Raw genomic sequence first — 230,686 nt, forward strand, 5'->3', positions numbered from 1 at the left:
TTCGCTTGCTGCGACCAAACTTGGAGAAGTTGCGATTAAAGCAGCCTGTGAAGAGATGGATGTCTCTGTAATTGATGAAGTCATCATGGGGTGTGTATTACCTGCTGGTCTTGGTCAATCTCCGGCGAGACAAGCGTCACTGGGGGCGGGGCTTCCGCTAAGTGCAGGTGTGACAACTATCAACAAAGTATGCGGGTCGGGCTTAAAAGCGGTAATGATGGCCCACGACTTAATTAAAGCAGGCAGTGCGACAGCAGTCGTGGCAGGCGGGATGGAAAGCATGAGTAATGCGCCATATATGTTGCCTAAAGCTAGAACGGGATATCGTATGGGCCATGGCCAAGTACTTGATCATATGATGCTAGACGGTCTGGAAAATGCCTATGACGGCAAAGCAATGGGGTGTTTTGCGCAAGATACTGCCGATGAAGAAAACATATCTCGCGGCGAAATGGATGAGTTTGCTCTAAGCTCGCTTTCCAAGGCACATGAAGCAATAAACAGCGGAACTTTCGTCGATGAAATAGTACCCGTTACAGTTTCTTCTCGTAAGGGCGATACTGTTGTTGATACCGATGAAGGCCCAGGTTCCGCTCGCCCAGAAAAAATTCCAACACTAAGACCGGCTTTCAAAAAAGACGGTACGGTCACGGCTGCTAACTCAAGCTCAATCTCTGACGGTGCAGCGGCACTGGTTGTAATGAGCGAGAATAGAGCGAAAGAGCTTGGCCTAGCGCCATTAGCACGTGTAGTTGCTCACGCTACAAATTCTATTGAACCTGAAAACTTCACCGTTGCCCCTGTAGGAGCAATGGAAAAAGTGTTGAATAAAGCAGGCTGGACAAAAGAAGAAGTTGATTTGTTTGAGATTAACGAAGCTTTTGCAATGGTGACTATGCTAGCAGTCAAGAAACTCGGGCTAGATGAAAACAAAGTGAATGTTAAAGGTGGTGCATGTGCACTGGGCCATCCAATCGGTGCATCAGGCGCACGTATTTTGGTAACGCTTTTACACGCGCTTAAGCAACGCGGCGGCAAAAAAGGAATTGCATCTTTGTGTATAGGTGGTGGCGAAGGCGTAGCACTAGCTGTTGAGATGTTTTAAACAGAACTCAGCGATAACATGTCAAAAAATTAATCATAGAGTGCCCCATTTAATTAGCACTCTATGATTTAATTAAAATAAAAATCATCAATATGAAATTTCCCATCAAAGCTATCTCTCCATTAACAATTGCTGTGCTAGCGGTACTTTTTGCCGCCGTAGATACACAAGCGACTTCACTTCAGAATGAGAGTGGCGTTGTAAATAACAATGTAATTTACAATGACACCCATGCTAACTCGAAGTTTTACCGTGGAGCACAACTGCTTTCTTTTACAATGGGTGTCATCCAAACAACGCCGAATTACAAAGACACCCATGTTAATGAACCGAACTTGTTTCCGAGAAACGCTTCGGTTGACACCCATGCAAAAAAGTTCGCGAACACAAAACCACGGCTGCTGACTCAAGTACCATTTTCTGCGTTGGGTGTCTTGCCAACGTCAGAACAGGACGATCAATTCAGCTACGGCGACGACCCGCTTCAGACTGTGTATATCTGGCATGGCCGGGGTGGGGATGAAAATGAGTTCGCTGGGGACGCCGTCATATTCGTTCATGGCGGATGTTGGCTTAATGCATACGGCTTCGACCATGCTAAAGGGTTCTATCATGCGTTGGCAGAACGTGGAATGGGTGTCTATGCAATGGAATATAGACGCGTTGGCGATGATGGCGGCGGCTGGCCCGGTAGTTTGGAAGATGTAATTAAAGCTGTGAGGGCATCAATTGTGAATATTGAGGCTACAGGCGGTAGCGGCGACATATATTTGGTGGGGCATTCCGCAGGTGGGCACCTAGGGCTATTGGCTGCGCAGGCTCTTTCAGAAAGCGATGTAAGTAAAGCCATCAAGAAGGTCATAGGGCTTGCCGCTATAACGAACCTGCAAAGTTACGCACTTGGCGAAAACAGCTGTCAGACAGCCACGCCGCAGTTTATGGGGGGAATGCCATCCGATGACAAACGTACATATAAACTGGCTACACCTAATGTCGCTGATATCACACCCCCGGTAATATTACTGCAAGGCGAAGAAGATAGCATTGTTCCCAAACATCACGCTTTAGTACCTGGTGCCAGAAACAGAATAATAAAAAACGGCGGTCATTTCGACTGGCTGCACTCCGAATCAACATCCTTTGATGCTTTACTTGAGGTTTTAAGTCACCATGATAAATAAGGTTTTTTCTGCTAAGCAGCTTGATGAGAAAGACCCCCTTTTTAGCAAGGCGGAAGAATTCGCGCTGCCAAATGATACTATCTATCTTGACGGTAACTCTCTTGGGCCCTTGCCGAAAAAAGCGGAAGAGCGTGCTAGCGAGGTCGTAAAAACACAATGGGGTGAAGGCCTTATTACAAGCTGGAACAAGCACCAGTGGATTTCGTTACCACAGCAGGTGGGTGACAAAATTGGCGCGCTCGTTGGTGCCAAGCAAGGTCAAGTAATATGCTGCGATTCGATATCAATCAATTTATTCAAGGTGCTTAGCGCTGCCTTGAAAATGCACCCTGAAAGAAAAGTTATCGCCACCACGAGAGATAATTTCCCTACCGACATCTACATGGTTCAAGGTTTACTTGACTTGCTGGGCGATGAATATAGCATTCGTTATATAGATGAAAATAGTGTTGGTGCCCAGCTTGAAGATGATATCGCTGTGCTGATGTTAACCCAGGTTAACTTTAGAAGTGGTTTGAAGCTTGATATGAAGGGCATTACAGAGCAGGCGCACAATAAAGGGATTCTCACGCTATGGGATTTAGCACACAGCGCGGGCGCGTTTCCCGTTGCCCTCGATGAGTGCAATGTAGACTTCGCTGTTGGTTGTACTTATAAATACTTGAACGGCGGTCCAGGTGCCCCGGCATTTATTTATGTTGCTCGCCGACATCAAAGCGCGTATACCCAACCCTTATCAGGTTGGATGGGTCATAGCTCGCCATTTTCATTCTCTCCCGACTACACCCCCGATACGTCGGTAAAACAGAACTTGTGTGGTACGCCAGGTATTATTGGAATGAGCATCCTTGAAGCCGCTCTTGATGTGTTTGAAGGTGTTTCAATTAAAGCCATTGATGAAAAATCTAAAAAGCTTCAAGCCTATTTTATTGCTGAAGCTAAAAGAGCGGGCTTATTAGATGAGCTCAAGGTTGTAAGCCCGTCGCTCGATAACAGAGGGAGCCAAATTGCGTTTGCTCACGACGATGCTTATGCCATCTGCCAAGCATGGATAGCAGAAGGTGTCATTGCTGATTTTCGTGCACCAAACATACTTCGTGTTGGCTTTGCGCCACTTTATTTAAGTTTTGCCGATATTGAAAAAGCGGTAACAGCATTGGCTGCTATCGTGAGTGAAAGACGTTATGATAAGAAGATATTCAAGCAACAGCAGAGTGTTACCTAGCTAAAGAGTGCCTAAATAGTCGAATTTATTGCATTTTCTGCGTTTAGACTTAATACTTCGCTGCTGACTTGTCGTTGATGTCATTATTCTTTTGGGTGTGCAGTTGAGAAAAATAAGAAAAAACCTGCTTTGCACAGTGTTGTTCGTAGGAGCCGTTTTTAGCGCGCTCTTGCAAGCTGCATCTGAACAATCATTAGCATCTCAAAAAACAAACGAAGTAACCTATTGTATTGATCCCAATTGGGCGCCTTATGAAGCAATAAGAAATGGTATTCATGTAGGTATCTCAGCCCAGTATATGCAGCTTATTGCTGAACTAAGCGACCTTAAATTTAAGCTAGTTTCTACACAGAGTTGGCAGGAAAGCTTAGAGTTTGTTCAGCAAGGCAAGTGCCAAGTCATCCCCATGATGAATACCTCTGATTATCGTAAGCAGTTTTTAGATTTTAGTGCGCCGTACTTTGAAGCACCAAATGTACTGGTTGCCCGCACGGGAATGCCTATGCTGCAGGGTTATTCAGGTATTGGCAATCGTACAGTAGGTATTGTGCAGGGTTACCGCCAAGTCGAGTATATTTCTCGTCATTACCCTGGATTGCGATTAAAACTCATCCCATCCGAGGAAGAAGGCCTTAAACAACTCGCAAACGGTAAATTTGACGTTATGGTGGGCTCATTGATGAGTGTGAATATGCACATTAATAACCTTGAGCTTGAAGATTTACACATTGTCGGTTACGCCGAACCGTTTGACTCTCTGGCATTTGGTGTTAATAAATCTTACGGCCATTTAGTAGAAGAACTTAATGTTGCAATAGAGCGTATTCCAGAGACGAAGAAAGTAGAAATCTACAAGCAGTGGAATAACGTTCAGATCCGTTATAGTCGTAATTATGCCGTGATGATACTGAGTTCAGTTATTATTTTGATGGGGCTGCTATGGCTAATTTCGAGAAACCGCCATGTGGGTGACTACAAGCGCATAATTAAACAAAAAAATGAAGAGATTAGTGCGTTACAGGCAAATCTGTTAGAGAAAAACAAAACATTAGGTTTTCTTTCGGCTTACGATACGGTCACGGGTTTATATAACCGCAATCACATGATACAGAGAGCGGAAGAAGAAATATCACGCTTTCATCGGTTTCATACTACCGCCACATTAATCGCCATTGACTTAACACCTGTTGATGAAAACTTATTTTCTCACGACCCTTGTATTAGAGAAGAGGTGTTAAAGGCAGCAGCCCAAAATTGCCTTAATACTGTAAGAGAGGTCGACGTTGTTTCAAGGTTCAATGGAGAGCAGTTTATTGTGCTTTGCCCACAGACGCAATTAGACTCAGCGAAGATTCTAGCAGACAGGCTGTTAGAATGTATGGATTCTCACTATCAACTAGGTGATAAGTTCAAAATTGCCATTGGCATGGCTGAATTACGTGAGTCAGAAGAGTTTCCTGACTGGCTTGAACGCACTATAAAAGCGCTATATCAGTCTAAGCGGCAAGGCTACTGCAACGTGAGTATTGCTCAGTAATAAGCCATCCTTTTAAGGCTTGGTTCATAATAAGTGAGGCGAAGCCTGAAAAATTAGGCTTCGCAAGCCTTGGCACCCCTTATATTATTGGCTCATAGTGCCATTGGTGCGAGTCGTAGTGGATTTGAGCGCGATCGTACTCTCGCTCAGAGCGCCAGTTTCTATTATTTAACTTGGCAGAAACACCTGGGTAGAGCCTTTTATTGGCTATAAGCTTAACGTCGGCCTGATAGTTTTCTTTCGCTGCTTTAACGTCGTTAGCTTTATTCTCCAACCATTCCAGCAGCGCACTTTCATTGTTAAATAGCTCAAGGGCTTCTGCTGCTTTTCGCTGTAGCTCTTTAGGGATTTTTTTACCTTGAATAAGGTCGATTTTTTCTTTGTGTTTTAAGTTATTTTCGCGAATTTGCCTTAGCAACTCATCAAGGGAATCTTTGCGCTCTAGTAGTTGATTAAAACCAGGACTGAAATCAACTTTCAACGTACTTCCAGAAACAGCGCCGAGGGTTCCAGCTTCAACTCTATCTTGACTGATAATGTCACAGGCAAATAGGTTGCCCATAGGCTTATCTATTTGCCCCACAATTACAGCCCCACCGCAACGCAGACGACTGTACGCAAGCTGTCTACCAACAGTAATATTTCCAGCGCACTGTATGTCGATGCCTTGACCATGTTGTACGTGAATACTCCCTGCGGCCACTAATTTACACTGAAAATCACCTTGCTTATCGTTGACCTTGCCCATCGCGCCTTCGGTGATAATAATGTCACCGCCAGACTCGATATAAGCAGACTCTACAAAACCGTTGATAGTAACGTCACCTGCCGCTTTTATCTGCATTTTCTCGGTGACATCGCCATTAACTAATACTGCGCCCTCATAGTTTACGTGCCCTGTACCAACGTTGACACCGTTACAGATAAAAGTGTCGTCAATATTCATAACTTGGTCGCGGTATTTAGGCATTCCAGAAATTGACGACATTAGTAAGTTTGCGTCGCTATCAGAGACAACCGTTCCTGTCCCCATTTTAAAGTCTACCCATTCACCTTCAACGGCTGAAATGGTATTTCCTTTTACGTCAAAGCCAGAACGGCCTTTGGTAGGCGGAGTGCGGCGCAGAACAGGCGTGTTTATTTTAACGCATATCACTTCGCCTAAGTTGCGCATGTCAACCCGTTCACCTTCGTTCGTTTGCGGTCTAAGTATTCGTTCAAGTGCGTTTGGGACTAGTGGAACAAATTTGGAGTTTTTTCCATCTCGAGCAGGAAGCCCTTTGGCAATAGTTTCCTCTAAAACAGTGCCAGGCGCTACATTTCTAGCCTCTTTGAGCATGGCGTCTATTTTTTTAGTACTTACACCTCGAACCACTCTATTTTTGACCGCTAACGATTTAACCGTTGCAAGGGAAGGGAGTTTACCGCCATAGGGGGTAGTGAGAACTAAGTTTGCAGTCATGCCGTCTTCAGGCAGCCGAAATTCAACTTCGGCATTTTTACGTTCTCCAATACGCTCTTGAACCACAGTACCATCGCCTGTTTTGAAGTAATGGTTGGCCGTCTCGCAAGCTGATTTCAATGCCTTTTCTGACACATAAAGGCGCTTGGTTTCGCCACTTTCCAATTGCTGTCTAACTTCGCGAATATCAACCTCTGAAGTAAATTCAGATGGGTTTAGCATAATGTTTATATAGGTTCTTGATTTGTCGAAGCTTATTGTAACGCCATTCATGACTACTTATTCCCTTGCGCACGTGTATTGTTATTATCGGCGGAAGTCATCAATTCCTTGACTACGTTTTATCCCTCACCGCCCTAGTTCAACTATCATTAATTTATGATGTTATAAAACCTCCGTCAAAGGTTTTTAGCATATTGATACAGTGCTCGCAGTATGGCCTGTTTGTCAGGATTATCGCTGTGCTCGTGGGCTAACGCTTCTAGTCTCATCATATAGTTTTCTAAGGTGATTGAGCCGCCAAACGCGGGGTCTGTTAAGCGAGCCTGACGATGATACTGCCACTTGGTCATCTCATCTGCGGTTAGCGTATTAGGGTAGTTTCGTGCACGGTAACGAAACAGCTGTTTGCGCAAACCTTCATGCTGAGTTTCATCGCTTAAGGTGGCAAGGTCATCAGGCTCGGCATTAATAACTCGCTCGCACCAGCGCCTATCTTCGTCATTTAAAAAACCACCGCTATACAAGGCATGGTCAATGTCATGCTCTGTACTGTCGCGCTCTTCGTCGTACACATCCACAAGCTTAGCAGCGAGATTCTTGATGTTTGCGAGTGTTTTATAATTGTCGAGGCAGCGCTCTCTATCAAGACCTAATCTAGCGGCATTGTCCTCAGTCATTGCTTTTGCTGTAGTAATAAACGGTGAGCGATTAATGTGGATGAGTTTAAGGCCAGGTCGCTCTTTTGCATCTGAATATGTATCCGCTGGCGCGTAAAGTGCCTGTCTGATCTCTTCTACTGAGTCGTTTACCAAGCTGTTTATATCATGGGATAAATCTATCGCTATAAATGCATTCGAATTGGTTGGGTGCTTTGCGATTGGCATTACCCATGTGCAACACCCCTGGGACGCTGGTAGTTTAGACGAGATATGTAAAAGTACCGAAGGTTTGCTCACATCAATTTGCTGCATAACCGTATGTTTATTGCGAAGCGAGAGCGCATACTCAAATAATCGAGGCTGCTTTTCTTTAATCAGCTTTGCCAGCGCAATCGTCGCATAAACATCGCTTAGGGCATCGTGCGCATTTTCATGCCCAATGTTATTTGCAGCAGTAAGCGATTCGAGTTTAAAGCTGGGTGTACCATCATCTCGTTCTGGCCAGCTAATCCCTTCTGGCCTAAGCGCGTAGCAGGCTCTTGCTACATCAATAATATCCCAGCGACTATTGCCATTTCGCCACTCCCGTGAATAAGGGTCGTAAAAATTACGGTAGAATAAATAGCGCGACACTTCATCGTCGAATCGAATGCTGTTAAACCCAACGCTACAGGTATTTGGTGTAGACATCTCTTGGTAAATTCGCGCAGCAAAGTCCGCCTCGTTCGACCCATCTCTTATGGTTTGCTGTGGCGTAATGCCGGTAACCAGGCACGCTTCAGGATGAGGGAGATAATCATTAGCAATGGCGCTCATAATGTTGATGGGCTTTCCAACAACATTTAAATTCATATCTGTTCTTACGGCGGCAAATTGGCAAGGGAGATCTTTTTGCGGACTGGTGCCAAATGTTTCAAAATCGTGCCACAAAAATGTAGGTGCGTGCATAACCACCATTGCTTATCTATAAAATCTTGCACGCAGTGTACACCGCGACAATTTTAATACCAAACGCTGTTGGTTTTGTGCCCAATTTTGAAACAAAGAATTTCTTAATTGACTTTGTAACCGGTTGGCTTTTCGCTCCCGCCGCCTAAAACAATATTTAAATCAGCCAGAAGTGCTTTTATAGAACTTCTCGACATAGCCTAGATTATCGTCATTTAGTGTGTCATCTTAAATTGTTAAGAATGCAATATTAACGTTACTTGTTTATGTTGATTTCATTCATCACAAAAATAAGCGGTGTTTTATAACTTTCAAAGGAGTCAACCGTTTGAAACTATTCCGAATTTCCCGTCAGTCCAATAGAGCTCGATACACGCTTTGCGCAATTAGCACTTTGTGCGCATTGTTTACAAGCGCTACTGTACTAGCAGCTAAATCACACCGAGAGAGCCCACAGGTAGCCATCGCCATCCATGGCGGAGCGGGCACTATTTTGAGATCTTCGATGACGCCTGAAAAAGAGGCGGCTTATAAAAAAGTGCTAACGCAGGCGGTACAGCACGGCTATGGCTTGCTGCAAGACGGTGCCAAAGGTGAAGTCGCGGTAGTAGAAACGATTAAAATTCTTGAAAGTTCACCTTTGTTTAACGCCGGTATTGGCGCAGTGTATACGTTTGACGGTGAGCATGAGCTCGATGCGTCTATCATGCATGGTGGAACAAAAAACGCCGGTGCTGTTGCCGGTGTTAAGACAATTCGAAGCCCAATAGAAGCGGCACTACTCGTGATGGACGAGTCCCCGCATGTCATGCTTTCTGGCCCAGGCGCTGAAGAATACGCTAAAGAAAACGGTCTTGAGCAAGTAGACAACTCACTTTTTGATACCGAGTTTCGCAAGCAAGCGTTAGATAAAGCGAAAGCCCGTATGGAGCAGGCTTCAAACGGCTACGGTTTGCAGCAGGGGAACGAGCGCTTTGGAACGGTAGGGGCCGTGGTATTGGATGGTTGGGGCAACATTGTTGCCGGTACATCAACAGGTGGAATGACGGCTAAACGATATGGACGCATCGGCGATTCACCTGTTATTGGAGCCGGCACTTATGCTGACAATGCTAGCTGCGCCGTATCAGCTACCGGTCATGGTGAATATTTCATTCGATACAATGTGGCTGCAGATATCTGTGCGCGAATGAATTATCAAGGGCTAACGTTGAAAGACGCTGCTAATACAGTGATTAACGACGTGTTAGTGAAAGCTGGTGGCGATGGTGGGGTAATAGCCATTGACGGGAAAGGAAACATCGCGATGCCATTTAATTCAGCGGGTATGTACCGTGCAAGTATCGACGTGCATGGTGAAGTAACCGTGGCTATTTATAAAGACTAAATACTTAGCGGTGCATGTTATTTTAATGTTAAATGCGCTGGCTTGTATTCAATGAAGCGTCTAATCTTTAAGTGTGGGGGAAATTGCTTTCACACGTGGTTAAAAATAATTGAAGTGCCGTAACGCCCAATAAGTCGCAGTATCGGTCACATTAGGCGCCACGGCTGGAGAATCGAAAATGGAATCGTTGCAAGTCAGTGATTATATGAATACTCACCCAGTCAAACTTAATGTCGATATGCCCGTTGCGCAGGCTGTCGAAGCGCTGTTAGCCAGTGGGCAAAGTGGTGGACCTGTGCTTGATGCAAAGGGAAAAGTGGTGGGCTTTTTATCGGAACAAGATTGTATCGCTCAAATGATTGCATCTAGCTATTATCGCGAGCAGATTTGTAGGGTAGGCGAAATAATGAAAACGCCGGTGGTTTCGGTTAAGCCCTATATGTCGGTGATAGAGCTAGCGCAATTGCTGCTTAAAGAGAAGCCGCGGGTTTACCCGGTTGTCGATGATGATGGTGTGCTTTTAGGCTCTATTAACCGAACGGCTGTGCTTCGTGCCATTGACGTTCAATTAAACGATGGCTATCAGCGAGCGGGCTAGTTGTTTTTAAGGCGCACTATCTTTCTATAGTTGCGGCCTTATTGCTGTTGCTTCAAAGGCACTTCTATAAAAAGATGCTGTATTATCGGAAAAAGAGGCGTTTACCATTTAACGCCTCTTTTAGTTTCCGCAGCTATAAGCGTTATTTGTTACGCAACTACGTGAGTCTAATGATCTCCGTCGACTAGTTCTGTTATTGCTTCTTTTAGTGACGTGCCAGTCACTAACTTGAAGTTTTGAGTTTGGCTAGGCATGACGTTTCGTCCATCCTGAACCACCCAAAGTCCATCTGAGAACCTTCCGTCAAGGTTTGCGTTGGTTACATCAAGCCCGTCTGTTTCCGATGCGCCGTCTATTTGCCGTACCTTGTCGGCAATGATTTCAATGAGTCCAATAAAGTTAAGCTTGTAAGGGGAGTTGTTGAGAGTTTGATAAATAGCGTAACTATTATTGCCTTGGCTAGAGGCAATCAGATAGGTTTGGCCGTCAACATCGAAAAGAGCCAGCCCTTCGATATCTGCTTCAACAGGCGAGGCTATTTCAGCTATAAAGCGAGGCTCTTCATTGTTGTTACTCACATCCAAGGCCCAGATCCCAGCACCTTCTTCACCTAGGTATGCTGTGTTTGTATTAATATTTACCACGCACCCTTCAGGTTGAGAAGGTAGCGAAAATGACTGTGTTAAGCGCCCTTCAACATTTTTCGCTGTAGTAATAGACACGTCATATCGTTCAAAGCGTCCGCTGGTATCGTTTGCAAATACTTGGGCTATGCCTCCGGTTACAAACATACACAAGCCGTAGATATCACCAAGCGTAGTGCTAATATCACCGATGTGAGCCATGTCTCCACGTTTATCAATCTCAAATACTGATAAGCTGTTGTTTGAACGATTTGATGCTACGGCAATATCAATCGTCGACGCGTCGCTTTTGCGAGCTTGGATTTGTTTAACAGTAACACCGTAACCCACGTCAACGTTATTTACTCTGCCAATAGGTAAGCTTTGCAAAAGCTTACCTGATAAGTCATAGCTATTAAGTGCCCCTTTTTTGTCTGTACCGATAACGCGACTTTGTTTCGGTGAGAACAAATTAACCCAAATGGCTGGGTCGTCTGCAGCATCACCATAATTTTCTACCGGGTCGGTTTCTACTTCGGCGGTAACGTTGACAATCCCGTGTTCACTTTTCGAGTTTGCCGCTTCTGCGCGGCTACCTTTTGTATTGGTGGTTTTTGTGTGGATGTATTGGGTACTAGCTTCCGCCTGGCCAGAATCGCACTGACCGTTGAGTAAAGCATCGCTTAATGTCGGTGATAGCTCCGTGTAAAAAAAGTCACCTGATTCGTCATCATCAACGATAAGAGAAATGTTTCTTTTTTTGCCATTTAGCGACAAATGGACGTATTCGGGCTTAATAAAGGTAGTCTTACCGTCAGCATTGTTTACTGCAGGCGCTGAGTTGTCATCTCCTACACTATAAATAAGCGAGACAAATCGCGTCAGGCATGGGGTTTGTAACCATACACCGCTGGCATCTGGGCTAACCCAAGCAGAGACACCCATGCTATCTTGCTTCGATATTGAGGGTAGAGCTCTAGCAGAGACACCCACGTTATCTTTTATTGAGATTGGGTGAATTGAGGGGAGGGTGGCTACACCTTCAATAGCCCTAGCAGAGACACCCACGTTATCTCGTATTGAGATTGGGGGCATTGGGGGTAGGAAGGCTACACCTTCAATAGCGACATCTCGCTCATGGAAGATGAGGTCTTTTGCTAGCTCACTCTCCATATTGGTATCTAGCTGCCACACACCGGCATATTCGTCGGCTAGATATAAGGTTTCAGTATCTGTATTTAGGGCGCAGCTTTTAATGCCCGGCCCTATCGCAAAGTCACGAAGAGATAAAAAGCTTCCGTTGTAAACTTCATACTGATTCAGTGTGTGAGTGGCATCAATATTGATAATTTGCAGTTCGCCATCACTCGTTGTTCCAGCGCAAATAGCTTCAGAGCCTCTAGTTAGCTGATTAACTTGCTGTTGAACTTCAAGGGATTGTGGCGCGACTTTATACACTTCTATGTGTTGAGTGTCGTTGTTAAATATTACCAAAGACACCCATTGCTGCGTTTTTTGCAATGAAACTTCAGCATTCACAACGCTGTAATTTCCCTCAATGAACGTCTCCTTTCCCGCCGAATTGCTTAACGAGACACCCTTGTATTCATTCACGTTGATATGGATAAAGTGGGTGTCTTCGTTAGTGCTTTTCTTTATTTTAGGTTGGGTGCCCTTGGTGTTGTTTGCATTGATGTCTGCGTAAGTAAGCTGTTGGGTATTAGCATGGGTGTCTTTGCTAACGTTGTTTTTGTAAGAAAGTGTAAGGCTGAAACCGTTTTCGAGTTTTGTAAGCGGTAATACTAATTCTTGGACATCGGTTTTTTTAAACTGTTGGCTATCACCCGTCCCAATATTCGCTGTGTTGCTATTTGCGTTATTAGCAGCTGCGCAACTAAATAAAGCTAAACATGTGGTTGAAATCGCGGCTGCTTTAACTTTAGTGTTAAAAGGTTGTTGTATGTGGCGCTGTTTGGTCATTATTCTTATTGTCCTGAAACTTTTTGAGTGTAAGTACATGGCCTACCGAACGAGTAAAGGCATGGCCTAGAGAACTGAATTGGGAGGCCAAAGACATATTGGCCTCACCCTTTTTAGTAGACTGCTTATCGATAATCGTAATTAGTTAAGCTGCCAAGTGAAGCCAAGCTCAAAGGTACGACCATATTCTTCATACTGTGCGTTCTGGTTTCGCGTATCGAAATAGTTGTAGAAGGGTTCGTCACCTAAGTTTATGCCGTTGAAATACACCTGCATACTGTTGTTAATGTAGTAGCGTGCCATGAAATCAACCTGAACGTGATCGTCTTCGAATCTCAACATGTCGCCATCAATTTCTTCGAAATTGTCACTCTTATAGGTGGTAGCTAAACGTACGCTGAAGTCATTGGCTTCGTATCCAATGGTTAAGTTTCCAATGCGGTCTGACTGGTTCGGTAATTGAGTTTCAAATTTTTCGCCGTCTAAAAAAGTGGTCGCTTCTGAGTCGGTAAAAGTTGCGTTGGCAGAAACAATGAAGCCGTTATTGAAAGCTTTTACCCATGAAAGTTCTAAGCCCCTCAAATCGGCAGAGTCACCATTTATTGGCTGTATAACTTCTTCAAAACCTTCCCAGCCTGCGGTACCCGCTACATCAGCGTAAACAACAAAGTTGTCGATATTCTTGTAGAACAGTCCAGCTGACATTACGCCAATATCGCCTGGGTAGTATTCAATCGATAAGTCGAGGTTTTGTGCTTCATAAGGCTGAAGCTCAGGGTTGCCAACTTCGGCTTCGCGTTCAGTGACAAATACGCCATCGTCTTCTTCTGTTGTGCTCTCGATGATTTGGAACGCGGCTACGTCTTCAAATTTAGGTCTTGAAATAGTTTGCGTATAAGCGGCGCGAAGCTGAAGTTTATCTGAAAATGTATATCTGGCGTTTATGCTGGGTAACCAGTGGTCATAGTCACGTTCCGCTTCCCATGGTGTATTAACCACTTCTTCAACATCGGTTTCTTCGTTTTCTACTAGCTCTACGCGCATACCAGATGTAGAAAAGTCAGTGCGCTCATAGCGAACACCCGCAACTAAGTGAAGTTGATCAATGTCTACGCTACCCATAACGTAGGCGGCAAAAATATCTTCTTCATTTACATAAGTAGCACCGCGAGACTCTACTTCAGAATTTAGGCTGTCTAATTCTAGGCTACCGCGGTTATCGTTGAAGTAATCACGCATTTCACCTCGATTAAGCCCTAGGCCAAAGTCATCGAGTGAATAGTCTGGACTTGCAGCGCCAAACTGAGAAGCATCTAGCTCGTCAAATTCACCGTCGAAAATCGTAATGCTGCTGTCTCGGTCTTTTTCTCGGCTGCGGTATTTAGAACCCATTTTTATTTCGCCAATATAACCACCAAGATTAAGAGGGCGTGCTACATCGAATTTAATACTGGTTTCGGTGTCTTTGGTGTAGTTGTCTTCAAAGCTGATTTCATCTACCTCGTAAGTTGATAAGTCCATGGCATCAGCGTTTTGTGAAACAGTAGGGCGCATTGTGTTTAGGTCTGCGTCAATACTGTCATTTTCAGTTTTAAAGACGTAATACAGGGCATCAGGTTCATCTTCATCAGATTTCGCATAACCAAGTTGCCAGTTGGCTGTCCAAGTTTTTAATTGATGTTCACCACCTAAGGCCACAGTGAATATACTTTGACTTTCAAAACGGTCTTTACTTTCTCTTTCTATCTCCGAGTCCTCGCCATCAAACGTAAATATGTTGCCCTGGCGAAATTCATCGTCAGAAAACTCGCTGTAGAGGGTGCGAAGAAAATACTGGTTATTAAAATCGGGGCGAAAATCAATATTTAATGCACTACCTAAACGCTTACGGGTGATGGTGTAATGACGCTGTTCAAGTTCATCTTCGCCGTTACTTTCTACGTTGTCTGAACCAAAGTCTCTGTCAAAATACGAGATAGCGCCAGCTACCCCCCATTCTGATGACAGTTTTTTAGTGAAAGTGCCAGAAAGCTTAGGGCTGGTTTCATCACGTAAGTCGTTTTGACTTGCTTGTACCGTCACGCTCGCGGTATCACGCGCTTTATCAAACGCACTTACACTTTTAACGGCTACCGAGCCACCAATAGCGTCGCCGTCCATATCTGGGGTTACTGATTTAGAAACTTCTAAGGTTTGAATAAGCTCAGATGGAATTACGTCTAGTGCCACTGAACGTACACCCGACTCAGGTGATGGGATATTTAAGCCGTTGATGGTCACGTTATTCAGGTTAGGGTCGATACCACGGATCCCAACGAAACGACCTTCACCTTGATCTCGTTCGATAGATAAACCGGGTAAGCGTTGCAACGATTCTGCGGCATTTTGGTCTGGAAATTGTCCAATGGCATCAGCCGATACAATAGAAGAAATGCGGTCTGATGCTCTTTGCTGATTGATTGCACTTGCTTGTCCGCTTCGTTGTCCGCGTACTAGTATTTCGTCAATCGTGTCGCCGCTGCCAAGCTCAACAGCAGCACGGGCGATGCCGTTATCTGTCACCTGGATATCTTGAGTAACGGTTTGTTCACCCAGGTAAGAAACCTCTAGTGTGTAAGTACCCTCGGGAATAGACGGAAAGCGAAACGTACCGTCTCTGCCTGCTTCTGTGCTTATTCCTAATTCGACAATTTTTATTTGTGCACCGGCATAGCTGCGTGTCTTCGCTGCGTCTTTTACAGAGCCGATAATGACGCCATCGGCAGCTGCAACGGGTGAAGCCACGGCGAGACCCAATGCTGTGATACAAGCAAGGGTAAGAGATGAGTACGCGGTTTTAATTTTCATTTATTTTCCAATCAATTAAGCAGTCAAGAGCGTGTTAAGTAAGTGAGTAAGTACACTAGAAAGCCTGCGTGACAGTTATATGACGATGTGATGGAAGGGGAGTCTCGTTAAACGAAATCGAGACAAGTTTTTAGTTTGTTGAGCTAAAATGACCCTGAATTAACCTTCTGAATTATTTGGTTTTATTATTGTTTTCTATCGTTATCTGAGGACTTTGCCATCAAGATGTCACATTGGTGAGCCAAACTGACCCTCGACAGTTTCAGCAGAATTGGGCAAGACTCTCGTCCTATTTTGAACGCTTTCGCACACAGAGTTGGTGCGTGAGGTAATTCACCACGAGATATTGCCAAAGAGAGCATTATGTTTACCTTTTCAAATGCAACACAATTTAGACATCACAAGGTTTGGCTGGTATTTACTGCGAGCGTAGTGACGCTGGCAGTTTGCTTAGCTTCGATATTCGGTGATGTGAAAGAAAGCGCTGTGATATCAAACCTAGATATTTTGGGGGAGGGAAGCATCGTTTTTTTAACCCTGGCATGGATCCTTGCAGCCCTTGCCAGTCGTCCTCCTGGAACAGTAACTAGCCTTTTGACAATAGGACTAGGTTTATTTTTGTTTTCCGTCAGCCTGGACTTTTTAGATGAGTTTTTCCATTACACAGATGAAGCTTATTGGATAAGTATGATTGAATCTTATCCAGCAGTCGTGGGGATGGTGGTGATGACTACGGCGCTTTATCAATGGCACCTAGAGCAGCGCGCCTTAAATTTGCAATTGCGGCGCAGGGAGTGGGATTTTCGCGATCACGACGCCATTGACCCCATTACGCAACTTTATCGAGCAGAGTATTGGAAAGCACAAATTCACAAGCAGCAGCGCTCCGGTAAAACAGCCGTTTTAGCCATTATCGACATTAATAATTTCTCTGTTTTTAATCAGAAGCATGGATATACCGAAGGCGATAGATATCTGCATGACATTGCGCAGTTGGTAATTATGAACTTACGGCAGCAGGATTTAGCTTGTCGTTATGCTGGTGATCGTTTTGCCATTTTAATGCCGGATATTTCGCCTATGCAGGCTGATCTCATTCTCAGTGATATTAAAGCCAGTATTCAACACCTTGCTTTTAGACACAGCCAAAATGCGAATGCGATATACACCACTGCACGTAGCACTCAAGTAACTTTGCTGCCCAAGCAGCGACTAGCAACGGTGCTTAACAACATGCTCTTGGAACTTGAACGGCCACATGATAGCGCAGCTTAATGAAAGAGCCTTGTTCAAGGTAACAAAGACGCCTGCGGTGAGTTACTTATGGATTTAACACTACCACTAGAAGCGCTGCGTGCATCTAAGGGAAGAGGTGCTGATGGGCTTGGCATGGGTGTCTCTGTAAAAGGAGGTGCTGATGAGCTTGTCGTGGGTGTATCTGTAAAAGGAGATGCTGACGAGCTTGGCATGGGTGTCTCTGTAAAAGGGGATGCTGATGGGCTTGGCATGGGTGTCTCTGTAAAAGGAGATGCTGATGGGCTTGGCATGGGTGTCATTGCTAGTGCTAATGTGGTGATGTCAGTTCAAGATAAAGCGATTCGTGGGTGTTGGTTGGTGCGGGCCGCATTGGACGTGGCGTTATCGAGAGGTGCTAATAAAAATAAGTTGCTGCGAGGAACTGGGATTTTTGATGATGCTTTACAGAGTGATTCGCTATTAAGCATAAAACAATATTCATTGCTGTTAGGGAATGTGCATGCCCAAACAAAAGGGAGCGATGTTAGCTTCATGCTCGGTGGTGCTCTAGCTTCGCAGTGGCAGCACAGTCCTTTGCATGTGTTAGCAGCATGCGAAAATGTCGAAGCACTACTTTTTCATCTCACTCGCCGCCAAACATTCAGGTGGTGTAGCTTACCGCTATGTCAATTTCAGCGTTTCGAAAGCGCAAATACTACTGTATTGGTACCGCAGTTAACTGGGGGGAGCAGCAAACTATCGTTATTCACTATCGAATTAGCATTTGCATGTATCGTTTCACTGTTGAAAAACATTGCGAATAAGCGAATACACCTGTCTTTTACGTTTACGGGTAGTCGGCCGAAAAACATCGCTGATTATGAAACTCACCTTGGCCTTAAGTTATCGTTTAATAGTACCTTCAACAGTATTTGTATTGAAAAAGACGTATTGCTACAGCCCATAAAACCGATACGTAAAACGGCAGATGTTTGTGAACCAAAGGTTTCATCAAGCAGTGTACTAGGCAACAGTTTATTACGAGACAGTGTCACTTCATCAAAAACAGCGCCTCATACTACACTGAAACCATGTCTGCCTTTGCCAGATTTCGTCAGGCATTACATCTTTGCATTTAGCGCAAAAAGCGCAAATATAGCTTTACCCGAATTAGCAGAGAAGTTGGGTGTTAGCGTGGCTACTTTGAAGCGAAAATTAAAGGAGTTTGGTGTTAGCTTTCGAACGTTATCTGAAGAAGTTCAGCGTAATCATGCGGTGATGCTTTTGTCAGTAAATAAAGTTAGCAACGAGGTTGCAGCAGGTGCAATGGGCATTAACGACTTAACTAATTTTCGTCGCACTGTAAAACGGCTTACCGGCAAAACCCCCAGCGAACTGCGAAACCCCCATTAAACTGAGTGACTTCCATTTATATGCGCGACTAGCCCGAAGCTTAAAAAACTAAAATAGTAGCTGTAACCATTCAGATGAGTTAGCCACTAGGAGGTAAACTCCTTTTCAACGCTCTTAAAAACTTTTATCCTTTGCTGCTTTAGCTTCACACTGTGAAAGACCGTGAAAATATGGTCTTGCTGAAGCTTGCTTTACGCACTCGCACCCTTCAGGTGGCTGTTCAGCGTAGCCTTTAAACTTTTGCTGTCACGCAATAAAACCCAAAAGAGAGTTTTCTGTGCACGAAAATAACGACATTGCACCAAATTCTATTATTCCAAATCCACTAGGTTTAACGCCTATTTTGCTTTTTGTGATCCTTGTTGTAGTAACAGGCATCACCACAAATGACATTACCGCAATGCCTATTTTAGTGGCGTTTTTCATTAGTGCCGGGTATGGCTTATGTTTGAACCCTAAAGGCAGAAAAGTTAGCTTTTCAGAAAAGGTACAGACTTTTTGTAAAGGCGGTGGCGACAAGAACATTATTCTCTTAGTGCTGATATTCCTGCTAGCAGGTGCTTTTTACGCGGTGACCATTGATATTGGTGCACGAGATGCCACGGTTAACATGGCGCTGCAATTTGTACCTTCCGCACTCATATTACCAGGCCTGTTTTTGATTTGCTGTTTCATATCATTTTCCATGGGCACGTCAATGGGCACTATTACCGCGCTCTCACCAATAGGAGCAGGTCTTGCTACCAGCCTAGGGCTGCCGGTGGAAATGGCGCTGGGTATTGTAGTGGGGGGCGCTATGTTTGGTGACAACCTTTCGTTTGTGTCAGACACCACCATTGCCGCAACACGAACGCAGGGCGTGCAGCTAAAGGACAAATTCAAAGCAAATTTAATGGTTGCTGTGCCAGCCTGCATCGTCACTATGGCGTTATTGCTTATGGTCGATGTGGATACTTCAGGAATTGTAGAAGGCGGCAGCTATGATTTTTGGCGTATAGTGCCGTACTTATGCATTATTGCATTTGCGCTAACAGGGTTTAACGTCATTAGCGTACTTGCAGTGGGTATTGCCAGCGCCTGCGTGGTGGGTTTGGTTCAAGGTAGCTTTACGCCACTTTCGATGATGCAAAGTATTCAAAAAGGGATGGGCTGGATGCAAGATTTAGCCATGATAGCCATAACCATAGGTGGCATTGTAGCGCTTATGCATGCAAATGGCGGTATCACCTGGTTAATTGAGCGTTTAACTCGCAAAGTTACATCTAAGAAAGGCGCGGAGTTTAGTATTGCTGGTTTAGTTAGCTTTTTGGATATTACAACGGCTAACAATACCATTGCCATTGTTACTGCAGGCCCTATTGCTAAAGATTTGAACGAAAAATATGGCGTAGACCCACGCCGTACTGCGTCATTACTGGATATTTTTTCGTGTAGCTTCCAGGGCTTGGTCCCTTACGGAGCACAGCTCTTAAGCGCAGCAGCTGTAGTGGGTATTTCACCATTGGCTATTACACCTTATTGCTGGTACCCCATGCTTATATTCGTATTTGGAGCAGCAGCCATTTGGTTCGGCTTTCCTCGTTTTACAACCACGCAGGACGATGAATTAACCCAAAGCGCTTAAATTCTCGTAACGCTTAACACACTGGCTTTTTAGGGCGGTATCTTCTAGGATCACCGCCCGAATTTTATTGATGATTAGAAACTCGCTTTAGGATGTCACTTTGTCTTCACCACTTGCTATAAAACCTCTTTACAACAAACTTGATGATTGTTTAAGCGCAGATAAATTTCGTTTGAAGCGCAGGATCACGCAGCTTGCGCAAAAAGCTAATGACGCATCTGGCGGTAAAGAAAATGGGAAAAAAGAAGCGACAAATAATTCAGTAAGCGAAGATAGCCTAAAAAAGCAGTTTGAGAAACTAGAAAGCGATATCAATACATCAATAGAAAAGCGTAATTGGCGTCAAAACAACCTTCCTAAGGTTGAATATCCGCCGCTGCCGGTTAGCGATAAAAAAGAAGATATCAAAGAAGCGATTGCTAATAACCAAGTGGTTATCGTGGCCGGTGAAACCGGCTCGGGTAAAACCACACAGCTACCTAAAATATGTCTAGAACTAGGTCGCGGTGTGAATGGCATGATTGCTCATACTCAGCCACGACGTTTAGCAGCAAGAAGCGTGGCTACGCGTATCGCTGAAGAGCTAAACACGCCCCTTGGCGAAAAGGTAGGTTTTAAGATTCGCTTTAGCGATCAGGTAAGCGAGCGAAGCTACGTTAAACTTATGACCGACGGTATGCTGCTTGCTGAAATGCAGCAAGACCGCTTCTTAAATCAATACGATACTATCATCATAGATGAAGCCCACGAGCGAAGCCTTAATATTGATTTCTTGTTAGGTTATCTGCGTCAGCTGTTGGATAAGCGCCCTGATCTGAAGCTTATTATTACGTCAGCTACCATCGACCCAGAACGCTTTTCTAAACACTTTAATAATGCGCCAATTATTGAAGTGAGCGGTCGTACCTATCCGGTAGAGATTCGTTATCACGCGCCAGAAGACAATGATGATGACATTGATCAAAGTGATGCCATCGTAAATGCTGTCGACGAGCTAATGCGCGAAGCACCGGGCGACATTCTGGTATTTCTAAGTGGTGAACGCGAGATACGCGATACCCAAGATGCCTTGAGCAAACAGCATTATCGCAATACTGAAATTGTACCACTTTACGCTAGGTTATCGGCTGCAGAGCAAAACCGCATTTTTCAGTCTCACAGCGGCAGGCGCATTGTGCTAGCTACTAACGTTGCTGAGACCTCACTAACCGTACCCGGTATCAAATACGTAATAGACCCAGGGTTTGCCCGTATTTCACGCTATAGCGCTAGAAGTAAAGTGCAGCGACTGCCTATTGAGCCAATATCGCAAGCTTCAGCAAATCAGCGGGCAGGGCGATGCGGCCGTGTATCTGATGGTATCTGTATTCGCCTATACAGCGAAGACGACTATTTAGGGCGCCCAGAATTTACTGACCCAGAGATACTGCGAACGAACTTAGCGTCGGTTATCTTGCAAATGCTTGCGTTAGGATTGGGCGACATCGCTGCTTTTCCGTTTGTTCAACCACCGGATAACCGCAACATCAACGACGGCTTCCGTTTACTTGAAGAAATCCAAGCCATTGCGAAAGGTAAAGCTAACAGGAAAACGAAGCAAAGTGGCAAGATGCAGCTTACCCCGCTAGGTCGTCAGGTGGCGCGTTTGCCCATCGACCCTCGCTATGCGCGTATGGTGATAGAAGCTGAGCGCACAAATGCGCTTAGTGAAGTCATGGTGATTGCGGCAGGACTTTCTATACAGGACCCGCGAGAGCGACCTCAGGAAAAACGCCAGCAAGCAGACGAGAAGCACAGTGAATATCACGACAAAGATTCAGATTTTATAAGCCTTTACAACTTGTGGGTGGCGTTTAGAGAGCAGCAAAATGCGTTAAGCCAAAATCAGCTTCGCAAATGGTGTAAGCAGAATTTCATCAACTATTTGCGTATGCGCGAGTGGCAAGACATTGTAAGCCAGCTTAAAAAGTCTATTGCTGAACTGGGCTTCGGTATTTCAAAGCAAGAAGCCGACTATCAGGCTATTCACCAAGCTATCGCCAGCGGTTTGCTGTCGCACATGGGCTTTAAAGATAAAGACCGTGAGTATATGGGGTCACGTAATTCACGCTTTTTAATTTTCCCAGGATCAGGGTTATCAAAGTCTCAGCCAAAATGGGTAATGGCAGCCGAGCTGGTAGAAACGTCTAAACTTTTTGCCCGTATGGTGGCAAAAATAGATCCAGCGTGGGTAGAGCCTTTAGCTGAACACGTTGTGCAAAGAAGCTATTCTGAGCCTCATTGGTCTAAAAAGCGCGGCGCGGTTATTGCGTTTGAAAAGGTTACTCTGTTCGGGCTGCCTATTGTGATGAAGCGTGCAAAGGTTTACAGCCTAATCGACCCGCCAATTTGCCATGAATTGTTTATTCGCGAAGCGTTAGTAGAAGGTAACACCAAGCTCAACTACAGCTTTTTACAAGAAAATCAGGCACTGCTGGAACAAGCGGATGAATTTGAGCAAAAGACTCGACGTCGCGATTTGATTGTAGATGATGAAGAGCTTGTAAGCTTTTACGCTAAACGTATTCCGGTTGAAGCCAATAATGATGCAGCGTTTAAAAAATGGTTTAGACAGCACGGAAGCAACGACAGCTTAACCTTTAAAGAAGAAGACGTGTATCGTCAGCAGCCTGGGAAGTCGGTAGCGAACGCGTTCCCTGATGTATGGCGCCAAGGCAATATTACGCTGCCGCTACGCTATAACTTCGAGCCCAACGCTGAAGATGACGGTGTAACGGTAGTGATCCCGCTACCAGTGCTTAACCAAGTGGACAATGTAGGTTTTGATTGGTTAGTACCTGGGCTGAGGCACGACCTCATAGTCGGCTTAATTAAAACCTTACCTAAACGTTTGCGACGCAATTTTGTGCCTGCGCCTAACTTTGCCGATGCCTGCCTTGCTGATATCAGTGAAACAGACAAAAACAATCGCCCTGTGCCTTTGCTGGAAGCGGTTAGTGATAAGCTTCGTAAAATGACTGGCGTTGTTATTGAGAGCGAAGAATGGAATCTCTCTCAGCTTGATAAGCATTTAAAAGTGCACTTTGCGGTAGTGAACGACAACGGTGATGATATTGCCAAAGGTGATGACCTTCATGCCCTTAAACAACAGTGTGCAGGGCAGGTAAAACAAACTTTTGAAAAAGCCGCGACTCCTGAATTAGAGCGCAACAATATTGAACAGTGGGATTTTGAAAGCCTACCGGAAACCTTTGTGCAAAAGGTAGGCGGGTTTGAAGTTCAGGCGTTCCCAGCATTAGTGCAAAAAGGCGATAAGGTGGATATCGCGTTAATCGAGGAAGCTGATAAAGCGCAGACGCTACATAAGCAGGGGGTGAATGTATTGATTAAAAATGCCATGCCCTCGCCGCTTAACTATTTGCAAAGTAAATTACCCAATAAAGCCAAACTGGGTTTGTATTTCAATCCATTTGGGCAAGTTAAAGCGTTAATAGATGATTGTATTTTTGCGGGTATTGACGCCATTGTCAGTGATTACTGCAAATCGAACGACACTGATATTCGGAATAAAGCTGACTTTGAGGCCTGTTTGGAGATTGCTCGAGCAAATATCAATGACAGAGTGTTAGAAATTGCCAAGCAGGTAGAGCAGGGGCTTACTCTTGCTCATCAATGCCAAAAGCAGATGAAAGGTAACGTACCGCTGACTATGATTAACGCGTTAGGTGACTGTAAAGCGCATTTAGCGTCATTGGTATTCCCTGGCTTTGTCTCTCAAATAGGTGAAAGTAGGCTGGACGATTGGAACCGCTATATTAAAGGCTTGGCTCGTCGTCTTGAGAAGCTACCTATTGACCCCAACAAGGACCGAATGCATCAGGTAACTGTAGAAAAGTCGATTAAAGAGTGGGAAAAAACGTGCAGTAAGTACCCCAAAGGTAAGGTGCCTCAAGCCCTTGATGATGTGCGCTGGATGATAGAAGAACTGCGTGTTTCTTTGTTTGCGCAGCAGCTTGGTACGGCATACCCCATATCAGCGAAGCGTATATCCCTCTATTTAGCAGACTTCTAATGAAATTTTCGATATAGACAGTGTGTAACGCCTAGTTTACCAAGCGCGGAGCGCATCTACATAGGCTTGTTAATTATATTAGAGCCCCACAGTGCGCCACATCGTGGGGCTTTAATATTTGTATTCAATAAGCGTACAGCCGTGCTGTTTTATCGATAATAAAAGATAATCGTCGACTCGTTGAGGTAAGACCAATACGACTTTTGCTATATTACTGAATAAAATTTAGACAGTTCGATTGACAAGTTATCGGCATCAACCTATAACAACACTTGTAGTCGTCAGCGTAATGCTAAAAATCGGGAGAAGTAGACATGTTGGGATACGACGATAAGCGAAATTTTTTCAGGATGATGGTAAATTCGCCGTGTCAGTTGCAGATTACTGACGATGAGTCGAGCCGCACCATGCAGGCAATGTGCAAAGATATAAGCGCCACAGGTATGTCGTTAGAAGTTGACGAACCTTCTATTGAGGTGGGCACACAGGTGAGTGTTGCTATAGAGTCGTCTAGCTCGCAAATCCCTTCTTTAGCAGCGTTAGCTACGGTAGTACGCTGTGAACCTGAATCTGATTCGAGCTGTGTTATAGGCGTTGAAATTTCTCAGATGAAATAGGGTATTTTTCAGGTTAAAAGGCGAAATAATTCTTCGCCTTTTTATTTCCAGTTCACGCGTAGATGTATTCGCGCTGTCGCTTATCATTCAATAAAGCGAATAAGCGGTTCAGTTTTTTCTATTTTTATTCCCTCTCTTAATTGATAATAATTCTCATTAATGCGAAAGCAAACAGATTTAAACTTTTGAGAGAGCGATTATTATGAAAAAGACAATTACCTTTGCCGTTATGCACTTTTCAGTAGCCTTTACTGTAGCCTACCTACTTACGGGTAGCTTGGTAGTAGGCGGTGCGGTTGCATTAGTCGAGCCAGCAATTAATACTGTGGCCTTTTATTTCCACGAAATGGTGTGGAAAAAATTAGAAGGTAAAGAAGAGGTTACTGTAATTCAAACAAGTGCGGCTTCACAGCCGCTATCGAAAATCTTTTCAAATAGTGATGCATTCTTCGCTTCTTAATAATTAAGGTTTATTGCTAGCTTTCAAGGCGATATGCATAACCTATCGTTAATTCAATAAGTGAAATCAGCGCCCCAGTTTTTATAAGAACGAGGGCGCTTTTTCATTTCTAATCGTCGGTGACTTCGCAGACTAAACCCTTCAGGTAATAGCCTTCGGGGTAGCTACCAATGATAGGGTGGTCAGACGCTTGATTTAGCCTTGCGATGATTTTTATTGTACGGCCAGCATCGAGCGCAGCGTCGGCGACAACCTTCTGGAATAAATCAGCAGGCATAAGACCTGAACAGCTGAAAGTCAGCAGCAATCCGCCAGATTTAACTGTGTGAATGCCGTACATATTAATGTCTTTATAGCCGCGAGCAGCGCGGTTTAGTGTAGCTTTGCTGTCAACAAATTTTGGTGGGTCGAGTATGACCATATCAAACTGTTTGCCCTGCTCGTGATACTCCCTTAGCGCTTTGAATACATCTTTATTGACGAAATGCGCTTTGTCTTCACTTAATCCATTAATTGCCACATGATGTTTAGCTAAATCTAACGCTGGTTGAGACACATCAACGTTAGTCACTGACTTTGCCCCGCCTGAAAGGGCATAGCAAGAGAATGTGCCTGTGTAGCTGAAACAGTTTAGTACATCAGCATCTTTTGCGTAATGTGCAGCGGCGGCACGGCTATCACGCTGATCGAGATAAAAACCAGTTTTATGACCATGTTCTATATCTACAACGATATTAATACCGTTTTCTTTTACTGTGACCTGCATTGGTGGCTCGCCGTGAAGCACCCCTGTTACCGGCTCTAGTCCCTCTTTTTTACGTACATCAACGTCACTGCGCTCATAAACGTGAACATTAGGCATTAGCTTGGTGATTGCCCATACTATCTTATCTCGGTGCTTTTCACCGCCAGCGCTAAGAAGCTGCACCACGGCAACATTGTCGTAGAGATCAATGGTAATACCGGGAAGACCATCACTTTCAGACGCTATCCAACGAAACGCATTCGTTTTGCTTGGGTCAAACAAGCGCTTACGCAGCGTTAGCGCAGTTTCTAAACGGCGCAAGAAAAAGCCGTTATCAATGCTTTCATCTTTTTTAAACGTCCACATGCGAACGCGAATTTTAGAATTTGGAGAATATGCGCCTCGCCCTAACCAATCGCCTTCAGAGTCGAAAACATCAACCGTATCGCCAACCCGAGCACGGCCTTTTAACTCAGCCACGGCGCTCTCGAAAACCCAAGGGTGTTTACGGCGAAGTGATTTATCTCTGGATGGTTGTAGTATGACCTGTGCTGACATGTAGGCTCTCGTGCTAATTTAAACAATATACATCTGTTGTAAGCGACATTAGGCGCTCACGGTAATGGCCGCGATTATACGCATTTAATAGGTTCTGTGTTGAATATTATCTATGCCGACTGGTATAAACTTAGAAGAAACCCAAACTGATTGATAGAGAAGTACGTAGACAAATTACGAATAAAATTTTAAGACTAGGATAGGATGCAGAGTATGCGCTATGTGGATTTTGAAAAGGGATGCGGCCCGAGCGAACTGGTTGTTAAGGAATGTGATGGGTCATCGCTAACATCAGGAAAAGTAAAAGTAGAGGTAAAAGCATTCGGTGTAAATCGAGCAGATACATTGCAGCGTCAAGGTAGTTATCCACCTCCGCTAGGGGAAAGTGAAATTCTTGGGTTAGAGGTAGCAGGCGTTGTAACAGAAGTTGCCAGTGATGTTAGTACCTTAAAAGAAGGTGATGAAGTATTTGGTTTGGTCGCAGGTGGAGGCTACGCCACTGAAGTCATTGTCAATCCTGCTCACCTTATGATTATCCCTAAGGGCATGCCATTTTTTGAAGCAGCAGGTCTTGCCGAAGTTTTTCTTACCGCATTTCAGTGTTTACGCACCATTGCTCATATTAAGCCAGCTGAGCGTGCCTTAATACATGGGGGCGCAAGTGGTGTGGGGTTGGCCGCCACTCAGCTATGCCAATACTGGGGCGTACACAGTGCCGTAACAGCGTCTAGCCAAGACAAGCTTACCCTTTGTGAAAGCAATGGCGCAGAGCATCTTATTAACTACAAACAGCAGCAGTTTGACGATGTTCTAAAAAAAGTATGGCCAGAAGGCGTTGATATGGTGCTTGATATGGTGGGTGGCGATTACCTTAACCGAAATCTTAAAGTGCTGAAGCAAGACGGCAGAGTAGTTTACTTGGCCATGCTAGCAGGACGGTATGCTGATAACCTTGATATGGCTTTGCTTTTAGGAAAGAGAGCCTCGATCATTGGGACAACACTAAGAAATCGAAGCGACGAGTATAAAGCGGACTTAATACGTGATTTCTCTAACGTATGTTTGCCCGCTTTTGAAAACAAAGAGCTAAATGTAAATATCGATACCCATTATAGTATCGATGATATAGATAAGCCTCATGCGCGATTGGAAAACAACGACACGCAGGGCAAGTTGGTCATTTCATGGTAAAAGCGCGTGGTAAGAAACTCTTGATAAAAGCTCGTGTTAAACGCCCTTAGTAAAAGCTTTCGGTGAGAACTTTAAGTAAAGGCTCTCACCAAAAGCGCTTTGCCGAAGTATTTTACTTTCCAGCAAAGCCTTCATCTGGCTTTGTTGGTTTCGCTTCCGCAGCACCGCGCGCAAGGTCATCACAACGCTCGTTTTCTGGGTGTCCTGAATGACCTTTCACCCAATGCCAGTTTATCTTGTGCTTTTTCACCGCTTCGTCTAAACGCTGCCACAAATCTGCGTTTTTAACCGGCTTTTTATCAGCAGTGCGCCAGCCGTTTTTACGCCAGTTATGGATCCATTGATTAATACCATTTTTTACATACTGACTGTCGGTAGTTAACTCAACGTTGCACGGTTCGTTTAAGCTATTGAGTGCTTCAATCGGGGCAAGCAGTTCCATACGATTATTCGTGGTGTGGGCAAAGCCATCGCTCAACTCTTTTCTATGCTGTTTGTAAATTAGTACAGCACCGTACCCGCCCGGGCCAGGGTTACCTAGACACGAGCCGTCGGTATAAATGTGAATGGTCTTTTGAGCCACAGCGTTTCCTTTAGTTTAACTCGCTTAATTTATCTTGTGTTTTCCCTTAGCGGATTGCGAAGGGGTTGATATACTATCAAAAAATGAAAGTGTAATTATAGTAGAGGTTCCATGCGCCAAATTGTTCTCGATACTGAAACCACAGGTATTGACCCCAAAGAAGGCCACCGCATTATCGAAATAGGGTGTGTTGAAGTTGTTAACCGCCGGCTGACGGGGAATCACTTTCACGTTTACATCAACCCAGGCCGGCATATTGAACAAGAGGCAATTGAAGTTCACGGCATAACCAATGAATTTCTTGCCGACAAGCCTACGTTTTCTCAGGTTGCTCAGGAGTTTGTTAGCTTTATCAAAGGGGCGCAACTTGTTATTCACAACGCACCATTTGACGTGGGCTTCATGGATCACGAGTTTGGAATGGAAGCCTCAACAAAAGGCGTCATCACCAACCAGATATGTGATGTACTGGATACGCTGACCCTTGCTCGCCAAATGCACCCTGGGCAGAAAAACAACCTTGATGCATTGTGCAAACGCTATGGCATAGACAACAGCCACCGTACGCTTCACGGGGCTTTGCTGGATGCTGAAATCCTTGCCGATGTCTATTTATTAATGACCGGTGGACAGACTAAGCTTAAATTGGCATCTAGTTCGGGTAATGATGCTGACTCAACCGCTATTCGCAGGGTCAAGCGAGGCACAAATAAATTAAAGGTTATTAAAGCTACCGCCGATGAAATAACACAGCACGAGGCTCGCTTGGACATTGTAGAAAAAGCGGGGGGCAAATGCTTGTGGCGTCCTCAGCCTGAAGAGGCGTCTTAGCCAAAAACGTGTAAATAGAAATAAAATAACCAAACAGTGCAGGAGCAGCGTAGCGTGAGAGTGTGGTTTTGTTGGGTAATTATCTTATCGCTTTTCATACACATAAGCGCTAGCGCTCAATCGCAAGAAGACGAGCGCGACGCCGCTAGTCAGCTCGCAGATAGTGCAATTCAAAACCCTCAGTCAAATAATCAAGATGTTGATGCTTCGCCGCTTACTGACTTAGGCGACAGCTACACAAACTCAATAAAGCTTTTACAAAACCGATTTCGAGTAGATTACAACGTTGAAGAAATCACCATGGTCTTTTTCAGAGAGTACGGCTCTGCACCGGTTGTACTTGTGAGACCTGATGGGTCTAAGCTGTTCCAGGGGCGAGTGGACGAAGACAAAGTAGAGTGGTTCGATGCCGATACCTTCGACATGATAACCATTAAAAATCCCGTTCCAGGGCCCTGGCAAGCAGTGGGCCAAGTGCTGCCAGAAAGCCGTGTGATGGTTATATCAAATATAGAGTTACATGCTGATCCGCTGCCTGACGTGTTATTTGCTGGTGAAATTCTTAAATCTACGGCGTATCTCACTAATAACGGCGAGCCGATTGATAACAAGCAGTTTAGAGATGTGGTCGAGCTCGATATTGAATTTAAAAGCACAAACAATCCTAACTTCGGAAATTTTGGTACAGGCGATCAAAATATTGCTACGTTTAAAGACGACGGAAGAGGCATGGACGAGCGCCCAGCAGATGGTGTCTTTACCGGGCAATTTAATTTAAAAATACCGGCGGGTGAGTGGAAGCCCGTTTTTCGCGTTATTACTCCCATGTACACCCGTGAGCAAGAAAGCCAACCGATTGTCTTACATAACAACCCTGTTTATATTGACGTCGAAATGAATGGCGGTGGAGATGGCTACCACAAGATCATAATTGATGTTGATCGGGAACTCGTTGATATTGAATCTTTGCTTGTGGACGGAAAAGTAAAGTTCCCCAATGCAGACATGCAGAACTTTTCTTTGACAGAGGGGGGCAGTGATCCTCGCGAGTATTTAATTGTTGCTTATGAGGAAGGCATTTTTAGAGTAAAGATTACGGCGTATGGCACAACAGTGAACGGGCGAGACTTCATATTAGACGTGCCTGAATTTAGTTTTGTTGCAGAGGGGCCGCAAGAGCCTGAAGTTGAAGACCCACTAATAGATGGAAAAGACCCAATCGTCGACGGGAGCGCGCCACTTATTACGTCGCCTGAGCTGAATCCCGCCGCAATGACGCCAAATGAAGAGCCATCGGAAAAGGAAATGGATAACGGAACCTTGACCATTATTTTGATCGCGGTCAACGGGTCTATAGTTCTTATCGGCGTCATTGCTGCTGCGGTTATTATTTTTATGCGCAAAAAGCGTACGTCTTCTACATCATCGCCTGAACCAGCAAAGCAAAGCTCGGCCACGACAGATGCCGATCTGTCTATGGAGGAAGCGCCTAAAGGGTTTAAAAAGTTGTTGGGCGTGTTTAAGAAAGGGAGCAAGCCGGAAAAATCCTAAAGCGTGAATTATTACAGTTGTGATAATGCGATGCTAAATTGTTCACTTTGAATTTTATTTCGACATAATGTCTATTTAACAGGCAAACAAACCGCAGATGACAATTTTATTAATAAAAAGCGTTGACTCCACATTGGGGAATACGTATTATCTGCGCCGCAGTCAGGGGACAGGGCAACAACAGCCAAGTCAACTCACTGATAACATTGAAGATGTGGAGCGGTAGTTCAGTTGGTTAGAATACCGGCCTGTCACGCCGGGGGTCGCGGGTTCGAGTCCCGTCCGCTCCGCCACTCTTTCAATGGTATAACTAAAAGGTCTTCGGAGCGGTAGTTCAGTTGGTTAGAATACCGGCCTGTCACGCCGGGGGTCGCGGGTTCGAGTCCCGTCCGCTCCGCCATTTAGTTATACAGCGCAATCTCGATTATGTGGAGCGGTAGTTCAGTTGGTTAGAATACCGGCCTGTCACGCCGGGGGTCGCGGGTTCGAGTCCCGTCCGCTCCGCCATTAATCGAAAAACGCGCGCTCATCATTATTGCGGAGCGGTAGTTCAGTTGGTTAGAATACCGGCCTGTCACGCCGGGGGTCGCGGGTTCGAGTCCCGTCCGCTCCGCCATTAATGATAAGATGCTATTCAAAAGCAATCCCTCACTTCAAATTAAAAACAACTTTTCACTAGTATCCCATACACGCCTTAAAATTTCATTCAGCGCGTATCCTCGTTGTTATGAAAAATTCCGTGAAGCGGCTGCTGAATTCGTAAATTTTTTATTGACCAGTATCCTTTCCAAGCGCCCAAACGACTATCTATACGGACTGGTATTAGGTATAAAAAATATCTAACAAACAGTGACATGTGCCCTAAAGTCTTAGTGCTTTTTTTTGAATCTGTACTAAAGTGTTCGGGTGAATGCATGAATACAATGTAGATTATGAATAAAAGCGATCAAAAACAGTACTTTTTAGCGGACAATTTAAAAGCGATTGGCGTCTCTCTACTAAGCGTTATTTTAGTGTCCCTCGTTCTTGCCATAGTTATGTTCGTGTTCGTTAGGGAACAAGAAGAGAGCAGAGCCAAAGGGATCCTAGATAATGTTCGCACAGTCTTTAGAGACGCTGAGATTACCCTTGATTATCTCAACGCTCTTCCTTATCAGTCGTGTGAGCTCGAAAACTTAGCAGAAATGCGCAAGACTCTATTTCGCTCTCGTTTTGTAAAAGAAATTGGTTTCTACGAAAATAAGCAATTATCGTGCAGCACCTATCTAGGCGTTCTTGAACAGCCTATAAAAGAAGTTACTCCCGATTTTTACACTAAGCTTGGAGATGCATTTTGGATAAATACGCCGCTGCAATTATTTGATAAGCAGGCTTCAGGCACCATTGTTCAACGTGGACGCTATAACGCTGTGCTAGATATGGATAGTGTCATTGGCTACAGCTTTACACAAGATTGGCAGCTTTTTTATAACGGTGATCAATTTTATCACATGGCGGGTAATCCAGGGCTTGTTGATAGTAAGCTTACTCAGAAAGACATGGATGCACGTACTGGTTATTTTTCCTTAAAATTCATTTTGTGCGATGAACGCTACACTAACACTTGCCTAAAAGTTAAGTCTGATCACGGTCGGGTGTTGGATTTACACATGGGAAAGATTGTCTTGTTTGTCTTCGTCATGCTCATGACGGCTGCACTCACGCACATGCTGGTGTTCAATTATCTAAGACGCCGTCGTTCTTTGGAGGCAAGAGTAAGCAAAGGGTTAAAAGAGCATAAGTTTTATAGCCTTTACCAGCCATTTGTGGATTTGGAAACCGGCAAAGTCATCGGTTGTGAAGTGCTAAGTCGCTTTGAAGACGAGTTTGGGCCTATTTATCCCGATGAGTTTATTCCCCAAGTCAAAGACCAAGATATGACATGGGAATTTACCGTAGATATGATTACGACTGCCATGAAGGAGCTCAATGAGAATCCGGATATTCCCGAGGGATTCAAAGTGTCTTTCAACTTGTTTCCTTTCGATTTTACAAGAGAGGATTGCTTAGACTTAGATTTTGTACTGGAAATGAATGTTAAGAACTTTAAGTTAGTACTGGAAATCACCGAAGACGAGCAGATTGCAACCCACAGTGCAGTTAAGCATATTAAATCTTTAAAAAGCAAAGGGTTCTTGTTTGCTATTGATGATTTTGGTGTGGGCTACTCTAACTTAAGTCAGCTTAAAACCTTGAACTGTGACTATCTCAAAATTGACAGAAGTTTTGTTATGGATATGGAAGACAACAGTATTCGTTCGTCACTTATTCCGCATATTGTCAGCATCGCCGAGGGTTTAAACGTCGACCTGATTGCAGAAGGCGTCGAAAATACCGAACAGAGTAATGAACTGAAGGGGTTGACGATCGGGTTTGGCCAAGGGTGGTTGTTTGGCAAGCCTCAGTCTGCCGATGCGCTAGCTAAAAGCGTCCTAGACACACAATAACACGTTTTAGCGCTGTCATTTTTCAGTTGGTGTTGGTAGTGTTTAGCGCTACCATTCACCGTCTGGAAACTATAGAAGAACAGTCGCATGCAGGACGTGCTAATTTGCAGCAATATTAATAAAACCTATCAAGATGGCAGTAACGCCACCCCAGTATTACACGATGTTTCTCTTTCTATAAAAGCTGGTGAACATGTAGCCATTTTAGGAAGCTCCGGCTCGGGTAAAAGTACGCTACTACATATACTTGGAGGATTAGATAAACCCTCCAGCGGCGAGGTTGAATTTAATGGTAAATCCCTTGGTAAACTTTCTGGTAATGCATTAGCTAAACTTCGCAACGACGAAATGGGGTTTATTTATCAGTTTCATCACCTTCTAGGTGAATTCACTGCTTTAGAAAACGTTGCGATGCCGCTTAGAATAAGAGGACGGTCGATAAAAGACGCCCATACCAAAGCCAAAGCTATGTTAGAAGAAGTCGGGCTTTCCCATCGAACGGACCACTTACCCTCAACCATGTCGGGTGGCGAGCGCCAGCGTGTGGCAATCGCCCGCGCCTTAGTCACTGAACCTTCCGTAGTGCTCGCTGATGAGCCTACCGGGAATTTGGATGATTCTACGGGTGAACAAATTTATAAGCTTTTGACCAGTTTAAGTGAGAAAAAGGGTACTGCTTTTGTGGTGGTGACCCACGATATTGCTCTTGCTGCGAAAATGGATAGGGTGCTGAAGATAAAAGACGGCCGGCTAGCTTGTGAGGCGTTATCCATGGAGAGTAATAATGCTCGCCCTTGAACTGGCAAAACGATTTAGAAAAACACGCTCCGAACAGCGTTTTATTTCGTTTATATCAATGTCATCGACAATTGGCATTGGGCTTGGGTGTTTCGTGCTTATCGTGCTGCTTAGTGTTATGAACGGTTTTGAAAAAGAGCTGACAAGTCGTATTCTAAGTGTGGTTCCTCATGGCGAACTTTACACTAAAAGTGAAGGTGGCATAGAGAACTTAGACGCTCAGCTATACCGATTTTCTCAAGACAAGCGTATTGCGTCAGTAACTCCTTACACTGGGTTAACAGGCATGCTGCAATCGAAGGGTGAGTTGAAGGCCATTAGTGTTACCGGTATCCCAGTTAATCAAGTTGGCGACAAATTTTCTGAAAGAGTGGCTAGCCAGCACTGGCTTAACTTTTCCAAACAGGCCAATGGGTTAATTATTGGAAAAGGTATTATGTCTTCAATGGGGCTCTCTGTAGGAGATACAGTTCAACTATTGATACCGCAAGCCACGCAAGATTTAACCTTTAAAGCGCCTCGTTCTATTACGCTAACTATTTCAGGGGCGCTGTCTGTAGGCGGTGAATTAGATAACCAGCTTGGGTTGATGCATTTAGCGACCGCATCGCAAGCTATCGGTATAACATCTAGAGCCCAGGGTATTCAGTTTACGCTTAACGATCCTTTTTCAGCATACGATACCATGCGGGATATTGGCTATAGCTACCCTCAAGCCGTTTATATGTCTGACTGGACACGTACCCAAGGGCATTTGTACAACGACATTCAGCTTGTAAGAACGGTGGTCTATATTGCGCTTACGTTAGTGATTGCCGTTGCTTGCTTTAATATAGTGTCATCATTAGTGATGGCGGTTAGGGACAAACAAGCTGCTATTGCAATTTTAAAAACAATGGGAGCCACAGACCGCTTAATCCGCAATACATTCGTGCTGCAAGGTGTTATCAATGGATTTGTCGGCATCACCGTTGGCGTTACGTTTGCCTTGCTGGTGGCGCCCAATTTGTCGGATATTGTTCGTTTTATAGAGACGTCATTGGGTGTAGACATTCTATCTGGAGATATCTATTTTATTGACTTTCTACCTTCAAGCTTACACTGGCAGGATGTCGTAATAACGGTTGTTGTAGCCATGTTTTTAAGCGTAGGCGCTACGCTATATCCAGCACAAAAAGCGGTAAAAGTGTCGCCATCTTCTGCGCTTCACTAGCTAAATTTTAAGTACGAGCGATAATTGTATTTGCTTCACATGTCAGTTTCGCGCGAAAAAAATAAAGGCCAGCAAATTATGCTGGCCTTATTTGTATCTAACTGCTGGGTTTGTGTGACACTTAAATAATGTTCACAGCCCACTAAGTGGGCTTTAATTCCTTGCTAACTGTTCTTTTCGAAGTGTTCAAAGTCAACATCTTCCTGTTTCAAACCAGCTTTAGGGTCGTTATAAACACTCTCATCTAACGCGCCTTCGCTCTTTGCAACGACGCATGACACCATGCAGTCACCGGTAATATTAACCGCAGTTCGTGTCATATCAAGCAGTCTATCTACGCCGATAATAAGCGCAATACCTTCAACGGGTAAGTTTACCTGCTGCAACACCATGGCCAGCATAATCAGGCCAACACCAGGTACACCAGCGGTTCCGATAGAAGCAAGCGTGGCGGTCAACACTACCATCATATAGTCGCCAAGGCTTAAATCTACGGCGTAAACCTGAGCAATGAAAACGGTCGCTACACCTTGCATGATGGCGGTACCATCCATGTTAATAGTTGCACCCAAAGGCAGCGTGAATGATGAAACTGAATTACCTACACCAAGTTTGTTTTTTGCTGTTTCCATAGTGACAGGCAAGGTAGCGCTGCTGCTTGACGTACTAAAAGCAAAGAGAGCTGCGTCACGCATTTTTTTCAACAGTATGACCGGGTTCAAGCCCGCCAAAACTTTAAGCAAAACAGAATAGGTAACAAGGCCGTGAAGGATCAGAACGCCGAATACTAAGAAGAAGTACTTTGCCAAACTCAATATCGTTTCGCCGCCAATGGTTGAGAAGAGCTTTGCCATCAGTACGTAGACGCCGTAAGGCGCTAGGTTCATGATGATTGTCACCAAACGCATGATTACCGTATTAATATCTTCAAAGATGGAGGTGAGGCGTTTGCCCGCGTCACCCGTCATCGCCATTGCTATACCAAAGAGTACCGCAAAAACAATGATCTGAAGCATGTTGCCCTGCGCCATTGAGTTTATTGGGTTGCTAGGAAACATATTAACAATAACGTCTGACAGACTAGGTGCCTCTTTAGCTTGGAACGTGGTTTCAGTGGTAAGATTCAGCCCATCACCAGGAGAAACGACTAAAGCTATACTCATGGCTAGTGTTATGGCGATTGCGGTTGTGACAACATATAATCCAACCGATTTCGCACCTAGCCTTCCTAGCTTGCTTGGGTCTGATAAGGTACTTGTTCCGCATATAAGGGATACGAAGACGAGGGGAACCACTAGCATTTTTAAGCTAGCGATAAAGATTTGTCCGAGAGTAGAAAATATACCTTCGACAAGAATGTTATACGTTGAGAGCTCTAAACCGAATATCGAAAAAGTGAAATCTCCGCTATCATCAAATAATAATTGGAGAAAGACACCAGTCAAGATACCGGCAGCCATGCCGATAAATATGCGAGCGGTTAAACTATATTTATGTGCAGATGAAGACATTAATGTTTCCTGTGCATTTTTATATTTTTAATCTTTCGTAGTGTGCCAGATTCAGTTGATTTTTAAACATAAAAAACGACGCAATTGTCAATAAAAGAGGTTCAGGAACGAATTATGTCGACATTAGCGAAAGCGTTAAGCCTAATTAGCGCAATATTTATGCTAACAGCATGTGGTGGGGGCGGTTCTTCAGTCTCTCGGGATAACACGGATAATGGAAGCGGAGACGGCGGTACAACCACGCCTACCTACTCAATTGCCTTATCGTTAGAAAATGAAAGTGGCGCAAGCGACAACAATTTATCAGAAAACAACAGCTTGTTCGCTGTAGCGACTGTGACAGATGAAGACGGGAATCCGCACTCAGATACTCTGCTAACTTTCACCTTGAGTAACGAGGAACTTGCCGAGTTTGGCAATGACACCGGTACTGCCCGCACTAACTCAAGTGGTGTCGCAAGAATTCGCTTAGACGCCAGTACGGCGTCGGGTGATGGTGAAATTACTGCAGCGCTAGGCAGTGGCGAAACAGGAACGACAACGTTTTCTGCGACAGCAGTTACCAGCACAGATCCTTCTACAATCAGTGTTTCTCTCTCGCTGCAAAATAATAGCGGCGAGGCTGATAACAACCTTTCATCGAGCAATGCTTTAACAGCAGTTGCTACGGTAACTAATTCACTGGGTGAGCCTCAGGCAGATCTTTTGCTTACCTTTTCTCTAAGTAACGATGAGCTGGCTACCTTTTCAAATGACACTGCAACTGCACTTACCGACGCAGAAGGTGTTGCAACAATAGGTATGTCGGTTGGAAGCGCCTCTGGCGACGGCGAAGTAACGGCTACTCTACCTACTGGTGAGACAGACTCCACGACCTTTAGCTCTGAAGGTAGTACCACGGTAAGTGAAGAGCCTGCATCTCTTGAGCTTTTCGCTGACAGTATTCAGCTGGCTTCAAGTGGCAGTGATGAAGTCGAACTCATTGCATTAGTTAAAAATGAGCAAAGTGTGTTGATGGAAGGGGTCGAAGTGAGCTTCTCAGCAGCAACAGGTGATGGCGTTGAACTCCAATTAACACAGCCTGAAACCCTTGCCGATGGCACAGCACGCGCAGTACTGACGTCGCAAAACGATAAATCAAACCGTACTATTACTATCACTGCTGGGGCAGGTAGCCTTACTGAATCTGTTGATATTACTATTACGGGGACGGAAGTGACTATCAATGGATCATCGTCGGTCATTTTAAACGATACCGTTGAATACACAATTCGACTTCAAGACTCCGATGGCGAGACTATCAAAAACGAAGATGTTGTCTTAACTGCAACTAACGGCACCCTAGGCAGTACCACGGTAAATACCGGGGCTAATGGTCAAGCAACAGTATCCTATACAGCCTCCGCTTCTGGAGAAAATACGATTACGGCATCAGCCCTTAATGCTGAAACAAGTTTTACGGTACAGGTTCAGCAAGACGAATTTAACTTCGTTAATTTGCCAACAGAAGAAGTGCCCTTGGGTCAAGCGCAGACAATTACTGTGCAGTGGCGTCAAAACAACACACCTGTAGTAGGTCAAGAGGTGACTTTTAGCGCCTCACGTGGCGTGATTGACGGCGACTCAACGGTACAAACCGATGCAGAAGGACAAGCAAGTATTGACATTAGCGCCAACAATGCTGGCATTTCTTCAATTACAGCGTCGGCAAGCGACGGAAGCGGCAATGTGTTGGTTTCAGCACTTACTCAAATTGAGTTTATTGCCACTACACCGCACACGCTTATTGCTGATGCATCGCCCGACATTTTAGGCCCTGATGGACAAACCAGCACGATTAGCGCGGTGGTTCGCGATGTAGATGGTAATTTGGTAAAAAACAGTGTAGTTAACTTTACTGTCTCTGACGTGTCTACCGGGTTTGTATCACCCTCTCAAGCAACTACCGATAGTAAGGGGATAGCTACAACCGTCTTTACTTCAGGCTCGGTTTCAACCTTAGAGTCTGTAGTTGTTACTGCCTTTGTTGCTGATGATTCAGCAATAGAAGATCAAGTTACTTTAACAGTAGGTGCTCGCGCATTCGATATCTCTCTAGGAACGGGTAATGAGCTTGAAGAACCTACCTCTACATCTTACTTGAAGCGTTTCAGTGTTTTTGTTTCTGACTCTGCTGGACAGCCAGTCAGCGGCGTGAACCTAACTGCATCGGTATCGCCGGCAAAGTATGTGGATAATGGTGAATATCGCACAGGTTTCTGGGTGTATGATGACGACGAATCGCAATGGGTTGCGATAGTAAATCAAAACTGTCTTACAGAAGATGTAAACGATAACGGCATCTTGGATACAACCCCAACCAATGAAGATACCAATGGAGACCAGATGCTTACTCCTGGATTGGTGGGAACCATAACCTTTGCTAACGGCAACGCTGAAACAGATGAAAATGGTTACGCCGAATTGGAGTACCGATACCCGAGTAGTTATGCGGTTTGGTATGATGCTGTTATTTCTGTTTTTGGTCAGTCTACAGGAAGCGAGGCGCAAGCTTCGATGAACTACACGCTTAGTATTTCAGCTGACGACGTGACCGATGAAGGCGCATCACCGCCGGCTAACCCGTTCGGTGTGACTGACCAGTGTACTTTGGTTACGCCGTAAACGTATACATTATTCAAATCATAAAAAAAGCCGGCTGTTAGCCGGCTTTCTTTTTAATTTTTAGGGCGTTATAACACTTACCCTTGCTGGAACGGATAAACCGAACCAATCTTCAGAATTTGCGTAAGCTCATCCAGAGCAGTGCGCGACTCAATCAGTAGCTGAGGATCGCGCAAGTCATCTTCGCTTAGTTCATCGCGATAATGTTTATCGACCCATGCATTTAAGCGAGCGAACTGTGTATCCGTGATTAACGTGTTTTGATTGACTGCTTCAAGTTCTTGATCGTTCATGGCAACACGCAGGCGTAAGCAAGCAGGGCCGCCGCCGTTGCGCATACTTTGTTTAACATCGAAATAGTTAACCGACTTAATTGGCGTACCCAATGTAACTAGCTTGTCTAGATAACGTTTAACCGCTTCATTTTCCTCGCACTCAGTTGGCGCGATAATGGTCATATCACCACTAGGAAGCGTTATAATTTGCGTGTTAAACAAGTAAGTTTTTACCGCGTCTTGAACAGAAACTTCAGCAGTAGGTACTTCGATGAAGTGAAGTGGCTGGCTGCCAAATTTTTCCTGAAGCTCTTTGAAGCCCGCTTCTTTTTGATAAAACGCCTGCTCATGGAAAAACAATACGTTTTGGTTACCTACGGCAATCACATCGTTGTGAAACACACCTTGGTCGATAACATCAGGGTTTTGCTGCATGTAAACCACACCATCGTCATCTAGGCCATGCAAACGCGCTACGGCTTGGCACGCTTCTAATGTTTGGCGAGCCGGGTATTTTGTCGGTGCAGGTTTGCTGGTATCAAATGCGTGACGACCATAAACAAACAACTCAACGCCAGCCTGCCCATAATTGCTGCAAAGGCGTGTATGGTTGGCTGCACCTTCGTCACCAAAATGCTCGTTGTCTGGCAGGTGCTGATGGTGGGCAAAGTGTTTTTCATTGGCGAATGTGCCGCGCAAAATATTGCCTGTAACCTGAGGCTCTAGTGAGCGATGAAACTTGTTCGTTAAGTTTGCAGGGGTAAAGTGAACGCGACCATCGGCAGTATCGGCACTAGGAGACACGGTGGCGGCGTTTGCAGTCCACATGCTACTAGCAGAGCAACATGCCAAGAAAATCTCGCGAGACTGCTTTGCAGCGCTTTCTAGCACGCGAGCATCAGAACCGCTAAAGCCTAATCGGCGAAGTGCCGCGATATCAGGGCGTTCTTGCGGAGCTAATACACCTTGAACCATTCCCATATCGGCCAACGCTTTTGCTTTTGCAAGACCCTGCTTTGCAGCCTGCTTAGGGCTGCTTTTGGCATTCGCATTGTTTAGGGAAGCGACATTGCCAAACGATAAGCCGGCATAGTTGTGGGTAGGGCCAACAAGACCATCAAAGTTAACTTCAAACTGCTTCATACTTTCCCTCATTCTTGTAGTTTTTGCTGTTGACCCCATATGCTACATTCTTAAAGATACTGCGAATAAGTTCATAGCAACGGTAACGCTTTCGCTGTTCTCAGGGTCAAACACGGCACATTTTTAAACCTGAGTGCGTTGTTAGGTCAGGTTGGAATGGCTGGCATTATACGGCTTTTAAGACCGATGCCAATCGCACTGCTCATTTAATGTACAGTTTTTGTGCGCGTTTAGAGCGGTGGGAAGAATAAGTATGAAGAAGATCTTGTTTTCCATTCACTTTGTAGATATATGTTAAAAAAGAGCGAGTACCCTATATATAGTGTCGGGCTGCTCCAGTTTTCAGAAATTGACGTAAATAGTCATTAAAAATCAATAGGTTTAGTTCAATTATATGGCAAAATCACTGGTCATAGTCGAGTCACCAGCCAAAGCAAAAACGATAAATAAATATCTTGGCAAAGATTTTATCGTAAAAAGTTCGGTTGGCCATGTTCGAGATCTTCCGACGAAGGCGTTAGGCAAAGTAGAGCCTAAAAAACCGGCTAAAGAACTCAAAACTTTAGGCGAAGAAGAGCGTCAAGAATATCTTCGTCGTCACGAATACTTAAAACTTGTAGACAGAATGGGCGTTGATCCAGAAAAAGACTGGAAGGCTCACTATCAGGTGCTGCAAGGTAAAGAAAAGGTAGTCAACGAACTTAAAAAGCTTGCAAAAGACGCTGACACTATCTATCTCGCAACGGATTTGGACCGCGAGGGAGAAGCGATTGCGTGGCATTTACAAGAGCTGCTAGGCAAAAAAGATAAGATATATCAGCGGGTAGTGTTCAACGAAATTACTAAAAATGCGATTCAAGAAGCATTTTCAGACCCGGGCGAGCTAAATATATCGCGTGTCAATGCGCAGCAAGCACGCCGATTCCTAGACCGCGTTGTGGGCTTTATGGTGTCGCCATTGCTGTGGAAAAAGATTGCGCGCGGCCTTTCAGCTGGGCGTGTTCAATCGGTAGCGGTTAGGCTTGTTGTCGAGCGAGAGCGCGAAATCAAAGCCTTCGTACCAGAAGAGTTCTGGGATGTACATGCAGACTTGACCAGCCAACAAAAAGCAGCGCTTCGTATGTTGGTTGCCAAGCATCAAGGTAATGCATTTAAGCCTAAAAACAAAGCTGAAACAGACAAAGCACTTGCTGAATTAGAAGGGGCTAGCTACACGGTAGAAAGCCGCGAGTCGAAGCCAACGCAAAGTCGTCCTTCTGCGCCATTTATTACCTCTACGCTGCAACAAGCAGCGAGCACACGTTTGGGCTTCGGTGTTAAGAAGACCATGATGATGGCTCAGCGTCTTTATGAGGCGGGTTACATCACCTATATGCGTACTGATTCGACCAATTTGAGTCAAGAGGCAGTAGATAGCGCGCGAGCATATATCTCAGATAATTTTGGTGGTAAGTATTTACCAGATTCGCCTAACCGCTATGGAAGTAAAGAGGGTGCGCAGGAAGCGCACGAAGCGATTCGACCTTCAAATGTGAGCATTAGTGCTGCAAGTCTAGGTGATATGGAGCGCGATGCACAGCGTCTGTATGAGCTTATTTGGCGCCAGTTTTTAGCGTGTCAAATGACGCCGGCAAAGTACGATGCAACTACCATCAAAGTAGCGGCAGGGGACTACGAGCTTACAGCAAAAGGCCGAGTACTTAAGTTTGACGGTTGGACGCGCGTGCAGCCTCAGCTTCGCAAAAAAGGCGAAGAAGAGCTTATGTTGCCCGATGTACAAAAAGGTGATGTGCTAGACCTTAAAGTACTTGATCCTAAGCAACACTTCACTAAGCCAATAGCGCGATTTAATGAAGCGTCTTTGGTGAAAGAGCTTGAAAAACGCGGCATTGGTCGTCCTTCTACGTATGCTAGTATCATTTCAACCATACAAGATCGCGGCTATGTGCGTTTGGAAAATAAACGTTTTTACGCCGAGAAAATGGGAGAGATAGTCAACGATCGTCTGATGGAAAACTTCGACGATTTAATGAGCTACGATTTCACGGCAAACATGGAACAGCATCTTGATGACATTGCTGAAGGCAATAAAGATTGGAAAGATGTTCTTAATGAATTTTACAGCGGCTTCTATGGGAAACTGCTGAACGCCGAAAAAGATCCTGAAGAGGGCGGTATGCGCCTAAATCAGGCAATACCTACGGATATTGCATGCGACAAATGCGGCCGCGAAATGAATGTGAGAACGGCTTCAACCGGCGTATTCTTGGGCTGTTCAGGTTATAACTTACCGCCTAAAGAGCGTTGCACCAACACCATGAACCTAACGCCCGGTGATGAAGTGGTGAAGGTAGATGACGAGGAAGAGCTTGAAACAGAAGCGCTTCGTTCTAAAAAGCGTTGCCCTAAATGCGGCACTGCTATGGACAGTTACTTGGTAGACGAGACCCGTAAGCTTCACGTTTGTGGTAACAACCCCACCTGTGATGGCATCTTGGTTGAGACGGGAACATTTAAAATTAAAGGCTACGACGGCCCTATTATCGAATGCGATAAATGCGGCAGTGATATGGAGCTTAAGAACGGTCGGTTTGGTAAATACTTCGGCTGTACTAATGAAGAATGTAAGAATACCCGTAAGCTGCTAAGAAACGGGGAAGCTGCGCCACCTAAAGAAGATCCGGTCGATTTACCTGAGCTTCCGTGTGAAAAGTCAGACGCTCACTTTATGCTACGCGATGGGGCGTCGGGCATTTTCTTGGCAGCGCATAACTTCCCTAAGTCACGCGAGACTCGTGCGCCGAAAGTGGAAGAACTTGCGCGCTTTAGAGATAGAATATCGCCGAAATTCTATTATCTTGCTGATGCGCCAAAAACAGACCCTGATGGTAACCCTGCAATAGTTCGCTACAGCAGAAAGACCAAACAGCAGTATGTGATGTCTGAAAACGAAAACAGAAAAGCCACCGGGTGGTCGGCGTGGTACGACAACGGCAAATGGCAGGAGCAGGCAGCGAAAAAGCCGGCGGCTAAGTCAAAAGCTAAGAAAAAATAACGCGTAGCTTATACATTACGCAGAAACATAAATGTTAAGCCCGAATTTATTCGGGCTTATTACGTCTATATATATCCATTAGAGTCTTGCACCACAGCTCACGCAAGGTTCGTTACTAAATTAATAGAGAGTGAATTATGGCCTCTTTACAGGATCAACTTTTAAAAGCCGGACTGGCTGACAAAGCGACGGCAAAACAAGCGCGCGCTGATAAACGCAAAAAGCAAAAACAGAAAAATAAGCAGAAGCAGCCGGTAGTAGATGAGGCAACGTTAGCAGCCCAGAAAGCGGCGGAAGAGAAAAAAGCCCGTTCTCGTGAGTTAAATCAATTGCAGCAGGAAGAGCGTGAAAAACGTTCGATTGCGGCTCAAGTTAGGCAGCTTATTAACGTTAATAAACAGCCACGCAAAGGTGAAACTGTACTTAATTTCACACACGATAACGTGGTAAAACGCATGTATGTGAGTGAAGAAATGCACAAGCAAGTGACAAAAGGTCGTTTGACTGTGGTGTTACTCGACGATGCTTACGAACTGGTGCCAACGCCGGTGGCTGACAAGATTGCCCAGCGTGATGAGTCTTCAATTATCTATCGCGCCGATTTAGATAAAAGCGGTAGCGATGGAAAAGACGAAGATGAAGACGATTGGTATGCCGATTATGAAATCCCAGACGATTTAACCTGGTAACCTTTTCAAGCTCACCACCTTGTGGCTTTAAGAATAGCTCGGTGGTGAGTAAATGCTTTCAACCATAGCTGCATTTACTAACGTGTTAAGGACTTTTCCCAATACCCGCTCTCTATTTGCGTGCTCCATTTGCAATTGAACTTAAAAGCCCCTTCATAGCTATCGCTTGCGCCACTCTAAAATATTGTATTTATTGCGACTTTTCACAAATGGTTCGCTTTAGAAAATCTTATATTTGCCGTTAACAATAAAAAAGTTAGGGAAGGTGTTACCTCCACTTTCTAGTCTATAGTTATTAAAGCGCATAAGTATCGTTACCCCAAATGATTTGCGTTAGATTTTGCGTTAGATGTTGTTTCTTAATTCAGGAGGGAAGCCATGAATGGTTTACCGAAGCTAGTTCTAGGTGTCGTTATATCATTATGCATGTCACTACCCGTAAATGCTGGGCTATTCAACATCTCCATCAATAATCTTGGAGGGTTAACACCCTCACAATCTAGTGCATTTGACGATGCAATTGCCTATTGGGAATCATACTTAATAGGCGTTCAAAGCGCTTTTGACCATAGTATTATTATAGAGGCAAGTGGAACGCCGATTGATGGTACGGGCGGGATATTAGGCAGTGCTGGTCCGTCAAGTGTTACTCAGCTTTCTGACAGTACTTTTGTTTATGCAAATAAAGGTCGGATGCGCTTTGACACGGCAGATTTAAATAACATGGAAAATAACGGAACACTTTTCGATGTCATCGTACACGAAATGGCTCATGTTATTGGGTTTGGTACTTTGTGGACGACCGATTTTTTTATCGCAGGGAGTCAATCTAATTATGTCAATGGCACAGGGCGCTATACTGGAGAATACGCTTTGGAAATTTATCGCCGTGAGTTTGTAGAAGACGCGGCCTTCATTCCTGTTGAACTTGGCGGAGGCGCAGGTACTGCCAATAGCCATTGGGACGAGCCTTGGCCCGGTGGTTCATCGGACTTAATGACCGGCTATTTAGGGCCCTATCCAATTACGTTAAGCGATACCACTGTAGCGTCGTTTGCTGATATTGGTTATTTGACCACTGTTACTCATGCAGTGGATGAGGCTGCTACGGTTTGGCTGTTTCTACTTTCATTTGGATTAGTACTAAGAAAAAAGTTTCTACCAACTAGTGCGCGCCCTCTGCAAGCTGTGTAATCTAACCAAGGCCTAGTTTACTATTGCAAAGCAACATGCTGAATTTATAGAATCAATAGTGAGGGAATGCTTGATAAGAGAGAAACGAGAAGTGGATAAATTGAATAAAACTCTTATCGGACTTGTGTTAGCGGGTGGCCAATCGCGCAGAATGGGACAAGATAAAGCCCTTATGCGTTATCAGGGAAGCACGCTTATTGAAAAAGCGTCATCGCTGTTAAAAGCTGCAGGGTGTGATGAGGTCTTAATCAGCCGAAATGCGGCAGGTTTTTTAGTTGATATTATTGAAGACGCAGGTCCACTGGGTGGTGTGCACGCTGCTGTAGATGATTTGTGTAATGCGAACAATGGCAGTGACAGCCTTATTGAATTGCTTGTCCTTCCCGTGGATATGCCCCAGATGACGCCTCAGCTTTTGAAATTGCTAGTATCAGCAGGGCGTGAATCCCAGCGGTCGGTTTATGTGAAAAAACGCTTTTTGCCTTTTTATTTGCCCGTTTCACAGGGTATCGCAGCCAGGTTAACGCATTACTTAGTTGACCAAAACAAGCGTCGTGTGGTGGGGTTCTTGGATAGCATAGATGCTGTTGCGCTTGAAGAGGCTAATCTTGAGTGCGCAAAAAGTGCAAATGGTGAACAAGGAAAACAGAGCGAAAAAATAACCCTTGTGGATGAGGCGCATTGGCTGAACGTTAATACGCCAGGTGATTGGCCCGATGACAAATAACGTCGAACATCAAGCATTAGTTTTAGATGGAACACCTAAAACGCAACGTTTTACTCTTGCTGAAGAGGTCGCATTAAGCATTAGTTATAACGGTATCAACTATGCAGTAATGCTTGTTACGCCCAAAGACATCGAAGACTTTATAGTTGGCTTCAGTTTGAGTAACGATATTATCGAGCATCCTCGCGAGCTCTACGGTATTGAGTTGACTCATCACAACGAACACGTTAATGCCGAAGTCGACATTGCCAACCGGGCTTTTTGGAAGTTAAAAGAAAATAAACGGCAATTGGCGGGGGCGTCGGGCTGCGGGCTCTGTGGTGTCGAAGCACTGGATAACGCATTGCCTCAACTCCAACCTGTAGACCCAATACCCCTGCCAGACGCAAGCTGGTTTGAAGGGTTGCGAAACCTTATATCTGAAGCGCAAGCATTAGCGAAGCAAAGTGGGGCAGTGCACGGCGCGCTCTACATGGATGCTAAGCGTAATGTACTAGCGTGTCGTGAAGATATAGGTAGGCATAACGCGTTTGATAAGTTAATTGGGGCAATCGCAGCTAATAATCTTTACCAGAAGGATTGCCTTGTAGTGTTAACCAGTCGCTGTAGCTTAGAACTAGTACAAAAAGCGATACGAGCAAAATTACCTTTGCTTGTAACCCTTTCAGCTCCTACGACATTATCAGTTAAGTGGGCCAATCGCTATGGAGTGTCCCTTATCCACGTGCCTAAATATGACCCTCCGAGAGCGTATTCACCGCAATTCGTCCATCCGTCTCGGACTTTGAAAGTTTGATCGCAATAAATTTTGACGTGGGTGTAAAGGTTCCGTCGCCATAGCTTTCTAATGGTACCAGTGGGTTGGTCTCTGGGTAGTAGGCGGCGGCTTGACCCTTTGGAATGTCGTAAGCCACTAACATAAACTGTTTTATTTGACGTATCTTGCCGTCGTTCCACATAGAGGTAATGTCGACTTTATCGCCATCTTTAAATCCCAACTTTTCGATATCGCTTTCGTTGACAAACAGGACATCACGGGCACCAAATACGTTTCTGTAACGGTCATCCATACCATAGATAGTGGTGTTGTATTGGTCGTGAGAGCGCAGCGTTTGCAAAATAAGGTCGGGATTTTCTCCTTGAGTTACTAGGTCCGCATTTAACAGCGAATCTGGCAGCGAGTTAACGGCAAATTCAGCCTTGCCTGAAGATGTTAGCCACTTCCGTTCGCTAGCAGCGTTACCCAGATGAAAGCCACCAGGCTGCGCTAGTTTGGTATTAAAGTCTTTAAAACCGTCTATCGTATCGGCAATAAGTTCACGAATATTATCGTAATCGCTTATTAAGAAATCCCAGTCTACCGGTGTATTGCCAAGCGTCGCTTTTGCGATACCTGCGATTATGGCTGGTTCTGAGCGAAGTTCGGGCGAGGTAGGCGGTAGCTGCCCATAAGAAATATGAACCATAGAAAACGTATCTTCTACAGTTACACCTTGTTGTCCATTTACCTGCATGTCTACTTCAGTCCTACCTAAGCAAGGTAAAATGAGCGCATCTTTACCTGTAGTCAGGTGAGAGCGGTTTAGTTTAGTGGCAATATGTACCGTCAAATCGCATTTTTCTAACGCCGCGTGTGTACGCGGTGTATCTGGTGTTGCTTGCGCAAAATTACCGCCTAAGCCGATAAATACTTTAGCCTCGCCGCGCTCCATAGCTTGAATCGCTTGAACGGTATTGTGACCCCGTTTTCGGGGTACTGCGAAGTTAAACTTGCTTTCCAATGCATCGAGTAAGGTTTTAGGTGGTGCTTCGTTGATACCCACCGTCCTATCACCTTGTACATTACTATGCCCTCTAACGGGTGAAAGGCCGGCACCTGGCTTGCCAACGTTTCCTCGCAATAGCTGTACATTTACAATTTCTTGAACCGTAGCAACAGAGTGTTTGTGCTGTGTAATTCCCATAGCCCAGCACATGATTACCCGTTCGCCGCGCTTGTACATAGTAGCCGCGTGACGGATGTCTTCTTTTGATAAACCGCTCTGCGTTTCAATATGTTCCCAACTTGTATTGTCGACTACAGCTAAATAGTCGTCCATGCCGTTGGTATGTGTATTGATAAAATCATGGTCGAAGACGGGAGTATCATTGTTTGCTGTTGCTTCCCGTTCCCAGGTTAGTAACCATTTCGCAACGCCCCGCATAACTGCCATATCGCCGCCAAGAGCAGGCCTGAAGTAAGCGGTATTGGTTGGCGTTGAGCCATTAGTTAGCATTTCTATGGGGTGTTGAGGATGCTGGAACTTTTCTAGACCGCGCTCTTTTAGCGGGTTTAAACAAATTACTTGAGCGCCTCTACGTACAGCGTCACGCAGGGGCTCTAACATGCGCGGGTGGTTAGTGCCCGGGTTTTGCCCGATTACAAATATAGTATCCGCTTTTTCAAAATCGTTGAACGTAACCGTGCCTTTACCTACGCCTATGGTGGGCTTCATACCTTGTCCCGAGGCTTCATGACACATATTCGAGCAATCGGGAAAATTATTAGTACCAAACGCGCGCACAAAAAGTTGATACAGGTAAGCAGCTTCGTTACTTGCCCGCCCAGAGGTATAAAATTCGGCTTGATGTGGAGAGTTTAGAGCATTCAAATGCTTGGCGATAAGTGCGAACGCGTTGTCCCATGAAACGGGTTCGTAGCAGTCAGTTTTAGCGTTGTAGCGCATAGGGTGGGTAAGTCTGCCCTGAGACTCCAGCCAGTAGTCTGTGTGCTTTTTGAGTGAACTTACAGAATGATTTGAGAAAAATGCAGGGTCAGCATGTCGACCAGAAGACTCCCAATTCACTGCTTTAGCTCCATTCTCGCAAAACTTAACTAGTCCGCTTTCCGGAGACTCTCCCCACGCGCAGCCCGGGCAGTCAAAACCCTTATCTTGATTGGTTTTAAGCATAGCCCGTAAATTTTTTAGTGGCTTCTCGCTTTGGAGCCAGCTTTGCGTTACGCTTTTCAAAGCGCCCCATCCGCCAGCGGGTTTGTCGTAAGTTTTGATGTTGCGCTTATCACTCATATTCTGTCCCTTTGCCCGCGCGGGTGTTTGCTTATGTATACAAGACTTGTAGCAAATCACCTTAACTATTTTTAAATGGTGTTCCAATTAGTTACGCCGACTAAATTATAGGGTTCATCAATTAAACGCTAATTTCCAGTCGCCAGTCTGAAGTACATAGGGAGACATGTCCGTAATTTCATGAGAATAGGGGTATATTCCCGCAATGTGTGTAACCGACATTACCGATAAGGACACAAAACGCTCCGCGCCTTTAAACACAGCCCCTTTAAACACAGAAGCTTTAGATTCAATAGGTTCGACCTTAGCTTTTGCTTTTACGAAAAAAAGGTCACCTGTCTCATTGTCCCAAAAACACAAACCTACGCGTGGGTCTAATAGGATATTGCCCAAAGTATTAAAGAACTTATTCCCGCTAAAATCAGGGAAGGTTATTGTATTTCCTTTCACGTTAACAAAGCCTGCTTTGCCCCCTCTGTGAGAAACGTCCAAGCCTTCGTTTGCTTCTTGTCCCAGAGAACTGTGCCGTGAAGCAATAAAAAATGTCTCAGCGCTTTCTATTATTGTGCGAGCCCTAGTGTCAATTACATTTGTTGTGGTAGTGGTCATATTAACGTTGTAAGGCGCGTTACTCTCTGGCTGCACACCTATGGCAAAACGTCGCCTTTTTGTCGTGTTTCGTTTATGAATATACTGAGGGCAGTTACCGAAACTTTGATCTACCAATATCGTAAGGTTGCCTTTTGTCGCGTGGTTTATCGTACCGTTTAGTCGATTTCTTCGCCTTGTAGCATATTCAATTCCGACTATGCCGATTTTGCTTCCTGAAATCACGTCGAGATTTAACGCACCCAGCATTATGTTCCATACTTGTACTTGAATGCTAAAGCGCAATTGGGTGGGTGAGGGACTTTCTATGAAATCTCCTTCTCCCCACACAGGAACGGCTACAGGATAGCCTTCGTCATTTACCAAGGCTAAAACGGTGAACGGGCTAGAAGTAAAGAAAATCCTATGCTGCTCTGGCATGTAGCTACGGATGAATCCCTTGGTTCGCTCGCCTATTTCCTTATCAATACCCAGTTTCTTTTGCAAAGCAATTTCACCATGGTGAAACGCAGGGTTTATTGACGATAGCCTAGGTAGTGACATAGCAACCTCCTAATTGCGAGCTGGAGCAATATCAGATGACGGCATTGGAACAAAACCGTTTAAGCTTTCGATAGCCCTTAGCCATTCAATTATGTGAGGGTGCTTTTCTAGCGATATGCCACCTTCAGGGGCGTGAGCCATGTAAGAATACATAGCGATATCTGCGGCGGTGACGTGATGACCTACTAGAAAAACACTTTTCGAAATTGATAGATGCGCTTCCATGTTTTCAAGCAATGTAGCGCTGGTGGCAAGTACAGTGGGAACATGAACTGTTGCGCCAAACACGTATTCTAATCGCGCGGCAGCGGGCCCTCTAGCAAGTTCACCTGCTGAAACCGAGAGCCAACGTTGAATAAGCGCTTTTTCTTTGGCACTTTTTCCTAACCAATAATCACTGTCTGCATATGCGTTGATTAAATAAACCAAGATGGCATTAGAGTCAGCCAAAGTGATATCGCCGTCAGTTATCACGGGGACTTGTTTGAAAACGTTAAGTACACTAAAACGCTCACTTTTGTGCTCGCCACTGGCCATGTCAGGTTCAACGGTTATAAAAGGAATGGCGTTGAGCGCCATAAATAGCGACACTTTATGACAGTGGCCAGACTTAGGGTTTTGAATCAAAGTAATAGGGTGTTGGAGCTTAACTTTATTTATTTGGGGCATCATGGGGGTATTTCTCACAATAGGCATAGTTAGATTAATGTCGTCACTGAACTTGTTTATAGTTCAAGCTCCGACAGTGAAGGAAAGTCGTCGGGGCGACGGTCACCATCCCAGGTAAATTTTCTATCACCCTCAGCAATAGGATGTTCGTTAATACTGGCTATACGCTTTTCCATTAGCCCTTCCGAGTTAAATTGCCAATTTTCGTTGCCGTAAGCTCTGAACCATAGTCCAGAATCGTTTTTGTACTCATAGGCAAAGCGCACCGCAATGCGGTTTGAGCCAAATGTCCATAGCTCTTTTACCAATTTATAATTGAGCTCTTTGTTCCACTTTCGCGTTAAAAAACTCACTAATTGAGCTCGCCCTTCAATGAACTCTGCGCGATTTCGCCAGCTACAGTCGAAGGTATAAGCACCCGCAACTTTTACCGGGTCTTTACTGTTCCAAGCGTCTTCAGCAAGGCGCACTTTTTGCGCTGCGGTTTCAAGTGAAAATGGTGGTGTTGGCGCTCTCATAAATGTCTCCTCGTGTTATCGGTCTGTGGTTTATCAATATTGTTTGAATTGAAAGTGCGAATTAGCTTATGGAAATACTAATGCTTTCTTTTCGTTTAATAATTGGCTATTTTTAAAATTCATAATTTCAAATAGTGAAATAATATGGATAAGCTTTTGTGCATGAGAGTGTTTGTCGAGGCGGCTAAATCGGGTAGCTTTGTAGGGGCTGCAGACACATTGTCAATGTCAGCGCCTGCAGTTACTCGCTGTATTGCACATTTGGAATCTCAGTTAAATACAAGGCTTTTTCATCGAACCACACGACAAATAAAGCTGAGCGAAGTGGGAGAGCACTACTTAAGTCATGCCTCACGTATATTGACCGACATTGAACAAAGTGAAGCTGCGGTATCTGGCTTAGATCTCGCGCCACAAGGTGAACTCAATATAACTGCGCCTATATTATTTGGAGAGCGTTACATAACGCCGATTATTTCTCAGTTCCTGAAGGATTACCCTAATATTTCAATTAACGGTCATTTTCACGACGATGTCGTGAATTTGATTGATAATAATATTGATGTAGCAATACGAATTGGTAAGCCGAAAGATTCATCGCTTTATGGTGTTACTGTTGGGTATGTAAGGCGCGTAACCTGCGCTGCACCTGCTTACTTAGAAAGCAACGGGCCCATCAAGAAACCGGAAGATTTAAAACAGCATAGCATTTTGTTTCCTACGAGATTCAACGAACCTGTCGTATGGACCTACCACAAAGGCGGCAAAGCTATACCCATTAAGCTTACACCTCGCTTTCAGTCTAACCAAAATAGAGCGGCAATTAATGCTGCAAAAGATGGTGTAGGTGTTGTACGGCTTATGTCTTACCAGGTTGCTGATGCGCTTAAAAGTGGTGAATTGGTTAGCTTGTTAGACGATGTGGAAGATAACAAGTTGCCTATTCAAGTGGTGAGTGTTGAAGGACGAAAAAACCTCACCAAAATTAAAACCTCCATCGACTATGTAAAGGCCGGATTAGCAAACAATGAATATCTTAACCCTTAGTGAGCATCCAAAAGGTTAGGGGGAATTGCGATAGGGGATGCTGCTTATAATTACAAAATAAAACTGTTGTGCTAATCCAAAGCAATTCTGTTTAATGTGAGCTTGATACGCTTTGTGAGTAAATAGCAATGGGTTACACTACGGCCGTAGCTCATAGCTTTAGTCTTTTACTATCGCGTTTTTAACACCACAAGTCATTGTGCGCTATAAAAACGTTAATAATAGAAATTCATCGGGGTAACATGGTTTCTTGGCAATCACTTACATTTAATGAACTTACGAATCACCAACTCTTTGACCTGCTTAAGCTGCGAGTCGATGTTTTTGTTGTTGAGCAAAACTGCCCCTATCCGGAACTAGACGAAAAAGACCGCCATCCGCAAACCCATCACTTAATGGGTTTTGAAAATAATAAACTTGTGGCATGTGCACGCTTACTTGGTAAAGGTGTTAGTTATCCATCGGTAAGCATAGGCCGTGTGGCGACCAGTGAAGCCTTTCGGGGGAAAGGAGCGGGTAAAGCCCTTATGTGTGAAGCCATCAAACACTGTGAGTCGCTGTGGCCGGGGTGTGATATTGAAATTGGTGCGCAAGAGTATTTAAAACGCTTTTATGAAAGCTTTGGTTTTGAGGCAACTTCGACGATGTACTTGGAAGATGATATCCCTCATATAGATATGAAGAGGCAAGGCACCGCAAAAGCATAGCTCGGAGACTAGCTCGAAAAATCGGTTAGCATGACCTTACAGCCTTGGCTCGGGCGCCTAGCTAGAGTGTTAAGCGAGCTTATTTACTCTTGCCAACCGATTAGCGGTGCTTTTATAGGTATCTAGATATTATCAATTAAGACCCGAATGCTTATTTCGCATTCGGTAGTTGAGATACGAGCTCATCTAGCCCGTTCACTACAGTGTCAGGCGATAGCGCTAGAGGGTAGAGCACTTTGCCCGGTCGAGCGATAAACGCTGCTTGCCAGCCCGCCTGTTTAGCCCCAGCTATATCCCAACCGTGAGCCGCGACTAACATAGCGTCTTCTGCTGCTATGCCCATTTTATCAATAGCCCATTCATAAGTGCGTGTATCTGGCTTGTACAAGTTAATATCTTCAACGCTAAGTCGCTCGTCGAAGTAAGACAGTAGGTCTGCATTTTTAAACTGGGTATACACGCCCTTATTTGAGGAGTTGGTAAGGCTCACCAGTTTATAGCCCTTATCTTTTAACGCTTGCAAGCCATCGCGTACGTCTGGGTGTGGGGGTAGGCTTCGCAAAGGCGTGACAATTGCTGTTTTAGCCTGGTCTTTGGCTAATTCAATACCTTCAATTTCAGCAACCATTAATAGTGAGGCAACGCCAATTTCTCCAAAGGTATGGAAGCGACCAGTGGTTGAGTCGACCAGAGAGTGATGCAGCATGGTAGAGAACCAAAGCGGTAACAAATCATCTCTCCCTCCTAGTGCTTTACCTACCGAGCTGCGCATGGCGGTAAGGTCGAGAAGGGTCTCGTTTACATCAAAAAAGATAACTTTGGGCGCCCGCAATTGTTTTTTATCGACCTGTATTGCATTGGTATTGTCTGCTTGTGCGAAAACAGGTGATGATAAAAGGCCAAAGCCTAAAGCGGTTACGCAACATATTCGTGAGAGTAGTGAAGAAGGTGAACGGGCCATGATTATCCTTTATAGATTTGAACGAGTGTTCAAGTTAGGCGGGATAACACACCAATGCAATAGCTAATGAGACGAAACGACTATTTTCTGGTGGTCAACCGATAGCCGTTACCTCTCAAAGTTTCAATAAATATGGCATCACTGCTGTGAAGCTTTTGTCGCAGCCTACTGATATACACATCAACAACATTAGTTAGCGGATCGCTGTGGCTTCGCCATACTCGACTTAATATGCGTTCTCGAGACAGCACTTTTTCAGCATTTTCGGCGAAGTAATAGAGCATGTCGTATTCTAATTTCGTGAGTGTAATTTCCTCCCCTAACAGCGTCGCAATACGAGATTCGTCATCGATAGTTAATGGCCCGATGGTGAGGCCTAATGGTGTAACCGGTGTATTTGCCACTCTTCGGCTTAAGGCCGTAATACGCGCTAGCAATTCGTCAAAATCAAAGGGTTTACATAGATAATCGTCTGCACCTTGTTTTAAACCATTCACGCGCTCTCGTACTTCATCTACTGCTGTAAGAAGTAAAACCATAGGAGCATGAGGGAGAGATTTTATTGCAGGCAACAGCTCTACGCTATCTTCGTCGCCAAACATGCGATCGAGTACGATAATGGCGGGGGAGTCGTGTCGAATGCGCGTCACCAAGTTGTGCAATGCCGACTCTTCGATACACTCGAAGCCTTCCGCGCTTAAGCCTCGCGATAAAAAGCGGAGTAGTGGTGCTTCGTCATCAGCAATAAGAATCTTCATTATTGTTATGGTCCTATTCGATTGATCTTACTTAACGTTAATTACTAATCTTTGGGTATCGTGTGGTTTTGTAACACTGGAAGCGTCAACGTAAACTGCGAGCCTTTGCCTAATGTAGAATACGCACTTAACGTACCGTGGTGCGCCTCTGCGATGGCTTTAGCAATGGACAAACCCAGTCCCATTCCATTGCCTTTGCGCTTTAATCTAACGAAGCGTTCAAAAACGTGCTGCAAATCACTTGAAGAAATGCCGTCACCGTTATCAATGACTGATACGTTGATATTCGGGCCTTCACTCTCAACACGCAGCACAATGGGTGTTTCTGGATACGAGTATTTGTGCGCGTTTTCAATGAGAATGGTTAGTACCTGAGCAATTCTGTCTTTGTCCACGAGCACTTGAACCTCATTATTGGCTAGCCATTCAAGGTTTAAAGCTCTTGGCTTCGTGAATTTTTGCCACAACGCAATATTTTGCATAAGCAGGTTATGTAAATCCGATTTAACCAAATCTACTGTAAATTCGTGCATCTCGGCCCGTGCAAGCAGCAGTAAATCATCGACCAATTTACTTAAATTAACGGCTTGCTCGAGAATGGTTTCTAGCGTTTCTTTGTATATTTCTTTGCTAGCTGCAGCTTGCCTGAGAGTGACCTGTGCTTCGCCGCGAATAATGGTCAGCGGCGTACGCAACTCGTGACTAACATCGGCCATAAATTGGCGACGTTTAGCGTCTTGTTTTGTTAGTTTTTCATTAGCTTCTTTTAGTGCGCGAGTGCGGCTTTCCACTTCAAACTCTAGGTGCTTGCGATGGGCATCTGCCTGATCCTCGTGTTCTTTTAAACGCGCAATCATAGAGTTAAGCGCTTTCACCAAGTCAGTAAATTCGCTGTCTAACGTTTCAGGCAATCGGTAAAGATAGTTTCCTGACGCAATGGCGTCAGTGCCTGTACGAATGACAGTGAGTGGCTGGTAAAGGGCATTAAATAGCCAGTAGCAACCCAGCAAAATGAAGGGGCAGGTAATAAGGCCCAAACTAACCGTAAACCATACAATGCTGGTGTTGAGTGTTTCGATGCTAGCGTTTATGCGCGACACCACTCCTGTTTGGCGATTTACAGCAGAGTTAATGGCTTCCCTAAACTGATTGTCGATGGTGACTTCTAATAATGTTTGAAGACGCTGTTGTTGGTTAAGCGGAGTGTTATCGTTAGCAAGCGCGATGGCCCTAAATTCAGCCACTATGCTTCGAATGAGTTCTTCGAGTTCGTCAGTATCTTCTACACTCCCCAATGTTAACTCAAGCCCTAGTGCTTCACGTTGGTCAAGTTCCAGCAGCTTTATTCGGTTCAGCGAGTTTTCTATCTGTTGTTGCTTATTGCGTACTTTCGCTTGGTTTGCATTCTTACCAAAAATAAGCTCGTCGGTAAGCTGCTTAAAAAGTCGATAGGAAATACTTGATAACTGCTGATGCTCAGACAGCAGCGATTGAGCTAGCTGAGCTTGGGCTAAGTTTGTGCGTGTTAAATGGGCCGAAACGGCTGCACTGGCCAATGCAGTCAATAATATAAATGTGGACAGTAACCCAAACAGATAAAGTTTACGTTTGTACATGGCAACGGCATTATGATTGTTTGGCAATATATACGCGAAGATTTATGTAATGGTGCAGTTTTATTGTGATTAAACACAGTGAATACGAGTTGAGGAAGCAATTAGCGACTAGACGTTAATGCTTTATAAACAGAAGGTTGAAAAAGACGATTTACACAAATAAGAGCGCGGACAAAGAGAGTCACTATAAAAATACGAGCCTTATTAAGCGTGATATTAAAACGTAAACGTTTAGCGGTTGTGTTCTAACATGGTTAAGGCAATATTTGTTTGATATTGAAGTTCTTCATCTATTTTCCAGTGTTCTGGGCTCCAACCCGCTAAGAAGCGATAAAAGTCAGCACAGGCGAAGGGATACAAATACTTCCATTCAGCAATAATTAGGGCAATGTCAGCACGTGTGAAACGAGCTGAATTAACAGTGTTAGACAATCGGGCGTGTAGCGCATCATTGAGCGCTTGAAAGTAAGTATTAAGCAGTGTGTCACGATGCTTGATGTGGGTTTTAGTTGATAAGGCACTGCCCAAAAAGTACGCCACATCTTTTATGCCGACACCATAACCTACATACTGAAAGTCGACGGCGGCACAGGCGGAAAAATCTTCAGTAAAACAGAAATTAGCTACTTTAGCATCGCCATGAACTAGTGCTTGATAGTTAGCACTGGCTAACGTTTTGGCAATGCTAACTGCGTTTTGTTTTAGCAAGCTCTCTGGCATGGATTGGAACTCATCTTCACGGGTTGCTAAATGCCAATAAGTTCCTTCATGCCATAGCGTTAAATTACGGCTCTCAAATTCACTTCTCACATTCAGAAAGCGCGCGTGAAAGTGAGCTAACCATTTTAGAACTATTTCGCATTGCACTGGGGTAAGTGAAGAGGCTGTGCGTGAGTAGCCAGTGTGCGCTAAATCTTCCATAGCAAGAAGGGAGACTTCGCCCTGTTGGCTATGCCCTATATATTTAGCTGTACGGCATAAAGCATCAGTATGCGTTTGTAATTCGCTGTAAAAACAGTTTTCAACTTTAAAAGATTGGCACTTGCGATTGTGGCTAGCCTCGCCGTTCCAACCTTTGGGATGTGAAAGCGTGTTTGGCGGTGTGGCGCATTTTACTACAACCTTGGTAACTGGTTGGTAGTTGGCTTTGGGTAGGGTAGTTGGGCTATCTTGTAATTGCTGAATTTCATCTGAACGAGTAACGCTGACAATATTACTGTCTTGTGCTGTGACGTCGCTAGAATAGTCAAGTGTGGCGCGAAAGCACGCACCGTAACCACTCCAAAGAGGCTGAATTAGTTGCGTATTTAATACCCGTGCATTACACACTTGGCTTAACCAATCGATATATTGCTGGTTTACCGTGTCTGACATTTCTTACTCAATTAGAATTCGTTCTCAAAAGTACAAAAATAAACAAAAAAGCCGCTCGAAAGCGGCTTTTGCATTCTTAAGCTAGTAAAGCACTAGCTACTGAGGTTTACTCAGTCACAGCTGCCGCCTCAACAACGTCATTTACTGATTGAGGAAGTGTTGTAGCTGCTGATGCGCGCGAGTTCGCGTGCGACAAGGCTGCAGTTCTTCCCGATACAGCTAGTGCAGGTCGAGTATTGTCAGCTTTTGCCGTAAGCGCAACATCGACAAATGCGTCGTTCACCGCCGCTGGCAATGCCATAGGGTGAGATGCACCACGCTTGCCTTTTCCACTAGCAGCTAAACTAGGTGAAGTCGGCGCTGTTGTTACAGTGCGTTTTTCTTCAGTTACCGGCTCAGCTGGTTTGGCTTTTTCTGCTGGTACCTCAGTTTCAGATGGCGCATCTGCCAAGTTAATTTCAACTTGTTCTGGCGATGCTGGTTCATCTTTAGCTTCTGACGCTTTGTTTGAAGTCTCAGTATCAACAGTTTCACCTGTAGTGTCAGCGTCTGCTGCAGACGTGCTGTCTTCAGGTGTACTTGGTTGCTCAGCGCTTTGAGCTTCTTTGGGCTGTTCGGCTTCAGTGGCAGCATTTTCTTCTGCTGAAGTTTCTTCAGTAGTAGAAGGTTTATCTTCTACTGGCTCTTCATTCGCTGAAGCCTCATTACTCGCTGAAGCCTCATTACCCGCTGAAGCTTTATCACCCGCTGAAGCTTTATCACCCGCTGAAGCTTTATCACCCGCTGAAGCTTTATCACCCGCTGAAGGCTCTGCATCAAACTGAAGTTCGTCCTGAACGGCTTCCACATCAAGCTTGGCTTTTTCTTGCTTGCCTTGGTTAGAAACAGGCTGTTCGTCAGCTGGCGCTAGTTGACCAGGCTCTTGTGCTTGTGTTTCTTCAACAACAGGAGCGTCAGCTTTAGCAGTCGCTTCAACTTCAACCTCTGAGGCTTGCGGTGAAAGCTCGCCAGGTTGCTTAGCTTGAGTGTCTGCATCGTCAACTTGCTGCGCTTCTTTCTTACGACGTTGGCCTGCGGCACGAACATGGCGAGGTGAACGGCGCGAACGACCACGACCTTCACGTTTTTGACCTTGTTCTTCATTGTTGGCTTCACTGCTTGCATCAGTAGTCGCTTCAACAGCTTCATTAGCTAAAGAAGTTTGACTATCACTCTTAGTCGCATCCGATTGAGCCACTACTGGCTTAGCGTCTACAGGCTTTTCAGCTACTTGTTGTTCCGCTTGCGGCGCTGGTTTGTTAGCGTCCTGCTTTGACTCAACATTATTTTCAGCTGGCGTCTGCGTTTTTTCTACTTTAGATGACTTAGGTTTTGCATCAGCTTTTGGCTTCTGCTGTACCTGTGCTTCTTTTGGCGCAGAGGCTGTTTGCGCGTCGTTTTGTTCTGCAGTATTTACGGCAGTGTCATCTTTTTTCACACGAACGCTACGGCGCTTGTCACGACGTTTTCTGCGTTCAGCCACTTCACGCTTCTTCTGCGCTTGGTTTTCTTGCTGCTCGCCTTCGTGTTTTTCTTGCTTAGGCTTTTGCTGTTCATCGCGAGCCTGTTGCGCCTTGCGCGGCTTACGGCCTTTGTTGTTGCGCTTGTCGTCTTGGTCCTGACGCTGATCTCTTCGCTGGTCTTGATTCTGGTCTCTTCGATTATCGCCGCGAACTTTGCGATTATCTTTCTGCTCGCCATCACGGTTTTGATCTTTATCATGATCTCGGCCTTTAGACTGGCTGCCACGACGGTTGTTTTTATTGCGCGGCTTGCGACGACGGTCGTCGTTGTTGCGAGTGCGGTTGTTTCTATTTTGGTTACCAGACTGTCCTTTCTTGTCTTTATTGTTTTCTTCTTCGCTTTCGCTACCAAATAAGTCACTAATCCATTTGCCGAAACGTGCGAACAGCGAAGGTACATCGTCAGCTTTCTTCGCTGGCTCTTCTTTCGGCGCCACAACCGGTGCAGCCGTTGGCGCAACAAGCCCTTTAAGCGCGGGTTCTTCGCGTTTAACTGGTGCCGTGGTTGTCGTTTCTGTTTCAGCTTCTACTGCAGGCATTAGCTCTACGTCGTAGCTTGCGTCAGACACAACATCGTCCGGACGACGACGCAATACTTGGTAATGAGGTGTATCCAAGTTTGCATTAGGAATAAGCAGTAAATCTACGCCATGACGCTTTTCAAGAAGCTGGATAGACTTACGCTTTTCGTTAAGTAGATAGGTCGCAACTGGAACCGGCAACTGTGCTTCAATTTGCCCTGTATTTTCTTTGATGCTTTCTTCTTCCAAAATACGAAGAATAGACAGCGCCAAAGATTCTGTACCGCGAATAGTACCGTGACCAGAACAGCGAGGGCACACGTGGTGCGCTGATTCACCTAGAGAAGGGCGTAAACGCTGGCGAGACATTTCTAAAAGACCAAAGCGAGAAATGCGACCCAGTTGTACACGCGCTCTGTCGCTTCTTACCGCGTCTTTCATGCGGTTTTCGACTTCACGTTGGTGACGTACTGGTGTCATGTCGATGAAGTCAATAACAACCAAGCCACCTAAGTCGCGAAGACGCAACTGACGAGCAATTTCGTCTGCCGCTTCTAGGTTTGTGTTAAGCGCTGTTTCTTCAATATCACCGCCTTTTGTTGCGCGGGCAGAGTTGATATCAATAGAGGTTAGTGCTTCAGTTGGGTCGATAACAATTGAGCCACCAGACGGTAGACGTACTTCGCGTTGGAACGCAGACTCAATTTGGCTTTCGATTTGGTAATGGCTAAACAATGGTACTTCACCACGATAAAGCTTTACACGATTGGCAAAGTCAGGGCGCACTAGCTGAATGTGCTGTAGTGCTTGCTCATAAATGCTGGTTTTATCGATAAGGATTTCGCCGATATCGCGACGTAGATAGTCACGAATAGCGCGCACAATAACGTTACTTTCTTGGTGAATTAAGAAAGGTGCTTCGCGTTCTTCGGCTACCTCTGAAATCGCTTCCCAGTGTTTAAGCAGAACTTTTAAATCCCACTCTAATTCTTCGTACGACTTACCTACACCGGCAGTACGCACAATTAGGCCCATACCTTCAGGAAGGTCTAATTTGCTTAGTGATTCTTTAAGCTCAGTACGCTCGTCGCCTTCAATACGACGAGAGATGCCGCCAGCGCGTGGATTATTCGGCATAAGCACCAAATAGCTACCCGCAAGCGATAGAAATGTAGTTAAAGCTGCGCCTTTTTGACCGCGTTCTTCTTTATCGATTTGAATAATAACTTCTTGGCCTTCTTTAATCACATCTTTGATGTTTGGACGGCCTTCGAATTTGTAACCTTTAGGGAAATAAGTGCGGGCAATTTCTTTTAGAGGGAGGAAACCGTGACGCTCTGCGCCGTAGTCGACAAAAGCAGCTTCTAAGCTTGGTTCAACACGGGTAATTTTACCCTTGTAGATGTTGGCTTTTTTCTGCTCGTGCCCTGGGCTTTCAATATCTAAATCGTACAACCGTTGCCCATCAACAAGGGCAACGCGCAACTCTTCTTGCTGAGTTGCATTAATTAACATTCTTTTCATTGTATCTAACTCTGTTTTAGTACAGCCGTTAAGACACAAAATTAAAGTGACATGTGCAAACCCTCACCGCGCAACCTCACGGCTGGACGGGGACCTTGTTGTAGCGTCGCATTATCCCTGGTGGTTGGCCATGTCAGCACCGTTTTTAGTGCTTCGTTTCAACTGTTTTCGCTAGTGCCTTATTTTCAGGCAAAATCGCTAGCGAATTGTAATGGCCACACTGCTTTAAGGATGTCGGGAGCGATTAGCCCTTATTACTGTATTCTTTTTTACGAGCATTTTTATATGCTCGCTAGTCATTTAATTCTGTTAGTTAACGGCAAACTTATTTTATGTTCGCAAGCAATGGCGGTTGCTTTATCACGGCAGTGTAGTCGTTGCCTCTCTAGCTTGGTTGGTCTGAAAAATGTTTTTTCATTGCGGATGCTACCAACGCGAACGCCATACTTTTTCGTTTTACAAGTGTGAGTAGCATCGTCGTTCTTTATAGATTGCTATCTCGTTCTCGTTTGTTGTTTTTATAACGCTGAGTTTCACGTTTCTGAAAGGGCTTTTTTTACCACTTACTGTCAAAAACTAAATTGTGAATATTACCGTTCAAAAAACGACGTTAATTATCGCACCAAAACCGCAAATTTAGCAAGGAAAGCAAGTGAATAAATTGTGTATATCTCAATAAGTAGGCTGTGTACTGAGTACAGACGAATGGCAAAAAGTTGCCTTTGGTTAAAATTGCGACGATAAATGCTTTTTTCAATTATTTATCACTTTCAATTAGCCCAGAGAAATACCAATGAGGTATACTCTGGGCATGAAAGAAGAAGCCCCCAAAAAAGTACGTTTTGTAACGGTTGAAGCCGATTTGGCTGGTCAACGTATCGATAACTTTTTGCGTACGCAGTTAAAAGGCGTACCGAAAAGTATGATTTATCGCATTTTACGCAAAGGTGAAGTGCGAGTGAACAAAGGTCGTGTTAAGCCTGAATACAAACTACAAGCCGACGATTTAATCAGAATTCCACCGGTTCGCGTGTCGGAAGGTGCGCCAGCGCCATCGCCTAAACTCGATAAAATTGCAGCACTTGAGTCGCACATCCTATTCGAAGACGACCGTATACTTGTTATCAACAAGCCTTCGGGAATGGCCGTTCACGGTGGTAGCGGTTTAAGTTTTGGTCTCATAGAGGGTTTGAGAGCCTTGCGACCCGATGCCAAGTTTATGGAGTTGGTACATAGACTTGACCGCGATACCTCTGGCTGTATTTTAATTGCTAAGAAGCGTTCTGCTCTTCGTCACATGCACGAGCAACTTCGCACGGGTAAAATGGACAAGCGTTATAATGCTCTGGTTGCAGGCGAATGGCCTAAAACTCGATTTAAAGTTAAGGCGCCGCTTCGCAAGAACGTGCTTCAATCGGGTGAACGTATGGTGAGTGTAAGTGACGATGGTAAACCGTCAGAAACTCGCTATCGCATATTAGAAGAGTACGCAGGGGCCACCTTAGTTGAGGCATCGCCTATTACGGGCAGAACTCACCAAATTCGCGTTCACTGTTTACATGCAGGGCATCCTATTGCTTGCGACCCAAAATACGGTGATCCGGATTTTGACGCGGCAATACGCCAGAAGGGACTGAATCGACTGTTCCTTCACGCTCGCAGTATTTCACTCATACATCCGGCCACAGAAGAGCGAGTGACCTTTACGGCCCCTTTAGATAATACGCTCTCGAATACACTAAAAGCGTTGTAATCTATGTATATGAACGATCAGGCTGCGATTTCACAGCCTAAAAAACCGTTAAGCGAAAAAAAGCCCAAGTATAAACTGGTCATATTTGACTGGGACGGCACATTGATGGACTCGGCGGCGAAAATCGTCAGCTGTATGCAGCTTGCTGCAAAGCAGTGTGATATGCCTGTTCCTACCTATGACGAAGTAGGCCACATTATCGGCATAAGTTTAAAGCCCGCCATTAAGCAGCTTTTCAATATCAAAGACGATGAGTTAGCCGAGCGTTTAGTCGCCGCCTATAAAGAAGCGTTTGTTACCCGCGATACAACACCGTGCCCGCTATTTGAGGGCGTGGAGCAGCTACTTGTTAATTTGAAAGAAGCAGGATGTACACTAGCCGTGGCGACGGGAAAAGCGCGCCGAGGTCTTGATCGAGCGTGGGCACAAACAGGGACGGGACCTTTCTTTAGCGCGTCACGCACCGCCGATGAGGCAGAATCCAAGCCTTCGCCTGACATGCTCCTACAGTTACTTGATGAACTGGGCTATGAAATAAAAGATGCCGTGATGATTGGCGACACAACCTACGATATGCAAATGGCAAAAACGATCGGTATGGATAGGATAGGGGTGTCATACGGCGTGCATGCACAGGTTCATTTAGAAGCATTGAATCCTGTGGCGCTTGTACACTCTATAGTTGAACTAGAAGCAGCGCTATTTAAATAGCGCTGCTTCTAAAGAACTGCCTTGATAGCGTAGCTCTGGTTGAATTAATGGTTCACTGTGCAGCCATTGCTAATAAATCGACATCGAAATGTACATCCAGTAATTCATTTAGCAGCATTATAGGAAGACCGATTAAACTGTTAGGGTCGCGGCTTTCTATTTTATCAAACAGTAATACACCCAATCCTTCGCTTTTAAAACTGCCGGCACAATCAAGTGGTTGCTCTTTGTCTACATAAGCGCGAATGGCAGCTTCACTGTTATGGCGAAAGAAAACGCGTGTTTCATCTACCTGTGTTATCGTTTTATTGATACTGGGTTGGTGAAGGCAAAGTGCAGTATAAAATAACACTTGCTTTCCTTGGCATGCCGTCAGCTGTTTTACAGCATTTTTAAACGTACCAGGCTTGCCAAGTAGCTGCGGGCCCGCATCGGTTTGGACCAAAGCTACTTGATCACTACCTATAATAATGGCGTCGTTATTTACCTTTTCTAATTCAGCGGCAACCTTGTGCGCCTTTTGTTCGGCTAAACGTAAACTCAATGCAGTAGGGCTTTCGTTTGCAAAGGGCGTTTCGTCAATATCTGGTGCGTGGGTGTCTACCTGAATACCAATGTTGGCGAGCAACATTTTTCGGTATTGCGATGATGAGGCAAGAACAAGGGAGGCCACAATTACTCCTTTTATAAAATCAACATGTTGCGTACTTTCAGTTAATAGCGCAATGTTACATTATCACAGCGTGCGACATACAGTGTTTTATTATAGGTTAAAACGCAATTTTGCTTTGACAGGAAGGGGTTGACCCTATATCATGCGCGCCCTATGCAGAAAGTGAAACTCCCTCATTCGGTTGAACCGACTAAAAGTGCCATGAAACGTTCCGATTACCGGGGCGTGATTGCGTCTAAAGATATGGAACGATTGAGTGAAGCAGTTGTCCGATGCAGTGACTATGTGGACGCAGAAGTACAGTTCGAAAAAGACGCGCAGGGTCTTACTGTTTTTCACGGTCATTTAGCCACGCAGGTAACACTTATCTGTCAAAGGTGTAATGGTGAACTCGATTATCCCGTGGAAGCGGAATTCTGTTTTACTCCAGTGCAGGGAGAAGAACAGGAAAGCGATGACATCATTCCCGAGGCTTACGAACCGGTAGAGGTCAACGACCACGGAGAAGTTAATCTGCTTCAAATTTTTGAAGACGAGCTACTGTTATCATTGCCTATTGTGCCCCTTCATGCAGAGTCGGAGTGTACAGTAAAGCAAGACGATATGTCGTTTGGAAAGATTGAACCGGAACAAGAGCGGCAAAACCCTTTCGCGGTTTTGAAAGAACTTAAGCGAGACCAGGAGTAAGTTATGGCAGTACAACAAAATCGTAAAACGCGTTCTAAGCGCGGTATGCGTCGCTCACACGATGCATTGACAGGCGCGACTTTGTCTGTCGATTCAACGTCGGGCGAAACTCACCGTCGTCACCACGTGACCGCTGACGGTTATTACAAAGGCAAGAAAGTAATCGGCGCGTAATACGGCGACTACATTTTGTCTAAACTAACCATCGCGTTAGATATCATGGGGGGCGATCATGGTCCCCCTGTTATCCTTTCTGCAGCCGTAAAGGCTATCCAACTTCATTCCGATGTACATTTCGTACTGTGCGGTGACGAAGAAATCATCAGCTCGAGCTTACAACCCCTTACCAATGTTGAACGCAACCGCGTTACTATAAAGCATTGCTCACAAGTGGTTGAAATGGGCGAAGCGCCTACATCAGCGCTAAGAAATAAAAAAGACTCTTCTATGCGTCGCGTTATCGAACTCGTTGAGAGCGGTGAAGCAGATGCGTGCGTAAGTGCAGGTAATACCGGTGCACTACTTACCTTGTCTTTCTACTTACTAAAAACCTTATCAGGCATTGATAGGCCAGCGCTTATCAATATGATGCCTACGACAGGACACCATAACGTTTTTCTCCTTGATTTAGGCGCTAATGTAAACTGCACGCCCGAGATTCTTTTTCAGTATGGCGTTATGGGTTCAGTGCTCGCGCAAGAGGTGGCGGGAATAGCATCGCCACGGGTGGCTCTATTGAACGTGGGCGAAGAAGATATCAAAGGCAACGCACAGGTAAAGTCTGCCGACCAGCTTTTCAAGGATGCGCCAGGTATCAATTACATTGGTTATGTAGAAGGTGACGACATTTTCACCGATCATGCCGATGTAGTGGTAACAGACGGTTTTACCGGAAATGTAGCGCTTAAATCGAGCGAAGGACTGGCTAAGTTAGTGATAAACGAAGTAAAACGCCAGTCACAGAAAAACTTTTATACCCGATTATTGGCAAAAATTGCCTTCCCATTACTGAAATCTATCTATAACAGCGTGAACCCCGACCAGTATAACGGTGCGAGTCTGATAGGATTGCGCGGCATTGTTATCAAGAGTCACGGAAATGCACAAAAAGACGCCTTTTATTACGCCATCGTGCAAGCAATGAAAGAAGCAAAGATGCATTTACCTGAAAAGATAAAGACAAAGATAGAAACGGTATTGTTGGAGCAGCTTTGAGCAAATATTCACGCTTTATAGGAACAGGTAGCTATTATCCCAGCGACGTGCGTACAAACGCAGATTTAGAGCAAATGGTGGACACCAGTGACGAATGGATCACTGACCGTACCGGGATAAAAGAGCGACGTATTATTGGAGCAGATGAAACCGCTGCTACCATGGGAGCAGAAGCCAGTAAAAAAGCCATCGAGATGGCAGGCATTGACCCGAAATCTATCGACATGATTGTGTGCGCTACCACGAGTGGTCGCTATGCGCTTCCAAGCACAGCATGTGAAATTCAACGCATTCTAGATATTGATGGTATTCCTGCCTTTGACGTAGCTGCTGCGTGTGCAGGCTATTGCTATGCATTAAGTGTTGCCGATCAATACATTAAGTCTGGAATGGCGAAACGTATTCTTGTAGTCGGTACCGATTGTTTAAGCCGTTTGATAAACCCCGAAGACAGAACCATGGTTATCTTGTTTGGCGATGCGGCAGGCGCAACGATTATTGAAGCAAGTGATGAACCTGGTATTCTTTCAACACATATCAACGCATCAGGCTCTCACGGCGATTTGCTGTACGTAGGCAATCCAACCCGTGGTGATGAGCAGTCTGTTCACGAAAACTGGGGTGTGATGCGCGGTAACGAAGTATTCAAAGTTGCGGTCACCAAGCTTTCAGAAGTGGTTGAACAAACCCTTGCTGCGAACGGCATGCAAAAATCTGATCTTGACTGGTTAGTGCCTCACCAAGCAAACTTTAGAATTATTAAAGCGACAGCTAAAAAGCTAAATATGTCTCTTGACCAAGTTGTGCTTACGTTAGAACAGTATGGCAATACCTCTGCTGCTACCGTGCCAACAGCGCTTGATACCGCTATAAGAGACGGCCGCATTCAACGCGGACAGCATTTATTACTAGAAGCATTCGGAGGCGGATTTGCTTGGGCATCAGCGCTTGTTCGCTATTAGCCTTGCAGATATTTGCCTTGGTGATTTTTGCCTCGATAGGGGCACTCCAACTCCGACGTTTTCTCGTTTCTAGTAAATTAAAAATAATAAGGAATCGACATGACAAAGACAGCCTGTGTATTTCCAGGACAAGGTTCTCAAAGCGTTGGTATGCTTAAGGAACTCGCCGAGACTTCTCCTATTATCGAGGGGACGTTTAAAGAAGCGTCTGACGCACTTGGGTATGATCTGTGGGATTTAGTTCAAAACGATGCAGACGGTAAACTCAATGAAACCCATATTACGCAGCCAGCGTTACTTGCAGCAAGTGTCGCAATATGGCGCGTAATACGCGAGCAGGGGATAGACGTAGATTACTTAGCAGGTCACAGCCTTGGTGAGTATTCAGCGTTAGTTTGCGGCGGCGCCATGGATTTTGCTGATGCTATTAAGCTTGTAGAGGCTCGTGGTAAATATATGCAAGAAGCTGTACCAGCCGGTGCGGGCGCTATGTATGCCATTATTGGCTTAGACGATGCGGCCATTGCTGATATTTGCCAGCAAACTGCGATTGCTACAGGTGATGTAGTCGCGCCAGTTAACTTCAACTCTCCAGGACAAGTCGTTATTGCTGGCGAAAAGAACGCAGCTGAACAAGCGGCTAATGCATGTAAAGAAGCGGGCGCTAAGCGCGCACTTCCTCTTGCAGTAAGCGTTCCTTCACACTGTGAGCTAATGCGCCCTGCTGCAGATAAGTTAGAAGACGCGCTATCGTCATTGAACGTTAATGAGCCTGCAATCAATATTGTGAATAATGTTGATGTCACCATTGAAACCCAAGGTGATGCAATCAAAAACGCGTTAGTAAGACAACTTTATTGCCCCGTTCAATGGACTCGTACTGTTGAATATCTAGTGGCAGCGGGTGTTGAGCGTGTTATTGAAGTAGGTCCTGGTAAAGTACTTACCGGATTGAACAAACGTATTGATAAGAGCCTTACGTCTCTTGCAGTTAATACACCTGATGGTGTTGAAGCATTAAAACAATAAGGAAACGCAATGAGTCAATTAGACGGTAAAATTGCGCTTGTTACCGGCGCAAGCCGCGGTATAGGTAAAGCGATTGCCACACAACTTGCACAACAAGGTGCTACGGTTATCGGTACTGCAACCAGTGAAAACGGTGCGCAAACAATCAGCGACTATCTTTCTGAGTTTGGCGGCAAGGGCTTTGCGCTTAATGTCACCGACAAAGAAAGCGTTGACACAACATTAAAAGCAATTAACGAAGCCTTTGGTAGTATCGATATCTTGGTCAATAATGCCGGTATCACACGTGATAATCTGCTAATGCGCATGAAAGATGACGAGTGGCAGGATATTATAGACACCAACTTAACCTCTATTTTTACAATGTCAAAAGCGGTACTTCGCGGTATGATGAAGAAGCGTTGCGGTCGTATTGTAAATGTCGGTTCTGTAGTGGGTAGTGCGGGTAACGCTGGTCAGGCAAACTATGCTGCAGCTAAAGCAGGGGTTATTGGTTTTTCCAAATCAATGGCTCGTGAAGTAGCTTCTCGTGGTATTACAATCAACGTTGTGGCACCTGGTTTTATCGATACTGATATGACAAAAGCACTGACCGATGACCAAAAAGAAGCCATTTTCAAAGATATTCCGGCGAACCGCTTAGGTGCGCCTGATGAAATTGCAGCCACTGTTGCCTTTTTAGTGAGCGATGGTGCAGCCTATATTACAGGCGAAACCATCCATGTAAATGGTGGTATGTATATGGGGTAAATTCGCAAAAATTGCGAATTTTCCCTAGTTTGGGGTGGTATTTACCCGAACTTGGATGTAAAAATAGTATTTTACGAATTTCGAATGTCGCTGGTTTGACCAGAAAATTTGTTTAAACTGGTGCTTGCAAGGATGCACCTTGCAAAATAAACTAGCGGCACTTTTATTATCTAGTGACGTTTAAGGGAAACCTAGAATTATGAGTAACATTGAAGAACGCGTTAAGAAAATCATTGTTGAACAACTTGGCGTGAAAGAAGAAGAAGTAAAAGCAGAAGCTTCATTCGTTGACGATTTAGGCGCTGATTCACTTGACACTGTTGAGCTAGTGATGGCTTTGGAAGAAGAATTCGACACTGAAATTCCTGACGAAGAAGCAGAAAAAATCACTACTGTTCAGTCTGCAATTGACTACATCAACGCTAACAAAGACGCTTAAGTCTTAATTAGCGATAAAGCGGCTCTTCTTATAGAGCCGTTTTTGTATCTCCTACCTTAGTTCCAAAGCGAGGACTTTTTGTGACAAAACGTCGCGTAGTGGTTACTGGTCTTGGAATGCTTTCACCATTGGGTCTTAATAGCGAAGACACATGGCGCAAATTGCTCGCGGGCGAGAGCGGCATTGGTGAAATCACCCATTTCGACTGCAGTAACTATTCAACCCGTTTCGCAGGTCAAATCAACGACTTTGATCCGCAGGAATACATTGAAAAGAAAGAAACCAAGAAGATGGACCGCTTTATCCAGCTGGGTATTGCAGCAGGCAAGCAAGCCTTGGCCGATTCTGGTTTAACTGTTTCAGAAGATAATGCGCATCGCATAGGTGTAGCTATTGGTTCAGGTATCGGTGGTTTAGAGCAAATTGAGCAAAACCATTTAAAACTGACAAATAGCGGTCCGAAGCGTGTATCGCCATTCTTTGTACCTTCAACGATTACCAACATGATTTCAGGCTTTTTGTCGATTATGGAAGGGTTGAAAGGACCGAATTTAAACGTTGTGACAGCGTGCACCACAGGCGTTCACAACATTGGTATTGCCGCAAGAACAATTGCTTACGGCGATGCTGATGCCATGGTGGCCGGAGGCGCAGAAGCGTCTATTACGCCGTTAGGTATGGCTGGCTTTGCCGCAGCTCGTGCGTTGTCTTCTCGCAATGACGATCCACAAGCAGCAAGCCGCCCGTGGGATAAAGACCGCGATGGTTTTGTCATGGGTGAGGGCGCTGGCGTGGTAATGCTGGAAGAATACGAAGCAGCTAAGGCACGTGGCGCTACTATTTATGCTGAGCTTGTTGGTTTCGGCATGAGCGGTGATGCATACCACATGACTTCACCACCTGAAGATGGGGAAGGTGCCGCAGCGTCTATGCAAAACGCAATAAACGATGCAAAGATGGACGCAAGTGACATTGGCTATGTTAACGCACATGGTACGTCTACGCCTGCAGGTGACATTGCGGAAGTGGCAGCAGTAAAACGCGTGTTCAATGACCATGCTTATAAGCTACTTGTTAGCTCTACCAAGTCAATGACTGGGCACCTGCTTGGTGCAGCTGGTTCGGTTGAGGCAATTTTCACTATTTTGGCACTGCGTGACAAAATGGCCCCGCCAACCATTAACTTGGATGAGCCAGGTGAAGGCTGCGACTTAGACTTTGTTGCACACAAAGCGAAAGCATTCAATGAAGACTACGCACTGTGTAACTCATTTGGGTTTGGCGGTACAAACGGTTCATTGATATTTAAGCGTATATAATACAGCATAATTATCGCGGGTTAAGTGAACTCCACGTATAGTTAAAAGGCAGCTTCGGCTGCCTTTTGTTGTTTATACAGTTAAATCTCACAGTGAATATGATAAAACTCAGGTCTCTTTGAGCACCGCTATAGCCAAATCAATTCAGCTAGACATTGTCTGATCAACGCAAGTTGGTATACTTCCAACAACCACAATAACGGCGAACAAGAGTAGGCAGTGAGAATTATTCCTAGCGCTACGCCTATTTTATCAAGTGACAGGGCGTTTAATTATGGCGACGGTGTATTTACCACATTGTTGGTAAGTGAACATCATGTAGAATTATTGCCTTATCATCTTTCACGTTTAGAGCACGATGCGACAGCCATCAAGCTCAATATTGATATCCGCTCGCTTGAAGCCGCAATTGCTGAACAAGTTAAGGCGATAAAGAACGGCTCAGGTGATAACGCTTCTTCAAAATATGTGCTTAAAGTTCACGTGTCGGGAGGTCAAGCCGGAAGAGGGTATGCGCGAAGCGAAGACAGTGAAGCATTAGTTAGATTTAGCCAGCACCCTTACCCTGTCCATTACGATGGTCTTGCGAATGACGGTGCAACGGTAATTTGCGCTCAAACGCGATTAGCCATTCAACCATTGCTTGCGGGTGTAAAGCATATGAACAGGCTAGAACAAGTCTTGGTTAAGCACGAAGTAGACGACGCTGGCGCACACGACGCCATTGTTTGTGATACCCAAGATAACATTATTGAAGCGAGTGCTGGCAATGTGTTTTTCTACCTCAATGATCAATGGTATACCCCGTCTTTGAAAGGAAGCGGTGTTAATGGCGTAGTCAGGCAGTGTCTTATTGACTCGCTGTTAAATGACAATTGTTCGCTTCATGTGGGAGAATATGACCTTTCTTACTTGCGAAAAGCGAGCGCAGTGGTAATTACCAATGCGCTAATGGGCGTAATGCCGGTAAAGAAAATACAAATGCCAGATTTCTCTTACGTCGATTTTGATATAAGAAGCGATGCGATTGTAGCGCTTAAGACACGGCTTCAGACTGCGCTTGAAAATTAATTTAAACGCACTTCTTTTAAACGGGGTTCGTCAACGTTACACGAGCTTTACCAGATGAGTAGTAAAAAGAAATAAAATGGAATGTAGAGCAATGAAGAAAGGGGACGTTCAAGCATGAAGCGGGTAATTGTTATCCTATTATCTCTTGTCATGCTTACCGTTGTTGGGGCGGCCTCTTGCGTAATGTATGTCTCGAGTAAGGTTACCACTGAACTAGCATTAAAAAGTGAAACCTTATTTACGATAGAGAGCGGCAGTAACGCTTATCGTACCGTGAAACACTTGCGTAAAATAGGCATGACCGATGTGTCGCCCTTTGTTGCTAAGGTGTGGCTCAAATTCTTTGCAGGCAGTACGTCTGTTAAGTCTGGCACCTACATGCTGCGTCCAGGGCAGTCACTAGTAGATGTGTTTACCTTGTTTACTGAGGGCGATGAGCATCTTTTTGCAGTGAGTTTAGTCGAAGGGCTAACCCTAGCACAGTGGCTTGAGGCGCTTAAACAAAACACAGATTTGGTGTTTGATTTAAATGAAGAGAAATTAAACCAGCTCACTCAGGATAATGGCGTAGATTGGTGTTGCGAAAACGTTGCGCAGACAGAGGGCGTATATTTGGCTGATACGTATTTCTTTACCAAAGGCACAGCAGCTAGCGAGGTATTGAAAAGAGCACACCGCGCGCTAATTGACTTTGTCTCTAGCGAATGGGAGTTACGGGATGCCGAACTGCCATTGGCAACACCCTATGAAGCACTTATCTTGGCGAGTATCATCGAAAAAGAAACGGCTGTGCCTGAGGAACGTGACATGATTTCAGGCGTTTTCGTCAATAGGCTCAACAAAAACATGCGTCTTCAAACTGATCCCACCGTGATTTATGGTATCGGTCCCACGTTTGACGGAAACATTACTCGTAAGCACCTGCGAACGGCAACGCCTTACAACACTTATGTCATCAAGGGTTTACCGCCAACACCAATAGCCATGGCTGGCAAAGCGGCGATTCATGCGGCGCTGCATCCGTTACCCACTGATGCTTTATATTTCGTAGCGAAAGGCGACGGAAGCCATCAATTCTCTACCTCACTAGCTGATCACAATGCAGCTGTGCGAAAATACCAGTTAAAACAATAATCGTACTGAAGCGGCTATATTGTCCGTAGCCGTTATGTAGACAGTGGGTTATAGCTAAATAAAAACAGAGTTAAAAAAGAAATGCGCGGAAAGTTTATTGTAGTTGAAGGCCTTGAAGGGGCAGGAAAAAGCTCAGTGATTGGGCTAATTGTTCAAGCACTAAAAGATGCTGGAAAGCGCGTTGAGCAAACTCGTGAGCCAGGCGGTACACCTATGGCTGAAGCTATACGGGAATGTGTAAAGCATGATTGGGATGAAACCGTTAGTGAAGAGACCGAGTTGCTTCTTATGTATGCTGCTCGGGTTCAACTACTCACTAACAAAATATTTCCATCACTCGACGCCGGTGCATGGGTAGTGGGTGATAGACACGACTTATCCTCACAAGCTTATCAAGGTGGCGGTCGTGGGGTGAGTGAAACAACCATGGCAGCCATTAGCGATATCGCGCTAAAAGGATTTAAGCCGGATTTAACCTTATACCTTGATGTCGAGCCTGCGGTGGGTCTAGAGCGCGCTCGAGGGCGAGGAGAGCTTGATCGCATCGAGCAAGCAGGGCTTGCCTTTTTTGAGCGTACCCGTGCTAAATACCTGTCGTTAGCCGAGCAAGATGAGTCCATTGCGGTAATAAGTGCAATGCAGCCTATGGAAAAAGTTCACCAAGATGTTATTGCCACTATCACCGATTATGTGACCAGGAATGAATACACTGGTACTGTAAGTGAAAGTAGCCACTCAGTGCAAAATGATAGCCAGCAGGAGAGAGGGTAATGCAAATGCTGCCCTGGTTTGTTGCAACGTTTTCGACCTTGCTTAACCGATATATGACTAAAAAACTGCACCATGGTTTACTGCTGACAGGGCCAAAGGGCATCGGTAAAAATCAACTCGCAGTGGGCTTAAGCAACGCGTTATTATGCAAACAACCTAGCACCGATGGGCCTTGCGAACAATGTCAAAGCTGTCACCTAAGACAGGCGGGGAATCACCCAGACTTTCATGTTTTAGAAAGTGAAAAGCAGCTTGGCGTTGATAAAATTCGCGAAGGTATTGCCAAGCTTTCGGGGACAGCGCAAATGGGGGGGAACAAAGTGTTACTCATCCCCCGAGCCGACACAATGACAGAGGCAGCGGCTAATGCGTTATTGAAAACCTTGGAAGAGCCCACAAATAATACCTTCTTACTTTTGATTACTGACAGTATCAACAAGATCATGCCAACTATATTGAGCCGGTGTGAACGGCAGATACTCTCGCTACCGTCAGTGTCAGACAGTTTGAACTACTTAAACGCTAAGGGCGTAGAAGATGCAAGCGAGGCATTGCTGGCTGCCTATGGCTATGCACCACTTCGTGTGGAAGAGGCACTCTCTGGTGACGAAAGTATTAGTTATCGCGATTTTAGTGATGGCATGCAGGCACTTTTAGCAGGTGATGCGAATATGCAGGCGCAAGCACTTGCAAATAAATGGCAGGGCAATGCGCAGCAAATCGCATTGTGGTGCCAACAAATGGCCCATGACAAATACATGAAACGTCAGCAGGCCGTCGACTTTGAACGCTATATAGCGTGTGTAGAGGCAGTAAAAACCCTCGAACATGCTGGGGTAAATAAATCGATGGTGCTGTTTGGGCTGTTAAAACAGTTTCAACGTTAGCAGACAAATACAGTCTTTTTGTTCCTTTTGTCTGAAAGCAATTTTTATACAGGTGTAGTTTGTTCGTAGATTCTCATTGTCATTTAGACCGACTTAAGCAAGGGCCAGAAGAGCTGGCCGAAACCTTAAATTTCGCAAGAACCCGAGGTGTTGAACACTTCCTTTGTGTGTGCGTATCTGTTGGTGATTACGACAGCATGTTAGACGCTGTTAGCCAATTTCATGACGTTTCAGTTTCTTGTGGTGTGCATCCGCTGCATCAAGATGAGGCGTGCAGTTATGAAGAACTGCTAGAGAAGGCGCAGCGTGAAGAAGTTGTTGCGATAGGAGAGACAGGGCTGGACTATTTTTACAGCCCGGAAAGTAAAGATATTCAGCTTACTTCTTTTATAGACCATATTAAGGTGGCTAACGAGACCAACAAGCCACTTATTATCCACACGCGGGATGCAAGAGAAGATACCATCAATTTACTCCGTGAATACAAGGCACCGCATACCAAAGGCGTTTTACATTGTTTTACTGAGTCATTGGAGATGGCCCAGGCGGCTATAGAGATGGATTTTTACATTTCGATTTCTGGCATTGTGACTTTTAATTCAGCTGATGAATTACGTGAAGTCGTGAGAGCTATACCTTTAGAGCGGTTGCTAATTGAGACTGACTCGCCTTGGCTTGCACCAGTCCCTCATCGCGGTAAGCAAAACCAACCAGGCTATGTAGTGGAAGTGGCTGAGTTCATTGCAGAGCTTAAAGGTGTATCAGTTAAAGAGCTTGCCAATATAACTACGCGCAATTTTTACACCTTGTTTTCTTTAGCTGATAAGAAAAAAGCAGCGTAACGAAAATAGCGGTTGGTTTATAATAGGAGGTGGGCATGCCCCAATGGCGACAGGGATTGACAAAAAGTCTACATAAAACTCGCAGTATGCCTGAAAGTAGATACTTTCAATTAGCTACGGTTGATGCCAGTGGTGTTCCGTTCTGTCGGACCGTGGTATTTAGGGGGATCACTGACGAAAATGAGTTAGTTGTTATCTCTGATACTCGCTCAGATAAATACAACCAGCTTGGTCAAAATTCTAATGCGCAGGTGTGTTGGTATTTCTCTAAAACCAGAGAACAGTATCGCTTTTCTTGCCTTGCAACGATAATAACGGCAAACCAAGATATTAGCTTTGTTAAACAGCACTGGGATAAATTGTCTGATGCTGGTAAAAAACAATTTCTATGGGGTGAACCCGGCACCCCCCGAAATGACGGTACCGCTCTACAAATAGAAGGAAGTTTCGACGAAGTGCCGCCTCATTTCTGTGTAATATTGCTTTCCATCGAGAAGGTAGATTTTCTAAATTTAAGAGGTAATCCGCAAAACCGAGAGTGGCATCAGAAAGACGCTAACGGTAACTGGGTAAGCCAATCTCTTATTCCTTGATGCAGCGCCACTTTGGCGCATAGACGTCTTTTAAGTGATTTAGCTTATTATCTTGGTAAGGTTTTCAAATTAAGTTCTTATTAGATATGTGCCCAATTTTTTGAGCGACAAATTTTAAGCCCTTCCCGCTGTTGTAAGTGAACATTCAACAGCGGGAAGGGTGAATGAGGGTTATAAAACTTGTGAGATTGGCATGTCGCCCTTGAAGAGGTAAGTGATAGTATTTTCTTTACTCTCTCTTGCAACACTCTCAACAATAGCTGTTGCCACATCTTCCCTAGGAATTACCGCATCATCTTTATTGCTTGGCATATCAGTGCGCACTAAATGTGTGCCTGGTTCATTTTGAAGAGTACCGGGGCGTAAAATAATATGATGCAAACCGCTGTTTATTAAGTGTTCGTCAGCCATATGCTTGGCAACTAAGTAAGGCTTAATTGCTGACTCAACACTATCTGGGTCGCCTGCGCCGATAGAGCTTACCATGATGAATTTAGATGTACCTGCTGCTTTGGCGTAATTTACCGCGTTGCGTGCAGCCCATAGATCAATCATGAGCGTTTTGTCTGCGCCTGTATTTCCACCGGAGCCCGCGGTGAATACCGCAACGTCAATTCCTTCAAAGTGTGCAGAAAAATCTTTCTCCAGATCTTGCTCCACAACACTAAGATTATCGTTTTGTATATCAGATAACTTGTCTGGACTTCTAACCGGTGCTAACACCTTGTGTCCTGCATCTAAAAGTTTCACGGTAGCTTGTTTACCGATTTGTCCTGATGCGCCAATAACTAATACGTTAGCCATAATGATATCCTCCTTGCAATTAAAAAGTGTTTATCTTTTCTAGATACACAACTGCATAGTAAGCAAGTGCTATAAGCGATCATAAACTGCGGTGGAATGCCATACTAAAGAGATTGGTTGCATAAATACGCTAACAAGATGCAATTAGCGAAATCAGCCAGATTTTCTGGTTTGAAGTCATGAAAGCCTACAGTTATTTCACTACAGCATTTCGTCCAGACTCTTTGCCTACGTAGAGCTTTTTATCAACTGCATGAATACAGGCATCTATACTGTCATAGTCCTTTATATCTGCGACGCCACAAGTGATGGTGACATTGACTGTGTGAGGCGGTGTTTCGACAACTTGTTCCGCGACGCTTTTACGTAATTTTTCAGCAACCCAATATGCCTCTTGTAAATTTAGTGAAGGCAATAAAATCAAAAACTCCTCTCCACCCCAGCGTGAAATCACATCACTTTCTCGAAGATTATTTTCCAAGGTTTTAGCTACTTTAACCAAAACTGCGTCGCCAACGTGGTGGCCATACTGGTCGTTAATTTTTTTGAAAAAGTCGATATCAACGATCAGTAAAGAAAAACCACGATTGTGACGTTTGAATTCTTGCCATTCCGCTTTGGCTCTTTGCGTAAAATAACGCCTGTTTTTAAGTGTAGTTAAAGAGTCTTGCGAAGATAAAAGCGTCAACTTCTCTACCATGGCTTCAAGATCTCTCGTTTTTTCTTCTACTTTTAAAGAGAGTTCAGTTGAGCGCGCTTTTAGCGCCGAAATTCTTAGCCAAACGACAGAAGTGATGAGTAAGAGAACAGTGACTAACAAGGCGCCACGCCATATTGGCTTATCCCACCATGGTGGTATTACTATAATTTCAAGTTGGGCCTCATCGCTACTCCACACATTCTCTTGATTTATTGCTTTTACTGTAAAGCGGTAATGTCCAGGCTCTAAATTGGTATAGGTAGCGACACGGGCTTTGTAGTCGGTAAATCGCCAGCTGTTTTCGAAATCTACCAGCTTATAAGCGTAGCGCAGTTCGTTGGCGTTCATGTAGTCAGTTGCAGCAAACTCTATAGAAAGTGCGATATTATTATGAGTAAGTTCTACGTTTTCGCCCAAGTTAAGACGTTGTTGAACGCTAGTGCCATTGCTTTGATCACGGGTTACTGTTTCTACATTAGTAAGATGTACGCTAGGGGACCATTTTACGTTGGCGACATCAGAGGGAGTAAACTGAGTGAGTCCTTCGGCCCCGCCAAAAAGGATTGTGTTATTTTCGGTAGTGGCAACAGATCCAATATAATATCCCGTAGAGAGGGCACCATTCTCTGCGCCATAGTAGTAGAGTGTATCGAGGTCGGGTGCTAAGTAAGTAATACCGACTATTGTAGAAATCCATAAGCCGTATTCGTCATCTTCGACAATGGCGCCAATTGAAACTTTACTTAGTCTACTTTCAGGCTTAATTTGGGTGACATTAATAGATGAAAAGTCATCACTATTTTTAGTGACAAAATATAAGCCGTCGGCTTGTGTTCCTACCCAGTAACCGCCACGCTTCGAGCGAGAGATCCAGGTCACCACCGTACTGTCAGTTATTTTGTCGGTGTACTCGCTAATACTCGTTAACTCACCTGTAAGTTTATTCGCAAAGTGCAAGCCTGTTACTGTGCTCAGCCAAGCGCTTTCTTCATTTTCAAAAATAATGCGAGTGGTGAGGGAAAGCGGCCATTGTCTGATAACACGCCGTTCAGAAGGACGATAAACAAAAACACCATCACTATATCCACCGAACCATATATCCCCTTGTGCATCCATGTTTATGCTGTAGCCCGACTTTCCTTGCAAAGCCACAATATCGAACTGGTTTGTTTTACTGTTTAGCTTCGCTAACCCACTGCGTGTCGATACCCATAGCGTATCGTTGCTTTTGTCGTAAAAAACACTGGTTAACTTGTCGCTAGCCTTGTCATCTGAGGTTTGTGCGTTATTTGAGGTAAATGGTCCCTCATAGGTTTTATTGACGACATCATAAATCCATAGCCCTTTTTCATTTGTTAGCCACACCTTATTGCCTTGATAGCTGGCCATAGAGCCAATAATACGCCCGTTTCCTATTTCGGTAGTATAAAAATTGCTCAGTTCTGGGTTGCTAATCGCGAACCCATCGTCTTTGGTTCCTACTACAACAAGGCCTGAGCTCGTTTGGTATAGGCTTGATACTCGCTCGTCTCCTGAATCTTTATCGCTAATAGGAAAACGTAACACTGTGTATGGGCTATGTGCTTTTAGAAGGTTTAAACCTCTTTCGGTTGCTACCCAAAGGTCACCATTACGCTGAAGTAGAATATCTGTAACCGAATTATCCGACAGCCCCTGTATTTCGCTGGTACACTGTTTGGTGATGACCTCGGGTTCTGAGTTGGGGTTAAATAAGCAAATGCCGTAAGAAGAAGTCCCTAACCAAAATCTCGAACGCTCTGCAGCGACGAGTCGCGTGAAGTTCACGCCTTTGTATGCAACTAACTCCAGTGAACTTTTGAAAGAATCATACTTATAAAGTCCAGAGGTAGACGTTACATAAAGTGTGTTACCAATGAGCTCAATATCGGTAAGTGTGCTCGTAGTATCAGGAAGATAGCTGACTAACTCTATGCTGTCTGTTTTTTCGTGATATCGATACAAATTTCGTTCGGATATTATCCACAGCGTGCCGTCGTGTGTGGTTTTCAGCCTATTGATGACCTGTTTGTCAAAAGAAGATGAAACAGGGAGGGCGTAATGTATAAACTTTTCGGTGTCTACATTTATTCGACTCAGACCGCTAAAGGTGCCAACCCAAACGTATTGACCGTCTAAACTTGCTTCTAACTGAAGAACACTGAGTGTTTGTAGGCCCGTAGACTTATCTTTGTCCCACATTCCAAAATTTCTAAAGGTATAACCATCGAATTTATCAATGCCCGACTGTGATGCTAGCCAGAGAAAGCCGTATTTATCTTCCGCGGTATCCGAAACAGTGACATGGGTGATACCGCTTTCCATATCGAACGTGTGAAAGGCAGGGGCGCCAATTTGAGCGTGCGCGGAAAAGTTCCAGCTAACCAATGAAGCAAGGATAAAGAAGAGGTAAGCTGAAGGGCGGCACATGATGTTGCAACATTAAAGATTATTCATAGATGTAAGTTACGCTAATACCGAGGACTTTCAATAGAACAAAAGTTTAAATCGTACAAAAAAGCCCCATGGTGACGGGGCTAGATTATTTATAAATGCTAAAATTAGGTTTGTGTTTCAGTACTTTGAAACGAATCACCAACCGCACTGGCGCGTTGCATTTTGCTCATCCAACCAGTTTTTTAGTGGTGCAAAGTAATCAGCAATGGTGCTGGCATCCATTTGCGGTGATCCCGTCAGTGTTTCAAGGGCATTCTGCCAAGGCTGACTCATTCCCATTTCTAGCATCTCATTAAGTGCTTTTCCTGCTTCTTCACTGCCGTAAATAGAACAGCGATTCAGCGGTCCTTTATCACCTGCAATGTCACACAATGATTTGTGGAATTGGAACTGCAGAATATGTGCAAGGAAGTAGCGCGTATAAGGTACGTTAGCTGGTACGTGATATTTCGCACCAGGGTCAAAGGCATCAGTACTGCGCTCAACGGGCGCCATTACGCCCTGATACTTTTCTCTTAGCTCCCACCAAAGCTGATTATATTGTTCCGGTGTTACTTCACCTGACATAACCTTCCAACGCCATTGATCAACCATCAAGCCAAAAGGAATAAAGGCAATTTTATCCAATGCTACCTGCATCAGCATACCGATATCATTTGATGCGTCAGGGATTTCATCTATCAAATCAATTTGCTTAAGGTACTTAGGTGTAATAGACAGAGCTATCGTGTCACCAATGGCTTCGTGGAAACCATCGTTTGCTGAGCCGCGGTAAAGCAGAGGCTGGTCTTTATAGGCGCGTTGATAATAGTTATGGCCTAATTCATGGTGAATAACGTTAAATTCTTCGCCAGTCTTTTGAATACACATTTTTATGCGAAGATCGTCTTTGTCATCTAAATCCCATGCAGAAGCGTGACACTGCACGTCGCGACCTTCAGGTTTTTGAAACATCGAACGTTCCCAAAAAGTGTCTGGCAACTCTTCAAAGCCAAGCGATGAGAAAAATGACTCAGCTTGTTTAACCATGGCGATTTCGTCGTACCCTTGTGCAGCGAGTGCACCAGTTACATCAGGAACCTTCATTTCCTGTTGAGGCTTAACGATATCGTAAATATTTCCCCACGACTGCGCCCACATGTTACCTAATAAATGCGCAGGAATTGGCTTATCTTGTGGTACCACATCTTCGCCGTAATGTTCACCAAGTTTTGCTCGAACATGACAATGAAGTGACTCGTAGAAGGGTTCGACTTGTGTCCAAAGACGATCTAACTCTTTCGGAAATTCGTCAGCTGGCATGTCATATTTGCCACGCCACAAAGCACTGACATTTTCGAAGCCAAGTTCTGCAGCACCTTCATTGGCAAGTGATACTTGTTCGGCATAAAGTGGCGCCATAGGTTTAGATACTTCACGCCAGCCTGTCCAATACTCTAACAATTTATCGGCATCGCGTAGGGTAGCCATTTCTGCGCTCATTTCGACCAAGCTTTTACACGTACCATCTTCGCCGCAATACTCGCCAGAGCCGTACATGGCACTTAAATCAGAACCAATCTTTGCGAGACGCTCAGCTTTTTGTGCATCTGCCGGCGGCGGCATTGTTAAACTGTTTTTAAGTAGATCAAGCTGCCTGCGAGTATCAGTATCCACGTCCACATCGTTAAACTTCGCCGCTTCTTTTGCTAACTTAGCCACTTTTGTTGATAGCACTTCATTAAAATATGCACTAACCGCAGCAGTGTCGAAATTGATATTGGTAGCATAGCTCCACTCTGCATGTGCAGCTGGCACCTGCATCTTCGCGATATCATTTTGTGCTTGCTCTAAGAACTGTTTTGCGTCTTGGGCGGTAAGTTGAGGTTTGATTTCTGTCTGACTTGTACTTTCACCACATCCCATAAGCGATACGCTTACCAATGCCGCTACCAGAGTACGTTTATGATTGAGCATACTTTGTCCTTTAATTATTTTGATTTTAAAGTGAATCGACGTTCACGTAGACATGCGGTAGCATTGTGTATCGCAATACACCATTTGTAAAACAAATTTAAGTTGCTCACATGCACGGAAGCCAGTAGTGGCGCGCAAAAAGAGAGTACTAAGAAGTGCTCTTGGAAAGAAATCGATAAGCCTTTAAACTCAAACGGTTTCCAATGAAGTGAAGAGCCTAATGAAGCACGAAAATGATGATTTTGAAGTTACTAACCCAGCTTTAGAAAGGCTATTTATTTATGGCAGCCTTGCACCCGATTGTCCAAACCACCACATTGTTTCCCACATTAGAGGACGGTGGTTACCCGGCACAGTGAAAGGGCATCTTGTTGAACAAGGGTGGGGCGCAGCAATGGGTTTTCCAGGTATTATCATTTCCGACTCTTCAGTGCCCAAACAGCTAGTAAAAGGAATGGTGCTTGAATCTGGCCAACTCGGCGACAATTGGCCTATGCTAGATGATTTTGAAGGTGAGCAATATGAGCGGGTTTTCGTTCCGGTTAAACTAGACAGCGGCGAAGAAATAGACGCTTACATTTATCAGATAAAACCAACTAAAAAGTAAGGAAAATTTATGTCAACGGAAGAACCACTCTACTGGGGCTTAAACGCTCGAAGCTATTGCACGCTTATACATGTGTCACAGTTATCCAGCTTTGTCATTCCCGGTTTAGGCATTGTCCTGCCGATTGTGCTTTGGATAGCGCATAAAGATCAAAATGAGGATATCAATCAGCACGGTAGAGTGACGGCTAATTGGCTGCTGAGCTTGCTCGTTTATTCGGTGATTTGTTTTATTCTTACTTTTATCATTATCGGCGCGCTAGGATTTATCGTACTTGGTTTGATGAACATCATCTTTGCGGTAGTAGCTGCCGTAAAAGCTAATAAAGGCGAGCTGTGGGTTTATCCACTAAGCTTTCAGTTTATTAAACGCTAGCAATAACGGTGAGCAGCCTGTGATTTGAACACTTAATAAGCTTTAATTTTACTGTTTATTAAGGAAGAGAGGCGCAATGCAAACACATCGACGCTTATTATTTGCTGTTGAAACTACCGCTAGGCAAAGCGTCGTGGACTAGATATTGGCCTTTCTTTTTGACGGAGGTTGTCGATGTCAAAATAGCACTACGTTTAAACGTGTTTAACGCTAGCGATCTGTTTTGACGAATTTTTTTTAGACTCTGAGAAGCGGTAGATTCCTTCAGGGCTGATGTTGAAGACGTCGCCTCTTGAGCGCTACTGAAATTTGAAGCGCTTGTTAGTGCAAATAGTGCCACAGCGGAAAAAATGTTTTTAGTTAGACTTTTCATTACATTTTTCTCTTTCACACTAAAAAAAGATCTCGGAGGCGGTTGCACTCGCCTCCTTAATCGGCTTTGTTTGTTCCACTTCATTACACCTAAAGTAGAAAAAAACCTAAAGGCACTGTGTTATACAAGGGTATGGTTTTTTATACCTAGGACTAGGCGCTTATTGGCTTTTTGCGTATCACCACGCGGTCACACCGCCGTCTACGGCTATTGTTTGCCCATTCATATAGCTATTGCCTGGCGATAGCATAAGCATCATGGTGTTAACGATTTCCTGTGGTTCGCCAAGTCGCTTCATTGGGCTGCCCAGGCCCAATTGTTCGCGAGCTTCCGGGGTGTTGTACCCATCTACATTCAATATGTTGGTTGGACTGTAGAATGGGCAGATTGCATTAACGCGAACATTTTTTCGACCATATTCCACCGCGGCAGTGCGGGTTATCCCTGACACGGCATGTTTTGCTGCAGCATACGCACCGCCCTTTGGCGCTCCGCCCAAGCCCGCAAGTGAGCTAACATTTAGAACGTGACCTTGCTTTTGTGCCAGCATAACGGGTAATTGGTACTTCATTCCAAACATAACGCCTTTAACATTCACGGCAAACTGCGAATCCATGATTTCCTCTGTCATTTGATGAATTGGCGCTGGGTTATGTGCTATACCCGCATTATTTACGGCAATGTCTAGTTTGCCAAACGTTTCCATGGCTTTTTCAACCAGCGCCTTATTAAGCGACTCGCTGGCTATATTACCGGCTAGTACCACAACATCAGTGAGTGCTTTTACATCTTTTTTCGTGTCCTCAAGTGCGGTTTCGTTAATGTCTGAAAGAACGAGTTTCGCTCCTCGGTTGGCAAGACCTAGCGATAACAGGCGGCCAAAACCACTGCCTGCGCCGGTAATTAGTACAACTTGTCCAGAAAAGTCGAGTAGAGCGTCCATGGTTATCTCCTAATAGTTAATAGTTTCATGTCGGTTGAAAGTCTTGCTACTTAAGCTGCGTATTTTGGATAAACTGAACAAGCAGATTGGCCAGCCGTTCCCCCTGGTCTTCCTGAATAAAATGACCCCCGTTTTCTATCTGTGTATGGGCCATGCCATTACAGCCGGGAACGAGCTTTTGAAATACTTTTTCTCCACCTTTGGTGACAGGGTCGCTATCACCAAATGCCGTAATAAAAGGTTTATTGTATTGCTTCAGTTTTTCCCATGCTTTTCTATTTGCCTGCGCCTCAGCGTTATCGGGGCTTGTAGGAACTAGAAGAGGAAACATGCGGGCTGCCGCTTTGTAGTTTTCGTCAGGGAAGGGAGCGTCGTAGGCAGCCAGCGTTGCTTTGTCTAATTCGGTGGTTGTTGCATTTTGAATAATGGTTGAAGTGGGGAATTCGGGCACATCCTGAGAGAAACGACGCCATTTTATGAAAGCATCACTAGGCGAATGATCGCCGGTGGGCAGTCCAGTATTAGATACCATTACACCTGAAAAACGCTCAGGCATATCGGCAACAAGCCGCAAGCCTAGTAAACCTCCCCAGTCTTGACAAAATAGGGTAACAGGGCCTTTAGTAGCCTGTGAAAACCAGTCTTTTAGCCATATCACATGACGAGCGTAAGAGTAATCCTCTTTTCTTACTGGTTTATCTGAGCGTCCAAAACCAATGAGATCCGGCGCAATGACATTGAATCCCGCATCAGCCAATATGGGCATCATCTTGCGGTACAAATACGCCCACGTCGGTTCGCCGTGCATTAATAGCACGGTAGGTCCATCTTTAGGTCCACATTGATAATGGGCCATTCTTATTTCGCCGCTTACTGTGTCAGTTATTTCAGTGAAGCGGGGTGGGTAAGGAAAGTCAGTGATTTTATTAAAGGCGCTTTCCGGTGTTCTAAGCACTTGCATAGCCAATCATCCTTTTGTAAATAAAATGTAATAACGAGCGTTGATAAATTAACAAAAACACCGGTTTTATTTTCTGTCAAATAAACCTTAGGCAAGGTAGAACAAGCTCTGCGTAGAGAAATGAATTAACAAAGGGGCTGGCGGTCAATATTAAATATTATGATAAATGTCTATAACACCAATAAACTTGGATGATTGACAACACTGCAATAACATCCAGTTAACGTGATAAACAGGACATGGTTATGACTGAGATGGAAAATAAAGCCGTAGAATATGCAGTACAACAAGGTGTTGCCACACTGACAATGCAGAGCGCACCCGTTAATGCGCTGTCACGCGCTATCAGAGTAGGGCTGATAGAAGGCATAAACAATGCTTTAGATGACGATAGCGTTAGTGCCATTGTAATTACTTCTTCACTTCCTATTTTTTCGGGTGGAGCTGACATCAGTGAATTCTCTGGTGGCGACTTGTCTCCCATGCTGCCTGAGGTACTAGACAAGATTGAAAATGCGTCTAAGCCTGTTGTTGCTGTTCTTCCTGGACCAGCATTCGGCGGTGGCTTAGAAGTGGCGTTAGCTTGCCATCATCGCATCACTTTTGCCGACAATAAGGTGGGTCTTCCAGAGGTAAATCTAGGCATATTACCTGGCGCAGGCGGTACTCAGCGCCTTCCTCGTTTAGCCGACGCTCAAACATCGTTAGAAATGATCGTAACAGGCAAGCCAACGTCGGTGGTCAAACTTCCAGGTGTCTTCGACAAAATTTCCGATAAGCCTGAGCATTTACTTGAAGATACAAAAGCGTATTTACAAGCATTAACGCCAGATAAAGCGATTAAACGCACCAGTGATATCACGCTGTCCATGTCTGACGAAACGCAGGCGGTGTTTGATGCAGTAACTGCACAAACTAAAAAAGCGACGCGTGGTTTCTTTGCGCCATTAAAATGTATTGAAGCGGTACGTGGTGCTTACACGCTAGCGTTTGAGGATGGCCTTAAAAATGAAGGCAAGCTTTTCATGGAGTGTATGAATACGCCACAGGCGCGTGCCCAGCAACATTTCTTCTTCGCTGAGCGAGCGGCAGGTCATGTAAGCGATTTCGACAAAAATACTCCTGAGCGCAATATTGATAAAGTTGCGATTATCGGCGCGGGAACAATGGGCGGTGGTATCGCTATGAACTTCGCTAATGCCGGCATTCCAGTGACAATGCTTGAGCTCAAAGAAGAAGCGCTAGAGAAGGGATTAGCGCTTATTAGAAAGAACTACGAAAACTCAGCGAAAAAGGGCAAGTTAACCCAAGAGCAGGTAGAGAGCCGCATGGCACTGCTTTCAGGTACTACGTCGTATGACGACTTAGCTGATGTTGATCTCGTCATCGAAGCCGTTTTCGAGAAGATGGAAGTAAAGAAAACAGTATTCTCGACGCTAGATAAAGTGTGTAAGCCGGGGGCCATTTTGGCTTCGAACACTTCGACGTTGGATATAGACGAGATAGCGACAGCCACATCGCGTCCTGAAGATGTGATTGGTCTTCACTTCTTCTCACCAGCGAATGTGATGAGGCTGCTCGAAGTGGTTAAGGCAGAGAAGACATCTGCTGAAGTGATTAAGACCTGCATGAAGATGGCTAAACGCATCAAGAAAGTAGCGGTGTTGGTAGGCGTTTGCTTCGGATTCGTGGGTAACCGCATGATTGAGCCTTACGGCCGTGAAGCTAACCGCTTACTGCTAGAAGGAGCAACACCTGAGCAAGTTGATCGGGTTTTAACCGAGTTTGGCATGCCAATGGGGCCGTTCACTATGGGTGATATGGCTGGATTAGATATTGGCTACTATGTACGACAGTCTCGACAAGAGCACATTGCACATGACCCTGCGTACGGTGCAGTGGCAGATCGCTTAGTAGAAAAGGGGCGCAACGGACTTAAAACCGGACGGGGAGCTTACAACTATGAACCTGGCAGTCGAGTGCCTGTCCCAGATCCAGAAGTACTAGAAATTGCTAAGCAAGAAGCAGAGCGTTTAGGTGTGGTTCAGCGTTCAGACATTAGCGATGAGGAAATTCTAGTTCGCGTCATGTACTCATTGATCAACGAAGGTGCTGCCATCTTAGAAGAAGGCATTGCAGCTAAATCTAGCGATATCGATGTGATTTATGTTTACGGTTATGGCTTCCCTGTGTATCGCGGCGGCCCTATGCAATATGCCGACGAAGTGGGGCTAGGCACTATTTTAGATAAGCTGACTACCTATCGTGATCAATTGGGTGATTACGGAAAGATGTGGCTTGAACCAAGTAATTTGTTGGTGAAATTGGCCCAAAGCGGCGGCACGTTTAAAAGCTATAAAGCGAAGTAAACATAGCCCTCGTTAGCGACAATTAATCAACGGTGAGAGCTAGCTATAGCTCTCGTGACCCGACATCCGAATTTGGTAAAGCTAGGTAACTTCGAGAAGAAGCACATTGGCCTAGCTAAACTTTGGCTGAACGTTCAGCCTAACTGAAAGGAACATAAAAATGCGCGATGCAGTAATCGTAAGTACAGCACGTACGCCAATCGGGCGCGCTTATAAAGGTGCACTGAACAATTTACCAGCCCCTTCTTTAGGTGGTCATGCTATTCAAAACGCAGTAGCACGCGCAGGGATTGACCCAGCCAGTCTCGATGACGTGGTAATGGGCGCAGCATTAACCCAAGGCAGTGGCGGCATGAATATTGGCCGCTTGGCTGGCTTGGCTGGAGGTTTACCCGTTTCTGTGGCGGGTATGACGCTCGACCGCCAATGCAGTTCTGGCATGTATGCCATTGCAACCGCAGCGAATTCAATTCGTACAGGCGATACCAACATTATGGTTGCGGGTGGCTTAGATTCAATCTCTTTAGTACAAAACAAAAATATGAATATGTTTCGTGCAGTAGACCCTGCACTGGTTGCTAAGCACAAAGATATTTACATGCCGATGCTTCAAACTGCGGAAGTGGTGGGTAAGCGCTACAACATTAGCCGTGACGTACAAGACGAATACGGTTACCAAAGCCAAATGCGCACAGCAGCGGCTCAAGAAGCGGGCAAGTTTGATGATGAGATTGTACCTATTACAGCAACGCAAGCCTTATTTAATAAAGAAACAGGTGAAACCTCTGAGCGAGAAGTGACTTTGTCGAAAGACGAGGGCAATCGCCCAGAAACAACGTTAGAAGGGCTTAAATCACTAAACCCTGTTATTGAAGGTGGTTGTATTACCGCAGGTAATGCAAGTCAGCTTTCTGATGGAGCCAGTGCAACAGTAATTATGGATGAGCACTCAGCTGCGAAAGGCAATGCTCAGCCTCTTGGTATTTATCGCGGTATTGCAGTGGCAGGCTGTGAGCCAGATGAAATGGGAATTGGCCCAGTGTTCGCCATTCCTAAGCTATTAAAGCAGCATGGATTAACCATGGACGATATCGGTCTATGGGAGCTTAACGAAGCGTTTGCGGTACAAGTACTGTATTGCCGCGATAAGTTAGGCATTCCAGACGAATTATTAAATGTAAACGGCGGTGCCATTTCTATTGGTCACCCATACGGCATGAGCGGTGCTCGCATGGTGGGTCACGCACTCATCGAAGGTAAACGACGCGGTGCGAAATATGTTGTTTGCACCATGTGTATCGGTGGCGGCATGGGCGCTGCTGGTCTATTTGAAGTAATATAGGTATTGGGTATGGAAGGTTATAAAGCTCCACAACGTGACGCCATGTTTGTAACGCATGAGCTACTAGATTATCAAAATCACTATCAAAAACTGGGTTTCGACGAAGCCTCTGAAGACCTAGTTTCGGCGATTTTCGCTGAAGCGGCTAAGTTTTCTGAAAATACGCTTGCACCTATCAACGCGTCTGGCGATGAAGAAGGATGTAAGTGGGTTGACGGAGAAGTCACTACGCCAAAAGGGTTTAAAGAAGCTTATCAAACCTATGTTGAGGGTGGTTGGCCAAGTATGTCGCACCCAGAAGAGTTCGGTGGCCAAGCGCTTCCTTATTCTTTGTCTTCTATTATCGCTGAGTGGTTCTCTGGTGCTAACCACTCGTGGGCGATGTATCCAGGTCTAAGTCAGGGCTGTATGGAAACGCTTAAAGCTCACGGCACGGAACTTCAGCAAAAAATGTTTCTTGAAAAATTGGTTAGCGGTGAGTGGACAGGCACAATGTGTCTGACTGAAGCACACTGTGGCTCAGACTTAGGTATGCTTAAGTGCCGTGCCGAGCCTCAAGAAGATGGCAGCTACAGCCTAACAGGCACAAAAATCTTTATCTCTGCCGGTGAGCACGATATGTCTGAAAATATCGTACACATCGTGCTGGCGCGCTTACCTGATGCGCCAGAGGGTACAAAAGGTATTTCGCTCTTTGTTGTACCAAAGTTTAACGTTTCGGAAGATGGTGAAAAACAGGACAGAAACGCAGTGGCCTGCGGCAGTATTGAGCATAAGATGGGGATTAAAGCTAGTGCTACCTGTGTTATCAACTTTGATGGTGCTAAAGGCTTCTTAATTGGCCCACCTAACCGTGGCCTAAATTGCATGTTCACCTTTATGAATACCGCGCGTATTGGTACTGGTCTAGAAGGTCTTGCTGCATCTGAGGCATCTTTCCAGGGTGCATTGCGCTATGCGAAAGACCGCGTGCAGTTCCGCTCACTGACGGGGCGTAAAAATCCTGACGGCCCTGCTGACCCTATCATTGTGCACCCTGATGTTCGCCGTATGCTACTAACACAAAAGGCGTTTGCTGAAGGCAACAGAGCGTTAGCGGCGTACTGTATGCAAATGGTAGACGTTACGCTTTACGGCGATGATGCGGCCGAAAAGCAGGTAGCTGATGCAAAGCTTGCTTTCTTAACGCCTATCGTTAAAGCGTTTTTGACCGAAACAGCACAAGAGTCAACGAGTTATGGCATGCAGGTGTACGGCGGTCATGGCTTTATTAAAGAGTGGGGCATGGAGCAGCTTGCGCGGGATACACGCATTTGCACTATGTACGAAGGAACTACTGGTATTCAAGCGGTAGACTTACTGGGTCGCAAAGTAATGGGCTCTAACGGCGAGCTTCTGAACGTATTTGTACAAGAAGTGCGTGACTACTGTAACTCACTTCGTGACAACGCACAGTTTAGTGCTTGGACTAATGCTCTAAATTCTCACCTTGACGAATGGCAGCAGATTACTATGGACATCGGTAAAGCTGCGGCGTCGAACCCAGACGAAATTGGCGCAGCGTCTGTCGATTATCTAATGTACTCAGGCTACGTCACTGTTGCGTATTTTTGGCTTAAGATGGCTGTGAAGGCGCAAGAACAGCTTGATGCAGGTAGCACTGAAACTGAGTTTTATAAGAGTAAAATTTTAACAACGGGCTTCTACTTTGACCGTTTGTTAACCCGCACTCGCTCGCTTGTTTCAGCTATGCAGTCAGGTGCTGACAACTTAATGTCTATGCCAGAGAGCATGTTTGCTATCGAATAGTGACATAAAAGCCAGACACGTGCGTTAAGAAAAGGCGCACTAAAGGCCGAGAAAATAATGTAGCCGGGAAAATGATTTAAACAGTAATCATCGGATACCTTATTTTGCTCGGCTTTTTTGTTTCTTAAAATCACCCAGAGGAAGTGAGCACATTGGTTGATTCCAAATACGCAATGGTTGATGGGGCTTCCATTCATTATTTATCCCGAGAAGAAGAGGGCGCAAAGAACTCTTTAATTATAATGCTTCATGGCTTCCCAGAGAACGCGCGCACGTGGGAAGCGTTAATGGCGTTGCTGCCTACATCACTAGACATCATTGCTCCAGATTTGCCGGGTTATCATTTATCAAGCCCACTGCCTAAGGAAAAAGATTACCAAGTCCCATTGCTTATTGGACGAATGGCCGCGTTTATCGAGAAAGTTAAAAAAGGCCGACAGGTTATTTTGATGGGGCACGATTGGGGTGGGGCAATAGCGTGGCCATTAGCCGCTTTTCACCAAACATTGATAAGCAAGCTCGTTATTGTAAATGCTGCGCATCCATCTTGTTTTACACGTGCAATTAAAACCTCTTCTATGCAAAGAGAAAAAAGCCAGTATATCGCTACGCTCATAGATAGAAACGCAGAACACATTCTTTCAAGTACAGACTTTCAGCTATTAAAAAATATGATTGGAAACTGCCTTTTTGAGCAAGGCTCTAGCTACTCAAGAGAGTTACTTAACGATTGGCGTGATCCTGAAATCCTTAGCGCGATGCTCAGCTACTATAGGCAAATGCCACAACAAGTGCCTCAAATGAATGTATCTAAAAAAGTATTAGATGACATTCGTATACCTGAGATATTTATTCACTGCCCAACGCTACTATTATGGGGAGAGCAGGATGATGCATTTGATTTAAGTGTAATAGATAAAATTGAACACTATGTTCCGTTGATTACCAAGCGGTTCAATCCGAGTGCGTCGCATTGGTTACACAGGGAACAGCCTGAGTGGGTGCAAAAAGAAATAACAGATTTTATAGAGGCCTAGAAAGGGGTGAGGCCCCTAAAAGGGGCCTCCAGTGCGGCGTCCTGCCGCTACCATGTTGAACCGGTGTATCACATGGTGTGATTAATTTGTTGTGTTAAATTCTGCCGTCAAGTTCAGCTGAAATAGGTGAGCTTTGTAAACCTTGCTCAGCAATCCAAGCTTGTAGTGTTTTGCCGTCTGACTCTGGCTGAGCTAAGTCTTTACTCGGCATTTTCTTAACTAGCAGAGTACCCACCTCAACGGCATTGTTTGTGATTGCTGTGCGAATAAGGCTTTGACCATTGCATGAAATACCAGAGTAGTAATCGCGAAGCTTCAGTTTGTAGTCAGATTGTACACTACGCATTTTTTTGCGAAGTTCGCCTTTATCATCTGCTTGGACAATAGTACAAATGTTTGCCAGTGCTTCGTTGATGTCATTAGCCTGAGCAGCGTTAGAGAAAACTAAAGTAGATGCCGCAATTACTAGAGAAGTTTTAACGATTTTCAACATGGTTAAATTCCTTCGGTTGTTGTTATTAAGATTGTGTTTGTTCGTTGGGATGTATTAAACCCTAATCTAAGTAACTGAAAAACATATTGTAAAATAACAGGGTATACCAAAGTATACCTATAGAATATAAACATGCTCCGGGCTACGTATCTCGCTCAATATTTTAATACCAAAGCAGTCGTGTTAAATTTTGTAGGGGAAGCTGTTTAGTAAAAGGCAATAAAAAAGGCCCCGTAGCAGAGGGGCCTTCAGCGCAGCATGTGCTGCTACCATGTTGAATTGGCTCACATGGTAATGTGAAAGTGGTTATTAAATTCTGTCATTAAGCTCTGCTGAAATTGGCGAGCTTTGTAGTCCCTGTTCCGCAATCCATGCTTGTAGGGTTTTACCGTCAGACTCTGGCTGCGTAAGGTCTTTGCTAGGCATTTTTTTAACAAGCAACGTGCCTACTTCTACTGCATCATTAGTAAGAGCTGTACGAATAAGGCTTTGACCACCGCACGAGACACCAGAGTAATAATCACGTAATTTTAGTTTAAAGTCTGATTGTACTCGGCGCATCTTTTTACGTAGTTCACCTTTATCGTCAGCTTGAACGATAGTGCAAATATTTGCCAACGCCTCGTTTACATCGTCAGCATGAGCTGCGTTTGAAAAAGCTAATGTAGAAGCGGCGATGATTAGAGAAGTTTTAACAATTTTCAACATGGTTAAATTTCCTTCGTTTGTATTATTAATCGGTTTGTCTGTTCGGGATAAATTAAAAAATAATCAGGCCGTTTAAAAAATACCCACTCGAATAACAGAGTATGTTGATAAATACCTTATACTAAAGGTGTAAAGGAAGAGGAGGGGGCTTTAGTCTTTAGTATTAAAGGCGTTAGAGAGAATTAGAGAACGCTAGAGGAGCGCCTGTTAGTGATCAAATAAAATGCAAAAAAACGGCGAATATGCCGTTTTTTTGCATTTTGATAATGTTGAAAGAAAGTCGCGCACATTTTGCCGTAGGGAGTGGGCGCAAAAAGTAGATCAAAATCTGTTGTTTACTCTACGGAACATAATACTAGTTGCCGAGTAAAGCTGATGCTGTGCGCTTCGTTGTTATAAGGCCATTTAAAAACTTAGAGCGAAGCGCGCCTCTTATAGCTTTGAATTTATTATCGCCAGCTGCAACACCAATAACAGGCTTTTCTGGCGTTGCTTTCAATTTAAAGCTCGTCACTCTCTCGTTAATATTGCATTTTATGAGCGCACCTTCCTCATTGAATATCCAACTTATTATTTCTTCACAAGCGCCAGAATCAGCCAATATGGCTAATTCGTCATCACCGATAAAGCCGTCTTTGTAAAGCGGAGATACGCTACCCAAATTGCCGATACCAACAAAACTAATGTCCGCCTGCTCAGCAAGTGAATGAATGCGTGATATATGCTGTTGTTGCTGCCAAACCTCGCGTTCTGAGTTGCTTGCCGCTATAACTGGTGTCGGCATAGGGTAATGCTGTGCTTTTACTCTATCAGCGACGTGAACAGCAACGTCATAACGAGTTGCTTCGCCGTTTTCTGCAATATTGCCAACCAAAGACTCTATTTTATGTTGAGGGCAATGCAAAATAAATTGTTCATCGGCACATGCTCGAAGAACGCGCCCTGTACCAAACGCAATAGTTTGTGGTGCATCAAATTTAAGGGCACGCTCTATGGCGGCAGCACAAGCTTGGCCGAGATGACTAGTCCTGATATTAGTTTGAAAAGTGTCAACTTAAATCAGGACAACACATGAAAAGAAAAAAGCGACCCGAAGGCCGCTTCTTAAAGTGCAGATTTCTCTGCAACCATGTTGAACTGGTTCACATGGCGTGAATTTGTTCTACAGTCGCTCGTTAAGCACCGCAGCGATAGGGCTGTCTTGCAAACCATTTTCTGCAACCCAAGCTTGTAGGGTTTTGCCGTCTGCTTCAGGGGCTTGCAAGTCACTTTTTGGCATCTTTTTAACCAATAACTCACCGGCCTCTACTGCGTTACTCAACATAGCCGTACGGATAAGGCTATTACCACTGCAGCTAACACCCGAATAGTAATCTTTTAGTTTCATTCGATAGTCAGACTGAACGGCGCGCATCTTCTTTCTTAATTCGCCTTTATCGTCCGCCTGCACAATCGTACATATGTTTGCTAATGCCTCGCTTACGTCTGCGTGTGCTATTGATGACACACCGAAAGTTCCAGCGATAACAAGAGAAGCTTTAACTATTTTCAACATGGCTAATTCCTCAAGTAAATTTGATAGTTGTTTTCGTTGAGACAATTAAACGATAAAGCTGAATAAAGAAAAATACTCTAGCCAATACTTTGGTATACATCTTTATATCAAAAGGGTGCGTAAGCTCTGCTTGTTAACCCTAGGCTAGCTTGAATTGCTAACACAAAAAACTCGGGTAGCCGTTAACCAAGATACGGACAAGTTTCATGAGACTCATTTTATAACGATAGTGATATGTTATACTGTAACAATAAGTGTTTAGGTATATGACTATTGGCGAGTGGTAACAGGGTATGAAGTTCGCCGCTTTTAGATTGAGGATAGAATGGATCAACGATTTCAAAACTTACTTGCTATAGCTCAGGATAAATGTGAGGGAGACGGATTGCGCTTAACACAGAAGCGAAAGCAGGTACTTAATATATTAATTGAAGCGTCCTCTCCACTGTCGGCCTATGAAATAAAAGATTTGTATGCAAAGCGGCATGACGAAAATATCAAACCAATGACTATTTACCGAGCGCTTGAATTTCTGTCAGACGCAAACTTGGTTCATAAACTTAATCTCAATAGTAAGTATATAGGATGTGCTCGTGCTAAATGCTGTGAACACCACGGGTATTCGCAGTTTTTAATTTGCGTTCGCTGTGGCGCAGTTGAAGAGTCTACTGTCGACCCTGTTGTTTATGAACATCTTGTCCAGCAAGCGCAAGCGTTCCAGTGCGAGATTATAACGCCTCACCTAGAAGTCGCGTGTATTTGCGCACGCTGCCAATAATCCCCAATTTTAATTGTTTTATACGAAGGGACTTATGAAGATCATAATCAATAACGCTTCAACCACACCCCATTTGTTGGGGCGAAATGGCCACGACCTTATCACTATTTCACTCGCTATTGAAAAGGGCGAAATTGTCCAGATTTCAGAATGTCCATTATCCGCGCCACAAGGAACTTCTACCGAAAAATGTACTGAAAAAGTAATTGATGCTACGGGTTTATTCTTATCCCCGGGTTTGCTTGACCCCCAAGTACACTTTAGAGAGCCAGGCATGGAGTACAAAGAAGATATTGCCTCCGGAAGCCGCGCAGCAGTAAAAGGCGGCTTTACTTCGGTAGTATCAATGCCAAATACAACGCCCACCGCTGATAATGAAGGTACAGTAGCCTTTATGGTAAAAAAAGCCAGCACGACGGGGCTGTGTAAAGTTTATCCGACAGGGGCGCTCTTAAAGGGGTTAGAAGGGAAAGAGATAACAGATTTTGAAACTCTCCAGGCTGCAGGCGCCGTTGCCATTACTGACGATGGTAAAGGCGTTCAAAATAATAGCTTGTTTAAGCAAGCACTTATCAAGGCCAAAGCGCTTGGGATGCCAGTACTCGACCATAGCGAAGATGAAAGCTTATCAAACGGCGGCGCTATCCACGAAGGAGACGTATCTAGAAAACATAATGTAAAGGGAATTAAGGCATCCTCAGAGTCGGTACATGTGAAGCGGGGTTGTGAATACAGTCTAGAAACAGGTGGGCATTATCACGTTTTACACGTTTCTACCGCTGACTCAATAGAAGCTATTAGACAGGCAAAAGCAAAAGGGGCTAATGTAACTGTAGAGGTTTCACCCCATCACTTATTGCTTTGCGATGAAGATATACCCGTTAAGGCCGATGGTACGCTTGACGCGAATTGGAAAATGAACCCGCCCCTTCGTTCTAAACACGATATGCTTGCGTGTCGAGAAGCGTTATCAGAAGGGGTAATAGATGCTATTGCAACTGACCACGCTCCTCACGCGCCGCATGAAAAAACTTTGCCTATTGAGAAAGCGCCCTTTGGTATTATAGGGTTGGAGACCGCATTTGCGCTTATCTACACGCATTTTGTCAAAACAGGAAAGCTTAATTTAAATACTGCTGTTGAGCTTATGAGTAAGCAAGCTGGTGCGATATTCAATATTAAATGCGGACGAATTGAAGAAGGCGCAGATGCAGACTTAGCGCTATTTGATTTAAATACGCCGTTTACAGTAACGCCTTCATTTTTTGCTTCAAAGTCACAAAACTCGCCCTTTATTAACGAAACCTTGTATGGCGAAACATACTATACGCTGGTGAACGGAGAGGTAAAATATACAAGGCCTTAAGCCACCCCTGTTAAACGGATGATTAGCCGGCGTGTACACAGGCGGCTAATTCATCATCCCAATCGGTATTAACGTTAGCAGCAATAATTTCAATTTTACTTTCAGCACATTCACTTAGCTCACTTTCAACTAAGTCGCCGTCTGCAAGGTTATAGCTAAATATGCCAGTGCTTGTGATCATTACCGCTTTTAAGCGTTCTACTTCTAGCTTATTTATCCAAGCTAATAGCGCATCTCTATCGAACTCTATAGAGGGGGAGTAGCGCCATCCCACAGCTTTAAAACCTTCCCCTTTATTTTCGATTTTTAAAAAGCCTGAATCGGGAAAAGGTCGTTCGTTAATTGAAAGTGTAGGCTCGCTATTGTGGTGATGGTGGGCATGTGCATTCATTTCTATAAGCGCATCTGATTTTCCCTGTAATTCAGAAAACGGTAATTCACCTTGTTCGCAAAGTATAATAGGTGTGTTCTGCTTTCCTCTATTAACGGCATAGTGCTTTAAGTTTTCTTCTTCATTTTGCCCATAAAGATCGCATTTATTTCCTACAATTACATCGGCAATATCAATTTGCTGATTGAACGTGGCATGCGTGGTATAGCGAGGATCGGTTAGCTTTCTTGCATCAACTAACGTAATAGTACGTTGAATATCCAGCACGTCTTGATAGTGCTCAGCGCTTAAGGTTTGCATAACTTCTACAGGGTGTCCTAACCCAGTAGGTTCAATCAGTAAACGGTCGGGTTTAGACTGGGCGAGCAATTGATTTAATGCTATTTGCATAGGTAAGCCTGCAGCGCAGCACATGCAGCCGCCGGGCACCTCTTTAATAAATACTTTCTGCGCATTTTCTGAAGTGGAAGTAGATTTTCCAGGTTGCATACCTTGCACAAGCGCACCATCAATACCTATCTCGCCAAACTCGTTAATTAGAATGGCCCAACGCTCGTTTGAAGGTTTTTGCTTTAACAGGTTTAGAAGAGCGGAGGTTTTTCCCACACCTAGAAAGCCTGTGATGATGTTGGTAGGTACTGCTTTAATCATATTTGTACTTGCTCTTACTTTTACTCTTAATGTGCGATGCGTTATTGAAATATAGAGCTATAGACTATCACACCAATGGTATAGCCCTATAATACAAATTAGATATGTTATATTATAACAGTTAGCGGCCAAGCATGCCCTGTTTGACATATTGTTTCGTCGTTAATTTACCCGTATTGACAAGGAAATTAAGGTAGTGACTCTCCCCGCCATAAAATCTGATTCAAATTTAGCTATTCAGTACCATGCATTCATTGAAAAACTAAGAACCAGCGAGTTTACCGGTGATATTGACACTAGCTATAGTGCCCGCGTAGCGCAAGCCACTGACAACTCCGTTTATTATAAGCTGCCCCAAGCCGTAATTTACCCTAGAAGTAACGATGACTGTCAGCTTATCGGACAATTAGCGACTAAGTACCCTGACGTGTCGTTTGCTCCTCGGGGAGGGGGCACAGGTACCAATGGACAAAGCCTCACCGATGGTATTGTGGTAGATATTCGTCGCTATCTAAATAAAGTGATTGAGCTAAATGTGGAAGAAGGCTGGGTGAGAGTACAAACAGGGATAGTTAAGGACTCCCTTAACGATGTTTTACGCCCCCATGGCCTGTTTTTTTCACCAGACCTTTCAACTAGCAACCGAGCCACTTTAGGCGGAATGATAAGTACTGATGCATCAGGGCAGGGGTCGCTTGTTTATGGTAAGACAAGCGATCATGTTATTGGACTAAAAGCGGTGTTAATTAACGGTGAGGTCATTGAAACCGAAAAAATACCCACGGAAATGGCAAAGCTAAAAGCCGATGAAAATACTGCTGAAGGTACTATCTATAAACAAGTTATAGATACCTGCGTTAACTATAAGGACGAGGTGGAGCATACTTTTCCAAAATTAAATCGCTTTTTAACAGGGTACGATTTAGCGCACGTATACGATGGTCACCACATCGATATAGGGAGGTTGATTACTGGCGCTGAAGGGTCTTTGGCGTTTGTCACTGAAGCCGTATTGACACTAGATAAAATATCGCCGGTTAAGGCACTGATAAATATTTCCTACCGCTCATTCGATGCCGCGCTGAGGCATGCTCCACAATTGGTTGAGGCGAAGGCGACGAGCGTGGAGACGATTGATAGTACAGTACTTAACTTTGCCAAAACGGACATAGTTTGGCACAGCATACAACACTTGATCACCGACGTTCCCGACGAAGCGCTACTGGGTCTAAATCTAGTGGAATATAACGCAAGTTCGATAGAAGAAATGAAGGGCCACATTGATAGCCTTGAAGCCGCTATTGAAGAAGCAATTAAACAAGGTGAAGGTGATATTTCAGGCTACAGAATTACTTATGACAAGGCTGATATTCAACGTATTTACGCCATGCGCAAAAAGGCGGTGGGTTTATTAGGTAAGGTTAAGGGTGAACAGAAACCTATCGCTTTTGCTGAAGATACCGCTGTGCCCCCGGAGCATTTAGCTGATTTTATCGCTGAGTTTCGCGCGTTGCTCGACAGTCATAACCTTAACTATGGCATGTTTGGACACGTTGATGCTGGCGTTCTACATGTAAGGCCTGCCCTTGATTTAGCCGACCCCGAGCAAGAGACGCTTATGCATAATCTTTCAGATAAGGTGGTAAAGCTTGTATCTAAATATGGCGGGCTAATGTGGGGGGAGCACGGCAAAGGCTTTCGTAGCGAGTATGGTCCCGAGTTTTTCGGTGAAACGCTGTTTAACGAAATGCGTAAAATCAAAGCGGCGTTCGACCCTTATAACCAAATGAACCCTGGAAAAATTTGTACGCCATTGGGCAGTAAGGATAAGTTAGTTTCAGTTAAAGCGGTCAAAAGGGCGAGTATCGAGCGGGTTATTCCTGTAACGGTTAAACGCGACCTTGCGCCAGCTTTCGAATGCAATGGAAATGGTCTTTGCTTTAACTACGAACCTGCGTCCCCCATGTGCCCTTCGAGTAAAGTAACGTCAGACCGACGTCATACGCCAAAGGGCAGGGCGAGCATGTTAAGGGAGTGGGCGCGACTGCTATCGTTAAGTGGGCAAACAGACGAAAAGAATGGTGATGGATTATCCTACAAGCAGTTTAAAAGTAACGTTTTCTCTCGTTTTAAAAATACGGTATTGAACAGCGACGCTGATTTTTCTCACGAAGTTAAAGCCGTGATGGACGGCTGTTTATCGTGTAAGTCGTGCACTCACCAGTGCCCTGTAAATATTGATGTTCCTCACTTCAAATCCATCTTTTTATCTATTTACTACCAACGTTACCTGCGCCCGCTAAAAGATTTACTGGTGGCAAACGTAGAAACGCTAGCGCCTTTAAGTGCTAAATTGCCTAGGCTTTACAACACGCTACTTCAACAAAAGTGGATGACATGGTTTTTAAAGAAGAAAGTGGGATATGTAGATACACCGTTGTTGTCCTACCCAACGCTCGTTGACAGAGTAAAGTCGATTGTGGATACAGGGGATATAGCACAACTAGAACGCCTTGATAAAAGTGAGCGGGAAAAGTACGTTGCTGTGGTACAAGATCCTTTTACCAGTTTTTATGACGCTAAAAGTGTAGAGAGCCTAATAAAAGTCATTAGTAAAATGGGCCTTAAGCCATTGCTAATGCCTTTTATGCCAAACGGCAAGCCAGCCCATGTAAAAGGCTTTCTAGGCAAGTTTGAGAAACAAGCATTAGATACGGCAAAGCGGCTAAATAAAATACATGAGTTAGGTATTACTATGGTTGGAGCCGACGCATCGTTAGTGTTGTGCTATCGCGACGAATACCAAAAATTTTTAAAAGATAAGCGCGGAAAGTTTTTTGTTCACACCATTGATGAATGGTTGGAAGATGCCTTGCCAAAAAGTTTCAACGCAGATATTAATGGTAGTAAGGGCTATGATAAAAATTTCACTCTGCTTGCTCACTGCAGCGAGAAAACCGCCATGCCGGATACCACAGCGCGTTGGCAACGCATATTTCAGCATCTGAGTGTGAACCTTACTCACAAGCCTGTTGGCTGTTGTGGTATGGCAGGAACTTACGGCCATGAAGCATCACATTTAGAAAGCTCTAAAGCACTTTATACGCTGAGTTGGGCCCCTGTTTTCGCTCGCGCGCAAAATGAAACACCTAATGAAGTACTTGTGACTGGATTTTCCTGCCGCAGCCAAGTAGCGCGTTTTGAAGGAAGTAAGCCACGACACCCTATAGAAGTGGTAAACGAAATAATCTAACAACAAAAGGACAGATAATGAAAATGGTAATACGCAGCGTGATGCTGCTGATGGTTTTGTTTGTGGTTAATAATGCCTATGCCGAACAAAAAGATGAAAACCCTAGGGAGGCATATATACGGGCTAACTACACCAAATATGAGTACCAAATTCCGATGCGTGATGGCGTAAAGTTATTTACGTCAGTTTATATACCTATCGACGATTCTAAAAAGTACCCAATTATGATGCAGCGAACGCCTTATCGCGTTGCGCCTTATGGAGCAGATAAATATAAAGCTAAATTAGGGCCTAGCGAAGCATTTGAAAAGGATGGATTTATCTTCGTATTTCAAGATGTGCGAGGAAAATTCCGCTCCGAAGGCGAGTTCGTCAATATGCGTCCGCAGGATGCTTATAAGCGCGGAAAAAAAGCGACGGATGATGCGACAGATACGTACGATACTATCGATTGGCTGATAAAAAATATTGAAGGAAATAACGGTAAAGTAGGGATGTGGGGCACATCCTACCCGGGCTATTATACGTCGGTTGCCTCAATTAATAGTCACCCTGCATTAAAAGCGATTTCACCACAAGCACCTATTGCTGACTGGTTTTTTGACGACTTTCACAGAAATGGCGCTTTCGTTACCCCGATGGCATTTATCTTCTTTGATACCTTCGATAAACAGCGAGAGGGAGAGTTTTCTTATTGGCCTGAAGGAATGAAGTCAGAAACGCCGGATGGCTACCAGTTCTTTAGAAATTTAGGTCCGCTCACTAACGTTAATGAGAAATACTTTCATGGAGAGCGACCGTTCTGGAACGAAGTTATCCAACACCCAAACTATGATGAGTATTGGCAGTCTCGCGATGTTTTACAGCATTTGACAAATACCAAACCTGCTACCTTGGTTGTCGGCGGATGGTACGATACAGAAGACCTATACGGCCCGCTATACACTTACCAAGCTATGTCTAAAAACAACCAGGAAGACCATGTTAAGCTAGTTATGGGGCCTTGGTATCATGGTCAATGGCAAAGTGAAAAAGGCGGCGCCGAACTTGGCGAAGCACAGTTTGGCTTTGACACTAGTGCTTGGTTTCAAAAAGATGTGTTGCTGCCGTTTTTCAAAACTCATCTAAAAGGGGCGAAAGAAGTAGAAATAGCTACCGCGACTATGTTTGAAACGGGCAGCAATCGCTGGCGTAAGTTTGACGTATGGCCTCCTAAAGCTGGGTCACAGCAAACTATGTATTTAGCAAAAAATGAAAAACTTGTTACTAAGAAAAGCGATACTGGCTATAGCGAATACATAAGCGACCCTAACAAGCCAGTTCCTCACTCAGCTAAGATTAGTCGAGGCTGGGATAGACCTTATATGGTAGAAGATCAACGTTTTGCTGCCCGAAGACCTGATGTTTTAGTTTTCGAGACAGAGACTCTTGAAAGTGACTTAACCATTGCTGGTGCTATCGACCTAGATTTGTGGTTCTCTACAAATAAATCAGCGGCTGATATTGTCGTAAAGGTCGTCGACGTTTTCCCTTCTATCGATGAGAATAGCAATAAGGTTGATAAGGCGCGGGGTAACCGTCATGAATTGGTTCGCTGGGGCGTATTGCGCGGGCGTTTCAGGGAAAGTATGAGTGAACCTAAAGCGTTTGTACCCAATTCACCAGCTAAAATAGAGTTCGAATTGTACGATCTTTTGCACACATTTAAACGCGGGCATAAGCTACAGATTCAAATTCAAAGCAGTATGTTTCCGTTTATTGATATGAACCCTCAAAACTATGTAGAAAATATATTTGAGGCAAAAGAAAGTGATTTCACTAAAGCGCTTCACACGATCTACCACGACAAAGATCATCAAAGCGCTATTCATTTTAAAACGCTTTAGCTAGTTTCAACTTAAAAAAAGCCCTATGTAAATAGGGCTTTTTTGTGATTTAGCATAAATGCTTGAAACTAGTGTTGCTTGAAGTTACTTGCCACTTCCATAATTTGCTCTCGCATCCACATATGCGCATAGTCGTGATCTGCACTGACGTGCCAATACAAGTAGTATTCTACCGGTGGTAGGTCAAAAGGAAGTTCGTAAATAGCTAAATCATAGTGCTTCGCCAAATGAAACGGTAAGCAGGCGATTAAATCAGTTTTTACGATAGTACTAGGCACGGTTAAGAAGTGCTGCCCACGCATAACCTCTTTTCTTCGTTTGCCCATCTTGTCGAGAGCAACATCAATAGGACCCGCGCCCGACTTGCGCTGAGATACGTTGATATGCCCCAAACGCAAAAATGTATCTAAATCCAAGCCGTTTTTAAGAGCAGGGTGGTTTTTGCGAGCGAGTACCACAAATCGGTCTTGCGCTATTTTCTCTTTACACAGATGTGGGTCAGTAAACGTAGATGCATCGGCGAAGAAATCTAGCGTACCTGCCGCCATTGCTGATACTACTTGGCTTCGAGGGATCTCATAGTTCGTTAAAGCAATATTAGGCGCTAAATTCTGTAGACGAGACACTAGACGAGGCATGATACTGGCCTCTAACAAATCTCGGCTGGCAAAGTTAAAAGACTTCTCTGCGGTCAGTGGATCAAACGTGTGACTTTCTTGAACGCTTTTTCGCAACAAAGCGAGGGCTTGTCGAGCTGGCACAATAATGTTCTGCGCTACGGGTGTAGGCGTCATGCTATGACCTGTGCGCACGAAAAGGGGGTCGTTTAACATTTCTCTTAATCTGGCTAACGAGTTACTAACCGCCGGTTGGGTAATACACAAGACGTCAGCAGCCTTGGTTAAGCTACCTGCCGTGTAAATAGCATCGAATACGGCAAACAGGTTCAAATCAATTCTATTGAGATTCATAACTAGTCCTTTAAGGGCGAGTGCCCCATTAAAAAGCCAACAGATGAAGAACCGCTGTTGTTGTCACAGCGAAAATAAAGCAACTATAGAAACTGTTACTACATAGCATCTACGAATAATTTACGTTAGTGTAACAAGAATATTTATAAATACCTATTATTAAAAGTTAATTGAAACATTCAAGTGAATAATAGTAGTTTCATCGTTCTTAAATGGAGATTGGACTTATATATGAAGACGCTTTTAGAACTATCGGTAGGGGATGTGCTTGAACAAGCTGATTTTTTAACAGTAACTCAAGACATGATTAATCAGTTTGCTGACGCTACAGGTGATCATCAATGGATTCATCTAGATACAGCTCGCTGTCAAAAAGAGAGTCCGTTTAAAACAACGATTGCACATGGCTTTTTAAGTGCCAGTCTTATGCCCAAAGCGTTTGGTGAAGTTCTCGCTTCAAGCGATAAAATTGCCTCAATGATAAACTATGGCATTGATAAGCTTCGCTTTCTTGAACCAGTCAAAAGCAATGACGCTTTAAAATACCAATTTAGGCTTGTTGATGTAACCGATAAACAACAAGGCAAACTATATAAGGTAGAGGCTAGCTGTATTTTGAAATCGAGTGGGAATCCAGCGCTTGTTGGAAGCTTTTTAATGTTAGCGGTTATGAAACCGTAGAATTAACGAGAATTGGTGTCTGACCTGCCAGAGAGTGAGCTGTAGAAGCTTAGATGCTAATAGTTCGCATAAGTAGCAGTTTACGTTCGCTTACTTAACAGTTGGTGATTATGAAAAAAGGTCAGATGAGGCATACCCTTATCTGACCTTTACATATAGCATAATAAACTGCTTAGTTTGACGCTTCTTCAGCGCCTTCTTCAACGGCTTCGCCTGCACTTTGGATATCTTCACCTGCGCCTTCAATTGTAGCGCAACCACCTAAACTTCCAATACTCGCTGCTAGAATCATTGCTAAGAACGTATGTTTACGTGTAGTTGAATTTAACATTTCCATTTGTCTCTCCTTTGGTTTTACTCATCGTCGGCATGACTTGTGTTGTCTGCCGCTTTTTCGTCACCATTTTTTTGTGACGAAGAATTAGTGTCAGATGAACTTTCTTCATCTCGCTGCTTTAACATCGCGTTGAGCTTATCGCCGCCTTTTGCATTAAAATCTAGTGTTCTGATAGGGAATGGAATCAGAATATCGTTGTCTTCAAGTACGGTTTTTACTGTGCTAATAGCGTCATGACGTACCACCATGAACCCAGGTTCTCCGGGATAGCGGATCCAAAACCACAGTAATAGATTGATACTGGAGTCACCGAATGATTCTGCATAAACCGCTGTCTCATCCTTTTTAATCACATAATCTTTATCGTTCATCGCGTCAGTGATAACTTGCGCGGCTTTTTCAATATCGTCAGCGTAAGAAATGCCAACCGGTACCTCTATTCTTCGGTAGCCTAAATAGGAATAGTTGGTCAGAATATTACGAAACAGGATCTTGTTTGGAATAACTTCAAGTTGGCCATAAAAGGTTTCAACAAGAGTATTGCGTAAATTTATCTCTTTAACGTTACCAAACACCCCTTCAGCCTCAATCACGTCACCAATATCGAAAGGCTTTCTGATGCCCATTGCAACACCGGCAATGAAATTTTCCGTCATATCTTGAAATGCAAAACCAATTGCCAATCCAACAATACCTGCACCAGCAAGAAGGGATGTGACTGTACCTTTCAGGCCAACAAAATCTAGCGCGATAAATATACCAGCGACAAGAACTAGAGCCTTAATTATAGATGTGAGAAGGCCGGCTATCTGACGAGATTCAAAGGTGCGCCGCATCAGTTTGCCTGCGACGTTTCCGACCATTTTAGCAATGAGACCAAAAACAATCGCGATAACGAATGCAACGACAATATTAGGTAGCAAAGTGATTGCACCTTCTACCCAGCTTTCGAGCTTTTCAGTTAGAAGCTTATATACTTCATCTATCTCAGGAAACTCCATAGACTCCATTACCGTTTTTAATCTTTCTTTACGGTGTTTCAAGAATTGTTCCTGTTTTAAATTTTTTTTAACTTAATGAAATTTATGAAGAAACAGGTTTCCTTTCCTTTTATCAAAAATGAATCAGTGAAGAAATTACGCACTTTGCGCAACTTCTTCTCATTAGCCTTTTACTCTCGCTATCGGGCAATTTCTATGCGTTAGCCTTAAGTTTAAGTGGTCTGACCATGTGTAAAATTAATGTAAACATATTATTCACAATAAATTTACAAAAATAAAATTCAGGCATAGTATCAGTGATGTAGGTCAACATTCTGTTGGCCTCAGACAATAACAAAACAAAATCGAATAGCCTGTTGCTAGCGGAAAGTGTGGGTAGTAGTGCCGGTAGTGATAAGCCCAGATTTGGAATCACACTATGAAATTAAATACGCGTAAAACAGCGGTAGCCGCAGTGGTCGGTGCTGCTTTATTTTGCTCACCTTTTATTGCGTCAGCACAAGAAACTGACGTTGAATCCGAGCAGGAAGCTAAGAAAGACGTAGAACTAATCCTTGTTACCGGAAGTTTTGTTCGCAGAAGCGAAAACTTCGAATCTCCATCACCGTTAGCCGTTGTCGACAGCGTTGCAATAGACGCTATTGGTGCCAAGAATATTGCCGATATTACTCAAACGCTAACCATTAACACAGGTGCCGAAAACAATCCTGATGCCTTCACTCAAAACGCCACTGCGGGTACATCAAACATCAACCTGCGCGGTTTAGGTGTAGCATCGACTCTGGTGCTGCTTAACAACAAACGCCAGGTCGTCACCGCTCAGCCTACAAACGAGGGGCTAAACTTTGTAGATACAAGCTCCCTAGTACCTATGATTGCCATTGACCGCATGGAGGTAGTGAAGGACGGTGCATCCGCTTTATACGGTTCTGATGCTGTAGCAGGCGTAGTTAACTTTATTACAAAGCGTAATTATGATGGTGCGATGGTGAGCGTCGATTATCAAGACGGTGCACATGGCGATAATAAAGAATATGTCCTTCAGGGCCTTTGGGGAGCGACGGGCGATAAGGGTAATGTTATTGCCGCTATTAGTTATACAAATCGCTCTCCGCTTTTTATAAGCGATAGACGCTTGAGTCGCCCACAAGACGATACTAGTGCCTTGGGGAATCCAGCGAGTTTTTTCATTGCGCCAGGTGTTCCAGTTATCGACCCGTTTGGGTGTGAAGAATTCGGCGGTTTTCCACAGATATTAGCGCCGGAGGGCACAGTGCCTGGGCTAGATGTTGGCCTTTGTGGTTTCGATTTCGGGCCCTTCTATTCTTATGTTCCGGATGAAAGCCGCATTAATGCATATACACGTGCCGAGTACGAATTTACAGACGACATCACATGGACAACTGAAATTGGCATGGCACGGAACCGAGCCGAACGTGGTGGTGCGCCAAGCTTTCCTATTCTGACTGCACCAGTGGTTCCAGACTATCACCCACAAAATCCATTTGGGCGTGCGGTTTCGTTTTTTGGCCGTGCTGAAGGCAATGGGCAGCCAGGTGATGCTGCAAATACAGAGTCAGATACTTTCCGCTTTAGCACAAATTTACAAGGTGTTACTGATAGTGGTTTTTGGGAAATAAGTTATACAAGGGCAGTAAATGACTTTGTATTTTCAGTACCAGATGTATTGAATACTGAATTTCAACTCGCACTGTTAGGGTTTGGCGGTTCAAATTGTAATCCAGTTTTGGGAACGCCAGGAGAAGGTAGCTGCGAATTTTTCAACCCATTCGCGACGTCATATACGAGTGCGCCTAACTCAGACTATGTACTTAGTTCATTTACAGGTAAGCAGGTCATCGACTCGAAAGCTGATTTAGAAGTGTTCGAAGCGTTTACCTCTTTTGATACCTTCGAAATGGGTGGAGGTTACGCGGCGCTTGCACTCGGGATTCAGTATCGTGAAAACAGCCTGAGACAGGACTACGATGAATTATCTAATCAAGACAGCTTCACTTTTGTTATCGGTAATCCTGATTTAGATGGAAGCCAAGATGTTTGGGCGGCTTTTGGGGAGTTAGCATTACCAGTGAGCGACGAACTTGACGTGCAGTTAGCCGTTCGTTATGAAGATTACGGCGGTAGCATTGGTAGTACAGTTGACCCTAAGCTGGCTATATCATGGCGCGCAACAGACGAGTTTTCGCTACGAGGCTCGATCTCGACGTCATTTAGAGCGCCAACCGTATTCCTAGCCCAAGGGGGAGCTACGTCGCTACAACAAGTTGTCGACCCAGTGCAGGGTGCGCAAGCTTTTGTCGCTGTGCGTACATCGGGTAATGAGGATTTAAAACCTGAGGAATCTACAGCGTACAACATAGGTTTTTCTTATGAGCCGTTCAGAGACCTATCAATAGAGGTAGATTATTGGAACTTTGAATTTGAAGATTTGATCATTCAGGAGAATGCGCAAGCGCTATTGAACGCCGACCCTACTGATACTTCCCGAGTCGTACGTGCTGGTGACCCTCTAACGGGGCCAGTATTACAGATTAACAATACTTACGTTAACGCAAGTTCACTTGAAACATCGGGCATAGACTTTGTTTCAAGCTATAAAATGGAGACGGAGCTCGGGAACTTTACACCTACTATTCAAGCGACTTACATTACCAAGTATGACTTGAACGACCCGCAAGCAGGGGATGTAGATGGTGCTGGTCGCCGTAACTTCAATAATATAGGTGTGTCTTCGCCAGAGTTACGCATGAATATTGGCCTTAACTGGCAACATGATGTACATGCAGCAAACCTGTTCTTGCGCTACATATCATCATATGACGATGATCAAAACTGTGCAGATGGAACAAGTAATACCGGTGGATGTGCAAATGGTTTTTATGAAATCGACAGCATGTTAACGGTTGACGCTCAGTACAACATTGACTTAGGAAGCGTTTTCGATACTGATCAAAGTTATGTATTGACCTTAGGGGGAGTAAATCTATTTGATGAGGAACCACCTCAGGTATTCACAAACAGTGGCTTCGATTCAAAAGTACACGATCCTCGTGGTCGACAGATTTATGCGAGGCTAGCAATAGAGTTTTAAAATTATTGCTGAAAGATATAGCCGGCTCTCGAAGCCGGCTTTTTGTAAACTAAAAGCTCCACATATTTCTTCAAATTTTATCCATATCCCTTTTCTAATCTAACTTTCATTATTTAGAGTAAACAAAACACGTACAAAAATTAATGGGAGTTAAAAATGCCGACAAAGCTAGCGGACGATACTATTGAGACTAAATTGGCAGAGCTTAATGATTTAGTTACAGACGGCACACATTGGGAGCGAAACGGTGATTGCATCAAAAAAACATTCGCATTTAAAAGTTTTATCCGTGCATTTGGGTGGATGTCGCAAATCGCAATTTGGGCAGAAAAGCTAAAGCATCATCCTGAATGGTTTAACGTATATAACAAAGTAGAGGTCACACTCACTACCCATGATGCTGATGGACTAACAGAGCTCGACTTTTCGCTTGCTGAAAAAATGGAAAAATTTAGATAGTTTCGGCAGTGAACTGTTTTAAATGGGCTTGTTTTACAGGTAATTTGTATTAACTTTGAACATGTTGGTTAATTAAACCGCTAACAGTCAGAAAAATGAAATATTTCTCGACTTGGCACTTGTGTTGAATAAGTCTCTATGTATAATACGCCCCACGTTGAAGCGAGGCATTGTACGCAACGCTTGCAACAATAATTTTCTGGCGCGGGATGGAGCAGTCTGGTAGCTCGTCGGGCTCATAACCCGAAGGTCGTAGGTTCAAATCCTGCTCCCGCAACCACAGAAAATAACCAGAATTTCAAAGCTCTGCAAACGCAGGCTTTACCGTACAGTCGCGGGATGGAGCAGTCTGGTAGCTCGTCGGGCTCATAACCCGAAGGTCGTAGGTTCAAATCCTGCTCCCGCAACCAATTTGTAAAACCAGAACTAAAAAGTATTGCGCAAGCAAACTAACCGTACAGTCGCGGGATGGAGCAGTCTGGTAGCTCGTCGGGCTCATAACCCGAAGGTCGTAGGTTCAAATCCTGCTCCCGCAACCACTTTAAAAACCCAGCTTTTGCTGGGTTTTTTCTTTTCTTATGTCTCTTCGCACAAAATCAATTCAATTACTACGAATTAACTACCGCACTGAAAAAAAGAGTGTGCTAAGTTACAAAGTGCCCAAAAAATAAAACTAATAGGTAGTTTAGCCGCCTCATGATCGCTCGTTTTTTCACATACGAAGAACACGCCACCTTAATTGAAGGCGCTTATCATTTTCCTCTCGTTGTTCTGTCTTTATTAGTCGCTGTTTTTGCTTCATTTATGGCGTTTAACGTCGCAAGACAAGCTGCTGTTACTCAAGATGCGTTAAGACGAAATACTTTGTTAACTACGGGTAGCATAGCGCTCGGAGGGGGAATTTGGTCAATGCATTTTCTCGGCATGACCGCATTTGAATTGTGTTTACCTGTTAGTTACGACCCTTTTATAACTGGGCTGTCTGCAATTCCAGGTGTAGCTGCAGCATGGGTAGCCCTTCATCTTTTAATTAAAACCCGTATAACTGCAGCTGAAGTGTTTTTAGGTGGCGTGTTAGTGGGCGCAGGTATCGGTACCATGCACTACAGTGGTATGGCTGCAATGGAGATGGCGCCACTTCTACGCTATGACCTTGGTATGTTTGCGCTTTCTATCGTGGTTGCTATATGTTTGGCAATGCTATCGCTATGGATAAAGTTTGGTATTGCTGCTGCAATTCAAAGCAGAAAGATGCTGGGGAAGCATGTGCTACTTGCAAGTACGGTCATGGGGTTGGCCATTGCGGGTATGCACTATATTGGCATGGCTGCCGCTCGGTTTGTATTGCCGCCAGGTATGGAAACATCAAATCAATCGTCGGATATTGCTGTTTATCTCGCCATATCCATTGCTATCGTCACCTTGGTGCTAATCGTTTTCGTATTGGGCATCAGTCTGCTATTTAAATATCGTGATGCTATGTTACGCGCACTTGAAAGTGAACGAATGCAAAGCGCAATCACCGATACTGCTGTCGACGCCATTCTTACCGTAGATGATAAAGGCATCATCAAAACCGCTAACCCCGCTGTTGAGCAAATTTATGGGTACACCCAGCAAGAGATTATTGGCATGCACGCTGCCGACATGGTCACACCAGAGAGGCGACACCTTTATGGCGATGACTTTTTCAGCCAACGGGTTGTATCTACTGAACAAATTATCGGCACCGGCAGAGAAGTAGAAGTCCTTAGAAAGGGAGGGGAGCGCATACCTGTGCGCTTAGGTGTTGGCTATACCAAAATAGACGGTAAGCCGGTATTTGTTTCTTTTGCGTCAGACTTACGAAAGCGCAGAGAAATGGAAGATGCTTTGCGCGAAAGTGAAGCTAAGTTCAGAAGCTTGATTTCGAATATACCGGGTATGGCTTATCGGTGTTTGAACATGCCTGGCTGGCCTATGGTTTTCATTAGTGACGCTGTGCTGGAAATAACCGGATATCCACCGAGTGACTTCATTTTACCGAATCCTAAACGTTCTTTTACTGACCTCTATCATCCAGATGACGTTGAGCGACTTTCTGATGTTAATGCCCAACAGGGTGCCTTTTCTTATGAATACCGCATCATAGCTAAATCAGGAGAAGTAAAGTGGGTGACCGAACACGGTACTCACGTTAAAGACGACGATGGCAATATTCTCTATGTCGATGGTTTTATATCAGATATTATCCAAAGACGGGTAATGGAAGAAGAGTTAAAAGCAGCGAAAGAGACAGCAGAACAAGCGGCTGCAGCACGTACTGCATTCCTTGCCAATATGAGTCACGAAATTCGTACTCCCATGAACGCAATTATTGGTTTTAGCGATTTGATGTTAGGGGACTCTTTGCGAGAAGAGCAAAAATCCCATTTAACCACAATTAACCGTTCTGCTCGCTCGCTGCTGCACCTTCTTAACGACATACTGGATAGCGCAAAGTTAGATAAGGGGAAGCTTGATTTAGATTACCGCGACTTTCTTATTCGAGAAGAATTAGACTTGGTTGTTTCTACATTTTGGTTAGAAGCTAAGCGCAAAAAAGTGGACCTCGTTTTAAATGTTGATGATTCTGTATCAGATGGGTACCAAGGTGCACCCGAACGCCTCAGGCAAGTGCTCAATAACCTTATTGGAAATGCCGTTAAGTTCACTCATGAAGGTGAGGTATCCATCAACGTGAGAGGCGACGATAAGTTTGTCTATTTTAGCGTCTCAGACACCGGTATCGGGATGACGCAAGAACAAGTAGAGCGAGTGTTCGACCCCTTCTCGCAAGCGGACGCATCGATGAGTAGGAAATATGGAGGTACTGGCCTTGGAACCACTATTTCTAAACAGCTTGTTGAACTTATGGGCGGAAATATCTGTGTTACCAGTGAAAAAGGAAAAGGAAGTACCTTTACCTTTAGGTTGCCGCTAAAAGCGGTTGAAGTTAGTGAATACACCCCTGATACCTCGGGACCGTCTTCAACCCAAATTCAATCAACGTTAAACGTATTAGTAGTTGATGATGTACAACAAAATGTAGAGCTTTTGTCTTTGCTCCTTACTCGCGCTGGGCATCAGGTAGACACTGCCACTGATGGTGAGCAAGCGTTAGGAAAAATGGAGTCGACTTCATTTGACGTCGTTTTAATGGATTTGCAAATGCCAAAGCTAGACGGTTTAGAGGCGGCAAAGCAACGGCGAAAATTTGAGAGAGAACACCAATTACCCCCAATGCCTATTATTGCGCTAACTGCCAGTGTTCTAGTGCAGGATAAGCATGCGGCGCAACAAGCGGGCATGGAAGGATTCGCTAACAAACCGGTGGACTTTGGCACTCTTATGGAAGAGGTGGCTCGGGTATTAAAGCTCGATACTTTTGTTGTCGCAGATACGCCTACAGAGAATGACTCAGAATCAGCGTTTAAAGCCGATAAAGCTACTTTAAATCTAAAGAAAGCTGTTGCTCTGTGGGGAAGTGTAGAGACGGTACTACAGGAAGTGGATAAATTCACTTCAACAAGCCGGGAAAAGGTTGATGAGTTGATGAACGCAGCTATAAGAGAAGATTATAAAGCGGTAGCATCACTTTCTCATGGCTTAAAAGGAACGTCGGGTAACCTATGTTTAACCAATTTCTTCCGTATCACTAAAGAGATAGAGGCACAGGCGCTGAAATCAATTATTGATATTGAACAAGTTAATCAGCTCCGCGATGCTCTAGAACAAATAGAGTCGATGCTAAGTGAATCGCCTTTATATGCAGAAAATGCGATCAATGAAAGTATAGATAATGCTTTGCTCCTCAGTCACCTGGAAGCTATGCTCAATAGTGTAGAGCAAAACATGGTGGATGAAGCGGAACTGTCATTTTTAAAAGAACTAGGGTGTTCCAATCACAATGAGCAAATCGGTCAAATTCTCTTAGACATAGATGACTTTGAGTTTGAATTGGCGCATGAGCATATTTCTTCATTAATACAAGAGTTAAAGTAGTCCAGAGACACGGCATGTTAGAGATTGAGATTGAACAACCTACGCTATTAGTCGTTGACGATGAGCCTGTTAATTTAAGGGTTTTAAAGCAACTTTTAGCTCCGGACTATCAGCTTGTTTTCGCCAGAAACGGCGAAGAAGCGTTAAAACTTGCTAGAGGAAGGCAACCAAACTTAATACTGCTTGATGTTATGATGCCCGGACTTACAGGGTTTGAAGTCTGTCGCCAACTTAAGCAGCAGTCGAGTACCAAGCACATCCCAGTTATTTTCGTCACGGCATTAAATGACGAGCATGAGGAAACTGAGGGTTTTGATGCAGGTGCTGTGGATTACATCACTAAGCCCATATCTCCAGCAATTGTTAAAGCACGCGTAAAGACTCACCTTAGCTTAGTTCAGGCAGACGAGTTGTTAGATAGTCGTTTGCAAGTTGTGCAGCGATTAGGTAAAGCTGCTGAATACAAAGACAACGAAACAGGCATGCACGTCATGCGGATGAGCCATTACGCAAGAGAATTGGCGCTAGCTTATGGACTTACTGAGAAGCAGGCAGAAACTCTTCTCCATGCTGCTCCTATGCACGACATTGGCAAAATTGGTATTGCTGATAGCATAATGCTTAAGCCAGGTAAGCTTACCGATGAAGAATTTGCCACTATGAAACACCACCCGGAAATTGGCGCTGAGATCATCGGCGATTGCGGCGATTCTTTACTGCTAAAAGTGGCAAAGTCAGTCTCGTTAACCCACCATGAGAAATGGGATGGAACGGGTTACCCTAACGGACTTGCCGGAGAGGATATTCCTATTGAGGGACGCATTTGTGCCATTGCTGATGTGTTCGATGCACTTACCAGCAAACGGCCCTATAAAGACGCGTGGAGTATCGAAAAAACTGTCGATTTTATGGAGAGCCAGAAGGGGAAGCATTTCGAACCAAAACTGGTCGAATTAATGATAGAAATTATGCCTAAAATACTCGACATAAAAGCCAAGTTTAAAGATGAGGACTGACCGCTAAGTCTTTTCGCTGTTGCTTAATGCGCCGCCTATACGTATAATGTGCGCATCAAGTGATGAGAGTGGGCTCCCTCGTTAAAGGAAAGTAACGCACTTATCATTAGCAAGCTATCACCTATCGGTGGTTTTACCCATAAGTTTGCAACTGCCTACATTGGCAGGTATGGGTTCAGAATTTTAATAAAAGCCCCGCTAGTCCGGGGCTTTTTGTTGTATTAAAACCTGGAGTCAGCCTCGCTGAGCCGGGTGATGACAGGTGGGCTTTAGGCCCTTTTTTCGTTTTTGGAGGTTTGCATTGGCAAAACTTGAAGAGAAACTAACCGAAATGCTAGAGCCAGGTGTAGAAGCACTGGGTTTCGAATTGGTTGGTATCGAGTTTGTACGAGCGGGGAAGCATTCAATTCTTCGCGTTTTTATTGATCATGAGAACGGTATTACCGTAGATGATTGTGCAGATGTAAGTCATCAGGTTAGCGCAATTTTGGACGTTGAAGATCCAATTAGCACTGAATATAACCTCGAAGTGTCATCACCAGGTATGGACCGACCGCTTTTCAAAGAAAAGCATTACATCGAGGCTGTAGGTGAAGTGGTTCAAGTTCGATTGTCTATGCCAATGGACGACCGACGTAATTTTAAAGGCAAAGTACTTACGTGTGAAAACGGCATTGTAAGTATTGAAGTGGATGGCCAGCAGTTCCAGTTAGCTGTGGCGAATATCGAAAAAGGTAACGTTGTTCCCACGTTCGATTAACGGAACAGCTCTGCTTTCATCGACGAAGGCATAAGAGAGGCGAAAATGAATAAAGAAATTTTGTTAGTGGCGGAAGCCGTTTCAAATGAAAAACAAGTGCCTAGAGAGAAAATTTTTGAAGCGCTAGAGTTTGCAATCGCTAGTGCAACAAAAAAGAAAAACGAAGGCGAAATCGAAGTTCGTGTAAGTATCGACAGAACGTCTGGTGACTTTGATACATTCCGTCGCTGGTTGGTTATCCCGGATGATCAAGAGCAAGAAAATCCATTTGCTGAAATTACGTTTTCTGCGGCGCAAATTGACGAGCCAGAGATACAACTTGGCGATTATGTGGAAGAACAGATTGAATCTATCAAATTCGACCGCATAACTACGCAGACCGCTAAGCAAGTTATCGTACAAAAAGTGCGCGAAGCTGAACGTCAGCAAATGATTGCTGAGTACGAAGACAAAGTGGGTGAACTGGTTACGGGTACGGTTAAGAAAGTAAACCGCGACAACATCATTATTGATTTGGGTAATAACGCAGAAGGCGTTATCTATCGCGATGATATGCTTCCTCGTGAAACTTTCCGTCCAGGTGACCGTGTACGTGGTCTTCTTTACGTTATCCGTCCGGAAGCACGTGGTGCACAGCTATTTATAAGCCGTACTCACCCAGACATGCTAGTTGAACTATTCCGCTTGGAAGTGCCTGAAATTGCAGAAGAGACGCTAGAAATTAAATCAGCAGCTCGCGATCCAGGTTCACGTGCAAAGATTGCAGTTAAAACTAACGACAAGCGCTTAGACCCAGTAGGTGCGTGTGTGGGTATGCGTGGTTCACGCGTACAAGCTGTATCGGGCGAACTTGGTGGTGAACGTGTTGATATCGTGCTATGGGATGAGAACCCAGCGCAATTCGTTATCAATGCAATGGCTCCCGCTGAAGTTGCGTCAATTGTTGTTGACGAAGATAGCAACAGCATGGACGTAGCAGTTGAAGCGGACAACTTAGCTCAGGCAATTGGCCGTAGTGGTCAAAACGTTCGCCTAGCTAGCCAGCTTACAGGCTGGGAACTTAACGTGATGACGGTTGACGATCTCAACAAGAAGCACGAAGAAGAAAACGCGAAGGTACTTGATCTATTTACTGCTGGTTTGGACATTGACGAAGAGTTTGCGTCTGTCTTGGTAGATGAAGGCTTTACAACGCTAGAAGAAGTGGCATACGTGCCAGCAAGCGAACTTCTAGCGGTTGAAGGGTTAGATGAAGAAATGGTTGAAGAGCTGCGCAATAGAGCGCGTGCTTTCTTAACCACGCGTGCACTAGCGAATGAAGAATCGCTTGAAGGTGCAGAGCCTACAGAAGCCTTATTAAATCTTGAAGGTATGAGTAAACACGTGGCTTATGTGTTGGCCAGCCGCGGTGTTACTGACCTGGAAGAATTAGCAGAACAAGGTACCGATGATATCAGTGATATCGATGAACTAGACGAAGAGAAAGCCGGTGCGTTAATCATGGCGGCTCGTAATATCGTATGGTTCAGTGAAGAAGAGTAAGGTCAACAGGGGGAAAATTACGTAATGGCAGATGTATCTATTGAAAAGCTCGCCAGCGACATTGGTACGACCGTTGACCGATTGGTTGGCCAGTTTAAAGACGCGGGTATCTCTAAGAGTGCCGGCGATCAGGTAAACGAAGACGAGAAACAGAAACTATTGGATCATTTAAGTAAGCAACACGGCAGCGCAGCTGAACCAACGCGTATGACACTTAAGCGTAAGACGACTAGCACATTAAGTGTTGGTAAGTCTAAAGAAGTGAAAGTGGAAGTACGCAAGAAGCGCACATACGTTAAGCGCAGCGATGTTGAAGAACAGCAGCGTCAAGCGGAAGAAGAAGCGAAGCGTCTTGAAGAAGAGGCACGCTTGAAGCGCGAAGCAGAAGAGAAAGCAGCCGCTGAAGCGAAAAAAGCCGCTGAAGAAAAAGCGCGTAAAGCAGAAGAAGCTAAGAAAGCCGCTGATGAAGAGCGTGCACGTCGTGCCGAACAGGCTAAGAAAGAAGCTGAAACCCGTAAGGCCGACGAACCTGAGCTAACTGAAGCTGAAAAAGCGGAAGCAGAAGCTGCACGTCAGGAAGAAGAGCGTCTGCGTAAAGCGCAGGAAGAAGAAGCGCAGAAGAAACTTGAAGAGGACGCTAAGAAGGCGGCTGACGAAGCGCGTAAACTTGCTGAAGAAAACGAGCGCCGCTGGAAAGAAGAAGAAGAGCGTCGTAAGAAAGCAGAAGCTGAAGAAGTTCACTTGCATTCTAACCGCTACGCTCAAGAAGCAGAAGACGAAGAAGACATGCAGGTTGAGCGTTCTTCACGTCGTCGTCGCAAGTCTAAGAAAAACGCTGGTGAGCATCTTAAGCAAGGCTTTAACAAGCCTGCAGCACCTGTAGAGCGCGTTGTTAAGCTTGGCGCAACCATCACGGTTGGTGAGCTGGCAAGTAAACTTGCTATTAAGTCTAACGAAGTTATCAAAACGATGATGAAGATGGGCGAGATGGCTACCATCAACCAAGTACTAGACCAAGACACTGCGGTACTTGTTATCGAAGAAATGGGTCACAAGTACGAGCTTGTAAATGACAATGCGCTTGAAGATGAGTTGCTAGCAGACGGCACAGATGGCGAGAAATCAACACGTGCTCCTGTTGTTACCATCATGGGTCACGTTGACCACGGTAAAACATCACTGCTTGACTACATTCGCCGTGCGAAAGTAGCAGACGGTGAAGCGGGTGGTATTACCCAGCATATCGGTGCTTACAAAGTACAAACAGATAACGGTGAAATCACCTTCCTAGATACACCGGGACACGCCGCGTTTACTGCAATGCGTGCTCGTGGTGCTACGGCGACAGATATCGTTATTCTTGTTGTTGCTGCAGATGACGGCGTAATGCCGCAAACGAAAGAAGCTGTACAGCACGCCCGTGCTGCTGGTGTACCTCTTATCGTTGCAGTGAACAAGATGGATAAAGAAACAGCAGATCCAGACCGCGTTAAAACTGAGCTATCTCAACTAGAAGTTATCTCAGAAGAGTGGGGCGGTGAACACCAGTTCTGTAACGTTTCTGCGAAAACGGGGATGGGCGTCGATGAGCTTCTTGATGCTATCGTGCTTCAGGCAGAACTACTTGACCTTAAAGCGGTAGCTGAAGGCTCTGGTCGCGGTATTGTTATCGAATCTCGTCTTGATAAAGGTCGTGGTCCGGTAGCGTCAGTACTCGTTCAGGAAGGTCAACTACTTGCTGGTGACATTCTACTTTGTGGTGAAGAGTACGGCCGTGTTCGTGCAATGCGCGACGAAAACGGTAAAGAGATTAAGGTTGCAGGACCTTCAACGCCGGTAGAAGTACTTGGTCTTTCAGGTGTTCCAGTAGCTGGTGAAGATGCCGCAGTTGTTAAAGACGAACGTAAAGCTCGTGAAGTAGCAGCGAAGCGCCATCAGAAGAAACGTGAACTTAAACTTGCTCGTCAGCAAAAAGCGAAACTTGAAAACATGTTTGCGAACATGGAGTCTGGTGACGTTAGCGAACTTAACATCGTACTTAAGGCTGACGTACAGGGCTCTGTAGAAGCGATATCTGAGTCACTGGTTAAGCTTTCTACTTCTGAAGTTAAAGTTAATATTGTAGGTAGTGGTGTAGGTGGTATCACTGAAACTGACGCAACTCTTGCGGCTGCATCAGGCGCTATCGTACTAGGCTTTAACGTTCGTGCCGATGCAACAGCACGTCGCGTACTAGAAGCTGAAGAAATTGACCTACGTTACTACAGCGTTATTTACCACCTAATTGACGAAGTGAAAGCGGCCATGAGCGGTATGCTTGCACCAGAGTTCAAGCAGGAAATCATTGGTCTTGCCGAAGTACGTGATGTATTTAAGTCACCGAAACTGGGCGCAATTGCAGGCTGTATGGTTACAGAAGGTAATGTTAAGCGTAGCAACCCAATCCGTGTACTTCGTGAAAACGTAGTAATTTACGAAGGTGAATTAGAATCACTACGTCGCTTTAAAGACGACGTACAAGAAGTACGTAACGGTATGGAATGTGGTATCGGCGTTAAGAACTATAACGATGTGAAAGTAGGTGACCAAATTGAGGTCTTCGAAATCGTTGAGGTTAAACGCGAAATTTAACTGCCTTAGTTAATTCGGCATGTGAAAAACGGGGGCCGAGTGCTCCCGTTTTTGTCTGTATAAAGTAAACAGCCTCAAGCATGCCCTACGTTAAATAAGGAAAGGAGAGTACAATGGCTCGTGAATTTTCACGTACCGACAGAGTCGCTCAGCAAGTTCATAAAGAAGTAGCGAGCATTCTGCAAAACGAATATAAACACCGCGTAGGCGATATGCCTTTAATCACGGTTTCTGATGTAGATGTATCGCGCGACCTAGCTCACGCGAAAATCTTTGTGACTATCTACAACAGCACTGAAGAAGAGGGCAAAGCCCAAATCAAGCAGCTAGCTGAATACAAAAAGTTCATTCGCAGTATCCTTGCAAAACGTATTCGCATGCGCTCAGTACCGGATCTTCACTTTTTTGAAGATAAATCGATTGTTGAAGGCATGCGTATTTCTAATCTTGTGTCACAGACCATCGCTAAAGATGAGTCGAAGCGCGATGAAGACGATTCACAAGAGCAGGAGTAGATGGCAAGACGTCGTAAGGGCCGTAACATTAACGGCATAGTATTGCTTGATAAACCACTGGGTGGATCATCAAACCAACTATTACAGAAAGTACGTTGGCTGTATAAGGCGGCCAAAGCGGGCCACACCGGCGCGCTTGACCCGCTAGCTAGCGGTATGCTGCCGCTGTGTTTAGGTGAAGCTACCAAGTTCTCACAGTTTCTTTTGGATGCTGAAAAGACCTACGAGGTTACGGCACAACTTGGCGTGCGCACAACCACGTCTGACGCCGACGGTGAAGTGGTAGAAGAGAAGCCCGTTGAAGTCACTGAAGAGCAAGTACGTAACGCGTGTTTAGCGTTCTTGGGTAAGAGCAAACAAATACCATCCATGTTCTCAGCGCTTAAACATCAAGGTAAGCCACTTTATCACTATGCGCGTCAAGGCATAGAGATTGAACGTGAACCCCGTGATATTGAAGTATATGAGCTGGACGTACTGCGTATCGAACTGCCTTATGTCGATATGCGCATCAAGTGCAGCAAAGGTACTTATATTCGCTCTATTGTGGATGACTTAGGGCAGAACCTTGGTTGTGGTGCTTATGTGACCCTCTTACATCGGACCGAAGTCGCAGACTATCCCACCGATAAGATGGTTTCATTGGACAAGTTGATTGAAATTCAAGAATCGTTGGAAGACGGTGACTTCAACGCCCTTGATGACTTGCTTATTCCTATGGATACTGCTGTTAGCCGCCTTCCGTTTGTGACAATTAACGACGCAGAAAGAAATCGTTTTGACAATGGTCAATCGGTTAAAGGCATGTGCAGTGAAGCACTTTGTGAAGGCACATCTTACCGCGTCTATCACGGTGCTGATACCAATGGTATTTTTCTCGGCGTAGGGGAAGGGGTACTTGACCCAAAAGATCAAGGCATTCCGAAACAAGAAGTGTTTGTTAACCCTAAGCGGCGGGTTGTTTATTCATAGACGTAGTGTCTGTAAATAAAGATGGTTTATGGCTTGCTTAGTGTGTAAACGTCATTATAATACAGCGCTCATTCCGCTTTGCTGAATTAGTGATCGGCGAAGCATAAATATTAGGAGAATGATATGTCACTAACTAAAGCAGAAACCGCGAAAATCATTGCTGAGTACGGCGTAAAAGAAGGCGACACTGGTTCACCAGAAGTTCAAGTTGCTTTGCTTACTCACAACATCAACAAGCTTCAAGGTCACTTCGCTGATCACAAGAAAGATCACCACTCTCGTCGTGGTCTTCTACGTATGGTTAGCCAACGTCGTAAGCTTCTAGACTACCTTAAAGGCAAGAACGCTGAGCGTTACCTTGACCTAATCAAGCGTCTAGGTCTACGTCGATAAGACCAGGTTTCAAGAAAAGCGCCCAATGGGCGCTTTTTTTATCTTGTGACCCGCACGAACTCTTTTTTATCAAACATTCTTTCATCAGCAATTCTAATAAGCTCGTCAAGGCTTTTGGCCTCGTCAGGATAAACAGACCAACCTATACTGGCATCCACGAACATTTTCCCTTTTGACGTTATCACTGGCTTGATGATTTCATTGTGCACGCGTTCAATCATTTCCTCGGTATTAAAGTCTTTTTCTATATCTGAAACGATAATTACAAACTCGTCACCGCCCACTCTAGCTGCGATATCGGATACCCTGCATAATGATTGCAATCGTTTAGCTATATCAACCAATACAGCATCACCAATGTTGTGCCCATGAGTATCGTTAATGGGTTTAAATTTGTTTAAATCCAAATAAAGACAAAGACAACGTTTATCCGCTCTATCATTGCGTGCAAATTCTCTTTCTACATATGTCTTCAATGCGTGGCGATTGGCTAACCCGGTGAGAGTGTCGTGATTGGCTAATTCGTTGATACGTTGCTGCGCCTCTACTTGCTCGGTAACATCCATATTAATCCCGAACATTTTGTTGTCTTCCAATCGCCCATCAGCACGAATATAGCGGTATTTGTTTTTACTAACCTGAACTCTAAATTGGGTATGAAAATCTGACTTCGTGTCAATGGCCTGGTCGATGTGTGCTTTTACTGTGTCAAAGTCTTCCATGTGCACCGTATTCGCCCATACACTAAAGTGGTCGTTAAATTCATCTTTTGGAATACTGTAAATGCGGTGCATCCAGTCATCCCATATAAGTTCATTAGTTTCCAAATCCCATTCCCAAACGCCAATGTTTGCTGCATCGGCAGCCATTGACATGCGCTTATTTAATGCCTGCAGTTCGGTCTCTGTCTTTCTCAACTCCGTGATGTCTTCGGAAAGAGATAATAAGTATTGGGCATCATTGTTACCGTCTTTAATCACCACTTTCTTCGTCTGAAAGTAGCGTATCTCCCCGTTGAGAATAAACTTTTGCTCTTCACAGCTTTGAATATCTCCACTGTCAATCAACTGTGTATCCGATCTTACAATACGTTTAGCATCGTCCAGCTCAAAAACATCGAAGTCAGTTAACCCTAGCAGGTCGGTTTTTGCCTTATTAAGATTATGTACAACCATGTCATTTACGTGAGTAAAAGCTAGGGTATTAGCATCTTTCACAAAAAGCATGTCAGGCAGTATATCAAAGACGGTTTGTGTAAAAACTTCCTGATTTTTCACATCTGAAAGGTCTTTGACTGTGCATACAAAGGCTTCATGATTACTGGGAAGTTTATTAACTAAAAAAGAAATAGGAAAAGTAGACCCGTTTTTTCGTACTCCATCAATTCGATGTGGAATACTTCCCAGAGACTTCCCTTCGGCAGCTTTAATTACTTCGTTAAGCAATACACTGTTTCCCGAGCCGGTCTGACTCACAAGGTCGTTGACGCGACGATATTTCAGCTCATGCTTCTGATATCCAAACATAGTTAAAACTACGGGATTAACAAATTCCAGCCTTCCGTCTGAGTCAAAGGTGAAAACGCCTTCTTGAACCGTGTTCAAAACAGCGGTAAACCTATCGGTCGACAGCGTTCTGGCTCTTAATTCAATGAGTAAGATGAAGACAAGCGAGAAAAATAGCACCATAAAGGTTACAAGATAGGCAAGGCTTTCTAAACCTGGTTCGTCGACAAAAGATGTTGAGGGAAGGGCATAAACGTGCATTGACAGCATCCCCGTGTAGTGCATTCCTGATATGGCTACTCCCATAATGGTGGCGGGGATTAACTGCTGCATTACTGTTGCTTCTTTGTTTGAAATAGAAGCGTGAGCCTTAAGCGATATACCAGCCAATACAATAGCTACAATAATGGATGTGAGGAAAAGCCAAGGATCGTATGCCATGGTGGCTTCCATCTGCATTGCCATCATACCAATGTAATGCATACTGCCAATTCCGCCTCCCATATATAAACTATCCTGCCATAGCTTTTGTTCCTTTTTACGGCGGTGTGATACAACAACGAAACTAGCAAAAATTGCAGGCAATATTGATAATAGAGTAATACTAGGGCTATACGTTATCGAGATGGGAAGCTTATAGGCAAGCATACCAACGAAGTGCATTGACCAAATGCCAAAGCCTAAAAAGCATGCGGAGGCAACTGACCAGATAAACCGCTCTTTTTTAAAGTCTGAACGAGAGGTGCGTGAAGCAAAAATAAAACTGAGTAACGCCGCTGTGATGGCAATCAGTATGGAAAGCGCCACGAAAAAAGGGTCATAATTTGCGGAAATCTCTGTCCCTAAATATGTACTCTTATCAATTAAAGAATGTGTATGGCCCTTATCCAATGCACTTTCACTTCCACAGTGTTTTTAGTAAAAGTAGACCATGAAAACTGATTAAACAATGAATTTCTAATATAAATCAGAAGCTTTAATTGATGTGCACCTAAGCGGTTTTACTGGAATATTTTACTGCCTTTTGCAACGTACTTAATTCTTTCTCGGTAAGATTACGCCACTGACCTGGACGCAAATTTTTGAGTTCTAAATGCATAATGCGTGTTCGCTTTAGTTTAGTCACTTCAAAGCCCAGGAATTCACACATTCTGCGTATTTGGCGATTAAGCCCTTGGGTAAGAATAATAGTGAATTTATTTTTGCCGGTTGGTTTAACGATACAAGGCTTCGTCACTGTACCTAATATGGGCACGCCGCGTGCCATACGCTTTACAAATCGCTCACTAATGGGCTGGTTAACCGTCACTTCATATTCTTTGTCATGCGCATTTTCAGCGCGCAATATTTTATTAACGATATCACCATCGCTGGTGAGTATGATGAGTCCTTCAGAGGGCTTATCTAGCCTGCCTACGGGAAATATACGCTCTTTGTGACCGATAGCGTCTATTATATTGCCTTTCACATGGCGCTCAGTAGTACAGGTAATACCTATAGGCTTGTTATAAACAATATAGACCCTGTCTGATTTATCCTTTGCTACTGCACCTACCACTTTTCCATCAACTTTAACGATATCGCCAGTACCAATTTTGGTGCCAAGCTCTGGTGGCTTGTTATTTACAGTTACGCGCTTTTGCTCAATGAGTTTATCCGCTTCTCTGCGTGAACATAGGCCTGTGTCACTAATGTATTTATTTAACCGTTTAGGCGCTTGGTCACTCATTGCGCAGTATGTCCTGTCTTAGTTTTGGAAGGCGGTAATGGTATCACGACAAAAAAGAAAGGGGTTATTAACCCCTTTCTTTTTTCTGTGTTTATCTGGTGTCGCTGTATTGCATTGTTCGTTTTGAAAACAAAACGCAAAACAAGAGGATTTAACTGCCAGCAGGTGAGGCAGGTGAGCCCGCGCCGCCGCTAGCACTGCCGCTTGATACAACTTTGGTTGCGATCTCGCGTATCTCGTTTTCTAAACTGGTAATGCGCCCAGATAAGGTGGTGTTGCGCTGCTCCAACACTGATAGTTTATCGGTAAGATTGCGCACACGCTGCTGGGCGCTTTGTTTGTCACTTGTGGCTTGTTCTAGTTGAACGTTCACTGCGAGTAGTTCATCGGCTAGTGATGCCAGCTGGTTTTTAACAGAGCCGATTGCTGCAGCCTGGCTTTTTACATCATCAGAAACGGCGCTGACATTTTTATTTAATGCAGTTTGAACATTACTAACACGATCACCTAGGTCAGCGATTTCTTTTTGATTTCGACGCCATGCCGAAGCCCAAAGCTTGTCCATTTGCTCCCAAAGCTCATTAGTCTTATTCGACAATTCAGTAACTTTGACCTGTAGGGCAACAGTAGACTCGCCGATTTCTTCGCCTGTCGCAGAAAGCTTGTTCTCTAGCTGCATAATGCGCTTTTCGGCCTGCTCAGCCACAGCTTTCTGTTGCTCAAGCATGGTGTACAAGTAGTAACAGCCTCCGCATGCGGCTAATGAGATCAGGGCAACTAAAACAACCCAGACTCCGTTGCCGCTTCCGCTATTTTCAGGCTGGCGGTTTGCGGAAGGGGATGATGGGGGCGGGGTCGCCTTTGATGGAGCAGCTTGCCTCTTAGTCTGATAGTCTCGACGGTCTTCTTCATCCAATCTAATGGTTGGAAACTCATCGTTTTTCGAATTATTTGCCATAGTAAATTAATAATCTCTTTATGTAGTGCTCTCTTCATGACGTCAAAGTGTTTTATCTTATTGAGAAGAGAGCCCATTATTCTTTGCGCGCGGATTCATGTTATCGCTAAATTGAGGGAAATTCTATGGCTTATGTAGAATGCTAACTCTCCATAAGCCAAAGAAGCTGGAATTCGACCATCCCTAGCACTTTTTCTTGATAGAGACCGAGTTAGTTTTTATCGCCAATCCACTCAACCCGATAAAGATCACGGCGTCGGTCAAGGTAGTTTCGTACCGAGCCTTCGTTTTGCAGCTTGGTAAGCTTGTCGAGGTCTAAATCAACGATTAGCGTCATCTCTGTATTGGGTGTTGTTTCTGACACAATGGCATCGTGGGGGAACGCGAAATCACTGGGTGAAAACACGGCTGTCTGCCCATATTGGATATCTACGTTATCTACCTTAGGCAGATTTCCAACACTGCCTGCAATAGCCACGTAGCATTCATTTTCAATAGCTCTAGCCTGTGCACAGCGGCGCACGCGTAAATAACCATTCTTTGTGTCTGTCCAAAATGGCACAAATAAAATTTGCATCTCTTGGTCGGAAAGAATGCGCGCTAGTTCCGGAAACTCCACGTCATAACAAATTAAAACGCCGATTTTCCCAAAGTCGGTATCAAAGGTCTTAAGGCTGTTACCACCCTTCATTATCCAGTCCTCTTTTTCATGAGGGGTTGGATGAAGTTTGTATTGGCTTTCAATCGTTCCATCTCGTTTGCATATGTAGCTAACGTTATACAGCTGTTCCTCTTCTACCACAGGCATAGAACCCGCGATAATTGTAATATTGTACGACACCGCTAAATGAGATACGGCAGTTAAAATTTCATCGGTATATGTAGCCAAATGCCAAATGGCGTCAATCGATGAATCGGATGGGCTAAGACCCATAAGTGGGGCGTTAAAAAATTCAGGGAACAAGGCCACATCGCATGAATAGTCAGATAGTGCGTCAACGAAGTATTCAACCTGCTGAAGTAATTCTTCTACGTTGTTGAAATAGCGCATCTGCCACTGAATGCATCCTATGCGCGCACTCGATTTCCTGCTTGCAATCAGTGAAGGCGTGCCTGGCTCGTAATAAATGTTATGCCATTGAAGTAAAGTGGCATAACCCTTTGATGCTTCATCTTCAGGTAGGTACGCGGTCATTACTTGCTTTACTTCAAAGCCGTTTGATAGCTGAAACGTTAAGATAGGGTCGTAAATATCCTTGAGCTTTACTTGCTCAATGTATTCATAAGGCGACAGCTCATTCGCATAGTTTCGATAGTTGGGGATGCGACCCCCTGCCATAATTGACTTTAAATTTAGGTTTCTACATAGCTCTTTTCGCGCTTCGTATAGACGCCTACCTAAACGAAGACCGCGATATTCTGGGCATACAATAACTTCTACGCCGTAAAGTACATCACCATTTGGATCGTGAGTCGTAAGATAGGCATCACCAGTTATTTCATCATAACTATGCTTATCACCAAACTGGTCGTAATCAACAATGACGGAAATGGCGAAGGCAACCACTTTGCCTTTATCTTCAATGCATATTTGTCCTTCGGGAAAGGTGGTGACTTGCGCTTTGTAATTAGAGTAGGGCCAAGCGCCGCCAACATTTGCATATACTTTATCCATCAACCCTTTTACATCGTTATAGTCGTCCAGTCTCAAGTTTCTTAAGTCTAGATGGTGTTCCGTTTCTTCTATTTGTGTTTGGTCTTGACTCATTGGGTACTCTTTTTGCTAAAAATTCTGATAAATAATTCTGATAAGTACTTCTGATAAATACTTCTAATACGTAATGTGTGTATGCTTCTACTTAAACGCTTTGAAATGGTTTTTTCAACTGTTAAATGTAGTCTTTGTGTTCTTACCGCAAAGGCGAAGATAACAAGTAAAAAGAGGGCTCGCTTTCAAGCAGCACCTTTAAAATACATACCTTGGCTCACAAGTTGATCTCATTTATTTAGATTTCTCTTTAGTGATTGTCTAAGTCTCCGTTCAGCGGAGCTTGCTCACGCACTGATTAAAGACTAATTAAAAACTAATTAAAAAATACGTAGCAAGAAACGTGCGAATTCTTTAGCCGTCAAAACGATAAATAATTTTTCTTTTATCGATAAAAAAATAGCGCGAAAAATGCGTGGTCAGGCAATTGCCACAAGGCTCAACGCCGCGTATAAGTTCGCTGATTTCTAAACTTACACAACTTCCTAATAATTACACGATTAGTTAACTGCCCACAGGTAAAAGACTTTGATGAATAGAGAACAACTTGCGCCGAATCAGCCTCTACATGTCTTCGATGAAGCCATATTTGAAAACATCGTCGATGACTTAGTCGCTAAAGGCTTTTCTATTCAGGAGAATGGTTTACCGGATTTTGTTACACAAGCACTGTTAGATTGTCAGCGTTCAATCTCCGAAGCTGAATATAGAAAAGCGGGTATTGGTCGTGCAGAGAATTATCAGAAAGCTGAAAAAGTGAGAGGGGACGAAATTTGCTGGATTACTGGTTCCTCTGAGGAAGGCGCTTTGTGGCTGTCTTGGTGTGAAGCCATTCAACAATATATAAATCGTTCGCTTTTTATGGGGCTCTTTTCTTTTGAAAGTCATTTTGCTAGCTATGGACCAGGTAAATTTTACAAACGCCATGTAGATGCGTTCAAAGGTCAGGGCAACAGAGTGCTATCACTTGTTGCCTATCTCAACGATAGCTGGAAAGAGACTGACGGCGGAGAATTAGTGCTGTATTTTGATGAACATGATCAAACAGGTACAAAAGTTTTACCGGCGAAAGGAACGTTTGTAGTATTTCTTAGCGAAGCTTTTCCCCACGAAGTTTTACCAGCGGTAAGAACGCGCCATTCTGTGGCAGGATGGTTTAGGGTTAACGGTACTGTTAATGACAGCATCGACCCTCCGCGCTAGTATCCAAAACCTCATACTTATGTATAATATGAATCTACTATATATCTGTTGTGATAACGCTATGCTTTAGGCATAAGCGTAATAATCTACGCTAATTGATAAAAACCGACGTAGGGTTTTTACGCGAGGTCACCTAGATAGCATAGTGATGTCCACGATAGGGTTTGCTTATTCTATTGTGTCGCTTAGGGAAAAGATGTAAGAAGTGATTGGTTAATGCTGGAAAAAATACCTGCCCCCACCCCAAGAGAAGAACTACATGTGCTGGTTATCGATAACCAGGGGCTAGTTCACGATGTAGTTGCATCAGCATTACACGAAATTGGAATTAAAAATGTAAGCAGTGCATTTAATGCATTCCACGCAAAAAGGTTATGTGAGGCAAGACAATATGACTTTGTACTGCTTGCCTTTAACGTTAGTCATGACAAAGATGGTTTTCATCTTTTTGAAGAACTAAAACACCTCAATCACATCAACGACACTACCACAGTCATTTTTCTTAGTGCAGAGACATCGCCTGAGCTCGTTAATTGTATTGTAGAACTGCAGCCGGATGACTTCTGGGTTAAACCCTTACAGCGCAGTAAGATCGAAACGCGTTTAGAGTATCTTATACAGGTTCGATTAAAGCTTCACAAAATGCTGCATTGTATGCATGCAGGCGACTACTCAACGGCGATGTATTACGCCGAAAGGCAGCTAAAAGACGCGTCACTTTCTGAGTACCACACCAGAATAAAGCGCCTCATAGGCGACTGTTTATTGCAGCTTAGGGACTACGAAACGGCAGAGGATTATTTCAGAACATTATTGCAAAGTGTCGATCATGCTTGGGTTCATATTGGCCTGACCCGTTCGTTACTTCGTCAAGATGAACTAGAAGAAGCGCAACTATTAGTAGATGATTTACTTCAGCGACCCGATACACGTTTTTTGACTTTTGACTTGCTTGCGCAATATTTTATTGAGAAAGAGCAGTTCGATATTGCTTACGAGCAAATGAAAGAGGCTAGTCGGCTTGCGCCCCGTAATATCGAGCGAAACAAGCGCTTGTGGGATTTAGCAAGACTTAATCACGACAAAGCCGGTCAGCTCACTGCCGTTCAGAGTATGGCTAAGTACGCAAAAAACTCAATTCATGACTCACCGCAACTAACATTAAACGTAATTCGTTCTACCATTGACTTGGCAACAAGTTTAGGAAATGGAGAAGGTGAAAAGTACCTTAAACGTGCGGAAAGTGAGCTTGAAGAGCTAAAGCAACAGAAAGGCATGCAGAACCAGCTTGCTGAACAAATAGACGTGGTCAGATCCCGAGTACTGTGTCTTAGAGACGAGAAACGTGAAGCTGAAAAATTAATGAAGGATCGCTCAGCATCGACTGAAGGGCTGTCAATGGAAGATAGCTTAGATAAGATGAAAGCCTTCCATGAATTGGGTATGCGTGAGCACTGTGTGAGCATTCTTGATAAGCTGAGAAAGCAAATAGAAGGTGATACTTTCACCTCACAAGTGGTAAATGAGTACCTCAATCAAGAGTCTATAGAGCGTACCGAAATTCAGTTTACTACTAAAGAGCTTAAGCAGATGGCGGCCGTAAATTACAAAGAAAATCGTCTTGTCCCCGCATATAACAATTTAAGACAGGCGTTGACTTTGTCACCTAAAGACAAGCAAATTGCGTTAAGCCTGCTTAAAGTTATTACTCAAATACATCTAGACAATGGACTAAGTGAAGAACAAATGAATTCGGCGCAATGTGCTGCTAAATTACTTTGTGCTGGAGAATTATCAGCCACTCAGGCGGAAAAACGGGACCAGTATATCGCGCGTATTGGTATTGAAGTTGATAACTCTAATGCTGCTGACTTAGTTGGTATGGTAGCCGTTAAAACATAACTTATGGTCTTGTCTGCTCCATATACACTGACAAAGCTAATTTTAGGTATTAGTTGTAAAAAGACAGTTCCCTGAACACGCAAAGTTGTAAATACAAAAAAAGCTGCCTTGAATTCAAGGCAGCTTTTTTAATTTTTGTAGGCGTTAACTTTCTCTTCTACTATTTTTTAATAGCAGTAGTACGACGACGAAAGCCAATTACTGCGGCTAGCAGAGCAAGAATTCCTCCCATTGAGCCGCCTGAGCTGTCGTTATCGTCTTCCTCATCCTCAACGTCGTCTACTACATCCGCTTGTAAATCGAATGTAGCGATGAATGGGTTATGGTCTGAACTTCTGAATGGACCCACATCAGTGAACGCATAGCCGTCTTCATCAGCGTAATAACGAAGGGCTTGGTCATACTGTAGCTGGTAAGCTTCAACTGAGTTAATATTCCAGTGTGCACCATCGATAGCGTCTTCAAGCATGGCTTCACTTGCCAGAACGTGGTCTAAACTACCTACTTGCTCGGTACCGTAGAACCAGTATGAGAAGCCTTCTGCATCAAATTCTTCAGCTAGATTGTGATAGCCGAAGCTAGACTCAACTTCAACAGAAGCGCCATCGTCCATCTCTGTATTTACCGCAGTATTTATCGTGTAACCACGAGCTTCAGGTGTATAGTCAGTAAGTACTGCCACAGGATCTTCGGCGCTGTACGCGTTTAAGTCACCTAAGATTACTTTGCGCTCAGGCAGGCTCTCTTCACTTAATGCGTTACCCAAAGTCATCGCTGCTGATACGCGAAGTGCGTTGCAGCTGCCTTGAATCGTTGTGATCTCAGACGGCTCCTCTGCTATGTCTTCAGCGCATTGGCCACCTTTAGATTTAAAGTGATTGACAGCCACAAGGAAAGACTTGCTGCTTTCATTATGAACGAAAGTTTGCAGTAAGCTAGAGCGCATCCGTGCCAAGCTATCTTCATCAATTTGTTGTACTGGCATTGCAACAATTGTAGCGTCGCCTTCTGGCTCTACTACAGAGGCTTTGTAAAGCAGGCCAACGGTGATGGCATCTGTGCCAATTTCACTACCGTCACTCGTAGCGATAAATGAGTATTGCTCGGTTTCACCTAGCTCAGCATTAATGGCATTTACGAGTGATTGAATTGCACTATCATCACCAAAACCGTCGTTTTCGATTTCCATTAGGCCAACAACGTCAGCGTTAAGGTTAACAATGGCCTCTACAATACGACCTTGCTGTAATGCAAACGCTACAGCATCGTCAGCACCGCGATTATCATCATAATCGAAAGTTACATCACCATTTTCATCTACTTCACCGTTAAAGTAGTTAAGCACGTTGAAGGTGGCAATTGATAGGTTACCCTCTGTAACAACAGGGTTAGCCTCACGAGTCGACGTTACTTCAATAATGTCGTTAGGGTTAATTCTGTAAGTACCAAAGCTATAATTTAATGGGCCTGAGGCAGAAACTGCATCTCCAATTCGTATGGCATTTGCGTAGCTGAAAGTAGGGAAATAGTTTAGCGCATCAGGATATTGCGAACTGCTGTTATCTTCTATAGTTAGAAGGCTTGCCTCGCTCGCTTCAACGGCGGCTGTGTAAGCATCTGACAATGGTGCTGCAATATCGCTTGGCTGACGCTTAATCGTATCGCTTACTACAATTTCTCCGAAGCGCCAAAGGTTGTTTGTGCTTGTTACAGTGGCATCAGTTACGCTTACAACCATGCCTTTAACCGTTTCAAGATCAAGTTCGTACGGCATAGACAGCTGGACTGCCGCTACTGAATCAACCGCACCACAATCGAGTGCAGCGACATCGCTATCCATGGCAAGGGTTGTCATGCCATAGTTTTCTTCTACTTCACCATAGAGGCGTACTAGGTTACCGGTTGCAATTTCAACACTACCCTCTACGAAAATACCTTCAGACGTGCTGTCGTCAGTATCGTAATCTGCAGCCTCTTCTTGAACGAAGAAGCCGCCAGCACGAGTGCCAGTCACAATTGCTTCGATAATGACACTATTGCCAACTTCAGCAGAGCTACTTTCGTTACCTTGAATAGCACTAATTAGCATGGCGTCGTCGCCGCATACGCCCAGTTCCACAGCGGGCTCTTCGGGCACATCAACAACATCATCACCACCTTCTGTAGTGAACGTGCCGGTAGGGAATGGACTGGCTGCATCTGAATTTGTAGTTGAGCCGTCAAGCGCGTCTACACCACTATAAGTCCAGTTTGATGCTTCAAAACTACCGCCATTAGCCGTTTGCCCTGACGTACGGTATGCCCAACCATCTAAGTATTCCCATGCCGTACCGTTGCCGTCTACGTTAATATCACCGAAAGTGTCAATTACGCTACCATCTTTAAACAGTTCAATGGCGTCATCACCATTAATAGCCATTGATGATGTATCGTAGTCTGGCGCAGAACCGAAAAACGCAGTAAATCCATCAACCTCTGAAGCTACGTAAATGTAGCTGCCTGCGCTTGCAGAAACACCAGCTGGAAAGGTGAACTCTTCGCCGTCAGTGCCACCACCATTGTTCGCACTGCCAATGCCATAGGCAGATAAGTCAGCAATATCGTTGACAACGAATAGCTCTACGGCTTTAGGAACACCACCACTTAATGGCCCGTCTATAACACCACTGATAACTAAATCGTTGGCTTGTATAGCAGTAGAAGAGAGTGCAGAAATAATCCCTGCAGATAGTAAAGTTAATGATGTTTTCACGTCATTTTCCCTTTGTAGTTTTCATTATTTTTGAATCACCAACGCTAATATTTTTGCTATTTGAGTCTGCAAAAGAAGAGCGCGTAGTGATGCGCAATTTTGTTATTGCTTGTTCTACCGTAGGGAAGTTTGCGATTAATAGAAATGACTTAACCTTATTCAAGCTGATTTTTGAATATTAATTAAAAAACAATGACTTACGATGTACGGGTAAACTTACTTGTACTCTTAACTCCTTTTCAAATACCTTTGCAAGCGATAAATAATGCTATTGCCTTTAGTTTGCAGCCTTCTGTTTCTATTAAAGATTCACTCAGAGTATCAATTAAACTCGAGGTGACGCGAAAATAAAGCATGATCTTCAACTACTTGCTCTGAATAGAGATTTGCAATTTTTACGAGTGAGCTTTCTGTTTGTGACAAAATACTTGATGCTGATTGGGCAAAACGTGTGCTTCTTCTATCTCCACGACAGTGGGCCAGCGCCAAGCTATAACCGCATAACTCTGCAAAGTATTCAAAGCCACCATTTATCGCTTTGTTGCCCATTGCTATATCGTGAGGATCGATACCCACCTTAGCGTGATGTCTTGAGCGAACAAGGTAGTGAGCATTTTCAAATTTAACTTCGTCAAGAACAAGGTCGGGCTTTCTTTGCATTCGTCGTTGGCAGCGAGCCGTGAGGTGAGCGGCATTTAAACCGTTTACCGGGTTGATGTTAGGGAAATAGTAAATGGGTGCGGCAACACGCTGCTGTTTGACTTCTACAATATGGCAATGTGCAAAGCTTGTTTCACTATGCGGTTTAGATGGCCCGACTAAAAAATAATAGCGCGCCATATTCACTGAGCCAGTTCCTGCGTTCAGTCGTTTAACAATATCAACGATAGAGTCGTCCATGTAAGGAGCAAACGCTTCGTGTAATGTTTCATATTCACGTTCATCTAGGGTAGAGAACTTTTCACTGTTGGGTTTAAAACCTAATGTATTACCATCGAAATACACCGCTTTAGCGAGCGCGCTTTTAAGCGTAAAGTCCTCACCGCCAGCGCTTCGGGCTTTCGCTTTTTTGTATAGCTTAGCGAGTTTACTCGGCACGTCATCGGGGCAATAATCTATGGCTTCGTTGAGTATACTGTCATCTTCAATAACTCTTTTACAAGTCGCCACATAACGCTTGATAAATGCATGTTGCGCACTAATGACTTGTTGATGGGTAACAACAGGCTTAGTGGTATCGACGTCTTCCCCGAAGTATTTACCTTCCACGATGCCGCTACAGTGTAGCTGCGCGAGCTGCAACGAAACGAGATAGCGAAGTATGTCCCATTGCGCTTTGCCAACACAGGCATCGTCGAAGTCATTGGGAGAAAAAATAACCGTATCTCCGTGAGAGCCTTCCTCTGTAAGAAAACCAAAATTAGAGGTATGGCAGTCTCCCATCACACTGGTGAGCGGAAGAGAATCGCACTCTTTGGGAAAATTAATCAGACCCGCTTTGATATCTGCATAAAACAATTGTGCGCTTCCTCGATAAAATACAAAGGGGCTGTGTGCCATTTTTGTGTGTTTTGGCAAGCTTCGAGATGGTGCGTGATTATCAATGCGCTTAATTTCTTCTGAAATAAGTTGAATTCGGGGTTTAGTCATTTGTTCCTCACGCGGCAGATATTAAGGCTGAAAACAAGGTTGTATCGCTTATCCGTAAGCTAACTGATTCTATTTTCATCGTTCAATTCAATAACCTGATTAAGCGATTCATTTTTACCAATTAGTTTTTTTAAGTGATGCGCGCTATTCTTATCACCAGTTTCAAGAGACATGGATTTCACCATAAGTGAATATCTTCACAAAAGTGCAAAACCATGTCGACACAATATACGTAAAGTTTGTATCCGTATGCATTTAGTGTGCGGAAATATTTAAACCAAATGGAGAATTAAACATGGCATTGATCAATACTGCTATCAAACCTTTTAAAGCAACTGCATTTAAAGACGGCGAGTTCATAGACGTAAGCAGCGAAGACATCAAAGGTAAATGGGCAGTTTTCGTATTTTACCCAGCTGACTTCACATTTGTTTGCCCAACTGAGCTTGGCGACATCGCTGATAAATACGAAGAACTTCAGTCTCGTGGCGTGGAAGTGTTCTCAGTATCTACTGATACACACTTCACTCACAAAGCATGGCACGATTCTTCAGACACGATCAATAAGATCAAGTTTGCAATGATCGGTGACCCTACTGGCGAAATCACGCGTAACTTCGATTGTATGCGCGAAACTATGGGTCTTGCTGACCGTGCAACATTCGTTGTTGACCCAGAAGGTATTGTACAAGCAATGGAAATCACTTCTGAAGGTATTGGCCGTGACGCAGACGACCTAGTTCGTAAAGTTAAAGCGGCTCAATATGTAGCAAACAATCCAGGTGAAGTTTGCCCAGCGAAATGGAAAGAAGGCGAAGAAACACTTGCTCCTTCTCTAGACCTTGTAGGCAAAATCTAAGCAGCACCGCTTAGTGCCTAACACAGCAGTAAGCTGTAAACAGAAGTGTTAGGCAGATAGTTTGTAGGGAGTGGGTCTCCACTCCCTGATGTTAATTTCCTATTTCCGCTTATGTTGTTAGCCTTAAAAGGTTGGCGGGGATCGGCGTGTCGAAAATAAGGCAGAATAACCGTGTTAACTAAAGAAATTTTACAAGCATTGAAATCATATGCTGAGACAATGCAAAAAAACGTAACCTTTGTCGTACAGACCGGTGAACATAGCAAGCGCGAAGAGCTTGTGAAGTTTCTGTCCGACATTGCTTCAGTAAGCGAAAAACTAAACGTAGAAGAGCGTGACACTAATGGTGAACTACGCAGCGCTATCAGCTTTTTACTAGAGGCTGATGGGGAAGATACCGGAATTCGTTTCTCTGGTATTCCGGGCGGCCATGAGTTTAACTCGCTTGTACTTGCCATGCTGCATGCAGCAGGCACTGAACTTAAGCTAGATGATAGCGTTCAAACATTGGTTAAAGCCGTTAAAGAGCCGCTTAACTTTGAAGTATTTATTAGCTTAAGCTGTCACAACTGCCCTGAAGTCGTACAGGCGCTTAATCAATTCGCTTTGATTAACCCTAACATCAAAACCGAAATGATCGACGGCGGGCTGTATCAAAACCTAATACAAGAGCGCGACATTCAAGGTGTACCAAGCGTTTACCTTAATGGCGAGCTATTCGCGAACGGTAAAGTTGATGGTTCAGTACTTATCAACAAACTTATTGAGCGTGACCCTAGCCTTAAAGAAGCGAACAAAGGCGACGCATTACCGCTTCAAGACGTTACTGTTATCGGCGGCGGTCCAGCGGGTGTTGCGTCTGCAATTTACAGCGCTCGTAAAGGCCTTAAAGTAGCCATTGTAGCTGAAACTTTCGGTGGTCAAGTCAAAGATACCATGGGGATTGAGAACCTAATCTCTGTGCCTAAAACAACGGGACCTGAGCTTGTAGGTAACCTAATGGAGCATGTCCGCGATTACGATATCACGCTTAAAGAGCACGTACGCGTAGACAGCATTGAGAAGGGTAACATCAAAACGATTACGCTTTCTTCTGGCGAGCAAATTCGCACCCGTACGGTTATTGTTGCAACAGGTGCACGTTGGAGAGAGCTTGGTGTTCCAGGTGAAAAAGAGAACGTAGGTAATGGTGTCGCATATTGTCCGCACTGTGATGGTCCGTTCTTTAAAGGTAAAGATGTAGCTGTTATCGGTGGTGGTAACTCTGGTATTGAGGCTGCACTAGACTTGGCAGGTATCGTAAAGTCAGTAACGGTATTCGAGTTTATGCCAGAGCTTAAAGCAGACCAAGTCCTTATCGATCAGGCTGAAAAGCGCGATAACATTACCATTATCAAAAATGCGGCTACACGCCAAATTACCGCTGAAAATGGCAAGGTGAACGCAATTGAATATCAAGACCGTTCAACCAATGAAGTTCACACTCGCGAACTTGCTGGTGTATTCGTTCAAATTGGTCTAGTGCCTAACAGTCAGTTTATGAAAGACACGGTAGAGATGACGCAGTATGGTGAAATTGTTGTTGATACCAAGTGTCATACTTCTGAGCCGGGTATCTTCGCCGCAGGTGATGTGACGACTGTGCCTTATAAGCAAATCGTTATTTCGATGGGCGAAGGCGCTAAAGCGTCATTGGCCGCCTTTGAATATTTGCTTAGCCATGAAGTGGTTGAGACTGAAGACGAGAGTGAAGCTGCATAGTAGCTAGTTGGTAAATTAAGAGTACGAAGAAGCCGAGCTAACACTGTTAGTTCGGCTTTTTTATAGATCGTTTTCAGTCACGAATGCTTCGTCATTTATATTTTTTGGGCGCTTGTATTTAATAATAGTAATGAAAGTAGTTATCATTTGCATGTTATTTTGTTAGATTAAACGAAAGTATTAATTAGTCACGCAGTATTCGCCATTTTCAGAGTGAATAAGCGGACAAGACATAACAAAATAATCAGAAGATAACACTCGACATGAACAAAAAATTAACCAGTTTAGCGGTAACGGCTGTATTGGTGTCTTATGCCAATGCCCAAGACAGTGACGTTAACACTGCAAAAGCGTTGAAAAAAAGCAGCAACCAAGTTACACCTTCAGAGCAAATAGCAGTTGAAAAGATAGAGGTACTCGGCACGCGTTCCCCCTTCGGTGCTACTAAATCTAATACGCCAATCGTTGAACTTGCACGTACTATATCAATTGAAACGGCATTAGACTTAAAGCAAAAAGGCGCCTTAAATCTATCCCAATCAGCTACTTACATGGCTGGTGTTACCGGTGAATCTTATGGATACGCCACACGAGTTGATTCAATATCTTCGAGAGGACTAAGCATTCCTCGCTATCGCGACTCTATTCAAGAGTTGTTTGGCAGCTACAATTCAACGCGCGCTGAAATTTACACAATGGAACAGGTTGAGCTGCTTAAAGGTCCGGCTTCCGTGCTTTACGGACAAGGCTCACCGGGCGGCATCATGAACTATGTGTCAAAGACGCCCACGTTAGGTAAGGGAAGTGAAGTTGTATTGTCTTACGGAAGTTTCGACCGGGCGCAAATTGGCTTGGATGTAAACGGCAGCCTGTCTGAGGATGATAAGTGGGTAGGGCGCTTTGTTGGTATCTATCGCAATGCCGACTCTCAGGTGGATTATGTGAGTGATGACACGCAAGTGCTTATGCCTTCACTTTCTTTTATGCCGTCAGATGATACAACGCTAACCTTAATTGGCTTATTTCAGGATACCGATAGTGATACTGCGGCACAGTTCATTCCTGTAGAGGGCACACTATTACCTTTGGCAGATGGTAGCTATCTGCCGGATCAGGATGTTTACGCAGGCGAGCCCGAATTTAATAAATTTGATACTAAGTCAAATCAGGTTACCCTACTTGGCGAGCACGTGATTGACGATACCACGTCACTTTCATTTACTGTCCTTTGGCGAGATGGCGAGGCAGACTACCATCAGGCGTGGCCTACTTTTACAGGTGGGACGCGCTACCTAAACGCCTTTGTAGGAGCGCCTGTCGCGCCTACTGATACCTTCGTGCCAAGAACCTTTTATCAGGCTGACAATACGTTTAAGCAACACGCTTTTGATATTCGTGTAAATAAGCGCTTGGCAACCGGCTCTTTTGAGCACGAGTTGCTAGCGGGTGTGCAATACCAAGATGTTAAAACAGACGCTAATTCAGCGTATTATGCTGGTGGAGGGGTGTTACAAGGTGACTTTAGATACATTTTAGATTTAGCCAACCCTGTATATACAGGTGCGCCAGAGCAAGCGGTTTTTGATTCAATTTACAACGATGCGCCGGAACAAACTGTTACAGATACAGGGTTGTATTTATCAGACCAGGTATCTTATAAAAACTGGCGCATGACGTTGGGTTTGCGTCACGATCGCGTTGACAATGATACCGGCGTGACGGAACAAGACGATACGCAAACCTCTTACTCTGCTGGCGTGTTATACCGCTTCGATAACGGTATCTCACCCTACCTTAGCTATGCTGAGTCATTCGAAACTGTGGTGGGGTTAGATAACAACAACAATCAGCTTAAGCCCGAAGAAGGCCGGCAATACGAGGCCGGTATTAAGTATGAATTATCAGCCATTCCGGGTTTTATAACGCTGGCGTATTACGATATTGAAGTGTCTAACCTTCCTAATCCAAATGGTTTACCCGATGAAGCCGCCCAGCAGCAGGGTGTTACGTCTATCGAAGGTATAGAGCTGGAAGGGCGCTTGGACTTTGGCGAGATAACCGCGCAATTTGCTGCGTCTGTTATGGATGCAGATGACCCTAACGGTTTCTCTTTGTCAGCTCAGCCAGATAGCAATGCGTCGCTTTGGCTTAATTACTCTCCCCTTGAGCTTGAAGCGCTAACGATAGGTGCGGGTATACGCTACGTCGGCGAAACGGTCTCAGAAAATGGCGCTATTCGCTATGAAACACCTAGCTATACGTTGGGCGATTTAATGGTGTCGTACGAGCTATCGAATAATGTGAACTTGCAGCTGAATGTGAGAAATGTCACTGACAAAAAATACCTAACGTCGTGTTTGTTCAGAGGGGATTGTTTCCCAGGTGTACGTAGAACAGTAAACGCTTCGCTTACCTACTCGTTTTAAGGGATGATCATGCTTTCAGTTGCAGCAGGTGGTTTAACACTCGCAGCCTTAGTGGTTGTTTATAAAAGTTGGCGTAAGCAAGCGTCAACTTATCTTTATTTAGGTTTAGTCGTATGGCTAGCGTCAGCGGTGTGCTGGTCTATAGCACAGGGTTGGGAGTTTGGCGTGTTATATGCGTTGTGTATTCCTGCGATTCTTGTCTGGCCATTCATCGCATTTAATCAAACGTTTTTGCCACAGCCCAAAAACGTACCTCAGCCGAGAAGCTTTGACTTCGCACGAGATACTGTATTGGCAAATGCTGCAAACTATTTCGTGGTACTGGTTGTTCTTTTGGTTGTTAGCGTTCTAATAACGCTAGGTGTATGCGCGCTGCTTCCATTTTCTATAGCAGGCCAGTTAGCTTCGGGTACGGTTCTACTGCCAGTTTTGTGGGGGCTTTTCGTTTATCACTACCTTGCTACCGCTCACAAATTTAAAGTCATTGGTGCTTACGCAGCCTTGTCTGCGGTCTGTGTACCAATACTTGTCTTCTTACCCATGTAGGTGAATATCAATGGATAAAGTTACAAAACAAAATGCATTAAATGCACATACTTGGGTTGGTGTGTTTTTAAGTGTACTGCTTTTTTTAGTATGCCTATCAGGGACGGTTGCCGTATTCCACCTAGAGTTTGAGAGATGGGAACAGCCTCATATTGAAGAGATGGAGAATGTCTCTCCACAGGCGGTTGAAAAAGCTATGGATAGCTTCCTAGCTAAACATACCGAAGAGTCTCACCACCTCTTTGTTGTGTTTCCTACATCCGATATTCCAAGGTTGGTGGTTGAAAACGACCACGTAGCGTATTTTGCCGATAGCCAAGGTAATCTGCTTGAAGAAGAAAGCGTATCCTTTACGCAAATGCTTGTGGACCTGCATTTATATTTAAACCTGCCGCATAGCTGGGGAATGATTTTAGTCAGTGCCCTAGGCGCCATTATATGTACCTTAGTTATTACGGGGATCATCGCTCATAAACGAATTGGGAAAGATGCATTCAAACTGAGAAGAGGCGGTAATGGTCAACAAGCCCAAATAGACTTGCACAATCGTTTTGGTCTGTGGGCTGCGCCATTTCATCTAATCATAGGGATTACAGGTGCCTATTTCGGCATGGCGGGCATTATTTTAGTAGTCGTTGCTTCACTCAATTATGACGGCGATAGGGATGCAGTTGTTGATCAAATTTTCACACCCGACCCAGTATTAACGCCCCAAGAAGGTAAACCCGCTATTGGGAAAGCCTTTGCGCAAATGGAAACGCTTGCGCCTGAAAAGTCGCCGATATTCTTAACCGTACATGAGGTCGGTGAGCCCGAGCAGTTCATTGAGATTTATGCCAAAGCGCCGAACCGCATGATTTACGCTGAAGGATACCGCTTTGATACTGCTGGAAATTATATCGGTGATGCTGGCTACGAAGACGGAGAATGGGGCAAGCAACTTGTATGGGCCATGTATCGACTTCATTTTGGTGATTTTGCTGGCTTAACCAGCAAGTGGTTTTACTTTGTATTGGGCATCATGCTAACCATGCTATGTGTTTCTGGTATGGAAATTTGGCTGTCTAAAAAAGCCCACCCACCGTTAGCGAGCAGGCTTTGGTACGCCGTAGTTTGGGGCAGTGTCAGCGCTCTGGCCTTAACCGCAGCCGTTGATATGTTTTTTGCCGGTTCTCTTATCGCCGTATTTTGGTGCATAATGTTATTCAATACGGCTGTGACCGTGGCAGTTAAATCGCTGACAAAGCCAGTGTGGTTGATGATATCTGGGTTCAGTGTACTTGTACTTTTAGTCACTTATGCTGCCGTACACCAAGGCGCTGCGCTTTCTATTGCATCACTTCAGCTAAATATTCCAATGGCTATGTACGTGATCTGGAGCTTATACCGAGCTACTGCGCTGTTGAAACGTGCGGAGAACATTCGCGGTTATGATGTCGGCGGTGGCATTAGCGAAATAAATCGAGGCGACAGAAATCAAGACGACACAAATGAAGAAGCTCAAGGAATGAGTGTTAACGCATAAACTTTAAAACAATTATCAAGGGGCGAAAGTACAGCTATCTCGCCCTTTGAAATATTCACCTTAGTTACGCTTTTTTCTTTTCCACGTTCCGCCGTACATATAGCCATCCTTCGTTTTCGCAAGCTGTTGGCAAGCCTTACACACTATATGCCAGCCGTCTTTCTCACTTTGGCGAACGCGAAATTGCGTGTCAGCTTCCACACCGCAATTGTCACATGGCTTTGATGGTTTTAACCTGCTTTTCTTTCCCATGTTGTAGCGCTCTTTCCTATTTTTATCCGCGAATCTGTTTTTGTTGTTTTCTCATGTCATTTGCAGAGTATCAATCTAAATTAATTTGGCGACAGCGACTGCAAACGCAGACCCTTTTTCTACTGCGCGCCCCCACAACCTCATCGGTAAAGATGGTTGCCGTGTCATCATTGCTAACGCTTCGTCTCTATGGTGCTGCTCTTCTTCCTGACAGTATTTAAACTTCTCTATCACGTTTGATGGCGGGGTAGATAATGCCGACATGTTTTTACACTGCTCGTCATAATGCAAATCAACAAACTCTTCTACGCAATAAATGGTATAGAAAAACCAGTTCTGTCCAAAAAGACGCGGTAAGAAGCCGGTTATAAAGGCCGCGGCTATCCATAGTGGCAGTATGAAGCTACCTCTAAACAGCGGCATTTCACTTTCAAAAATAGCAAGGTGCGCACGCTCCGTTTCAAGGTGCTCTCTTATAAAGCGTTCTGTGCCGTCTTGACTTTTGCTAATGCGAAATAGGCTAGAGATAAATTCAGCAACCATGGCCCCACGGTATATCCAAACGGCGCCAGTTTCGCCAGCATGACTTGCACGTAGCTCTTTATCTACCAGCTTGGCATAGTTAGCATCAAGCGACTTTGCGTAAAATGGCATGGAGTACTCCAACAGCGTTTTACTAACAAAACGCGCGAAATGATTATATGGATGCCGCCTTACGTATTTGTAATGCACTCGTTAGTGCGCGAATTAAATCTAGCTTTTTAAAACGGTAAAAGCGTTGATGAATAGTGTTCTATTTAAAAATGAAAGCAGAGTAGGTCGACTTTGCTTGCTATGGTTAGCAAAAGTATAAGCTCGTTGCCAAAAGGAGTGCGTGAATGAAAGTGCTATGGGGTTCACTTATTTTAATTCTTGCCTATTTATTATTGTGGCCGGTACCCATCGAACCAGTCAGTTGGCAAGCACCGAAAAATGGCGGGTTTACGAAAGGCTTTACAGAAAATTCGCTGTTGTCAGAGCTTTCGCTTATTCATTTAAAAGGTGAAGAGGGGCCGGAGGATTTTGCGATAAATAAAGAGGGAACCATTGCCACAGCAACGCATTCTGGCACGGTATTATTAATGAAACAGGGGCAAACGTCATTTACACCATGGATTAATACCAACGGCCGCCCACTTGGTCTTGAATACGATAACGAGGGAAACCTACTAATCGCCGATGCCCATCGAGGTTTGCTAATTGTAAACGCCAAAGGCGAATTGAAAACGCTTGTTAATCAGGTAGAGAATACGCCCGTTATATACGCCGATGATGTTGATATAGCAAAAAATGGAAAGGTTTATTTTACCGACGCGACCACCAAGTTTGCCGCGAAGGATCATGGTGGAACGCTTTCGGCAAGCTTGCTAGAAATTCTAGAGCACAAAGGGAATGGCAGGTTAATTGAGTACGATCCATTAACTGCTTCGAGCAGGGTTTTGATAGATGGTTTAGTTTTCGCAAATGGCGTAACAATGAGTCATGACCAAGACTCTGTATTATTTAACGAGACAGGAAAGTACCGAGTTTTGCGCTACTGGCTAAAAGGTCCTCAACAAGGAAGGGTGGATGTGGTGATAGATAACTTACCCGGTTTCCCTGACAATATCAGCCAGGCTGCCGGTGGCGGCTATTATCTAGGCCTGGCTTCACCGCGTTCAGCACCAGTGGACGGGCTATCAGATAAACCCTTTATTCGTAAAGTAGTACAGCGTTTACCACAGTTCATACGACCTCAAGGGAAAGCGTATGGGCATCTTCTAAAAATCAGCGAAAGTGGGAAGCTGCTTCAATCTCTTCAAGACCCAAGCGGCGCTTATCCCTTTGTAACTGGCGCTATAGAAACAGAGCATGGCTTGTTTATTAGTAGTTTAAAAGCGCCTGCTGTGGGAATTCTGCCGCTTGATAAAAAACGCCCAACAAGCGACGTGACTGTAATAGATATTGATGCTCACAGAGGCAATAACTAGTGGCGATAATCCGACTGGTGCGTAGAATTGGATAAAATTCAGTTACATTTAATCAATGTTTAAACTTTTGTTACCTAGGTAATCTTACAAAGCTATACCACTATAAATTATGCTAGTGTGAGTTGTCATAATTTTATCGAGCGCATAAAGGCCGGTGAACTTTCCATTTTGGGCATCTATTTATGAAAGCGGATTTGTATACTTCAGTTGCACTTGCAATCACGATTTCACTTCTCACGGGATGTGGAGGAGGTGGCGGTTCGTCCAGTACCCCGCCTGTAGCAACGACACCTACTACACCAACAACTCCCGTTACGTCTGCACCTAAGTGGGAAGCCGGCGTCTATGAGCCTCAATCTCAATTCATCGCGAAATGTGAAACGCCAAGAACTGGCATCGACCCTTTTACAGGAAGTGCCTACCCAGATACGCAAGGCACCGCAATGGATGAAAAGCTGTGGCTGCGCTCTTGGACTAACGACACCTACCTATGGTATGACGAAGTAGACGATAACGACCCTGAAAACTTTTCAGTATTGGCATACTTTGACCAGTTAAAAACCAATGAACTAACGCCAAGTGGCACGCTCAAAGACAATTTTCATTTTTCACAAGACACTGCTGAATACAACGAACTATCTCAATCTGGCATAGAGTCGGGGTTTGGTTTTGATTGGGAATTTGGTTCAAACACAGTGCCACGAGAGCTAACGGTGCGATTCACAGAGCCTGGTTCACCTGCTGCGTCAGCAAACGTACCTAGGGGCGCAAAAGTGTTAAGTATTAACGGTGTTGATTTTGTTAATGATAATACCCAGCAAGGCGTTGCCGTTTTAAACGATGGGTTGTTTCCTGACGATGCAGGAACGACTACGAGCTTTGAGTTTGAACTGATTGACGGTACGACTATGTCTGTAGATATTACCTCTACTGATGTGAGCGTAACGCCTGTTCAAAACGTTAAGGTACTAGATACTGAAAACGGTAAAACAGGCTACTTCCAGTTCAATGCCTTTATTGTTACTGCGCAGGAAGGGCTAATTGAGGCCTTTGATACATTCGTTGAACAGAATGTTACCGAGTTAGTAATGGACCTACGTTACAACGGTGGGGGGCGTTTGGCGTTAGCCTCACAGCTTTCCTATATGGTAGCGGGCCCGAATCAAACGAACAACGCTACGTTTGAAACCTTAAGATTTAACGATAAAAACCCAACGACTAACCCCATAACTGGTGAGACAATACGTCCTACGCCTTTTTACAGCAATGTTATCGATTACAACGCCGGTCGGCTTACCGATACTTTACTGCCGAGCCTTTCGTTGACTCGTGTTTATGTAATTTCAACAGATGCAACGTGTTCAGCCAGTGAAGCGGTAATGAACGCGCTTCGCGGCATAGATGTAGAGGTGGTACAAATTGGCTCCACAACGTGCGGTAAGCCTTATGGTTTCTATCCAACAGACAACTGTGGTGAAACTTACTTCACTATTCAGTTCCAAGGGGTGAATAATAAAGGCTTTGGAGATTATGCCGATGGCTTTATGCCAACCAATACACCGAACTTCGATTTTGAACTGCCAGGATGTGAAGTTGAAGATGACTTTACTGCAAGCTTGGGTGAACCAAATGAAGGTATGTTGTCTGCAGCATTAGAATTTGCAGCTACGGGCGCATGCCCTGAAGTGGTATCGGGCAATGGCATGGCTGATGTAAATGCACTGCGCAGTAATCAAAGCGCGCTAGTAGGTGAAAAGCTTATTCCTATCGACACACCCGAAACGCGCAGAGAAAACTTTATTTTACATAACAAGATTAATCAGCCCGTTATCCAGGAACAAGACTGATGGTTCTATTCGGTAGAGGCAAAGCTAAAAGCAGCAAAGGGCTGCCAGCTGCAGCCCTTGCTATAGTGCTATCATTGGCCATTGGTTGTGCTGCAAGCAAGGAGGCTGAGTTGCATAAAGCAATCACTAACAGCACGAGTGCAAGCCAAAAGCAAACGATTGAAAATACCATCAGCAACTGGTTCGGCGGTATACCCATCACTGTTGCTGATAATGTGTTTAGCAAAGCTTCAAACATTACAATTGAACGAAAAGCGAAGGTAGATAGCAGGGGGTTACCCGTTGAAGGAAGGCATGATAACCCTGTGTACAGCTTTACGTTACTAAGTGATGGCAAACACTGCTTGCTGCGAAATGATCAAACTGGTGAGCTGGCCAAACTTGAAAATATGAATTGCTACCCAAATCACGATTGAGCGTTAGCGTATTGATTAAGTGCATATAGATTGGATACATAAATAGTTAGCTGAAATAGCGCAGTGCTATTGTTAAAAATCGCAAAAAAAGCCCGATGGTTAATAGCATCGGGCTTTTTTTATTTTTAGCGTTTTTTATCTTAACGTTTATGCATGCTTGGCTGTTTTTGAGAGCGGCCACGATTGTTGCCGCCGCCATTATTCGCCTTAGAAGCTTTACCGGAATTTCGATTGGCGGTATTACCGTTGGCTTGCTCTTTCCTGTTATCGCTACCTTGTTTATTACCGTTTGTATTACGACGGCTTTTATTTACAGCACTACCGTCTCGGCTTTTGCCTTTTCCGTTTTTACCCTGAAACGTCGGTGGTAGCCCGGTATGCTTAGTAAGCGCACGTTCACCGCGACGGCCTTTTTGTGCCTTTTGGCGTTTCTCATCTGCCGTTTCTGTTGGAACAAGGTGCTGAGGACCGCGGCCAATTAAGTCTTCGCGCCCCATACGCTTAAGCGCTTCACGAATTTGAGCGAAGTTCTTCGGGTCGTGATAACGCAGCATGGCCTTGTGTAGTCTACGGTGAATCTCGCCTTTAGCAGAAGGTACTTCTTCACTTTCTTTAGTAACTTTACGAAGCGAATTCACTTCGGTGTGGTACATGGTTGTAGCCGTTGCCATTGGCGACGGATAAAAGTTTTGTACCTGATCGAGCTTAAACTTATTTTCTTTCAGCCAAATCGCAAGGCTTAACATGTCTTCGTCGGTGGTACCCGGGTGCGATGCGATAAAGTAAGGAATAAGGTACTGCTTTTTACCCGCTTCCTGTGAGTATTTATCAAACAGTTCTTTAAAGCGGTAATAGCTTCCCATGCCCGGCTTCATCATTTTTGAAAGCGGGCCGTCTTCGGTGTGTTCTGGCGCTATCTTCAAATAGCCGCCTACGTGGTGAAGGGCAAGCTCTTTCACGTATTCTGGGTCTTCTACCGCCAAGTCATAACGCACGCCTGATGCAATCAAAATCTTTTTAATTCCAGGCAATTCGCGAGCACGGCGATATAAGTCGATGGTGGGCTTATGGTCCGTATCCATATGTGCACATATGCTTGGGTACACGCAAGAAGGGCGACGACAAGTCGCTTCTGCCTTCGGGCTCTTACAACGAAGGCGATACATGTTCGCCGTCGGACCGCCTAAGTCTGAAATTACGCCAGTAAAGCCAGGTACCGTATCGCGTATTTGTTCAATTTCACGAATAATCGAATCTTCAGAGCGACTTTGAATGATACGGCCTTCGTGTTCAGTAATAGAACAGAAGGTACAGCCGCCATAGCATCCGCGCATAATGTTAATGCTAAAGCGGATCATATCGTATGCAGGGATTTTAGCGTCGCCATACACAGGATGAGGTACACGCTGATATGGAAGATCAAACACCGCATCCATTTCTTCAGTTTCAAGAGGCATGGCCGGTGGGTTAATCCAAATGTGTCTGTCTCCATGGCGCTGCATAAGTGCACGGGCGCAACCCGGGTTAGTTTCTTGGTGCAAAATACGCGATGTATGCGCGTATAACACTTTGTTGTCTTTTACCGTTTCGTACGCTGGCAGCTTAACGTACACCTTTTCCCAAGGCTTACGCTTTTCTTTCTCTTTTTGCGCAGGCTGAATTACGATGGGCGCAGCCTCTGGTGCTTCACTGCTTTTCGTGTCTTTATCCTGCGAGTCGCACTCGGGCTCCATTTGGTAAGGGCTTGGAATGGCGTCTATCTTGCCGGGTCTATCAAGAGAGGTAGAGTCAACGCCTTGCCATTCTGGTAAAGCTTCTTTAACAATAATCGCAGTACCACGAATATCGCGTAAATCGGCAATATCTTCACCTGCCGCCAGGCGATGAGTCACTTCAACAAGCGGGCGCTCGGCGTTACCGAAAAACAGCATATCCGCTTTAGAGTCGAACAACACTGAGCGGCGTACTTTCTCGCTCCAGTAATCGTAGTGCGCAATACGACGCAAGCTGGCTTCAATACCGCCCGCAATTACAGGTACACCTTTAAAAGCTTCGCGGCAGCGCTGTGCATAGACAGTTACGGCACGGTCAGGACGCTTACCGCCTACATTACCCGGAGTATAGGCATCGTCGTGACGAAGCTTTTTGTCAGATGTATAGCGGTTGATCATGGAATCCATGTTTCCGGCTGTTACGCCAAAATACAGGTTGGGCTTACCCAACTTCATGAAGTCGTCTTTACTCTTCCAATCTGGCTGAGAAATAATGCCAACTCGAAAACCATGGGCTTCCAGTACACGACCAATAACCGCCATACCGAAACTAGGGTGATCGACATACGCATCGCCGGTTACCAAAATAACGTCACAGCTGTCCCAGCCAAGGGCATCCATTTCCTCTTTTGACATAGGAAGAAAAGGCGCAGTACCCAGGCAGTGTGGCCAATATTTAGGGTAAGAAAACAGACCGCGGTCGGCCTTAATGGTGGCTTGCATAGTAATCACATCTAGATAAATCAGGGAATTGCTGAACTTAAAATAAGGGTAAGCTCAGATTAAGTGCGCAATTATAGCAGTCTTAGCCAAGCTGCGGTATAGCACTGTCATTAAATAAAAGTGCTTTGTATACTGGTGTTTGTTAAATGGCTGAGTTATCTATGCGGCCTGGTATTAAAAGAGCGCATACAGCGTATGTTTATTTACCTACGCTTCAGTAAGTGTTCGAAGATTAAGAGAATGAATAAAAACATGGCGTATTGGCTATTTAAAACAGAACCTGATGCATTTTCTATCGATGACTTGGCAAGCCGTCCTGACCAGACTGAACCGTGGGATGGCGTAAGAAATTATCAAGCCCGTAACTTTTTACGTGATGGCGTAAAGCTAGGCGATAAAGTGTTTATTTATCACTCCAGCTGCAAACTGGTCGGTATTGCAGGCGTTGCAGAAGTGGTGAAAGACGGGTACCCAGACACCACACAGTTCAACCCTGAGTCAAAATACTACGATCCTAAATCCAGCGAAGAAAATCCTCGTTGGTATCGTGTAGATGTGAAGTTTATAGAAAAGTTTTCCAGCGTACTTCCACTTTCTGTTATTAAGAGTATGGAAGGTATTACTGAGCTACCTTTGGTTAAAAAAGGCGGAAGGTTGTCAATAATGCCGGTACAAAAGTGCGAATGGCAACAACTGTATGTGGCTGCCAGAGGTTAAAAAGCGCCGTATTGGCGCTATGAGGTGAGCCTTAGTAAGGGCAACTGGCTATCACGATTTAGTGCAGTTGCCCCAACACATGTGTACTACTTGCCAAAGGCAAATTTAGTGTCGGCATCGCGCAATAGGAATAGTGCAAAGCATGCTCCCCACATGGGCCATGCGGCAAAAAAGAGCAGGTGATTAAAGGCGTCTAGATATTGCGGGAAAGACGAAAGAGTGGAGCCACCGTGAAGGATAAAGATGAGGCCGTAGGTGTATTTTTTCACAAGGCCCGCTAAAAACGCTAACACCAATGCGAGCTGTAATGCGCCCATGATGTACACGGCCATTTCAGGTACGCCGCCTATGCCGTAGAATTTTTCAAAAATTGCCATGCCGTGGGCAGGGTTGACAAACTTATCTAGGGTCCAAACAAACATAACAATAAAAATAGTTACGCGAAGCGAAAGTAACGACCACTCCAGTCGGTTTTGAATATCAGTGTTGTTTTGCATACATGCTCCAAAAGTATAATAGTGCAAGCATACAAGAACGACCGTTCAAAATAAAAATTTCAATTAATTTTGTGTTTTATAATGTTTTTTCGAAAATTAAATGTACTGAAATTTTTTGTGACACGTATCGGTCTAGTCGAATAATAAATAAAAATACGGAATCGTTAATGAAAAAAGTAATCGGCCTTGCCGTTAGCACACTCGCACTTGCCATCAGTCATTCTCTAGCTGCCCAACAAGTGGCAGATATAGAAGTAGTAGAAGTAACAGGCAATCAAGAAAACTTAAACACACTAAACCCCGGCGACAATACGCTAAAAGGTATATTTGGTAGTGGTTTAAGCGCAGCAGAAACCCCTCGTGCGGTAACGTCATTGTCGGCAGAAGCGATTGAAGCGCTTAACATTAATGATCTTCACGACATTGTAAAAGCAGCTCCAAATGCCTACGCTTCAAGCGGTTTCGGTACACCTAGTTTGCCAAGTATTCGCGGTCAGTTAGGCGAGCTTTTTCAAGACGGCGTGCGACGCCAGGCTGGCAATAATGGTTTTGGGTTGCCATTGTCTTTTAATAGCGTTGAGCAAATTGACGTAGTGAAAGGGCCGTCGCCAGTTTTGTTTGGAAGTACGCAGCGTAATGGTGGCTTCGTAAACCTTCAAACTAAGGTTGCGCCTACTAGCGACAGTAGCGGTAAGGTTACCCTTCGCGCCGGGCGCTGGGATCAGTATTCAGCCCAAGTGGACTACGGCACAGTGATAGAAGAAGGGAAAAGCGGCATTCGCTTTAGTGCTGAATACCTAGATCACGGCAGCTTCTACGACTTCGCTGAGCGCGATACTACAAACCTATTTGTTGCTTATCGCTACACACCGAGCGACGCACTCACTTGGGATATTAGCGCTGAATATTATGACACAGACTATCCAGACAATGCGGGTATAAACCGCCCAACCCAAGACCTTATCGACAATGGTGTTTATATTACTGGGCAAGGCACTCAGCCTAATGGCAGTTCAGTTCCGGGGGCCGGAGCCATTATTTCACCTACCGGTGAAGTGGTTATTCCCCGCAATCGCGTATTTACTAATCCTGATGACATCAATGGTGCTGAAACCACCGTTATTCGCAGCAATGTAGAATACAAAATGGCTGATAACGTGGCGCTTCGCAATATTACGTATTACCAATATCTTGAACGGGAAGAAATTGCGCAAAATAGCTTTGTAGAGATTATTGACGGCGCTGACACGTTTGAAAACCGCACTGAAGTGGATTATCAGTGGAACGATAGCCAACTTACTACTGTAGGCTTGGCGATTCGCTATAACGACGTGCTGGGCTATAGCCAGTTTACTACTGAAGCCGACAATCCGATTGATTTAACCGGGCCTATCTCTAACCGCGTGATCCCGCTTACCGACGCGCAAAAAGCACGTTTAGTCGAGTTACGTCCAGGTGTATTCGTGTCTCCGGGGGCTCAGTATGATTTAGACGGCGATGGCAACGGCGATTTTAACTTGTCAGACACCACTGATTCCACGTCGTGGCAAACTGGGTTGGCGCTCCAGCAACGCTCTAGTTGGACAGACACGTTCTCAACCATTGCTGGCGTTCGAGTTGATTATTACGATGTTGATGCCCGAGACCCTCTAGCGCCTAATGGTGTTGAAGCAGCCTCAGATTCGTACAGCGATACGTTAACTAGCTATCAGTTAAGCGCGGTTTATAAACTCACCGGTGACATCAACGTATACGCGGCGTTTTCAGAAAACGATGCTACATCAAACAGTATGGCGGGTGGCACAGTATTGGGCGGTAATAATGAAATTAACCCGCTTAATTTTGCTACCGAAAATACTCTGTATGAAGCAGGGGTAAAATACGCGCCAAACAGCAAATGGTATGCTGAAGCTGCAGTGTTTGAGCAAACCCGTAGCTTACGCAATCGCGATGGCAGCAACAGCGGCGTGAAAACCAAAGGGGTTGAGTTGCAAATGTTTTACCAAGGCGACGATGTATGGGTCAATGCTGCCTACAGTTATTTAGACGCTCGCTTCGATGACTCTGCAGCGTTTCAAGGCACGGCTCAGGTGATAGATGCGTTTGATAATAGTCGCCCTGATATTATTGAAGGTACAGGAGTAGGATCACCCTCTTTTGCCGCGTTCCCTGCATCAGACAGTCGTGTTCAGGGGATCCCGCCGCAAATTGCTTCTATTAACGCTGGCTGGCAAGTTACCGACGACTTGCAAGTGGGAGCAAGTGCCCTATATACCAAGTCATTCCCACTAGACTTCCTGCAAACCGTGCATATTCGTGACCAATATACGGTTGACGTAAATGCAGACTATCAAGTGACAGATGACCTTCGATTGCGTTTAGATATCATTAATGTGACCGATGAGAAAAATTGGCAGCCGCTGTTTGAAGGTGGATATTTCGGCGCGACTCTTGTCATGCCAAACGTACCTCGTCACGCTCAAGTTACCATGCAATACGCGTTTTAAGCGCTAAGGATTTTTATGTTTAAGAAAATAGCGCTTTTAGGGGTTATTGCCGCCGCTATATTTAGCTTTTTCTATTTTGATTTGAATAGCTATCTAACCCTTCAGGGCATGAAGGACTCACTCGATACCTTTCAAGCGCAAATAGAAGAAAACCCTGTATTAAGCATAGGGGTGTTCTTTGCTATCTATGTGGCGGTTACCGCACTATCGCTACCAGGTGCAGCAATTTTGACCCTGGCAGCAGGCGCATTGTTTGGGCTGGCTCAGGGCTTAATTATTGTGTCGTTCGCATCAAGTGTGGGCGCTACGTTAGCTTTTTTAGTCGCGCGCTTCATCCTGCGTGATACCGTACGAAACAAGTTTAAAGAAAAGCTTAAGAAAATTGATGAAGGCATTGAAAAACAAGGTGCGTTCTACTTATTTACTTTGCGCTTAGTACCAGTATTTCCGTTTTTCTTAATAAATCTGTTAATGGGGCTGACGTCACTTAAAACCTGGACGTTTTACTGGGTAAGCCAAATAGGCATGCTTGCTGGCACCGCTGTTTATGTAAATGCTGGTACGCAACTGGCGCAAATTGACAGTCTGTCAGGCATAGTATCGCCAGGGCTTATCTTCTCATTTGTATTGCTAGGTATATTCCCGTGGATTGCTAAAGGCATTGTGGCAATAGTAAATCGCCGCCGCGTCTACAAAGGCTACAACAAACCAAAGAAATTTGACCGTAACCTAGTAGTGATCGGCGCCGGTGCTGGCGGATTAGTCACCAGCTATATTGCGGCAGCAGTGAAAGCAAAAGTGACGCTGGTAGAAGCAGGGGAAATGGGGGGCGACTGCCTTAACTACGGCTGCGTACCCAGTAAAGCCATCATTAAAACGGCGAAAGTAGCTAACCAAATGCGTCATGCTGACAACTATGGTTTGGAGCCAGTATCACCTGCCATGTCGTTTAAAAAAGTGATGGCCCGTGTGCATGAAGTCATTGCGGCAATCGCGCCCAACGACAGCGTAGAGCGTTACACCAGTTTGGGTGTTGACGTTGTAAAAGGCTATGCAAAGATCATCGACCCCTGGACAGTAGAAATCAAAAAGAATGATGGCGGCACCCAAACGCTAACAACAAAGAACATTGTTGTTGCCACGGGGGCAGCGCCTTTTGTTCCTGACCTGCCCGGTATCGAACAAAGCGGTTATGTCACTTCTGATACCTTATGGTCTAAATTTGCTGACCTTGAAGAAGCGCCAAAGCGCTTGATCGTATTGGGTGGTGGGCCTATTGGCTGTGAGCTAGCACAGGCATTTTCTCGCCTTGGTAGCGAGGTTACGCAAGTTGAACGTGCGCCACGTTTAATGGGTAAGGAAGATGCTGACGTAGCTGAATATTCTGAATCTGTACTTCGAGAAAGCGGAGTGAATGTTTTGACATCTCATGATGCATTGCGCTTTGAGACGAAAGACGGTGAAAAAGTATTAGTGGTTGCTAAAGAAGGTGTTGAGTCTACTATAGCCTATGACGAAGTGATTGTGGCAGTTGGTCGAAAAGCGCGCCTTAGTGGGTTTGGTCTTGAAGATTTGGGAATTCAGTTTGATAGAACTATTGAGACCGATGAATACTTGCAAACCCTGATGCCAAACATCTTTGCTGCTGGTGATGTGGTAGGCCCTTATCAGTTTACCCACGTAGCTGCCCATCAGGCGTGGTATGCGGCGGTTAACGCACTTTTCGGCACATTTAAGAAGTTTAAGGTGGATTATAGCGTTATCCCTTGGACTACCTTTATCGACCCTGAGGTGGCGAGGGTAGGTCTTAGTGAGCGAGATGCTGCAGAACAAGACATTGATGTGGAAGTAACTCGGTACGAATTCGCCGAACTCGATCGTGCCGTGGCCGAGAGTGCGCGTAAGGGGTTCATAAAGGTGCTTACGCCGCCGGGGAAAGACAAAATATTAGGTGTAACCATTGTCTCTGAGCACGCAGGTGATTTGCTGTCTGAATTTGTTATTGCCATGAAACACGATTTAGGTCTTAACAAAATTCTTGGCACTATCCACGCTTACCCTACGTGGGCAGAAGGAGCGAAATACGCAGCGGGAAATTGGAAGCGCGCTAACGCTCCTGAAAAACTTTTAAGTTACGTTGAGAAATTTCACACATGGCGGAGAGGGTAATAGAAGTGAAAACTACTCAATCGTCTTTTATGCGCAAAATCGCCCTATCGTCGCGTTTAAGTGCAGTATCACGTAGTGTGGCAGTAGGCAGCTTAGTGCTGTTTGCTGCAAGCGTAAGTTTCTATGCTAGTGCTGAAGCGGGCCTACATAGCACGTTTGATAAATTGTTAGGTAAATACGTCACGCCGATTTCCAACGGCGCAAGCACGCAGGTAAATTACGATGGCTTTAAAAAAGAGCGAAATACGCTTAATGAGTATTTAGCGCGCTTATCAAAGGTTGAGCAAAGTACATTCGACTCATGGGATAAAGATAAACAGCTCGCTTTTCTTATTAATGCTTACAACGCCTATACCATTGAGCTTATCTTAACTGAGTACCCAGATATCGACTCCATTCGTGATTTAGGAAGTTTCTTTTCTTCGCCTTGGAAAAAGGAGATAGCACCGCTGCTTGGTGAAACTCGCACATTAGATGAAATTGAACACGAACTTATTCGCGGTACAAACCAAGCCACAAAAACCTATAACGAGCCTCGCATTCATTTTGCGGTGAATTGCGCCAGCATAGGTTGCCCTGCGCTTCGTGAAGAAGCCTACACGGGAGACAAACTAGACTCGCAGTTAGAGGCACAAACTAAGCGATTTTTGGCTGACACCTCTCGCAACAAAATGAGCGATAACACACTCTATCTATCAAAAATATTTGATTGGTACAGTGAGGATTTTGAAGGTAAAAACGGCGAGTGGCGCGATACGTCGACGCTAAATGAGTTTATCTTGCTGTATGAAGACGCAATGCAATTAACTGAAACACAAGTTTCTGCGTTAAAAAATGACACTGCGGATATTGAATACCTAAACTATGACTGGGCGCTTAATGCGGCACAGTAGCGCTAACGCTAACATTAACGCTAACGCTAGTACTCTGAATGCTTCCCAAATGCATTCAGAGTGGCAAGCTGCGGGACAGTTAAGTACAAATAGCCCGTTGTTTACCCCCATGCAGGTAATCTTTTTTACCTGTATGGTCATTTTTTCGGTATTTGTTTTAGCCCAGCCTGCGTTGGGCCAAACCAGCGATGAAGCATCCAGCGAAAAACCGCCTCTTGTTCGATTTCATGCTTGGGGTGGTAGTGCCCAAGTCAATGGTTACCTTCAGTGGGTAGCCGAGCAAGTTAAAACACGTTTTAACATAGAACTTCAACATGTGAAGCTGGCCGACACTAGTGATGCGGTTTCTCGGGTACTTGCTGAAAAGGCGGCAGGAAACCACAAAAACGGGAGTGTTGACCTTATATGGATAAACGGCGAAAACTTCGCTGCGATGAAAAAGCACGACCTGCTAAGTGCTTCGTGGGTAGGAGAACTTGACAACTTTAGCCTAACTAATCCGGGTCAAAACCCCGCTGTAACAACAGACTTCGGTGAGCCTACTTTAGGAATGGAGGCGCCTTGGGGCAAAGCGTCTATGGTTTTTTATTACCGTAGCGCACACTTAAATACGCTAGGGCTTATGGCCCCGAAAACCATTGAAGAGCTTCTACGATTTAGCCAAAAATCACCAGGTAGATTTACCTACCCAGTACCTAGCGATTATTTAGGTATTAGTTTTATCAAGTATGCAGCGCTTGCACTTAACAAAGATAAGCGAAGCCTTTTTTATCAGCCAGTGACTGATAAATCGCTTGATGCGGTTTTACCGAGTTTGTGGGCGTATCTTGACGCGCTGCATCCTACTATGTGGCAGCAGGGTAAACACATGTTGCGCCAAGCTTCCCAATTACAACGCTTGGTGGGAACCGGAGAGCTTTCAATGGCTTTCTCTTTCACCGCTTCAGAAATTCCGTCGGCGGTCACTCGTTTTGATTTACCTGACGATGTTCGCACCTATGTTATGCAAGACGGTAGCCTAGCAAATGTCCATTTTGTAGGTCTTACTTACAACTCAAAAAACAAAGCGGCAGCCAAAACGGTGGTTAACTTCCTGCTTTCTCCACAGGCACAAGCTAAAAAACAGGCGGTAGAGGTGTGGGGCGACGACACAGTGCTTGATATTGAAAGCCTTTCAGCGTCAGACCAAGCGCTGTTTGTTGAAGATAATAGTCACCCATCGGCGTTAGATAAATCGCGAGCGACGATGCTGCTCGCTGAGCCGCATTCAAGCTGGACCGATGTGTTGCGAGAGGCATGGTACCAACGCTATGGAGCACGCTATTGATGTTCGCTCAATTTACACGTGTTGCACGCTGGTGCTTATTACTTTTGCTGTGCATCCCTGTTTTGGCAGGGTTGGTTGGCGTAGCGTTTCCGGCGTTAGGCTATTTTCCTGCAATAGGCGCAAACAGCTTTTCTCTAAACGTTTTTAAAACGCTATTTGCTATTGATGATATTTGGCAGATGGTGTGGCTGTCACTTTTTACTGGGTTGGGGTCTACATTGCTGGCGATTGGTGGCGCGTTTTTATTACTAGCGTCATTTTATCAATCGACTTGGCTAAACAAAATTCAAGGCTTATTAAGCCCGTTTCTTGTTTTTCCACACGCGGCTGCAGCCATTGCCTTACTATTTGTATTCAGCCCGTCAGGCATATTTGTTCGAATAACCGCGGTAGGAACGGGTACGGTTATTCCTGGTAGTGGCGAGGCGCTTTTCCCATATGACTCTTTTTTTCCCTATGATCCTGGGGGGCTAAGCGTACTACTGGCGTTAAGTTTAAAAGAACTGCCGTTCATTCTTTTGATGGCGTTAAGCGTAATGTCCCAGCCATTGGTGAAAAGTAAACTTTCTGGCTATATCAAGGTGGGGACAGCGCTTGGCTATTCGCCCGTGGCAACCTTTTTTAAGCTGGTAATGCCCACTGTGTTCGCACAAATCAAGTTACCAATATTAGCAGTGTTGGTCTTCGCCACCTCTAACGTGGAAATTCCGCTCATATTAGGGGGCAACAACCCCAGCACTTTGGCCGTGGCCATTATGCATTGGTTTAATCATATCGATTTATCTATGCGCCTATTGGCAAGCAGTGCGGCGGTGCTTCAGGTTGCCGTTAGCGGTTTGGCGTTAGTTCTGTTGTTATGTGTCGAGCGTATAGTGATATATGCGGGAAGGAAAAGGCTTGCGAAAGGGAATAGGCGCTTTTTTGATAGCTTTGTGCAAGGCGCCGCTTATAGTACTGTAGCGCTCTACATTGCTTTGATTGGCGCAGTGGTTTATTCGGTACTTATGTACTCAATCGCTAAGCAGTGGTACTACCCTGATTTATTTCCAGAAGGTGCCACTCTATTGCATTGGCGAACTGCTTTTGAAACTCTTGCTCAGCCATTTTCTAACAGTTTATTGCTAGGAATTTTGGTAAGTACCTCAGCATTGGGGTTAGTTCTATTTACACTTGAAAGTGAGCTGCTTAAACCCGCAGGTACAAATGCCAAAAGGGCGTTTTCAATTTCGTTGTTTTTGCCGTTATTGGTGCCTGGTGTGGCTTTTTTATATGGCCTAGTTTGGTTCCAGCAACTCGTGCTGCAAGACGCTGTTTGGTTTCATACCTACATTGCTCATATGGTTTACGTCGTGCCCTATGTATTTTTGTCCATGGCGGTAGCCTATCGGAAATTCGACATACGATACGCAATGGTTGCGCAAAGCTTAGGTAAAACGCCCTGGCAAGTGTTCTATTATATTAAATTGCCATCCCTGGTTTCAGCTATCATGGTGGCGTGGGCGCTGGGGCTTGCTATAAGCTTCAGCCAGTACTTGCCTACGCTATTGGCCTCGGGGGGCACTATTGCCACCATAACAACAGAAGCTGTGGCTTCAGTGTCGGGAAGCAGTACGCGCTTAACGGCTGTATTCGTTATTATCCAAGCAATTATGCCTTTAGTTGGCTTTGCAATAGCGTGGTATTTACCCGCCGCATTAGTAAAAACCGGTAGCAAGATTCGTACTTTAGATAAAAAGAATAGAGCAGTATTACATGGCGCTTAGTTTAGAAAACCTAGTGGTTTCTCATGCACAAAACACATTATTAAAAGTGAATATATGTGTGAAAGACGGAGAAATTTTAACGGTAATGGGGCCAAGTGGGTCTGGAAAGTCTACTTTGCTGCAGGCAATTACCGGCCAACTTTATGGGCCGTTTAGCTTTAGCGGTATCATTAAAATTAACGGTGTTGTAGTAAACGATATAGCAGCTCATTTGCGTAAAGTAGGCATTATGTTTCAAGACGCCTTGCTCTTTGAGCACATGACGGTTGCAGAAAATATTGCCTTCGCCATGCCTAAAAACAGCCATTCAAATCGAAAAGCTAAAATGGAAGCTATCGAAGAAATGCTTAGCGCTGTCGACCTAGCAGGCATAGGGGAGCGCGCAGTCACTTCATTATCAGGCGGGCAACAATCCCGTGTTTCTCTACTAAGAACGCTAGCTTCGCAACCTGACGTCGTATTGTTAGACGAGCCATTTAGTAAGCTAGATCTTGTCCTTCGTGAGCAAATTCGAAGCTGGACATTTAAGCAGCTTAAAACGAGAAACATTCCCGCAGTACTTGTAACACACGATAAAGAGGACGCCCTCGCTGCTGGCGGTCAAATAATAGAGTTATCATCATGCTAGACGCGAAAATCACCCCTTTTATTAAACCGCTATTGAAGCCTTTGATCACAGCACTGAATGCAAAAGGCATCAGCCCGAATCAAGTTACCGTGGCAGGCTTTGTTTTAGGTATTCTTGCCGTCCCCTTTATTATTCTTAACTGGTGGGGAATGGCACTTAGCTGCATTATACTCAATAGAGTGTTTGATGGTATTGACGGTGAGTTAGCACGCTACCAACAAAGTAGCAGCAGTGCAGGTGGGTTTCTTGATATATGCCTAGACTTTTTGTTTTATGCATCTATTCCGTTAGCATTTGGCATCGCTGACCCTATTAACTGGGGCGTACCAGCAATGGTGCTACTTGCCACATTTATCGGCACGGGCAGTAGCTTTTTGGCTTTTGCCATTGCAGCTGAAAAATTTCATATCGACAGACCACAGTTCGCTAACAAGAGCTTTTACTATATGCAAGGGCTAACCGAGGGTACAGAAACCATCGTTGTGTTTCTTGCTTTTTGCATCTGGCCCCAACATTTCGCGGCACTTGCTTATATTTTTGCCGCTGCTTGTGCAGTAACTGTCGTCACTCGAATCGCAGGTGGGTTTAGTACCTTGAATAAAGTAGAAAAACAAAGTCAGTGTTTGACGACTGATAAGGTTCAAGGCGGCAAAACTGATTAGGCATAGGCATCACAGCTGCGCCTTTTCTTTACACAAACCGTAATTAGTCGTTAAGAAGTAGACATGAAATTGAATCGAAAAGAGAACCGTAGTGGATAATGCGTCAGCTATTCGCCTAAGTGTATTTCTTGGTGTTTTTGTCTTTATGGCAGTTCTGGAAGCCTTGTTTCCAGCGCGTAATGCCGTGCTGAATAGGAAAACACGCTGGGTCGGTAACCTTTCCATGGTGGTGTTGGGGGCCCTTGTCTCTAGAGTTTTACTTCCCGCAACATTAGTTGGCGTATCGATATGGGCCCAGCAAGAGGGCGTTGGGCTGTTTAATCTAGTAACAGCTAAAACCGTCGGTACTTTGCAGTCCACTGAACAAATAAATAATACCCAATACGGCAACGCTCTGGTTGTCGGTATAGTGGTAATAAGTGTACTGCTGCTGGATATGCTTATTTACTGGCAGCATCGATTGTTTCACACGATGCCTTTTTTATGGCGTTTTCACAAAATGCATCATGCCGACAGCCATGTCGACACCACTACAGGGCTTAGGTTTCATCCCGTTGAAATTGCTATTAGTCTGGGCGTTAAAGCTTTGGCAGTGGCAATACTAGGCATACCAGCCATAGCTGTTGTTATTTTTGAAGTGGCACTTAACGGGTTTGCGCTATTTAACCACGCTAACATTCGATTACCTCAAAAGTGGGATGACAGAGTGGGACTGGTACTTATTACCCAACGCTTGCATCGCATACATCATAGCCAAGCTAAAAGAGAATCAAACTCTAATTATGGTTTCAGCGTATCTTGGTGGGACAGGCTTTTTAAAAGCTTTACCCCCAGAGCTAAGCAAAGCGACGAAACACTTTCGATTGGCCAGCGGGATGTGCCTGCGATAAAAGAGAACGCTTCAATTCGTGCCTTGCTATTGCAGCCTTTTAAAGAAACTGAGTAGCAACGAGCATTGCTACGCTCTGTTAAATCATTGCTAGTGCCTTATACACTAAATACCCTGTGCCTAATTGAAGTAGCATACCAACGATCAACAATGCACCATCACGGTTTGTTATTCCAAGCGCGGTAACACATAAAGCAAAAGCGGGCATTGCTACAGCAAAAGGCAGTACTTCAAGAGGTATCATACAAACCGCAGCAATAGCACAGTAAGCTGCAATAATGTTTTTGGACGGAGATCGAGAAAGGTAGGAAAGTCTGGGTCTTACTAGTTTTTCAGCTTTCTGGGCGTAAGGCTTGGCTTTTTCAACTGCGCTGTCGAGCTGTTCGGAAGATACTTCTCTATCCTTTATAAATTTGGGAAGCCAAGGGCTGGTTTTTCCCCAAGCAACTTGTGTGCATATAAAAAATAGTGTTATTCCGCATAATGTGGGTACACCAGGAATTGCCCCGGTTGGCAGCAACGCAATGAGAGCCGGTATTAACAAAAGTGGCCCAAAGCCTCGGTCCTCGAACCGCTCAATTACTTTACCAAGTGACGTGGTGTCATCACCTTCGACTTGCATGTCATCCAATAATTCAACAATAGAACTGCCCATATTCGCCAACTAATTCCAATTTAGTGATTGCTTAACTATCACTACGTCATTAACTTAAATAAGTTTAATATTCTAAGAAGGCTTCACATGAGATGTTAACGTTAAGTTCACTTGTTCAAAAACTGCTGCTACATTTATTGAGTGGGTTTTCGCGAGAGATAAATTGAATTCGACAGATATACTTTCAATTCTAAGTCAGATGCCGTCTAGCATTTTATTTAAATGCCCTGAGAAAGACACTGTTTATATGAGCAAGGGCTTTGAACGAGACTTTGGAATGATGCGTGCGGCGTCGGTGAACGCCAATTCATTTGTGTTTTTCGACCCCGAAACGAAAGCGCCAATTCCCTTATGTAATTCGCCATTCACTCTTGCAGAGAAAGGGGAGACCGTTGCGCAGCATTTTAGGCTTCAAACCGATTCTCGAGCGATGAATTGCTTTGTCGAGAGCGGAGTTGTATCCACTCCTCAAGGTGATTGGGTGGTTTTGCAGATTATAACTAATTTCACGGCGATGTTTAATGAGAATAATAAAAACTCTGCGGTGAGCAAACACATAGCGTTTAATCAGCTCCTCACTAATTTTTCATCCAAACTCATCACAGCAAGTGTTAATGAGCTCGACAGCATTATAGATCAAGCTTTAGCTGCATTGGGTGCGTTCTGCGACGTAGACAGGTGCTATATATTTGAATTCAGCGATGAAGCTGAATGCATGTCAAACACCCACGAATGGGTCGCTGCGGGCGTTACGCCCTTTATTGATGATCTTCAGAACATGCCAACCAATTCGCTACCATTTTTTAAACAGCACATTTTTAACGGTATTTTTCAAGTCGATAATGTAGAAACGCTGCCCGAAGAGGCGGCCGCAGAAAAGACTGTATTTGATGAGCAAAGAATTTTCTCGATTTTGTGTGTTCGTATTATGGTAGACGACATCATATACGGTTTCATTGGCTGTGATATTATTGGTAGCCCTTATTCATGGAGCGCATTTGATATTGAATATTTGCGTCGAATAGGAGAGATGCTTGGTAACACATTACAAAGCCTACACAACAGAAAAGCGCTTCAAAAGGCACAAGCTGAACTACTAGAAGCTAACAAGCAACTCGAACGCTTAGCGAATATTGATGGTTTAACAGGAATTGCGAATAGAAGGTTATTTGACAGTACGCTGCTTCGAAATTTGGAACGCTGTAATGAACAAGGCTTAACGCTAAGCTTACTTCTGATCGACGTGGATTTATTCAAGCAGTTTAATGATGCCTATGGTCACATAGCTGGCGATGCAGCATTACAAAAAATTGCGGAAACCTTAACTAATAGTTGCCTAGGCAGCGATGATCTAGTCACCCGCTATGGTGGTGAAGAGTTTGCAGTGATATTACCCAATACTCGGCTTGATGAACTCCACGCTATTGCTTCACGGATTATTCGTAACGTGAAATTTTTGGATATTCAACATAAGGCGTCGGACCACGACAGTAAACTCACGGTTAGTATTGGTATGGCGTGCTGGGACCCATGTTCACCGAGACGAAATAGTGTATCTTAAAGTAATGAGAAGGCTTTGTGGCTAGTACGTCAAGCCGACGAGGCTCTGTATCGAGCCAAAGCGTCTGGGAGAAACTGCGCTAAACTTGAATCCTTATAAACGTCAAACTCCGACGTTTTAATTCACGCTTTTGTTTAGCACAGTCCGGCTTCAAAACACTGACCCGCGTAAATGACGGTGGCGAGTTTGAACCTATCGTATTAGAATTTGTTTTTTCCAACTGTCAGAACCATCTTACCAATATGGCTTTTCTTCTCGAATTGTTGCTGCGCCTTACAAATTTCAGCTAAGGGATAAGTGGCGGATACAAGTGGTTTGATGCTTCCGTTTTCTATGTGTTTCACTAAATTAGCAAAAACCTCGTTGTCTAGAACTGTACACCCTAAAAGGGTCAAGTCTTTTAAATAAAGGGTACGGACATCTAGCAAGACCTCGGGACCCGCAATTGCACCAGAGGTGGCGTAGCGTCCAAATGGTTTAAGGATCTCTAGAAGTTCTGGCCAGCGAGCACCAGCAACAAGGTCAATTACCACATCGACATGTTTTTGGTTTACTAAATTGGCCCAATCTCCGTCGCGAAGTACGGTTTCGTCAGCGCCTAACGCCTCTAGGGTGGCCCTTTTTTCCTCACTTGTTACCGCGACTACGTAAGCGCCCCTTGCTTTGGCTAGCTGAACTGCCGCTGAGCCGACGCCACCTGAGGCACCTGTAATGAAAACACGCTCATTAGCTTTAACATTGGCGCGATGCAATAGATTTTCGGCCGTTGAGTATGAACAAGGAAAAGACGCGAGTTCAACATCGGACATTTCCGTATCGACAGCGTGTGCATGACGGGCGGCCACTTTGGTATATTGAGCAAAACCTCCATCGCACTCAGAACCGAAGTACCAAGGCGAATTAAGTTCTTTGCTGTTGGCTTCAGTGAGACAGGGTTCAATGATTACTCTCTCACCAATACGGTTTGGATCGACATTTTTTCCTACTGCAACAATAAAACCGCAAACATCAGCACCTTGAATTAATGGCAAATTTAACGCGTTACCTCCCCATCCAGCATCCTCTGCATCATTATCGCCTTTTGAATACCAGCCTTTTCGCGTGTTTAAATCGGTATTGTTAACGCCCGCAGCGCGCACTTCAATAAGTACATCATTATCTGTCAGTGGTGGCACGGGAATATTTTCATTGTATTTAAGTGCGTCAAGATCACCGTGTTTTATTAGCTGTACGCCATACATTTCGGTGGGTAGGGTAGGCATGCTTTTCTCCTAAGATGTAAACTGATATGAAAAAATAAGACCAATTTGAAGGGCTAATTGAGCAATGTGTTCAATGAGGTTTTCGCTGCGGTGAGCGCTTCTTTTCCAAGGGTTGGCCACGCTGATGACATCCCTTCGTGCAACAAAAACACTCTGTTAGACAATGCTTTGTCTTTTAGCTTTTGAGTTAGCCATAACAACACTTCGTGCTTATGTTCATTAACCGCGGTTTCGATTTGTTGATTGCCAGGATAACTCGCTAGTGCTTGCAGAGACATACAACCTCGCGGCGCAAAGGTCGTAAGCCATAGCGACAAGCGTTCAAATATGTGATGAAGTGCATCGTTTTGAGTGGGAGGACAGTCTTCTTCTAAGAATGAAATATAGCGGCTTTGACGATAGTTAAGTGCACCAATGATCATATCTTCTTTTGACGGAAAGTATTTATAGAGGGTTTTAAGCGTTGTGCCTGTGTAGTTTTTAAGCTTAGCGACATTAGGCTCTGCAAAACCATAAAGTGCAAAGGCTTGCTCTAATTTAGAGGCTAACTCAATCTGTTTGGGCGTCATTCCTATTACCTATTCTCGATAACTTAGCTTATTAGTCTGTAGACGACTTTTCAGCGTGGATCCATTAAGAATAACGTCGATGCTACGCTGAATAAAAAATAGTAGAATATGTATTCTACCTCAAGGGTAGAATGAATGTTCTACATCGTCAACATGGTTAAGAAATTAGTATGAACTTCTAGGCGTTAGTGATATATTTCAATCACATCTACATTTGTGATTGTATTCAATCACTTTTTGAATTGTGATTATTTTTGAATTTAGTGTGTAAGCATGTCATAGTGATAAAAGATTGAATCCTTTATTGTAAACAACAAAAGATAACGGCGGGGCATAGTGCAATCGAATAAAAATACTGCGATAAACAAGGCGGCGAAGCCTTATGCTGGCGTGCTTACTGGTGACATAACCGGATCTCAGTCATTTTCTGACGAAGATTTCAGAACTATTCTCGCTGTACTAGAGCAGCACTTGTCGAATTATGCGATGCAGTATAACGGCCATTTTGATATTTATCGCGGCGACGCATTTCAGCTGGCGGTAAATCAACCCCAGTACTGTATGCATATTGCGTTAGGTTTGCGTTTAGCGTTAAAAGCTCACACGCCAAGCGTTGATGTAAGAATCAGCGTGGCGGTGGGTAAAGCGCATTTTCGGCCAAAAGAAGTGAAAACTGGCACGGGGGAAGCTTTTGTTTTATCGGGGCGGGGCCTTGATAAGATCAAATCCAATTACCTTGCGTTTTACAGCGGCAACACCGAGCTAGAAAGCAAAACTCAGTTACTTACACGCTTTGCCGATACTCATGTAAGCGGCTTAACACAAACCCAATCAGAAACCTTACTTGCCTACCTTCAAGCTGCGGATAAAAGCCACGAAAATATAGCGGCATTGCTCAATAAAAATAGAAGTAATGTAAGTCGAATTCTTAATGCAAGTAATTATAAACTAGTGGCTGAATACCTTGACTACATGGAACAGACGATCGCCACTCAAAAACAATAAGTCGAGCAACAAGACATAGCGCTATTAAAAGCAGAATAAAACAATAAGGAAGCAAAACGTGCAGTGGAAAACCTTAAAAGATTACCGCTATAACCGGAGCATTAAATGATAGCTGAAACATCAAAAGGCGCTATCGTTAACGCTACTTCTGAATTCTCGCAACCTGAGTTATTGGTGGGTTTACTACTTGCCCATTTGCTTGCCGACTTTTACTTTCAGCCTTACTCATGGGTAAAGCAAAGAAACGAGCGACACGCACTGGCGTTACCTTTGTATTTACATGCGCTGTTACATGGTGTTCTAGCCCTCATAGCACTTGCGCTTTTATCTGACAGTTACAGCATGGTTACTACAGGTACTGGTGCGCTTATAATAGCGGTTTCCCATTTTAAAATTGATGTGATTAAGTCTTATTGCTCCCAAAATACTACCGCGTTTGTCATCGATCAGTTTGCTCACGTCATAGTAATTTTGGTCGTGTTTTTATATGTCACGAATCAATGGCACAGTGCACTGGAACTGATCAAGCAGTTAGGCGCAGGTCACTTAGCCGTGATTCTTGCCTATTTAGCAGTGCTAAAACCTAGCTCAATTATTATAAAGCAACTGCTGTCCCCTTGGAGTAGTGAGGTTTTAACTAACAAAACCCCATCAGCCCATCCGAACGATACGCCTACGATAACCACAGAAGCACAACAAACCTTGTCACTTGCAGGGCAACGAATTGGCTATTTAGAGCGCGTACTTATGCTTACCTTTGTATTGTTAAATCAGTTTTCTGCCATAGGCTTTCTTATTGCGGCTAAATCTATATTTCGCTTTGGTGATCTTACTAAACACCAAGACAGAAAACTTACCGAGTATGTACTGCTCGGCACCTTCACCAGTGTGGCGATGACGTTTGCCATTGGTTTGGCATGCGCAGCGTTACTCGGGCATATGCCCATTAAATCTCAGTGATCAAAGGTTACACGATACTTAAACAGGGTTCTTAAGCAGATGATAGGTCATCGCCACATTCTTTGAGTGTTTCCACGAACATTAGGCGTGAACGAATTTGTTGTGATTGAAAATGCTGACGGAACAACGGGTATCAGAGCGCGCTTAGGCTTTAGTAAAGAAGAAGTAAAAGATATTGAGTCGTTCATCAAAAACAACACTACAGATATCGAGCCTATGCAAATGCTACAACCTTCATAGGTTTAGCTTAAATCTATTCTGCATAGAAATGGCGCAAGGCATCAAGTAATAACAAAAAGAGGCCTGTGACATACAGACCTCTTTAGTATTCACCGATGAAATTTGGTTTTTTATTTATTAAAAACGATAGTCAGCCACTCGCTTAAAGTGCCTTGATGCATTTGGTTCAGCCCACACACCAGCTTCATTTCATTCTTCTTTTCCTGTGCGGTTCTCATGAGAGCTTTTTATGTTAGGTGTAAATTGTGGTAGTGCTTCAAAGCTCTCCTGAGAAAATTCAGGGTCTTTGAATAGGTGGTAATAATAGTATTTCCGAAGCGATTTATGAAAAGCGCGTACACCATTTTCATAGCCCACCATCGCGCTTACATTAGTATCAGCAGTGCTTGATAGTAAACGTTGCGTAAGCAATGAAGGAGAAAGCAAGGCTACGTAGCTTGCAAGGGAGTCTTTTTGGAGCGTGGCGGCCTGATAAGCTTTCGAGAACTCACTGGCAGCTTGATCGCCCACTTGTTGAAACGCGTAATACCATTTCCAATTAAATGAGCTGTCTCGTTCAGGGTCAAATTCTGTGTAGTCGGCCCACTGAGGGTGAGTGGCTAAGAATGCATGCCATGTGTCTTCAACGGGCTTATCCCACGCACTATTTACCGCTTCACGTTGGGTAAGCACAATGTCGCCGCCTTCAGGTGTTTCAACCACTGCATTAATTACCGTGTGTGCGGTCACGGGCACAATAACAGTAGTCACAAGCCAAACGCCTAGCATAATAGAGGCAAGATGCGTTGCACTGAAATTTGCAAAACGTTTTGCTGCGCCAATCGCAAGAACAATGGCACTCCATAACGCAATGTTACCTATTACTATCGCGCAAACGGTTAATATAGAGAGAAAAGATGCACCGTTAATTAACCCGAATACAACAAACGGAGCAAGCGTCACAAGCGCTAAAGGAACTAAGGTGACTAATACTCGTGATGTCCATATCGCATGGGCATTGCGTGCTGTTACATTGAGTAAATCGAAGCGGCGGGCTTCCCGTTCTTTTGCTTTTAAATCGTAAAGTAGCAATATAATAAATAATGGCAGCAATATGCTGGTCACAAAGGCAAAATCGAAACGCCCTAAAAACGCAAGCTCTGGGTTATCTGTATCGCTTTCATAAATTTGCCCTTCTAATGCAAGCATGCGTATACGATGCTTCCAAGGAAATACATCTCTTTCGCCTACGGCTGCAAAAGCCAGTGGGGAAGGGGGCGCATAAGTCAGGTGAAACGCGTAATAAGCAACCATGCCTAAGTTAGACTGGTGAGTGATAACGGCTTCACGCTCTACTTGGTCTTTTTCTAATAAACGTTCAATAGTGGCTTGTTGTTCCTGCATTTCTGCATGACCTGACCACAAAGACACTGCGCTTAGAAGAAATACGACTAATAACGTAAGTTTTATTTGGCGGTGACCAAAAACAAAATTAGCTTCACGTTTAAGATCGGTAAAACGCATCATGGGTTTAACCTCCTAACAGCCGCTTTTAAAAGCAAGGCGGTAATGCACACCCAAACCAACAGTTGTAGAAAATAGATAAGCGCGTTTGAAATGCGAGTGTTTGCTGCCTCTGGCTTAAAATTAAATTCTGAAAGCAGTGCCCAATTGTCAGCACCCACAACAGCTTTATCCGCCGCCTCTTCGCTTGCATTGCGGTTCATGTCGAGTTTGTAATCCAGCTTTTCAACATGCACTTTATTTAGACCTTGCACGAATTCAAGGCGTAGAGCTTCTGCTTCTCGTAAAAAACGATGATGGGTTTCAAGGCTGGTACCCGCTAATATTGTAGAGATTGCGCGAACAGCAACAGTGGGCGATAGCCAGCCAAACTGACGTGCAATATGTGCTTGTTCTAATTCTTCACCCATTCTGTTTTCGGCAAATTCATTAAGCACTTTTGCCTGTCTACCTTCTGAGTACTGAGCAACAACACCGCGGAAATTAACAGGAAGGTCGTCTACGGAATCTACATTATATTTTGCTAATAAATCTTCTTTTAGCTTTTTAAATGCAGGGTCGTTAACGTCGTGACCGTCGCCCAAACTTCTAAGCTTTTCTTCTACTTTAAAATCCGCTTCAAGCTTGCCTATTGAGGGAGCTGCATTCGTTGCGATGCTGCTTCCCAGTCGAGGAAATAACACGCACGCAGCCATCCAAATAACAATAAGTACGGTGAAGCTAACGCTACTTTTTTCAAATAACGCTGAACAGGCCGTTACAACGGTAGCCCATAGCAAGAAGTAAACGGCGTAACTTAAGCAAAATAGCAGCACTACTAACGGACTTTCGCTTGAAAAAGCGACATATAAGCAGGCCAGAAGCAAAGGGAGTAAGAACAACCCGCTAGCTGTAATGAGCGCTAAGAGTTTTCCTGACATTAGCTGCCAGCGGGTAGTACCTTGCGACAATAACAAAGTAAGTGTTCCTGCCTCGCGCTCTCGCGATACGCTGCCGTAACCAAGAAGGATAATAAACAGTGGCGCAAGTACTAATGCAAGGAAGCTAGGTGTTAAGCTACTAAAACGCGTTAGCCCGGCCGATTGCCGCTGCTCTGCAAACATGGCGCTATTCTGTCGATGCCCTTCTAGAAAAATAGCGTTACCTGTGTAGGTGTCGACTCCAGGTTCAATTACGCTCAATGGAGTAGGGGCGCGAAAAACATAGTGACCGTAATGCACCATGCGGTGAGGGTGCTTATCAGGCTGCGCTTTAAAGCGTTCTTCTGCTTCAGTTTGAAGGTGGTCTCTAGCGTGAGCGGCTTCCTCAATGTGAAATGCGTTTACAACTAGGGCTGCAAGGGTCAGTATGGCCCCTAACAACAGTACCGTTGCGGCGACTTTAGTGCGCAGCCAATAGCGCCACTGATCTGCACATATGGTTTTTGCGACACTAAACATCATGCTTTGCGCCCTGCAAATGCTGCGTGTACCGCTTCAGTATCAATAGGCGTATCGCCAACACGCTCGAAAGAGCCGGTTAGCTTACCGTTGCTTAAAAGCACGATACGGTGAGCGACTTGGCAAGCGCCATACACGTCGTGGGTTACCATAAAAATGGTAGCGCCGTTGGCTGCTAATTCAGAAACCAACGCATTAAACTCGTCAATAGCAGCAGGGTCTAGGCCTGATGTGGGCTCATCTAAAAACAGTACTGGTGCATTACGCAACAAAGCAAGCGCAATTGCGGTTTTCTGACGCATACCCTTCGAGTAGTTCGATAACGCCTTATTCCATGAATCTTTTTGAAGAGCCACTTTTTGAAGTGCCGCAAAAATATCTTCGTCTGATTTTTCTACACCAGCTACCGAAAGAAAGTAACGGATATTTTCCAGACCAGAAAGGTGACCATAAAGCGTTACAGATTCAGGTAAATAAGCGACAGACTTTTGAACATCGTTAGGATGAGTAGTGGCGTTGTGGCCCAACACAGTAGCGCTACCACGGCTTGCTTTCATCAAACCTAAAAAGGTTTTAAGCGTAGTTGATTTACCGGCACCGTTACCGCCCAAAAGCGCGAAAACTTCACCTTTACCAACATTGAAGTTTAGATTGTCTAAAAGCGTGCGGTTTTCAACGCGCACGGTAAGCGCATCTGCGCATATTACTGAATTTGTTTGCATTGTATAACGTGCTGTAACAGGAATTTTCGAGTAATGTTATATTATAACCAATTGAATGGGAATACGTTTTACTCTTAAATGAGAGTGGAATGACCAATCAAAAAGAAAAAGCAGGGGGGGAATAAAAAGTGTTTAAAGTTTTAACGAAAAAGGCTTGCCGATTGGCAAGCCTTTGGATTTGGTGGAGCTGGCGGGAAGTGCCACCTAGTTCAGAGGTTAATAATTAACCTAGAACTTACAGTTGCTTATAGTTAAGTGCAACTCTTTTTCGATAGATATCGTGACACTTAATCGTGATAGTCAAACTTGCTTTGATACTCATTTACAAATCAACGATGACGAATACAAAAATAAGACTTTAAAAGATGTTGATTTTAATGCAGATTATGAATGTTGAACAATGGAGGTTTATAAAATGGAATTACTTACCGCAACCGAAGCTCACGAATTAATCAGAAAACCTATCCAGTCACCAGACGAATTGATGCAGACGATTTCGTCTAACATTCGTCTAGCAGCGTCTTCAGGATGTTCAGGGCTTAATGAGTCTTTTGACACCAAAATATTCCCATTAAAAACATTAGGCGCTCTAATCGATAAGCTGAGAGATGCTAAATATGTAATAGAAGCAACCCTGAGTGATGATGTTCTTGAATTAATGGTTAGTTGGTAATTTGATTAAGCAGCTTTGATTGTGGAATCTGTTAACAACAAAGCTAACTGCAACGACATTTGTTTTTAGTAAGCCTAAACGTTATCTGCGGTATAGAGGGCTTATTTATTGGAATATAAGAGTATCTCAAGTATGGATGAATATAACGAAGGGTTGGAAGAGATATCCAGCGAAGAACTAGACCTAGATTCCACGCCAGCTTCTTACGAAGTAATAACTTACCCTGCCGACTTTACGCTTGAGGGGGTAGTACAGAAGTACAAGCGGGGTAGTATGACCGTGCCTGGTTTTCAAAGGAACTACGTTTGGAACATAAAGCAAGCAAGCAGGCTGATTGAATCATTTCTGCTTGGACTACCTGTACCAGCCATCTTTTTGTTTACGGATGACGAGAGAAACGAACAACTTGTAATTGACGGCCAACAGAGACTTATGACGGTTGTTTATTTTTTTGATGGATTTTTTGGAGAGGAGGATAACAACAGTAGGCGCAAAGTTTTCAAGCTGACAGGTTTAAATGAGCGTAGCCCATATCACAATAAAACATATCGAGACCTTGAGGAAACAAACCAAGCTGCATTTAACAAACTAAATGACAGTGTTCTTAGAGCTTTCGTGATAAAGCAAATAACGCCTAACGGTAATACGAGCGTTTACCATATTTTCGAGCGGCTAAACACTGGGGGAACCCAGCTTGTCGGTCAAGAGATTCGAAACTGCGTCTATCATGGTACGTTCAACGACTTATTGTGTCAGTTGAATACGTACCCAAGCTGGAGGCGTATATTCGGAACGGATAGCCCACACAGGCGACAGAGAGATGTAGAGCTTATTCTTCGCTTTTTCGCTTTCTTTGAAAATGGAGGGGAGTATGCTCGACCAATCAAAGACTTTATGTCTGAATACATGCGATCAAACCAAAACGTTGGTGTCGAAAGAGCCAGTTACTTAAGGGCGATTTTTCAGAACACTTGTGACGTCGTTTTAGAGCAGTTAGGGGAAAAGCCTTTTCATATCTGGTCTGGTTTAAATGTGGCTGTCTTCGACTCAGTTTTTACTACCATTGCAAAAATTTTCAACAGCTTTGAAGAAGTAAGCAACGTCAGCGAGCTCGCTGAAAAGTTCGAAAGACTCAAGCTAGACGAGAATTTCATCAAAGGCGTAAGAGGAGCTACGGCGGATGAATCAATCGTGGAACTCAGAATGTCTCTGGCAAACCAATATTTGAGTTAAGTATGCTGTTTACCGTAATCGAAAATGCATTGAAAACGTGTGCCAAGCACTTAAAGGCATTGGACCCTGCAAATAATGATAATGGTGAAGTTGAATCTTATCTGGTCGGTGGTTTAGTGGTTCTAATCGTATCTGAATACGAAGACTACCTTGAGTCAGTTTTCGTTAGAAGAGCAGAGAAGTGTGGAGATGCATGCGCGATAAATTTTATAAGAAACACGTTGTCTCAAAAATTTAGAAGTCCCGATCTCTCAAAGATAACCACTACGCTCAAAAATTTTGATGTCGAACTGAACAAAGAATTCAGAAGTGATATACAAGACTCGCCCGAAATGGCGGCTTGGGACTCTTTGATGAAAGCAAGGCACGCGGTTGTCCATAAAAAGGGCTCTTTAAAATTAACATTTCGGGACCTTATGGACAACTATGAACAAACAAAGAAGGTGATAATTGCGGTTGAAAACACTTTAGGAGTTGGTAACACCACAACATAAATAAATCTTATGAGGTAGCTCTTCGCTCAATATTTTTGATTGTTTGTGCTTCGAATTGTCTACCTCGCTGTGTTGTTATTCCTAGTCGATTGAGTCTGTTGGCAATTTCTCGATATGACAACTTAGCTTGTCTCATGGGATAAATGTTTCTCCACATCTCCATTGCATAGATATCTGCATATTCTCTAGATGCTTTATTGCGAGCATTGGTTTTGTCCCTCAAGCCCCCTAAAACTGCCCCTGAAGCCTTTTTCGCTGCTAACGCTGCTTTCGTCCTCATACTAATAAAATCTCGTTCTTGCTCTGCTAGAGCGGCATAGATATGGAGTTGAAATTTATCTGCATTCGGCATTGAAGCGACCTTAAGCTTCAAAGTTTTGTCTTCCATTAAGGTTGCTACAAATGACACTTTTCTGCTTAATCTATCGAGCTTCGAAACGATTAATGTCGCGTTAAGTTGTTTAGCCCTTGTTATGGCCTCTGTGAGCGCCTGTCGCGATGAATTACTCCCGCTGACTACATCTGTGTAAGTTTCTAACAAATCGCCCTCTGAGGCGTAGTTTGAGATGAAAAGGTTGATATCTCTTTTTTGTGCTTCTAAACCTAAGCCTGAGCGACCTTGCTCCTTCGTACTTACCCTTAGGTAGGCGATGTATTTTTCGTTCAACTTAGCTCTCCATTCATGCTGTAAAAAACAACAACGGTGGTTGTGTGTTTTACAGTGTAAGCAAAATCGCTTTAAAAGGCGGGCATTTTGTTTGGTTTTGTTACTTCATTGAATTTTGCCTTTGTGGTAGGTTTCGCTCCGGTTAAAGAAGAGTGAAAGATGAAAAGTATACCGTTTAATAAGTTGGTGGCTCCTGAGCGTGACTACATTGCTTATGAGCTTTCACATTTCAGTTCAAGACTGATAGGCACATATCAGCCGCTCAAGAAGAATTATCGAATTGAGCTGCAATACATGGAAGCATGGGAGAGTAGACAGGGGATATCAGACGAACGAGAATTGATGTCATACCTTGAAGTTCTCAATTCAAAAATAGATGTCGAAGCACTTCAACAGAAGACCGGCGTACTTGATTATGTCGACTCATCGGATAGCAAAAAATGTTCGCTCACCCAAAACGATTTCTTACCTTTAAGTTCCAGCCTCGTAGAAGAAATTGTAGAGGGTAAAGCTAAAGGTTGTCCTGAATGCCTCGAAATTCAACTTGGGTCTAGCCAAGGGGTTAATGTCTTTTTATGTACACATTACGCTTTAGAGCTGAATATAAATGACTTATACGTTTCTCGCGCAGAATATGACGCTGCTTTTGCGTTGCTCGTTAAGCGATACAAGGAACGCGTAAAACCGATATCAAATTCTTACGTTAGATTAAAAAATCGGAAAAAACACAGTTTAGACTTATCGCCCGTGCTGTCTGCTGCTCTCACTTTCACTCTGCGGCATGGTCGTCTGCCAAGAAGAATAAACAGTAACTTAACTGACGAACCGACTTTATGGTCTCTAATGGTCGATGAATTCGGGGCTTCTAAGAACGGTAACGAAGAGGTAATTGACTTTGATGGGGCTCGCATTCGTTATGATGATGTATGGAGAGTCTATAGACAAACAGAGAGTAAGTATTTGGTGCAAGAAATTTGCAACTATATGAATTAATTGACTTTGTGGGTTTTGAGATGTTCTGAATAATCTCTACCTTAGTGCCGATGCCTGTTTTAGCCTTTTGTTTCAAAATGATTCAAAGAGGAATGAAATGGCTAACAACAATCTTCAACTTCCCCTGTTTCTTACACGAAAACAGGTAATTGCTTTAACGAGCTTAAGTCGATCGACCTTATACCGTCTGGAGAGAGACTCCTTATTTCCTAAGTCATTTAAGGTGAGTAAACGCCGCGTTGGATATATGCGCGACGAAGTGCTGATATGGCTTACTGAAAAGAGAGGGTAATATGAGATATTTCCCCGATTTTCCCCTGTTTTCCCCCTCTATAGAGCCACTTCCCAACTCTTATGCTTGTGTTTTATCAACTATAAGAAGGGGGCGCGTTTAAATGCAAAAAATGTCGTCTCCTAGTGTCGGAGAGAATCTCTACAGGCTAGAACAGGCCTACGATTCAGTATTGTCCCTAATCAATGGCGCACACCTTACACCATTATATGGTACTTATTACCGTAGTGAAGAGAGTATTGTGTATGGCAAGATGGGTTTTGCAGAGTTTAAAGAGTTTAAAGAGTTTAAAGAATTCGCCTTTAACAGAACTTTGTTTAGAAAGAAGATGAGGGGAGAGCCATCTAACCCAAAACGTGCAAACCTGAGTACGTTTAGAACGATTCCATGTAAAAGCTTCAAGTCGGCTAAAAAGTTTTACTACAAGTATGACGAAGAGTTAACGCTCACGTTTGAGGAAATGCACGAGTCAGTGGAAACAGGAAACTCGGTACTAGTCCACATCGTTATTAATTTTGACGAAAAGACAAGTGTAAAAGTTCAACAAAGTGCTGAACGCTTCAAGCAATTCAAGATCCGAATTTCGAAGCTCACAAGAATGGCGCTGGGTGATCATACACGCGGTTTTTTTGTGATAGAGAGGTGCGGTAAAGAATTTGAGATAAAAGGCGATAGTGAGCCATACAGTGCGCTTCATGCGCACATGCTTCTCGAATGTAGTGCAAATTTATCTAAGCAAGATATAAGAGGCCTTTTGAAAAAGCAATTTCGTAGTTCAATGCGAAAGATAGATACGGCTATGAGCGTTTCATTCGAATTCAAAGCAAAATGTATCGAAACTACGGGCAAAGTTAGAAAATATAAAAAGATTGACTTAGGTCTCGCAGACTATTTGGCTAAGGGTCTAAATTATCCGATTGTGGAAGGATGTGAAAACAAATCAAAGATTAGTCCGAAACTGCTGCATTATAGGGTTAGGCGAGAATGGCGATATAGGCAGTATAAGGCATTGGAAGCTGAGTTTAAGAAATTAAGCTTTCACATTGTTGACGTTCCGGTTGGGTTCGATTTTGAAGCTCATCTGATTGAGACAATCAATGCGGTAAAGCGCCCCCCAGAGTTAATAAAGCCATCTAGGGAACATCAAGCCAGATTGACCTAAAGGTGCATTCATACTAACTTGGGACATAGACCATATTACGAAAGGACTCTAAATATGTACACGGAAGTTAGATTCTATCTCGCTAACAGCCTTACTCCGGATGTTGTGACAACTGCTAAATATGTCGTTTACGGTCATGAATGTGCAGCAGGGTTATACATTGGTTATACCGTAGACCCCGCTAGGCGCTGGCAGGAGCATGTTAGGAGCGCTTCAGAGAAAACTGATAGAAACTATAACAACAACTTCAAAAGTGCGATAAGACGCTCTCCAGAGGGTTTCAAGCATTTCATTCTAGCGGTTGCCTCAACTGAAAAAGCAGCTCAGTTAAGAGAAGCCGCTGCTATTCAATTCTATAAGCCCAAGCTAAACACCCGAGAACCAAGTGCCTCATGCGAGTACAGCTATCCGTTTAGGGCTTTGAGCAGCTCCATAGTGTCCTCCTGTGTAATGAAACCAAAAAACAAGAAGACAGAGCTAAATGTGAAAAGTGACTCGGATAGGGTGACAGTGGAAGCAATAGTCTTTACAGAAGGTGACAAGAAACGTCTTAAAACATTAAAAGCAGCGCCTTTCGAAAGAGTTATGAACATATCTTGCCACAAAGCATCTCTCGATGAGTTTCCCAACGGTACAGTTGTTAAGTTGAAAGTTGCCCCCTGCTGGTGGCACAAAACGAGGAACATATTTAAAAGCTGCTCGAACTGCCTCAATCAGTCGGGTAAGGTAAACGAAGTCCTAGATATAAGTATGCACGTTGGTAGCTATGCTTTCTTAAAAAAAGCTGTCTTCTCGAACAACCCTTATACTTAGTCTATAAGGGCAGAGCAACGATGAAAAGCTCATAACGAAAGGAGTTGTTGAGAGTTGCCCAAAGGCTCTGTAGCTCTTTCAGGAGAGTGCAGAGATATTAATGGTAGGTGTGGTTTAGCTAAGCTGAGAACTCAATGCAGAGTGCAGTATGCACCGTTGTATTAGCGTAATAATATTTATCTACGCACTTATCCAATGCCTAAGTGAGTTTCTGTTCGAGAAAATCTGACAGACTACTTAGTGCTATTAGTGAGCAGTAACACATCATCACTAAAGCGACAACTATATGTGCTACGTACACGACCAGGTAGAGTATTTCTTAGAAACTATCGAGCATGGTGTTTGGAGAAAAACGAGTGTTATCATAAGCCCTGAATAAAAAATTGTTAGGCGTTAGGAGGTTAAATGGAAGAACTCAGCTGTAATTGGACACCACACCTAATAGTGGAGGTAATTAAATCAATCGTGTGGCCAGTAACTGTATTGCTTATTGGTCTGAAATTCCGAGCGGCTTTTTTTGATTCTATCGGCAATTTTTTTTCTAAAAACACTGTGTCTGAGCTATCAGCTTCGACCTCAGGGCTGTCGGCTAAGTTTGTAGCTGCGAAACAGTCGATTGGAAGCAAAAAATCTTCTGGTGCAAGTTCTGTGAGCTTACCCGAAAACATGAGCCTAGAATCAATTACAAAAAGGCACGAGCACGACAAGACGGATTTTAGCGAGGAGATGTATAAAGCTATAAAAACGCATTTGTCTGCCCTTGCTTTGTCACCGGAAGAAGAAGTAGAGTTATTAGCGAAAGAGGCGTCCCTACTTCACAGTGCAGTACGCTTCTTTGACATTAATAAGGTTCTATTTCGATCACAGTTTAACTTGTTTTGTAGCATGAAAAATAATTCAGATTATGTATCAAAAGACTATATCCAAAGTCACTTTTTAGAAGTTAAAAAGTCAGTGGAAAAAGCATATGTAGATTGGGATTGGATAAAGTACATGTCATATCCAGTCAGTGATGGTTTATTAAGTGATGAGGGGAATGGGTATAAGCTAACAACGCTTGGAAGCTCATACGTTTCTTTTATGTCCCGAAATCCTCAACTAGTTGATGAACTCTCTCAACTCTGAGGTTCTGATGCCTAGTAAGTCGCTGCGATTGTTGTTAGCGTGATTAAAAATGTCCAGAGAAGAAACCTTGAAAGCTTCTCTCGTTCAACATCAGTTAAGCTATCCATGCAAGATTCTTTTTCCGAAAGACTATCTAAAAGTGTGGCCTCCGCTTATTATTTCAACTGGTCTCAATTTGCGCAATCAGGTATCTTGACACTCGGTGTTTATCTAAATAAGGAAATTATATGCCATCAGTCCACGAACAAGCTTTATACAACGTTATAGTTGCCGCTCAGTCGCTAGGATATGACCTTGATCAACTAATGAAAACGACTAACGCCGGCATAATCGGGAACGAACCGAACTTTGTCGCTGATACAGCAGATAAACGCAAAATCATCGAAGCAGTGAATACGGCGATAATCGAAGTTAAAAGTAGCTACTAAAACATACATAGGAGGTCTCTCGATAGACCTCCTTCTTTGGCCTGCTATAGCCTAATTTTCTCAGTTGTGGTTCTTCGTCATTTAACGTTAGCTTTCTTCCTGTTCAAGAATTTATCAAAGGACACGTGTTCCCATTCAATCCCGAAGTCTATAGCATCAATATAAGCTTTTATAAACGAGCCGCTGTAACTGCCGTGGTTGTACGTTTGCGTTCTAACGCTGTCATCTCTATGCCCTGTAATATAAAAGCTCTCATCTCGCCGTAGAGGCTGTCCTTCGATAGTTGTTTTATCAAGAAGCGAAGTAAACGTGTGCCTGAACGAATGAAATGCAAGCGGGGTGTTATTATCGTTTCGCTTCGGGATGCCGGCATACTTAACAAAGGCTTCGTTGTACCATTTAGATATTGTGTTACCCAAACCCTTAGTATCGCTTAGGTTTAGGTCGTAAAAGAGTAAGCCAGACTTTCTTTTTCCTATAAACTCAAGCAAGCCAGCATCTAACACGGCATCCGCAACAGGTATGTTACGCAATGAGTCCTTAGTCTTTTTGGATTTCGAAAATTGACTTTTCTTCAGTTCAACTGATTTCCATTCATCGTTAACAGAGAACACCAATACACCATCTTCATAACAAACATCTTGAACCTCTAAAGAAGCAATCTCTGAAATTCTCATGCCTGTGTGAAGCGCAATCAATGGTGCCCAGAAATGATATGATTTAGGGGCTTCTCTATTTCTTAACGTATCGCCGTATATATAGCTCGAAAAGATCTTGGATATATGCGTCGCATCATACATTGCTCTTTTCTCTACAAACTTCGCGCCTTTTGGTTTAGCTATTTCAAGGTGCTTCGAGAAATCGAGAGAGACATAGTGCCGTTCGTGTAACCATTTGATAAACATTCGAATGTCGGAGAAGTGCTTCTCTAGGCCACCCGTTCCTAAAACAGTTTCACTGTGGCTTACAGATAAGTCTAGCCACCATTTTGCCACTGATTCTGCATCGATTGTCGTGACCTCTTTCCTCCTTTTACCAGCATTTTTTGGGAGCTTAGTCATGACATTTACATAGTGCTGTATCAATTTGCCGTCGATTTGCGCTGAAGGGGTTTCAAAATTAATAATCTCGGCAAACCGAACAAGGTTAGACAAAGCTTGCGTAGCTGTCCTACTGCCCCAACTTTTTTGTTTAAAATTAAAGTAATCGTCTACAAGCTCACCAATAGGATGGCTCTCTATGCTTGTAGGTGAGGTTGTCGTTGAGTGACTCGTCAGTGAGGTAACCAATGCTCTTTCTCTTGACTCTGAAATGCTCAGCTTGCGTTTTAGAGCCATAAGCTGCGATTCAGTTAAATCCAGAGATTCAAATGTTGCGTCTAGATAGTTGTCCAGTTTACGATAACGAACCTGTGACATTAAATTTGAGATAGAAGGGTCTTTTTCTGTCTCTACGATTCGGGCTACTAACTCTCTAATCGTTCGTTTCACTTCAAAAACGTTAGGTGCTTCAGACACGTTCAACCTTAGACTGTCGCTGTAATTACAAAGAACTCTATAAACTTCGGGCATAACCGTGTTGTAATGCTGAAGTGCAACACGTGGTTCTTTGGTTCGCAATGATATCAAAAGTTGGCGATACGTGTTTTTAGGCTTAGATTGAAGTTCAAAGCGCAAACAGTAAACGCCATGCTTGTTTCTATAGAGGTAGCGGGTTTTCATTTCGTGACACCTTATCGTGACACTACGCTAACTCTACACATATAAAAAAGGTGCAAGTTACTGTTTTATAATAACTTGCACCTCTAATTTGGTGGAGCTGGCGGGATTTGAACCCGCGTCCAGAAAATGTCTACCTTTGGTACTACATGCTTAGTTTGTCATTTATTTAACTGCTTGGAACTCCGACAAACAGGATTTCCTTGCAGCTGGCCTAATACTATTTCGCGGTTCACCCTTAGACAAGGTTCCCTCGCTATCCTACTTGGATGACCTTCCGAATCCCCGCTAGCAGGAAAAGACTAGGGTGGAAGGGCCTATACCGGTTATTAAGCGGCTAGTGCGTAAGTTTCGTCGTTTGCGACTATTTAAATGCGGCTTTTTTAAGAGGCCAACCGCTCCTCTGCATGCACCTCCGGCTTCCTAGATCCTGTCGAATCCTAATCAGCCCCGAGTGTGATTTTCAATAGTAGCACAAATGTTACGTCATTAAATGCTTTCTTTTAGAAAACGTTTTAAATTTTAAGGGTTTGGCTATAAAACAACCAAAAATAACACTTATGTTTTCAAAAGCTTACTACGCGAGCTAAGAAAACAAAGCTAAGAAAACAAAGATACCTTCATAACAGCAAGCTTATTATCGACTTAACGCAGATATGTGGCTAGTAGCATTAATTTTCAAGAGCCTGCACTAATTTAGAGCTACGAAAGCTTGAAGAAAGCTTTCTGCTTTTATTATTAGCGCCATCTGTAAAATAAGATTTTAGACAATTTTTAAGGAATAAGTACCTACATAATGATGCATTTAGCGGCAAGAACCATTAAAGTACGTCAGCATAATTAAAAGGCTTGTAGTGTAAATGTCTTCAGATTCCATATTGTATTCTCCTTATAACCTGCCGTGTGGCGTAACAGCGCGAAACCGTCTTGTTAAAGCCGCAATGGAAGAAAATATGTCGAGCATGGGAAACATTCCCGGTGAGTCTTTATATTCACTTTATCGATACTGGGCCCATGGTAATTTAGGCATGGTGATTACGGGTAACGTTATGGTTGATAAAGCAGCTATGACAGGGCCAGGTGGTGTTGCACTAGAAAAAGAAACCGATATTGCGCCGTTTCAAAAGTGGGCGAAGATCATTAAGTCGAATGGCGCATTAGCCATAATGCAAATTAATCACCCGGGTCGCCAAGTATTTAAAGCTATGCAGGGCAAAGCTATTGCGCCTTCTGCTGTGCCATTGGATATGGGTAAACACTCTAAGCTATTTGCTCAGCCCCGAGAAATGACCTGCAAAGATATTCATGATGTATGCAAGCGCTTTGTCGAAACGGCCAAGCAAGCTGAAAACGCAGGCTTTGATGGGGTTGAGATTCACGCCGCCCACGGCTATTTGCTTACACAATTTTTATCTCCGCTAACCAATCAGCGTCAAGACGAGTGGGGCGGTTCTATTATTAACCGTGCGCGGTTATTGATTAACATAGTCAGCCAGGTTAGAGCAGTCTGTGCTAAAAGCTTTATTGTTATGGTAAAGCTTAACTCTGCTGATTTTCAAAAGAACGGTTTTTCTTTTGACGATGCTTGTGAAGTAGTGAACCGCTTAGAAGCCTTAGGTGTAGATGTGGTTGAACTGTCTGGCGGTAGTTACGAAGCGCCCGCCATGCAGGGCCAAACAAGGGATGATACCACTCTTGCCAGAGAGGCATACTTTTTAGAGTTTGCACAGGCGTTGGTGAGTAAAACCGATATTCCACTAATGACCACAGGCGGTATCAAAAGGGCCGAGGTGGCAGAAGAAGTTATAGAGCAAGGCTGTGCCATGGTTGGTTTAGCCAGCGCGCTTGCCATTACGCCTGATTTAGCTAAAAAATGGCAGCAAGAATGGTCTTATTCAGGCATCATTCCACACTGTGCTTGGAAAGATAAATCGTTAGCAAGTCTTGCGAATATGGCGATGGTGCGACGACAGCTTAGGCGATTAGGAAATAATCTAACCACACTAAGAAACCCGTCACCGCTTTGGAGTCTTATTCTTGATATGCTGCATAGAAAGAAGATGACCAAACGAGATGTAGGCTAACGCCTTTACCGTTTAGGTAAGGTTTTTTTAAAAGGCTGCTTTAGTAAAAGTCAGCCAAAATCACGTTTCTTTTATTGCATCACATATGAAAACACAGCGTTAAACGCTGTGTTTCATCATTCTTTCTTTTTGGCGCTGCCAGTCTTTATCTTTCAAAGTGTCGCGCTTATCGTGAGCGTGCTTACCTTTAGCTAGGTGAATTTCTAGTTTCACCCAACACTTTTTCCAATACATTGACGTTGCAACAATTGAGTAGCCTTGGCGGTCTCGTGCACCCATTAAGCGATCTATCTCACGCTTTTTCAGCAACAATTTGCGAGCACGCTCTGGAGCAGCAATTACGTGAGTAGATGCCTGATTTAGCGGACTAATTCTACAACCTACCAAATACGCTTCGGCATTTTGGATAATGATGTACGCGTCGGTAATATTTACTTTACCGGCACGAATACTTTTAATTTCCCACCCTTGAAGCTCAAGTCCGGCTTCGAACTTGTCTTCTAGGAAATAGTCATGACGCGCCTTTTTGTTCTGCGCGATATTTCCTGAGGTGTTTTTGTTGGCTTTATTCTTTTTCATGCTGGCTATTATACTGATTGTTCAAAGGAATGTCTTTAGTTGTCATTGTTATCTTATATTGGGACATTTGGTTCAAAACCGAATACAAGCGATACAAAATTTCTGTGATACAATGCCGCTAAGAGTTTTAATTGTAGTGGGATCAATGCCAAGTATTCATAGAAGCGCGCTTGTAGCTCATAGCGCAGAAGCCATGTTTAACTTAGTCAACGATGTAGCTTCCTATCCTGAGTTTTTACCAGGCTGTACCGATAGTAAAATCCTCGACAACTCAGCGCAAAGCATGAAAGCGTCTTTGCTAGTTGCAAAAGCGGGTATCAAACAATGGTTTACAACACATAACGTACTAGAGCCAGGTAAAAGTATTCAAATGCAGCTAGTAGACGGGCCGTTTCGTTCGTTAACCGGCGGCTGGACATTTTCAGCACTCTCTGAAGAAGCGTGTAAGATAGAGCTTAACCTTGAATTTGAATTCAGCAATAAGCTAGCAGAGATGGCATTCGGGAAAGTGTTTAACAGTCTAGCTACCAGTATGGTTACAGCTTTCACTGACAGGGCGCGGAGCGTGTACGCATGAGTAATAAGCTCATCAATATTGAGGTTGCCTTCGCATTGCCTACTAAGCAAACCATCATTGATGTTGCTATTCATGAAAATGCAACAGTTGAAGAGGCGATTAATGCGTCTAACGTGCTTGAACAGTTTCCCGAAATCGACTTAAAAGCCACAAAAGTAGGTATTTGGAGTCGGGTTGTTAAACTGAGAGATACGCTTAACGATGGCGATCGCATTGAAATTTATCGCCCGCTTATTGCCGACCCTAAAGAAATTCGAAAACGTCGTGCTGAAAAAGCTAAAGAAGAAGGTAGGGCAGACAAAATTACCGGCGGAAAAGTAAACTCGCTGAAAGCGAAGTCGTAGCTCATACAGAACAAGTTACCTTTATTGCAGATACAAAAATGGCCTTCATAGTGAAGGCCATTTTTTTAGAAAAAACAGAAGCTATTAGCTTTTTTCTGAAATACTGCCTAGTTCCAAGAAAGGTGAGGCATCAATATCTTCAGCATCCATCATGCTAGCAATACGCTGAACGGTAGCTACCATTTGGCTTTGCTCCCATTCCTTTAGTTGAGAAAAACGCTCAACAAAGTGTTCTTGAAGCGGGCGAGGGGCATCAACCACGGCTTCTTTACCGCGTTCGGTTAAAAACACGCCTACTTTTCGTTTGTCTTGCGTACTTCTGATGCGCGTAGCTAAGTCGCGAGACTCTAGTCTGTCTAAAATATTAGTGATGGTTGCAGGGCTTAAGTTAATATTCTCTGCAATTTCGCGCACCATAATTCCAGGGCGTTCTTCAATATTTTGCATAACTAGTAGTTGTGGGCCTGTTAGCCCCACGTGTTTACTTAGCTGCTTGCTGCGTAGGTCTACAGCGCGAATAACGCGCCGTAGTGCTACTAATAGTTCTTCTTCTTTTCGCATGTAATTTCCAACAAATGCGCAACCAAATGGTTACTTAAGCAAATGAATAAAATGTTGGTGCTTATGATAATGATCGATCACGTCATTTATAACAGAGATTTTCGACCAACCCATAATGTCATAGTTTTGACCACCCTCACTCAGGTGAACCTCGGCGCGATAGTACGTTGCCTTTTTGTTTTCGTCCAGCGCTTGTGTGTCACTTGGACCAAATTCCGGCTGTTCTGTCGGCACTAGGTATACCGCATAGATGAATTCGGGGTCGTTACCCATATCAACGGTTAAAATTAGCGCTTCGTCCGTATCTTCAATATTGATATTGAACTGCTGAGACTTAAATTCATCACCTACCTCTGTAAGCGCCGGCATTACAACTTTATTTACATAACGACGAACCGCATTTTCATCCGGAAAAGTCACAATATTTTCTAAGCGGTCTTTCCAGTTTTTGTCTGCGTCGTTGTGCAGGGGCGTTCCAGCCATTACTTGCAGGCTTTCACGTTTATAAGACTCTATCCTTAATGCCTTCAACAGCCCTGAAATTGCTATAAGTAACACAATGGCAAAAGGCAGAGCAGCTGCAATCGTCATGGTTTGGAGTGCACCAAGTCCGCCGGCATAGAGAAGTACCGAACTTACAATGCCTACACCAACAGCCCAGTAAATGCGCTGCCAAAGCGGTGTGTCGTTTGAGCCATGAGAGCACAGCATGTCTACAACCATAGCGCCGGAATCGCAGGACGTTACAAAGAACACAATCACCATAAGTACGGCAATAAAACTAAGCACTGACGAAAATGGAAACTGTTCCAAGAACACAAATAATGCTACAGACGTGTCCTCGTTAACCATTTGGGCAAGTACGTCTTTTCCTTGTACCAGAACTTGGTCAATCGCACCGTTTCCAAATACGGTCATCCAGAACAATGTAAACGCTGAAGGGATGAGCAGAACCCCCATAACGAATTCGCGAATAGTGCGGCCGAATGAAATACGGGCTATGAAAAGGCCCACAAACGGCGCCCACGCTAACCACCAGCCCCAATAGAAGATGGTCCAGCCACCAATCCAGTCGGTTTTCTCATAGGTGTATAAATTGAAGGTGTTTCTCACAAGGTCTGACAGGTATGCCCCAGTATTTTGCATAAATGCTTGGAGTAAGAATACCGTCGGACCTAATGATAATACGATTAACAATAAGATGATTGCCAAAATCATGTTGGTCTCTGAGAGACGACGAATACCTTTGTCCAAACCAGTGGTTACTGAAATAACCGCTAGGCCCACTACACAGGCCATTATGCCAATTTGAACGCCTGTGCTAGAAGGCAAACCAAACAAATAATTGAACCCGGCATTAACTTGCGATGCGCCAAAACCAAGAGAGGTTGAGATACCAAATACAGTAGAGGTTACAGCAAATATATCTACCGCGTGACCTGGCCACCCGTATATTCGGTCGCCGATTAATGGATAAAGCGCTGAACGTAGGGTTAAGGGTAAGTTTTGTCGGTAAGCAAAGTAACCAAGTATCAGAGCTACCACCGCATAAATGCCCCAAGCGTGGATACCCCAATGGAAAAATGTGGTTTTCATGGCTTCGCGTACAGCGTCTATACTTTCTGCCTGCGCGGTGGGTGGTGCCATAAAGTGCATTAAAGGTTCAGCTACACCAAAGAACATTAGTCCAATGCCCATGCCGGCAGCAAATAGCATACTGAGCCAAGTACCAAAACTAAATTCCGGCGTGGCATGATCTGGACCTAATTTAATTTCGCCATATCGAGACATGCCCAAATACACAACGGCTAACACAATAATCGTGACAGTTAGTACGTAGAACCAGCTGCCGTTGGAGACAATCACATCTTGCAGTTTCTGGAAAATCGAATCTGCAAGTTCGGGCGTGCCGGCAGCGAAGATAAGTAAACAGATGATTAACGCAGAAGACGTTATAAACACCGGTTTATTGAGTGGAGATTTCTTTTCGTTCTCAATCACGCAGTAATTTCCTTTCACCTTTTATTTCAACTTAGGTTATTACGGCGAAATATACAGCATAGAGCACTTTTAATAAATATCAGATGAAATAATTCGATCTATATGTATTTTTAGATTGTTCTGAACATCCTGCCGCCAGCGGCTTTAAAATAACCTCTCATAATTAGACTTTTTGCTATATTTTTAATTGTTTAGGTTAAAAAGTAATCGTTAGTGTAGAAATTAATGGTGGTTGATGTATTGTATTATATGATCTTTTTGATATGTGTCTTAAGTAAACACAATCCGAAGAATAAAAACCAATTGAAGGAAACACACACACATGCGTAAAACTCAGCTCAGCTGTGCCATCATCGCTGCATTGGCATCTACCTCTCTGGCTGCGCAAGAATCAGAAGCGCCTGCTAAACTTGAAACCATTGAAGTTACCGCCACCAAAAGAAGTGAGTCTATTCAAGACGTTCCGGTTGCTGTCTCTGCCCTAGATGGCAAAGCGTTAGAGAACTTAGGTATAGACAACTTCCAAGACTACGTAGAGTTCCTACCTAATGTGGTTTTCCAGGGCACAGGTCCTGGGCAAAATGAAATTTACATCCGCGGTGCCGCGACTACGCAATCAAGCATCACCCTTTCATCGGTTCAGGCTCTTCAGCCTTCTGTTGCCTTCTATCTAGATGAAATGCCTGTTTCAATGGCGGGAAGAAACTTGGATATTTTCGCTACTGACGTTGAGCGTGTAGAAGTACTACCTGGGCCGCAAGGAACGCTATTTGGTGCTAGTTCACAGGCAGGTACTGTTCGACTAATCACAAACAAACCTGATCACTCGGGTTTTGCTGCAGGCTTTGATACTAGTATCTCTACCACCAAAGGCGGTGATATGAGTAACACGGTTGAAGCCTACTTTAACGTTACGCCAACCGACAATTTAGCCTTACGCGTAGCGGCATACAACGATAGCCAAGGCGGTTGGATTGACAATATTGAAAACGATCCAAGCAATGGTGGCTACATTGGAAGTGCAGTGGTTATTGACCGCATATCTGGTGGTGCTCTTCAGGCCCAAGGTATTGACCCTACTGACATGGACGCGCGTCGCAGCATCAATGGTTTTGGTCCTAGCGAAGCAGCCGTAGTATCGCCAAGAAACAGCGAACACGTTGAAGACAACTTTAACGATGCGGTTTACTCTGGTGCTCGTTTCGGCTTGTCATACATTATTAATGACAACTGGGATGTAGTGGTACAGCACACCGAACAAACCCTAGACACTGAAGGTGTATTTGCTTACGACCCAACGGTTGAAGGTGAAAGCTCAGCGATTCGCTTCCAAAGCGATGAAAACTCTGATGAGTTTGGCTTAACCACATGGACCTTAAACGGCCGTCTTGAAAAACTTGATGTAGTTTATACCGGTGGTTATCTAGACCGTGAAATTGACACACTAACTGACTACACAGGCTATACAAACGGTGGTTTGTTCTCGGCATATTATGTGTGTACACACTATGAGACGCCAGATAACCCAGACGATGCCCGTTGTCTTGACCCAACTAAGTATTACAAAGAAGACACTACAAGCACTCGTTTAACTCACGAACTACGCTTTAGCACCACGATGGACACACCGTGGCAGCTAACCGCTGGTGTGTTTTATGACGAGCAAGAAGTGGCTTCTGTAGGGCAGTTCAAAATTGCAAGTACTGAGATATTCACTGACCTTGCAAGAACCCTTCAAGGTAATAAAGGCATTAATAGCGACGGTGGCCCTTTCTCACCTGAGATTAGCTTTGTTAACGATGTAACGCATACTATCGAGCAAATCGCGGTGTTTGGTCAGCTAGGTTATGAAATTACTGATACTGTAACTGCTACTTTTGGTGCTCGCTGGTATCAAATTGACGACATTTACCGCGGCGCTACGTCAACCCGTGACGTAACAAGTCGTCTAGAAGCATACGGCCAAGGTGTATTAGACCCAGCTGTTTACGATGGTTTAGGTCTTGACGGGCAGGGCGTAGTGGATGCTATCCAAGATGGTTCACTTGATATCGGCCTGTTAGGTGACGACGGCGTATTGACAGTAGATGACACTATTTTCAAATTCGGCCTTGACTGGAAAGTTACCGACGATGTTCTATTGTTCGCTAACTATTCAGAAGGTTTCCGCCCACCGGTAACTAATCGTTTAGGTGGTGACGCAGCAGCAAATGATACAGGCGCCTTTGCAGATTTCCGTGTGCCGGTTTACTCAACAACAGATACTTTGGACAACTACGAGATTGGTCTTAAAGGTGACTTCTTAGACGGCATATTGCGTGTTAACGCAACCGGTTATTACTCAGAAATTACTGATTTGCAAACTTCTCGTTTTGACCCGACTAATATAAGCTTCCTAGTATTCACCGACAACGTGGGTGATGCAGAAGTGAAGGGTATTGATGCGGATATCTCTTGGCTAGCTACCGATAACCTTGTGATCAATGCAGCCTTTAGTGTGCTTGATACTGAGCTTGTACGCATTAACCCTGAGCTTGAAGGTATTGCTGCGGGTGTTGGTAGTGAACTGCCATATTCAGCTGACTTCTCAGGTAATATTAGCGCGCGTTACTTCTTTGAGTTAGACGGTGGTAAAGAAGGTTTTGTAAACGCATCTTTGACCTATACTGGCGACCGTCTTGCTGGCATGGTTATGAATGCCTACGCCATGGAAGACGCCACACGCCTAATTTACGGCACAGGCTCTGGTCTTAAGATTAAGGACGAGGGTGAGGTGTTTAACGGTGCAACTTACCCAGGTGCCGACGGCGAAGTTATTCGTGGCGGACGCTATATTCAGGAAAGCTACGTTATAGGTAATGTATCTGTAGGCATGTCGTACGAGAGCTGGAAAGTTGAAGCATTTATCGACAATGTTTTCGACAAGTCTGCGATTTTGAATATCGATACGCAACAGTATACGCCTAAAGTTGTGACAAATCGTCCACGTACTATCGGCCTACGCTTCTCTTACGACTATTATTAATAGTTGTCAGTGGTTAATGAACAGTTAACCACCCAATAGTGTTATTAAACGGCAGACATTAGTCTGCCGTTTTTATTACTAAAGCTAATAAATTTCGGTAGTATTTGTGTTAACAGATAAACAGATTAATTAAATAGCATCTGTGCTGACATGATCTTAATGGCCTTTTTGTAGTGGTAGTGATTCGACTCGTAACAAGGCTCATAAAAGCGCGCTAAATTTTGCAAACAAAATAATAAAGTAGGCTATGACACCAGAAGAATTTCAACAACAAGTACGCGCTATAAAACAAGCGCTGCAGCGTGGGCAGTTTTCCTTTGCATTAGAAAACATTCAAACGCTTTTTTCTGCGTCGCTAAGCGATCCGCAAAAGGCTGAAACCCACTATCTGGCAGCGGTCATCCGAAGACTGTCTAAACAATATAACGAAGCGTTTAAACATATTGATGCGCTACTTAGGCTTAAACCGGATTATGGAAGAGGTTACCAAGAGTTAGCTTATTGTCATGAAGCCAACGGCAACCATGAGGCTGCGGCTACCGCATTTTTTAAGGCTACACATTTTAACCCTGCGCTAATTAGCAGTTGGAAAAAGCTGCTTGCCATTTATAAGAGCCATAACGATGCGCCTGCAGCAAATATGGCGACCCAGCAAATTGAACATTTGCAGTCAATTCCTGCCCCCGTACTCGGTGCTTATGACTTAATGTATGAAAAGCAGTTTTCTGCAGCAGAGCAAGTATGCCGACAATTTTTAACTAAGCATAAGCACCACCCAGAGGCAATGATGTTGCTCGCCGAAATTGGCATGCAGCTTAAGGTGTACAGCGATGCGGAGTTTCTATTAGAAAGCTGTGTTGAGCTTTACCCTGACAATGAAAGAGCCGCTGTAGCGTATCAAAATGTCTTATCTAAACTGGGCAAGTTTCCAGAAGCCGTAAAGGTGGCTAGAGCGCGATTAGCGCTTAATCCGGAAAGCTTTGCCATTAAAACTAGCTTGGCCCATGCCCTTGTCGGAGTTGGTCAGTTAGATGAAGCAATAAGCCTATATCAAAGTGTGCTTTCACAAAATGCTGATAGGCCTAAAGTGTGGATTTCACTAGGGCATGCGTTAAAAGCTAAAGGCGATACTACCGACGCCGTGAACGCTTATGAGAAAGCGGTGGAATATGCTAATGATTATGGCGACGCGTATTGGAGTTTAGCTAACACAAAAACCTACAAATTTAGCGATAGCATGCTGTCGCAAATGTGCGAACAGGTAGACGGTAGTTCAATAAAGTTGGACGATAAAATTCACATCTGGTTTGCGCTAGGTAAAGGGTTTGAAGACAAAGGCCAAGCGGATAAAGCGTTTGCTTACTATGAGCAAGGCAATAAACTCAAACACAGTACGCTACAATTTGATATTGGCAGAACAGAGAAGGCTTTAGAGGCTCAGCAACAGGCGTTTAAGACTGATTCTTTCAATACAAACCAGGGCTGCCAAGCCCCCGATCCTATTTTTATTGTTGGCTTGCCTCGCGCAGGCTCAACACTATTAGAGCAAATCCTAGCGTCTCATTCTCAGGTAGATGGCACCATGGAATTGCACGATATATTAGGCATTGCCTCATCATTAAGTCATCAAAAGACGCCTTATCCGTTTAATGTTAGTCAGTTAGATGATGCAACTCTTGAAAAGCTTGGTGCCCGTTATATCGAGCAGACTAAAGCTTACAGACAGGGCGCGCCGTTCTTCATTGACAAAATGCCCAATAACTTCATTCACATTGGCTTAATTAAAAAAGTACTGCCTAACGCCAAAATTATTGATGCACGCAGAAACCCAATAGACTGCTGTTTCAGCGGCTTCAAACAGTTATTCGGTGAAGGGCAAGAATTTAGCTATTCGCTTAGCGATATTGGTCGTTACTATAAAGCCTATGAACAGCTTATGGACCATTGGCATCGCGTACTGCCAGGCGACATTCTCACGGTGCAACACGAAGATGTGCTGGACGATTTAGAAGGGCAGGTTAAACGCATTCTAGATTTTTGTGGGTTAGGCTTTGAAGAGTCATGCTTGGCGTTTCACCAAACTAAAAGGGTTATTAAAACGCCAAGTTCTGAGCAAGTTCGTCAGCCTATTTATAAAACAGGTATGGGGCAGTGGAGACCCTTCGAAAACTATTTAGGTGAGCTCAAACAAGCGCTAGATAGCGACAGTTCGATGACAGGCAATTAAGAGATAGTTAACAAAAAAGTCATGGCTACCTTCTAGCCATGACTTTTAACAAAATTAGTTTTGATACTCCAGCAAGCTTCTAGGGCTGATAAGGTAACGAAGATTGGTGAAGGATAATTCTAATTTTACCATCGTCGCATTGCTTGAAAACAAAGCTCTTGTTCACAAAAATATGGCTGTCGTCTGCACCAATAAAATGTACGTTGCATTGAACAATGGCTAACTCGCCGTTCAATATGAAATCCTCCTTGCTATACCAAACCTTTACCCAAGGCTTAAGCTTGAACCCATTGTCGTTGGGGTAGTCGCTATTGCCACCTACAAAGTAGGAAAGCGCCCCTTCTTTTGTTGGGCGAAATGTTTGAGCACCAAACGTTAAGGTAGGCTTAAACAGCACCTTGCCATTATCGTAATCGTAATTTTCAGATAAAACCTTTGATGCGAACGCTTTCACATCGCCACCTTCAGCGTGTACTTTTCCCACCGCAACAACATTGTCGCACCAAGTCTGAAGGGCTGTATGTACCATCTCTTCTGTAAACATGGCGCTAACTCCTTAAATTGATGGCTATGTTAAAATGTATCATTAGTGTTTTTAACAATATCGCTAAATCAATGAAATGTAACTGATTATCCGTGATAGATAGTTGCTATCAGCGAAAGCTCTCGGAGCATACGATGATGCTAGTCACTAAAGGTACATCTATTGTAAAAGTTTGACGTGAAAAAATCAGTTAGAGTACAGTTTGACGGGGTAAAAGCCAGAATAGGAAGTGTCGTCTAAAGAAAGGTATAAAAAAGGCCGCACATAATGATGTGCAGCTAACAGTAAATTACAGTTTGTTTAATCTCGCTGTATAGCCGCCGCCAGGCGCTAGGGAAGTTAGTCGCATTCGCTGACTATTATGAGAACTGCTTTTAACCTATACTTTGTACAAAATAGATGCATTGCCATAATAATAATGAGATCTCCATTAGCCGCCATTTTATTATTCCTAGCGCTTTTTGTATTTCACGCAAATGCCGCGATAAAAGATATTCAGCCTCTTTGCCAAGAAAGTGTCGACGAATGTTTATCGAAAATTAGAGCACAGCAATCGCTATTAGATAAGAACACACCGCCATGGTGGGATCTTCAAGTAAGAAGGTTTGATATCTTATTTAACTTTCAACGTTATGATGAGCTTTATGCTCTTCTAAGACCTTGGCTTGAAGCTACAAATTTGAACGGAGTACCAGAGTACAAACCACTAGTTTCTCTGTTTTTCGGTAAGTGGCTACGGGCCAGAGGCCGTGAGCAGGAAGCAAAAGTAGCATTAACTGAGTCTTTAACGGGGTTGAAAGCACAGTATGAAAAGATGCCGTCTCCTCAATTAGGTATAAGGGTTTTAAATCTTTTTACTGTGCTTGGTAAAACGAAGGAAGCGCAGGACTTTGCTGAGCAACTAGAAGGTGAAAACTATAATGCGCCTGTCTTTTACCATGAGATCTTTGCTGAGCTCGGGCACGCCGCGTTAAAAGAAGGCGATAACGCAAAACATATTGAATATCGAATTAAATCGTTAAATTGGGCGTTGAAGGTGCCCGATTATCAACAGCAAGCTATCTCCTACAGCAATTATGCTGTAGCGCTTCGCAACAATAAGAATTATCAGGAGGCAGAGCAGGCTTTTGTGAAGGGTTTAAGATGTGCGGAGCAGGCGAAGGATATTGCTCAAATTAACAGTATTAAGTTACGGATAGCGGAAAACGCTATGCTTGGCAACGACCCTGAAAAAGCGAGACGTTGGCTCGAACAAATATCTGTTGAGGGGTTGCCATCTTTACAGCTATCGCGCTACCGAAAATTGGTAAAAGATAGCGTACCGCATTAATCGTTACGTTGATTTCGACTAGGTGCAGGCAAAATGCACATAGCAGCACGCTTTTTTTTACCAGTTGTTAGATTCACTAATATTTACGGCGCTTCAGTCCAGTCTCGGCCAAAATCTTTGCCGAAATCTCTTCTATCGAATATTTAGTGCTATTTAAAAACGGGATCTTTTCCTTTCTATACAAATTTTCTACTTCACGAAGTTCCATTCGACACTGTGGTAACGACGCATATTTACTATTCGCACGGCGTTCAGACCGTATTTGGTGAAGTCTATCGGCCGCAATCGTTAGGCCAAATAGCTTATGCTTAAACCGTCTTAGCGCAGGGGGAAGTTTTAGCATGTCACCCATATCTTCCTCTGTAAACGGGTAGTTAGCCGCTTTTATGCCGTATTGAAGCGCTAAATAGAGACTTGTAGGCGTTTTACCTGACCGAGATACACCGGTAAGTATAATATCGGCTTCGTCGTAGTCTTTTAAGTTAGAACCATCGTCATTGGCCAACGCGTAGTTTACGGCCTCAATTCTGATGTCGTAAGTGGTTTCGTGAATACTGTGCGTGCGATGTTTTTCTGGTTTTGAAGGAACACCTAACACTTTTTCCAGTGGCGCGACAAATTGATCGAGAAAATTATAATTAATACCTACTGATTTAGAGATTATCTTGCGAATATCTACATTCACAATTGTATAAAAAACGAGCGGCCTTTCTCCGGTGTCTTGAAAACTTTCAGAAATTTGCTGCAAAACTTTGTGAGCTTGTTCCTCAGTTTCAACGAAAGGAATAGTGTTGTGATTGAAAGAAACAGGAAACAGAGAAAGCAGGGCGTGGCCAAAGACCTCTGAAGTGATGGCCGTACCATCTGAAATATAAAAAGCTGTGCGCACAACATATCCTTAACATTGGTGTAATTTTATTACAAAAGTAATAAAGGGTTTACTTTCTGAATTTCCCCATTCTAAGATGATTTCGTCGAAAAGCTACACGGTTCTTGTGAATGGCGGCAAATTTCAAAGGTTTGCTGTCAAACGTAATGGACAGCGTTAACGGTGGTTGTCACCACGAATCGACAACAATTTGATGAGTTTCAGGTGATAAAAAATACAAACCTGAAATTAACCTCATACCCTACACATAAAAAAGCTGGAGGCTTGGGCTGTGCAAGAATACGTACTTTGGTATCAAGAACTGGGCATGCATGATGTGGGTCGCGTAGGCGGCAAAAATGCATCATTAGGCGAGATGATTTCAAACCTGGCGAACGCCGGTGTGCAGGTGCCGGGTGGTTTTGCTACCACCGCCGAAGCATTTAATGAATTTCTAGAGCAAAGCGGTCTAGAAGCGCGCATCCACGAAGTCTTAGACTCGCTGGACGTAGACGATGTGAATGCACTTACCGAAGCGGGTAAGAACATTCGTCAGTGGATCATCGATACGCCGTTCCAAGGCAAATTAGAAGAAGAAATTAAAACTGCGTTTGTGACGCTGCAGGGTGATGCAGGTGAAGAAGCGTCGTTTGCAGTGCGCTCGTCTGCAACGGCAGAAGATATGCCTGACGCGTCATTCGCAGGGCAACAAGAGACTTTCCTAAACGTTAAAGGTTATGAAGCCGTGCTTGTGGCAATTAAGCACGTATTTGCATCACTGTTTAACGACCGCGCTATTTCTTATCGCGTTCACCAAGGTTACGACCATAAAGGTGTGGCGTTATCTGCTGGTATTCAGCGCATGGTTCGCAGTGATATCGCTTCATCGGGCGTTATGTTCACTATCGACACAGAATCCGGTTTTGAGGACGTTGTATTTATCACCAGTTCATTCGGTTTAGGCGAAATGGTTGTACAGGGTGCGGTTAACCCTGATGAATTCTACGTTCATAAGCCAACGCTAGACAAAGGGTTACCTGCTATCGTTCGTCGTAACCTAGGCAGCAAGCTTACTAAAATGGTGTATTCAGACGATGAAGCACATGGTAAGCAGGTGTCTATTGTCGATATCGATGCCGCTGACAGCAAAACCTTCTCGTTGACCGACGAGGAAGTGATGGAGCTTGCTAAACAAGCGCAGATCATTGAACAGCACTACAAGCGTCCAATGGACATTGAATGGGCCAAAGATGGCGCAGACGGCAAACTTTACATTGTTCAGGCTCGCCCAGAAACAGTACGCAGCCGTGAAGACTCACAAAGCATTGAGCGCTTCCAACTGAAAGGCCAAAGCAACATCGTTGTTGAAGGTCGTGCAATTGGTCACAAAATTGGCGCTGGTGTAGCCAAAGTGCTTGATTCAATTGAGGAAATGGACAAAATCCAAGCGGGTGATGTTCTGGTAACTGATATGACAGACCCAGATTGGGAACCTATCATGAAGAAGGCTTCTGCCATTGTTACTAATCGTGGTGGCCGTACGTGTCATGCGGCAATCATTGCTCGTGAGTTGGGCATTCCAGCGGTGGTTGGTTGTGGTAACGCGACTGACATCATTAAAAATGGCGACAAAATCACTGTGTCTTGTGCTGAAGGTGATACCGGTTTTATCTACGGTGACGAACTAGAGTTCGACGTAGTAACATCACGTATCGATGCGATGCCTGAACTACCGCTAAAAGTGATGATGAACGTGGGTAACCCAGATCGCGCATTTGATTTTGCTCGCTTGCCGAACGCGGGTGTTGGTCTTGCTCGCCTTGAGTTTATTATCAACCGCATGATTGGTGTGCACCCTAAAGCACTGCTTAATTTCGACAGCCAGCCTGAAGAGTTGAAAGAAGAAATTAGCGATATGATTGCAGGCTACGAATCGCCAACGGAATACTATATCGAGAAATTGGTAGAAGGTATTTCAACCATTGGTGCAGCGTTCTCGCCAGAAAAAGTAATTGTTCGTATGTCAGATTTTAAGTCGAACGAATACTTCAACTTAGTGGGCGGTTATCAATACGAGCCAGACGAAGAAAACCCAATGTTGGGTTTCCGCGGTGCAAGCCGCTACATCTCTGAAGATTTCCGCGATTGTTTTGCCCTTGAATGTGAAGCCATTAAGCGCGTTCGCAACAAAATGGGTTTAACCAATGTTGAGATAATGATCCCGTTTGTTCGTACATTAGAAGAAGGTCGAAAAGTTATCGAGCTTCTTGAAGAGCAGGGTCTTAAGAAGGGTGAAAATGGCCTTCGCGTTATTATGATGTGTGAACTACCATCGAACGCATTGCTTGCTGACAAGTTCCTGGATATCTTCGATGGTTTCTCAATTGGCTCTAATGATTTAACGCAGCTGACGCTGGGACTAGATCGTGACAGTGGCCTTATTGCACACTTATTTGATGAGCGTGACGAAGCGGTGAAAGCACTACTTTCAATGGCAATTCAAGCTGCGAAGAAACGCGGTAAATACGTGGGCATTTGTGGTCAGGGTCCGTCAGACCACGAAGATTTCGCAGCGTGGTTGGTAGAAGAGGGTATCGACTCAGTATCGCTTAACCCAGATACGGTAGTTGAAACTTGGCTGTATCTTGCTGAAAAGCACGGTTAACACCCAAGTTCTGAGTACTACATATGTCAGGTGACTAGCTAATGTAGCGCTTAATGAATACGCGTAAAGAAGAGACCTTTTGGTCTCTTTTTTGTTCGAGTGAGCCTTCAAAACTTTGTGTGAGGTTTACTAAGTTTTATGCCAGCGTAACATTCCCTAAAAAAACTATGGTTATTTCGTAAAACTATAGATTTTGGGTCATTGTCTACATGACTTTATGTAATTAAAAGTGTAGTATTACAGGGTGAATTACATGATTCGATTTAGATAATAATTAATTTGGTTGGACTCTTATGGCACATAATGACAGCGCGGTTTCAGTAAAAAACTCCGAAGAAAATGTTATGCAATCAGGCTCTGTGGCAGAACAATTGGCGCAAGCTCAAAAAGAAATCAATGAACTAAAAATGCAGTTGATGTGGATGGAACGCAACTACGAATAAGTTTTGTGTCGCGTAGAGTTAGAAATAAAACGGTAGTTTACTTTCAAAATGACTCAAAAATATGAAAGTTTACATGCTGACTTTCATTGGGCATTTATAAGAGCTTTAAAGCGTGGTTTACAAAATCTGTGGCGCGTTTAGCTAAACGCTCATTGCTACCGATGCTGAGAACTACCGTATTATTTGTTTTTTTACCAAGCTTTTTATTATTTTCAATTGCAAAAGATAACTTATCAATTCAACTTACTTAAAACCTTTAACAGTGCCAAGAGCATAAGCAAAACAAAAGGTTTAAGAAGCGAGACTGTCTTGCCTTCGTTTTCAGTAACAAGGTTCCACATATACTCACCAAACTTAACCACTTTTTCATCACGTTAGATGAGCCTCTGACTCTCAAATTTGCCCTCCCAAACCAAGGTTATCAACTCATATGTCTAGGCAGCTAATGCCGGAGAGCTATTGCAGTCAAAACGATTGCCCTATCAAAATTAGCAGCGTTGGATGGGGTGGTTAAATTATGTGCATGTAGATATATATGCTATTGTGGTTAGTATGAGAAAGCGGTGAGAGAAAAAATGGCCTATCAATTCAAGTTTTTTGCACAGCCGGTAATTAGCAATATAAGAACCTTATGCGAAGCAGCGCTTGTTGAATTTACGATTGGTTTGATTTGCGCAGTATTTGCGTATGCAAGCTATGGTATTTTCATTCACCTCTTTGTAGCGTGCGTCATCATATCTGTTGCTTGTTTTTGCCTTAGTATTTACAACCTTTACAGCCTTTTTTCGCACCCATAGCGGATTTTCACAGTGTGCCTTGGTCAGCTAACGGAGTGAATATACTAGCAAGGGCAAATTGGCCATCAACCGTAGACAAACAAAAAAGGGTAATCACTGAAGTGATTACCCTTTTTACTATCCGCAACAATTTCGCAATGAAATGTTATTTGCGGTAAAGGTCAGTTTCTAGGCTTTTAGCTGGTCACCTACAGGCAACTGTCGGATGCGCTTACCGCAGGCAGCGAAAATGGCATTACAAAGCGCCGGGGCATAAACCGGTGTAGCTGGCTCACCCACACCTGCTGGAGGGGCATCGCTTTCAATAACTTCAACTTCAACCTCTAGTGGTGAATCGCTCATACGCGGTACACGGTAGTTGTGGAAGTTACTCTGCTGTACGCGGCCCTTATCAAAAGTAATACCGTCACTAATAGCAGTAGTAATACCGTAAACTGAGCCGCCCTGAGTCTGGTTTTTCACCGTGTCAGTGTTAACCACAGTGCCTGCGTCAATGGCTACCCACGACTTGATCACGTTTAAATCGCCGGCATCAGATACTTCCACTTCAACCACGGTGGCGACGTAGGTTAAAAAGCTACGGTGAGCGGCAATACCTAGGCCGCGGCCTTTTGGCATCTCTCGACCCCAATCAGCCATGTCAGATACTTTTTCGATGACATTGCGCAAGCGACCTGTATCTAGTGGGTAGACCGATTTGTCACCCCAATAGTTGTTGTACTCGGCTTTTTGCTCTGTCACATCGATAATTCTGTTGGGGCCGATAACGTCTAATAGGTAATCTTTCGCGTCTTTACCTGCCTTGTGCGCCGCTTCATTGATAAAAGACTGTACAGCAAACGCGTGGAAGATATTTGATACCGAGCGCATCCATCCAATACGCGCTTTTGCTGGTGCTTCACCGCGTTCTAGCTTCATATTAGGTGTAAGAATTGGATTGTCTGTAAAGCCCAAATCTAATTCAAAGCTGAAAGGTGCATTGGCGCCTTCTTGGAACGTTGAGGCAATGGGAGAAAACGCGGTTCTGTGAAGATAAGCGTCAATTTTACCATTTTCATCAAGCGCTGCTTCAACGTGCTGTGCCGACACCGCATGGTAGAAGCCGTGCTGAATATCATCTTCACGTGTCCATTGAACGCGAATTGGTTTGCCCGTTTTCATTGAAAGGTATGCAGCTTCCGCTGAAAAGTCAGGCTTAGACTTACGCCCGAAAGCACCACCTAGCATGGTAACGTGAACATTGATTTTTTCCTTGTCCATGCCAACCATAGCGCCCACGGTTTCCATATCAGCCTGCGGATTTTGCGTTGCAGCCCATACGTCAACCCGATCTTTATAGTACATGGCAGTAGCGCATGGAGGCTCCATGGGAGCTTGTGCTAAATGCGGCACGTAGTAGTCGGCAATTAGCTTGTCGCTGGCCTTTTCTAAAACGCTCACCGCATCGCCTTTTTCTCTAACAAGCGCTTGAGGTGTATTTACGGTGTTAAGCAGCTGCTCTTTAAAGTTCGCTGAGTTATAGTCGCCGTTTGCACCATCGTCCCAAGTCACTTCTAGCGCCTTACGGCCTTGCCACGCTGCCCATGTGTTGTTGGCGATAATTGCAATTCCACCTTTAGGCTGGAACTGAGGCGCACCTTTAGGGGCTGGAATTTCAATAATGTCGACAACACCTTTAACTGCTTTTGCTTTATCTGCGTTAAAGCTTTTCACTTTTCCACCCACTACAGGTGGGCGCTCAATAATGGCAACAAGCGCCTTAGGTTCACGAACATCGGCGGCAAAGGTGGCTTTACCGGTCACGATATCTTGAAGGTCGATATGCGCCATACCCGTATTGATGTAACGCCATTCTTTTCTATCTTTGAGCGTAAGCTTGTCTGCTTCTGGCGGTGTAATAGTCAGTGCATCATCTATTAAGTCTTTATAAGCAAGGGTCTTACCTGAACTATGAGCAACAACATGCTGCTCGGCAACACAGGTGCTCGGCTCGACGCCCCACCGCTTGGCCGCTGCGTGTTGCATCATATAACGTACGCTTGCGCCCATTTCGCGAAGGCGCTGCATATTGAAGCGAATGCTGCGGGAGCCATCGGTGTTTTGGTCACCGTATTTGGGATCGCCTTTGCCCTGAATAACAATAATCTTATCCCAGGCCGCTTCCATTTCGTCTGCAACAATTTGTGCGATAGCGGTACGGATTTGCTGACCCATTTCACTTCGGTGACAGGTTACTTCAACCATGCCGTCTGGACGAAGTGCAATAAACAAGTTTGCGCGCTTTGCATTTTCTGCAGGTTTTGCCAGAACGCCCGCCATAGCACGGGGCGCACCGCCCATAAAATAGGTACCAACAACTAATGCACCGGCCGCCGCTGTCGATTTCAAAAAGCTGCGGCGATTCATGTCAAAATAGGTATTCTCATTCATGCTTCTTCTCCCGCTTTACTTGGGTCAAAGTAGCTCACACCGGCATTTCCGCTCATTGACTTTGAAGCCGATTTAATCGCCTCATGAATGCGAGGGTAGGTGCCGCAGCGACAAATATTGCCAGACATATTTTGGACAATTTCTTCATCGCTTGGTGTTGGGTTGGTTGATAAAAGGCTAGCGGCCTGCATAATTTGCCCGCATTGGCAGAATCCGCATTGAGGGACTTTATGTTCTACCCAAGCTTTTTGAACCGGGTGGTCGCCGTTTTCGCTCAGCCCTTCAATAGTCGTAATCTTTTTGCCTTGAACTGCTGACACAGGTAATACGCAAGAGCGTTGTGCCATATCGTCAATGTGAACAGTACACGCGCCACATTGCGCCATACCACAGCCAAACTTGGGTCCTGTAAGGTTTAATTCGTCACGAAGGTACCACAATACTGGTGTTGATGGGTCACCGGAAAATTCGTGTTTGTTACCATTAACGGTAAACGTGATCATGGTCTTGTCTCCATAGGTAAGCGATAAATATGAACTACCCAAGCAGTACGGCGCTATTTGAACGCACTACAAAATTCATACCTATACGGTTACATTGCCTGATGATACGAACTATCTAAGATGCTGAACATGCAGAGATATATGCCACTAGTATTATTATTAAAGGCTTCGCAATTGTTATCTTAAATTACGTTAACACGCATTGCATCTCTGCGCATATACATAAGATTAAGTGTTAGGTCACTGCGATAAAATAACGCAAGAATCGCGAAAGAAGTGCTTACGAAGTAAGAGAAGTGTAGTGTTGTATGGACGAAACACGTACGCGAACGGGGTAAAAATACGTAGGTGAGAGCTATCGAAGCTTCCGCATGAGCAGAAAACGGTCAATTTTGCGTGCGCTCATTGTCATTGTTCGCTGGCTAAATTTAAGCCACCCACGTGCTCTAGGCCAGTCGTAACTCAACAGCACTAAACCTGCTACGACAAAGATGATAGAGCCAGGGAGTAATGTCAAAACAATTCCGCCAACAAATAAAATTGCCCCTAGAGTAAGTCTTAGTATACGCATTTGCCTAAATTCGATTTGTTACACTTAATGTTCTTGTAGTGTTGCTCAACCTTATTAATTTGCCAAGTGCAAAAGTGTAAATGTTTGTGCATATTTTACATGGCCTGATTCATGTAACATGTAATGGATGCGTAGCGGGTGAGTAATGAATGTGTAATAAGACAGGCATAATACAATTTAACGAATATTGTTGAATAAATAATTGTTTGAACGCTTAAGGCCAGCCATTGTGGTGAAGGCGTCTTGTGCGCTTTTTGTGAACCGTGTAGAAAGTTTATTTGCGATACAAAATACCCCAAACCTTCTAGGGCAGTAATTGTCAGTGCAACTTAAACTAATTATGCTGAAAAGCAGATCAACTAGTGAAGTTGGGTGACGTCTGGCAGTGGAAATCGCTCTGCCGGGCATTTTAGTCTTTGTCTTGGAACTCCCGCGTCCATAAACACGTGTCCGTCTGGTTTAAAACCTATAGATTGATGATATGACACACTTTCCAAATTGCAGATGACTTTAATGATGGGAAGGTTATTTTGCTTTGCGGCCGCTATCAATGCCCCAAACAAAGCGCGGTAAACTGGGAGTGTTCTGTGGCAGCGCTTAACGGCAATTCGGCCTAGTTCGCCTTTTTTTGTTAAGCGCCCGGTGGCAATGGGTTCGTTTTCATCATTAACTAATAGCACATGACATGCAGAGCTATCGTGTTCATCGAATTCGATAGCTTCTGGCACTTGCCACTCTAAAACAAATACATGTTCCCTTAGTGCTTTAAGTCGATGTTTGTCCTTTTCCCAATCGACGTTTTGTATGGTAAACGCCATATATGCCTGTTAATCCTCGTGCCATTCCCAATATCCATTATTAATAAGTGTAGTTAACGTTTCTAAAAATGTAAAAGAAGGCGCATCTTGACAGCAAGTTGCGTTCAAAACGGTAGCCGACGCTAGCACTTCAAACCATTCTTGGTCACTTTTCCCAAAGGCAAATTGACTTCCGTTGACATAAAGAGCACGTGGTAGGCCGCGTTTGCCATCGCAAATTAACGCGCGAATGCCGGGCGCAGGAGCAAAGCTAATGCCTGCTGCGAAATCATTCGAAATCTGCTCTAAGGTGACTTCATCTTCGAGTGGGAATTCCGGAACCCCTTGTTCGCTCATGGCTTCTAGAAGAGAAAGAGTGAAATCTTCACTATTAATAGCGTCTATCAGTTGCTGTTTTAGTGCTGCGACATCGCTAGCATTAACTAGTGTGCTGCTTGACTGTATGGCTCGGCCTGCATCGGTAAAGCGGTAATTTCCAGCACCTTTATCTAGCATCATCGCCAAGCTTTCTGCCAATTGCAGGTTGTCTGGTGCCCGATAACCCACTGAGTAGGTCAGGCTGTCTTCAATCGTAGCGCCATCATGAGGCCAACCTGGCGGCACATACACCACATCGCCAGGTTCACAAATAACGTCTATAACAGGCTCAAAACCTTCAATTTGTCTGAGTTTCGGGTGTGGGTGTATTTCCTTGTATTCTGAAGGTTTGCCTACTCTCCAGCGCCTTTTTCCTTTGCCCTGCACAAGGAACACATCGTATTGGTCGATATGAGCGCCCACGCCTGCTTCGTTTGTAGCGAAGCTAACCATAAGGTCGTCTAGTCGCCAGTTTGGAACAAAAGAAAAAGGTGCGAGGATTGGCGCAACGTCTGGTACATATTTATCTACGCCCTGAACGAGAAGGGTCCACTTACCCTTGCACGCCTTTTCAAAGTCGCTAATTGGACCTTGCTCAACGTGCCAATTTCCTTGGTGATTGCTTATGATTCGTGCGTCGACATCAGACTCTTGTGCGAGCCCAGCTAAGTCGTTTTCATCGATCGGATCTGCAAAGTTTGGAAAGAAACTTTTTATTACAGCTGGCTTTTGCTGCCAGTAATGCTTTAAAAAAGTTTCTGCATTAAAGCCTGTACCTGTTTTTACATCAATAAAGTACGTATTGTCGTTGGTGCTCATAGCATCTCTTGTTTGTAAGCCAATTTAGTGGAGTCTCCTCACTACGCTTAGTGATACAAAAAGCGTGATTTCAATGCCGAATAGTTTACGAATTAGCGCACTACATGTGCGAAAGCGTAAACGTAGCGTTTAAACGAGGGGAATAGTGTCTAAGCGGCATTATCGATTATTGAAAAAGGGAATGCCACCTTAGTGGGCTTCTTTAAAAGATATAGGCATTTAACGAATCATTTTTGACCTTAATCTGAGTGTGATAACACCTGTGTAGGCTCATATTTTTTAACAGTGGGTCGCAGCAGTTCGCTGCTTTTCTATCCTTCTCATGTAGGGCGGGAGTATTTTCGGTGAGATAAGCGGATCCTTCGGTTACTGGTTTAGACGCTTTAACGGAAGAGGTGCTGAGCATGTGGTAAGTTGTATCACATATCGCGATAGTGTTAGGAGCGGTAAATTGCTCTAGCATTGCTGCCTTGTTTACGGTTGATCCCCAGATATCAAAGCCGACAGATATGCGTGAAGAGAAGCCCATGAGTAGAGCACCTGAAGCAATACCTACGCGAAGCTGACAACTTGTAGATACTAGCAAGGTGTTGCTACTGACCTGATCACGGGTCTTCATTGCAAACTCAATAGCATGATTTGCAACCTCTTTGAAAGTAATTCCAGGTTCATCTTGATATGCGTAGTATAAAGAAGGTTCAACAAGACTATTGTTGCAACAAAACCCTACTGCAATGTACTGGTCCCCGTTGGTTTTTAAAGGTATGAGCTGAAACTCGCTGGCGATGTTATCGAATTGACTAAATAGTGCTTCTACAATACCAGTACACATCATGTCACCGTATTGCTCCGCCAGACATTGGTAATTCGACAGATCACAAAAGATCACAACGGCGTTGTGCACCTTATGTTTTAGTCTAGGAGCATTACTTTCACCGCTTTCTCCATTTTTATTTTCTTGGAAGGTAAAGGCGTAATAGCTGCCAAACGCTGGACTGTTGTGCTCTTTCGGCACGACACCCTCAGTATCGCCAGTATTGTGTAAGTCCATCTACATGCTCCCAATTAATATCCATTTAACGGTTAAATAAAAAGTAGGTATAAAAAAACGCGGTATTTTGACCGCGTTTTTAGTGTATTGGAAAGGCGTAGCCCTTATAACTGATCTACCAGCCTGATTGCATCACCAATGTAAGTTGCTGGCGATAAGGCTTTTAGCTCTGCTTTCGCAGTATCAGGCATGTCTAAATTATCGATAAACTCGGCAATAACCTCAGCATTTACTTTCTTACCACGAGTTAACTCTTTAAGTTTCTCATATGGCTTTTCAATACCGTAACGGCGCATTACTGTTTGAATAGGCTCTGCTAATAGTTCCCAGTTGTTGTCTAGTTCGTTAAGCAAGCTTTGCTCGTTAACTTCTAGCTTACTAATACCTTTTAGCGTGGCTTGATAAGCGATAACCGCATATCCTACACCTACGCCAAGGTTACGAAGAACCGTTGAATCGGTAAGGTCACGCTGCCAGCGAGAGATTGGCAGTTTTGCAGCAAGGTGGTCAAAGATAGCATTGGCTAAACCTAGGTTACCCTCTGAGTTTTCAAAATCGATAGGGTTAACTTTATGCGGCATAGTGGATGAGCCAATTTCGCCAGCCACTGTTTTTTGCTTAAAGTGACCAAGTGCAATGTAACCCCAAACGTCGCGATCGAAATCGATAAGAATGGTGTTAAAGCGGGCAATAGCATCGAACAATTCAGCGATATAATCGTGAGGCTCGATTTGCGTAGTGAACGGGTTCCAGGTAAGGCCAAGTGAGGTAACGAACTTCTCTGAAACATCGTGCCAATCTACATCTTTATAGGCCGACAAGTGCGCATTGTAGTTGCCTACAGCACCGTTAATCTTGCCGAGCAGTTCAACGTTCGCAATTTGACTGCGCTGACGCTTCAATCGAATAGCCACGTTTGCCATCTCTTTACCCATAGTAGTAGGCGAGGCAGGCTGACCGTGGGTACGGGCCATCATAGGTACATTCTGATAACGCTTGGCAAGTTCTACTAGCGCTTCGATTAATTTGTCACAGTAAGGAAGAATAACCGTTTCACGGGCTTCATGAAGCATCAAACCGTGTGAAAGGTTGTTAATGTCTTCAGACGTACACGCAAAGTGAATGAACTCGTTAACCGCAGAAAGCTCACTGTTGTCAGCTACTTTCTCTTTAAGGAAGTATTCAACGGCTTTTACGTCGTGATTTGTAGTGCGCTCAATTTCTTTGATGCGCATAGCATCTTCAACGCTAAATCCAGCAACAATTTGGTCTAATAGCGCATTTGACGTGTCTGAAAAGGCAGGAACTTCTTCAATTTGAGGGTTAGTAGAAAGCATTTGTAACCAACGTACTTCTACTTCTACACGGTATTTTAACAAGCCGTACTCACTGAAAATACTGCGTAATTCTACGCTTTTGCCAGCATATCGACCATCGACAGGGGAAATTGCAGTTAACTGACTCAGTTCCACCTTAAGCTCCTCACTAGTTTATTAATCGTAGTGCTTTAACAGCACTGTTAAGAATGTGTTTGCGTTTAAATAATATGTTTCTTCGTTTACCGCCCATCTGACGCCACATTACCGCTGCCCTTACGCCCGCAAGTAAAAGGGCACGCACTTTGTGCTGATTAGCAGGTTGGCTCAAATAATCTGGGTTGCCCGCCACCTGAATACGCGGAGCTAACGGACTGATGATATCGCTGTAAATACTTGCTAATGAGGACACAATTTGCGGATTTTGAAAGTCAACGTGCGCAAGCTGTCGTTGAACATGTGAGATACGTTCGCCCAATTCCTGCATAGCTTTAGGCTTTCTGGCTAGCTTTCTTTCAAGACCTAAGATGCTTGCGATATAGCGCGTTAGCTCTGTGTCTTTCGTTGCTTGCTTGTCAGATAATTGTGCAGCAAGAGTGGTGTAACCGGTTTTTAGATTAGACAGTTGCCCAAACACCTGTTGGGGAGTTTCTGGGTCGGTAACCAGTATGCTTGATAAACTTGCTTCGATAGCTTCGTTTTCAGCAGAGCCTCGTCTGGCTAGCTGCTGCACTAGCGCAGCAGCTTGACATACCCCCGCTAGGGCCAAATTGTTTTCTATATCGGTATCTAGCATCAGCGAATGTAACTCTCGATAATTCCGCCGCCAAGGCAGACTTCTTCACTGTAAAATACCGCCGACTGGCCCGGTGTTACCGCTTTTTGTGGCTCGTCAAACACAACTTCGATGGTGTCGTTTTCAGTTGGCGTGATAGTACAGGGGATATCCGCCTGACGATAACGCGTCTTTACCACCGCGCGCATAGGCTCGATAATCGCTTTTCTATCCACCCAGTGCAGCTGCTTGGCTACTAACCCTTTTGAATAAAGGCGAGGGTGATCAGCACCTTGGCCAACAATAAGTACATTGCGGGCAACGTCTTTATCAACAACATACCAAGGATCATCACCGTACTTAGCTAAACCGCCAATGTGAAGGCCTTTACGCTGACCTAAAGTGTGATACATCAAGCCTTCGTGTTGCCCAATTTCTTCACCTTCGGCGGTTTCGATAACGCCAGGCTGCGCGGGAAGGTAACGAGCTAGAAAGTCTTTGAACTTTCGTTCGCCGATAAAACAGATCCCTGTAGAATCTTTCTTATCATGAGTAATAAGTCCTTGCTCTTCCGCGATTTTGCGCACCAATGGCTTTTCAATATCGCCCACAGGGAAAAGGGTTTTAGCAACGTGTTCTTCGCCCAGGGTATACAGAAAGTAGCTTTGGTCTTTATTGTTGTCGAGACCGCGCAACATTTGCCATTTTCCATCTACTTCACGGCGACGAACGTAATGGCCCGTGGCAATATAGTCTGCGCCAAGATCTTCTGCTGCAAACTCAAGAAACGCTTTAAACTTAATTTCTTTGTTGCACATTATGTCTGGGTTGGGAGTACGGCCTGCTTTGTATTCTTCTAAAAAATACTCGAACACGTTATCCCAGTACTCAGCAGCAAAGTTGATAGTGTGTAGCTCAATACCAAGCTTGTCAGCAACCGCTTGGGCATCTTTTAAATCTTCCGCGGCGGCACAGTATTCATCGTTATCATCTTCTTCCCAGTTTTTCATGAAAAGACCTTCAACCTGATAGCCCTGCTGTTGGAGCAGGTAGGCTGAAACAGACGAATCGACACCGCCGGACATACCGACGATCACTTTTTTGCTGGCGTTAGATTCAATATCACTCACTACGGATTGCACACTCATTTAATTAATAAAAAAGAAACCTTATTTGCCCATGGTGTCATGCATTAACATACTTATGAATTTGCCAATACAGTTACTCATTTGCTGGGCTATTTCACCAAGCTACTATGTGAGCTTTAACGTAAGTTACCAAGAATAAATAGGTCTGTTTTCGAGGTCGCGGATTTTATCAGATTCCGATCGGTAATTCACATTTAATCCTTATCTGATTAAGTAATTAAATATGTGCGTGAGCATGCTTGGTTCTCAATGCACAAATGTCTCTGTACGTTAATGAGTACTACAAGGCACAGCAAGGCCTATCGGTTGATATATTTCCAGCTTCTCGGTGCCACATTAGTGTGGTCGTCAAAGTTGAATTCAAGCATGGGAATTGCTTTTATCATCAAAAAGTCACGTATTTGCCATTTGCAATACCATCTATGGTCCAGCTGCCTACTCGATATCTTATGAGGCGAAGGGTAGGGAAACCTACATGCGCTGTCATACGTCTTACTTGTCGGTTTCTGCCTTCTGTGATGGTAATTGCCACCCAGCTAGTTGGAATAGATTGTCGAAAGCGCACAGGTGGGTTTCTTGGCCAAACATCAGGTTCTTTCATCGCTTTTACTTTTGCTGGGCGGGTCATGCCGTCCTTTAATTCGACACCATCGCGAAGCGCCTGCATTGCTTTTTCGTCCATAACACCTTCCACCTGCACCCAATAGGTTTTGCTCGTCTTGGCGTTGGGGTTTGCAAGTTTGTGTTGAAGCTTACCATCATTAGTCAGTACTAAGAGGCCTTCAGAATCTCGGTCTAGACGCCCCGCTGCGTAGACATCGGGAATATCTATATAATCTTTTAGCGTCTCTCTACCGTCCGCATCGGTGAATTGAGAAAGAACTTGAAAAGGCTTATTAAATAGCACCACTTTGGCGTTTGAAGACATGTTACTTCCGCTTGTTGAATGTCGAGATATCGAGGGGATTTTACTTTAAATCGAATTAACGCGCTTGAGAAAATTCAGCACAAATAGCCGTTTGTGCACGGTAGTTTGTCGATAAATTCGGTGATCTTATGTGCTAAGACAATGGTATGACTTGTAACTCAAACTTTCGACCCTATACTAATGGTCGCTCCCATTTTTATAAGAGAGCGCATCTGCATAATTATTAGACAGTTTTAGCAGTGACAAGCGGGCTTGCTTGTACATCAGACTTCGCCGCTTTGTGTAACTATTAAGTTAAGCGCATGGCTACGAGGGTCTTATTGCTAACATAGGGAATTGAATAATGTGTGGGGAAGAAAACAGCAAGTGACCTAATGCTTAATAAAAGCAAAAGGTGGAAAACATCAAATACGTTTCGCAATGACTGTGGGCGTAACATGAAACATGTTACGGGTTGTTGCGACCTAATGGACTAAAGACGACAGTACCCTGTCGAAAAAATTGAGGTATATAATGACCAAGTCTAAGATCATCTATACGAAGACTGATGAAGCGCCAATGCTGGCGACTTATTCACTTCTTCCAATCATCCAGAAGTTTGCCGCAGCTGCAGATATCGACGTTGAGCTAAGCGATATTTCATTAGCTGCGCGTGTATTGGCAAATTTTCCTGAGTACCTTTCTGAAGAACAAAAAGTGCCAGACGCGTTAGCTGAACTGGGTGAGATGACCCAAGACCCGAACGTTAACATCATCAAGCTTCCAAACATCAGTGCCTCAATTCCTCAGCTTCGTGCAACGATTAAAGAATTAAACGATAAAGGCTTTAACGTACCAGCGTTTCCTGATGCACCAAAAAACTCTGAAGAAGAAGAGATTCGTGAGCGTTACGGTAAGGTACTAGGCAGTGCGGTTAACCCAGTATTGCGTGAAGGTAACTCAGACCGTCGCGCGCCTACTGCTGTTAAAAATTATGCGCGCAAACACCCGCATTCAATGGGTGAGTGGTCTCAAGCATCTCGTTCACACGTAGCGCACATGCGCGGCGGTGACTTCTACTCGGGTGAGAAGTCAGTGGCAGTAGAAAAAGACGGTCACGTTAGCATTGAATTTACTGGCAAAGATGGTAGCAAGAAAACCCTCAAGCCTCGCGTAGACCTGCTCGCTGGCGAAGTGATCGACGGCATGTTCATGAGTAAAAAAGCGCTGTGCGAGTTCTTCGAAGAGCAAATTGAAGATGCGAAGAACACAGGCGTTCTATTCTCACTACACGTAAAAGCGACCATGATGAAGGTGTCTCACCCAATCGTATTCGGTCACTGTGTGAAAGTGTTCTACAAAGATCTATTCAACAAATGGGGTGACCTGTTTGAAGAGCTTGGTGTAAATCCGAACAATGGTCTTGGTAGCGTTTACGACAAAATCGCTAGCCTACCTGAAAGCCAGCGTTCTGAAATTCAAAAAGACATCAACGCGTGTTATGCAGACCGTCCGCCAATTGCGATGGTTAACTCTGACAAAGGTATCTCTAACCTTCACGTACCAAGTGACGTGATTGTAGACGCGTCTATGCCTGCAATGATCCGTAACTCTGGTCAAATGTGGGGACCAGATGGAAAGGCGCACGATACTAAAGCGGTTATCCCTGAAAGTACCTACGCCACTATTTACCAAGAAGTTATTAACTTCTGTAAGACACATGGTGCATTCGATCCAACAACAATGGGTACAGTACCTAACGTTGGTCTAATGGCGCAAAAAGCCGAAGAGTACGGCTCTCACGATAAAACGTTTGAGCTAGAAGCAGATGGCACGGTATCAATTGTTGACCAAGACGGTAACGTTCTTATCTCTCACGATGTTGAAGAAGGTGATATCTGGCGTATGTGTCAGGTGAAAGATGCACCTATTCAAGATTGGGTTAAGCTAGCAGTGACCCGCTCACGTCAATCGGGCATGCCTGCAGTATTTTGGCTAGACGATGAGCGTGCTCACGACGCGCAGCTTATCAAGAAAGTTGAAAAGTATCTGCAAGACCACGATACCAATGGCCTAGACATTCAAATTATGTCTCCTGTACGCGCTATTCGCTACAGCATGGAACGTGCACTTCGCGGTCTAGATACTATTTCAGTAACAGGTAACGTACTTCGTGACTACCTAACTGACTTGTTCCCAATTCTAGAGCTGGGTACAAGTGCTAAAATGCTATCAATCGTTCCATTGATGGCTGGCGGCGGTCTTTATGAGACTGGTGCGGGCGGTAGTGCACCTAAGCACGTACAACAGTTTGTTGAAGAAGGTCACTTGCGTTGGGACTCACTCGGTGAATTCCTTGCGCTAGCGGTATCGCTAGAAGACGTTGCGATTAAACACAGCAATACTAAAGCAAAGGTAATTGCAACTGCCCTTGATAAGGCAACTGAGAAGCTACTTAACAACGGTAAGTCGCCACTTCGCAAAGCAGGCCAACTTGACAACCGTGGTAGCCATGTTTACCTAGGTCTATACTGGGCTGAAGAAGTAGCAAACCAAACTGAAGATGCAGACTTAGCAGCGCAGTTTAAGCCAGTGTATGAAGAGTTATCTGCAAAAATTGATGACATCTTGGCTGAAATTGATTCGACTCAAGGTAGCGCTCAAGAAATTGGCGGTTACTACTACCCAGACGAAGATAAGCTTTTCGCAACAATGTCTCCTAGCCAGACATTAAAAGCGATTCTTGGCGCATAGATTTTTGACCGTAATTATAGCGTTTAGACGCGATTGTATTATTGCAATCACGTAAGCTTATTTAGACAACTGTTAGTGTTATCTAAATACATTTTGAAAGCCCGCTTGCAGATGTAAGCGGGCTTTTTTTATGCAGTTTTTAAGTGAAAAAGGGTGACAAAAGGGGAGAGTAAAGTTCGTATATTAGGAAGGTTTTAAATTACTAGGTTGGCAAAATTAGTAAATGGCTTAACAATAAAGAGCGCGATATATACTGGCTATAAAAAAATGTGAAAGTACGTAAATTGAAAACTTAGCGCGTTGCCTGTCTACGGACAACAGTTCGCGCAAACGAGTTATAGGAATATTGGTAAGTGTGTAATCTTAAAAATTAATAATAAAACGAAAAGGAAGGGCTTAAAAGCTTTAGGGATAGAAGGGTTTTAGAGCACTCTGTTAGACAATTCAAAGACACCAAAATATCTGACGTCCAATAACGCCAAAATAATTTCCACATAGCAAAAGCTTATAGCAAGAAAATCAAAAGCCCGACGCAAGGGTCAGGCTTTTTAAATTCTTTTTTAACGCTCTGGTTCTTCTTTGAAGCCAATGTTCTCAGCGTGAAGACCTTTAGGGCCTTGCTGAACTTCGAACGTCACTTCCTGACCTGCTTTTAGCGAACGATAGCCTTCCATTTGAATCGTAGAGTAATGTGCGAAAATATCTTCACCACCATCCTCAGGCACGATAAATCCAAAACCCTTTGCGTTGTTAAACCATTTAACTTTGCCAACCGCCATACTTCGACTTCCTCTTAATCCTTGAACTCACGAGTATCTGCCCCCATTATAGATCCGGAGACACGGTGGAAAGAGTATTGACTATAGAAACTTTAAAGTGACTGCTTTAGAGTGACAAACGTGCAATACTCAAAACCACAATACAAAATGTAGATTTTTTAACCATATTATGTCAAGGGCAAATGTGAATAAATTTATACAAAAGTTTGTACACATAAGCGCCGGTATACCACTATTATTAAGTTATGAGTAAAGACAACGCTATTAGTATCGAAAAGGAAAAACAAAAAGACGCGCAGCGACAAAAGCCGCAGCCGCCTCCCATGTATAAAGTGTTGTTAAACAATGACGACTATACACCGATGGATTTTGTCATTGAGGTACTCAAAAAATTTTTCAATATGGATGATGAGAAAGCCAACCAACTTATGCTGACCGTTCATTATGAAGGAAAAGCCGTGTGTGGCATTTTCACTGCTGAGATAGCAGAGACAAAAGTGATGCAGGTTAATCAGTACGCACGCAAGCATCAGCACCCGCTGATGTGCACGATGGAGCAAGCATAAGGTTTTTTGTAGAGGGCGAGCAATATGTTAAATAAAGAATTAGAACAAACGTTAAATGATGCGTTTGTATTTGCCAGAGAGCACCGTCACGAGTTTATGACGGTTGAGCACTTGTTGTTGGCATTGCTTGATAACTCAGCTGCTCGTGATGCGCTTAAAGCGTGTGGTGCCGATATCGAGGCAATTAAAAGCGAACTCCTATCGTTTGTTAAAGATACCACGCCACTTATTTTGGACGACCAATTAAACGAACGGGAAACACAGCCAACGCTAGGTTTCCAGCGTGTTCTTCAGCGTGCGGTATTTCACGTTCAATCGTCAGGCAAAGATGAAGTGACCGGCGCCAATGTGTTAGTTGCTATTTTTAGCGAACAAGAGTCGCAGGCGGTTTACATCCTAAAGAAAGCTGATGTAACTCGTCTAGATGTTGTGAACTTTATTAGTCACGGCGTTAGTAAATCGGATGACGATGAGCCAGTTAATCCCGAAGCATCTGAGGAAGGTGAATCAGGTGAAGAGGGCGGTTCTGCATTAAGTAAATATGCTACTGACCTAAATCGTCATGCGAAAGATGGAAAAATTGACCCACTTATCGGTCGCGATGCAGAAGTAGAACGCACCATTCAAATTCTGTGTCGTCGCCGTAAAAACAATCCGTTACTTGTGGGTGAAGCTGGTGTAGGTAAAACTGCAATAGCCGAAGGCCTAGCGTATAGGATTGTAAACGATGACGTACCTGATGTTATTGCAGAGAGCACCGTATATTCATTGGATTTGGGTGGCCTGTTAGCTGGCACCAAATATCGTGGAGATTTTGAAAAGCGCTTAAAAGCGATTTTGAAAGAGCTTGGCAAAGATAAGCATGCAATTCTGTTTATTGACGAAATACACACCATCATTGGTGCTGGAGCGGCTTCAGGCGGCGTAATGGATGCGTCTAACTTGCTCAAGCCTAAACTATCAAGCGGCGAACTTCGCTGCATTGGCTCAACTACCTATCAAGAGTACCAGGGTATTTTTGAAAAGGATCGTGCACTTGCTCGTCGCTTCCAAAAAGTAGATGTGACTGAACCAAGCGTAAGCGATACGACCAAGATACTGCTTGGGCTCAAGAGTCGCTATGAAGAGCACCACAATGTGCGCTTTACGCAAAAGGCGATTCAGGCGGCTGCTGAACTGTCAGCGAAATATATTAATGAGCGTCATCTTCCAGATAAAGCGATTGATGTTATGGACGAAGCCGGCGCGAGCCAGCGTCTGTTGCCACCGTCTAAACGCAAGAAGACAATTAATGTAGGCGACATTGAGCAAATTATTGCGAAAATGGCACGTATCCCTGAGAAGTCTGTATCGGCGTCTGACAAAGAGGTTCTCAAGAACCTAGGTCGTAACCTTAAGATGGTGGTGTTCGGTCAGGACAAAGCCATAGAAACGCTAAATGACGCTATTTTGTTATCGCGCTCAGGTCTAGGAAATGAAGCAAAACCTATTGGTAGTTTCCTGTTTGCTGGCCCTACCGGGGTGGGTAAAACAGAGGTAACACAACAATTAGCGAAAACTATGGGGGTTGAACTGGTGCGTTTCGATATGTCTGAGTACATGGAACGCCATGCAGTTAGCCGTCTTATTGGTGCTCCTCCAGGCTACGTTGGGTTTGACCAAGGTGGCTTGTTAACAGACGCGGTAATTAAAAATCCGTATTCTGTAGTGCTTCTAGACGAGATTGAGAAAGCGCATAGCGATATTTACAATATTCTGCTTCAAGTTATGGATCACGGCACACTTACAGATAACAACGGCCGTAAGGTGGATTTCAGAAATGTTGTTTTGGTGATGACCACCAACGCAGGTGTGCAGGAGACGGTGCGTAAGTCTATAGGCTTCAAACAGCAAGACCACAGCCACGATGCAATGTCTGAAATCAACAAGGTGTTTACCCCTGAATTCAGGAACCGTCTTGATGGAATTATTTGGTTTAATCACCTTGAGCCAGAGATTATTCTACAGGTGGTTGATAAGTTTATTATCGAGCTTCAGGCGCAGCTTGACGTTAAAGGTGTCTCGCTAGAGGTAACCAGCGCTGCACGTGCTTACATGGCCGAGAAGGGCTATGACAAAGCAATGGGCGCACGTCCTATGGCTCGGGTTATTAAAGACGACCTTAAGAAAGAGCTGGCGAATGAATTATTGTTCGGTGAGCTATCTAAAGGTGGAAATGTGAAAGTAGATTGTGTTGATGACAAGCTTACCTTTGAATACTCAGGCGTTGATGCTAAGTCTGAAGAAGCAGAACCAAGCTAGAACAGCACATTAATACTAAGCAGTGACCTAGCGTAGCGTTAGGCGAGAGCCTGTAACAGATTCTGTGTAACTGCCATTAGTTAATGTGCTTTTCGAGGCGTTCCTCGAACTCGATAATAAAACGACTCATCGCCTGACGCCAGTTTTGAATCGGCATCGACCATTTCTTACTGGCGTCTTTTATTGCTAAGTACACCATTTTTCTAGCGGAATCATCGCTGGGGAAGATTTTCCGTTTCTTGATGGCTTTACGGATAACGCTGTTCAACGACTCAATGGCGTTGGTGGTATAAATCGCCTTGCGGATGTCCTCGGGATAGTTGAACAAGGTATTGAGATTATGCCAGTGCGTGCGCCATGACTTTGCAATTTGAGGATACTGGCCGTCCCATGTCTCAGCAAACCGTTCTAGTTCAAGCAGTGCCTCATCTTCTGTTGCTGAGCGGTATACGCGCTTTAAATCTGCCGTGACAGCTTTATAGTCCTTCCACGATACGTATTTAAGTGAGTTACGCACCATGTGTACGATACACAGTTGAATATGCGTTTGCGGGAACACAGCATTAATCGCATCAGGGAAGCCCTTGAGACCATCTACACAGGCGATGAGGATGTCTTCTACACCACGCTGTTGAAGTTCGGTTAGCACGTTTAGCCAGAACTTAGCGCCTTCATTCTCGGCTATCCACATGCCCATCAACTCTTTGTGGCCTTCGGTATTGATGCCCAAGGCCAGGAAGATAGATTTGTTGATGATGCGCTTATCCTGTCGTATTTTCACCACGATACAGTCGAGGTAAACAATCGGGTAAATGGCATCTAACGGGCGCGACTGCCATTCCACAACTTGCTCGATAACTGCATTAGTGACGCGAGAAATCAATGTTGGCGATATCTCTGCACCGTACCATTCATCAAACGCATTGACGATTTCACGGGTACTCATGCCTTGTGCATAAAGCCAGAGGATTTTATCGTCCATGGAGGTGAAACGGGATTGATGCTTTTTAACGAGCTTAGGCTCAAAGGAGCCTTCACGGTCGCGAGGCGTATCAAGTTCAAACTCGCCATCTTCGGTTTTAACTCGCTTGGTGCTCTTACCGTTGCGACTGTTTGATGACGTAGACTTTTGATTTTTCTCGTAGCCAAGATGCTCATCCATTTCTGCGTTCAAAGCCGCTTCAACGGTGATTTTCTTCAACATCTGACTAAATTCGTTTAAGTCCTCAGGAGTTTTAATTCCCTTGGCCGCTTCCTTTGCGAAAGCTTCAAGCTCTTTCTTATTCATGTTCATCTGCCTATCCTTAACTCTCTATAGAGTAAATTGAGATAGGCAGTTACACAAAATTAGTTACAGTCTCTTAGGCGATACAACAGACGTTGTTTATCTTAGCGCTACACTTTCATTTTGACGCTGTAATCACTTGACCCGTCCTAAGATAGGTTGACAGTTTTTAGGCCAGCTCTAGTAGCTGGCCTTTTCGATCGTGCACTTGGTTGGGAGTTTTCATGCCCAAACTAAGGTGCGGTCTCATTTCGTTGTAAATCTTGATTGATTCGGTAACAAGTATGTCTAATTCCTCTATCGTTTTACACCGATAGATTAAGAACTCTTGCTTGAGTATACCGTTTATTCGTTCTGCTAATGCATTTTGATAACAGTCGTAACCATCTGTCATTGAAGGCTGGATCCCATTCGCATTCAACTCATTCTGGTAGACAGCTGAACAGTATTGTAGCCCTCTGTCTGAGTGGTGAACACTGTTACCTGCATATCGTTTATCTTTGACGGCCATCTTCAGTGCTTTGACTACATTTTCAGCCCTCATATCCAAGCTCAAGTGGTGCCCTACAATTTTACGCGTGCGAGAGTCTGTTACTAACGATAGATAGTGTACACCTTGGTCGGATTCGAGATAGGTGATATCGCTAACAAGCACATGCTCTGCATTATGCAGACCTTCTTCCTTAAGTAAATTTGGATGCTTTTTCATCCAATGTTTACTGAATGTAGTTTTGGTAAAGCTCTTCTTTGGCTTAACGAGTAGTCCCTCGCTCCTTAAGTAAGTAAAAAAGCCATCTCGACCTAGTTTAATCCCATGCTCAACCAACTTTGGTTTTATAAGTTTATAGAGCTTACGCGTCCCTATTTGTGGCATATACTTGCGCCAATAAAGTACCCAATCTTTAATTATCGATAGCTCTGCTCTTCTACATTCCATGCGAGAAACAGCTTGGTAAACCGACTGTCTCGATATTCCCACAACCCGGCATGCTGCCGCCAAATTTATTTCTTTTCTTGTTTTGGCTTGCCAGACGTACCGGATAAGTACTTTTTTCTGAGACCCGCTCCATACTCGTTATCCATAATATCTACCATTCCATTAAGGATTTTATTACGGAGCTTTTCGTCAGCTAATTCTCTCTCGAGGCGTTTTATTTTTTCGGCTGGTGTTTCTTTTGAACTTGGCATAAGTGGATGCTGAAATGGTTTCGACCAGTCGAGTCTACCATGCTTTCTGAGCCAAACCAGTACCGTCGACCTTCCTTGTATTCCGAAGTGAGCTTGTGCCTGTTTATAAGTGAATTCGCCTTTTTCTACACGCTCAACTACACCCAATTTAAAAGCTAATGTGTAATCACGCTGTGTGCGCTTAGGTCTTTGATTACTTGAAGTTGTCATAAAGAAGTCCTCTTTATGTCAACGTATTTTAGGACGGGACAACTAGATACGAAAAAGCCCGATATTAATCGGGCTTTTTTATGCGTTACCGCTTAAATGGCTCATTATCTTGCGCGATAAATGATACGACCTTTAGTCAAATCATAAGGAGTCATCTCGACGGTGACCTTATCGCCAGTAAGAATACGGATATAGTTCTTGCGCATTTTACCAGAGATGTGTGCAGTCACTACGTGACCGTTTTCTAGTTCAACGCGGAACATAGTGTTAGGTAGTGTGTCCAACACAGTACCTTCCATTTCAATACAATCTTCTTTTGCCATGTAAAGCAGTTACCTCAGTAATTCAAAATTTTTGCCGCGCAGACCTTACCCAATCTTGGGTGCGGTGTAAAGCAATTAAGTGTCTATTTTACTATTTTTGCTAAATAGATGCCATTCATTGTCACTAAACTGCTCAAATGGCGAAAATTTATGTTTATAAGACATTTTTTTACAGCCATCTACGTAGTACCCCAGATAAACGTATCGATGGCCTAAACTCTTTGCTTGCTCAATTTGCATCAATATCATCCAAGTACCCAAAGAGGCTGAACTATAGTCGGGGTCAAAAAACGTGTAAAGCGCAGAAAGCGCTCCCATGTGCTCGTTGGCATCAACGATATCCGTTACAGCGACTGCAATGAGCTTGTCGCCATCATAGGCCTCTAAATAATGAGTTGTCATCCACTCACATAATACAAAATTTTCAAACTGGGTTTGAGATGGCGGATACATACTGCCATCTGCATGACGCTCTGTAATATAGCGCTCATACAGTGGATAGTACGTTGATTTGGTTTTCTCAACGAGCTGAACGCTAAAACCCTTATTGCTTTTGAGTAGCCGTTTCTGACTACGAGAAGGCGTGAAATCGTGGACCGGTATTCGCACTGATTTACACGCTTGGCAGGCAGGGCAGTGGGGCCGGTAAATTTGCTCGCCGCTTCGACGGAAGCCCGCTTGTATCAGTTGTGAATATCGCCACGCCTGAAAATCATTATTTTCGGCGTACACTAACAACTGCTCTTGCTCATCAGGCAAATAGCTACATGAAAATGATTGCGTTATACCAAACTTCACGGAGTAATCACTCTTGGCTTCCAACGATTAAGGTAGTCTTCAGACAGCCTACCGTCTTCAGTTAAAGTGTGGTTGTTATTTTCGAGTTTTTCAATAAAGATTTCACGCGGTAACACGTTAGCACCTAACGACGACAAGTGTTCAGTAGGAAGCTGGCAATCGATAAACGCCATATCTTGAGATTTCATATGTTCGACCAAAGCCAACATAGCAAGCTTAGATGTGTTGCTTTCTGTATGGAACATAGACTCACCGCAATAAACTTTTCCTATTCCCACGCCATACAGACCGCCAACTAGTGTATCTCCGTTCCATACTTCTACCGAGTGCGCTAAACCCAAACCATTAAGCTGTCGATAGGCGCCAATCATGTCATCGGTTATCCAAGTTTCGCTGTTCAACTCTCCCGTATTGGGGTTCTTACGAGGTGTCGATGAACAGGCCTCTATCACCTGGTCGAACGCATGATTTAAGGTTACCCTATACTTTTTCTTACGAGCGAGTTTCTTAAGGCTTTTCGATGCTACAAAATTGTCAAGTTCGATAATGGCTCTGGGGTCAGGTGACCACCACAACAAAGGTTCATCGTCACTAAACCAAGGGAATATTCCCTGCGAATAAGCTGAAAATAAACGGGCTGGGCTGAGGTCGCCACCGAACGCTAACAGGCCGTTAGGATCTTCCAATGCGGTATCGACAGCAGGGAAGGGGGCGCCTTCTTCTATGTAGTGTAACGCTATCATAATTCAGCCAGAAAAAAGCCCCACAGGATTGTAGGGCTTAAGAGCAGAACTTTAACCTTGCTCAGGCATAGTACCGTCTAGGTACTTTTCGGCGTCAAGCGCAGCCATACAGCCAGTTCCGGCTGATGTTATAGCTTGGCGATAAATGTGGTCGCTCACGTCACCCGCGGCAAATACACCTTCAACACTAGTCTGGGTTGCGTTTCCGTTAGTTCCACTATTCACTACGATATAGCCATCTTTCATTTCTAGTTGGCCATCGAAGATATCAGTGTTTGGCTTGTGGCCGATAGCAACGAAAAGACCCATTACATCAATCTCTTCTGTTGCATCACTGTTGGTATCTTTAATGCGAACCTTAGTTACGCCCATTTCATCACCCAGCACTTCATCAAGCGTACGGTTTAGATGGAGTACCACGTTCCCGTTTTCAGCTTTATCGCGAAGACGTTTCTCTAGAATTTTTTCGCTTCTAAAGCTGTCTCTTCTGTGAATAACGTGTACCTCTGACGCAATGTTTGAAAGGTAAAGTGCTTCTTCAACAGCCGTGTTACCACCACCGATAACCGCTACTTTTTGGTTGCGGTAGAAGAAACCATCACAGGTTGCACAGGCAGATACACCTTTACCCATAAACGCTTGTTCTGACTCTAGGCCTAAATATTTTGCCGAAGCGCCTGTTGCAATGATTAGTGCGTCACAGGTATAGGTACCGCTGTCACCATAAAGGGTGAACGGGCGCTTAGAAAAGTCAGTTTTGTTGATATGGTCGAAAATAATTTCGGTATCGAATTTTTCAGCATGCTTTTGCATACGAACCATTAGGTCAGGACCAGTAAGCCCTTCTGGATCGCCCGGCCAGTTTTCAACTTCTGTGGTGGTAGTAAGCTGTCCGCCTTGTTGAATACCAGTTAACAATACAGGTTCAAGGTTTGCACGTGCAGCGTAAACCGCTGCAGAATAACCCGCGGGGCCTGAACCCAAGATAAGTAGACGGACGTGTCTGCTTTCTGCCATTTTCCTCTCCAAATTATTCACCCATCACGGGCTACTTATAAAATTCTCTTAGAAAGCTAGGTAGGGGCAAAAATTTGTAAATCAAGCACAATACCCAGTTTGTTTTATTATAGTAATCTGCCAACGCAATTTCTGCAGGTTTCATTCAGTTGCTTAATAAAAGACACAACAAATATATGCAACGCACTGCTCAGGCTAAAGCGCTATATGATGCCTTCATGCGCAAAAAATGTCACTTAAAGATGAGGCCAATTTATACCTTTTGATTATTAAGGTCTCTTTAACTTTGTAGTACCTTTTAAGACTATTCACTGAAAGGCATCCAAACACTAAGCACGAACGTAAACAAATAGTAGACGGTCAGTTTAAGCGCAACGCTCTATACCGAATTAAACTTAATTAACCAGAACGTTACCTTGTTTGATAGAATATTCGAGGTCATTTGCGGTCAGCGTCCTGAACGCTTTGTATAAAACGTACGAAAGAAAACTCGTAAAAATGACGCAAGTGAATTGTAATAGATAAAAAGCGGTTTACAATTTAACTATACCACCCAGAGAACGAAGAGGTTAACCATGTCTCAATCAGTAATGACAATGTTGAAAAACGGTCAGCAGTACATGAAGACATGGCCTGTGAGAAAAGAACTCTACGCTTTCTTCCCAGAGTGCAGGGTTGTTGCCGCCACCAAGTTTGGCATTAAAACGATGCCGCCGCTTGCTATGGTGTCGTGTGCACTTTTATATCAAAATTTAGGCACAGATTACCTTCCACAAACCATAACAATAGGCGCTTTCTTTCTAAGCTTACCCATGCAGGGCTTGCTATGGTTAGGACATCGCTCAGATCAATATCTTCCACCACAGCTAAAAAGCTGGTATCAGGAAATTCATTCTAAAATGCGCATCCAAGGAGTGAATATCAGTAATGCTAAATCTAAGCCTAAGTACAAGGAGTTAGCTCAACTGCTTAAAACTGCTTTCAATGACTTAGACAATGCGTTCACTAAGCATTGGTTTAATTAGATTTAGACACCTAAACCAAAACGGATGTAGCCTGTAAAAGTTCGGTTTGCCGTTACCTCTGAAATGGATAACGTTTAGGCGGCTCGCAGCAAACTCTGACACTTTCGACATCTATACTGCGCACCTTTTAAGATATTATTATGTCTTCGCGTAGATAGTGCATAGTTGTCGCAGTCGCAAACGTATTGAAAGGTTTTAGTTACACGTTTCACATCGAACTGGTGTGTAGCGGCAGGTGTACGGTTATAAACTCTTTGCATAACCGATTGCCATTCTTTGCCATGAGGTTGAACCTTTCCAAATAACGTCCACACCAATAAGTGACTTACTTCGTGAGGTATCACATCGTTTATGAAGGTATCGACATTTTCTTTGAAAAGAATAGGGTGAAAGTTCAGGCGGTTTTGCTGTAAAAACGCCGTGCCAGCATTCCTACCTGAACGTCTAAACGTAATGGTAGGACGTTCAAACGTTCGGTTGAAGTAACGCTCTGCTTGTTCAAAACAATAAAAAACAGCGTCGGTAATAACGCGACGCTGTTCATTACTTAAATCATTTGAAGCGATGTTCCTGCCTCACTCTATGTCTTTGCATAGTTAACTGAATCTAATGTTAACTGTATTTAATGTTAACTACTCGACATCACAAGGTAAACAAAGCACGTAGGTGCCTTTAGGGTCGTTTAGCTTATTCACTAAACTAAACTCTTTAAGTACTCGCTTGAACTCGTTAACTAGTGACGAGTCGGCGTGAGCAAACTGCCACTTTCCTACAAACGTCATAGCTTGACCGAAAAACTCTTTCCAGAAAATTTCCTGTGCGGTTAACGTGCGCTGTACATATAAAGTGTCATAGTTCTCAAGTTCTGCAATCTCTGCGGCGGCAGCGACAGCGTCATCAAGTGTTCCTAACTGGTCAACTAAACCTAGTTCAATTGCATCTTCACCAATCCATACACGACCTTGTGCAACGCTATCCACTTCCTCAACTGACATACCTCGAGCGTTAGACACTAGAGATAAAAAGTTGCCGTAGGTGTTTTCAACGTTACGCTGAAGAATTTGACCAAACTCTGGTGCAAGAGGGCGTACAGTAGAGAAACCAGCAAGTTCCGTTGAGCCCACACCATCACTGTGAATGCCTAAATAGTCGAGTGAATTTTCGTATGTCATGAACATACCGAACACGCCGATAGAGCCTGTAATAGTACTTGGGCTTGCAATTATTTTGTCAGTACTTGCCGCTATCCAATAACCACCAGATGCTGCGTAAGTGCTCATAGACGCGATAACTGGCTTACCGGCTTGCTGAAGCTGTAGAACTTCCTGGCGAATGATTTCAGAGGCAAACGCACTGCCACCGGGCGAGTCTATTTGAAGTACAACAGCTTTCACGTTGTCATCTAAGCGCGCTTTTCTCAATAGGCGAGCGGTACTGTCTCCGCCTATCGAGCCTGCTTTTTGATTGCCGTCTAAAATAGTTCCTTTAGCAACAACAATAGCCACTTTATCCATGTCTGACTCAATAACAGGCATAGGTGGATTAACAACTTTAAGGTACGATTTAAATGTAGTGAGGTTCACCCCATGGTTGTTATCACCTTCGCCCACTAACTCGGTTAATTCTAATCTCACTTCCTCGCGAGTTTTCAGCGCATCAACCCAGTTGTTTTCTAGGGCATAACGAGCAAAGTCACCACCTGCCGCTTCAAACTTTGCCAAAAGGCCTTGAAGAGTTTCATCGAAATTTGCTTCATCGATACCGCGAGCGGTTGCAACGTCAGCTTTATATTGTGCCCAATAGCCGTCTAACCATTGCTTTTCAGCTTCTTTAGCTTCTTCAGACATATCGTTTCGCATGATAGGCTCAACAGCAGACTTATACGTTCCTACACGGAAGATATGTGTTGTTACTTTTAGTTTTTCTAGCATGTCTTTAAAGTACATGCCGTAGCGCCCGTAGCCCTCAAACATTAATCCGCCCATTGGGTTTAAATAGATGTTGTCTGCGTGAGCTGCTAAATAGTATTGGTCTTGCGAGAAGTAATCGCCGATGGCGTAAACGGGTTTTCCTGATTCCTTAAATGCGTCGATAGCGTTAGCAACACTGCGCAGTTTATCTAAACCGCCACCTGTTAGCCCGTGAAGGTCAAGCACTAGGGCTTTTATACGTCGGTCTTTCTCGGCATTCTCCAGGACTTTTACAACATCGCGAACAAGCACTTCTGGGTTTTCAGGCTCACTGCCAAGCGATTCCTGCAAAAACTGTTCAAACGGGTCAATACTTTCTTTTTCAATGACTAGCTTACCGTTAAGCGTAAGAAACAGTGCGCTATCTTTATTCACTGACAACGGCTCATCGTCCTGACCGGCAATGGCGATAATCAATCCAACAAAAATAACAATGAATATCAAATTAAAGAAAAGTTTGCGGGTGAAGTTAAGCACCGTCCACAAGCCAATAAACAAGGATTTTGTCCAATTTCCTTTGGCTGCCATTTTTATCACTACCTTTTATGAATTAACTAATCAGAGCAAGACGAAACAGCTGTATCAAGCCCAATGTACTGCATTCTATTATGTTACCTAAATCGAGTAAGATCGCTAACTTAATTGTAATTTTTTGTAAGTGCTTGTGCCTTTTGTATCGCCAGTGCACAAAATCACAGTGCAGATGGCGCTGCTGTGCGCATGTTATCGTTTTGCCTCATCCTGGGCCAGCCACTTGCTAATTAGCTTGGCTATGCGCTGATGATCTTCTTCACTCATCAGCATGAGTAGTTTGCCGCTGCGCACTTTATAGTTTGCCTTCTCTTGGCCTTTTCGCATTATCCGAGAGAAAGAAGATGACTTATTTTTGTTAGGTGAAATTTTTTTCATATAGTGCCGTTCTTATTTTCTAAGCACATCGATTGGATAAAACAATGACACACCTCTATCAACAATTTGTTGCACGTCTACAGCTAGCTGACGGAATCCCATTACTTTTACTACGTCTATATTTAGCTCCAGTGATGATACAGGCTGGCTGGAACAAAGCATCTAGTTTCGAAAGTATAGTCGACTGGTTTGGGAACGATGATTACGGGCTTGGATTACCCATGCCTTTAGTGATGGCATTCCTTGCTACCGCCGCCGAGTTGGTAGGGGGCATTTTGTTGCTGTTTGGCGCGTTAACCCGGTTGGTGAGTATACCGCTTATGATAACAATGATCGTCGCCATGGTAAGCGTACATGCTGAAAATGGCTGGCTAGCCATAGCTGACGCTTCATCATGGTTAGCTGACGGTACTATTTTATTGAATGAGAGCATTATGGCTGCGCCAGAAAAACTGTCGGCCGCTAAGTCGCTGCTACAAGAGCACGGCCATTATGACTGGCTAAGCTCAAGCGGTAATTTTGTCGTACTCAATAACGGCATTGAGTTCGCGGCTACGTATTTCGTCATGTTGTTCGTTTTATTTATTTATGGCGGCGGGCGCTTTTTCAGCGTGGACTACTATTTTAGTAAAATGTTTAGTCGCAAAAAGAACTAATTTTACGATTAGCCACTCTCGGGATATTCACGTCAAAAGGCCGGAATTTTCTGGTCTTTTTCATTTATCAGCCGTAGGATCTACCACATAGTACGGGTATGCTTTTTAACTTAGCCATACCATTTTAGATACGCGCTAGCATATGGGCCAACAACCATATGAGCCAACAACGATATGAGTGAAAAGTAGGGACGTAAATGGACGCATTAACATTATTACTCAATAGAAGTTCTCAGCCTCGATTAGAAGCACCTGCGCCTAGTGGTGATGCTCTAGAGAATATCATGCAGGCAGCCCTTCGAGCACCAGATCACGCTTGCCTTACACCGTGGCGTTTTATTGTATGTACCGGCAAAGGGCTCGATAAACTTGGTGCACTGTATGAACAGTCTGCTATTGAAAATGAGAAATCGCAGAAGGAAATCGAGCGTGCCGTTCAGCTACCTCACCGTGCTCCTATGATTATCGTTGCAATTGCCAAGCACACTGAGCACGAAAAAGTACCGCGCGTTGAACAAATTGCCTCTGCTAGCTGTGGTGTGATGGCTATGCAGATGGCAGCGGTGGCGCAAGGTTTTAACGGAATGTGGCGCACCGGCAGCTATGCACATTGTGAAACAGTAAGAAACGGTTTAGGTTTAAGTAAAGACGATGAACTCGTCGGTTTTTTATATTTGGGCACGCCAGCATTTGAACCTGCGCCTAAGCCGCAGAGAAATAGTGATGACTACTTCGAATTTTGGCAGTAGGTGTTGGCTTTCTCGCTAAGTCATGCCTGAATCTGACCTATATAACGAGTTGTTTCAAATAGAGGTCTGTTGTTATCAATAAATAACAACAGACCTGACAAGCATTCTAAAACGATAGTTCTACGTTGTAGCCAGCAAACTTTCTAATATTAATAACGCGGTCGCCGTCTAGCATCCAATACTGACCTTTAACGCCCTGCAATACGCCACTAAACGACGGGTCCTTATCAAGATTCAAAGATTTTATCTTAACTGGGTATTCTTCTACAGGGTAGTGGATGTCGTGAATTGGCGTAGTAACTTCGGAAACAGCCTGAAGCCCTTTCTCTTGCTTTAGCGCTTCTAAATCATTTTCAATTTTGCTCATCAACTCTGATTTAACCTGCTCTAGGTCGACCTCACCGGGCTTTCCTTTGAGCATGGTGCGCCAATTAGTTTTGTCGGCAATATGGTCTTTGCATAAGGTTTCAACTAAACCGCTAGTCAGCCTGTCAGGCACGCGCAACATGACGGTAGCCTGGGTTGCACCTTGGTCCATCCATCGTGTAGATACACCATCTGTGACTTGACGGGTAATGCCTACTTTTACGGTGCCGGTATTTGCTAAGTAAACAAAGTGTTCGCTAAAGCAATGTTCTTCACCCCATTGAGGCTCTCTACACGTACCTTCGTGGTAGTGGCATTTTTCTGGTTTAATAATACAGCTATCACATTGAGCAAGTGAAATTAGACAGGGATAGCAATACCCTTGGTTAAAACTCTTCTTCGTTTTACGGTTACAGTGAACACAATTAATCTCACCGGAAAAAGTAACGGACACCTCTCTACCAATAAGCTCATTGATATCTAACAGTGCATCGCCGATAGGCAGCGTGTAATTAACTTTGTTATTTTCGTCTGCAGAGGTACGCATCTTTTTCAGCATACCTGAATAGTTTGTTGTCACTTTTTAAACCTTTATTCTTTGAAATCTTTCTAACTTGGCATTAGTGCTAAGTTTAAGTAAAACCTTCGGCATTAACCTTTTTTGGAAGATTAGTCGCTTAATTCGCCACGCAGATTTTTTGTTAGCAAATTGCACACTTCTTTAAAAGGAAGCCCTTTACTTAATAAATAGTGCAGTTTGGCAAGGGCGGCTTCAGGGGTCATATCGCTACCGGACAAGACGCCTACTTCCTGTAAACCGTGTCCTGTGGCATAACCACCCATATTCACGCGACCACGCATACATTGGGTGCAGTTTAAAACAGGTATTTCACGGGATTTAGCGTATTTAAGCTGCGCGATAAGTTCAGGGTTCTGAGGCGCATTCCCCACGCCGTAGCTTAGTAAAATTAACGCATTTACAGGCTGTTGCAGGGTATTTTTGATTACCTCAGGGGCAATGCCTGGGTATAAACTTACCATGCCGATAGGCTGTGCCGACACATTAGATACAGTTAAGTTATGAGTGGGAACTTTTGCTAATTCTCCCGCTTTAAGCCGGATATTTATGCCTGCCTCTAATAGAGGAGGAAAGTTAGGCGAGTCAAATGCGCTAAATCCGTCTGCATCCACTTTGCGGCTTCGGTTACCGCGTAACAGCCGGTTATTAAAGAAAAGCCCGACCTCAGCGATAGGAAAGTTTGCAGCTACAAACAATGCATTAAGCAGGTTAACTTGCCCGTCTGAACGAAGTTCAGCTAAAGGAATTTGTGACCCAGTCACTATCACTGGTTTTGACAAGTCTTCTAACATGAAGCTCAGTGCTGAGGCGGTGTAAGCCATCGTGTCGGTGCCATGCAATATGATGAAACCGTCATACTTGTCATAGTTATCGGCGATATCATCGGCAATACGCTGCCAATCCGTTGGATCCATATCTGACGAATCAATGAGATTGTCGTATTCGTGGAGCGTGAAAAGGGGCATTTCAGAGCGATGAAACTCTGGCATATTTTTAAGCGTGTCTGACAGGAAGCCAGCGGCTGGAACGTAGCCCTGTTTAGATGGCTTCATGCCAATTGTTCCGCCTGTATAGGCAATATAAATATGTTTGCGCATGAAAATGCTCTTACCCTTCAAAGCCCTTAAAAAGGGACTGCGTATTTTGAGGGCATTCTAACAATACCTACGGGTTTGTCACCCATAAATAGGGGGCATAAAAAAAGCGGCGAAACCCACCGCTTTGTGACGCTATTTTTAGTTAACGTGTTCTGCTTGCAGCGTAAGCTAAATAACCAAGTTATGAATTAACTAGAACTCTTTCCTTAGTCTTACTTAACTTAGCCTTATTTCACTTCTTTGCCCGCTGCCTGTTGGTCAGCGTGGTAGCTAGAGCGAACCATTGGGCCGCATGCTGCATGAGTGAAGCCAATCTCTTTAGCATAGTCACCTAGAGCATCGAACTCTTTCGGGTGAACATAACGTTTAACCGGGTAGTGGTGACGGCTTGGCTGAAGGTATTGACCTAAAGTAAGCATATCTACATCGTGAGCACGTAAGTCATCAAGTACGCCTTGAATCTCTTCGTTTTCTTCACCCATACCCATCATAAGGCCTGACTTAGTCATAACATCTGGGTGCTGTGCTTTGAACTTTTTAAGTAAGTCCAGTGACCACTGATAGTTTGCACCTGGACGGCACTCGCGGTATAAGCGCGGAATGGTTTCAAGGTTGTGGTTAAACACGTCGGGTACGCCGTTTTTGAAAATCTCAAGCGCACGGTCCATACGTCCACGGAAATCAGGGACTAACACTTCAATGGTTGTCGAAGGGCTGTGTTCGCGAATTGCGTTAATGCAGTCTACGAAATGTTGAGCACCGCCGTCGCGAAGGTCATCGCGGTCAACTGAAGTGATAACCACATAACGCAGGTTCATTTCAGCGATGGTTTTAGCTAGCTTTTCAGGTTCCTCTGCACTAGGCGGAAGCGGCTTACCATGGGCTACATCGCAGAAAGGGCATCGACGGGTACAAATGTCACCTAAAATCATGAAGGTGGCGGTACCGTGATTAAAACATTCTGCTAGGTTAGGGCAGCTTGCTTCTTCACACACAGAATGAAGGTTGTTTTTGCGCAAGGTTTTCTTGATGTGGTCAATTTTCTCGGTAGTGCGAGGAAGTTTGATTTTGATCCACTCGGGCTTGCGCAGCATTTCTTCCTTTTCTGTAGGAATAATGGTGACGGGTATGTGTTTTACTTTTTCATCATCGCGAAGTTTTACCCCCGCTTGAGGTCGTGCGTTACTCATCAAAACCTTCTTTATATGTTGGCTGTGCAAGGGAAAGCGCCTCTAGCAACAGGTGCGTTAATTCCTTACCAGCGGTTTCAAGTGTCGTTGGACCATTAAGGCGCGCGGTATCGATCATTTCCATACCGGCGTAACCACATGGGTTGATACGCTGAAACGGTGATAGGTCCATATTAACATTTAAAGCCAAACCGTGAAACGAGCAGCCATTACGTATTCTTAAACCTAGCGAACAGACTTTCTTCTCGCCAACGTACACCCCAGGCGCATCGGGCTTTGGGTAAGCCTTTACGTCATACTTGG

Annotated in this window: 186 protein-coding genes, 7 tRNA genes and 1 other RNA gene (2 of these 194 only partly in view); 115 read left to right on the top strand and 79 right to left on the bottom strand. The window is 44.2% G+C overall.

Translation table 11 applies throughout. The annotated features are described in order from the left end of the window. The 4 genes from V7R55_RS05560 to V7R55_RS05575 all read left to right on the top strand — a co-directional run. A protein-coding gene (locus V7R55_RS05560) for a thiolase family protein (protein ID WP_334058082.1) crosses the window boundary here: on the top strand, positions 1-1,105 show its 3' portion. It extends 71 nt beyond the left edge of the window; only the last 1,105 of its 1,176 coding nucleotides appear in the window; the start codon falls outside the window, past its left edge; it ends in the stop codon at positions 1,103-1,105. Positions 1,106-1,197: 92 nt separating this feature from the next. Further along, entirely contained in the window at positions 1,198-2,286 is a 1,089-nt protein-coding gene (locus V7R55_RS05565; RefSeq protein ID WP_334058083.1) for an alpha/beta hydrolase family protein, read from the top strand. Beyond that, positions 2,276-3,511 (top strand): kynureninase, encoded by a 1,236-nt coding sequence (gene kynU, locus V7R55_RS05570; RefSeq protein ID WP_334058084.1) that lies wholly within the window; start codon positions 2,276-2,278, stop codon positions 3,509-3,511. Before V7R55_RS05565 ends, kynU begins: the two co-directional genes overlap by 11 nt. A 103-nt stretch (positions 3,512-3,614) precedes the next feature. Beyond that, positions 3,615-5,048 (top strand): diguanylate cyclase, encoded by a 1,434-nt coding sequence (locus V7R55_RS05575; RefSeq protein ID WP_334058086.1) that lies wholly within the window; start codon positions 3,615-3,617, stop codon positions 5,046-5,048. A gap of 79 nt (positions 5,049-5,127) precedes the next feature. On the opposite strand, the gene V7R55_RS05580 is transcribed toward V7R55_RS05575, so the two are convergent. After that, positions 5,128-6,783, bottom strand: coding sequence for a FapA family protein (locus V7R55_RS05580; protein WP_334058088.1), 1,656 nt, complete (start codon positions 6,781-6,783; stop codon positions 5,128-5,130). A 125-nt stretch (positions 6,784-6,908) separates the two neighbouring features. Next, entirely contained in the window at positions 6,909-8,339 is a 1,431-nt protein-coding gene (sbcB, locus tag V7R55_RS05585) for an exodeoxyribonuclease I (RefSeq protein WP_334058090.1), read from the bottom strand. A 328-nt stretch (positions 8,340-8,667) separates the two neighbouring features. Between sbcB and V7R55_RS05590 the strand changes: the two genes are divergently transcribed. Further along, entirely contained in the window at positions 8,668-9,726 is a 1,059-nt protein-coding gene (locus V7R55_RS05590; RefSeq protein WP_334058092.1) for an isoaspartyl peptidase/L-asparaginase family protein, read from the top strand. A 178-nt stretch (positions 9,727-9,904) separates the two neighbouring features. Further along, complete coding sequence (locus V7R55_RS05595) at positions 9,905-10,324, top strand: CBS domain-containing protein (protein WP_334058094.1); 420 nt, start codon at positions 9,905-9,907, stop codon at positions 10,322-10,324. Positions 10,325-10,491: 167 nt separating this feature from the next. Here V7R55_RS05595 and V7R55_RS05600 read toward each other — a convergent pair whose 3' ends face one another. Together V7R55_RS05600 and V7R55_RS05605 are read right to left on the bottom strand one after the other, a co-directional pair. Beyond that, entirely contained in the window at positions 10,492-12,927 is a 2,436-nt protein-coding gene (locus V7R55_RS05600) for a phytase (protein WP_334058096.1), read from the bottom strand. 141 nt (positions 12,928-13,068) lie between these two features. Then, positions 13,069-15,774, bottom strand: a complete 2,706-nt coding sequence (locus V7R55_RS05605) for a TonB-dependent receptor (RefSeq protein ID WP_334058098.1) — start codon at positions 15,772-15,774, stop codon at positions 13,069-13,071. Positions 15,775-16,137: 363 nt separating this feature from the next. Between V7R55_RS05605 and V7R55_RS05610 the strand changes: the two genes are divergently transcribed. From V7R55_RS05610 to V7R55_RS05635, 6 genes are all read left to right on the top strand, one after another. Further along, complete coding sequence (locus V7R55_RS05610; RefSeq protein ID WP_334058100.1) at positions 16,138-17,049, top strand: GGDEF domain-containing protein; 912 nt, start codon at positions 16,138-16,140, stop codon at positions 17,047-17,049. A 48-nt stretch (positions 17,050-17,097) separates the two neighbouring features. Next, positions 17,098-18,423, top strand: coding sequence for an AraC family transcriptional regulator (locus tag V7R55_RS05615; protein ID WP_334058102.1), 1,326 nt, complete (start codon positions 17,098-17,100; stop codon positions 18,421-18,423). Between the two features lie 277 nt (positions 18,424-18,700). Beyond that, entirely contained in the window at positions 18,701-20,047 is a 1,347-nt protein-coding gene (locus V7R55_RS05620; RefSeq protein ID WP_334058104.1) for a Na+/H+ antiporter NhaC family protein, read from the top strand. Between the two features lie 100 nt (positions 20,048-20,147). Beyond that, complete coding sequence (gene hrpA / locus V7R55_RS05625) at positions 20,148-24,119, top strand: ATP-dependent RNA helicase HrpA (RefSeq protein WP_334058106.1); 3,972 nt, start codon at positions 20,148-20,150, stop codon at positions 24,117-24,119. Positions 24,120-24,433: 314 nt separating this feature from the next. Beyond that, a complete protein-coding gene (locus V7R55_RS05630; protein WP_334058108.1) occupies positions 24,434-24,736 on the top strand; it encodes a PilZ domain-containing protein in 303 nt (100 codons plus the stop codon). Positions 24,737-24,938: 202 nt separating this feature from the next. Further along, the gene (locus V7R55_RS05635; protein WP_334058110.1) at positions 24,939-25,196 is read left to right on the top strand and encodes a DUF2061 domain-containing protein; all 258 of its coding nucleotides are present in this window, start codon (positions 24,939-24,941) and stop codon (positions 25,194-25,196) included. A gap of 109 nt (positions 25,197-25,305) precedes the next feature. Here the strand turns inward: V7R55_RS05635 and V7R55_RS05640 are convergent, their stop codons facing one another. Next, positions 25,306-26,499 carry a class I SAM-dependent rRNA methyltransferase gene (locus tag V7R55_RS05640; RefSeq protein ID WP_334058112.1) on the bottom strand — a complete coding sequence of 398 codons (1,194 nt, stop codon included), beginning with the start codon at positions 26,497-26,499 and terminating at the stop codon, positions 25,306-25,308. Positions 26,500-26,712: 213 nt separating this feature from the next. Here V7R55_RS05640 and V7R55_RS05645 point away from each other — a divergent pair, with 213 nt between their 5' ends. Further along, entirely contained in the window at positions 26,713-27,690 is a 978-nt protein-coding gene (locus V7R55_RS05645) for an NAD(P)H-quinone oxidoreductase (RefSeq protein WP_334058114.1), read from the top strand. 112 nt (positions 27,691-27,802) lie between these two features. Here the strand turns inward: V7R55_RS05645 and rnhA are convergent, their stop codons facing one another. Then, on the bottom strand, positions 27,803-28,273 hold the full coding sequence (gene rnhA / locus V7R55_RS05650) for a ribonuclease HI (protein ID WP_334058116.1): 471 nt from the start codon (positions 28,271-28,273) through the stop codon (positions 27,803-27,805). Between the two features lie 111 nt (positions 28,274-28,384). On the opposite strand from rnhA, the gene dnaQ reads away from it, so the two are divergent. From dnaQ to V7R55_RS05695, 9 genes are all read left to right on the top strand, one after another. Further along, a complete protein-coding gene (dnaQ, locus tag V7R55_RS05655) occupies positions 28,385-29,104 on the top strand; it encodes a DNA polymerase III subunit epsilon (protein WP_334058118.1) in 720 nt (239 codons plus the stop codon). Positions 29,105-29,158: 54 nt separating this feature from the next. Continuing rightward, a complete protein-coding gene (locus V7R55_RS05660) occupies positions 29,159-30,655 on the top strand; it encodes a TIGR03503 family protein (protein ID WP_334058120.1) in 1,497 nt (498 codons plus the stop codon). Positions 30,656-30,871: 216 nt separating this feature from the next. Further along, a tRNA-Asp gene (locus V7R55_RS05665) sits at positions 30,872-30,948 on the top strand. A gap of 30 nt (positions 30,949-30,978) precedes the next feature. Next, positions 30,979-31,055, top strand: a tRNA-Asp gene (locus V7R55_RS05670). 30 nt (positions 31,056-31,085) lie between these two features. Next, positions 31,086-31,162, top strand: a tRNA-Asp gene (locus V7R55_RS05675). 32 nt (positions 31,163-31,194) lie between these two features. Beyond that, positions 31,195-31,271 (top strand) — tRNA-Asp (locus tag V7R55_RS05680). Between the two features lie 316 nt (positions 31,272-31,587). Further along, on the top strand, positions 31,588-33,141 hold the full coding sequence (locus tag V7R55_RS05685; protein WP_334058122.1) for an EAL domain-containing protein: 1,554 nt from the start codon (positions 31,588-31,590) through the stop codon (positions 33,139-33,141). Positions 33,142-33,228: 87 nt separating this feature from the next. Beyond that, complete coding sequence (gene lolD, locus V7R55_RS05690) at positions 33,229-33,939, top strand: lipoprotein-releasing ABC transporter ATP-binding protein LolD (protein WP_334058124.1); 711 nt, start codon at positions 33,229-33,231, stop codon at positions 33,937-33,939. Then, positions 33,926-35,152, top strand: coding sequence for a lipoprotein-releasing ABC transporter permease subunit (locus tag V7R55_RS05695; RefSeq protein ID WP_334058125.1), 1,227 nt, complete (start codon positions 33,926-33,928; stop codon positions 35,150-35,152). Before lolD ends, V7R55_RS05695 begins: the two co-directional genes overlap by 14 nt. A gap of 164 nt (positions 35,153-35,316) precedes the next feature. On the opposite strand, the gene V7R55_RS05700 is transcribed toward V7R55_RS05695, so the two are convergent. Beyond that, on the bottom strand, positions 35,317-36,663 hold the full coding sequence (locus tag V7R55_RS05700) for a dicarboxylate/amino acid:cation symporter (RefSeq protein ID WP_334058127.1): 1,347 nt from the start codon (positions 36,661-36,663) through the stop codon (positions 35,317-35,319). Positions 36,664-36,777: 114 nt separating this feature from the next. On the opposite strand from V7R55_RS05700, the gene V7R55_RS05705 reads away from it, so the two are divergent. Beyond that, positions 36,778-39,327 (top strand): beta strand repeat-containing protein, encoded by a 2,550-nt coding sequence (locus V7R55_RS05705; protein ID WP_334058129.1) that lies wholly within the window; start codon positions 36,778-36,780, stop codon positions 39,325-39,327. A 77-nt stretch (positions 39,328-39,404) separates the two neighbouring features. On the opposite strand, the gene astB is transcribed toward V7R55_RS05705, so the two are convergent. Continuing rightward, positions 39,405-40,745 carry an N-succinylarginine dihydrolase gene (gene astB, locus V7R55_RS05710; RefSeq protein WP_334058131.1) on the bottom strand — a complete coding sequence of 447 codons (1,341 nt, stop codon included), beginning with the start codon at positions 40,743-40,745 and terminating at the stop codon, positions 39,405-39,407. Positions 40,746-41,139: 394 nt separating this feature from the next. On the opposite strand from astB, the gene topA reads away from it, so the two are divergent. The 5 genes from topA (at position 41,140) to fdhD (ending at position 47,206) form a co-directional block, all read left to right on the top strand. After that, a complete protein-coding gene (gene topA / locus V7R55_RS05715) occupies positions 41,140-43,800 on the top strand; it encodes a type I DNA topoisomerase (protein ID WP_334058133.1) in 2,661 nt (886 codons plus the stop codon). A 137-nt stretch (positions 43,801-43,937) separates the two neighbouring features. Beyond that, on the top strand, positions 43,938-44,489 hold the full coding sequence (locus tag V7R55_RS05720; protein WP_334058135.1) for a DUF2058 domain-containing protein: 552 nt from the start codon (positions 43,938-43,940) through the stop codon (positions 44,487-44,489). A gap of 378 nt (positions 44,490-44,867) precedes the next feature. Next, positions 44,868-45,683: a leishmanolysin-related zinc metalloendopeptidase gene (locus V7R55_RS05725; protein WP_334058137.1), complete on the top strand. Its 816-nt coding sequence runs from the start codon at positions 44,868-44,870 to the stop codon at positions 45,681-45,683. A 91-nt stretch (positions 45,684-45,774) separates the two neighbouring features. Then, entirely contained in the window at positions 45,775-46,410 is a 636-nt protein-coding gene (mobA, locus tag V7R55_RS05730) for a molybdenum cofactor guanylyltransferase (protein WP_334058139.1), read from the top strand. Then, positions 46,400-47,206 (top strand): formate dehydrogenase accessory sulfurtransferase FdhD, encoded by an 807-nt coding sequence (gene fdhD, locus V7R55_RS05735; protein WP_334058141.1) that lies wholly within the window; start codon positions 46,400-46,402, stop codon positions 47,204-47,206. Before mobA ends, fdhD begins: the two co-directional genes overlap by 11 nt. Here the strand turns inward: fdhD and V7R55_RS05740 are convergent. The 4 genes from V7R55_RS05740 to V7R55_RS05755 form a co-directional block, all read right to left on the bottom strand. Next, positions 47,139-49,478 carry an FdhF/YdeP family oxidoreductase gene (locus V7R55_RS05740; RefSeq protein WP_334058143.1) on the bottom strand — a complete coding sequence of 780 codons (2,340 nt, stop codon included), beginning with the start codon at positions 49,476-49,478 and terminating at the stop codon, positions 47,139-47,141. The two genes, fdhD and V7R55_RS05740, sit on opposite strands and share 68 nt — an antisense overlap. 117 nt (positions 49,479-49,595) lie before the next feature. Further along, positions 49,596-50,630 carry a pyridoxamine 5'-phosphate oxidase family protein gene (locus V7R55_RS05745; protein ID WP_334058145.1) on the bottom strand — a complete coding sequence of 345 codons (1,035 nt, stop codon included), beginning with the start codon at positions 50,628-50,630 and terminating at the stop codon, positions 49,596-49,598. Positions 50,631-50,639: 9 nt separating this feature from the next. Next, a complete protein-coding gene (locus tag V7R55_RS05750) occupies positions 50,640-51,302 on the bottom strand; it encodes a glutathione binding-like protein (protein ID WP_334058147.1) in 663 nt (220 codons plus the stop codon). Between the two features lie 53 nt (positions 51,303-51,355). Next, positions 51,356-51,817 (bottom strand): nuclear transport factor 2 family protein, encoded by a 462-nt coding sequence (locus V7R55_RS05755; RefSeq protein ID WP_334058150.1) that lies wholly within the window; start codon positions 51,815-51,817, stop codon positions 51,356-51,358. Positions 51,818-51,961: 144 nt separating this feature from the next. Here V7R55_RS05755 and V7R55_RS05760 point away from each other — a divergent pair, with 144 nt between their 5' ends. Further along, a complete protein-coding gene (locus V7R55_RS05760) occupies positions 51,962-52,864 on the top strand; it encodes a LysR family transcriptional regulator (protein ID WP_334058152.1) in 903 nt (300 codons plus the stop codon). Between the two features lie 242 nt (positions 52,865-53,106). Further along, complete coding sequence (locus V7R55_RS05765) at positions 53,107-53,571, top strand: GNAT family N-acetyltransferase (protein WP_334058153.1); 465 nt, start codon at positions 53,107-53,109, stop codon at positions 53,569-53,571. Positions 53,572-53,722: 151 nt separating this feature from the next. Here the strand turns inward: V7R55_RS05765 and V7R55_RS05770 are convergent, their stop codons facing one another. The 5 genes from V7R55_RS05770 to rne all read right to left on the bottom strand — a co-directional run bounded on the left by V7R55_RS05770 (position 53,723) and on the right by rne (position 61,887). After that, entirely contained in the window at positions 53,723-54,532 is an 810-nt protein-coding gene (locus V7R55_RS05770) for a haloacid dehalogenase type II (protein ID WP_334058155.1), read from the bottom strand. Positions 54,533-54,612: 80 nt separating this feature from the next. Next, positions 54,613-55,290, bottom strand: a complete 678-nt coding sequence (locus V7R55_RS05775; protein WP_334058157.1) for a response regulator transcription factor — start codon at positions 55,288-55,290, stop codon at positions 54,613-54,615. A 44-nt stretch (positions 55,291-55,334) separates the two neighbouring features. Continuing rightward, positions 55,335-56,906 (bottom strand): sensor histidine kinase, encoded by a 1,572-nt coding sequence (locus tag V7R55_RS05780; RefSeq protein WP_334058159.1) that lies wholly within the window; start codon positions 56,904-56,906, stop codon positions 55,335-55,337. 231 nt (positions 56,907-57,137) lie between these two features. Next, positions 57,138-58,280 (bottom strand): oxidoreductase family protein, encoded by a 1,143-nt coding sequence (locus V7R55_RS05785; RefSeq protein ID WP_334058161.1) that lies wholly within the window; start codon positions 58,278-58,280, stop codon positions 57,138-57,140. A 106-nt stretch (positions 58,281-58,386) separates the two neighbouring features. Then, positions 58,387-61,887 (bottom strand): ribonuclease E, encoded by a 3,501-nt coding sequence (rne, locus tag V7R55_RS05790; RefSeq protein ID WP_334058162.1) that lies wholly within the window; start codon positions 61,885-61,887, stop codon positions 58,387-58,389. An 811-nt stretch (positions 61,888-62,698) separates the two neighbouring features. Between rne and rluC the strand changes: the two genes are divergently transcribed. Both rluC and V7R55_RS05800 read left to right on the top strand, forming a co-directional pair. After that, a complete protein-coding gene (gene rluC / locus V7R55_RS05795) occupies positions 62,699-63,640 on the top strand; it encodes a 23S rRNA pseudouridine(955/2504/2580) synthase RluC (RefSeq protein ID WP_334058446.1) in 942 nt (313 codons plus the stop codon). Between the two features lie 9 nt (positions 63,641-63,649). After that, positions 63,650-64,351, top strand: a complete 702-nt coding sequence (locus tag V7R55_RS05800; protein ID WP_334058448.1) for an HAD family hydrolase — start codon at positions 63,650-63,652, stop codon at positions 64,349-64,351. 52 nt (positions 64,352-64,403) lie between these two features. Here the strand turns inward: V7R55_RS05800 and V7R55_RS05805 are convergent, their stop codons facing one another. After that, positions 64,404-65,024 (bottom strand): Maf family protein, encoded by a 621-nt coding sequence (locus V7R55_RS05805; RefSeq protein ID WP_334058165.1) that lies wholly within the window; start codon positions 65,022-65,024, stop codon positions 64,404-64,406. Positions 65,025-65,177: 153 nt separating this feature from the next. On the opposite strand from V7R55_RS05805, the gene yceD reads away from it, so the two are divergent. The 14 genes from yceD (at position 65,178) to V7R55_RS05875 (ending at position 76,723) form a co-directional block, all read left to right on the top strand. Continuing rightward, positions 65,178-65,711, top strand: coding sequence for a 23S rRNA accumulation protein YceD (yceD, locus tag V7R55_RS05810; protein ID WP_179983187.1), 534 nt, complete (start codon positions 65,178-65,180; stop codon positions 65,709-65,711). 3 nt (positions 65,712-65,714) lie between these two features. After that, the gene (rpmF, locus tag V7R55_RS05815; RefSeq protein WP_012518206.1) at positions 65,715-65,885 is read left to right on the top strand and encodes a 50S ribosomal protein L32; all 171 of its coding nucleotides are present in this window, start codon (positions 65,715-65,717) and stop codon (positions 65,883-65,885) included. Positions 65,886-65,900: 15 nt separating this feature from the next. Continuing rightward, positions 65,901-66,926: a phosphate acyltransferase PlsX gene (plsX, locus tag V7R55_RS05820; RefSeq protein WP_334058168.1), complete on the top strand. Its 1,026-nt coding sequence runs from the start codon at positions 65,901-65,903 to the stop codon at positions 66,924-66,926. Further along, entirely contained in the window at positions 66,923-67,888 is a 966-nt protein-coding gene (locus V7R55_RS05825) for a beta-ketoacyl-ACP synthase III (RefSeq protein WP_014949212.1), read from the top strand. The genes plsX and V7R55_RS05825 overlap by 4 nt, the downstream gene beginning before the upstream one ends. Positions 67,889-67,987: 99 nt before the next feature. Next, the gene (fabD, locus tag V7R55_RS05830; protein ID WP_334058170.1) at positions 67,988-68,917 is read left to right on the top strand and encodes an ACP S-malonyltransferase; all 930 of its coding nucleotides are present in this window, start codon (positions 67,988-67,990) and stop codon (positions 68,915-68,917) included. Positions 68,918-68,926: 9 nt separating this feature from the next. Beyond that, positions 68,927-69,667 carry a 3-oxoacyl-ACP reductase FabG gene (gene fabG, locus V7R55_RS05835; RefSeq protein ID WP_334058172.1) on the top strand — a complete coding sequence of 247 codons (741 nt, stop codon included), beginning with the start codon at positions 68,927-68,929 and terminating at the stop codon, positions 69,665-69,667. A 199-nt stretch (positions 69,668-69,866) separates the two neighbouring features. Further along, positions 69,867-70,106, top strand: a complete 240-nt coding sequence (gene acpP / locus V7R55_RS05840; protein ID WP_012518211.1) for an acyl carrier protein — start codon at positions 69,867-69,869, stop codon at positions 70,104-70,106. Positions 70,107-70,186: 80 nt separating this feature from the next. Beyond that, a complete protein-coding gene (gene fabF / locus V7R55_RS05845; protein WP_334058174.1) occupies positions 70,187-71,425 on the top strand; it encodes a beta-ketoacyl-ACP synthase II in 1,239 nt (412 codons plus the stop codon). Between the two features lie 219 nt (positions 71,426-71,644). Beyond that, entirely contained in the window at positions 71,645-72,496 is an 852-nt protein-coding gene (gene pabC, locus V7R55_RS05850) for an aminodeoxychorismate lyase (RefSeq protein WP_334058177.1), read from the top strand. A 114-nt stretch (positions 72,497-72,610) separates the two neighbouring features. Further along, the gene (mltG, locus tag V7R55_RS05855; RefSeq protein WP_334058179.1) at positions 72,611-73,630 is read left to right on the top strand and encodes an endolytic transglycosylase MltG; all 1,020 of its coding nucleotides are present in this window, start codon (positions 72,611-72,613) and stop codon (positions 73,628-73,630) included. Between the two features lie 81 nt (positions 73,631-73,711). Next, positions 73,712-74,401: a dTMP kinase gene (gene tmk, locus V7R55_RS05860; RefSeq protein ID WP_334058181.1), complete on the top strand. Its 690-nt coding sequence runs from the start codon at positions 73,712-73,714 to the stop codon at positions 74,399-74,401. Continuing rightward, positions 74,401-75,288, top strand: a complete 888-nt coding sequence (holB, locus tag V7R55_RS05865) for a DNA polymerase III subunit delta' (protein WP_334058183.1) — start codon at positions 74,401-74,403, stop codon at positions 75,286-75,288. The genes tmk and holB overlap by 1 nt, the downstream gene beginning before the upstream one ends. A gap of 59 nt (positions 75,289-75,347) precedes the next feature. After that, entirely contained in the window at positions 75,348-76,130 is a 783-nt protein-coding gene (locus V7R55_RS05870; protein WP_334058185.1) for a TatD family hydrolase, read from the top strand. Between the two features lie 35 nt (positions 76,131-76,165). Then, positions 76,166-76,723: a pyridoxamine 5'-phosphate oxidase family protein gene (locus tag V7R55_RS05875; protein ID WP_334058187.1), complete on the top strand. Its 558-nt coding sequence runs from the start codon at positions 76,166-76,168 to the stop codon at positions 76,721-76,723. 171 nt (positions 76,724-76,894) lie between these two features. Here V7R55_RS05875 and V7R55_RS05880 read toward each other — a convergent pair whose 3' ends face one another. The 3 genes from V7R55_RS05880 to V7R55_RS05890 all read right to left on the bottom strand — a co-directional run bounded on the left by V7R55_RS05880 (position 76,895) and on the right by V7R55_RS05890 (position 82,658). Next, positions 76,895-77,527: an SDR family oxidoreductase gene (locus tag V7R55_RS05880; protein ID WP_334058189.1), complete on the bottom strand. Its 633-nt coding sequence runs from the start codon at positions 77,525-77,527 to the stop codon at positions 76,895-76,897. Between the two features lie 193 nt (positions 77,528-77,720). Then, positions 77,721-80,675, bottom strand: coding sequence for a ligand-binding sensor domain-containing diguanylate cyclase (locus V7R55_RS05885; RefSeq protein WP_334058190.1), 2,955 nt, complete (start codon positions 80,673-80,675; stop codon positions 77,721-77,723). Between the two features lie 162 nt (positions 80,676-80,837). Beyond that, a complete protein-coding gene (locus V7R55_RS05890) occupies positions 80,838-82,658 on the bottom strand; it encodes a M2 family metallopeptidase (protein ID WP_334058192.1) in 1,821 nt (606 codons plus the stop codon). 220 nt (positions 82,659-82,878) lie between these two features. Here V7R55_RS05890 and V7R55_RS05895 point away from each other — a divergent pair, with 220 nt between their 5' ends. Both V7R55_RS05895 and V7R55_RS05900 read left to right on the top strand, forming a co-directional pair. Next, positions 82,879-83,265, top strand: coding sequence for a gamma-glutamylcyclotransferase family protein (locus V7R55_RS05895; RefSeq protein ID WP_334058194.1), 387 nt, complete (start codon positions 82,879-82,881; stop codon positions 83,263-83,265). A gap of 9 nt (positions 83,266-83,274) precedes the next feature. After that, positions 83,275-83,640 (top strand): DUF4870 domain-containing protein, encoded by a 366-nt coding sequence (locus V7R55_RS05900; RefSeq protein ID WP_334058196.1) that lies wholly within the window; start codon positions 83,275-83,277, stop codon positions 83,638-83,640. Between the two features lie 551 nt (positions 83,641-84,191). On the opposite strand, the gene V7R55_RS05905 is transcribed toward V7R55_RS05900, so the two are convergent. Both V7R55_RS05905 and V7R55_RS05910 read right to left on the bottom strand, forming a co-directional pair. After that, a complete protein-coding gene (locus tag V7R55_RS05905) occupies positions 84,192-84,956 on the bottom strand; it encodes an SDR family NAD(P)-dependent oxidoreductase (RefSeq protein WP_334058198.1) in 765 nt (254 codons plus the stop codon). A gap of 46 nt (positions 84,957-85,002) precedes the next feature. Next, positions 85,003-85,917, bottom strand: coding sequence for a haloalkane dehalogenase (locus V7R55_RS05910; RefSeq protein ID WP_334058200.1), 915 nt, complete (start codon positions 85,915-85,917; stop codon positions 85,003-85,005). A gap of 245 nt (positions 85,918-86,162) precedes the next feature. Here V7R55_RS05910 and V7R55_RS05915 point away from each other — a divergent pair, with 245 nt between their 5' ends. The 4 genes from V7R55_RS05915 to V7R55_RS05930 all read left to right on the top strand — a co-directional run bounded on the left by V7R55_RS05915 (position 86,163) and on the right by V7R55_RS05930 (position 92,474). Then, positions 86,163-88,286: a 3-hydroxyacyl-CoA dehydrogenase NAD-binding domain-containing protein gene (locus tag V7R55_RS05915; RefSeq protein WP_334058202.1), complete on the top strand. Its 2,124-nt coding sequence runs from the start codon at positions 86,163-86,165 to the stop codon at positions 88,284-88,286. 160 nt (positions 88,287-88,446) lie between these two features. Next, entirely contained in the window at positions 88,447-89,628 is a 1,182-nt protein-coding gene (locus tag V7R55_RS05920; RefSeq protein WP_334058204.1) for an acetyl-CoA C-acyltransferase, read from the top strand. A gap of 9 nt (positions 89,629-89,637) precedes the next feature. Beyond that, complete coding sequence (locus tag V7R55_RS05925) at positions 89,638-91,437, top strand: acyl-CoA dehydrogenase C-terminal domain-containing protein (RefSeq protein ID WP_334058206.1); 1,800 nt, start codon at positions 89,638-89,640, stop codon at positions 91,435-91,437. Between the two features lie 152 nt (positions 91,438-91,589). After that, complete coding sequence (locus V7R55_RS05930) at positions 91,590-92,474, top strand: alpha/beta fold hydrolase (protein ID WP_334058207.1); 885 nt, start codon at positions 91,590-91,592, stop codon at positions 92,472-92,474. A gap of 94 nt (positions 92,475-92,568) precedes the next feature. Here V7R55_RS05930 and V7R55_RS05935 read toward each other — a convergent pair whose 3' ends face one another. The 4 genes from V7R55_RS05935 to V7R55_RS05950 all read right to left on the bottom strand — a co-directional run bounded on the left by V7R55_RS05935 (position 92,569) and on the right by V7R55_RS05950 (position 95,230). Next, positions 92,569-92,967, bottom strand: coding sequence for a DUF3718 domain-containing protein (locus V7R55_RS05935; protein ID WP_334058209.1), 399 nt, complete (start codon positions 92,965-92,967; stop codon positions 92,569-92,571). Positions 92,968-93,276: 309 nt separating this feature from the next. Then, entirely contained in the window at positions 93,277-93,675 is a 399-nt protein-coding gene (locus V7R55_RS05940; RefSeq protein WP_334058211.1) for a DUF3718 domain-containing protein, read from the bottom strand. A 355-nt stretch (positions 93,676-94,030) separates the two neighbouring features. Further along, positions 94,031-94,708, bottom strand: a complete 678-nt coding sequence (locus tag V7R55_RS05945; protein WP_334058450.1) for a sugar-binding transcriptional regulator — start codon at positions 94,706-94,708, stop codon at positions 94,031-94,033. 129 nt (positions 94,709-94,837) lie between these two features. Further along, entirely contained in the window at positions 94,838-95,230 is a 393-nt protein-coding gene (locus V7R55_RS05950; RefSeq protein ID WP_334058213.1) for a DUF3718 domain-containing protein, read from the bottom strand. Between the two features lie 325 nt (positions 95,231-95,555). Between V7R55_RS05950 and V7R55_RS05955 the strand changes: the two genes are divergently transcribed. Together V7R55_RS05955 and V7R55_RS05960 are read left to right on the top strand one after the other, a co-directional pair. After that, positions 95,556-96,008 (top strand): Fur family transcriptional regulator, encoded by a 453-nt coding sequence (locus tag V7R55_RS05955; protein ID WP_334058215.1) that lies wholly within the window; start codon positions 95,556-95,558, stop codon positions 96,006-96,008. Positions 96,009-96,042: 34 nt separating this feature from the next. Continuing rightward, positions 96,043-97,374 (top strand): dihydroorotase, encoded by a 1,332-nt coding sequence (locus V7R55_RS05960; RefSeq protein WP_334058217.1) that lies wholly within the window; start codon positions 96,043-96,045, stop codon positions 97,372-97,374. 22 nt (positions 97,375-97,396) lie between these two features. Here V7R55_RS05960 and V7R55_RS05965 read toward each other — a convergent pair whose 3' ends face one another. Next, positions 97,397-98,416, bottom strand: coding sequence for a CobW family GTP-binding protein (locus V7R55_RS05965; RefSeq protein ID WP_334058219.1), 1,020 nt, complete (start codon positions 98,414-98,416; stop codon positions 97,397-97,399). Positions 98,417-98,612: 196 nt separating this feature from the next. Between V7R55_RS05965 and ydiJ the strand changes: the two genes are divergently transcribed. Beyond that, positions 98,613-101,669, top strand: a complete 3,057-nt coding sequence (ydiJ, locus tag V7R55_RS05970) for a D-2-hydroxyglutarate dehydrogenase YdiJ (RefSeq protein ID WP_334058221.1) — start codon at positions 98,613-98,615, stop codon at positions 101,667-101,669. Between the two features lie 17 nt (positions 101,670-101,686). Continuing rightward, entirely contained in the window at positions 101,687-103,555 is a 1,869-nt protein-coding gene (locus tag V7R55_RS05975) for a CocE/NonD family hydrolase (protein ID WP_334058223.1), read from the top strand. A gap of 68 nt (positions 103,556-103,623) precedes the next feature. Here V7R55_RS05975 and V7R55_RS05980 read toward each other — a convergent pair whose 3' ends face one another. Continuing rightward, positions 103,624-104,526, bottom strand: a complete 903-nt coding sequence (locus tag V7R55_RS05980; protein ID WP_334058225.1) for a LysR family transcriptional regulator — start codon at positions 104,524-104,526, stop codon at positions 103,624-103,626. 231 nt (positions 104,527-104,757) lie between these two features. On the opposite strand from V7R55_RS05980, the gene V7R55_RS05985 reads away from it, so the two are divergent. Further along, positions 104,758-105,207: a MaoC/PaaZ C-terminal domain-containing protein gene (locus V7R55_RS05985; RefSeq protein WP_334058227.1), complete on the top strand. Its 450-nt coding sequence runs from the start codon at positions 104,758-104,760 to the stop codon at positions 105,205-105,207. 172 nt (positions 105,208-105,379) lie between these two features. On the opposite strand, the gene V7R55_RS05990 is transcribed toward V7R55_RS05985, so the two are convergent. Both V7R55_RS05990 and V7R55_RS05995 read right to left on the bottom strand, forming a co-directional pair. Next, complete coding sequence (locus V7R55_RS05990; RefSeq protein WP_334058229.1) at positions 105,380-105,544, bottom strand: entericidin A/B family lipoprotein; 165 nt, start codon at positions 105,542-105,544, stop codon at positions 105,380-105,382. A 17-nt stretch (positions 105,545-105,561) separates the two neighbouring features. After that, entirely contained in the window at positions 105,562-106,545 is a 984-nt protein-coding gene (locus V7R55_RS05995; RefSeq protein WP_334058452.1) for a mechanosensitive ion channel family protein, read from the bottom strand. A 418-nt stretch (positions 106,546-106,963) separates the two neighbouring features. On the opposite strand from V7R55_RS05995, the gene V7R55_RS06000 reads away from it, so the two are divergent. From V7R55_RS06000 to rpsO, 13 genes are all read left to right on the top strand, one after another. Further along, on the top strand, positions 106,964-109,657 hold the full coding sequence (locus V7R55_RS06000; RefSeq protein ID WP_334058230.1) for a TonB-dependent receptor plug domain-containing protein: 2,694 nt from the start codon (positions 106,964-106,966) through the stop codon (positions 109,655-109,657). Positions 109,658-109,813: 156 nt separating this feature from the next. Beyond that, a complete protein-coding gene (locus tag V7R55_RS06005) occupies positions 109,814-110,116 on the top strand; it encodes a 4a-hydroxytetrahydrobiopterin dehydratase (RefSeq protein ID WP_334058232.1) in 303 nt (100 codons plus the stop codon). 203 nt (positions 110,117-110,319) lie between these two features. Continuing rightward, positions 110,320-110,396: transfer RNA gene (locus tag V7R55_RS06010), tRNA-Met, on the top strand. A gap of 53 nt (positions 110,397-110,449) precedes the next feature. Further along, positions 110,450-110,526 (top strand) — tRNA-Met (locus tag V7R55_RS06015). Between the two features lie 52 nt (positions 110,527-110,578). Next, positions 110,579-110,655: transfer RNA gene (locus V7R55_RS06020), tRNA-Met, on the top strand. 157 nt (positions 110,656-110,812) lie between these two features. Continuing rightward, positions 110,813-114,139, top strand: coding sequence for an MHYT domain-containing protein (locus tag V7R55_RS06025; RefSeq protein ID WP_334058233.1), 3,327 nt, complete (start codon positions 110,813-110,815; stop codon positions 114,137-114,139). Between the two features lie 14 nt (positions 114,140-114,153). Beyond that, positions 114,154-115,155, top strand: coding sequence for a response regulator (locus tag V7R55_RS06030; protein WP_334058235.1), 1,002 nt, complete (start codon positions 114,154-114,156; stop codon positions 115,153-115,155). A gap of 301 nt (positions 115,156-115,456) precedes the next feature. Next, a complete protein-coding gene (gene rimP / locus V7R55_RS06035; RefSeq protein ID WP_179983224.1) occupies positions 115,457-115,915 on the top strand; it encodes a ribosome maturation factor RimP in 459 nt (152 codons plus the stop codon). Positions 115,916-115,960: 45 nt separating this feature from the next. Next, positions 115,961-117,457: a transcription termination factor NusA gene (gene nusA, locus V7R55_RS06040; protein ID WP_334058238.1), complete on the top strand. Its 1,497-nt coding sequence runs from the start codon at positions 115,961-115,963 to the stop codon at positions 117,455-117,457. Between the two features lie 24 nt (positions 117,458-117,481). Continuing rightward, positions 117,482-120,088 (top strand): translation initiation factor IF-2, encoded by a 2,607-nt coding sequence (infB, locus tag V7R55_RS06045; RefSeq protein ID WP_334058240.1) that lies wholly within the window; start codon positions 117,482-117,484, stop codon positions 120,086-120,088. 113 nt (positions 120,089-120,201) lie between these two features. After that, positions 120,202-120,603: a 30S ribosome-binding factor RbfA gene (gene rbfA / locus V7R55_RS06050; RefSeq protein WP_118495169.1), complete on the top strand. Its 402-nt coding sequence runs from the start codon at positions 120,202-120,204 to the stop codon at positions 120,601-120,603. Then, positions 120,604-121,575 carry a tRNA pseudouridine(55) synthase TruB gene (gene truB, locus V7R55_RS06055; RefSeq protein WP_334058242.1) on the top strand — a complete coding sequence of 324 codons (972 nt, stop codon included), beginning with the start codon at positions 120,604-120,606 and terminating at the stop codon, positions 121,573-121,575. 123 nt (positions 121,576-121,698) lie between these two features. After that, a complete protein-coding gene (gene rpsO, locus V7R55_RS06060) occupies positions 121,699-121,968 on the top strand; it encodes a 30S ribosomal protein S15 (protein ID WP_012518257.1) in 270 nt (89 codons plus the stop codon). A gap of 38 nt (positions 121,969-122,006) precedes the next feature. On the opposite strand, the gene V7R55_RS06065 is transcribed toward rpsO, so the two are convergent. The 4 genes from V7R55_RS06065 to V7R55_RS06080 all read right to left on the bottom strand — a co-directional run bounded on the left by V7R55_RS06065 (position 122,007) and on the right by V7R55_RS06080 (position 127,928). Continuing rightward, positions 122,007-124,280: a diguanylate cyclase domain-containing protein gene (locus V7R55_RS06065; RefSeq protein WP_334058245.1), complete on the bottom strand. Its 2,274-nt coding sequence runs from the start codon at positions 124,278-124,280 to the stop codon at positions 122,007-122,009. 184 nt (positions 124,281-124,464) lie between these two features. After that, complete coding sequence (rluF, locus tag V7R55_RS06070; protein WP_334058247.1) at positions 124,465-125,202, bottom strand: 23S rRNA pseudouridine(2604) synthase RluF; 738 nt, start codon at positions 125,200-125,202, stop codon at positions 124,465-124,467. 151 nt (positions 125,203-125,353) lie between these two features. After that, complete coding sequence (locus tag V7R55_RS06075) at positions 125,354-126,160, bottom strand: hypothetical protein (protein ID WP_334058249.1); 807 nt, start codon at positions 126,158-126,160, stop codon at positions 125,354-125,356. A 211-nt stretch (positions 126,161-126,371) separates the two neighbouring features. Beyond that, complete coding sequence (locus V7R55_RS06080; RefSeq protein WP_118495164.1) at positions 126,372-127,928, bottom strand: carbon-nitrogen hydrolase family protein; 1,557 nt, start codon at positions 127,926-127,928, stop codon at positions 126,372-126,374. A gap of 531 nt (positions 127,929-128,459) precedes the next feature. On the opposite strand from V7R55_RS06080, the gene V7R55_RS06085 reads away from it, so the two are divergent. Both V7R55_RS06085 and V7R55_RS06090 read left to right on the top strand, forming a co-directional pair. Next, on the top strand, positions 128,460-129,131 hold the full coding sequence (locus tag V7R55_RS06085; RefSeq protein WP_334058454.1) for a 2OG-Fe(II) oxygenase: 672 nt from the start codon (positions 128,460-128,462) through the stop codon (positions 129,129-129,131). Between the two features lie 216 nt (positions 129,132-129,347). Beyond that, positions 129,348-131,033, top strand: a complete 1,686-nt coding sequence (locus tag V7R55_RS06090) for a response regulator (RefSeq protein ID WP_334058253.1) — start codon at positions 129,348-129,350, stop codon at positions 131,031-131,033. A gap of 160 nt (positions 131,034-131,193) precedes the next feature. Here the strand turns inward: V7R55_RS06090 and V7R55_RS06095 are convergent, their stop codons facing one another. Then, complete coding sequence (locus tag V7R55_RS06095) at positions 131,194-133,785, bottom strand: ExeM/NucH family extracellular endonuclease (RefSeq protein WP_334058255.1); 2,592 nt, start codon at positions 133,783-133,785, stop codon at positions 131,194-131,196. A 321-nt stretch (positions 133,786-134,106) separates the two neighbouring features. After that, positions 134,107-135,435: a DUF2252 family protein gene (locus V7R55_RS06100; RefSeq protein WP_334058256.1), complete on the bottom strand. Its 1,329-nt coding sequence runs from the start codon at positions 135,433-135,435 to the stop codon at positions 134,107-134,109. A gap of 301 nt (positions 135,436-135,736) precedes the next feature. Between V7R55_RS06100 and ahpC the strand changes: the two genes are divergently transcribed. The 5 genes from ahpC to V7R55_RS06125 all read left to right on the top strand — a co-directional run bounded on the left by ahpC (position 135,737) and on the right by V7R55_RS06125 (position 142,552). Then, positions 135,737-136,294, top strand: coding sequence for an alkyl hydroperoxide reductase subunit C (ahpC, locus tag V7R55_RS06105; protein WP_431603865.1), 558 nt, complete (start codon positions 135,737-135,739; stop codon positions 136,292-136,294). Positions 136,295-136,465: 171 nt separating this feature from the next. Further along, entirely contained in the window at positions 136,466-138,055 is a 1,590-nt protein-coding gene (ahpF, locus tag V7R55_RS06110) for an alkyl hydroperoxide reductase subunit F (RefSeq protein WP_334058257.1), read from the top strand. 263 nt (positions 138,056-138,318) lie between these two features. Then, positions 138,319-140,481, top strand: a complete 2,163-nt coding sequence (locus V7R55_RS06115; protein WP_334058259.1) for a TonB-dependent siderophore receptor — start codon at positions 138,319-138,321, stop codon at positions 140,479-140,481. A 9-nt stretch (positions 140,482-140,490) separates the two neighbouring features. Further along, on the top strand, positions 140,491-141,027 hold the full coding sequence (locus V7R55_RS06120) for a hypothetical protein (RefSeq protein ID WP_334058261.1): 537 nt from the start codon (positions 140,491-140,493) through the stop codon (positions 141,025-141,027). A 10-nt stretch (positions 141,028-141,037) separates the two neighbouring features. After that, positions 141,038-142,552, top strand: coding sequence for a PepSY-associated TM helix domain-containing protein (locus V7R55_RS06125; RefSeq protein WP_334058263.1), 1,515 nt, complete (start codon positions 141,038-141,040; stop codon positions 142,550-142,552). Positions 142,553-142,612: 60 nt separating this feature from the next. On the opposite strand, the gene V7R55_RS06130 is transcribed toward V7R55_RS06125, so the two are convergent. Both V7R55_RS06130 and V7R55_RS06135 read right to left on the bottom strand, forming a co-directional pair. Next, the gene (locus V7R55_RS06130) at positions 142,613-142,804 is read right to left on the bottom strand and encodes a hypothetical protein (RefSeq protein WP_334058265.1); all 192 of its coding nucleotides are present in this window, start codon (positions 142,802-142,804) and stop codon (positions 142,613-142,615) included. A gap of 75 nt (positions 142,805-142,879) precedes the next feature. Continuing rightward, positions 142,880-143,458, bottom strand: a complete 579-nt coding sequence (locus V7R55_RS06135) for a demethoxyubiquinone hydroxylase family protein (RefSeq protein ID WP_334058267.1) — start codon at positions 143,456-143,458, stop codon at positions 142,880-142,882. 224 nt (positions 143,459-143,682) lie between these two features. Here V7R55_RS06135 and V7R55_RS06140 point away from each other — a divergent pair, with 224 nt between their 5' ends. The 3 genes from V7R55_RS06140 to V7R55_RS06150 all read left to right on the top strand — a co-directional run bounded on the left by V7R55_RS06140 (position 143,683) and on the right by V7R55_RS06150 (position 147,076). After that, a complete protein-coding gene (locus V7R55_RS06140; RefSeq protein ID WP_334058269.1) occupies positions 143,683-144,813 on the top strand; it encodes a strictosidine synthase family protein in 1,131 nt (376 codons plus the stop codon). A 182-nt stretch (positions 144,814-144,995) separates the two neighbouring features. Beyond that, positions 144,996-146,660 (top strand): S41 family peptidase, encoded by a 1,665-nt coding sequence (locus V7R55_RS06145; RefSeq protein WP_334058271.1) that lies wholly within the window; start codon positions 144,996-144,998, stop codon positions 146,658-146,660. Further along, positions 146,660-147,076 (top strand): hypothetical protein, encoded by a 417-nt coding sequence (locus V7R55_RS06150; RefSeq protein ID WP_334058272.1) that lies wholly within the window; start codon positions 146,660-146,662, stop codon positions 147,074-147,076. The genes V7R55_RS06145 and V7R55_RS06150 overlap by 1 nt, the downstream gene beginning before the upstream one ends. Before the next feature lie 140 nt (positions 147,077-147,216). Here the strand turns inward: V7R55_RS06150 and V7R55_RS06155 are convergent, their stop codons facing one another. Then, complete coding sequence (locus V7R55_RS06155; RefSeq protein ID WP_334058274.1) at positions 147,217-149,571, bottom strand: YgiQ family radical SAM protein; 2,355 nt, start codon at positions 149,569-149,571, stop codon at positions 147,217-147,219. A gap of 252 nt (positions 149,572-149,823) precedes the next feature. On the opposite strand from V7R55_RS06155, the gene V7R55_RS06160 reads away from it, so the two are divergent. Further along, positions 149,824-150,288, top strand: a complete 465-nt coding sequence (locus tag V7R55_RS06160) for an EVE domain-containing protein (protein ID WP_334058456.1) — start codon at positions 149,824-149,826, stop codon at positions 150,286-150,288. 86 nt (positions 150,289-150,374) lie between these two features. Here the strand turns inward: V7R55_RS06160 and V7R55_RS06165 are convergent, their stop codons facing one another. Further along, the gene (locus V7R55_RS06165; RefSeq protein WP_334058276.1) at positions 150,375-150,785 is read right to left on the bottom strand and encodes a hypothetical protein; all 411 of its coding nucleotides are present in this window, start codon (positions 150,783-150,785) and stop codon (positions 150,375-150,377) included. A gap of 167 nt (positions 150,786-150,952) precedes the next feature. Between V7R55_RS06165 and V7R55_RS06170 the strand changes: the two genes are divergently transcribed. The 8 genes from V7R55_RS06170 to V7R55_RS06205 all read left to right on the top strand — a co-directional run bounded on the left by V7R55_RS06170 (position 150,953) and on the right by V7R55_RS06205 (position 161,680). Beyond that, positions 150,953-153,292 (top strand): TonB-dependent receptor, encoded by a 2,340-nt coding sequence (locus V7R55_RS06170; RefSeq protein WP_334058278.1) that lies wholly within the window; start codon positions 150,953-150,955, stop codon positions 153,290-153,292. Positions 153,293-153,307: 15 nt separating this feature from the next. After that, a complete protein-coding gene (locus V7R55_RS06175; RefSeq protein ID WP_334058279.1) occupies positions 153,308-155,461 on the top strand; it encodes an FAD-dependent oxidoreductase in 2,154 nt (717 codons plus the stop codon). Between the two features lie 29 nt (positions 155,462-155,490). Continuing rightward, positions 155,491-156,354: a DUF547 domain-containing protein gene (locus V7R55_RS06180; RefSeq protein ID WP_334058458.1), complete on the top strand. Its 864-nt coding sequence runs from the start codon at positions 155,491-155,493 to the stop codon at positions 156,352-156,354. Continuing rightward, the gene (locus V7R55_RS06185; protein ID WP_438823578.1) at positions 156,341-157,681 is read left to right on the top strand and encodes an ABC transporter substrate-binding protein; all 1,341 of its coding nucleotides are present in this window, start codon (positions 156,341-156,343) and stop codon (positions 157,679-157,681) included. The genes V7R55_RS06180 and V7R55_RS06185 overlap by 14 nt, the downstream gene beginning before the upstream one ends. Then, positions 157,681-159,444: an ABC transporter permease gene (locus V7R55_RS06190; protein ID WP_230237751.1), complete on the top strand. Its 1,764-nt coding sequence runs from the start codon at positions 157,681-157,683 to the stop codon at positions 159,442-159,444. The genes V7R55_RS06185 and V7R55_RS06190 overlap by 1 nt, the downstream gene beginning before the upstream one ends. Next, positions 159,434-160,072 carry an ATP-binding cassette domain-containing protein gene (locus tag V7R55_RS06195; protein WP_230237744.1) on the top strand — a complete coding sequence of 213 codons (639 nt, stop codon included), beginning with the start codon at positions 159,434-159,436 and terminating at the stop codon, positions 160,070-160,072. The genes V7R55_RS06190 and V7R55_RS06195 overlap by 11 nt, the downstream gene beginning before the upstream one ends. Continuing rightward, positions 160,066-160,734 (top strand): CDP-alcohol phosphatidyltransferase family protein, encoded by a 669-nt coding sequence (locus tag V7R55_RS06200; protein ID WP_230237745.1) that lies wholly within the window; start codon positions 160,066-160,068, stop codon positions 160,732-160,734. Before V7R55_RS06195 ends, V7R55_RS06200 begins: the two co-directional genes overlap by 7 nt. A gap of 91 nt (positions 160,735-160,825) precedes the next feature. Continuing rightward, positions 160,826-161,680, top strand: a complete 855-nt coding sequence (locus V7R55_RS06205; RefSeq protein ID WP_230237746.1) for a sterol desaturase family protein — start codon at positions 160,826-160,828, stop codon at positions 161,678-161,680. 22 nt (positions 161,681-161,702) lie between these two features. Here the strand turns inward: V7R55_RS06205 and V7R55_RS06210 are convergent, their stop codons facing one another. Further along, on the bottom strand, positions 161,703-162,278 hold the full coding sequence (locus tag V7R55_RS06210) for an exopolysaccharide biosynthesis protein (protein WP_334058285.1): 576 nt from the start codon (positions 162,276-162,278) through the stop codon (positions 161,703-161,705). Positions 162,279-162,525: 247 nt separating this feature from the next. Between V7R55_RS06210 and V7R55_RS06215 the strand changes: the two genes are divergently transcribed. Beyond that, entirely contained in the window at positions 162,526-163,839 is a 1,314-nt protein-coding gene (locus tag V7R55_RS06215; protein ID WP_334058287.1) for a sensor domain-containing diguanylate cyclase, read from the top strand. Between the two features lie 200 nt (positions 163,840-164,039). On the opposite strand, the gene V7R55_RS06220 is transcribed toward V7R55_RS06215, so the two are convergent. Both V7R55_RS06220 and V7R55_RS06225 read right to left on the bottom strand, forming a co-directional pair. Continuing rightward, positions 164,040-165,101 (bottom strand): alcohol dehydrogenase family protein, encoded by a 1,062-nt coding sequence (locus tag V7R55_RS06220; RefSeq protein ID WP_334058288.1) that lies wholly within the window; start codon positions 165,099-165,101, stop codon positions 164,040-164,042. A gap of 53 nt (positions 165,102-165,154) precedes the next feature. Beyond that, entirely contained in the window at positions 165,155-165,670 is a 516-nt protein-coding gene (locus V7R55_RS06225; RefSeq protein WP_334058290.1) for a TetR/AcrR family transcriptional regulator, read from the bottom strand. A 336-nt stretch (positions 165,671-166,006) separates the two neighbouring features. On the opposite strand from V7R55_RS06225, the gene V7R55_RS06230 reads away from it, so the two are divergent. The 3 genes from V7R55_RS06230 (at position 166,007) to V7R55_RS06240 (ending at position 167,875) form a co-directional block, all read left to right on the top strand. After that, complete coding sequence (locus V7R55_RS06230) at positions 166,007-166,675, top strand: hypothetical protein (protein WP_334058292.1); 669 nt, start codon at positions 166,007-166,009, stop codon at positions 166,673-166,675. 105 nt (positions 166,676-166,780) lie between these two features. After that, positions 166,781-167,635, top strand: a complete 855-nt coding sequence (locus V7R55_RS06235; RefSeq protein ID WP_334058294.1) for a DUF3307 domain-containing protein — start codon at positions 166,781-166,783, stop codon at positions 167,633-167,635. A gap of 87 nt (positions 167,636-167,722) precedes the next feature. Continuing rightward, complete coding sequence (locus V7R55_RS06240; RefSeq protein WP_334058296.1) at positions 167,723-167,875, top strand: hypothetical protein; 153 nt, start codon at positions 167,723-167,725, stop codon at positions 167,873-167,875. A 189-nt stretch (positions 167,876-168,064) separates the two neighbouring features. Here the strand turns inward: V7R55_RS06240 and V7R55_RS06245 are convergent, their stop codons facing one another. From V7R55_RS06245 to V7R55_RS06255, 3 genes are read right to left on the bottom strand one after another with little or no spacing between them, the layout of a single operon-like run. Next, positions 168,065-169,381, bottom strand: coding sequence for a DUF3526 domain-containing protein (locus tag V7R55_RS06245; RefSeq protein WP_334058297.1), 1,317 nt, complete (start codon positions 169,379-169,381; stop codon positions 168,065-168,067). Next, the gene (locus tag V7R55_RS06250) at positions 169,378-170,820 is read right to left on the bottom strand and encodes an ABC transporter permease (RefSeq protein ID WP_334058298.1); all 1,443 of its coding nucleotides are present in this window, start codon (positions 170,818-170,820) and stop codon (positions 169,378-169,380) included. Before V7R55_RS06250 ends, V7R55_RS06245 begins: the two co-directional genes overlap by 4 nt. Then, positions 170,817-171,539, bottom strand: a complete 723-nt coding sequence (locus tag V7R55_RS06255) for an ABC transporter ATP-binding protein (RefSeq protein WP_334058300.1) — start codon at positions 171,537-171,539, stop codon at positions 170,817-170,819. The genes V7R55_RS06250 and V7R55_RS06255 overlap by 4 nt, the downstream gene beginning before the upstream one ends. A gap of 415 nt (positions 171,540-171,954) precedes the next feature. Here V7R55_RS06255 and V7R55_RS06260 point away from each other — a divergent pair, with 415 nt between their 5' ends. From V7R55_RS06260 to V7R55_RS06270, 3 genes are all read left to right on the top strand, one after another. Then, a complete protein-coding gene (locus V7R55_RS06260) occupies positions 171,955-172,212 on the top strand; it encodes a hypothetical protein (RefSeq protein ID WP_334058302.1) in 258 nt (85 codons plus the stop codon). 132 nt (positions 172,213-172,344) lie between these two features. Further along, entirely contained in the window at positions 172,345-173,445 is a 1,101-nt protein-coding gene (locus tag V7R55_RS06265) for a DUF262 domain-containing protein (RefSeq protein WP_334058304.1), read from the top strand. Between the two features lie 2 nt (positions 173,446-173,447). Next, positions 173,448-173,939 carry a HEPN domain-containing protein gene (locus V7R55_RS06270; protein WP_334058306.1) on the top strand — a complete coding sequence of 164 codons (492 nt, stop codon included), beginning with the start codon at positions 173,448-173,450 and terminating at the stop codon, positions 173,937-173,939. 7 nt (positions 173,940-173,946) lie between these two features. On the opposite strand, the gene V7R55_RS06275 is transcribed toward V7R55_RS06270, so the two are convergent. Then, positions 173,947-174,606, bottom strand: a complete 660-nt coding sequence (locus V7R55_RS06275) for a recombinase family protein (protein WP_334058308.1) — start codon at positions 174,604-174,606, stop codon at positions 173,947-173,949. Positions 174,607-174,765: 159 nt separating this feature from the next. On the opposite strand from V7R55_RS06275, the gene V7R55_RS06280 reads away from it, so the two are divergent. From V7R55_RS06280 to V7R55_RS06300, 6 genes are all read left to right on the top strand, one after another. After that, positions 174,766-175,599: a hypothetical protein gene (locus tag V7R55_RS06280; protein ID WP_334058310.1), complete on the top strand. Its 834-nt coding sequence runs from the start codon at positions 174,766-174,768 to the stop codon at positions 175,597-175,599. Positions 175,600-175,696: 97 nt separating this feature from the next. Continuing rightward, complete coding sequence (locus tag V7R55_RS19515) at positions 175,697-175,891, top strand: helix-turn-helix transcriptional regulator (protein ID WP_438823579.1); 195 nt, start codon at positions 175,697-175,699, stop codon at positions 175,889-175,891. A gap of 103 nt (positions 175,892-175,994) precedes the next feature. Continuing rightward, on the top strand, positions 175,995-177,053 hold the full coding sequence (locus V7R55_RS06285) for a hypothetical protein (protein WP_334058312.1): 1,059 nt from the start codon (positions 175,995-175,997) through the stop codon (positions 177,051-177,053). 54 nt (positions 177,054-177,107) lie between these two features. Then, a complete protein-coding gene (locus tag V7R55_RS06290; protein ID WP_334058313.1) occupies positions 177,108-177,866 on the top strand; it encodes a GIY-YIG nuclease family protein in 759 nt (252 codons plus the stop codon). Between the two features lie 405 nt (positions 177,867-178,271). Then, entirely contained in the window at positions 178,272-178,991 is a 720-nt protein-coding gene (locus V7R55_RS06295) for a hypothetical protein (RefSeq protein ID WP_334058315.1), read from the top strand. A gap of 227 nt (positions 178,992-179,218) precedes the next feature. After that, positions 179,219-179,419 (top strand): hypothetical protein, encoded by a 201-nt coding sequence (locus V7R55_RS06300; protein WP_334058317.1) that lies wholly within the window; start codon positions 179,219-179,221, stop codon positions 179,417-179,419. Between the two features lie 77 nt (positions 179,420-179,496). Here the strand turns inward: V7R55_RS06300 and V7R55_RS06305 are convergent, their stop codons facing one another. Together V7R55_RS06305 and ssrA are read right to left on the bottom strand one after the other, a co-directional pair. Next, positions 179,497-181,140 (bottom strand): tyrosine-type recombinase/integrase, encoded by a 1,644-nt coding sequence (locus V7R55_RS06305; protein ID WP_334058319.1) that lies wholly within the window; start codon positions 181,138-181,140, stop codon positions 179,497-179,499. A gap of 89 nt (positions 181,141-181,229) precedes the next feature. Next, positions 181,230-181,589, bottom strand: a transfer-messenger RNA (tmRNA) gene (ssrA, locus tag V7R55_RS06310). A gap of 408 nt (positions 181,590-181,997) precedes the next feature. Between ssrA and V7R55_RS06315 the strand changes: the two genes are divergently transcribed. Then, complete coding sequence (locus tag V7R55_RS06315; protein ID WP_334058321.1) at positions 181,998-183,221, top strand: NADH:flavin oxidoreductase/NADH oxidase family protein; 1,224 nt, start codon at positions 181,998-182,000, stop codon at positions 183,219-183,221. 99 nt (positions 183,222-183,320) lie between these two features. Here V7R55_RS06315 and smpB read toward each other — a convergent pair whose 3' ends face one another. Continuing rightward, entirely contained in the window at positions 183,321-183,800 is a 480-nt protein-coding gene (gene smpB / locus V7R55_RS06320; RefSeq protein ID WP_179983283.1) for an SsrA-binding protein SmpB, read from the bottom strand. Between the two features lie 145 nt (positions 183,801-183,945). Between smpB and V7R55_RS06325 the strand changes: the two genes are divergently transcribed. Both V7R55_RS06325 and V7R55_RS06330 read left to right on the top strand, forming a co-directional pair. Beyond that, on the top strand, positions 183,946-184,377 hold the full coding sequence (locus tag V7R55_RS06325) for a type II toxin-antitoxin system RatA family toxin (protein ID WP_334058323.1): 432 nt from the start codon (positions 183,946-183,948) through the stop codon (positions 184,375-184,377). After that, positions 184,374-184,721 (top strand): RnfH family protein, encoded by a 348-nt coding sequence (locus tag V7R55_RS06330; RefSeq protein WP_334058324.1) that lies wholly within the window; start codon positions 184,374-184,376, stop codon positions 184,719-184,721. Before V7R55_RS06325 ends, V7R55_RS06330 begins: the two co-directional genes overlap by 4 nt. Before the next feature lie 84 nt (positions 184,722-184,805). Here the strand turns inward: V7R55_RS06330 and V7R55_RS06335 are convergent, their stop codons facing one another. Together V7R55_RS06335 and V7R55_RS06340 are read right to left on the bottom strand one after the other, a co-directional pair. Beyond that, a complete protein-coding gene (locus V7R55_RS06335; RefSeq protein WP_012518305.1) occupies positions 184,806-185,282 on the bottom strand; it encodes a MarR family winged helix-turn-helix transcriptional regulator in 477 nt (158 codons plus the stop codon). Between the two features lie 30 nt (positions 185,283-185,312). After that, positions 185,313-187,283 carry a BCCT family transporter gene (locus V7R55_RS06340; RefSeq protein WP_334058325.1) on the bottom strand — a complete coding sequence of 657 codons (1,971 nt, stop codon included), beginning with the start codon at positions 187,281-187,283 and terminating at the stop codon, positions 185,313-185,315. 322 nt (positions 187,284-187,605) lie between these two features. On the opposite strand from V7R55_RS06340, the gene V7R55_RS06345 reads away from it, so the two are divergent. Together V7R55_RS06345 and V7R55_RS06350 are read left to right on the top strand one after the other, a co-directional pair. Continuing rightward, complete coding sequence (locus V7R55_RS06345) at positions 187,606-190,308, top strand: TonB-dependent receptor (RefSeq protein ID WP_334058327.1); 2,703 nt, start codon at positions 187,606-187,608, stop codon at positions 190,306-190,308. A 247-nt stretch (positions 190,309-190,555) separates the two neighbouring features. Beyond that, the gene (locus V7R55_RS06350; RefSeq protein ID WP_334058329.1) at positions 190,556-192,535 is read left to right on the top strand and encodes a tetratricopeptide repeat-containing sulfotransferase family protein; all 1,980 of its coding nucleotides are present in this window, start codon (positions 190,556-190,558) and stop codon (positions 192,533-192,535) included. A 79-nt stretch (positions 192,536-192,614) separates the two neighbouring features. Here the strand turns inward: V7R55_RS06350 and V7R55_RS06355 are convergent, their stop codons facing one another. Beyond that, a complete protein-coding gene (locus V7R55_RS06355) occupies positions 192,615-193,079 on the bottom strand; it encodes a hypothetical protein (RefSeq protein ID WP_014949313.1) in 465 nt (154 codons plus the stop codon). A gap of 418 nt (positions 193,080-193,497) precedes the next feature. On the opposite strand from V7R55_RS06355, the gene V7R55_RS06360 reads away from it, so the two are divergent. After that, positions 193,498-194,409, top strand: coding sequence for a tetratricopeptide repeat protein (locus V7R55_RS06360; RefSeq protein WP_334058331.1), 912 nt, complete (start codon positions 193,498-193,500; stop codon positions 194,407-194,409). 76 nt (positions 194,410-194,485) lie between these two features. Here the strand turns inward: V7R55_RS06360 and ppsR are convergent, their stop codons facing one another. Further along, positions 194,486-195,298, bottom strand: coding sequence for a posphoenolpyruvate synthetase regulatory kinase/phosphorylase PpsR (ppsR, locus tag V7R55_RS06365; protein ID WP_318488159.1), 813 nt, complete (start codon positions 195,296-195,298; stop codon positions 194,486-194,488). A 271-nt stretch (positions 195,299-195,569) separates the two neighbouring features. On the opposite strand from ppsR, the gene ppsA reads away from it, so the two are divergent. After that, positions 195,570-197,942, top strand: coding sequence for a phosphoenolpyruvate synthase (ppsA, locus tag V7R55_RS06370; RefSeq protein ID WP_334058334.1), 2,373 nt, complete (start codon positions 195,570-195,572; stop codon positions 197,940-197,942). Positions 197,943-199,350: 1,408 nt separating this feature from the next. Here ppsA and V7R55_RS06375 read toward each other — a convergent pair. The 10 genes from V7R55_RS06375 to V7R55_RS06420 all read right to left on the bottom strand — a co-directional run bounded on the left by V7R55_RS06375 (position 199,351) and on the right by V7R55_RS06420 (position 209,898). Beyond that, positions 199,351-201,612 (bottom strand): molybdopterin cofactor-binding domain-containing protein, encoded by a 2,262-nt coding sequence (locus V7R55_RS06375; RefSeq protein ID WP_334058336.1) that lies wholly within the window; start codon positions 201,610-201,612, stop codon positions 199,351-199,353. Then, positions 201,609-202,115: a (2Fe-2S)-binding protein gene (locus V7R55_RS06380; protein WP_334058338.1), complete on the bottom strand. Its 507-nt coding sequence runs from the start codon at positions 202,113-202,115 to the stop codon at positions 201,609-201,611. Before V7R55_RS06380 ends, V7R55_RS06375 begins: the two co-directional genes overlap by 4 nt. Positions 202,116-202,470: 355 nt before the next feature. Continuing rightward, positions 202,471-202,686: a PGPGW domain-containing protein gene (locus tag V7R55_RS06385; protein ID WP_334058339.1), complete on the bottom strand. Its 216-nt coding sequence runs from the start codon at positions 202,684-202,686 to the stop codon at positions 202,471-202,473. A gap of 359 nt (positions 202,687-203,045) precedes the next feature. Continuing rightward, positions 203,046-203,504, bottom strand: coding sequence for a GNAT family N-acetyltransferase (locus tag V7R55_RS06390; protein WP_334058341.1), 459 nt, complete (start codon positions 203,502-203,504; stop codon positions 203,046-203,048). 9 nt (positions 203,505-203,513) lie between these two features. Beyond that, positions 203,514-204,680: a cupin domain-containing protein gene (locus V7R55_RS06395; protein ID WP_334058344.1), complete on the bottom strand. Its 1,167-nt coding sequence runs from the start codon at positions 204,678-204,680 to the stop codon at positions 203,514-203,516. A 202-nt stretch (positions 204,681-204,882) separates the two neighbouring features. Then, positions 204,883-205,731 (bottom strand): adenylate/guanylate cyclase domain-containing protein, encoded by an 849-nt coding sequence (locus V7R55_RS06400; protein ID WP_334058345.1) that lies wholly within the window; start codon positions 205,729-205,731, stop codon positions 204,883-204,885. A gap of 104 nt (positions 205,732-205,835) precedes the next feature. Continuing rightward, positions 205,836-207,203: an adenylosuccinate lyase gene (gene purB, locus V7R55_RS06405; protein WP_334058347.1), complete on the bottom strand. Its 1,368-nt coding sequence runs from the start codon at positions 207,201-207,203 to the stop codon at positions 205,836-205,838. Between the two features lie 13 nt (positions 207,204-207,216). Continuing rightward, positions 207,217-207,843, bottom strand: coding sequence for a high frequency lysogenization protein HflD (hflD, locus tag V7R55_RS06410; RefSeq protein ID WP_334058349.1), 627 nt, complete (start codon positions 207,841-207,843; stop codon positions 207,217-207,219). After that, the gene (gene mnmA / locus V7R55_RS06415) at positions 207,843-208,952 is read right to left on the bottom strand and encodes a tRNA 2-thiouridine(34) synthase MnmA (RefSeq protein ID WP_438823580.1); all 1,110 of its coding nucleotides are present in this window, start codon (positions 208,950-208,952) and stop codon (positions 207,843-207,845) included. The genes hflD and mnmA overlap by 1 nt, the downstream gene beginning before the upstream one ends. 403 nt (positions 208,953-209,355) lie before the next feature. After that, the gene (locus V7R55_RS06420; protein ID WP_334058351.1) at positions 209,356-209,898 is read right to left on the bottom strand and encodes a pseudouridine synthase; all 543 of its coding nucleotides are present in this window, start codon (positions 209,896-209,898) and stop codon (positions 209,356-209,358) included. Between the two features lie 513 nt (positions 209,899-210,411). Between V7R55_RS06420 and V7R55_RS06425 the strand changes: the two genes are divergently transcribed. Then, positions 210,412-212,631, top strand: coding sequence for an NADP-dependent isocitrate dehydrogenase (locus tag V7R55_RS06425; RefSeq protein WP_334058353.1), 2,220 nt, complete (start codon positions 210,412-210,414; stop codon positions 212,629-212,631). 560 nt (positions 212,632-213,191) lie between these two features. On the opposite strand, the gene cspD is transcribed toward V7R55_RS06425, so the two are convergent. Continuing rightward, a complete protein-coding gene (gene cspD, locus V7R55_RS06430; RefSeq protein WP_014949330.1) occupies positions 213,192-213,410 on the bottom strand; it encodes a cold shock domain-containing protein CspD in 219 nt (72 codons plus the stop codon). 245 nt (positions 213,411-213,655) lie between these two features. On the opposite strand from cspD, the gene clpS reads away from it, so the two are divergent. Together clpS and clpA are read left to right on the top strand one after the other, a co-directional pair. After that, on the top strand, positions 213,656-213,976 hold the full coding sequence (gene clpS / locus V7R55_RS06435) for an ATP-dependent Clp protease adapter ClpS (protein WP_334058354.1): 321 nt from the start codon (positions 213,656-213,658) through the stop codon (positions 213,974-213,976). 24 nt (positions 213,977-214,000) lie between these two features. Next, positions 214,001-216,277 carry an ATP-dependent Clp protease ATP-binding subunit ClpA gene (gene clpA, locus V7R55_RS06440; protein ID WP_334058356.1) on the top strand — a complete coding sequence of 759 codons (2,277 nt, stop codon included), beginning with the start codon at positions 214,001-214,003 and terminating at the stop codon, positions 216,275-216,277. Between the two features lie 76 nt (positions 216,278-216,353). On the opposite strand, the gene V7R55_RS06445 is transcribed toward clpA, so the two are convergent. From V7R55_RS06445 to trxB, 6 genes are all read right to left on the bottom strand, one after another. Beyond that, positions 216,354-217,565 (bottom strand): IS256 family transposase, encoded by a 1,212-nt coding sequence (locus V7R55_RS06445; RefSeq protein ID WP_334058461.1) that lies wholly within the window; start codon positions 217,563-217,565, stop codon positions 216,354-216,356. A 166-nt stretch (positions 217,566-217,731) separates the two neighbouring features. Continuing rightward, a protein-coding gene (locus V7R55_RS06450) for an IS3 family transposase (RefSeq protein ID WP_334058357.1) occupies positions 217,732-218,960 on the bottom strand; the annotation gives its coding sequence in 2 pieces (ribosomal slippage) (positions 217,732-218,609 and positions 218,609-218,960; 1,230 coding nt in all). A gap of 104 nt (positions 218,961-219,064) precedes the next feature. Further along, positions 219,065-219,283 (bottom strand): translation initiation factor IF-1, encoded by a 219-nt coding sequence (infA, locus tag V7R55_RS06455; protein WP_008844395.1) that lies wholly within the window; start codon positions 219,281-219,283, stop codon positions 219,065-219,067. Positions 219,284-219,358: 75 nt separating this feature from the next. After that, a complete protein-coding gene (locus V7R55_RS06460; protein WP_334058359.1) occupies positions 219,359-220,081 on the bottom strand; it encodes an arginyltransferase in 723 nt (240 codons plus the stop codon). Beyond that, complete coding sequence (gene aat, locus V7R55_RS06465) at positions 220,078-220,824, bottom strand: leucyl/phenylalanyl-tRNA--protein transferase (protein WP_334058361.1); 747 nt, start codon at positions 220,822-220,824, stop codon at positions 220,078-220,080. Before aat ends, V7R55_RS06460 begins: the two co-directional genes overlap by 4 nt. A 51-nt stretch (positions 220,825-220,875) precedes the next feature. After that, a complete protein-coding gene (trxB, locus tag V7R55_RS06470) occupies positions 220,876-221,841 on the bottom strand; it encodes a thioredoxin-disulfide reductase (RefSeq protein WP_334058363.1) in 966 nt (321 codons plus the stop codon). A gap of 575 nt (positions 221,842-222,416) precedes the next feature. Here trxB and yfbV point away from each other — a divergent pair. Beyond that, a complete protein-coding gene (yfbV, locus tag V7R55_RS06475; protein ID WP_334058365.1) occupies positions 222,417-222,866 on the top strand; it encodes a terminus macrodomain insulation protein YfbV in 450 nt (149 codons plus the stop codon). A 74-nt stretch (positions 222,867-222,940) separates the two neighbouring features. Here the strand turns inward: yfbV and V7R55_RS06480 are convergent, their stop codons facing one another. The 3 genes from V7R55_RS06480 to V7R55_RS06490 form a co-directional block, all read right to left on the bottom strand. Further along, positions 222,941-223,432 carry a SprT family zinc-dependent metalloprotease gene (locus tag V7R55_RS06480; protein WP_334058465.1) on the bottom strand — a complete coding sequence of 164 codons (492 nt, stop codon included), beginning with the start codon at positions 223,430-223,432 and terminating at the stop codon, positions 222,941-222,943. A 66-nt stretch (positions 223,433-223,498) separates the two neighbouring features. Beyond that, on the bottom strand, positions 223,499-225,364 hold the full coding sequence (sppA, locus tag V7R55_RS06485; RefSeq protein WP_334058367.1) for a signal peptide peptidase SppA: 1,866 nt from the start codon (positions 225,362-225,364) through the stop codon (positions 223,499-223,501). Between the two features lie 195 nt (positions 225,365-225,559). After that, positions 225,560-225,745: a hypothetical protein gene (locus V7R55_RS06490; protein ID WP_334058369.1), complete on the bottom strand. Its 186-nt coding sequence runs from the start codon at positions 225,743-225,745 to the stop codon at positions 225,560-225,562. 44 nt (positions 225,746-225,789) lie between these two features. Here V7R55_RS06490 and V7R55_RS06495 point away from each other — a divergent pair, with 44 nt between their 5' ends. Further along, positions 225,790-226,401 carry an HvfX family Cu-binding RiPP maturation protein gene (locus tag V7R55_RS06495; RefSeq protein WP_334058371.1) on the top strand — a complete coding sequence of 204 codons (612 nt, stop codon included), beginning with the start codon at positions 225,790-225,792 and terminating at the stop codon, positions 226,399-226,401. A gap of 197 nt (positions 226,402-226,598) precedes the next feature. Beyond that, on the top strand, positions 226,599-227,150 hold the full coding sequence (locus V7R55_RS06500) for an NAD(P)H nitroreductase (RefSeq protein WP_334058373.1): 552 nt from the start codon (positions 226,599-226,601) through the stop codon (positions 227,148-227,150). A 106-nt stretch (positions 227,151-227,256) separates the two neighbouring features. Here the strand turns inward: V7R55_RS06500 and V7R55_RS06505 are convergent, their stop codons facing one another. The 4 genes from V7R55_RS06505 to lipB all read right to left on the bottom strand — a co-directional run. Continuing rightward, entirely contained in the window at positions 227,257-228,096 is an 840-nt protein-coding gene (locus V7R55_RS06505; protein ID WP_334058374.1) for a DUF2797 domain-containing protein, read from the bottom strand. An 89-nt stretch (positions 228,097-228,185) separates the two neighbouring features. Further along, a complete protein-coding gene (ansA, locus tag V7R55_RS06510; protein ID WP_334058376.1) occupies positions 228,186-229,193 on the bottom strand; it encodes an asparaginase in 1,008 nt (335 codons plus the stop codon). 227 nt (positions 229,194-229,420) lie between these two features. Then, complete coding sequence (lipA, locus tag V7R55_RS06515; protein WP_179983312.1) at positions 229,421-230,383, bottom strand: lipoyl synthase; 963 nt, start codon at positions 230,381-230,383, stop codon at positions 229,421-229,423. Next, on the bottom strand, positions 230,376-230,686 hold the 3' portion of the coding sequence (lipB, locus tag V7R55_RS06520; protein WP_438823581.1) for a lipoyl(octanoyl) transferase LipB. Its footprint extends 343 nt past the window's final position; 311 of the gene's 654 nt are visible here — the last part of the coding sequence; the start codon falls outside the window, past its right edge; its stop codon occupies positions 230,376-230,378. The genes lipA and lipB overlap by 8 nt, the downstream gene beginning before the upstream one ends.

Source organism: Alteromonas sp. S005 (genome assembly GCF_036864475.1).
Lineage (GTDB): Bacteria > Pseudomonadota > Gammaproteobacteria > Enterobacterales > Alteromonadaceae > Alteromonas.

What these genes read in the sequence shown, in the direction of transcription:
- V7R55_RS05565 (WP_334058083.1), top strand. Translation starts at nt 1,198, where the DNA reads ATGAAATTTCCCATCAAAGCTATCTCTCCATTAACAATTGCTGTGCTA.
- kynU (WP_334058084.1), top strand. Translation starts at nt 2,276, where the DNA reads ATGATAAATAAGGTTTTTTCTGCTAAGCAGCTTGATGAGAAAGACCCC.
- V7R55_RS05580 (WP_334058088.1), bottom strand. Translation starts at nt 6,783, where the DNA reads ATGAATGGCGTTACAATAAGCTTCGACAAATCAAGAACCTATATAAAC.
- sbcB (WP_334058090.1), bottom strand. Translation starts at nt 8,339, where the DNA reads ATGCACGCACCTACATTTTTGTGGCACGATTTTGAAACATTTGGCACC.
- V7R55_RS05595 (WP_334058094.1), top strand. Translation starts at nt 9,905, where the DNA reads ATGGAATCGTTGCAAGTCAGTGATTATATGAATACTCACCCAGTCAAA.
- V7R55_RS05600 (WP_334058096.1), bottom strand. Translation starts at nt 12,927, where the DNA reads ATGACCAAACAGCGCCACATACAACAACCTTTTAACACTAAAGTTAAA.
- V7R55_RS05605 (WP_334058098.1), bottom strand. Translation starts at nt 15,774, where the DNA reads ATGAAAATTAAAACCGCGTACTCATCTCTTACCCTTGCTTGTATCACA.
- V7R55_RS05610 (WP_334058100.1), top strand. Translation starts at nt 16,138, where the DNA reads ATGTTTACCTTTTCAAATGCAACACAATTTAGACATCACAAGGTTTGG.
- V7R55_RS05615 (WP_334058102.1), top strand. Translation starts at nt 17,098, where the DNA reads ATGGATTTAACACTACCACTAGAAGCGCTGCGTGCATCTAAGGGAAGA.
- V7R55_RS05630 (WP_334058108.1), top strand. Translation starts at nt 24,434, where the DNA reads ATGTTGGGATACGACGATAAGCGAAATTTTTTCAGGATGATGGTAAAT.
- V7R55_RS05635 (WP_334058110.1), top strand. Translation starts at nt 24,939, where the DNA reads ATGAAAAAGACAATTACCTTTGCCGTTATGCACTTTTCAGTAGCCTTT.
- V7R55_RS05640 (WP_334058112.1), bottom strand. Translation starts at nt 26,499, where the DNA reads ATGTCAGCACAGGTCATACTACAACCATCCAGAGATAAATCACTTCGC.
- V7R55_RS05645 (WP_334058114.1), top strand. Translation starts at nt 26,713, where the DNA reads ATGCGCTATGTGGATTTTGAAAAGGGATGCGGCCCGAGCGAACTGGTT.
- dnaQ (WP_334058118.1), top strand. Translation starts at nt 28,385, where the DNA reads ATGCGCCAAATTGTTCTCGATACTGAAACCACAGGTATTGACCCCAAA.
- V7R55_RS05685 (WP_334058122.1), top strand. Translation starts at nt 31,588, where the DNA reads ATGAATAAAAGCGATCAAAAACAGTACTTTTTAGCGGACAATTTAAAA.
- lolD (WP_334058124.1), top strand. Translation starts at nt 33,229, where the DNA reads ATGCAGGACGTGCTAATTTGCAGCAATATTAATAAAACCTATCAAGAT.
- V7R55_RS05695 (WP_334058125.1), top strand. Translation starts at nt 33,926, where the DNA reads ATGCTCGCCCTTGAACTGGCAAAACGATTTAGAAAAACACGCTCCGAA.
- V7R55_RS05700 (WP_334058127.1), bottom strand. Translation starts at nt 36,663, where the DNA reads ATGTCTTCATCTGCACATAAATATAGTTTAACCGCTCGCATATTTATC.
- V7R55_RS05705 (WP_334058129.1), top strand. Translation starts at nt 36,778, where the DNA reads ATGTCGACATTAGCGAAAGCGTTAAGCCTAATTAGCGCAATATTTATG.
- astB (WP_334058131.1), bottom strand. Translation starts at nt 40,745, where the DNA reads ATGAAGCAGTTTGAAGTTAACTTTGATGGTCTTGTTGGCCCTACCCAC.
- topA (WP_334058133.1), top strand. Translation starts at nt 41,140, where the DNA reads ATGGCAAAATCACTGGTCATAGTCGAGTCACCAGCCAAAGCAAAAACG.
- V7R55_RS05720 (WP_334058135.1), top strand. Translation starts at nt 43,938, where the DNA reads ATGGCCTCTTTACAGGATCAACTTTTAAAAGCCGGACTGGCTGACAAA.
- V7R55_RS05725 (WP_334058137.1), top strand. Translation starts at nt 44,868, where the DNA reads ATGAATGGTTTACCGAAGCTAGTTCTAGGTGTCGTTATATCATTATGC.
- fdhD (WP_334058141.1), top strand. Translation starts at nt 46,400, where the DNA reads ATGACAAATAACGTCGAACATCAAGCATTAGTTTTAGATGGAACACCT.
- V7R55_RS05740 (WP_334058143.1), bottom strand. Translation starts at nt 49,478, where the DNA reads ATGAGTGATAAGCGCAACATCAAAACTTACGACAAACCCGCTGGCGGA.
- V7R55_RS05745 (WP_334058145.1), bottom strand. Translation starts at nt 50,630, where the DNA reads ATGTCACTACCTAGGCTATCGTCAATAAACCCTGCGTTTCACCATGGT.
- V7R55_RS05750 (WP_334058147.1), bottom strand. Translation starts at nt 51,302, where the DNA reads ATGATGCCCCAAATAAATAAAGTTAAGCTCCAACACCCTATTACTTTG.
- V7R55_RS05755 (WP_334058150.1), bottom strand. Translation starts at nt 51,817, where the DNA reads ATGAGAGCGCCAACACCACCATTTTCACTTGAAACCGCAGCGCAAAAA.
- V7R55_RS05760 (WP_334058152.1), top strand. Translation starts at nt 51,962, where the DNA reads ATGGATAAGCTTTTGTGCATGAGAGTGTTTGTCGAGGCGGCTAAATCG.
- V7R55_RS05765 (WP_334058153.1), top strand. Translation starts at nt 53,107, where the DNA reads ATGGTTTCTTGGCAATCACTTACATTTAATGAACTTACGAATCACCAA.
- V7R55_RS05770 (WP_334058155.1), bottom strand. Translation starts at nt 54,532, where the DNA reads ATGGCCCGTTCACCTTCTTCACTACTCTCACGAATATGTTGCGTAACC.
- V7R55_RS05775 (WP_334058157.1), bottom strand. Translation starts at nt 55,290, where the DNA reads ATGAAGATTCTTATTGCTGATGACGAAGCACCACTACTCCGCTTTTTA.
- V7R55_RS05780 (WP_334058159.1), bottom strand. Translation starts at nt 56,906, where the DNA reads ATGTACAAACGTAAACTTTATCTGTTTGGGTTACTGTCCACATTTATA.
- V7R55_RS05785 (WP_334058161.1), bottom strand. Translation starts at nt 58,280, where the DNA reads ATGTCAGACACGGTAAACCAGCAATATATCGATTGGTTAAGCCAAGTG.
- rne (WP_334058162.1), bottom strand. Translation starts at nt 61,887, where the DNA reads ATGAAAAGAATGTTAATTAATGCAACTCAGCAAGAAGAGTTGCGCGTT.
- rluC (WP_334058446.1), top strand. Translation starts at nt 62,699, where the DNA reads ATGAAAGAAGAAGCCCCCAAAAAAGTACGTTTTGTAACGGTTGAAGCC.
- V7R55_RS05800 (WP_334058448.1), top strand. Translation starts at nt 63,650, where the DNA reads ATGAACGATCAGGCTGCGATTTCACAGCCTAAAAAACCGTTAAGCGAA.
- yceD (WP_179983187.1), top strand. Translation starts at nt 65,178, where the DNA reads ATGCAGAAAGTGAAACTCCCTCATTCGGTTGAACCGACTAAAAGTGCC.
- rpmF (WP_012518206.1), top strand. Translation starts at nt 65,715, where the DNA reads ATGGCAGTACAACAAAATCGTAAAACGCGTTCTAAGCGCGGTATGCGT.
- fabD (WP_334058170.1), top strand. Translation starts at nt 67,988, where the DNA reads ATGACAAAGACAGCCTGTGTATTTCCAGGACAAGGTTCTCAAAGCGTT.
- fabG (WP_334058172.1), top strand. Translation starts at nt 68,927, where the DNA reads ATGAGTCAATTAGACGGTAAAATTGCGCTTGTTACCGGCGCAAGCCGC.
- acpP (WP_012518211.1), top strand. Translation starts at nt 69,867, where the DNA reads ATGAGTAACATTGAAGAACGCGTTAAGAAAATCATTGTTGAACAACTT.
- mltG (WP_334058179.1), top strand. Translation starts at nt 72,611, where the DNA reads ATGAAGCGGGTAATTGTTATCCTATTATCTCTTGTCATGCTTACCGTT.
- tmk (WP_334058181.1), top strand. Translation starts at nt 73,712, where the DNA reads ATGCGCGGAAAGTTTATTGTAGTTGAAGGCCTTGAAGGGGCAGGAAAA.
- holB (WP_334058183.1), top strand. Translation starts at nt 74,401, where the DNA reads ATGCAAATGCTGCCCTGGTTTGTTGCAACGTTTTCGACCTTGCTTAAC.
- V7R55_RS05875 (WP_334058187.1), top strand. Translation starts at nt 76,166, where the DNA reads ATGCCCCAATGGCGACAGGGATTGACAAAAAGTCTACATAAAACTCGC.
- V7R55_RS05880 (WP_334058189.1), bottom strand. Translation starts at nt 77,527, where the DNA reads ATGGCTAACGTATTAGTTATTGGCGCATCAGGACAAATCGGTAAACAA.
- V7R55_RS05885 (WP_334058190.1), bottom strand. Translation starts at nt 80,675, where the DNA reads ATGTGCCGCCCTTCAGCTTACCTCTTCTTTATCCTTGCTTCATTGGTT.
- V7R55_RS05890 (WP_334058192.1), bottom strand. Translation starts at nt 82,658, where the DNA reads ATGCTCAATCATAAACGTACTCTGGTAGCGGCATTGGTAAGCGTATCG.
- V7R55_RS05895 (WP_334058194.1), top strand. Translation starts at nt 82,879, where the DNA reads ATGAAGCACGAAAATGATGATTTTGAAGTTACTAACCCAGCTTTAGAA.
- V7R55_RS05900 (WP_334058196.1), top strand. Translation starts at nt 83,275, where the DNA reads ATGTCAACGGAAGAACCACTCTACTGGGGCTTAAACGCTCGAAGCTAT.
- V7R55_RS05905 (WP_334058198.1), bottom strand. Translation starts at nt 84,956, where the DNA reads ATGGACGCTCTACTCGACTTTTCTGGACAAGTTGTACTAATTACCGGC.
- V7R55_RS05910 (WP_334058200.1), bottom strand. Translation starts at nt 85,917, where the DNA reads ATGCAAGTGCTTAGAACACCGGAAAGCGCCTTTAATAAAATCACTGAC.
- V7R55_RS05915 (WP_334058202.1), top strand. Translation starts at nt 86,163, where the DNA reads ATGACTGAGATGGAAAATAAAGCCGTAGAATATGCAGTACAACAAGGT.
- V7R55_RS05920 (WP_334058204.1), top strand. Translation starts at nt 88,447, where the DNA reads ATGCGCGATGCAGTAATCGTAAGTACAGCACGTACGCCAATCGGGCGC.
- V7R55_RS05925 (WP_334058206.1), top strand. Translation starts at nt 89,638, where the DNA reads ATGGAAGGTTATAAAGCTCCACAACGTGACGCCATGTTTGTAACGCAT.
- V7R55_RS05935 (WP_334058209.1), bottom strand. Translation starts at nt 92,967, where the DNA reads ATGTTGAAAATCGTTAAAACTTCTCTAGTAATTGCGGCATCTACTTTA.
- V7R55_RS05940 (WP_334058211.1), bottom strand. Translation starts at nt 93,675, where the DNA reads ATGTTGAAAATTGTTAAAACTTCTCTAATCATCGCCGCTTCTACATTA.
- V7R55_RS05950 (WP_334058213.1), bottom strand. Translation starts at nt 95,230, where the DNA reads ATGTTGAAAATAGTTAAAGCTTCTCTTGTTATCGCTGGAACTTTCGGT.
- V7R55_RS05955 (WP_334058215.1), top strand. Translation starts at nt 95,556, where the DNA reads ATGGATCAACGATTTCAAAACTTACTTGCTATAGCTCAGGATAAATGT.
- V7R55_RS05960 (WP_334058217.1), top strand. Translation starts at nt 96,043, where the DNA reads ATGAAGATCATAATCAATAACGCTTCAACCACACCCCATTTGTTGGGG.
- V7R55_RS05965 (WP_334058219.1), bottom strand. Translation starts at nt 98,416, where the DNA reads ATGATTAAAGCAGTACCTACCAACATCATCACAGGCTTTCTAGGTGTG.
- V7R55_RS05975 (WP_334058223.1), top strand. Translation starts at nt 101,687, where the DNA reads ATGAAAATGGTAATACGCAGCGTGATGCTGCTGATGGTTTTGTTTGTG.
- V7R55_RS05980 (WP_334058225.1), bottom strand. Translation starts at nt 104,526, where the DNA reads ATGAATCTCAATAGAATTGATTTGAACCTGTTTGCCGTATTCGATGCT.
- V7R55_RS05985 (WP_334058227.1), top strand. Translation starts at nt 104,758, where the DNA reads ATGAAGACGCTTTTAGAACTATCGGTAGGGGATGTGCTTGAACAAGCT.
- V7R55_RS05990 (WP_334058229.1), bottom strand. Translation starts at nt 105,544, where the DNA reads ATGGAAATGTTAAATTCAACTACACGTAAACATACGTTCTTAGCAATG.
- V7R55_RS05995 (WP_334058452.1), bottom strand. Translation starts at nt 106,545, where the DNA reads ATGGAGTTTCCTGAGATAGATGAAGTATATAAGCTTCTAACTGAAAAG.
- V7R55_RS06000 (WP_334058230.1), top strand. Translation starts at nt 106,964, where the DNA reads ATGAAATTAAATACGCGTAAAACAGCGGTAGCCGCAGTGGTCGGTGCT.
- V7R55_RS06005 (WP_334058232.1), top strand. Translation starts at nt 109,814, where the DNA reads ATGCCGACAAAGCTAGCGGACGATACTATTGAGACTAAATTGGCAGAG.
- V7R55_RS06025 (WP_334058233.1), top strand. Translation starts at nt 110,813, where the DNA reads ATGATCGCTCGTTTTTTCACATACGAAGAACACGCCACCTTAATTGAA.
- V7R55_RS06030 (WP_334058235.1), top strand. Translation starts at nt 114,154, where the DNA reads ATGTTAGAGATTGAGATTGAACAACCTACGCTATTAGTCGTTGACGAT.
- nusA (WP_334058238.1), top strand. Translation starts at nt 115,961, where the DNA reads ATGAATAAAGAAATTTTGTTAGTGGCGGAAGCCGTTTCAAATGAAAAA.
- infB (WP_334058240.1), top strand. Translation starts at nt 117,482, where the DNA reads ATGGCAGATGTATCTATTGAAAAGCTCGCCAGCGACATTGGTACGACC.
- rbfA (WP_118495169.1), top strand. Translation starts at nt 120,202, where the DNA reads ATGGCTCGTGAATTTTCACGTACCGACAGAGTCGCTCAGCAAGTTCAT.
- truB (WP_334058242.1), top strand. Translation starts at nt 120,604, where the DNA reads ATGGCAAGACGTCGTAAGGGCCGTAACATTAACGGCATAGTATTGCTT.
- rpsO (WP_012518257.1), top strand. Translation starts at nt 121,699, where the DNA reads ATGTCACTAACTAAAGCAGAAACCGCGAAAATCATTGCTGAGTACGGC.
- rluF (WP_334058247.1), bottom strand. Translation starts at nt 125,202, where the DNA reads ATGAGTGACCAAGCGCCTAAACGGTTAAATAAATACATTAGTGACACA.
- V7R55_RS06075 (WP_334058249.1), bottom strand. Translation starts at nt 126,160, where the DNA reads ATGGCAAATAATTCGAAAAACGATGAGTTTCCAACCATTAGATTGGAT.
- V7R55_RS06080 (WP_118495164.1), bottom strand. Translation starts at nt 127,928, where the DNA reads ATGAGTCAAGACCAAACACAAATAGAAGAAACGGAACACCATCTAGAC.
- V7R55_RS06085 (WP_334058454.1), top strand. Translation starts at nt 128,460, where the DNA reads ATGAATAGAGAACAACTTGCGCCGAATCAGCCTCTACATGTCTTCGAT.
- V7R55_RS06090 (WP_334058253.1), top strand. Translation starts at nt 129,348, where the DNA reads ATGCTGGAAAAAATACCTGCCCCCACCCCAAGAGAAGAACTACATGTG.
- V7R55_RS06100 (WP_334058256.1), bottom strand. Translation starts at nt 135,435, where the DNA reads ATGACTAAACCCCGAATTCAACTTATTTCAGAAGAAATTAAGCGCATT.
- V7R55_RS06115 (WP_334058259.1), top strand. Translation starts at nt 138,319, where the DNA reads ATGAACAAAAAATTAACCAGTTTAGCGGTAACGGCTGTATTGGTGTCT.
- V7R55_RS06120 (WP_334058261.1), top strand. Translation starts at nt 140,491, where the DNA reads ATGCTTTCAGTTGCAGCAGGTGGTTTAACACTCGCAGCCTTAGTGGTT.
- V7R55_RS06125 (WP_334058263.1), top strand. Translation starts at nt 141,038, where the DNA reads ATGGATAAAGTTACAAAACAAAATGCATTAAATGCACATACTTGGGTT.
- V7R55_RS06130 (WP_334058265.1), bottom strand. Translation starts at nt 142,804, where the DNA reads ATGGGAAAGAAAAGCAGGTTAAAACCATCAAAGCCATGTGACAATTGC.
- V7R55_RS06135 (WP_334058267.1), bottom strand. Translation starts at nt 143,458, where the DNA reads ATGCCATTTTACGCAAAGTCGCTTGATGCTAACTATGCCAAGCTGGTA.
- V7R55_RS06140 (WP_334058269.1), top strand. Translation starts at nt 143,683, where the DNA reads ATGAAAGTGCTATGGGGTTCACTTATTTTAATTCTTGCCTATTTATTA.
- V7R55_RS06145 (WP_334058271.1), top strand. Translation starts at nt 144,996, where the DNA reads ATGAAAGCGGATTTGTATACTTCAGTTGCACTTGCAATCACGATTTCA.
- V7R55_RS06150 (WP_334058272.1), top strand. Translation starts at nt 146,660, where the DNA reads ATGGTTCTATTCGGTAGAGGCAAAGCTAAAAGCAGCAAAGGGCTGCCA.
- V7R55_RS06155 (WP_334058274.1), bottom strand. Translation starts at nt 149,571, where the DNA reads ATGCAAGCCACCATTAAGGCCGACCGCGGTCTGTTTTCTTACCCTAAA.
- V7R55_RS06160 (WP_334058456.1), top strand. Translation starts at nt 149,824, where the DNA reads ATGGCGTATTGGCTATTTAAAACAGAACCTGATGCATTTTCTATCGAT.
- V7R55_RS06165 (WP_334058276.1), bottom strand. Translation starts at nt 150,785, where the DNA reads ATGCAAAACAACACTGATATTCAAAACCGACTGGAGTGGTCGTTACTT.
- V7R55_RS06170 (WP_334058278.1), top strand. Translation starts at nt 150,953, where the DNA reads ATGAAAAAAGTAATCGGCCTTGCCGTTAGCACACTCGCACTTGCCATC.
- V7R55_RS06175 (WP_334058279.1), top strand. Translation starts at nt 153,308, where the DNA reads ATGTTTAAGAAAATAGCGCTTTTAGGGGTTATTGCCGCCGCTATATTT.
- V7R55_RS06180 (WP_334058458.1), top strand. Translation starts at nt 155,491, where the DNA reads ATGCGCAAAATCGCCCTATCGTCGCGTTTAAGTGCAGTATCACGTAGT.
- V7R55_RS06185 (WP_438823578.1), top strand. Translation starts at nt 156,341, where the DNA reads ATGCGGCACAGTAGCGCTAACGCTAACATTAACGCTAACGCTAGTACT.
- V7R55_RS06190 (WP_230237751.1), top strand. Translation starts at nt 157,681, where the DNA reads ATGTTCGCTCAATTTACACGTGTTGCACGCTGGTGCTTATTACTTTTG.
- V7R55_RS06195 (WP_230237744.1), top strand. Translation starts at nt 159,434, where the DNA reads ATGGCGCTTAGTTTAGAAAACCTAGTGGTTTCTCATGCACAAAACACA.
- V7R55_RS06200 (WP_230237745.1), top strand. Translation starts at nt 160,066, where the DNA reads ATGCTAGACGCGAAAATCACCCCTTTTATTAAACCGCTATTGAAGCCT.
- V7R55_RS06210 (WP_334058285.1), bottom strand. Translation starts at nt 162,278, where the DNA reads ATGGGCAGTTCTATTGTTGAATTATTGGATGACATGCAAGTCGAAGGT.
- V7R55_RS06215 (WP_334058287.1), top strand. Translation starts at nt 162,526, where the DNA reads ATGAGCAAGGGCTTTGAACGAGACTTTGGAATGATGCGTGCGGCGTCG.
- V7R55_RS06220 (WP_334058288.1), bottom strand. Translation starts at nt 165,101, where the DNA reads ATGCCTACCCTACCCACCGAAATGTATGGCGTACAGCTAATAAAACAC.
- V7R55_RS06225 (WP_334058290.1), bottom strand. Translation starts at nt 165,670, where the DNA reads ATGACGCCCAAACAGATTGAGTTAGCCTCTAAATTAGAGCAAGCCTTT.
- V7R55_RS06235 (WP_334058294.1), top strand. Translation starts at nt 166,781, where the DNA reads ATGATAGCTGAAACATCAAAAGGCGCTATCGTTAACGCTACTTCTGAA.
- V7R55_RS06245 (WP_334058297.1), bottom strand. Translation starts at nt 169,381, where the DNA reads ATGATGCGTTTTACCGATCTTAAACGTGAAGCTAATTTTGTTTTTGGT.
- V7R55_RS06250 (WP_334058298.1), bottom strand. Translation starts at nt 170,820, where the DNA reads ATGATGTTTAGTGTCGCAAAAACCATATGTGCAGATCAGTGGCGCTAT.
- V7R55_RS06255 (WP_334058300.1), bottom strand. Translation starts at nt 171,539, where the DNA reads ATGCAAACAAATTCAGTAATATGCGCAGATGCGCTTACCGTGCGCGTT.
- V7R55_RS06260 (WP_334058302.1), top strand. Translation starts at nt 171,955, where the DNA reads ATGGAATTACTTACCGCAACCGAAGCTCACGAATTAATCAGAAAACCT.
- V7R55_RS06265 (WP_334058304.1), top strand. Translation starts at nt 172,345, where the DNA reads ATGGATGAATATAACGAAGGGTTGGAAGAGATATCCAGCGAAGAACTA.
- V7R55_RS06270 (WP_334058306.1), top strand. Translation starts at nt 173,448, where the DNA reads ATGCTGTTTACCGTAATCGAAAATGCATTGAAAACGTGTGCCAAGCAC.
- V7R55_RS06280 (WP_334058310.1), top strand. Translation starts at nt 174,766, where the DNA reads ATGAAAAGTATACCGTTTAATAAGTTGGTGGCTCCTGAGCGTGACTAC.
- V7R55_RS19515 (WP_438823579.1), top strand. Translation starts at nt 175,697, where the DNA reads ATGGCTAACAACAATCTTCAACTTCCCCTGTTTCTTACACGAAAACAG.
- V7R55_RS06285 (WP_334058312.1), top strand. Translation starts at nt 175,995, where the DNA reads ATGCAAAAAATGTCGTCTCCTAGTGTCGGAGAGAATCTCTACAGGCTA.
- V7R55_RS06290 (WP_334058313.1), top strand. Translation starts at nt 177,108, where the DNA reads ATGTACACGGAAGTTAGATTCTATCTCGCTAACAGCCTTACTCCGGAT.
- V7R55_RS06295 (WP_334058315.1), top strand. Translation starts at nt 178,272, where the DNA reads ATGGAAGAACTCAGCTGTAATTGGACACCACACCTAATAGTGGAGGTA.
- V7R55_RS06300 (WP_334058317.1), top strand. Translation starts at nt 179,219, where the DNA reads ATGCCATCAGTCCACGAACAAGCTTTATACAACGTTATAGTTGCCGCT.
- V7R55_RS06305 (WP_334058319.1), bottom strand. Translation starts at nt 181,140, where the DNA reads ATGAAAACCCGCTACCTCTATAGAAACAAGCATGGCGTTTACTGTTTG.
- V7R55_RS06315 (WP_334058321.1), top strand. Translation starts at nt 181,998, where the DNA reads ATGTCTTCAGATTCCATATTGTATTCTCCTTATAACCTGCCGTGTGGC.
- smpB (WP_179983283.1), bottom strand. Translation starts at nt 183,800, where the DNA reads ATGAAAAAGAATAAAGCCAACAAAAACACCTCAGGAAATATCGCGCAG.
- V7R55_RS06325 (WP_334058323.1), top strand. Translation starts at nt 183,946, where the DNA reads ATGCCAAGTATTCATAGAAGCGCGCTTGTAGCTCATAGCGCAGAAGCC.
- V7R55_RS06330 (WP_334058324.1), top strand. Translation starts at nt 184,374, where the DNA reads ATGAGTAATAAGCTCATCAATATTGAGGTTGCCTTCGCATTGCCTACT.
- V7R55_RS06335 (WP_012518305.1), bottom strand. Translation starts at nt 185,282, where the DNA reads ATGCGAAAAGAAGAAGAACTATTAGTAGCACTACGGCGCGTTATTCGC.
- V7R55_RS06345 (WP_334058327.1), top strand. Translation starts at nt 187,606, where the DNA reads ATGCGTAAAACTCAGCTCAGCTGTGCCATCATCGCTGCATTGGCATCT.
- V7R55_RS06350 (WP_334058329.1), top strand. Translation starts at nt 190,556, where the DNA reads ATGACACCAGAAGAATTTCAACAACAAGTACGCGCTATAAAACAAGCG.
- V7R55_RS06355 (WP_014949313.1), bottom strand. Translation starts at nt 193,079, where the DNA reads ATGTTTACAGAAGAGATGGTACATACAGCCCTTCAGACTTGGTGCGAC.
- V7R55_RS06360 (WP_334058331.1), top strand. Translation starts at nt 193,498, where the DNA reads ATGAGATCTCCATTAGCCGCCATTTTATTATTCCTAGCGCTTTTTGTA.
- V7R55_RS06375 (WP_334058336.1), bottom strand. Translation starts at nt 201,612, where the DNA reads ATGAATGAGAATACCTATTTTGACATGAATCGCCGCAGCTTTTTGAAA.
- V7R55_RS06380 (WP_334058338.1), bottom strand. Translation starts at nt 202,115, where the DNA reads ATGATCACGTTTACCGTTAATGGTAACAAACACGAATTTTCCGGTGAC.
- V7R55_RS06385 (WP_334058339.1), bottom strand. Translation starts at nt 202,686, where the DNA reads ATGCGTATACTAAGACTTACTCTAGGGGCAATTTTATTTGTTGGCGGA.
- V7R55_RS06390 (WP_334058341.1), bottom strand. Translation starts at nt 203,504, where the DNA reads ATGGCGTTTACCATACAAAACGTCGATTGGGAAAAGGACAAACATCGA.
- V7R55_RS06395 (WP_334058344.1), bottom strand. Translation starts at nt 204,680, where the DNA reads ATGAGCACCAACGACAATACGTACTTTATTGATGTAAAAACAGGTACA.
- V7R55_RS06400 (WP_334058345.1), bottom strand. Translation starts at nt 205,731, where the DNA reads ATGGACTTACACAATACTGGCGATACTGAGGGTGTCGTGCCGAAAGAG.
- hflD (WP_334058349.1), bottom strand. Translation starts at nt 207,843, where the DNA reads ATGCTAGATACCGATATAGAAAACAATTTGGCCCTAGCGGGGGTATGT.
- V7R55_RS06420 (WP_334058351.1), bottom strand. Translation starts at nt 209,898, where the DNA reads ATGTCTTCAAACGCCAAAGTGGTGCTATTTAATAAGCCTTTTCAAGTT.
- V7R55_RS06425 (WP_334058353.1), top strand. Translation starts at nt 210,412, where the DNA reads ATGACCAAGTCTAAGATCATCTATACGAAGACTGATGAAGCGCCAATG.
- cspD (WP_014949330.1), bottom strand. Translation starts at nt 213,410, where the DNA reads ATGGCGGTTGGCAAAGTTAAATGGTTTAACAACGCAAAGGGTTTTGGA.
- clpS (WP_334058354.1), top strand. Translation starts at nt 213,656, where the DNA reads ATGAGTAAAGACAACGCTATTAGTATCGAAAAGGAAAAACAAAAAGAC.
- clpA (WP_334058356.1), top strand. Translation starts at nt 214,001, where the DNA reads ATGTTAAATAAAGAATTAGAACAAACGTTAAATGATGCGTTTGTATTT.
- V7R55_RS06445 (WP_334058461.1), bottom strand. Translation starts at nt 217,565, where the DNA reads ATGAATAAGAAAGAGCTTGAAGCTTTCGCAAAGGAAGCGGCCAAGGGA.
- infA (WP_008844395.1), bottom strand. Translation starts at nt 219,283, where the DNA reads ATGGCAAAAGAAGATTGTATTGAAATGGAAGGTACTGTGTTGGACACA.
- aat (WP_334058361.1), bottom strand. Translation starts at nt 220,824, where the DNA reads ATGATAGCGTTACACTACATAGAAGAAGGCGCCCCCTTCCCTGCTGTC.
- trxB (WP_334058363.1), bottom strand. Translation starts at nt 221,841, where the DNA reads ATGGCAGAAAGCAGACACGTCCGTCTACTTATCTTGGGTTCAGGCCCC.
- yfbV (WP_334058365.1), top strand. Translation starts at nt 222,417, where the DNA reads ATGTCTCAATCAGTAATGACAATGTTGAAAAACGGTCAGCAGTACATG.
- sppA (WP_334058367.1), bottom strand. Translation starts at nt 225,364, where the DNA reads ATGGCAGCCAAAGGAAATTGGACAAAATCCTTGTTTATTGGCTTGTGG.
- V7R55_RS06490 (WP_334058369.1), bottom strand. Translation starts at nt 225,745, where the DNA reads ATGAAAAAAATTTCACCTAACAAAAATAAGTCATCTTCTTTCTCTCGG.
- V7R55_RS06495 (WP_334058371.1), top strand. Translation starts at nt 225,790, where the DNA reads ATGACACACCTCTATCAACAATTTGTTGCACGTCTACAGCTAGCTGAC.
- V7R55_RS06500 (WP_334058373.1), top strand. Translation starts at nt 226,599, where the DNA reads ATGGACGCATTAACATTATTACTCAATAGAAGTTCTCAGCCTCGATTA.
- ansA (WP_334058376.1), bottom strand. Translation starts at nt 229,193, where the DNA reads ATGCGCAAACATATTTATATTGCCTATACAGGCGGAACAATTGGCATG.
- lipA (WP_179983312.1), bottom strand. Translation starts at nt 230,383, where the DNA reads ATGAGTAACGCACGACCTCAAGCGGGGGTAAAACTTCGCGATGATGAA.